This window comes from Paradesulfitobacterium aromaticivorans, from assembly GCF_054657415.1.
On the sequence record NZ_BAAHYT010000004.1, the window covers coordinates 1 to 230,188 of the forward strand.

246 protein-coding genes, 1 tRNA gene and 3 pseudogenes are annotated in these 230,188 nt (G+C 47.1%); 66 read left to right on the forward strand and 184 right to left on the reverse strand.

The features are described 5' to 3' along the window. Positions 1-140: 140 nt before the first annotated feature. From ACYQ2N_RS00590 to ACYQ2N_RS00605, 4 genes are all read left to right on the forward strand, one after another. Positions 141-1,853, forward strand: coding sequence for an IS1634 family transposase (locus ACYQ2N_RS00590; protein WP_459996793.1), 1,713 nt, complete (start codon positions 141-143; stop codon positions 1,851-1,853). A gap of 171 nt (positions 1,854-2,024) precedes the next feature. Then, positions 2,025-2,531, forward strand: a complete 507-nt coding sequence (locus ACYQ2N_RS00595; RefSeq protein ID WP_459996796.1) for a DUF6323 family protein — start codon at positions 2,025-2,027, stop codon at positions 2,529-2,531. Beyond that, entirely contained in the window at positions 2,524-3,888 is a 1,365-nt protein-coding gene (locus ACYQ2N_RS00600; RefSeq protein WP_459996798.1) for a DUF6179 domain-containing protein, read from the forward strand. The genes ACYQ2N_RS00595 and ACYQ2N_RS00600 overlap by 8 nt, the downstream gene beginning before the upstream one ends. Before the next feature lie 111 nt (positions 3,889-3,999). After that, a complete protein-coding gene (locus ACYQ2N_RS00605; protein ID WP_459996799.1) occupies positions 4,000-4,485 on the forward strand; it encodes a hypothetical protein in 486 nt (161 codons plus the stop codon). Positions 4,486-4,557: 72 nt separating this feature from the next. Here the strand turns inward: ACYQ2N_RS00605 and ACYQ2N_RS00610 are convergent, their stop codons facing one another. From ACYQ2N_RS00610 to ilvE, 12 genes are all read right to left on the reverse strand, one after another. After that, positions 4,558-5,811 (reverse strand): glutamate-5-semialdehyde dehydrogenase, encoded by a 1,254-nt coding sequence (locus tag ACYQ2N_RS00610; protein WP_459996801.1) that lies wholly within the window; start codon positions 5,809-5,811, stop codon positions 4,558-4,560. A gap of 58 nt (positions 5,812-5,869) precedes the next feature. After that, the gene (proB, locus tag ACYQ2N_RS00615; RefSeq protein ID WP_459996803.1) at positions 5,870-6,997 is read right to left on the reverse strand and encodes a glutamate 5-kinase; all 1,128 of its coding nucleotides are present in this window, start codon (positions 6,995-6,997) and stop codon (positions 5,870-5,872) included. Positions 6,998-7,043: 46 nt separating this feature from the next. Further along, positions 7,044-7,850, reverse strand: a complete 807-nt coding sequence (proC, locus tag ACYQ2N_RS00620) for a pyrroline-5-carboxylate reductase (protein WP_459996805.1) — start codon at positions 7,848-7,850, stop codon at positions 7,044-7,046. A 345-nt stretch (positions 7,851-8,195) separates the two neighbouring features. Continuing rightward, positions 8,196-9,260, reverse strand: coding sequence for a 3-isopropylmalate dehydrogenase (leuB, locus tag ACYQ2N_RS00625; protein WP_459996807.1), 1,065 nt, complete (start codon positions 9,258-9,260; stop codon positions 8,196-8,198). Beyond that, positions 9,253-9,741, reverse strand: a complete 489-nt coding sequence (locus ACYQ2N_RS00630; protein ID WP_459996809.1) for a 3-isopropylmalate dehydratase small subunit — start codon at positions 9,739-9,741, stop codon at positions 9,253-9,255. The genes leuB and ACYQ2N_RS00630 overlap by 8 nt, the downstream gene beginning before the upstream one ends. Before the next feature lies 1 nt (position 9,742). Then, positions 9,743-11,008 (reverse strand): 3-isopropylmalate dehydratase large subunit, encoded by a 1,266-nt coding sequence (gene leuC / locus ACYQ2N_RS00635; protein ID WP_459996811.1) that lies wholly within the window; start codon positions 11,006-11,008, stop codon positions 9,743-9,745. Between the two features lie 27 nt (positions 11,009-11,035). Next, positions 11,036-12,553, reverse strand: a complete 1,518-nt coding sequence (locus ACYQ2N_RS00640; RefSeq protein ID WP_459996814.1) for a 2-isopropylmalate synthase — start codon at positions 12,551-12,553, stop codon at positions 11,036-11,038. Positions 12,554-12,593: 40 nt separating this feature from the next. Then, the gene (gene ilvC, locus ACYQ2N_RS00645) at positions 12,594-13,598 is read right to left on the reverse strand and encodes a ketol-acid reductoisomerase (protein ID WP_459996815.1); all 1,005 of its coding nucleotides are present in this window, start codon (positions 13,596-13,598) and stop codon (positions 12,594-12,596) included. Between the two features lie 83 nt (positions 13,599-13,681). Further along, on the reverse strand, positions 13,682-14,161 hold the full coding sequence (ilvN, locus tag ACYQ2N_RS00650; protein ID WP_459996817.1) for an acetolactate synthase small subunit: 480 nt from the start codon (positions 14,159-14,161) through the stop codon (positions 13,682-13,684). A 5-nt stretch (positions 14,162-14,166) separates the two neighbouring features. After that, positions 14,167-15,846, reverse strand: coding sequence for a biosynthetic-type acetolactate synthase large subunit (gene ilvB, locus ACYQ2N_RS00655; protein WP_459997285.1), 1,680 nt, complete (start codon positions 15,844-15,846; stop codon positions 14,167-14,169). After that, entirely contained in the window at positions 15,828-17,495 is a 1,668-nt protein-coding gene (ilvD, locus tag ACYQ2N_RS00660; RefSeq protein WP_459996819.1) for a dihydroxy-acid dehydratase, read from the reverse strand. Before ilvD ends, ilvB begins: the two co-directional genes overlap by 19 nt. 106 nt (positions 17,496-17,601) lie before the next feature. Further along, positions 17,602-18,480: a branched-chain-amino-acid transaminase gene (gene ilvE, locus ACYQ2N_RS00665; protein WP_459996821.1), complete on the reverse strand. Its 879-nt coding sequence runs from the start codon at positions 18,478-18,480 to the stop codon at positions 17,602-17,604. 318 nt (positions 18,481-18,798) lie between these two features. Between ilvE and ACYQ2N_RS00670 the strand changes: the two genes are divergently transcribed. Next, complete coding sequence (locus tag ACYQ2N_RS00670; protein WP_459996824.1) at positions 18,799-20,079, forward strand: homoserine dehydrogenase; 1,281 nt, start codon at positions 18,799-18,801, stop codon at positions 20,077-20,079. Positions 20,080-20,201: 122 nt separating this feature from the next. Then, positions 20,202-21,176, forward strand: coding sequence for a homoserine kinase (gene thrB, locus ACYQ2N_RS00675; protein ID WP_459996826.1), 975 nt, complete (start codon positions 20,202-20,204; stop codon positions 21,174-21,176). A gap of 169 nt (positions 21,177-21,345) precedes the next feature. On the opposite strand, the gene ACYQ2N_RS00680 is transcribed toward thrB, so the two are convergent. Then, on the reverse strand, positions 21,346-22,011 hold the full coding sequence (locus ACYQ2N_RS00680) for an ATP-binding cassette domain-containing protein (protein WP_459996828.1): 666 nt from the start codon (positions 22,009-22,011) through the stop codon (positions 21,346-21,348). Positions 22,012-22,139: 128 nt separating this feature from the next. On the opposite strand from ACYQ2N_RS00680, the gene mntA reads away from it, so the two are divergent. Both mntA and hepT read left to right on the forward strand, forming a co-directional pair. Next, positions 22,140-22,604, forward strand: a complete 465-nt coding sequence (mntA, locus tag ACYQ2N_RS00685) for a type VII toxin-antitoxin system MntA family adenylyltransferase antitoxin (protein WP_459996830.1) — start codon at positions 22,140-22,142, stop codon at positions 22,602-22,604. Then, positions 22,597-23,028 (forward strand): type VII toxin-antitoxin system HepT family RNase toxin, encoded by a 432-nt coding sequence (gene hepT, locus ACYQ2N_RS00690; protein ID WP_459996832.1) that lies wholly within the window; start codon positions 22,597-22,599, stop codon positions 23,026-23,028. Before mntA ends, hepT begins: the two co-directional genes overlap by 8 nt. A 64-nt stretch (positions 23,029-23,092) precedes the next feature. Here the strand turns inward: hepT and ACYQ2N_RS00695 are convergent, their stop codons facing one another. The 59 genes and pseudogenes from ACYQ2N_RS00695 to ACYQ2N_RS00985 all read right to left on the reverse strand — a co-directional run bounded on the left by ACYQ2N_RS00695 (position 23,093) and on the right by ACYQ2N_RS00985 (position 74,879). Further along, a complete protein-coding gene (locus ACYQ2N_RS00695; protein WP_459996834.1) occupies positions 23,093-23,302 on the reverse strand; it encodes a hypothetical protein in 210 nt (69 codons plus the stop codon). An 8-nt stretch (positions 23,303-23,310) separates the two neighbouring features. Continuing rightward, positions 23,311-24,321, reverse strand: coding sequence for a UDP-glucose 4-epimerase GalE (gene galE / locus ACYQ2N_RS00700; RefSeq protein ID WP_459996835.1), 1,011 nt, complete (start codon positions 24,319-24,321; stop codon positions 23,311-23,313). 486 nt (positions 24,322-24,807) lie between these two features. Next, complete coding sequence (gene cydC, locus ACYQ2N_RS00705) at positions 24,808-26,523, reverse strand: thiol reductant ABC exporter subunit CydC (RefSeq protein ID WP_459996837.1); 1,716 nt, start codon at positions 26,521-26,523, stop codon at positions 24,808-24,810. A gap of 1 nt (position 26,524) precedes the next feature. After that, positions 26,525-28,243 (reverse strand): thiol reductant ABC exporter subunit CydD, encoded by a 1,719-nt coding sequence (cydD, locus tag ACYQ2N_RS00710; RefSeq protein WP_459996839.1) that lies wholly within the window; start codon positions 28,241-28,243, stop codon positions 26,525-26,527. A gap of 82 nt (positions 28,244-28,325) precedes the next feature. Further along, entirely contained in the window at positions 28,326-29,330 is a 1,005-nt protein-coding gene (gene cydB, locus ACYQ2N_RS00715; RefSeq protein WP_459996841.1) for a cytochrome d ubiquinol oxidase subunit II, read from the reverse strand. Further along, a complete protein-coding gene (locus tag ACYQ2N_RS00720) occupies positions 29,321-30,700 on the reverse strand; it encodes a cytochrome ubiquinol oxidase subunit I (protein WP_459996843.1) in 1,380 nt (459 codons plus the stop codon). The genes cydB and ACYQ2N_RS00720 overlap by 10 nt, the downstream gene beginning before the upstream one ends. A gap of 225 nt (positions 30,701-30,925) precedes the next feature. Then, complete coding sequence (locus ACYQ2N_RS00725; RefSeq protein WP_459996845.1) at positions 30,926-31,327, reverse strand: RrF2 family transcriptional regulator; 402 nt, start codon at positions 31,325-31,327, stop codon at positions 30,926-30,928. Positions 31,328-31,632: 305 nt separating this feature from the next. Further along, on the reverse strand, positions 31,633-31,965 hold the full coding sequence (locus tag ACYQ2N_RS00730) for a type II toxin-antitoxin system PemK/MazF family toxin (protein ID WP_459996847.1): 333 nt from the start codon (positions 31,963-31,965) through the stop codon (positions 31,633-31,635). Further along, positions 31,949-32,206, reverse strand: a complete 258-nt coding sequence (locus tag ACYQ2N_RS00735) for an AbrB/MazE/SpoVT family DNA-binding domain-containing protein (protein WP_459996849.1) — start codon at positions 32,204-32,206, stop codon at positions 31,949-31,951. Before ACYQ2N_RS00735 ends, ACYQ2N_RS00730 begins: the two co-directional genes overlap by 17 nt. Positions 32,207-33,230: 1,024 nt before the next feature. Then, positions 33,231-33,989, reverse strand: coding sequence for an IS91 family transposase (locus tag ACYQ2N_RS00740; RefSeq protein ID WP_459996851.1), 759 nt, complete (start codon positions 33,987-33,989; stop codon positions 33,231-33,233). A 15-nt stretch (positions 33,990-34,004) separates the two neighbouring features. Continuing rightward, positions 34,005-34,304 (reverse strand): transposase zinc-binding domain-containing protein, encoded by a 300-nt coding sequence (locus tag ACYQ2N_RS00745; RefSeq protein ID WP_459996853.1) that lies wholly within the window; start codon positions 34,302-34,304, stop codon positions 34,005-34,007. Between the two features lie 275 nt (positions 34,305-34,579). Then, positions 34,580-35,800, reverse strand: a complete 1,221-nt coding sequence (locus ACYQ2N_RS00750) for an IS110 family RNA-guided transposase (protein ID WP_459996855.1) — start codon at positions 35,798-35,800, stop codon at positions 34,580-34,582. A gap of 303 nt (positions 35,801-36,103) precedes the next feature. After that, positions 36,104-36,373 (reverse strand): hypothetical protein, encoded by a 270-nt coding sequence (locus ACYQ2N_RS00755; protein WP_459996857.1) that lies wholly within the window; start codon positions 36,371-36,373, stop codon positions 36,104-36,106. Between the two features lie 79 nt (positions 36,374-36,452). Then, positions 36,453-36,617, reverse strand: coding sequence for a hypothetical protein (locus ACYQ2N_RS00760; RefSeq protein ID WP_459996859.1), 165 nt, complete (start codon positions 36,615-36,617; stop codon positions 36,453-36,455). After that, positions 36,610-36,810, reverse strand: coding sequence for a DUF362 domain-containing protein (locus ACYQ2N_RS00765; protein ID WP_459996861.1), 201 nt, complete (start codon positions 36,808-36,810; stop codon positions 36,610-36,612). Before ACYQ2N_RS00765 ends, ACYQ2N_RS00760 begins: the two co-directional genes overlap by 8 nt. Positions 36,811-36,969: 159 nt before the next feature. Further along, positions 36,970-37,161, reverse strand: a complete 192-nt coding sequence (locus tag ACYQ2N_RS00770; RefSeq protein WP_459996862.1) for an FmdB family zinc ribbon protein — start codon at positions 37,159-37,161, stop codon at positions 36,970-36,972. 13 nt (positions 37,162-37,174) lie between these two features. Next, a complete protein-coding gene (locus ACYQ2N_RS00775) occupies positions 37,175-38,533 on the reverse strand; it encodes a radical SAM protein (RefSeq protein ID WP_459996864.1) in 1,359 nt (452 codons plus the stop codon). A gap of 305 nt (positions 38,534-38,838) precedes the next feature. Then, a complete protein-coding gene (locus ACYQ2N_RS00780; protein ID WP_459996866.1) occupies positions 38,839-39,513 on the reverse strand; it encodes a methyltransferase domain-containing protein in 675 nt (224 codons plus the stop codon). Positions 39,514-39,639: 126 nt separating this feature from the next. Then, complete coding sequence (locus ACYQ2N_RS00785; RefSeq protein ID WP_459996869.1) at positions 39,640-40,518, reverse strand: NAD(P)/FAD-dependent oxidoreductase; 879 nt, start codon at positions 40,516-40,518, stop codon at positions 39,640-39,642. A 17-nt stretch (positions 40,519-40,535) separates the two neighbouring features. Next, positions 40,536-40,673, reverse strand: a complete 138-nt coding sequence (locus tag ACYQ2N_RS00790; RefSeq protein ID WP_459996871.1) for a hypothetical protein — start codon at positions 40,671-40,673, stop codon at positions 40,536-40,538. A 71-nt stretch (positions 40,674-40,744) separates the two neighbouring features. Next, positions 40,745-41,722 (reverse strand): thioredoxin-disulfide reductase, encoded by a 978-nt coding sequence (gene trxB, locus ACYQ2N_RS00795; protein WP_459997286.1) that lies wholly within the window; start codon positions 41,720-41,722, stop codon positions 40,745-40,747. A gap of 3 nt (positions 41,723-41,725) precedes the next feature. Beyond that, positions 41,726-42,031 (reverse strand): annotated as a pseudogene (locus tag ACYQ2N_RS00800) (thioredoxin family protein); the annotation flags it as partial. Between the two features lie 194 nt (positions 42,032-42,225). Beyond that, a complete protein-coding gene (locus tag ACYQ2N_RS00805; protein ID WP_459996873.1) occupies positions 42,226-43,092 on the reverse strand; it encodes a CoB--CoM heterodisulfide reductase iron-sulfur subunit B family protein in 867 nt (288 codons plus the stop codon). Next, positions 43,089-43,673: a 4Fe-4S dicluster domain-containing protein gene (locus ACYQ2N_RS00810; protein ID WP_459996875.1), complete on the reverse strand. Its 585-nt coding sequence runs from the start codon at positions 43,671-43,673 to the stop codon at positions 43,089-43,091. The genes ACYQ2N_RS00805 and ACYQ2N_RS00810 overlap by 4 nt, the downstream gene beginning before the upstream one ends. Continuing rightward, positions 43,645-44,058, reverse strand: a complete 414-nt coding sequence (locus ACYQ2N_RS00815) for a 4Fe-4S dicluster domain-containing protein (RefSeq protein ID WP_459996877.1) — start codon at positions 44,056-44,058, stop codon at positions 43,645-43,647. Before ACYQ2N_RS00815 ends, ACYQ2N_RS00810 begins: the two co-directional genes overlap by 29 nt. 24 nt (positions 44,059-44,082) lie before the next feature. Continuing rightward, positions 44,083-45,096 (reverse strand): CoB--CoM heterodisulfide reductase iron-sulfur subunit A family protein, encoded by a 1,014-nt coding sequence (locus ACYQ2N_RS00820; protein WP_459996879.1) that lies wholly within the window; start codon positions 45,094-45,096, stop codon positions 44,083-44,085. A 14-nt stretch (positions 45,097-45,110) separates the two neighbouring features. Next, a complete protein-coding gene (locus ACYQ2N_RS00825) occupies positions 45,111-46,040 on the reverse strand; it encodes a CoB--CoM heterodisulfide reductase iron-sulfur subunit B family protein (RefSeq protein WP_459996881.1) in 930 nt (309 codons plus the stop codon). Then, positions 46,027-46,737 carry a 4Fe-4S dicluster domain-containing protein gene (locus tag ACYQ2N_RS00830; RefSeq protein ID WP_459996883.1) on the reverse strand — a complete coding sequence of 237 codons (711 nt, stop codon included), beginning with the start codon at positions 46,735-46,737 and terminating at the stop codon, positions 46,027-46,029. The genes ACYQ2N_RS00825 and ACYQ2N_RS00830 overlap by 14 nt, the downstream gene beginning before the upstream one ends. Before the next feature lie 12 nt (positions 46,738-46,749). Further along, entirely contained in the window at positions 46,750-46,992 is a 243-nt protein-coding gene (locus tag ACYQ2N_RS00835) for a hypothetical protein (protein ID WP_459996886.1), read from the reverse strand. A 183-nt stretch (positions 46,993-47,175) separates the two neighbouring features. Beyond that, positions 47,176-47,445, reverse strand: coding sequence for a hypothetical protein (locus ACYQ2N_RS00840; protein WP_459996887.1), 270 nt, complete (start codon positions 47,443-47,445; stop codon positions 47,176-47,178). A 261-nt stretch (positions 47,446-47,706) separates the two neighbouring features. Further along, positions 47,707-47,985, reverse strand: coding sequence for a metal-sensitive transcriptional regulator (locus ACYQ2N_RS00845; protein WP_459996889.1), 279 nt, complete (start codon positions 47,983-47,985; stop codon positions 47,707-47,709). 9 nt (positions 47,986-47,994) lie between these two features. Further along, the gene (locus ACYQ2N_RS00850; protein WP_459996891.1) at positions 47,995-48,576 is read right to left on the reverse strand and encodes a lytic transglycosylase domain-containing protein; all 582 of its coding nucleotides are present in this window, start codon (positions 48,574-48,576) and stop codon (positions 47,995-47,997) included. Then, positions 48,573-49,163 (reverse strand): dephospho-CoA kinase, encoded by a 591-nt coding sequence (gene coaE / locus ACYQ2N_RS00855; RefSeq protein ID WP_459996893.1) that lies wholly within the window; start codon positions 49,161-49,163, stop codon positions 48,573-48,575. Before coaE ends, ACYQ2N_RS00850 begins: the two co-directional genes overlap by 4 nt. A gap of 33 nt (positions 49,164-49,196) precedes the next feature. After that, the gene (ytaF, locus tag ACYQ2N_RS00860) at positions 49,197-49,844 is read right to left on the reverse strand and encodes a sporulation membrane protein YtaF (RefSeq protein WP_459996895.1); all 648 of its coding nucleotides are present in this window, start codon (positions 49,842-49,844) and stop codon (positions 49,197-49,199) included. Positions 49,845-49,906: 62 nt separating this feature from the next. Beyond that, entirely contained in the window at positions 49,907-51,745 is a 1,839-nt protein-coding gene (locus ACYQ2N_RS00865) for an ABC-F family ATP-binding cassette domain-containing protein (RefSeq protein ID WP_459996897.1), read from the reverse strand. Positions 51,746-51,756: 11 nt separating this feature from the next. Beyond that, a complete protein-coding gene (mutM, locus tag ACYQ2N_RS00870) occupies positions 51,757-52,578 on the reverse strand; it encodes a bifunctional DNA-formamidopyrimidine glycosylase/DNA-(apurinic or apyrimidinic site) lyase (RefSeq protein WP_459996900.1) in 822 nt (273 codons plus the stop codon). 4 nt (positions 52,579-52,582) lie between these two features. Further along, complete coding sequence (polA, locus tag ACYQ2N_RS00875) at positions 52,583-55,348, reverse strand: DNA polymerase I (protein WP_459996902.1); 2,766 nt, start codon at positions 55,346-55,348, stop codon at positions 52,583-52,585. A gap of 270 nt (positions 55,349-55,618) precedes the next feature. Further along, positions 55,619-56,731 carry a BMP family lipoprotein gene (locus ACYQ2N_RS00880; RefSeq protein ID WP_459996904.1) on the reverse strand — a complete coding sequence of 371 codons (1,113 nt, stop codon included), beginning with the start codon at positions 56,729-56,731 and terminating at the stop codon, positions 55,619-55,621. Positions 56,732-56,881: 150 nt separating this feature from the next. Further along, the gene (locus tag ACYQ2N_RS00885) at positions 56,882-57,829 is read right to left on the reverse strand and encodes an ABC transporter permease (protein ID WP_459996906.1); all 948 of its coding nucleotides are present in this window, start codon (positions 57,827-57,829) and stop codon (positions 56,882-56,884) included. Between the two features lie 2 nt (positions 57,830-57,831). Next, on the reverse strand, positions 57,832-58,899 hold the full coding sequence (locus ACYQ2N_RS00890; RefSeq protein WP_459996908.1) for an ABC transporter permease: 1,068 nt from the start codon (positions 58,897-58,899) through the stop codon (positions 57,832-57,834). Further along, positions 58,896-60,419, reverse strand: a complete 1,524-nt coding sequence (locus ACYQ2N_RS00895; protein WP_459996910.1) for an ABC transporter ATP-binding protein — start codon at positions 60,417-60,419, stop codon at positions 58,896-58,898. Before ACYQ2N_RS00895 ends, ACYQ2N_RS00890 begins: the two co-directional genes overlap by 4 nt. A gap of 393 nt (positions 60,420-60,812) precedes the next feature. After that, entirely contained in the window at positions 60,813-61,028 is a 216-nt protein-coding gene (locus ACYQ2N_RS00900; protein ID WP_459996912.1) for a type II toxin-antitoxin system HicA family toxin, read from the reverse strand. Next, positions 60,999-61,085: transfer RNA gene (locus ACYQ2N_RS00905), tRNA-Leu, on the reverse strand. The genes ACYQ2N_RS00900 and ACYQ2N_RS00905 overlap by 30 nt, the downstream gene beginning before the upstream one ends. Before the next feature lie 85 nt (positions 61,086-61,170). Next, positions 61,171-61,731: a hypothetical protein gene (locus tag ACYQ2N_RS00910; RefSeq protein WP_459996915.1), complete on the reverse strand. Its 561-nt coding sequence runs from the start codon at positions 61,729-61,731 to the stop codon at positions 61,171-61,173. Between the two features lie 147 nt (positions 61,732-61,878). After that, positions 61,879-62,841 (reverse strand): acetyl-CoA carboxylase carboxyltransferase subunit alpha, encoded by a 963-nt coding sequence (locus ACYQ2N_RS00915; RefSeq protein ID WP_459996917.1) that lies wholly within the window; start codon positions 62,839-62,841, stop codon positions 61,879-61,881. Next, the gene (gene accD / locus ACYQ2N_RS00920; protein ID WP_459996919.1) at positions 62,825-63,733 is read right to left on the reverse strand and encodes an acetyl-CoA carboxylase, carboxyltransferase subunit beta; all 909 of its coding nucleotides are present in this window, start codon (positions 63,731-63,733) and stop codon (positions 62,825-62,827) included. Before accD ends, ACYQ2N_RS00915 begins: the two co-directional genes overlap by 17 nt. A 1-nt stretch (position 63,734) precedes the next feature. Continuing rightward, positions 63,735-63,935: a glutamate decarboxylase gene (locus ACYQ2N_RS00925; RefSeq protein ID WP_459996921.1), complete on the reverse strand. Its 201-nt coding sequence runs from the start codon at positions 63,933-63,935 to the stop codon at positions 63,735-63,737. A gap of 38 nt (positions 63,936-63,973) precedes the next feature. Beyond that, complete coding sequence (gene mtrB / locus ACYQ2N_RS00930) at positions 63,974-64,204, reverse strand: trp RNA-binding attenuation protein MtrB (RefSeq protein WP_459996923.1); 231 nt, start codon at positions 64,202-64,204, stop codon at positions 63,974-63,976. 105 nt (positions 64,205-64,309) lie between these two features. Continuing rightward, positions 64,310-64,801, reverse strand: a complete 492-nt coding sequence (gene coaD, locus ACYQ2N_RS00935; protein ID WP_459996925.1) for a pantetheine-phosphate adenylyltransferase — start codon at positions 64,799-64,801, stop codon at positions 64,310-64,312. Positions 64,802-64,912: 111 nt separating this feature from the next. Next, positions 64,913-68,416, reverse strand: a complete 3,504-nt coding sequence (locus tag ACYQ2N_RS00940; RefSeq protein ID WP_459996927.1) for a DNA polymerase III subunit alpha — start codon at positions 68,414-68,416, stop codon at positions 64,913-64,915. Positions 68,417-68,551: 135 nt separating this feature from the next. Continuing rightward, positions 68,552-69,865: a DRTGG domain-containing protein gene (locus ACYQ2N_RS00945; RefSeq protein WP_459996930.1), complete on the reverse strand. Its 1,314-nt coding sequence runs from the start codon at positions 69,863-69,865 to the stop codon at positions 68,552-68,554. A 107-nt stretch (positions 69,866-69,972) separates the two neighbouring features. Further along, positions 69,973-70,155, reverse strand: coding sequence for an alpha/beta-type small acid-soluble spore protein (locus tag ACYQ2N_RS00950; protein WP_459996932.1), 183 nt, complete (start codon positions 70,153-70,155; stop codon positions 69,973-69,975). Next, entirely contained in the window at positions 70,148-70,294 is a 147-nt protein-coding gene (locus tag ACYQ2N_RS00955; protein WP_459996934.1) for a cleavage protein, read from the reverse strand. The genes ACYQ2N_RS00950 and ACYQ2N_RS00955 overlap by 8 nt, the downstream gene beginning before the upstream one ends. Before the next feature lie 118 nt (positions 70,295-70,412). Beyond that, positions 70,413-71,105: a metal-dependent hydrolase gene (locus tag ACYQ2N_RS00960; protein ID WP_459996936.1), complete on the reverse strand. Its 693-nt coding sequence runs from the start codon at positions 71,103-71,105 to the stop codon at positions 70,413-70,415. Positions 71,106-71,130: 25 nt separating this feature from the next. Further along, complete coding sequence (locus ACYQ2N_RS00965; protein WP_459996938.1) at positions 71,131-72,081, reverse strand: glycosyl hydrolase family 18 protein; 951 nt, start codon at positions 72,079-72,081, stop codon at positions 71,131-71,133. A 190-nt stretch (positions 72,082-72,271) separates the two neighbouring features. Continuing rightward, complete coding sequence (locus ACYQ2N_RS00970) at positions 72,272-73,300, reverse strand: glycosyltransferase family 4 protein (protein WP_459996940.1); 1,029 nt, start codon at positions 73,298-73,300, stop codon at positions 72,272-72,274. 7 nt (positions 73,301-73,307) lie between these two features. Then, the gene (locus ACYQ2N_RS00975; protein ID WP_459996942.1) at positions 73,308-74,147 is read right to left on the reverse strand and encodes an MTAP family purine nucleoside phosphorylase; all 840 of its coding nucleotides are present in this window, start codon (positions 74,145-74,147) and stop codon (positions 73,308-73,310) included. A 68-nt stretch (positions 74,148-74,215) separates the two neighbouring features. Next, on the reverse strand, positions 74,216-74,677 hold the full coding sequence (locus ACYQ2N_RS00980) for a tRNA (cytidine(34)-2'-O)-methyltransferase (protein WP_459996944.1): 462 nt from the start codon (positions 74,675-74,677) through the stop codon (positions 74,216-74,218). Beyond that, positions 74,670-74,879 (reverse strand): FmdB family zinc ribbon protein, encoded by a 210-nt coding sequence (locus ACYQ2N_RS00985; protein ID WP_459996946.1) that lies wholly within the window; start codon positions 74,877-74,879, stop codon positions 74,670-74,672. Before ACYQ2N_RS00985 ends, ACYQ2N_RS00980 begins: the two co-directional genes overlap by 8 nt. Positions 74,880-75,149: 270 nt before the next feature. Here ACYQ2N_RS00985 and ACYQ2N_RS00990 point away from each other — a divergent pair, with 270 nt between their 5' ends. From ACYQ2N_RS00990 to ACYQ2N_RS01000, 3 genes are all read left to right on the forward strand, one after another. Beyond that, the gene (locus ACYQ2N_RS00990) at positions 75,150-77,069 is read left to right on the forward strand and encodes an aconitate hydratase (protein WP_459996948.1); all 1,920 of its coding nucleotides are present in this window, start codon (positions 75,150-75,152) and stop codon (positions 77,067-77,069) included. 228 nt (positions 77,070-77,297) lie between these two features. Then, positions 77,298-77,795: an Lrp/AsnC family transcriptional regulator gene (locus ACYQ2N_RS00995; protein WP_459996950.1), complete on the forward strand. Its 498-nt coding sequence runs from the start codon at positions 77,298-77,300 to the stop codon at positions 77,793-77,795. Further along, the gene (locus ACYQ2N_RS01000; protein WP_459996952.1) at positions 77,792-78,958 is read left to right on the forward strand and encodes an aminotransferase class I/II-fold pyridoxal phosphate-dependent enzyme; all 1,167 of its coding nucleotides are present in this window, start codon (positions 77,792-77,794) and stop codon (positions 78,956-78,958) included. The genes ACYQ2N_RS00995 and ACYQ2N_RS01000 overlap by 4 nt, the downstream gene beginning before the upstream one ends. A 64-nt stretch (positions 78,959-79,022) precedes the next feature. On the opposite strand, the gene queG is transcribed toward ACYQ2N_RS01000, so the two are convergent. From queG to ACYQ2N_RS01030, 6 genes are all read right to left on the reverse strand, one after another. Further along, on the reverse strand, positions 79,023-80,111 hold the full coding sequence (queG, locus tag ACYQ2N_RS01005) for a tRNA epoxyqueuosine(34) reductase QueG (protein ID WP_459996953.1): 1,089 nt from the start codon (positions 80,109-80,111) through the stop codon (positions 79,023-79,025). Positions 80,112-80,396: 285 nt separating this feature from the next. Beyond that, positions 80,397-80,888 carry a rubredoxin-like domain-containing protein gene (locus ACYQ2N_RS01010; protein WP_459996955.1) on the reverse strand — a complete coding sequence of 164 codons (492 nt, stop codon included), beginning with the start codon at positions 80,886-80,888 and terminating at the stop codon, positions 80,397-80,399. Positions 80,889-81,072: 184 nt separating this feature from the next. Next, the gene (locus ACYQ2N_RS01015; protein WP_459996957.1) at positions 81,073-82,674 is read right to left on the reverse strand and encodes a tRNA nucleotidyltransferase/poly(A) polymerase-related protein; all 1,602 of its coding nucleotides are present in this window, start codon (positions 82,672-82,674) and stop codon (positions 81,073-81,075) included. 29 nt (positions 82,675-82,703) lie between these two features. Next, positions 82,704-83,588 (reverse strand): diacylglycerol/lipid kinase family protein, encoded by an 885-nt coding sequence (locus ACYQ2N_RS01020; protein WP_459996959.1) that lies wholly within the window; start codon positions 83,586-83,588, stop codon positions 82,704-82,706. A gap of 19 nt (positions 83,589-83,607) precedes the next feature. Further along, positions 83,608-84,723, reverse strand: a complete 1,116-nt coding sequence (locus ACYQ2N_RS01025) for an aminopeptidase (RefSeq protein WP_459996961.1) — start codon at positions 84,721-84,723, stop codon at positions 83,608-83,610. Positions 84,724-84,802: 79 nt separating this feature from the next. Then, complete coding sequence (locus tag ACYQ2N_RS01030) at positions 84,803-85,693, reverse strand: MBL fold metallo-hydrolase (RefSeq protein ID WP_459996963.1); 891 nt, start codon at positions 85,691-85,693, stop codon at positions 84,803-84,805. 86 nt (positions 85,694-85,779) lie between these two features. Here ACYQ2N_RS01030 and ACYQ2N_RS01035 point away from each other — a divergent pair, with 86 nt between their 5' ends. Next, the gene (locus ACYQ2N_RS01035; RefSeq protein WP_459996965.1) at positions 85,780-86,808 is read left to right on the forward strand and encodes an RluA family pseudouridine synthase; all 1,029 of its coding nucleotides are present in this window, start codon (positions 85,780-85,782) and stop codon (positions 86,806-86,808) included. A gap of 92 nt (positions 86,809-86,900) precedes the next feature. Here the strand turns inward: ACYQ2N_RS01035 and ACYQ2N_RS01040 are convergent, their stop codons facing one another. The 3 genes from ACYQ2N_RS01040 to ACYQ2N_RS01050 all read right to left on the reverse strand — a co-directional run bounded on the left by ACYQ2N_RS01040 (position 86,901) and on the right by ACYQ2N_RS01050 (position 89,577). Then, positions 86,901-87,248, reverse strand: coding sequence for a hypothetical protein (locus ACYQ2N_RS01040; RefSeq protein WP_459996967.1), 348 nt, complete (start codon positions 87,246-87,248; stop codon positions 86,901-86,903). A gap of 74 nt (positions 87,249-87,322) precedes the next feature. Then, positions 87,323-88,300 carry an NAD-dependent epimerase/dehydratase family protein gene (locus tag ACYQ2N_RS01045; protein WP_459996969.1) on the reverse strand — a complete coding sequence of 326 codons (978 nt, stop codon included), beginning with the start codon at positions 88,298-88,300 and terminating at the stop codon, positions 87,323-87,325. Then, a complete protein-coding gene (locus ACYQ2N_RS01050) occupies positions 88,297-89,577 on the reverse strand; it encodes a UDP-glucose dehydrogenase family protein (protein ID WP_459997287.1) in 1,281 nt (426 codons plus the stop codon). The genes ACYQ2N_RS01045 and ACYQ2N_RS01050 overlap by 4 nt, the downstream gene beginning before the upstream one ends. Positions 89,578-89,735: 158 nt before the next feature. Here ACYQ2N_RS01050 and ACYQ2N_RS01055 point away from each other — a divergent pair, with 158 nt between their 5' ends. Beyond that, positions 89,736-92,456 (forward strand): CotS family spore coat protein, encoded by a 2,721-nt coding sequence (locus tag ACYQ2N_RS01055; RefSeq protein ID WP_459996971.1) that lies wholly within the window; start codon positions 89,736-89,738, stop codon positions 92,454-92,456. A gap of 138 nt (positions 92,457-92,594) precedes the next feature. On the opposite strand, the gene ACYQ2N_RS01060 is transcribed toward ACYQ2N_RS01055, so the two are convergent. The 8 genes from ACYQ2N_RS01060 to ACYQ2N_RS01095 all read right to left on the reverse strand — a co-directional run bounded on the left by ACYQ2N_RS01060 (position 92,595) and on the right by ACYQ2N_RS01095 (position 97,251). Beyond that, a complete protein-coding gene (locus ACYQ2N_RS01060) occupies positions 92,595-93,080 on the reverse strand; it encodes an HD domain-containing protein (protein ID WP_459996973.1) in 486 nt (161 codons plus the stop codon). A 67-nt stretch (positions 93,081-93,147) separates the two neighbouring features. Further along, on the reverse strand, positions 93,148-93,342 hold the full coding sequence (locus ACYQ2N_RS01065; protein ID WP_459996975.1) for a transposase: 195 nt from the start codon (positions 93,340-93,342) through the stop codon (positions 93,148-93,150). A gap of 727 nt (positions 93,343-94,069) precedes the next feature. Continuing rightward, entirely contained in the window at positions 94,070-94,276 is a 207-nt protein-coding gene (locus ACYQ2N_RS01070; protein WP_459996977.1) for a DUF1657 domain-containing protein, read from the reverse strand. Between the two features lie 27 nt (positions 94,277-94,303). Beyond that, entirely contained in the window at positions 94,304-94,657 is a 354-nt protein-coding gene (gene spoVAE / locus ACYQ2N_RS01075; protein WP_459996979.1) for a stage V sporulation protein AE, read from the reverse strand. A gap of 15 nt (positions 94,658-94,672) precedes the next feature. Continuing rightward, positions 94,673-95,674, reverse strand: coding sequence for a stage V sporulation protein AD (gene spoVAD, locus ACYQ2N_RS01080; protein ID WP_459996981.1), 1,002 nt, complete (start codon positions 95,672-95,674; stop codon positions 94,673-94,675). After that, complete coding sequence (spoVAC, locus tag ACYQ2N_RS01085; RefSeq protein WP_459996983.1) at positions 95,675-96,154, reverse strand: stage V sporulation protein AC; 480 nt, start codon at positions 96,152-96,154, stop codon at positions 95,675-95,677. A gap of 14 nt (positions 96,155-96,168) precedes the next feature. Next, complete coding sequence (locus tag ACYQ2N_RS01090; RefSeq protein ID WP_459996985.1) at positions 96,169-97,029, reverse strand: DUF421 domain-containing protein; 861 nt, start codon at positions 97,027-97,029, stop codon at positions 96,169-96,171. Between the two features lie 15 nt (positions 97,030-97,044). Beyond that, positions 97,045-97,251, reverse strand: a complete 207-nt coding sequence (locus ACYQ2N_RS01095) for a DUF1657 domain-containing protein (RefSeq protein ID WP_459996987.1) — start codon at positions 97,249-97,251, stop codon at positions 97,045-97,047. Between the two features lie 186 nt (positions 97,252-97,437). Here ACYQ2N_RS01095 and ACYQ2N_RS01100 point away from each other — a divergent pair, with 186 nt between their 5' ends. The 3 genes from ACYQ2N_RS01100 to ACYQ2N_RS01110 all read left to right on the forward strand — a co-directional run bounded on the left by ACYQ2N_RS01100 (position 97,438) and on the right by ACYQ2N_RS01110 (position 99,701). After that, the gene (locus tag ACYQ2N_RS01100; RefSeq protein ID WP_459996989.1) at positions 97,438-98,151 is read left to right on the forward strand and encodes a DUF421 domain-containing protein; all 714 of its coding nucleotides are present in this window, start codon (positions 97,438-97,440) and stop codon (positions 98,149-98,151) included. Between the two features lie 18 nt (positions 98,152-98,169). Further along, entirely contained in the window at positions 98,170-98,529 is a 360-nt protein-coding gene (locus tag ACYQ2N_RS01105) for a DUF4363 family protein (protein WP_459996991.1), read from the forward strand. A 338-nt stretch (positions 98,530-98,867) separates the two neighbouring features. Continuing rightward, a complete protein-coding gene (locus tag ACYQ2N_RS01110; RefSeq protein ID WP_459996993.1) occupies positions 98,868-99,701 on the forward strand; it encodes a class I SAM-dependent methyltransferase in 834 nt (277 codons plus the stop codon). Between the two features lie 250 nt (positions 99,702-99,951). Here the strand turns inward: ACYQ2N_RS01110 and ACYQ2N_RS01115 are convergent, their stop codons facing one another. The 8 genes from ACYQ2N_RS01115 to ACYQ2N_RS01150 all read right to left on the reverse strand — a co-directional run bounded on the left by ACYQ2N_RS01115 (position 99,952) and on the right by ACYQ2N_RS01150 (position 111,054). Further along, positions 99,952-100,275 carry a type II toxin-antitoxin system RelE/ParE family toxin gene (locus ACYQ2N_RS01115; RefSeq protein ID WP_459996995.1) on the reverse strand — a complete coding sequence of 108 codons (324 nt, stop codon included), beginning with the start codon at positions 100,273-100,275 and terminating at the stop codon, positions 99,952-99,954. A gap of 2 nt (positions 100,276-100,277) precedes the next feature. Further along, the gene (locus ACYQ2N_RS01120; RefSeq protein ID WP_459996997.1) at positions 100,278-100,526 is read right to left on the reverse strand and encodes a type II toxin-antitoxin system prevent-host-death family antitoxin; all 249 of its coding nucleotides are present in this window, start codon (positions 100,524-100,526) and stop codon (positions 100,278-100,280) included. A 368-nt stretch (positions 100,527-100,894) separates the two neighbouring features. Beyond that, entirely contained in the window at positions 100,895-101,728 is an 834-nt protein-coding gene (locus tag ACYQ2N_RS01125; RefSeq protein WP_459996999.1) for a hydrogenase iron-sulfur subunit, read from the reverse strand. A 189-nt stretch (positions 101,729-101,917) separates the two neighbouring features. Continuing rightward, the gene (locus ACYQ2N_RS01130; RefSeq protein WP_459997001.1) at positions 101,918-105,010 is read right to left on the reverse strand and encodes an FAD-dependent oxidoreductase; all 3,093 of its coding nucleotides are present in this window, start codon (positions 105,008-105,010) and stop codon (positions 101,918-101,920) included. A gap of 57 nt (positions 105,011-105,067) precedes the next feature. Then, on the reverse strand, positions 105,068-106,222 hold the full coding sequence (locus ACYQ2N_RS01135; protein WP_459997004.1) for a (Fe-S)-binding protein: 1,155 nt from the start codon (positions 106,220-106,222) through the stop codon (positions 105,068-105,070). Between the two features lie 114 nt (positions 106,223-106,336). After that, positions 106,337-106,855 carry a 4Fe-4S dicluster domain-containing protein gene (locus ACYQ2N_RS01140; protein WP_459997006.1) on the reverse strand — a complete coding sequence of 173 codons (519 nt, stop codon included), beginning with the start codon at positions 106,853-106,855 and terminating at the stop codon, positions 106,337-106,339. Positions 106,856-106,862: 7 nt separating this feature from the next. Next, positions 106,863-108,827 (reverse strand): aldehyde ferredoxin oxidoreductase family protein, encoded by a 1,965-nt coding sequence (locus ACYQ2N_RS01145; RefSeq protein ID WP_459997008.1) that lies wholly within the window; start codon positions 108,825-108,827, stop codon positions 106,863-106,865. A gap of 763 nt (positions 108,828-109,590) precedes the next feature. Beyond that, the gene (locus ACYQ2N_RS01150) at positions 109,591-111,054 is read right to left on the reverse strand and encodes an aminotransferase class V-fold PLP-dependent enzyme (RefSeq protein WP_459997010.1); all 1,464 of its coding nucleotides are present in this window, start codon (positions 111,052-111,054) and stop codon (positions 109,591-109,593) included. Between the two features lie 625 nt (positions 111,055-111,679). Here ACYQ2N_RS01150 and ACYQ2N_RS01155 point away from each other — a divergent pair. Next, complete coding sequence (locus tag ACYQ2N_RS01155; protein WP_459997011.1) at positions 111,680-112,021, forward strand: hypothetical protein; 342 nt, start codon at positions 111,680-111,682, stop codon at positions 112,019-112,021. A gap of 194 nt (positions 112,022-112,215) precedes the next feature. Next, positions 112,216-112,719, forward strand: a pseudogene (locus tag ACYQ2N_RS01160) (IS21 family transposase); the annotation flags it as partial. On the opposite strand, the gene ACYQ2N_RS01165 reads toward ACYQ2N_RS01160, so the two are convergent. The 25 genes and pseudogenes from ACYQ2N_RS01165 to ACYQ2N_RS01285 form a co-directional block, all read right to left on the reverse strand. Continuing rightward, positions 112,692-113,738, reverse strand: coding sequence for a virulence RhuM family protein (locus tag ACYQ2N_RS01165; protein WP_459997013.1), 1,047 nt, complete (start codon positions 113,736-113,738; stop codon positions 112,692-112,694). The pseudogene ACYQ2N_RS01160 and the gene ACYQ2N_RS01165 overlap by 28 nt on opposite strands. A gap of 277 nt (positions 113,739-114,015) precedes the next feature. Continuing rightward, positions 114,016-114,453 carry an SEC-C metal-binding domain-containing protein gene (locus ACYQ2N_RS01170; RefSeq protein ID WP_459997015.1) on the reverse strand — a complete coding sequence of 146 codons (438 nt, stop codon included), beginning with the start codon at positions 114,451-114,453 and terminating at the stop codon, positions 114,016-114,018. Between the two features lie 263 nt (positions 114,454-114,716). Beyond that, entirely contained in the window at positions 114,717-114,947 is a 231-nt protein-coding gene (locus ACYQ2N_RS01175) for a hypothetical protein (protein ID WP_459997017.1), read from the reverse strand. A gap of 274 nt (positions 114,948-115,221) precedes the next feature. Next, complete coding sequence (locus tag ACYQ2N_RS01180) at positions 115,222-116,241, reverse strand: HoxN/HupN/NixA family nickel/cobalt transporter (protein WP_459997019.1); 1,020 nt, start codon at positions 116,239-116,241, stop codon at positions 115,222-115,224. A gap of 40 nt (positions 116,242-116,281) precedes the next feature. Beyond that, positions 116,282-116,491 (reverse strand): CooT family nickel-binding protein, encoded by a 210-nt coding sequence (locus tag ACYQ2N_RS01185; protein ID WP_459997021.1) that lies wholly within the window; start codon positions 116,489-116,491, stop codon positions 116,282-116,284. Between the two features lie 381 nt (positions 116,492-116,872). Further along, positions 116,873-117,268: pseudogene (locus ACYQ2N_RS01190) on the reverse strand ((2Fe-2S)-binding protein); the annotation flags it as partial. Between the two features lie 235 nt (positions 117,269-117,503). Next, positions 117,504-117,674: a hypothetical protein gene (locus ACYQ2N_RS01195; RefSeq protein WP_459997023.1), complete on the reverse strand. Its 171-nt coding sequence runs from the start codon at positions 117,672-117,674 to the stop codon at positions 117,504-117,506. Positions 117,675-118,064: 390 nt separating this feature from the next. Beyond that, a complete protein-coding gene (merR, locus tag ACYQ2N_RS01200; RefSeq protein ID WP_459997025.1) occupies positions 118,065-118,463 on the reverse strand; it encodes a mercury resistance transcriptional regulator MerR in 399 nt (132 codons plus the stop codon). Between the two features lie 348 nt (positions 118,464-118,811). Continuing rightward, complete coding sequence (locus ACYQ2N_RS01205; RefSeq protein WP_459997026.1) at positions 118,812-120,272, reverse strand: hypothetical protein; 1,461 nt, start codon at positions 120,270-120,272, stop codon at positions 118,812-118,814. 84 nt (positions 120,273-120,356) lie between these two features. After that, complete coding sequence (locus tag ACYQ2N_RS01210) at positions 120,357-121,367, reverse strand: virulence RhuM family protein (RefSeq protein WP_459997028.1); 1,011 nt, start codon at positions 121,365-121,367, stop codon at positions 120,357-120,359. A 284-nt stretch (positions 121,368-121,651) separates the two neighbouring features. Continuing rightward, the gene (locus ACYQ2N_RS01215) at positions 121,652-122,911 is read right to left on the reverse strand and encodes a recombinase family protein (RefSeq protein WP_459997031.1); all 1,260 of its coding nucleotides are present in this window, start codon (positions 122,909-122,911) and stop codon (positions 121,652-121,654) included. A 383-nt stretch (positions 122,912-123,294) separates the two neighbouring features. Continuing rightward, entirely contained in the window at positions 123,295-123,594 is a 300-nt protein-coding gene (locus ACYQ2N_RS01220) for a hypothetical protein (RefSeq protein WP_459997032.1), read from the reverse strand. 94 nt (positions 123,595-123,688) lie between these two features. After that, a complete protein-coding gene (locus ACYQ2N_RS01225) occupies positions 123,689-124,171 on the reverse strand; it encodes a Csac_0668 family 2Fe-2S cluster-binding (seleno)protein (RefSeq protein ID WP_038601647.1) in 483 nt (160 codons plus the stop codon). A gap of 16 nt (positions 124,172-124,187) precedes the next feature. Continuing rightward, positions 124,188-124,832 carry a plasmid pRiA4b ORF-3 family protein gene (locus ACYQ2N_RS01230; RefSeq protein ID WP_459997035.1) on the reverse strand — a complete coding sequence of 215 codons (645 nt, stop codon included), beginning with the start codon at positions 124,830-124,832 and terminating at the stop codon, positions 124,188-124,190. A 44-nt stretch (positions 124,833-124,876) separates the two neighbouring features. Further along, complete coding sequence (locus ACYQ2N_RS01235; RefSeq protein ID WP_459997037.1) at positions 124,877-126,118, reverse strand: MFS transporter; 1,242 nt, start codon at positions 126,116-126,118, stop codon at positions 124,877-124,879. A gap of 85 nt (positions 126,119-126,203) precedes the next feature. Further along, entirely contained in the window at positions 126,204-126,668 is a 465-nt protein-coding gene (locus ACYQ2N_RS01240; RefSeq protein WP_459997039.1) for a hypothetical protein, read from the reverse strand. Positions 126,669-126,678: 10 nt separating this feature from the next. Beyond that, positions 126,679-127,113 carry a hypothetical protein gene (locus ACYQ2N_RS01245; RefSeq protein ID WP_459997041.1) on the reverse strand — a complete coding sequence of 145 codons (435 nt, stop codon included), beginning with the start codon at positions 127,111-127,113 and terminating at the stop codon, positions 126,679-126,681. Positions 127,114-127,143: 30 nt separating this feature from the next. Further along, positions 127,144-127,617 carry a hypothetical protein gene (locus tag ACYQ2N_RS01250; RefSeq protein ID WP_459997044.1) on the reverse strand — a complete coding sequence of 158 codons (474 nt, stop codon included), beginning with the start codon at positions 127,615-127,617 and terminating at the stop codon, positions 127,144-127,146. A 31-nt stretch (positions 127,618-127,648) separates the two neighbouring features. After that, positions 127,649-128,647: a hypothetical protein gene (locus ACYQ2N_RS01255; RefSeq protein WP_459997046.1), complete on the reverse strand. Its 999-nt coding sequence runs from the start codon at positions 128,645-128,647 to the stop codon at positions 127,649-127,651. Next, a complete protein-coding gene (locus tag ACYQ2N_RS01260) occupies positions 128,644-129,402 on the reverse strand; it encodes a DUF1660 family phage protein (RefSeq protein WP_459997048.1) in 759 nt (252 codons plus the stop codon). Before ACYQ2N_RS01260 ends, ACYQ2N_RS01255 begins: the two co-directional genes overlap by 4 nt. Positions 129,403-129,431: 29 nt before the next feature. Further along, positions 129,432-129,671: a single-stranded DNA-binding protein gene (locus tag ACYQ2N_RS01265; protein ID WP_025434893.1), complete on the reverse strand. Its 240-nt coding sequence runs from the start codon at positions 129,669-129,671 to the stop codon at positions 129,432-129,434. A gap of 147 nt (positions 129,672-129,818) precedes the next feature. After that, positions 129,819-131,387 carry a recombinase family protein gene (locus ACYQ2N_RS01270; protein ID WP_459997051.1) on the reverse strand — a complete coding sequence of 523 codons (1,569 nt, stop codon included), beginning with the start codon at positions 131,385-131,387 and terminating at the stop codon, positions 129,819-129,821. Next, the gene (locus ACYQ2N_RS01275; protein ID WP_459997053.1) at positions 131,338-131,805 is read right to left on the reverse strand and encodes a serine integrase family protein; all 468 of its coding nucleotides are present in this window, start codon (positions 131,803-131,805) and stop codon (positions 131,338-131,340) included. Before ACYQ2N_RS01275 ends, ACYQ2N_RS01270 begins: the two co-directional genes overlap by 50 nt. Then, positions 131,806-131,958, reverse strand: a complete 153-nt coding sequence (locus tag ACYQ2N_RS01280) for a hypothetical protein (RefSeq protein WP_459997055.1) — start codon at positions 131,956-131,958, stop codon at positions 131,806-131,808. It lies immediately after the preceding gene. Positions 131,959-132,543: 585 nt separating this feature from the next. After that, positions 132,544-133,419 (reverse strand): helix-turn-helix domain-containing protein, encoded by an 876-nt coding sequence (locus ACYQ2N_RS01285; protein WP_459997288.1) that lies wholly within the window; start codon positions 133,417-133,419, stop codon positions 132,544-132,546. Positions 133,420-133,562: 143 nt separating this feature from the next. Here ACYQ2N_RS01285 and ACYQ2N_RS01290 point away from each other — a divergent pair, with 143 nt between their 5' ends. The 6 genes from ACYQ2N_RS01290 to ACYQ2N_RS01315 all read left to right on the forward strand — a co-directional run bounded on the left by ACYQ2N_RS01290 (position 133,563) and on the right by ACYQ2N_RS01315 (position 138,354). Further along, positions 133,563-133,760 (forward strand): Rha family transcriptional regulator, encoded by a 198-nt coding sequence (locus ACYQ2N_RS01290; RefSeq protein WP_459997057.1) that lies wholly within the window; start codon positions 133,563-133,565, stop codon positions 133,758-133,760. Between the two features lie 40 nt (positions 133,761-133,800). After that, positions 133,801-134,238, forward strand: coding sequence for a 3D domain-containing protein (locus ACYQ2N_RS01295; RefSeq protein ID WP_459997059.1), 438 nt, complete (start codon positions 133,801-133,803; stop codon positions 134,236-134,238). Further along, positions 134,238-134,414 (forward strand): hypothetical protein, encoded by a 177-nt coding sequence (locus tag ACYQ2N_RS01300; protein WP_459997060.1) that lies wholly within the window; start codon positions 134,238-134,240, stop codon positions 134,412-134,414. Before ACYQ2N_RS01295 ends, ACYQ2N_RS01300 begins: the two co-directional genes overlap by 1 nt. A gap of 422 nt (positions 134,415-134,836) precedes the next feature. Then, a complete protein-coding gene (locus ACYQ2N_RS01305) occupies positions 134,837-136,939 on the forward strand; it encodes a transposase (protein ID WP_459997062.1) in 2,103 nt (700 codons plus the stop codon). Between the two features lie 19 nt (positions 136,940-136,958). Next, positions 136,959-138,011, forward strand: a complete 1,053-nt coding sequence (locus ACYQ2N_RS01310; protein ID WP_459997064.1) for an AAA family ATPase — start codon at positions 136,959-136,961, stop codon at positions 138,009-138,011. Positions 138,012-138,096: 85 nt separating this feature from the next. Beyond that, a complete protein-coding gene (locus tag ACYQ2N_RS01315; RefSeq protein ID WP_459997066.1) occupies positions 138,097-138,354 on the forward strand; it encodes a hypothetical protein in 258 nt (85 codons plus the stop codon). A 12-nt stretch (positions 138,355-138,366) separates the two neighbouring features. On the opposite strand, the gene ACYQ2N_RS01320 is transcribed toward ACYQ2N_RS01315, so the two are convergent. Next, positions 138,367-138,609: a hypothetical protein gene (locus ACYQ2N_RS01320; protein WP_459997068.1), complete on the reverse strand. Its 243-nt coding sequence runs from the start codon at positions 138,607-138,609 to the stop codon at positions 138,367-138,369. A 164-nt stretch (positions 138,610-138,773) separates the two neighbouring features. Between ACYQ2N_RS01320 and ACYQ2N_RS01325 the strand changes: the two genes are divergently transcribed. The 6 genes from ACYQ2N_RS01325 to ACYQ2N_RS01350 all read left to right on the forward strand — a co-directional run bounded on the left by ACYQ2N_RS01325 (position 138,774) and on the right by ACYQ2N_RS01350 (position 141,819). Then, positions 138,774-139,628, forward strand: coding sequence for an N-acetylmuramoyl-L-alanine amidase (locus ACYQ2N_RS01325; RefSeq protein WP_459997070.1), 855 nt, complete (start codon positions 138,774-138,776; stop codon positions 139,626-139,628). Positions 139,629-139,703: 75 nt separating this feature from the next. After that, entirely contained in the window at positions 139,704-140,018 is a 315-nt protein-coding gene (locus tag ACYQ2N_RS01330) for an addiction module toxin RelE (protein WP_459997072.1), read from the forward strand. 272 nt (positions 140,019-140,290) lie between these two features. After that, on the forward strand, positions 140,291-140,758 hold the full coding sequence (locus ACYQ2N_RS01335) for a hypothetical protein (protein WP_459997074.1): 468 nt from the start codon (positions 140,291-140,293) through the stop codon (positions 140,756-140,758). 2 nt (positions 140,759-140,760) lie between these two features. Further along, complete coding sequence (locus ACYQ2N_RS01340; RefSeq protein WP_459997076.1) at positions 140,761-140,955, forward strand: hypothetical protein; 195 nt, start codon at positions 140,761-140,763, stop codon at positions 140,953-140,955. Between the two features lie 21 nt (positions 140,956-140,976). Continuing rightward, positions 140,977-141,465, forward strand: a complete 489-nt coding sequence (locus tag ACYQ2N_RS01345; RefSeq protein WP_459997078.1) for a host-nuclease inhibitor Gam family protein — start codon at positions 140,977-140,979, stop codon at positions 141,463-141,465. A gap of 138 nt (positions 141,466-141,603) precedes the next feature. Next, complete coding sequence (locus ACYQ2N_RS01350; protein WP_459997080.1) at positions 141,604-141,819, forward strand: hypothetical protein; 216 nt, start codon at positions 141,604-141,606, stop codon at positions 141,817-141,819. A 35-nt stretch (positions 141,820-141,854) separates the two neighbouring features. Here ACYQ2N_RS01350 and ACYQ2N_RS01355 read toward each other — a convergent pair whose 3' ends face one another. After that, on the reverse strand, positions 141,855-142,022 hold the full coding sequence (locus ACYQ2N_RS01355; protein WP_459997082.1) for a hypothetical protein: 168 nt from the start codon (positions 142,020-142,022) through the stop codon (positions 141,855-141,857). A gap of 80 nt (positions 142,023-142,102) precedes the next feature. On the opposite strand from ACYQ2N_RS01355, the gene ACYQ2N_RS01360 reads away from it, so the two are divergent. From ACYQ2N_RS01360 to ACYQ2N_RS01455, 20 genes are all read left to right on the forward strand, one after another. Further along, positions 142,103-142,531: a regulatory protein GemA gene (locus ACYQ2N_RS01360; RefSeq protein WP_459997084.1), complete on the forward strand. Its 429-nt coding sequence runs from the start codon at positions 142,103-142,105 to the stop codon at positions 142,529-142,531. Positions 142,532-142,548: 17 nt separating this feature from the next. Next, positions 142,549-142,854 (forward strand): Mor transcription activator family protein, encoded by a 306-nt coding sequence (locus tag ACYQ2N_RS01365; protein ID WP_459997086.1) that lies wholly within the window; start codon positions 142,549-142,551, stop codon positions 142,852-142,854. 108 nt (positions 142,855-142,962) lie between these two features. Beyond that, positions 142,963-143,583: a hypothetical protein gene (locus ACYQ2N_RS01370; RefSeq protein WP_459997088.1), complete on the forward strand. Its 621-nt coding sequence runs from the start codon at positions 142,963-142,965 to the stop codon at positions 143,581-143,583. After that, positions 143,580-143,897: a hypothetical protein gene (locus ACYQ2N_RS01375; RefSeq protein WP_459997090.1), complete on the forward strand. Its 318-nt coding sequence runs from the start codon at positions 143,580-143,582 to the stop codon at positions 143,895-143,897. Before ACYQ2N_RS01370 ends, ACYQ2N_RS01375 begins: the two co-directional genes overlap by 4 nt. Before the next feature lie 2 nt (positions 143,898-143,899). Then, positions 143,900-144,202: a hypothetical protein gene (locus ACYQ2N_RS01380; RefSeq protein WP_459997092.1), complete on the forward strand. Its 303-nt coding sequence runs from the start codon at positions 143,900-143,902 to the stop codon at positions 144,200-144,202. After that, the gene (locus ACYQ2N_RS01385) at positions 144,202-144,741 is read left to right on the forward strand and encodes a phage protein Gp27 family protein (RefSeq protein ID WP_459997094.1); all 540 of its coding nucleotides are present in this window, start codon (positions 144,202-144,204) and stop codon (positions 144,739-144,741) included. Before ACYQ2N_RS01380 ends, ACYQ2N_RS01385 begins: the two co-directional genes overlap by 1 nt. A gap of 9 nt (positions 144,742-144,750) precedes the next feature. Continuing rightward, the gene (locus ACYQ2N_RS01390; protein ID WP_459997096.1) at positions 144,751-146,391 is read left to right on the forward strand and encodes a phage terminase large subunit family protein; all 1,641 of its coding nucleotides are present in this window, start codon (positions 144,751-144,753) and stop codon (positions 146,389-146,391) included. Continuing rightward, the gene (locus ACYQ2N_RS01395) at positions 146,388-148,589 is read left to right on the forward strand and encodes a phage portal protein family protein (protein WP_459997098.1); all 2,202 of its coding nucleotides are present in this window, start codon (positions 146,388-146,390) and stop codon (positions 148,587-148,589) included. Before ACYQ2N_RS01390 ends, ACYQ2N_RS01395 begins: the two co-directional genes overlap by 4 nt. Positions 148,590-149,304: 715 nt before the next feature. Then, the gene (locus ACYQ2N_RS01400) at positions 149,305-150,264 is read left to right on the forward strand and encodes a hypothetical protein (protein ID WP_459997101.1); all 960 of its coding nucleotides are present in this window, start codon (positions 149,305-149,307) and stop codon (positions 150,262-150,264) included. A gap of 12 nt (positions 150,265-150,276) precedes the next feature. After that, entirely contained in the window at positions 150,277-150,750 is a 474-nt protein-coding gene (locus ACYQ2N_RS01405) for a capsid cement protein (protein ID WP_459997103.1), read from the forward strand. 21 nt (positions 150,751-150,771) lie between these two features. Further along, on the forward strand, positions 150,772-151,689 hold the full coding sequence (locus ACYQ2N_RS01410; protein ID WP_459997105.1) for a major capsid protein: 918 nt from the start codon (positions 150,772-150,774) through the stop codon (positions 151,687-151,689). Between the two features lie 15 nt (positions 151,690-151,704). Further along, on the forward strand, positions 151,705-151,902 hold the full coding sequence (locus tag ACYQ2N_RS01415) for a hypothetical protein (protein WP_459997107.1): 198 nt from the start codon (positions 151,705-151,707) through the stop codon (positions 151,900-151,902). A 277-nt stretch (positions 151,903-152,179) separates the two neighbouring features. Then, on the forward strand, positions 152,180-152,608 hold the full coding sequence (locus tag ACYQ2N_RS01420) for a gp436 family protein (protein ID WP_459997109.1): 429 nt from the start codon (positions 152,180-152,182) through the stop codon (positions 152,606-152,608). Further along, positions 152,608-153,141 (forward strand): phage virion morphogenesis protein, encoded by a 534-nt coding sequence (locus ACYQ2N_RS01425; protein WP_459997111.1) that lies wholly within the window; start codon positions 152,608-152,610, stop codon positions 153,139-153,141. Before ACYQ2N_RS01420 ends, ACYQ2N_RS01425 begins: the two co-directional genes overlap by 1 nt. Then, entirely contained in the window at positions 153,138-153,614 is a 477-nt protein-coding gene (locus ACYQ2N_RS01430) for a hypothetical protein (RefSeq protein ID WP_459997113.1), read from the forward strand. Before ACYQ2N_RS01425 ends, ACYQ2N_RS01430 begins: the two co-directional genes overlap by 4 nt. A 12-nt stretch (positions 153,615-153,626) precedes the next feature. Continuing rightward, on the forward strand, positions 153,627-153,836 hold the full coding sequence (locus tag ACYQ2N_RS01435; RefSeq protein WP_459997115.1) for a hypothetical protein: 210 nt from the start codon (positions 153,627-153,629) through the stop codon (positions 153,834-153,836). Further along, complete coding sequence (locus tag ACYQ2N_RS01440) at positions 153,833-155,200, forward strand: DUF2586 family protein (protein ID WP_459997117.1); 1,368 nt, start codon at positions 153,833-153,835, stop codon at positions 155,198-155,200. The genes ACYQ2N_RS01435 and ACYQ2N_RS01440 overlap by 4 nt, the downstream gene beginning before the upstream one ends. A gap of 7 nt (positions 155,201-155,207) precedes the next feature. Beyond that, positions 155,208-155,636 carry a hypothetical protein gene (locus tag ACYQ2N_RS01445; RefSeq protein ID WP_459997119.1) on the forward strand — a complete coding sequence of 143 codons (429 nt, stop codon included), beginning with the start codon at positions 155,208-155,210 and terminating at the stop codon, positions 155,634-155,636. A gap of 13 nt (positions 155,637-155,649) precedes the next feature. Further along, a complete protein-coding gene (locus ACYQ2N_RS01450; RefSeq protein ID WP_459997121.1) occupies positions 155,650-155,979 on the forward strand; it encodes a DUF6848 family protein in 330 nt (109 codons plus the stop codon). Between the two features lie 17 nt (positions 155,980-155,996). Then, positions 155,997-156,185 (forward strand): hypothetical protein, encoded by a 189-nt coding sequence (locus ACYQ2N_RS01455; protein ID WP_459997123.1) that lies wholly within the window; start codon positions 155,997-155,999, stop codon positions 156,183-156,185. A gap of 8 nt (positions 156,186-156,193) precedes the next feature. Here ACYQ2N_RS01455 and ACYQ2N_RS01460 read toward each other — a convergent pair whose 3' ends face one another. After that, positions 156,194-156,442, reverse strand: a complete 249-nt coding sequence (locus tag ACYQ2N_RS01460; RefSeq protein ID WP_459997125.1) for a hypothetical protein — start codon at positions 156,440-156,442, stop codon at positions 156,194-156,196. A gap of 50 nt (positions 156,443-156,492) precedes the next feature. On the opposite strand from ACYQ2N_RS01460, the gene ACYQ2N_RS01465 reads away from it, so the two are divergent. The 13 genes from ACYQ2N_RS01465 to ACYQ2N_RS01525 all read left to right on the forward strand — a co-directional run bounded on the left by ACYQ2N_RS01465 (position 156,493) and on the right by ACYQ2N_RS01525 (position 168,190). Beyond that, on the forward strand, positions 156,493-158,760 hold the full coding sequence (locus tag ACYQ2N_RS01465; RefSeq protein WP_459997127.1) for a phage tail tape measure protein: 2,268 nt from the start codon (positions 156,493-156,495) through the stop codon (positions 158,758-158,760). Positions 158,761-158,778: 18 nt separating this feature from the next. Next, the gene (locus ACYQ2N_RS01470; protein WP_459997129.1) at positions 158,779-159,519 is read left to right on the forward strand and encodes a LysM peptidoglycan-binding domain-containing protein; all 741 of its coding nucleotides are present in this window, start codon (positions 158,779-158,781) and stop codon (positions 159,517-159,519) included. Next, positions 159,516-160,244 (forward strand): hypothetical protein, encoded by a 729-nt coding sequence (locus ACYQ2N_RS01475; RefSeq protein WP_459997131.1) that lies wholly within the window; start codon positions 159,516-159,518, stop codon positions 160,242-160,244. Before ACYQ2N_RS01470 ends, ACYQ2N_RS01475 begins: the two co-directional genes overlap by 4 nt. A gap of 12 nt (positions 160,245-160,256) precedes the next feature. Continuing rightward, a complete protein-coding gene (locus tag ACYQ2N_RS01480) occupies positions 160,257-160,547 on the forward strand; it encodes a hypothetical protein (protein ID WP_459997133.1) in 291 nt (96 codons plus the stop codon). Between the two features lie 12 nt (positions 160,548-160,559). Further along, the gene (locus tag ACYQ2N_RS01485) at positions 160,560-160,973 is read left to right on the forward strand and encodes a hypothetical protein (RefSeq protein WP_459997135.1); all 414 of its coding nucleotides are present in this window, start codon (positions 160,560-160,562) and stop codon (positions 160,971-160,973) included. Next, positions 160,963-162,102: a baseplate J/gp47 family protein gene (locus ACYQ2N_RS01490; protein ID WP_459997138.1), complete on the forward strand. Its 1,140-nt coding sequence runs from the start codon at positions 160,963-160,965 to the stop codon at positions 162,100-162,102. Before ACYQ2N_RS01485 ends, ACYQ2N_RS01490 begins: the two co-directional genes overlap by 11 nt. A gap of 2 nt (positions 162,103-162,104) precedes the next feature. Beyond that, positions 162,105-163,199 (forward strand): hypothetical protein, encoded by a 1,095-nt coding sequence (locus ACYQ2N_RS01495; RefSeq protein ID WP_459997141.1) that lies wholly within the window; start codon positions 162,105-162,107, stop codon positions 163,197-163,199. Between the two features lie 5 nt (positions 163,200-163,204). Beyond that, positions 163,205-163,573: a phage tail-collar fiber domain-containing protein gene (locus ACYQ2N_RS01500; RefSeq protein ID WP_459997289.1), complete on the forward strand. Its 369-nt coding sequence runs from the start codon at positions 163,205-163,207 to the stop codon at positions 163,571-163,573. A 13-nt stretch (positions 163,574-163,586) separates the two neighbouring features. After that, positions 163,587-164,918: a hypothetical protein gene (locus tag ACYQ2N_RS01505; RefSeq protein WP_459997143.1), complete on the forward strand. Its 1,332-nt coding sequence runs from the start codon at positions 163,587-163,589 to the stop codon at positions 164,916-164,918. A 12-nt stretch (positions 164,919-164,930) separates the two neighbouring features. Then, positions 164,931-165,296 (forward strand): hypothetical protein, encoded by a 366-nt coding sequence (locus ACYQ2N_RS01510; RefSeq protein ID WP_459997145.1) that lies wholly within the window; start codon positions 164,931-164,933, stop codon positions 165,294-165,296. 2 nt (positions 165,297-165,298) lie between these two features. Further along, positions 165,299-166,387 carry a hypothetical protein gene (locus tag ACYQ2N_RS01515; protein WP_459997147.1) on the forward strand — a complete coding sequence of 363 codons (1,089 nt, stop codon included), beginning with the start codon at positions 165,299-165,301 and terminating at the stop codon, positions 166,385-166,387. 67 nt (positions 166,388-166,454) lie between these two features. Further along, the gene (gene avd / locus ACYQ2N_RS01520) at positions 166,455-166,802 is read left to right on the forward strand and encodes a diversity-generating retroelement protein Avd (protein WP_459997149.1); all 348 of its coding nucleotides are present in this window, start codon (positions 166,455-166,457) and stop codon (positions 166,800-166,802) included. A gap of 164 nt (positions 166,803-166,966) precedes the next feature. Continuing rightward, complete coding sequence (locus ACYQ2N_RS01525; RefSeq protein WP_459997151.1) at positions 166,967-168,190, forward strand: reverse transcriptase domain-containing protein; 1,224 nt, start codon at positions 166,967-166,969, stop codon at positions 168,188-168,190. 57 nt (positions 168,191-168,247) lie between these two features. On the opposite strand, the gene ACYQ2N_RS01530 is transcribed toward ACYQ2N_RS01525, so the two are convergent. The 39 genes from ACYQ2N_RS01530 to ACYQ2N_RS01720 form a co-directional block, all read right to left on the reverse strand. Beyond that, positions 168,248-169,672, reverse strand: a complete 1,425-nt coding sequence (locus tag ACYQ2N_RS01530) for a recombinase family protein (protein ID WP_459997153.1) — start codon at positions 169,670-169,672, stop codon at positions 168,248-168,250. Between the two features lie 50 nt (positions 169,673-169,722). Further along, positions 169,723-169,986, reverse strand: a complete 264-nt coding sequence (locus ACYQ2N_RS01535; protein ID WP_459997155.1) for an SHOCT domain-containing protein — start codon at positions 169,984-169,986, stop codon at positions 169,723-169,725. A 139-nt stretch (positions 169,987-170,125) separates the two neighbouring features. After that, positions 170,126-170,824, reverse strand: a complete 699-nt coding sequence (locus ACYQ2N_RS01540; protein WP_459997157.1) for an N-acetylmuramoyl-L-alanine amidase — start codon at positions 170,822-170,824, stop codon at positions 170,126-170,128. Then, positions 170,821-171,225 carry a phage holin family protein gene (locus ACYQ2N_RS01545; RefSeq protein WP_459997160.1) on the reverse strand — a complete coding sequence of 135 codons (405 nt, stop codon included), beginning with the start codon at positions 171,223-171,225 and terminating at the stop codon, positions 170,821-170,823. Before ACYQ2N_RS01545 ends, ACYQ2N_RS01540 begins: the two co-directional genes overlap by 4 nt. A 66-nt stretch (positions 171,226-171,291) precedes the next feature. Next, positions 171,292-174,051, reverse strand: a complete 2,760-nt coding sequence (locus tag ACYQ2N_RS01550) for an IPT/TIG domain-containing protein (protein WP_459997161.1) — start codon at positions 174,049-174,051, stop codon at positions 171,292-171,294. 13 nt (positions 174,052-174,064) lie between these two features. After that, entirely contained in the window at positions 174,065-174,934 is an 870-nt protein-coding gene (locus ACYQ2N_RS01555; protein WP_459997163.1) for a hypothetical protein, read from the reverse strand. Between the two features lie 12 nt (positions 174,935-174,946). Beyond that, positions 174,947-175,756 (reverse strand): phage tail family protein, encoded by an 810-nt coding sequence (locus ACYQ2N_RS01560; RefSeq protein WP_459997165.1) that lies wholly within the window; start codon positions 175,754-175,756, stop codon positions 174,947-174,949. A gap of 18 nt (positions 175,757-175,774) precedes the next feature. Next, positions 175,775-178,072, reverse strand: coding sequence for a phage tail tape measure protein (locus ACYQ2N_RS01565; RefSeq protein WP_459997167.1), 2,298 nt, complete (start codon positions 178,070-178,072; stop codon positions 175,775-175,777). A gap of 14 nt (positions 178,073-178,086) precedes the next feature. Next, complete coding sequence (locus ACYQ2N_RS01570; protein ID WP_459997169.1) at positions 178,087-178,212, reverse strand: hypothetical protein; 126 nt, start codon at positions 178,210-178,212, stop codon at positions 178,087-178,089. A gap of 56 nt (positions 178,213-178,268) precedes the next feature. Then, complete coding sequence (locus ACYQ2N_RS01575; RefSeq protein ID WP_459997171.1) at positions 178,269-178,604, reverse strand: hypothetical protein; 336 nt, start codon at positions 178,602-178,604, stop codon at positions 178,269-178,271. A gap of 16 nt (positions 178,605-178,620) precedes the next feature. Further along, on the reverse strand, positions 178,621-179,193 hold the full coding sequence (locus tag ACYQ2N_RS01580) for a major tail protein (RefSeq protein ID WP_459997173.1): 573 nt from the start codon (positions 179,191-179,193) through the stop codon (positions 178,621-178,623). Between the two features lie 3 nt (positions 179,194-179,196). Then, positions 179,197-179,529: a hypothetical protein gene (locus tag ACYQ2N_RS01585; protein WP_459997176.1), complete on the reverse strand. Its 333-nt coding sequence runs from the start codon at positions 179,527-179,529 to the stop codon at positions 179,197-179,199. Beyond that, positions 179,522-179,920: an HK97-gp10 family putative phage morphogenesis protein gene (locus tag ACYQ2N_RS01590; protein WP_459997179.1), complete on the reverse strand. Its 399-nt coding sequence runs from the start codon at positions 179,918-179,920 to the stop codon at positions 179,522-179,524. Before ACYQ2N_RS01590 ends, ACYQ2N_RS01585 begins: the two co-directional genes overlap by 8 nt. Further along, positions 179,907-180,239: a phage head closure protein gene (locus ACYQ2N_RS01595; RefSeq protein WP_459997181.1), complete on the reverse strand. Its 333-nt coding sequence runs from the start codon at positions 180,237-180,239 to the stop codon at positions 179,907-179,909. Before ACYQ2N_RS01595 ends, ACYQ2N_RS01590 begins: the two co-directional genes overlap by 14 nt. 31 nt (positions 180,240-180,270) lie before the next feature. Further along, entirely contained in the window at positions 180,271-180,582 is a 312-nt protein-coding gene (locus tag ACYQ2N_RS01600) for a head-tail connector protein (protein WP_459997183.1), read from the reverse strand. 18 nt (positions 180,583-180,600) lie between these two features. Then, positions 180,601-180,966 (reverse strand): hypothetical protein, encoded by a 366-nt coding sequence (locus ACYQ2N_RS01605; protein WP_459997185.1) that lies wholly within the window; start codon positions 180,964-180,966, stop codon positions 180,601-180,603. 13 nt (positions 180,967-180,979) lie between these two features. Further along, the gene (locus ACYQ2N_RS01610) at positions 180,980-182,179 is read right to left on the reverse strand and encodes a phage major capsid protein (protein WP_459997186.1); all 1,200 of its coding nucleotides are present in this window, start codon (positions 182,177-182,179) and stop codon (positions 180,980-180,982) included. A 1-nt stretch (position 182,180) separates the two neighbouring features. Then, positions 182,181-182,915, reverse strand: a complete 735-nt coding sequence (locus ACYQ2N_RS01615) for a head maturation protease, ClpP-related (RefSeq protein ID WP_459997188.1) — start codon at positions 182,913-182,915, stop codon at positions 182,181-182,183. Continuing rightward, positions 182,912-184,174, reverse strand: coding sequence for a phage portal protein (locus tag ACYQ2N_RS01620; RefSeq protein WP_459997190.1), 1,263 nt, complete (start codon positions 184,172-184,174; stop codon positions 182,912-182,914). The genes ACYQ2N_RS01615 and ACYQ2N_RS01620 overlap by 4 nt, the downstream gene beginning before the upstream one ends. Before the next feature lie 18 nt (positions 184,175-184,192). Further along, the gene (locus ACYQ2N_RS01625) at positions 184,193-185,794 is read right to left on the reverse strand and encodes a terminase large subunit (protein WP_459997290.1); all 1,602 of its coding nucleotides are present in this window, start codon (positions 185,792-185,794) and stop codon (positions 184,193-184,195) included. 195 nt (positions 185,795-185,989) lie between these two features. Continuing rightward, a complete protein-coding gene (locus tag ACYQ2N_RS01630) occupies positions 185,990-186,217 on the reverse strand; it encodes a DUF4314 domain-containing protein (protein ID WP_459997193.1) in 228 nt (75 codons plus the stop codon). Next, the gene (locus ACYQ2N_RS01635; RefSeq protein WP_459997195.1) at positions 186,214-186,867 is read right to left on the reverse strand and encodes a sugar phosphate isomerase family; all 654 of its coding nucleotides are present in this window, start codon (positions 186,865-186,867) and stop codon (positions 186,214-186,216) included. Before ACYQ2N_RS01635 ends, ACYQ2N_RS01630 begins: the two co-directional genes overlap by 4 nt. A 64-nt stretch (positions 186,868-186,931) precedes the next feature. Further along, complete coding sequence (locus tag ACYQ2N_RS01640; protein ID WP_459997291.1) at positions 186,932-188,161, reverse strand: site-specific DNA-methyltransferase; 1,230 nt, start codon at positions 188,159-188,161, stop codon at positions 186,932-186,934. Between the two features lie 13 nt (positions 188,162-188,174). Then, positions 188,175-189,473, reverse strand: a complete 1,299-nt coding sequence (locus tag ACYQ2N_RS01645; protein ID WP_459997197.1) for a site-specific DNA-methyltransferase — start codon at positions 189,471-189,473, stop codon at positions 188,175-188,177. Further along, positions 189,463-190,626 (reverse strand): methionine adenosyltransferase, encoded by a 1,164-nt coding sequence (gene metK, locus ACYQ2N_RS01650; RefSeq protein WP_459997199.1) that lies wholly within the window; start codon positions 190,624-190,626, stop codon positions 189,463-189,465. The genes ACYQ2N_RS01645 and metK overlap by 11 nt, the downstream gene beginning before the upstream one ends. Positions 190,627-190,646: 20 nt before the next feature. After that, positions 190,647-191,192, reverse strand: coding sequence for a P27 family phage terminase small subunit (locus tag ACYQ2N_RS01655; protein ID WP_459997201.1), 546 nt, complete (start codon positions 191,190-191,192; stop codon positions 190,647-190,649). 108 nt (positions 191,193-191,300) lie between these two features. After that, positions 191,301-191,657, reverse strand: a complete 357-nt coding sequence (locus ACYQ2N_RS01660; RefSeq protein ID WP_459997203.1) for an HNH endonuclease — start codon at positions 191,655-191,657, stop codon at positions 191,301-191,303. A 121-nt stretch (positions 191,658-191,778) separates the two neighbouring features. Next, complete coding sequence (locus ACYQ2N_RS01665; RefSeq protein ID WP_459997204.1) at positions 191,779-192,195, reverse strand: DUF1492 domain-containing protein; 417 nt, start codon at positions 192,193-192,195, stop codon at positions 191,779-191,781. Next, positions 192,195-192,449, reverse strand: a complete 255-nt coding sequence (locus tag ACYQ2N_RS01670; protein WP_459997206.1) for a hypothetical protein — start codon at positions 192,447-192,449, stop codon at positions 192,195-192,197. The genes ACYQ2N_RS01665 and ACYQ2N_RS01670 overlap by 1 nt, the downstream gene beginning before the upstream one ends. Positions 192,450-192,557: 108 nt before the next feature. Then, positions 192,558-192,860, reverse strand: coding sequence for a VRR-NUC domain-containing protein (locus tag ACYQ2N_RS01675; protein ID WP_459997208.1), 303 nt, complete (start codon positions 192,858-192,860; stop codon positions 192,558-192,560). A gap of 152 nt (positions 192,861-193,012) precedes the next feature. Further along, positions 193,013-195,559, reverse strand: a complete 2,547-nt coding sequence (locus ACYQ2N_RS01680) for a phage NrS-1 polymerase family protein (RefSeq protein WP_459997210.1) — start codon at positions 195,557-195,559, stop codon at positions 193,013-193,015. Beyond that, positions 195,534-195,980, reverse strand: a complete 447-nt coding sequence (locus tag ACYQ2N_RS01685) for a DUF7768 domain-containing protein (RefSeq protein WP_459997212.1) — start codon at positions 195,978-195,980, stop codon at positions 195,534-195,536. Before ACYQ2N_RS01685 ends, ACYQ2N_RS01680 begins: the two co-directional genes overlap by 26 nt. A gap of 2 nt (positions 195,981-195,982) precedes the next feature. Further along, complete coding sequence (locus tag ACYQ2N_RS01690) at positions 195,983-197,908, reverse strand: bifunctional 3'-5' exonuclease/DNA polymerase (protein ID WP_459997214.1); 1,926 nt, start codon at positions 197,906-197,908, stop codon at positions 195,983-195,985. Positions 197,909-197,972: 64 nt separating this feature from the next. Then, positions 197,973-198,722 (reverse strand): hypothetical protein, encoded by a 750-nt coding sequence (locus tag ACYQ2N_RS01695; protein WP_459997216.1) that lies wholly within the window; start codon positions 198,720-198,722, stop codon positions 197,973-197,975. A gap of 20 nt (positions 198,723-198,742) precedes the next feature. Next, complete coding sequence (locus tag ACYQ2N_RS01700; RefSeq protein ID WP_025434858.1) at positions 198,743-199,165, reverse strand: gp33 family protein; 423 nt, start codon at positions 199,163-199,165, stop codon at positions 198,743-198,745. A gap of 16 nt (positions 199,166-199,181) precedes the next feature. Beyond that, positions 199,182-200,447 carry a DEAD/DEAH box helicase gene (locus ACYQ2N_RS01705; protein ID WP_459997218.1) on the reverse strand — a complete coding sequence of 422 codons (1,266 nt, stop codon included), beginning with the start codon at positions 200,445-200,447 and terminating at the stop codon, positions 199,182-199,184. Between the two features lie 90 nt (positions 200,448-200,537). Then, positions 200,538-200,957 (reverse strand): HNH endonuclease signature motif containing protein, encoded by a 420-nt coding sequence (locus ACYQ2N_RS01710; RefSeq protein WP_459997220.1) that lies wholly within the window; start codon positions 200,955-200,957, stop codon positions 200,538-200,540. Positions 200,958-201,070: 113 nt separating this feature from the next. Beyond that, the gene (locus ACYQ2N_RS01715; protein ID WP_459997222.1) at positions 201,071-201,277 is read right to left on the reverse strand and encodes a hypothetical protein; all 207 of its coding nucleotides are present in this window, start codon (positions 201,275-201,277) and stop codon (positions 201,071-201,073) included. Between the two features lie 78 nt (positions 201,278-201,355). Then, positions 201,356-201,745, reverse strand: a complete 390-nt coding sequence (locus tag ACYQ2N_RS01720) for an RNA polymerase sigma factor (RefSeq protein WP_459997223.1) — start codon at positions 201,743-201,745, stop codon at positions 201,356-201,358. Between the two features lie 647 nt (positions 201,746-202,392). On the opposite strand from ACYQ2N_RS01720, the gene ACYQ2N_RS01725 reads away from it, so the two are divergent. Then, positions 202,393-202,902 carry a helix-turn-helix domain-containing protein gene (locus ACYQ2N_RS01725; protein WP_459997225.1) on the forward strand — a complete coding sequence of 170 codons (510 nt, stop codon included), beginning with the start codon at positions 202,393-202,395 and terminating at the stop codon, positions 202,900-202,902. After that, positions 202,883-203,863: an ImmA/IrrE family metallo-endopeptidase gene (locus ACYQ2N_RS01730; protein ID WP_459997227.1), complete on the forward strand. Its 981-nt coding sequence runs from the start codon at positions 202,883-202,885 to the stop codon at positions 203,861-203,863. The genes ACYQ2N_RS01725 and ACYQ2N_RS01730 overlap by 20 nt, the downstream gene beginning before the upstream one ends. Positions 203,864-203,916: 53 nt before the next feature. On the opposite strand, the gene ACYQ2N_RS01735 is transcribed toward ACYQ2N_RS01730, so the two are convergent. The 19 genes from ACYQ2N_RS01735 to ACYQ2N_RS01825 all read right to left on the reverse strand — a co-directional run bounded on the left by ACYQ2N_RS01735 (position 203,917) and on the right by ACYQ2N_RS01825 (position 228,369). After that, complete coding sequence (locus tag ACYQ2N_RS01735) at positions 203,917-206,826, reverse strand: type I restriction endonuclease subunit R (RefSeq protein WP_459997292.1); 2,910 nt, start codon at positions 206,824-206,826, stop codon at positions 203,917-203,919. A 2-nt stretch (positions 206,827-206,828) separates the two neighbouring features. After that, complete coding sequence (locus tag ACYQ2N_RS01740) at positions 206,829-207,974, reverse strand: restriction endonuclease subunit S (protein WP_459997229.1); 1,146 nt, start codon at positions 207,972-207,974, stop codon at positions 206,829-206,831. After that, positions 207,971-209,467: a type I restriction-modification system subunit M gene (locus ACYQ2N_RS01745; RefSeq protein WP_459997231.1), complete on the reverse strand. Its 1,497-nt coding sequence runs from the start codon at positions 209,465-209,467 to the stop codon at positions 207,971-207,973. Before ACYQ2N_RS01745 ends, ACYQ2N_RS01740 begins: the two co-directional genes overlap by 4 nt. Continuing rightward, positions 209,464-210,945 (reverse strand): type I restriction-modification system subunit M, encoded by a 1,482-nt coding sequence (locus tag ACYQ2N_RS01750; protein WP_459997233.1) that lies wholly within the window; start codon positions 210,943-210,945, stop codon positions 209,464-209,466. Before ACYQ2N_RS01750 ends, ACYQ2N_RS01745 begins: the two co-directional genes overlap by 4 nt. 135 nt (positions 210,946-211,080) lie before the next feature. Next, entirely contained in the window at positions 211,081-211,572 is a 492-nt protein-coding gene (locus tag ACYQ2N_RS01755) for a hypothetical protein (RefSeq protein WP_459997234.1), read from the reverse strand. Beyond that, complete coding sequence (locus ACYQ2N_RS01760; protein ID WP_459997236.1) at positions 211,569-212,990, reverse strand: HsdM family class I SAM-dependent methyltransferase; 1,422 nt, start codon at positions 212,988-212,990, stop codon at positions 211,569-211,571. Before ACYQ2N_RS01760 ends, ACYQ2N_RS01755 begins: the two co-directional genes overlap by 4 nt. Further along, the gene (locus tag ACYQ2N_RS01765) at positions 212,980-213,585 is read right to left on the reverse strand and encodes a restriction endonuclease subunit S domain-containing protein (RefSeq protein WP_459997238.1); all 606 of its coding nucleotides are present in this window, start codon (positions 213,583-213,585) and stop codon (positions 212,980-212,982) included. Before ACYQ2N_RS01765 ends, ACYQ2N_RS01760 begins: the two co-directional genes overlap by 11 nt. 380 nt (positions 213,586-213,965) lie before the next feature. Continuing rightward, positions 213,966-215,324, reverse strand: coding sequence for a 23S rRNA (uracil(1939)-C(5))-methyltransferase RlmD (rlmD, locus tag ACYQ2N_RS01770; RefSeq protein ID WP_459997240.1), 1,359 nt, complete (start codon positions 215,322-215,324; stop codon positions 213,966-213,968). 92 nt (positions 215,325-215,416) lie between these two features. Beyond that, positions 215,417-216,181 carry a CPBP family intramembrane glutamic endopeptidase gene (locus tag ACYQ2N_RS01775; RefSeq protein ID WP_459997242.1) on the reverse strand — a complete coding sequence of 255 codons (765 nt, stop codon included), beginning with the start codon at positions 216,179-216,181 and terminating at the stop codon, positions 215,417-215,419. Positions 216,182-216,197: 16 nt separating this feature from the next. Then, positions 216,198-217,532 carry an acetyl-CoA hydrolase/transferase family protein gene (locus ACYQ2N_RS01780; RefSeq protein ID WP_459997244.1) on the reverse strand — a complete coding sequence of 445 codons (1,335 nt, stop codon included), beginning with the start codon at positions 217,530-217,532 and terminating at the stop codon, positions 216,198-216,200. Between the two features lie 28 nt (positions 217,533-217,560). Beyond that, on the reverse strand, positions 217,561-218,562 hold the full coding sequence (locus tag ACYQ2N_RS01785; protein ID WP_459997246.1) for an isocitrate/isopropylmalate dehydrogenase family protein: 1,002 nt from the start codon (positions 218,560-218,562) through the stop codon (positions 217,561-217,563). A 198-nt stretch (positions 218,563-218,760) separates the two neighbouring features. Next, entirely contained in the window at positions 218,761-219,894 is a 1,134-nt protein-coding gene (gene nifV, locus ACYQ2N_RS01790; protein WP_459997248.1) for a homocitrate synthase, read from the reverse strand. Positions 219,895-220,065: 171 nt separating this feature from the next. Then, positions 220,066-221,514, reverse strand: a complete 1,449-nt coding sequence (gene gatB, locus ACYQ2N_RS01795) for an Asp-tRNA(Asn)/Glu-tRNA(Gln) amidotransferase subunit GatB (RefSeq protein ID WP_459997250.1) — start codon at positions 221,512-221,514, stop codon at positions 220,066-220,068. Continuing rightward, positions 221,515-222,987 (reverse strand): Asp-tRNA(Asn)/Glu-tRNA(Gln) amidotransferase subunit GatA, encoded by a 1,473-nt coding sequence (gatA, locus tag ACYQ2N_RS01800; RefSeq protein ID WP_459997252.1) that lies wholly within the window; start codon positions 222,985-222,987, stop codon positions 221,515-221,517. A 126-nt stretch (positions 222,988-223,113) separates the two neighbouring features. Next, complete coding sequence (gatC, locus tag ACYQ2N_RS01805; RefSeq protein ID WP_459997254.1) at positions 223,114-223,398, reverse strand: Asp-tRNA(Asn)/Glu-tRNA(Gln) amidotransferase subunit GatC; 285 nt, start codon at positions 223,396-223,398, stop codon at positions 223,114-223,116. 412 nt (positions 223,399-223,810) lie between these two features. After that, entirely contained in the window at positions 223,811-224,719 is a 909-nt protein-coding gene (locus ACYQ2N_RS01810; RefSeq protein ID WP_459997256.1) for a bifunctional enoyl-CoA hydratase/phosphate acetyltransferase, read from the reverse strand. An 82-nt stretch (positions 224,720-224,801) separates the two neighbouring features. Further along, the gene (gene nadA / locus ACYQ2N_RS01815) at positions 224,802-225,923 is read right to left on the reverse strand and encodes a quinolinate synthase NadA (RefSeq protein WP_459997293.1); all 1,122 of its coding nucleotides are present in this window, start codon (positions 225,921-225,923) and stop codon (positions 224,802-224,804) included. 23 nt (positions 225,924-225,946) lie between these two features. After that, positions 225,947-226,777, reverse strand: coding sequence for a carboxylating nicotinate-nucleotide diphosphorylase (gene nadC / locus ACYQ2N_RS01820; protein ID WP_459997258.1), 831 nt, complete (start codon positions 226,775-226,777; stop codon positions 225,947-225,949). Further along, entirely contained in the window at positions 226,774-228,369 is a 1,596-nt protein-coding gene (locus tag ACYQ2N_RS01825; RefSeq protein WP_459997260.1) for an L-aspartate oxidase, read from the reverse strand. The genes nadC and ACYQ2N_RS01825 overlap by 4 nt, the downstream gene beginning before the upstream one ends. 167 nt (positions 228,370-228,536) lie before the next feature. Between ACYQ2N_RS01825 and ACYQ2N_RS01830 the strand changes: the two genes are divergently transcribed. Beyond that, positions 228,537-229,076, forward strand: a complete 540-nt coding sequence (locus ACYQ2N_RS01830) for a transcription repressor NadR (protein ID WP_459997262.1) — start codon at positions 228,537-228,539, stop codon at positions 229,074-229,076. A 62-nt stretch (positions 229,077-229,138) separates the two neighbouring features. On the opposite strand, the gene ACYQ2N_RS01835 is transcribed toward ACYQ2N_RS01830, so the two are convergent. Further along, positions 229,139-229,906 carry a 4Fe-4S binding protein gene (locus tag ACYQ2N_RS01835; protein ID WP_459997264.1) on the reverse strand — a complete coding sequence of 256 codons (768 nt, stop codon included), beginning with the start codon at positions 229,904-229,906 and terminating at the stop codon, positions 229,139-229,141. Positions 229,907-230,188 lie beyond the last annotated feature (282 nt).

The following is a 230,188-nucleotide window of genomic DNA, read 5'->3' on the forward strand; positions in this document are numbered from 1 at the left end:
CACTTGCGCTTATATAGAAATTTCTACAAGCCTTGAAAACAGGGCTTTTTTTATTGGAAAAATGTCAAATTTTCTCCAATCCTTAGTGCGTAATTTAGCGTAATGTGTTATAATGTAAGGGATTGGAGGAGATTGTTACTATGCGACTTAGTATATCCAAGTCTAAAAATGCTACTTCGCTTTATGTCATACAATCTATTTACGAGAACGGTAGGCGTTCCACAAAAGTTGTTGAAAAGTTAGGGACGCTTGCTGAATTACAGCAAAAACTAAATGGGCGAGATCCTATTGAATGGGCTAAATCATACATAGAAGACCTTAACAAAAAAGAGAAAGAGCAATCGCGAGAAGTCATCGTTAAATACTCTCCATCTAAAGTAATCTCCAAGGATCAACAACACTTCTTCAACGGTGGTTATCTTTTTCTCCAGCAGATCTATCACGAACTCAATCTTCATAAGGTTTCCGCTGAGATATCAAAAAAGTATAAGTTCTTTTTTGATCTGAATGCTATACTGTCACGGCTCCTTTACGGACGGATCCTTTTTCCTTCTTCCAAACTCGCTACCTACAAGCATTCCTCAAAGTTCATTGAACAAACTGACTTTGAATTGCAGCATGTGTACAGAGCACTTGAAGTCATTTCCAAAGAAATGGACTTCATTCAGTCTTCTCTTTATAGCAACAGCCTCAAAATTTCAAAGAGAAACACGGGTATTCTCTATTATGACTGTACCAATTATTTCTTTGAAATCGAGCAAGAAGAAGGCCTTAAACAGTATGGCGCTTCAAAAGAACACCGACCGAACCCTATCATCCAAATGGGTCTGTTCATGGATGGAGACGGTATTCCTCTTGCTTTTAATCTCAACAGCGGCAACACGAATGAACAGATTACGCTTAAACCCTTAGAGCAAAAAATACTTTCCGATTTTAAACTTTCCAAATTTGTTGTCTGTACAGATGCCGGACTGGCTTCTGAAAAGAACAGAAGGTTCAACAACGAAGGCGAACGCGCATTTATCACGACCCAATCGATTAAAAAACTAAAAAAGCATTTAAAAGAATGGTCTCTTGATTCAAAAGACTGGCATCTTGCAGATCATGATAAAACTTATGATATCGCCCAGCTTGACGAGGAAACCTATAAAGACAAATGCTTCTTCAAAGAACGCTGGATTAAAGAAAATGGCCTAGAACAAAAACTTATTGTCACTTACTCCATCAAGTATAAAAACTATCAACGTCAAATTCGTAATTCACAAATCGAACGTGCTCAGAAATTACTTGATTCGAATCCGACTAAAATTTCAAAAAGCAATCAGAACGACTATAAACGTTTTATCAAGAAAACCAGCTGTACGTCTGATGGCGAAATAGCCGACAATGAACTCTATGCCTTAAATAACGAAACCATCGTTGCCGAAGAAGCCTATGACGGATTTTATGCCGTTTGCACGAACCTCGAAGGTAGTGCTCAGGAAATCATCCGAATTAACCAGCGGCGCTGGGAGATTGAAGAATGTTTCCGGATCATGAAAAGCGAGTTTAAAGCCCGACCAGTGTACTTAAGTCGCGAAGATAGAATTAAAGCACATTTTACTACCTGCTTTATGGCCCTCATCATTTATCGATTATTGGAAAAGAAACTAGGAAATAAGTTTACATGCAGTGAAATCGTCAACGGATTGAGAGAAATGAATTTCTATGAGATCAAGGGCGAGGGATATATACCGACCTACACAAGAACTGATTTTACAGATGCTCTGCATGAATCTTTCTGCTTTCGAACAGATTTCGAGATTATAAAAAAGACACAGATGAAAAAAATTCTAAGCACGACTAAGAAATAAAAAAATTACTCACTTTTTTAAAATACAAAAAAAGCTTGAACACCTTGCAAATACAGGGCTTTCAAGCTTTTTATAGTTTTTAACTGTCAAAGATGAGATCTAACTATACTATATCACGCATAATTCCCTTTGTCAATACCTTTAGAGAAATAATTTTAGGGTGGTGAAAAGATGGCGACTAATTTTATGTTGATTCCAACTTCTATCATAAACAAACTGGCAATTAGTGAACTTATAAAATGCAATGAAGTAACAGCCCGCTATGGGTTAATTCTTTCCGAAGCTGAGGCCCAGGAACTAATTGAAACACGGGCAGTGGCACTAAGCAGCAACGGGCGTATTGAGTTTGCAGGGGGTATTATCAATAAACTGATTATGAAATTCTCTGACTCGCCCTTCATTTCTCAATTCAACTATGTCACCACGTTAAATGATTTAATCGAGACTTTTTACTATTTCAAGAATGAAACACTTGATGAAATTAGTGATGATGAATTAATTTCATTTATGAAGAAGTATTTTGATCAAAACTGTCAAGGTTCCATTGAACTGCTGCAAAACCGGGACTTAGAAGCCTTGGCCCGAAATATCCGCTATGGAATTACTGATTATGAAGATATAGATGACGTCTATGAAGAGATTAAACAATTCTTTATCGAGGAGAGTTTTGATGAATAATCTAAGTAAACCACACTTAATTCAAAAGGAAAATCTTAATGAGGCATTTTACTTTCCATCGCTTTTACAGGAATGCCATCGTCTTAACTTATTCACTGTTTCTGAATTTGAGAGTATTCAGCTGCAAAGCATCAAGCTGTTGGCTAAACAAACCGAGCGCTTTACAGGTGGAGAAAGTAGCTCTGTGAAAGTTGAAACCGCTGAAAATATCATGCACTCGATCCTTTATTGTATCGGATTCTATTTGAAGAGCTTCCCAGATATCGACATGAGCATCGAGGCGCTTAAACAAAAACCGTTATTGGAACTGTACCGAAGCGGCAAACAAATGATGCGAGAGCGAATGGGCAATGCCAACAAACTGCTTTACGCAATACAACATGATGGCTTTGTCACAGACAATCAGGCTTATAACGATACTATTCAAAATGGAATACCAGATTTTTTCTCTGCCTATGATATAGATTTTGCTGCCCACGATACCCCCGGCTCCATTGATTATCCCTTAAGCAACGAGCAAATGAACTTAGTCGGCATCGAGTACATCTACAGTTATCTGCAAAAACTCTTCTTAGAAAATCAGTTTTGCAATCTTTTTCCCATGTATGATATTGAGTGTTTATTACGCAGCTATGACGAGCATTATCAAGACCTGCTTATTAACATCTTCGGGCTGGTATTAACCAACGCCATCGGCTCAGTCTTGGCAAAAAAAAATGCTTTCGAGCTTAAGATTGAACCATTAGACAGGCAGTACTTGCAGCAAAAATTATTAAATCTACCCAAGGCCAAACTGGATACTATGTTGCAGGATGCAGCAACAAAACTCTGCCAACAGCTTAATATTTTAAATAGGGTATTACAAGACCATATTGCGGCCACGGTCCTGGACTTATCGGAAAGAGTCACTAATGCTTTAGAAATCAACCAATTGGAATCAATATTTATTAGTTTCAAGGAAAATGACCCACTGCCTGTTTTCCAATTTGAGGATGGCGAGAAACTGAGTGATGAATCATTTCGCAGTATTGTGGATGAGATTAGAGAATGTAGATTTGTATCAGATAAAATCGCAATCATCCAAAGGGAGATTCATAGCTTTGCCGATTTAGTTGACCTTCTCGAAGGGTACTGTATCTTTGACGATGAATTTGCCGAGATTTTTCAATCACTGGGGGATATGGAACTTGCCCTTCTCTTAAAAAAGTTACCCAAATATACTATAGACTCAAGCCTGCACATCACGGAAAATGAAAAGGAGTGGCAAAACCGGCTGAGATGTTTTTTGGGAGAAATTGATTTTACCCGAAGAGAAAGGATCAGAGAGATGGCTGACAATATGATTACAAATAATTAGTCCAAAACAGCTAATACTAATGTAGGTTAGCCGTATATTGGTTTATAGCACAGTCCACTTTTGTTTCCAGAAAAGATTAAAATCAAAACGAAAAAAGGAGTGTGATTATGCGTGCAGGTAAAAAATTTGGCGTTAACAGCGGTTATCTCATTGTCTCTGGCGTTAGGTGCAACAAGTATAGCTTTCGCAGATTCAAATCCTTCTTCTTATAATAAGAACACAATCGATCCGGTTAAAACTCAACAGCTTCACCACAAACATTCCAAAGAACATGGTCACAAAGGAAACTGGAATGACCTGCAATCGATTCTCGGGGTTGATTCTGCTACCCTCAAAGAAGAACTAAAAAGCGGCAAATCTTTAGCAGAAATAGCCCAAGCAAAAGGAATTGCGTCAGCGGATCTTGCAGCAAAAATGCAAACTTCAATGGAAGCGAGAATTGACCAAGCCGTTAAGGACGGAAAACTAACTCCTGAGAAGGCCGACAAAATAAAAGCCAATCTCAAAACCCGGATTGAGAAGACTATTAACCACAAACATGTTCCCAAAGAACAAAAATGCGAAAACGCTGAGCAACAAAGTAAAACCGCTGAATAAAACCGTCAATAAATTTTACCCCAAAATTACGGCTAATTGCTTGAAAAACTCCCGCCAAGCGGGAGTTTTTGTCTACTTGACAATTTGGCCATCCCCATACACCATATATTTGACCGTGGTCAATTCGCGCAGTCCCATAGGTCCGCGAGCATGCAGCTTCTGGGTGCTGATTCCTATTTCCGCGCCAAAACCAAACCTTCCTCCGTCTGTAAAACGGGTAGACGCATTTGCATACACAGCAGCGGCATCGATTTCGCGCAAAAAGCGCTGGGCTCTTGAATAGTTTTCTGTAATTATCGTTTCCGAGTGTTTAGTACTGTACCGGTAAATGTGGTCCAAGGCTTCATCAAGATCTTTTACAACCTTCACACTTATAATCAGGTCGAGATATTCCATAGCCCAATCTTCTTCAGTCGCCTCAGCAGCATAAGGCAGAATCTCTCTGGTCTTAGCACAGCCACGGATCTCCACCTTGTGCTTAAGTAATTCCTCACCCATTATTGGAAGGAATTCTTGTGCAACCTGTTCATCGACCAACAGCGTCTCAAGTGCATTACAAACTCCAGGTTTTTGCGTCTTGCTGTTGACCACAATGGGCACTGCTTTCTCAAAATCTGCATCACGATCCACAAAAGCATGACAAATTCCAGTGCCGGTCTCAATAACCGGCACAGTTGCTTCCCGCACCACAGTCTGAATCAGACCAGATCCTCCCCGTGGAATAATAACGTCAACATACCCATTCATGCGTATCAGTTGATTGACCCACTCGCGGTCCGTCGCCATAACTAGCTGAATTGAGCCTTCCGGCATTCCACTTTTCTCTGCCGCCTCCGCAATTACGCGCGCTAAAACTTTGTTACTCTCGATTGCTTCCGACCCGCCGCGCAAAACCACCGCATTGCCGGATTTCAGGCAGAGAGCAGCCGCATCGACAGTAACATTAGGCCTAGCCTCATAGATCATAGCCACCACCCCTAACGGAACGCGCGTCTGCTGAATTCTTAAACCGTTAGGCCTGGTCCAGAACTCCCCTTCCCCAACCGGGTCAGGCAAAGAAACGACTTCCCGCAAAGCTTGGCTCATGTCTTTGATACCCTCAGTAGTAAGGCGCAGGCGGTTGACCAGGCTTGTCTTCAAACCTTTCTGTTCCGCTGCACTTACATCGCTGGCATTAGCCTGTAAGATTTCCTCCTCATGTACGAGCAAAGCTTCGGCCATCGCTAGTAAAGCTTGGTTCTTACTCTCCGTGCCTGCAAACGCAAGCTTTCTCGCTGCTTGCTTGGCTCGCTCCCCAATTTTTATGAGTTCAGGAAAAAAATCCATTACATACCCCTCCCTACATATCTTAATTCATTGCGTCGAAGAATCGCGCGTCGCAATCTCACCTTGCCCCCGGCTCCCCCATTAACGTCATATTGTCCCGGTGCACAACCTCTTCTCCTTCAAGGCCAGAAATGAGCTTCAACATCTGCTCAGAGTGCAGCCCTTTCACGCGTTCCACTTCCGCACTGCTTAATTCAGACAACCCGCGGGCGATCTCCTGCCCTTCACTGTTAACAATCCGCACAAGCTCTTTACGATCCCAGCTTCCTTGGATCCCCGTAATCCCTTTAGCCAGCAGGCTCTTACCCTCTTCCGTTAAAACCCGGGCAGCCCCGTCATCCACGATGATACTTCCTTCAGACAGCCCCCCGTAGGCGATCCAGCGTTTGCGCCCGACCAAGCGGTGCTTGGAGGGCACAAAATATGTTCCCACCGGCCTTTGCCCGTGTAAAACACCACTGAGTTCCGGCATGCGCACGGAATTCAAAAGCAACATCCCAATTCCGAAACGGGTGGCGATCTCCGCAGCCTTGATCTTTGTGATCATGCCCCCACTTCCCAGTTGGGAACCGACTCCTCCGGCCATCCCCATTACTTCGGATACTTCCTGTACTTCTTCGACCAAGCGGGCAGATGAATCTTTTTTCGGATTAGCTGTATAAAGCCCATCAACGTCCGTCAGAATCACCAGCAAATCCGCATGGATTAATCCCGCCACCAAAGCCGACAAACGGTCATTATCCCCAAAACAGAGCTCTTCAACCGCTACCGTGTCATTTTCATTGATAATCGGCACCACGTGAAAACGCAGCAGCCTTTCCAACGTATTCTGAGCATTGCGGTAACGTGAAGCATCGGCTAAATCCGTGCGCGTCAAAAGCACCTGCGCACAGACCATCCCGTGCTTTTCAAAATGCTGGGCATACTTTTCAATTAAAACTCCCTGGCCTACCGCAGCAGCGGCCTGCTTGCCTGCCACATCACTTGGCCTGGAAGTAAGCCCTAACTGCCCCATCCCGGCAGCTACCGCCCCGGAACTGACTAAGACACATTCCACCCCATGACTGTTGAACTCAACGATCAAATCGACGATCTCAGCCAGGGCCGCATCATGCAAACCACCTTGGGGATGGTTAAGTCCGCTGCTTCCAATCTTTAGTACAAGCCGTTTGATGTCAGCTTTCAACAGGTGTACTCTCCTTTCATATCCAGTCCCTGCTTGATCTCAGCCTTCACCACGCATACTCTCCTTCCATCTCCTCTCCGCGCTTGGCAGCAGCTTCTGCTGCCTTCAAGACGATTTCTCCTAAGTCAGCTTGCTCGAACACCTGCAACGCAGCAAAGGTGGTCCCATTCGGAGAAGTTACCTCTTCCCGCAGGCGTCCAGGTGCCTTCCCACTTGTGGCTACCATTTGCCCGGCCCCGATCAAAGTTTGGCGCACAAGGATTTCTGCTTCCTCCTCAGATAGTCCCAGCTCAATTCCAGCCTTAAGCAAAAGCTCAGTAAAAAGGTAAAAATAAGCCGGCCCGCTTCCGCTGACAGCAGTGAGAGCATTCATTTTATGTTCTTCAAGCCAAAGCACCTTGCCAACCGTGCTGAAAATCCCTTCTGCAATATGCCCCTGTTCCTCACTTACTAGGCTCCCCCTGACTATCCCTGTAACAGATTGCAGGACTGCGCTCGCAGTGTTAGGCATCGTGCGCACAACCGCTGCACCAGGCAAATGTTTCTCAATCGTCTTCAGAGGGATACCAGCGGCAACACTAATAAACAATTTCCCCTCAAACGGGAGTTTCTTCATTTCTACAAGTGCTTCCACAATATCCTTTGGCTTAACTGCAATAATTATAACATCTGAAGCTTGTACAACCTCAGCCAGCTCAGCCGGGATCACCCGATACTTTTGTTGCAGCTCTAAAAGGCGCTCTTGCTTAGAACGGTTAGTCACTCTTATCTCAGGGCTTTGCCCGCTGGTTAATCCTTTAATAATTGCCTCGGCCACATTACCGGCTCCGACAAACCCAATTTTTCCCTGCATTCCGTTTCCCCCTTAAGCCATCTTCACATCTACCGTTATTATCTCATCATCGCGGCAAAGTGTCTAACTCAAAAAAGACTTCTCCCATCCTATATAAGGACGAAAGAAGTCTTTCGCGGTACCACCTTAATTGTCACAATAAGTGACCGACTCACAATACCATAGCCCAATCAAAGATTAAGCCACAGCTCCCGTTAACGGCGGGACTCCGTCCGATTCATCATCAGCATCTCGCGGCTGGGTTGCGGTCTCATTGCCTGGAAAACTCGCACCATCTGTTTCCCTCTCTTGAAGCAGGAAGTACCGCCGGACCGGTCATCAACAGTTTATACTTTTTGTTTTTAATTACTTCCCTAAAGCCTCCAGCACCTTGTCTCCCATCTCAACCGTGCCGAGGACTTTATCTCCGGGCTGAGCTAGGTCACCGGTGCGGAAGCCGTCATTCAATACCTTTTCCACAGCCTTTTCAATCGCCTGAGCCTCTGGTTCCAAGCCAAAAGTATACCTGAGCATCATCGCCCCGGACAAAATCGTTGCCAGAGGATTAGCCAGGTTCTTGCCCGCGATATCCGGAGCCGAACCGTGCGCAGGCTCGTACAAGCCTTTTTGCCCATTCAGGCTGGCTGAAGCCAACATCCCAATCGAGCCGCCGAGCATGGAAGCTAGGTCAGTGAGAATATCCCCGAACATATTCTCCGTCACGATCACATCGAATTGCTTGGGATAACGCACTAACTGCATCGCGGCATTGTCCACATACATATGCGTCAGCTCAATATCCGGGTAATCCTTGGCGACCTCCAGGGTCACTTCGCGCCAGAAACGGGAGGTTTCAATGACATTGGCCTTATCAACCGAGCACAGCTTCTTACTGCGCTTACGCGCCGTTTCAAAGCCAAAGCGCACAATGCGCTGAATCTCTTCCTCGTTATAAATCATCACATCATAGGCAGCGCGCGGATTTTCCTTGCGGCCTTTTTCCCCGAAATAAAGCCCTCCGGTCAGTTCCCGGATCACGACCATATCTACATTTTCAATGACTTCCTGTTTGAGCGTGGAAGCGTGAATCAGAGAAGGAAGCATGCGCACCGGACGAATGTTGGCATACAGACCCAAATGTTTCCTCAAAGGCAAAAGTGCCGCCATTTCCGGACGCTCTGCCGCCGGGAGAGTATCCCATTTCGGTCCCCCGACCGCACCGAGCAAAATAGCATCTGCCGCTTTACAGGCTGCCAGGGTCTCCGCAGGCAAAGCCTTGCCCACAGCGTCAATCGCCGCGCCCCCGGCCAAATGCTCTTCAAACTCGAGCTTGAGCGGAGAATCCGCTAAGACGGCTTTCACGGCCCGCATGGCCTGAGGCACGATTTCCTGACCAATGCCGTCACCGGGTAAAACCACAACTTTAGGCATTTTTCTTCCTCCCCCGCACATAGGGTATCAAGCCGCCCGTATTAATCAGCTCCTGCATAAACGGTGGGAAAGGACGCGCTTGAAAACTTGTCTTTTGCGTCAGGTTTTCGATCTTGCCGCTTTCGAGATCAACTGTGACTTCATCTCCGGCGGCAATCCCCGGTACAGCCTCCGGGCATTCCAAAATCGGAAGCCCGATATTCAAAGCATTACGGTAAAAGATCCTGGCATAGGACTCAGCAATTACAACTTTAACCTTAGCTGCCTTAATGGCAATCGGAGCATGCTCACGGGAAGAGCCGCAGCCAAAGTTCTTGCCGGCCACTAAAATATCTCCGGCCTGTACGTTCTCAGCAAAAGAAATATCCCCGTCTTCCATGCAGTGCTTGGCTAAATGCTCGGGATCGGAATCATTAAGATAGCGGGCCGGAATAATGACATCCGTATCGATGTCATGACCGAATTTCCAGGCTTTACCCATCTTAGACCACCTCCTCTGGATGCGAAATTTCCCCGCGAATCGCAGAAGCAGCAGCCACTGCCGGGTTAGCCAGATAAACTTCGCTTCCCGGATGGCCCATTCTCCCCACGAAATTGCGGTTAGTGGTGGACAGGGCGCGCTCCCCTTTGGCTAAAATCCCCATGTGTCCGCCCAGGCACGGCCCGCAGGTCGGGGTGCTTACAGCCACTCCGGCTTCAATCAAAGTATCGATAATCCCCTCGCGCATGGCCTGGCGGAAAATCTCCTGCGTACCCGGGAACACGAGCGTGCGCACATGCGGATGCACTTTTTTGCCGCGCAGGATTTGCGCAGCGATGCGCAGATCTTCCATGCGTCCGTTGGTGCAGGACCCAATCACGACCTGATCGATTTTAATGCCGCTCGCTTCCCGGACAGCTTTCGCGTTCTCCGGCAAATGCGGAAAAGCGACTTGAGGCGGAATATCAGCGACATCAAACTCAAACACCTGAGCATACTTGGCATCCGGATCACTGGTGTAAACCGTATACGGACGCGCAGAGCGTCCTTCCAGGTAAGCAAAAGTTTTCTCATCCGGAGCAATAATGCCGTTTTTGGCACCGGCTTCAATCGCCATATTGCACATCGTAAAGCGGCTGTCCATGGAGAGAGCGGAAATCCCTTCCCCAGTGAACTCCATCGACTGATAGCGGGCACCGTCCACCCCGATCTTGCCGATAACATACAAAATTAAGTCCTTGCCGCTTACCCACGGCTGGAACTTCGTTCCGTGGAACACAAATTTAATCGACTCCGGCACACGGAACCAAGCTTCTCCGGTCGCCAAGGCTGCCGCCAAATCGGTGCTCCCGACTCCCGTGGCAAAAGCTCCTAAAGCGCCGTACGTACAAGTATGGGAGTCAGCCCCGATAATCAAATCCCCGGGCAAAGTAAGCCCTTGCTCCGGTAAGAGGCAGTGTTCAATCCCGACTTTACCCACATCATAGAAGTGCTCAATCTCGTGCCGGCGCGCAAACTCTCGTACTTGCTTACTTTGCTCAGCCGAGGCAATGTCTTTATTCGGGGTAAAATGGTCCAGCACCAGGGCCACTTTGCTCCGGTCAAACACATCGTCTACTTCGAACTTGACAAATTCCTTAACAGCAACCGGGGCCGTAACGTCATTAGCCAAAACCAGATCAAGTTTGGCGGTGATGAGTTGCCCTGGCACCACTTCCTCAAACCCTGCATGTTTCGCCATAATTTTTTCTGTAATGGTCATCGACATCCCTATCATCTCCCTTCTCCCAAATCTCTACTTAGAGAGTTCAATCCATCCTCTTTCAACTGCGCGATTAACAGCCTGGAGATAAGCTTTGACACTGCCTTCAATGATATCAGTGCTTACTCCCCTGCCCCCGACAAGATGTTCCCCGAACTGGACGGCGACCGTAACTTCCCCTTGGGCGTCCTCTCCGCCGTCAATCGCCTGCAGGGAGTAGTGCATAAGCTTTCCTTTCGTGCCCAGCACCTTATCGATCGCTTTGAAAGCTGCATCCACCGGGCCGTCCCCGCAAGCGGCATCTTTATACTCCTGCTCCCGGTACACAAGCCCAACCGTTGCTGTTGGCGCCATGTGCGTACCGCTTGCCACCTGAAAATGGTCAAGGGCAATCTGATCTTCCGTGCCGGATGTTTCAACCAAAGAGAACAAATCAGCCGTCGTCACTTCCCGCTTCCGTTCAGCCAAGACCTTGAAGCGGGTAAACATCTCCTCAAACCGCTTTTCATCAAGTTCAAGTCCGAGTTCGCTTAAGCGCTGACGCACAGCGTGGCGGCCGGAGTGCTTGCCTAAAACAATCGAATCCACGTCAAGTCCGATGGAAGCAGGAGACATGATCTCGTAAGTCAGACGCTCCTTGAGCACTCCATCCTGATGGATCCCGGATTCATGGGCAAACGCGTTTTTCCCCACAATCGCCTTATTATGCTGCACCATCATCCCGGTTAAACGAGCAACAAGAAGACTGGTGCGCGCAATCTCAGTCGTGACAATCCCGGTTTCTATCCCATACTGGTCGCGCCTCGTCCTAAGGGCCATCACCAGTTCTTCCAGGGCAGCATTCCCAGCCCGCTCTCCGATTCCGTTAATCGTACACTCAAGCTGGTGCACTCCCACTTTAAGGGCAGCGAGAGAGTTAGATACTGCCAGACCCAAGTCATTGTGGCAGTGGACGCTGACTTTTACTTTCTCGATGCCGGAAGTTTTGTCCATCACTTCTTTGACAAAAGCGGCAAACTCTTCCGGAGTCGCATATCCTACGGTATCCGGAATATTTAAAACCGTAGCCCCAGCCTCAATAACCTTGGAAAAAATCAAAGCCAGGAAATCCACTTCACTACGCGAAGCGTCTTCCGCACTAAACTCAACATCACTTACTTTGGACTTGGCCAAGCGCACCGCCTGCACAGCCTGCTCCAGCACTTCCTCCGGCGACTTTTGCAGCTTGGCGCGCATGTGAATGGGAGAGGTCGCAATAAAGGTGTGGATGCGCGGATACTCAGCTACCTTAATGGCTTCCCAAGCCCGCTCAATATCGAGCTCTTGCGTGCGGGCGAGGGCGGCGATCCCGACCGTGCGAACCTCTGTGGCAATCCGGCTCACACCTTGAAAATCTCCGGGTGAAGCGATCGGAAATCCGGCTTCTAGTACGTCTACCCCCAATTTGGCTAATTGAAAGGCGATCTGCAATTTTTCCTCTACATTAAGCGCCACTCCTGGAGACTGTTCCCCGTCTCTTAAGGTGGTATCGAAGATCTCAATCCGGCGCATCCTTTAGCCCCCTAGTGTCTTCCTTCGGCTTCGCAGTCCTCTAATCTGCTTTCGGTTTTGGCAGCCAGCTCATCATGCCCCTAAGTTCCTTGCCGACTCTTTCGATCAGTTGGTTCTCTTCACGACGGGCAATGGCATTAAAGGCCGGACGATTGGCTTGGTTTTCCAAGAGCCAGGCTTTGGCAAAATCTCCGTTTTGGATCTCAGCCAACACTTTCTTCATCTCTTTGCGAGTGTCTTCATTGATGATGCGTTTGCCGACAACTTGATCCCCATACTGGGCCGTATCGGAAACAGAATACCGCATGCGGGTGAGTCCGCCTTCGTACATCAAATCAACGATCAGTTTCAGTTCATGCAGACACTCGAAATAAGCGATCTCAGGCTGGTATCCGGCTTCCACCAGCGTTTCAAAACCGGCTTTAACGAGTTCGCTCGCCCCGCCGCACAGAACGGCTTGTTCGCCGAAGAGGTCTGTCTCAGTCTCTTCCCCGAAAGTAGTCTCCAGGACGCCGGCACGGGCTGCGCCGATTCCTTTAGCATGAGCAAGGGCCATGTCTCTGGCTTTGCCGGTAGCGTCCTGATGGACAGCGATCAAAGCCGGAACTCCTGCGCCCTCGGTATAAGTACGGCGTACCAGATGTCCAGGTCCTTTGGGAGCTACCATGTAAACATCCACATCTTTAGGAGGAACAATCTGGCCGAAATGAATATTAAATCCATGTGAAAAGACAAGCGCATTGCCCGCAACAAGGTTAGGCTTAATTTCTGCTTCATAAACAGAAGCTTGTTTCTCATCCGGAAGGAGAATCTGAATGACATCAGCTTTGGCAGCGGCATCAGCTACGGTCATCACTTCAAAACCAGCTTCTTGAGCCAGCTCCCAGCGTCTGCTGCCAGGACGGAGTCCGATCACTACATTAAGACCGGAATCTTTTAAGTTTTGGGCTTGAGCGTGCCCTTGGCTACCGTAACCCATGACCGCGATTGTTTTGCCCCTAAAAAGATCGAGATTTGCATCGGAATCATAATACATTTTTGCCATTGAAAACTTCATCTCCCTAATTTGTAATGCTATAAGTATAACATGCTCGGGCCAAAGGCCCAAGCATTAATACACACAATAATCTAGTTGTCCGACCGGGTAATCGCAATCTTACCGGTGCGTACAAGTTCCATGAGACCGTAGGGTCTTACGGTGCGCACGAAGGCGTCAATTTTTTCCCCATCCCCGGTAAGCTCTACCGTAATGTTGGTGCGGCCCATGTCCACGACCCGGCCCCGGAACACATCCACGGTCTGGAGCACTTCAAGGCGCGTCTCATTATTCACTTTCACCCGAATCAAGGCCAGTTCGCGATCAACGATCGCTTCCCCGGTTAAGTCCGTAATTTTATGCACAACGACCAGCTTGTGCAGCTGTTTGCTCACTTGCTCAATGACCTGGGCATCCCCGTCCACTACAATGGTCATGCGGGAGATGCCCGGGTCTTCCGTCTGACACACAGACAAGCTTTCAATATTGTAAGCCCGGCGCGCAAATAACCCGGCCACTCTGGTCAAAACGCCGGGATGGTTTTCGACGAGCACTGCTAATGTATGCAACATCTTTCTTACCTCCCCAGCATTTCCGTAATCTCTTTACCCGGCGGCACCATCGGCAGCACATCTTCATCCGGCGAAATCACAAATTCCACGAGCACGGGGCCGGGATAATCCCTGGCTTCGGTTAAAGCCCCTTCCACCTGCTGCACGTCCGTGACCCGGATACCCTTGAGCCCGTAGGCCTCAGCCACCTTGATAAAGTCAGGGTTCGCGTGCAGCTGGATTTGGCTAAAACGCTCATCATAGAACATCTTTTGCCATTGGCGTACCATTCCTAAAACCCCGTTATTCATAAGGGCAATTTTTACCGGAAGCTTATGCTGAACGATCGTTGCCAATTCCTGAATCGTCATTTGCAACGATCCATCCCCGGTAACTAAGAATACAAGTTTGTCCGGCTGAGCGATTTGCGCTCCTACAGAAGCGGGAAGACCGAAGCCCATCGTGCCCAAGCCGCCGCTGGTGATAAAGTGACGCGGACGAGCAACGGGATAGAACTGAGCCGCCCACATCTGATGCTGCCCCACATCTGTACATATAATCGCATCTTCTCCGGCAACTTGGCCAATCGTTTGCATAACCATCTGCGGAGTCAGGCGGTCAGAATCACAGCGCAAAGGATAATCGCGCTGCCAGTCCCTAAGCTGATTCCACCATTCCGACTTATCCTGTCTCTGAACCAAACCCATCAATTCTTGCACAACGAGCTTAGCATCACCCACAATCGGGACATGGGTGCGCACAACCTTGCCGATTTCCGCCGGATCAACATCAATGTGCACGATTTTGGCTTTAGTGGCGAAACGATGTCCTAAGCCGCTTGTCACCCTATCATCAAAGCGCACGCCCACAGCAATAAGCAAATCGCAGTCATCCACCGCATAGTTAGCAGTTACGGTCCCGTGCATTCCGACCATGCCCAAGAGATTAGGATGACCTGCCGGTAGACTGCCGATACCCATCAAAGTAGTAACCACCGGCAGGGAAGTAGCTTCGACCAGCTCTTGCAAAACCGCTTGCGCTCCGGAGGTAATAACCCCCCCGCCTGCATACACTACAGGCTTGCTGCTGTGCGCAATAGCCTTAGCCGCTTCTTCGATCTGTCCGGAGTTTCCTTTGCTGAATACTTTGTAGCTTTTAAGCCTGGGTACAGCCGGAGCCGGTACGACATCCCTGGCTGCCAGCACGTCCTTCGGCAGGTCGATCAAAACCGGTCCCGGTCGACCGCTCCCGGCAATGTGAAAAGCTTCTTTAACAATGCGCGGAAGTTCACGCGGGTCTCTGACCAAATATGAATGTTTAGTAATCGGTAAGGTAATGCCGGTAATATCCGCTTCCTGGAAAGAGTCTGAACCGAGCAAACCGGTAGAAACCTGCCCCGTCAATACCACGACCGGGATCGAATCCATATAAGCATTGGCAATTCCAGTCACGAGATTGGTAGCGCCCGGCCCGGATGTACCTAGGCACACCCCCACTTTGCCGGCGACCCGGGCATAGGAATCAGCCGCATGAGCCGCCCCTTGCTCATGGCGCACCCCTATATGTCGGATTTTGCTGTCGAGGAGAGCGTCATATAAGGCGAGGAGCACACCCCCGGGATAGCCAAAAATAAGATCTACCCCTTCATCCTCCAGGGCTTTCAGCAAGACTTCCGCACCGGTCACACTTACTCCTCCTTCCCGGATCTGAAAGCCGCACCTTTCGATGCAGACTGCACAAACTGGGCATAGCGCCCTAAATAACCATCCCGACTCGAGAGTTCTTTAAGACCCTGACGCCGCTTCCCTTTTTCATCTTCCGGGAGCAGCCAGTCAATCCGTCCTGCTTTTAAGTCAATTCTAACCTTGTCTCCGGTTGCGACATAGGCGATCTCGCCGCCCAAAGCCGCTTCCGGAGAAACGTGCCCGATGGAAAGCCCGCGGCTGGCACCGGAGAAACGTCCGTCTGTAAGCAGGGCGACTGAGGAATCCAGTCCCATTCCGGCCAGCATCGATGTGGGTCCGAGCATCTCCCGCATTCCAGGTCCGCCTTTCGGCCCTTCATAGCGGATAATCACCACGTCTCCGGCGACGATCTCTCCGCTTTGAATCGCTTTCGTCACGGCGACTTCCCCGTCAAAGACTTTGGCAACCCCTTCAAAGACCAAGTTTTGGTCAGAAAGTGCCCCTTGTTTAATAACTGCTCCTTCCAGAGCCAGATCACCAAACAGGATTTTGAGCCCGCCTTGCTTGGAATAAGGAGCAGCTATCGGTTTAATCACGGAAGGATCAAAGACTTTAGCCTCACTTAACCTGTCGCCCTGGGTTACACCGGATGCGGTAAGCACTGAACCATCAAAAAGTCCGGCATCCAGTAATTGTTTTAAGACTGCACTGACTCCGCCTGCTTCATGGAGGTCAACCAGGTGATGCGTCCCCGCCGGACTTAATTTGCACACCTGGGGAGTGTGCTCACTGATCTCGTTAACCCGGCTGAGTTCCCAGTCGATACCGCCTTCCTGCGCGATCGCCGGGAGATGTAAAATCGTATTAGTTGAGCAGCCCAGAGCCATATCTAAGGCAACCCCGTTCGCGATCGCCTTAGAGGTGATAATGTCACGCGGCCTGATGTTTGCGCGCACAAGCTCCATCACCTGGTAACCGGTTTCTTTGGCCAGGATCAAGCGTTCGGAATAGACAGCAGGAACAGTGCCATTGCCAGGCAAGGCCAGGCCTAAAGCTTCCGTCAGACAGTTCATGGAGTTGGCGGTAAACATCCCGGCACAGGAGCCCGCTGTCGGACAGGCTTTTAACTCCAGATTCTTAAGCCAGCTTTCATCTTCGAGGTTGGCATGTACCTTGCCCACTCCCTCAAACACTGTGCTCAGGCTTACAGCCTTCCCTTCAAATTTCCCGGGGAGCATTGGTCCGCCGCTGACGACAATCGCCGGCAAGTTTAGGCGCATCGCGGCCATCAGCATCCCAGGAACGATTTTGTCACAGCTGGGGATAAGCACCAACGCATCAAGCTGGTGCCCTCTGGCCATCACTTCAATCGAATCTGCAATCAGTTCGCGACTGGCCAGGGAAAAGTGCATCCCTTCATGTCCCATTGCCAAACCGTCACACACAGCCACTGTGGAAAACTCAAACGGAGTGCCACCATTTTCCCGGATACCTGCTTTGACAGCATCCGCAATCTGGCGCAAATGCATATGCCCTGGCACCAGTTCGGTAAACGAATTAACCACCCCGATAAAGGGCTTGTTGATTTCCCGGTCTGTAAGTCCCAACGCTTTAAGCAGAGAACGGTGCGGTGCCCGGTCTATTCCACGTTTTACAGTATCGCTGTTCACTGGCTCTCCCTCTCCTCCTGAAATAATATCTGCGTAAACTCTTATATAATTCGCTTTTTTAAACTAGCAGAACAAACATTCAGAACTAATATTTAAGAAAAATACCTTAAGCAAAAATCTTGGGACCGTCAACTTTAGTAACTTCTCTGAACTCCACCAGAAGCTTCTTAAAGACTTCTCCCGGAGCCCCTTTACCAATAATGCGGCCATCCGCCTTAACGACCGGAATCAGCTCGGCAGCTGTACCGGTGAGGAAAATCTCATCCGAAGTGTAAAGGTCATGGCGGGTAAAGAGTTCTTCACGCACTTCCATGCCCTGCCGGCGCGCAATATCCAAGACTGTGTTGCGCGTAATTCCTTCGAGAATACCGGCGTAAATCGGGGGAGTGTACAACACCCCGTTGCGATACATGAAGATGTTGTCACCAGTCCCTTCAGCCACAAAACCTTCCTGGTTCAGCATAATGGCTTCCATGACTCCGGCCTGTACCGCTTCGATCTTAGCCATGATATTGTTAAGGTAGTTCAAGGATTTAATACGGGGATTTAATGAATCTTGGTTATTACGGCGGATTGCCACAGTCTTTACTTCCAGACCCTGCTCATACATGCTGGGCGCGAACAGTTTAATCTGGTCAGAGATGCAGAACGTGGCGGCCTTCGGACAATTGTTGGGGTCAAGACCCAGATCCCCTTTGCCCCGGGATACTACTAGTCTGATATAGGCATCGCGCAGGTTATTGCGCCTTAAAGTTTCAAGCACGATTTCCTGCATCTCTTCCATAGGCATTCCGATGTCTAAACGAATGGACTGCGCAGATTCATAAAGGCGCTTTAAGTGCTGGGGAAGCTTGAACACTCGCCCATGATACGCGCGAATCCCTTCGAAAATTCCGTCACCGTAAAGGAAGCCATGGTCAAAAATCGATACTTTCGCCTCCTCTTCCGGTACATATGCTCCATTACAATAGATAGTAAGTCCCATTTCAAAAACCCCTTTCCCTAGCATTTGCTTCATTAATGTTTACAAAAAACAGAACTAAACAGAAAAACCCAGGCGTAGCTCCGATTGAACGTGGAACCTTCCGCATGGGTTTTTTGTACCCACGTTTCAGCTGTGTTATAATACATAAGTAATTTTAAATTTAGTGTATATGATACAGAATATAGTGTCAACCTTTTACAAAGAAAAAGTTAAAAATTTCGCAAACCCTCGATTTCTCACTTGTCAAAGAACAATAATCCCGCTATAATGTCCACTATGGAAATACATTTGTACGCGCACAAAGGAGTGGAAAAGCATATGATTAACATCGGAATTTTAGGACTTGGAACAGTTGGAACAGGTGTCATTCAAATTTTACAACAAAACGCCGAAGATATACAGACCCGCACTGAAAGTAAAATTCGGGTAAAAAAAGTACTCGTCCGGGACTTAAAAGCCCCGCGTCAGATCAGCGGTGACTTTGAACTGACAGATAACGCCGAAGATATCCTTAATGATCCGGAAATTGACATCATCGTGGAAGTGATGGGCAGCATTGAGCCTGCACGCACTTATATTCTAAAAGCCTTAGCCAATCAAAAAAATGTTATTACTGCCAATAAAGACCTGCTGGCCGAACATGGCCAGGAATTGCTCACGGCAGCCAAAGAAGCAGGAAAAGACCTCTACTTCGAAGCCAGCGTAGCCGGGGGTATCCCCATCATCGCCGCGCTCAAACAATCTCTGGCAGCCAACCGCCTTACCGCTCTCGTCGGAATCATCAACGGCACCACGAATTACATCCTCACCGCCATGTCAGAACAGGGACGGGATTATGCGGAAGTCCTGGCCGAAGCACAAAAACTGGGATACGCTGAAGCCGACCCTGCATCTGATGTCGATGGCTTGGACGCCGCGCGCAAGCTGGCAATTCTCGCCTCTATTGCCTTTAACTCGCGGGTAACTTTGGATGATGTCTATGTTGAAGGAATTTCGAAGATAACCCGCGAAGATATAGAGTACGCCGGTGAACTCGACTGCTCGATCAAGCTCCTGGCCATTGCTAAACACCAGGATGAAGGGATAGAAATGCGCGTTCACCCGGCCATTATCCCTAAGAGCCATCCCTTGGCATCTGTAAACGGGGTCTATAACGCGATCTATGTCGTAGGAGACGCGGTCGGAGAAACCATGTTCTACGGACGCGGTGCCGGCTCTCTTCCCACCGGAAGCGCTGTCGTTTCGGATATCATGCAGGTCATCCGCAACATTCAGTCCAACTCTACTTCCGCGATTAACTGCACCTGCTATCAAGACCTTCCACTTAAGAAAACATACAACTTCACCACTGCTTTTTATATCCGACTGCTCGTCAAAGACGAGCCCCGGGTTCTCGCTACCCTCGCCCTCCTCTTTGCCGAAGCGGAGATCAGCTTTGCCTCCATCATCCAGAAACCGCGCGGCCACCAGGAAGCAGAAATCGTCTTAGTCACCCACCCCTGCCGCGAAGGCAAGCTCCAGGAAGCCTTAGATTCTGTACGCGCTTACAGCAAAGTCTTAAACGTGCAGAATGTAATCCGGTTCGAGAACGGGCGCTAGCCAGTAGCCAGTAGTCAGTAGTCAGTAGTCAGTAGTCAGTAGTCAGTCGACTTACGTTCCTGTCTCCTGTCTCCTGTCTCCTGTCTCCTGCAGTTTATATTATCTATGGAGGCTTATAGATCATGAAATTTGAGGTACGCGTCCCGGCAACATCTGCGAATTTAGGCCCTGGCTTTGACTGCCTGGGCCTTGCTCTCTCCTTATTTAATACGATCACGGTTGAAACAGAGGCAGCGGCCCAAGCCCCTAAAACCAACATAAAGGTCAGTCCCGATCAGGCAAGCCCGGCTAACAAAACTGCGTACTCCCTACAAATCAAGTGTACCGGCCCCTATGCCCAAGGAATCACCGCCGATGAAAACAATCTCGTGTGGCAAACCATGGTCTACCTCTGGCAAAGTATAAACTTCCCTATTCCCTCAGTTGCACTCACCCTGGATATCAATATTCCTGCCGCACGCGGGCTCGGCAGCAGTTCGACTGCAATTGTGGGCGGACTCTTAGCTGCCAACGCAGTAGCCGGAAACCCCTTAACCCAAAACGAACTCCTGCAAATGGCGAATGCTTTGGAAGGGCACCCGGACAATGTGGCTCCCGCGCTTTTAGGCGGGGTCACCCTTTCCGTCCTTACGGGAAACGGCATCCAGACCAGAGTCCTCGCCCGCGCACCCAAACTTACCGCCATAGCGATCGTGCCCGAAATCCTGGTGAAAACAGAAAAAGCCCGAGCCGTGCTTAAATCCGAGGTTCCGCGACAAGACGCAGTCTTCAACATAGCCCATGTCGGCTTGATCGTCGAAGCCTTCCTCACAGAAAACTACATACTTCTGCGTGAAGGAATGCGGGACAAGCTTCACCAAGACCAACGGGCTGCCCTGATTCCAGGAATGCACGATGCAATTGCAGCCGCTCTTAAAGCTGGGGCATATGGAGCGGCTTTAAGCGGGTCTGGACCGACACTAATAGCGCTAACCTCGGCTGAAGAAGCACAATCCATAACCAAGCAAATGTTAGACGCACTCAAGAAAGAATCTTATATGGCTAAAGCATATACCCTAGAAATTGATCCTGAGGGAGCAGCAATAAAATTAATCTAATAATTTAATTGTAAGAAACATTAGGGAAACCGGAGCTTTAAGCTTGGTTTCCCTATTTTTTATTAGATGCCATTTGAATTTGACGTGAGTTCTAAAACTTGGTAAGTAGTTTTCCTACCAAGTTTTAGAACTGCTCTTCCGCATAAATTGGGGGACATTCCGACACTTATTATTTTCTTTCCAAATTAATAAGCCTCATTCGATCAATAATTATAGACAATATCAATACTCCCAGTACATCACCCCGACCACCATCCAGGCTAATTCCTCCAATGATTGCCGCAGTAATCGCCTCAAGATGAGACCCACTCCCAAAGTTCGGTTGTAGGAAAAATAAGCCAACCAGTGCACCCATCAGCAGTCCGGCTATAATTCCTAAAGGTATATTCCCGGTCCCTAACCCCACTAGACCCACGGTCATACTAACTAGAGCCATGGTGGAACCAATTGACATTCCCGATAATAGAGTGGCCAATCCTTCCGCCTTTCTTTCCGACGGCAAAAAACCTATACCGTATTTAAGCGCTACTGCGGGAGATGATATTTTTATTTCTTTACCATCTAAAATAATTCGATCTGAGTTTGCCCGCAATGCACCTCCTAAAGCAGCAACAAGTTCCGATCGTCCACAGCCAACAAGCCCCGCAATTCCAAGAATTTCTCCTTTTCTTAAACGGAGGTCGATATTCCGAAATGCAGGTTCCTGGGTAAACCCATCAACTCGAAGTACTTCTTCGTTTGAAACGATAGTTGCTGACCTTTCCATTTCTAAGACATCACGCCCCACCATAAGTCGAATAATTTCGTCGACTGAAAGTGCAGCCTTATTTTTCAAGCGCCGATAAAGCCGCCATATGGGCCTCCGTCTTTTCAGACACTCTAACCGTATTGCCATGCCCTTTAGACCATGTTATTATTAAATAGGTAATAACTGGCATGAGCCTTTTGAGGAGGGTTGAATCAATGATATTTGATAATAAACGTTTGGATTTTGAGTTAGTTCGGGAAAAGCTCAATACTTTGCCACTCTCATTAACCCACTTAAATCAAAAGATCAGTACCGTCATCTTATTTGGCTCATTAGCCACAGGCAAGGAAACTCCGTTAAGTGATGTTGACCTGGCTGTTTTATATGGAAGAAATCTTAGCGATGATCAACTTAATAGCGTTCACAGCCAAGTCTATGAAATAGTCTCAGACCTACTCGAATCTGATGACTTAGATTTAATTAATCTCAATACCGCTCCATTATCTATGCAATATGGGGCTCTCAAAAGTGCAAAGATTCTATTACTTAATAACAGAGAAGAATACATTGACTTTTGGGACCAAACGGTTAAGTACTATCTGGATTTCAAACCTCTGCTGGATGAATGCAACAAAACTCTACTGGAAACTCTGACCAGAAGGAGGATCGTTCATGGATGAAAAACTAGCTTTTCAAATCCGTCAGATTTCAAAATATCTCGGACGATTAAAAGAAGTAGCTAAAACTTCCCAGGAGGAATATTTGGCGAATTCCCTTTTGCAAAGTGCTACTGAGCGTTATCTACAACTATGTATAGAATCCTGTATTAATATCGGAAATCGTCTTATTTCTATGCTCCAAGTCGATCTCCAATTAGATGCTCCCAGAACATATGCCGATGTTTTTCGAGAATTAGAAAAACACAAAATCACTCAAGACTTAGAGCCGGCAATGCTTGACATGACCAAGTTTCGCAATCGGTTAGTGCATGTGTATTGGGATATTTCACCGGAGGTCGTTTACAGAATTCTTCAGACCAGTATTAAAGACATCGACCGCTTTCTTGGACAAGTGGCCCTATATATTTCAGATAATAACCTTTAACCTGCGGTATTGGCAATATAAGGCACGCCGGGGTTCATGCCAAACTGAAATACGTCAAGCAAAGTTATTTCCCGCGCATCTTTTGCTCAATAGACTGAGCCGCCTGATCGAAACTGATTACTCCTGTACCAATAGTCAGGGAGGCACCAATAATAGCTGCACCGGCTCGATCGACTCTAAATACCGGACTTTTTCCAAGAGCAAAAACGAGTAATGAAGATCCTTTAGCCTCGGGTATTTTCCGACCCGAGCACCCAATTAGTTCTGTCAACATCTTAATACCTAATCTAAGACCACAGCATTATCCCCATATCCATACGGATGACGCTCATGCCACTTCCAAGCTGAAGCCAGGATCGTTTCCAAATCACTCAGCCTCGGCTGCCAGCCAAGCACCTCTCTGATCTTCGCTACTTTCGCCACCAACACGGCCGGATCACCCGGCCTTCTTGCATCTTCGTGCACCGGAATCTCCCGTCCTGTCACCAGACGCGCCTTCTCAATCACTTCCCGCACGGAATACCCGCTCCCTGTGCCCACATTGAAAATCCCACTGTCTATCCCTTTATCCAGCGCCGATAAGGCCGCCACATGGGCCTCCGCCAAATCAAGCACATGAACATAATCCCGGATGCACGTGCCATCCGGTGTATCATAATCCGTACCAAAGACCGAGATCCTCTCCCTCTGTCCCAAAGCTGTCTTCAGCACCAGCGGGATCAAATGGGTCTCGGTCACATGATCCTCCCCAATCGAACCATCCAAAGCCGCCCCGGCTGCATTGAAATAGCGCAAAGCAATCCACTTAAGCCCATGCGCCTGCTCCATCCAGTGTAAGCTCTCCTCAATCATGCGCTTTGATGCCCCATACGGATTCACCGGACGGGTTTCCGCACCTTCCGGAATCGGCACCTCCTTCGGATTTCCATAGGCCGCCGCCGTCGAAGAAAAGACAAACCGCTTTACCCCCAGCCGCACAAGCAGGGTCAGGAAGCGATTCGTCTTACCCATGTTTTCCTCAAAATACCTCTCAGGCCTCAGCATCGACTCCCCAACTAGGCTTAAGGCCGCAAAATGCACCACCGCCGAAAAGGGATGCCTTGCCATGATCTCCTCAAGCAAAGCCGCTTCTGTGATATCCCCCTGATAAAAAGGAACCTCCGCAGGCACAGCCTCCCGGTGCCCGGTAACCAGACTATCGAGGACAACCACCTCAAAGCCCCGCTCCCTGAGCACCCTTACCGTATGGCTCCCAATATATCCGGCTCCGCCGGTGACTAAAATCCTCGACATAGCTCCTCCTTCCCTTAAGTTCCGCTTCCCTAGCTTTAATCTCTCCTGCCTGGATCGCTTCCCTCAACCGGAGTTCTGCTTCCCTAACGGCCGCCATCTCAGAAGAAGTTGAGGAAGTCAGAAGTACCAACTATGGAAAAATATAAGGTTGTAGTTGATACAAACATCTTTGTGAGTGCGTTTCTCGGAAGCAATCCGCCCCAAATTTAGCAAGTACATTCACCCTTATGAACTTGACGAGTTCCTTAGTCTTTCTCCACTTTCGCCACCAAGAAGGCCGGATCACCCGGCCTTCTTGCATCTTCGTGCACCGGAATCTCCCTTCCCGTCACCTCACGTGCCTTCTCAATCACTTCCCGCAAGGAATACCCGCTCCCTGTACCGACATTGAAAATCTCATACGCTCAGTTAACAGGTACCGTTTGATAGCTCCAATCGCAAAGCCTGCCTTCCTGTAAATATTATACTATAAGGCACGCTAGGAAACTATCTTTCTCTTTTCCGCCCCAACTCCCAAGGTGTGCCCTCTTCAACCAAAGAACCTCCTTGTAAAACCAAGATCCGATCCATCTCCGCCAGCCCAACCACATGGTGAGCGATCATAATAATGGTCTTCCCGGCGAAAAGCTGAAAAACCTCCTGCAATACCGCCTTTTCCTGCTCCGGATCAAGCCCGGAAGTGGCTTCGTCCAAAACAAGAATCGGAGCATCCTTTAACAGCGCCCTGGCAATAGCCAAGCGCTGCCGCTGCCCTCCCGAAAGCTTAAAGCCGTCTTCCCCCACATAAGTATCGTACCCCTCAGGCAGGCCGGCAATAAATTCGTGGAGCTTGGCCTTTGTGGCCGCTCGTTCCAATTCTTCGTCATCAGCCGTTAATTTGGCTAAAAGAAGATTTTCCCGGATACTGGCGTGGAAGAGATGCGTGTCTTGACTTACGACCGTGAACAACTTCCGCACCTCATCCGGCTCAAATTCCCGCACATCCTGACCGTTTAAGGTAATCCTCCCCCGTTCATAATCCCAAAAGCGGAGAAGCAGATGAATCATGGTGCTTTTTCCCGCCCCACTGGGGCCGATGAGGGCAATCTTGCTCCCCGGCGGCAACGTACAGCTCACATCCGTTAACACCCAGGGTTGCTCAGTGGCATAGCGAAAATAAAGCCCTTCCAAAGAGATTTTGGGAGCAGACCCTGAAACATTTACCTTTTGCTTCGCGGCAGCATCGGGTTCGGACCCTTGGCGGCCGCTTTCTTCCATTCCCATGATCTCGGCCAAACGTTCCGCTGCTGCTTTGCTCTCCCGCAAATGCTGGCCCCACCCCGGGAGGGGCAAGACCGCTTCAAAGGCACTCAAGGTTCCTAAGGCAAGCATGGCTACATAAACGCCATTAAGCTTCCCGCTGATGACGAGCGGTATGGCCACGACCAGAACACACCACAAGCTTAAATTCATGAGCAAACCGTTGAGCGCCGAACCAAGACTAAAATAGCGGGCTTGTCTGGCTTCCAGGTTCAGAATTTCCCGGTTTAACCGGCCTAACAAATCCTGTTGTGCCTCCTTTTCCCTGTAAACGAGCACATCGCCCAGGCCGTGGAAAAGTTCCATCAAGCTGCTCTGGTAAGAGCTTTTCAAGCCGACCAGCTTGCGCGCTGTATTTTGCAGCAGGAGATCCACCAGTAGGGGTAAACCCAACCCGGCCAGAAGGAAAAAGAAGATGAACACTCCAGCCAAACTTGGGGCAAAGAAACTCAGGAACAGGGCGTACGCTAAGAGAACGGCCAAAGCGACCACGGGCGGCGAGAGCACGCGCAAAAAGAAATTCTGTTCTCTCTCCACATCGGCAATGATCCGGCTAAACAAATCCCCGCTGTGGTAGCGCCAGAGGCGGGCCGGGGCCAACGGTTCAAGAGCCTGGAAAAAGGCGACCCGTAACCGGGCTAAACTGCGGAAAGTGACATCGTGGGAGAAATAGCGTTCTCCATAACGCCAAATCCCACGACTAATCCCAAAAAAACGCACCCCTACAATGGCTGCCATTAAATCAAGAATAGGCGGATGCAGAGCGGCCCGCGCAATAAGATAAGCGGAGGCAGCCATTAGCCCGATATTACTGGCCACGGTACAGAAGGAAAGCAGGAGCGCCCCTGTCAGCCTGGGTAGATTCGGCAGCAGAAGTACCAGCAACCGTTTCAAAGCCCCCATCTCAATCCCTCCCCTCGCCTCGACCCTCTTCCACGATTTTTCCCTGTTCAAGGACAAGGATACGATCCGCCCCTTGGACGTTGGACAAGCGATGGGCTATAACCAACACCGTACGCCCCCGGCACAACTCCTCCAAGGCCTGCTCAATCCGGGCCTCAGCAACAACATCTAAGCCTGCCGTTGGTTCATCCAGGATAAGCAGCGGTGCATTTTTGAGAAAGGCCCGAGCCAAGGCGATTCTTTGGGCCTGACCGCCGCTGAGCCTGAAGCCCCCTTCTCCCACCTGGGTTTCATACCCCAGAGGCAAACGGGCAATGAACTCCTCAGCCCCAGCCAAGCGGGCTGCCTGCCTAATCTCCTCCTCGCTGCTCTCTCTCCGACCCAAAGCAATATTATCCCTCACACTGGCGCTGAATAGGCTGGGAAACTGGGACACCACCGCCACATTCCGGTACCATTCGTCCCGGGATAGATCCCTGAGCAGCCTACCGTTTACCAGGATTTCCCCGGCCAAGGGCTCCGCAAATTTCAGTAGAAGATTAACAATACTCGTCTTCCCTGCCCCACTCGGACCCATTAAGGCAATCTTCTGCCCGGAGCCCAGAGAAAAACTCACCCCAGCTAAAGCCAAAGGGCTTGGGCCGGGTTGACTCCCCAAAGTCTCCCCGGCGTAAGCGAAAGTGACCTCGCGGAATTCCACCTGAACCTCGTCGACCTTAAAAGGAGCTTCATCTCTTCCCTCTCCATTAACTCTACCCCCCTGAGAGGATGGTTCATCCTCCAAGATGGCAAAGACTTTTTCCGCCGCACTCACCCCGGACATGGCGGAATGAAACGAACTGCCCAGTTGGCGCAAGGGGAGGTACACTTCCGGGATAATTTGCAGCAGGAAAAAGGCATCAACAAAAGAAAGGCGGTTTTCCACCAAGCGCAAGCCCAGGGAAACCGCCACCAACGCCGTGCTGATCGTTGCCATGAATTCCAGAACTAAAGCGGAAAGAAAAGCGATCCGCAAGACGGCGAGCGTCTCAACCCGAAACGCATCACTGATCCGAGCGATGACCCGGCTTTGATCACGACTGCGGCCAAAAAGCTTCAAGGTCGAAAGTCCCTTTAGCATATCCAAAAAATGCCCGCTCATGCGGCTAAGGCTTTGCCATTGCTGTTTGGCCTTTTGATCAGCCATTTTACCGATAAGGATCATAAATAAAGGAATCAAAGGAACAGTCAGGAGCACGATTATCCCGGTAATAAAATCAACCGGAAAGATGAAAAGAAGCAAAGTTAATGGAACAAGGGCTGCCAAAGCCAATTGGGGAAGATAACGCGCAAAATATTCTTCAAGCGCATCAACGCCGGCGGTAAGGAGATTAATCAATTCTCCTTCCTTTTCCCCGCGCATGTAAAGAGGCCCCAGGAAAAACAAGCGGTCGAGCAGACGGCGGCGCAGGGAATCTTTAACCCGAACAGCCGCCCGTACCGCCCACACGGAACTCAACCATTGCCAAAGAGCCCGCAAGATCATGAACAAGAGGGTCAGTTTAAGCCAAGGCCAAAGCTGTGCTAAATCGTTTCCGGCCAGAAAAACCCCGTTGACAACCATTGCCAGATACTTTGCTTGGAAAACCGTACCCAGGCTTACCAGCCAGGCAAAACCCAGAGCCAAGGCCAAATACCCCGCAACTCCCTTGGCCTCCCCCAACATTCTCTTGTCCAGCATCTCTCTATCCCCCAAAAGTAATCTGCTTATGCTAATTCTCTCTGTTCACGCTCAATCCTGTTCCCTTGCCTAAAAATCAGCTTTAATAGTGGAGGTCTTTTTCCGTCACCCGTTTCCGGAATACCCAATAAGTCCACCCCTGATAAAGGAGGATAACCGGTACCAGTGTCAACGCCACCACGGTCATAATCTTTAACGTATACGGACTGGAAGCAGCGTTATAAATGGTCAAACTCCAGGCCGGGTTCAAATTGGAAATCATGACTTGGGGGAACATTCCGGCAAAAACGGCGCCAGTTAAGGTCAAGATCGTTCCCGCATTAAACCCGAAAGCCAGACCTGCCCGTCCCCGCTGCAAGAAGAGATAGGCCAAGAGGAGGGTCAGGAAAGCGAGAACCAAGAAGACGACAGCGACCGGTTTCGTAAACAAAGAGGTTTGGAAGAAGGTTAAGATCGCTAAGAGAGCCACACCCAGAATGGTAAGAAGCCCAACCTTTGCCGCTACCCCTTGCGCTCTCCGGGCTAACTCCCCTTCCGTCTTCAAGGACAGGTAGAGCGCACCGTGCCAGATGAAGAGGACAAGAAACGCTAGCCCGCCGACCAGAGTGTAGGGAGACAATAGGTCAAAGAAGTTCCCTGCGTACTGCATCTGGCCGTTAATGGGCACCCCGTGCAGGAGATTGGCTACCGCCACGCCCCAGAGCAAAGCCGACAGGAAACTTCCCAGAAAGAGAAGCCAATCCCAAAGGTTGCGCCAGGCCGGGCTGCGGTCACTGCTGCGGAACTCAAACGCCACCCCCCGCACAATTAAAGCAAATAAAATGAGGAAAAGCGCCAGATAAAAACCACTGAAAAGGGTTGCATACCAGTTGGGAAAAGCAGCGAACATCGCCCCCCCGGCGGTAATCAGCCACACTTCGTTCCCATCCCACACCGGGCCAATGGTATTGATCAGTACCCGCCGCTCCGTGTCATTTTTCCCTAAGAAGGGAAGTAAAATCCCGACCCCATAATCAAAACCTTCCAAGAAGAAGAAGCCGGCAAACAGGATCGCAATCAGGATGAACCACAAACTATTTAAGTCCATAAGGAAGCCCCCTTTCCTGAAGTTTCCGTCACTTGCTTCGGAGCGGAATCCTCCGGTCCTGCTTTGATGAATTTAACCAGCAAGTAGACATCGGCAACCGCTAAAAGGCCGTAAATCACGGTAAATCCGATTAACGTGGTCAGAACCGCTCCACCGGAGACGACCGGAGAAACCGCCGAAGCCGTCTTTTGCAAGCCGTACACAATCCAAGGTTGACGCCCGACTTCAGCCAAATACCAACCGGCGGTATTGGCAATATAAGGCACGGCAAGCGTCCACAGGAGCACCTTCAGATATCTCCGACGATTTTCCAAATCGCCCTTGCGCCAATAGTACCAGCCCAAGAGCAGCATAAGGAAAAGCCAACCGCCGGCTAAGATCATGAAACGGAAACTCCAGAAAAGAGAAGTTACCGGGGGAATATAATTGCCGGGGCCGTATTTCGCCGCGTCCGCCGCTTGCAATTCCTTGATCCCCTGAACTTCCTGACTGCCGGAAATGAGGCTTAAAACGCCAGGTACTTTCAGAGTGAACGTATTCGTATGATTCTGTTCGTCAATACCGGCAACCAAGTTGAAATCCGCAGGGTTCTGCGTCTCCCAATGGGCCTCAGCTGCCGCCATTTTCATCGGTTGGGTCTGAACCAGATACTGTCCTTGTAAATGTCCGATACCCATAAGCAAAACCGTCGCAATCACGCCAAACGTGAGAGCCAGCTTAACCGAACGCCGAAACAGTTCCAGGTGATTTTTTCGCAAAAGATGATAAGCACTCACACCCAGAACAAAGAAAGACGCCGTCACATAACCGCTTAAGACGGTGTGGGGAAATTGGTAAAAGACATGGGGATTCGTCACCAAAGCGCCAAAGTCCGTCATTTCCGCCCGGCCGTTGCGGAGAACGTACCCGACAGGCTCCTGCATGAAGGAATTGGCAATTAAGATCCACAGGGCGGAAATATTGCTGGCGAGCGCCACCAACCAAATAAAGAGAGCATGTAATTTAGGAGAAAACCGTTCCCACCCAAAAATCCACAGTCCCAAAAACGTCGACTCGATAAAGAAGGCCAGCAGCGCTTCAATCGCCAAAGGAGCCCCAAAAATATCCCCCATAAAGCGGGAATATTCCGACCAGTTCATGCCGAATTGAAATTCCTGAACCAGCCCGGTAACCACACCCATGGCAAAATTGATGAGGAAGAGCTTACCCCAAAACTTGGTCATTTTTTTATACGCTTCATTCCCGGAACGAACATACATGGTTTCCATGATTGCCAGCAGAATGGACAAACCTAAGGTTAACGGGACAAAAAGGAAATGATAGCCTGAGGTCACGGCAAATTGTAGCCGAGCGAGCAATAAACCATCCATAAATCCCCCTCCATTCACACTCATTTCATTAAACATAAGACCACCGAACTAAAACAAGCGACCCTCCTTTCATAGATGGCACCTCCCGTGCCGTATCTGGTGCGAATCTTACTGCAGTTAAGCCTGAAACCCTGGAATTATGTAGCCTTACACTCCTTAGTTTATGACTTAGGAATATAAGTTTACCCATCGAGTATAGTTTTTAGCAAAAATTTTTTTCCTCCCCTAGACAAGATCAGCCACCACGTAGCTCTGGAAATCGCGCCGCAGTCTACTCTGAATTTTTGCCATGGCAGCATGAATTTCACAGGTCGCCGAGCCCTTTTTGCTGCACAAATCCGGATCGAGCAAACAGCGGTTAAGTTCAATGGGGCCCTCGACCGCTTCCAACACTTCAAGCAGAGTTATTTCCCGCGCATCTTTTGCTAAGACGTACCCCCCTCCAACACCTCGAACGGATGTAACGATTCCCGCTTTAATCAAAGAAGGCATAATTTTTAGTAAATAACGCATGGGAATCACTTCACTTTTAGCAATATCCTGGGCCATCACAAGGTAACTGTCCCTTTGCTTTGCTAAAAAGAGCACCGTCCGAAACGCATAATCTGTCGCTTGATTGATTCTCACTTGCCACCTCAATTGTTTACCCAATGAGTAATGTTTGATTACGATTATAATTATAATTATTACAATTAGTTTTGTCAAATCAACCACCCGCCCGATCTTGTGGTCTAAACAATGCTGTAGCACCAAATGACTGGCTTTGCTCAGGTAGTTTATATGCCATATTATACCATGAGCTTTCTATGAAAAGAAAAACCTCCGAAGACGAACTTCGGAGACCTATTCAGACACAACTCTCCTACCTGTGGGATGCAAAAGACAACATGATACTTGAAGAACGGGAAACCCTTCAGCCGAGCACGATTAGTTCAATCGACTAACATTTCTTTAATAATGCTTTTCACTTCTACAATTTCTTCAGTATTTAAATTTCCGATTTTCTCGCAAAATCTGGTTTTATCAATAGCCCGAATCTGGTCTAATACAATCCAACCATTCACATCGTCCACTGTCACTTTAATACGAGTAGGATATCCTTCTCTTCCTCGACTTGTCACCGGAGCGATAATAATTGTCCGAATATGCTCATTCATTTCCAAAGGGGAAATAACCACACAAGGCCTGGTTTTATTAATCTCTGCTCCTTTAGTGGGATTCAGATCTACCCAATACAAAGAATATTGCTCAATGCTTTGGTTCATCCCAAGCCTCCAACGTTTCATTATCGATTTCTTCAGAGATCAATAAAAAATCATCATTATTTTTATGCATAAGTTCAAAAGCTTCAGCCCAGCCTTGGCGAGGAGCTATTACTGGTTTTATGATGATACAATTATCTTTAATTTCCAATTCTACTTTCGAATCTATCCCACATTGTTTTAAGACTGCAAGAGGAAGCCGAATTCCTTTGGAATTACCGATTTTAACAATATCCATCTGCATTGTAATTTCTCCTCGCTAAGTTATTACTTTGTAATTACATTATAACGGTACTATTATGTTTAGTAAACGGGTGAATCACCTTTAATCTCTTTAGTCAAATCAGATAAAACTCTCTATCTTCATCATCACGAAATATATTGTGTTGGTGATTTCCCCGACTCATAATGTGATAAGTATCTCCCGGAACCCAAACCTTTTGTTTTCTAGGCATACTCCACACCTCAACCAAATCTTCACACAATTAATTCTATCATGGTTTATAGCAAATGTGCAGAGTTTGCTTCAATATTTTAGGTTCAAAACGACTGAGGCCAAATGTCGAAATATCCAACAAAAGAGAGGTTCCAGGAACCTGCGCGTAACGGTGACCAACGGGAAACGTACGCCGAGTACTACAAGCGTCGCAAATGCAACCGCGTACATTTGACATTCGTAGCTCATAAGCCTCACCCCCAAATCAAGGGGATCAGCCACCCATCCGCCTGAATCAGTTGTACAACCTGATTATCACAACATTCACTTAATTAGGACAGGCTTCAGAAGAGATTTTCTTCGAAGCCGCAGTCTTTGTCGAAATATGAGGGGGACAGTCCCCGTAGCGAGGCGAACGCCGAGCCCGAGCACGGTGTGTTTTCGGTAAGAAAAACCGAGGCTAGCGCCTCGGTCCTTTTATTTTATATCCATTATTTTGTACTCGTACCCATGAATTCCTTTATAATACTCCGGATACATTGCCCCACCACATTTTTCACAGCTAAACTGCGGCGGCACCGTCGGATCTCCCTCATCCATTTCATCAAATGATCTTACTACGTCTAGAGGTATCCCTTCAGTTTGGTTACACTCCAAACAGATAAAGTTGACTAGATTCTGGGTTCCGTCTACGTTCCTGCCTTTTTGGAGCTTTTTCTTCTTTTTGTGGAGTTTGCGCTGCTTTGATACCGGTGAAATTGTAAATCATCCTTTCCAGAATAAGCTCGGGCTATTTGGCAACTCGCGTGTTTTATGGCTAGTTGTCCATCTTTTAGGCATACTTCTCCCTTGTATTCAAATAATTCCCGCAATGTGGGCATACTAGCGGATCCTTTCCCGTCTGTTCTTTGATCCGTTGATCCCATTTCCTTCGACTTATGGTTCTCTTTACTTTGACGATCCATTTCCTCATTTCCTTCTGCCAGACTGAAATTACCTTTTTGCAAATTGCCTTGATTCGCCGGGAATATACTCCATAGTAACGAATAGTTTTAAATTGCTCATCCGGTATATGCACGATCAACCGGGCCATAAATTCTTCTACTGTTAGCTTTTCCCGCTTTTCTTGGCCATCCTTTTTGTCATGGTACCTATACGTTACGTATTGACCGTCATATTCCTCAATCCGATGTAAGGCAATGGCGGGTCGACGAATATACCGGCCAATATAGGCTAGTTGCTCTTTTACATTCCCTTTCTGCTTTGGAGCATAGACGTAAAATCCTTCCCCATTTGCACTGTAAGCCTTCTGCAACAAAGGCTGTACTTTCTTCTTTTCAACCTCATTCAATGAACGGCGGATTAGCTTCAATACAACAGTCTGCCATTGTTTACGAAGCATCTCAAAAGGTATATAGTCATATACCTTCCATTCACCGCTTTTTTTCATTCCGCCCATTGTTACAAGCATATGGACATGGGGATTAAAATTCATCCGGGCTCCAAAGGTATGTAGTCCAGCTATTACCCCCGGAACAGCTTTGAATTTTTTCTTAAAATACTCCTGTATAACCCGAACGGCTTCGTCCATTAAATCTTTTAAGAGTTAACGGTGTTTCTGGAAAATTACTCTTAGCCCTTCATCAATCGTGAAGATGACATGGCGATGATTCACTTGAAGCATATCATCTGCAATAAGTCGACTCCACTCCTCTGTCTCCCCACTGGAACATGTGGTGCAGAACCTCCCTTTACAACGATATGGAACGATTTTTATGTCATGGCACGCTTCACATACTAATAGCTTAAATCCGTTTTTCGGATCTCCACACCTGTGAAATTTCTCAACCTCTTTGATCACTATAGGTCTGATACGGCTACCGTATTTTGTACAAAAGCATCCCAATGCCTATGTTTATCGAAAAATATCTCTTTCAGCACATTAGCTTCCATAATCTAAGCTTACCAAATTCACAACTAAAGGGGTACCCCCAAAACACTCGGGCACCCCAAAAACTTATACTTTCTACCCTGAAAATTAAATAGCAACTCCATATAGATTTTGACAATAGGAAATCAAACCCATGGGTTACCCGTCTTTTAAAGAATTACCCTAACCTCTTTTATCTTGAAAGTATTCTCCATGGGCAATTTAAACGATTTTAGGTATATTTGCTTACTTTATGCCGTTTGTTCTTGGACAGTAACAACAAGCCCTAAGGATTCTAATCTTTTAATCGAGTTTTTAATTACAATTTCTTTTTTGCGTTCGTCAAAATAATTGAATCCTAAATCTACATATTCTTGTTTTCGCGTTAACAAGATATGAACAAGGGATAAGATAGTGTGTCCGACAGCTACAGCTGCCTTATTCTTTCCTCGTCGGGCAGCAATTCGATGGTATTGTGCAGATAGATATGTGTTCTTCTGACGAGACGCCGCTTTTGCTGCTTCAGTTAAGGCACTTCGTAGTTTCTTGTTACCTTTTCGTGTTTTTGATGACTTTTTCTTTCCCGCGCTTTCATCATGACCTGGAGTCATCCCGGCCCACGAACATAGGTGTCCAGGTGTGGGAAATCGTGACATGTCCGTACCGATCTCTGCTAAGATTTGTTCAGCAGTTTGCTTACCGACACCTGGTATCGAATCTAATAACTCCAGGTCTTTCGCAAAAGGAGCCATACGTTTTTCAATTTCTTCATCTAGTCCGTTGATCACCCCATTTATATAATCAATATGGGCTAACTGTATCTCTATCATTTGTAGTTGATGGTCACCTATTCGTCCTTCTAGCGCGAGTTTTAATTCTTCTTTTTTACGTTTTAATCTCTTTAGCGCAAAATCCGCTAAAATCGAAGTATCCTTCTCACCCTTAATTATCGCTTCTAGCATATTTCGTGCTGACACGCCCAGAACATCCGAAGCTACAGAGGATAGCTTAATATTACCTCCCTCTAATACCTTTTGGAGACGATTCACTTCCCGTGTTCGTTCTTCAATGATGCTTCGCCGGTAGCGGACGAACTCCCGCAATTCCCTTTGTTCCCGGTCTGGAATAAAGCTTCCTTGGACCAGACCATAACGTAATAAACGGGCAATCCATTCGGCATCTTTGACATCCGTTTTTCGCCCAGGCACGGCTTTTATATGCTGTGCATTGACAACCATCGGTTGAAGGTCCTCCGGTTCTAAGAGGTTATAGATTGGTTTCCAGTAGTCACCCGTGCTCTCCATCGCGACATGGGAGCAACGCTTACTTTTGATCCAGTCCACTAGTTCCATCAGGTTCCGGGTCATTGTCTCAAAAGTCCGAATCTCCTTTCCTTCGGGAGTGATGATGCATGCTGTAATGCTCTTCTTATGAACATCCAGCCCACAACAACGCTCGTGTAATACTTCCATAACCCTGCTTCTCCTTAGACTGGTTAGTTTTAAGGCTGGTGCAAAAACCAAAAAGGGTTATTCTACCCTGCGTGCTTCCCGAAGGAGCAACAATCTGCGATGCACCGGGTCGTTGTGGTCCGTCTGATATACGGGCTCGCGGCACCAAGAAAGTACGACCTACCTTCGCCAGCCATAATAGTAGTATGGACATAATTTTCATTCATCAGTGGTGCCGCCATGCGGCATGGGGGTCTGATATACTATACAAAAAAAACAACCTTGCGGTTGTCGAATTATGTTACACTGCAATCCTTATGTGGTTCACTTGAATAACCGATTCAACACAATCAGGAGCCTTCCTACCTCATCCGAGTTATGGTCAGCCGAAGAGAGCAGGCATTCCCTGCTGTAGCGCTCAAAAACCAGCTTTTCCAGTTCATCCAAGCAGGTCCGGACCACAGCTGCTTCCTGGATTACGGTCAGACTTTCCATATCAGCCGCCACTTGCCCACGCAGGCTTGCCACCCTGCTATGAATTTCCTCAATCTTGGCAAGCAGGTGTACCTTTTGCTGATCTGCCGAAATGTTCACTGGGATCCCCTCCATTCAGAGGCCAATACATTAGGTGCCGGACTTGACGCCAACAGCCGCAGCTTCAGATTTAGCCTGCCTACTCTCTCAGCAATGCTTTAAGTCGGTCCCGCTCTTCTTCCAGGTCATCACGCTTGAAAATCATATCTGGCTTTACAGAATGGGCCGGCCAGCGCGCTTTCAGGTCGGCCAGGTCCGCTTCTACTTGCTGCAATTGTTTTTCTAAAGATTCACGATCATCCATTAGCCTTGGCCTCCTTATCTGTACGAAACGTAATGGCTCCATGCATACAGGCTTCCATGCACTCTTCACATTCTACACAAAGTTCCGGATCCACTACAGGCAAATGGGCTACCATCTTGATCGCCTGATTGGGACAGGCATTGACACAACGCTTGCAGCTCCGGCACAGTTTTTCTAAGATAAAAGCAGACATCTTATCACTCCGTTCCAGTAGTCAGGAGTCAGAATACCCCGAGAATATGCTTCCAGATTTACTAACCTCTTGTAAAAGAAGGAAAAACTGATTGTCTCCTGTCTCCTGTATAGTTACACTAAATTTTAGGAAACACCCGGTTTCCGTTTAGCACCCTGCTCAGCCAAAGCTGACATTGCCGGAGGAGGAGCCTCCTCCGCTTTTGCTCCCACCGATGTTGACTGCGGTAAAGCGGGTGCCAACCTTGTCACTTTCACACTGCGGGCAACGTTGTTTCTCCCGTTGGCTGATACTGCAAAATACGGAAAATTTATGGCCACATTCCTGGCAAACCAAGTCATAGCTCGGCATTAAAGCATTCCTCCTAATAACCCATCTTGAGTAAATTATCTCCGTAATACTTAAGCCCCAAGGTGAGGATCTCTTTAATCGGACGGCAATCGGGTGCCTGCACCTGTCCTGTCTTACTCTTGGCAACCGCGCCACAGCCGCCGCCGCAGATCAGACTGACATCACAGTCATGGCATTCCGGAATCGTGAGTACACTCCGCTCCTGCCATTCGCGCACATCCCGCTGACGCAGGTGGTATTCGGGATAGAAAGTTCCCAGTTTATATTCATCCTGTCCGGTGGTTGCCGTACAGCCGTAGATATCTCCGTAAAGGTCAAAGACCCATTCTGTTTTGCAGGCGGGGCAGGTGTCATAGCTGGGCAGGTAGAGTTCCCCGGTCTGCACTAAATGATTGATTCCCTTAAATTCCGCCTGATGCAGTTTTTTAAGAATCGGGTGTTTCTCCGCCAACTCCACAAACATGGCCCAATGCTCAGCCTGGTCCAACAGGTGTTGGGGGGCGGCATAGCACTCAAATAACTCGTAATTGCGCCCAATTTGTGTCTTAAAGCGCTGGACCGGCAAGTCAAGCCAGCCGCGCTGATCCAGGTCCTCAGCCAGGGTAATTAAGTCTTCGTAATTGCTTTTATCCACGACCATGCGCAGGTTAATCGGGATCTGCCTTTTAACCGCTTCTTCCACTCCGAGCATGATGCGGTCATACGTGCCCTTGCCGTTGGCCGTGCAGCGGCGGAGATCGTGTACAGCCTGCGGCCCATCCAGCGTGATCTGAATTTCTTTAACGACTGCCTGCTGCATGATATCGAGGTATTCGAGCAAGTCATACCCATTCGTTACAGCGGAAATGGCGTACCCGCCCGTGGCTGCTTTTTTCACGATATAATCTATGATGTCCTTTTGACGTTCCGAGCCGATCAGAGCTTCCCCGCCAAAAAGGGTGATAAACGGTTTTTGCTGGGGGAATTGCTTTTTCAAGTGCTCGAAAAAGACGTCTGCCACTTCTTTGGTCATGAGCTGGGTTTTTTGCTTAATCCCATTCTGATAGCAATAGGCGCAAGCTAGATTACACCCATACGTGGGAACCAATAAGACCTGGGGCGCACTTTCCTGAAGAGCCTGTTGGAACTCGGGCCAGCGCTTGTGCAGGCGCTCCTCCTCCTCATTTTGCGACGGATAGATATAGCCCCGCTGGAGAAGATAGTCCAAAAATTCTTTATCTGAGACAGCGTTGCCCTGTTGCAAGGCTGTCAACTTTTCAAACTCCGGCTCTTGCACCAGATCGAACGAGCCGGCGAGGGAATTCATGATGGCGTAAGGATACTGGGGATTTTCTTTCATTGGAAGAATTAGATTGTAACGGCTAAAATACATGACGGCATCTCCTAAATCAGTAGTCAGGAGTCAGGAACGTAAGTCTCCAGTGGAGACTTACGCCGTTCGGCCAACCTAAAGAGAAATCTTCCGGCCGAACGGAGCAGGAGTCAGAATACTTCCAGAAGATCAGGGAACTTACTTCAGATGGAGGGTTCACTCCATCTGAAGTATTAAGCGAAACTGATCCAGGATCAGTCGTGGCATCCTGCGACAATTTGCGAAGATTTGGAGCAGCACTGCGCGACGTTAAGTGCGAGGCTGGTGCAGCAGGTAGAAGCTGTTTGTGTGAGTGGACGCATCGGTTAATTCACCCCCTTTCCCTGCAGGGGCTTGCGGCCCTGGAAAGTACGGCTTATCATTTCGTACCCGTTTTTCAGGTAGCGCCGTTCCTTAAAAATATCGATCTCCGCAAAGCCGGCCGCTGCGAGAGTGTCTTCATACTCCCTTACTGTGATGGCTCCGCCGAAGCAGGCTGCAACCGCCTCCGGATCTTCCTTTATCTCCTGTGGCAGCGGGGTGTCTGTCATGATGTCGGAGACGACAAAGCGCCCGCCGGGTTTAAGTACGCGGAATATTTCACGATAGACGGCAAGTTTGTCACCGGCGTGGTTAATGGCACAGTTGCTTAAGACGGCGTCGAGCGCTGAATCCGCAAGCGGGATTTCCTCCATTGAACCCCGGAGGAAGCTCACGTTCCCGACCTTCTCGGAGCGTGCCCGTTCGGTGGCAAGCTCGACCATCCGGGGAGTAAGGTCCAGACCCCAGGCAAACCCTTGCCTGCCAACTGCTTCGGCGGCCTGGAGGGTTTCCGTACCGCGCCCACAGCCTAAGTCTAACACCTTTTCCCCTGGTTCCAGCCTCAGGTAAGCGATGTTCCCACCGCAGCTTAGGTTGGAGTTTTCATCCTCATTGCTGTAGCGCGTAATGATGCGGCCGGTTGTTCGCTCTGTCCCGGCTGTGCTGACTGCACCGCTCAACTGATTTCCCTCCCACACTGGTCTCCACTCTCTGGTTCTCAAGCATTCAATCATCTAACCCCAACCCCCATAGGGTATATTGCATCTATGGACTATTTTACGTTATAGAAATTCGTTCGTCAATATCTAATGAAAAGCATCTAAAAACTTAATGGCTTGAAGGGCGGCAGTGCCCCCTTCTCCTGCAGCTTTCGCCAGTTGGTAAGGCTGCCCGGTACAGTCCCCGGCCGCAAAAAGCCCCGGGATATTCGTCTCAAGGTTATGGGTGACCGCTATCGTTCCCTCAGCCAGTGCCAGTCCTGAGACAAGCTGTTCGGCCGGGACATTTTCCCTGAGAATAAAGACGCCGTCCGCGTGCAGAGCTTCCCCGTTAAGCATTATCCCTTGGACACCGGTGCTCCCGAGAATTTCGCTTACTTTTCCGTGTCTGACTTCAACCCGCGGATCAAGTCTCACGATATGAGCATAGTAAGGAATGTAAAAAACATGCGAGCAAATATCTGCCATAAAGTTCGCTTCTGCTTCCCCTTCAGAGCTGTACGAGATGATGATCACACTTTTACCTTTATACAGCGGTCCGTCACAGGTCGCGCAGTAACCGAGCCCTTTCCCAAGCAAGTCTGCTTCGCGCGCGAAGAGTTTCTGAGCAAACACTCCCGTGGCCAATATCACAGCCTCCGCTTCCAGGGTCTTGTCATTTCCGACCAAGGTGAACGGAGGGCCGGGGTAAATGTTGGTTACTTTAAATGGCACGATCTCGATGCCCATCTGGCGCAGATGTTCGAAAAAACGGAGGCGCAGTTCTTCTCCTTTGATCTCGGGAAAGCCTAAGAAGTTATCCACTTGCGGGGCTTTAGCGAGTTTGGGACTGCACTCTTCCATACCGAGCAGGACAAATTCTCGCTTACGGATTTTGGCGTTGAGGGCGGCAGACATCCCTGCCGGCCCACAACCCACAATCGCCAGTTCATACTGCTTTTTTAGAGCGAGTAGGTTTTCTTTCATATTCCTGCCACCTCAACTCAGATCTTAGCCAGTACGGCGTCGATCTTTTGGCAGTCTGGGCAGCCTGTACTCGGACCACCGTCGTGACAGGTACTCTTACAATTATTCAGGGATTTACGGATGACCTCCAACTCGTCTGTCGTTAAATCAATCATGGCCATGGGAAAACCTCCTTTGAAGTGATTATATTCTTCACCGTAAGTTTTCCCCGTTTTTCTAGTTCTCATTAATGCGTCTTGTGGCCGGCTAAATAGCGTTCGGCGTTAACGGCTGCGACTGCGCCGTCTCCGACCGCGGTCGCCACCTGGCGCACGGTTTTACTGCGGACGTCTCCGGCCACGAATACTCCCGGAATGTCAGTGCGCATTTCATCATCGGCTAAGACATAACCCCAGTCATTGATCTTTAATTGATCCTTAAAGAGGTCTGTGCGCGGCTGCATTCCGATATAGACAAAGGCTCCGTTGGCATTGACGACGCTGAGTTCATTGGTTTTCACGTTTTCAATCTCGATGCCGGCCAAGTGTCCGTTGCCTACAATGCGGCGCGGTTCGGAATCCCAGATCACGCTGATCTTAGGATTCGCTTCCGCTTCTTCCTGGGCCGTCTTTGATGCCTGAAAGTGATCGAACTGATGCACGATGGTGACGTGTTTAGCATACTTGGTTAGGAAGTTCGCTTCCTCGACCGCGGAGTTGCCGCCGCCCACAACAATCACATTGTCCGCATCCTGGTACATCGCACCGTCACAGGTCGCGCAATAGTGCACTCCTTTGCCGCGGAACTCAGCCTCTCCTTCCGCCGGCAGACGACGGGATTCAGCTCCGGTCGCAATGATCATTACCGGTGCGCTATATTCGGCATCCACTGTGCTGATCCGCTTCATATCTCCCTGTAGGTCAACGCTTACAACTTCTTTAAGGTCCTGAATGTCCGCCCCGAAACTCTTTGCCTGGGCGATCATGTTTTGCATTAAATCTTTCCCGCCCACTGTCCCATTGGTACCGGGGAAATTAGCGATGTGGAAGGTGGTAGCGGCCTGCCCCCCTGCCAGTCCTTGCTCAACAATGATGGTTTTAAGCTTGGAACGGGAGGTGTAAATGCCGGCGGTGAGTCCGGCCGGACCCCCGCCTAAGATCAAGACGTCCGCTTGGTAATGTTCTTTTTCAACTTGCTCGCTTTCAATTCCCAGGAGATTTTCCATTGCGATCCGCATTTGTGATAAGCTGATATACCCGGTAAGACGGTCCCCTACTTCTTTGCCGTTTTCAAAAAAGAGCACGGTCGGGCTGCCCTTTACACCTAACCGCTCAGCCAGCGGGCGGTTGGCTTGGCGCATCATTTTGACGAATTTAACCTGGGGGAATTTCTCGGCCATGCGCTCATAGATCGGAGCCAGTTGGTCACAGGGAGGGCAGTCTTCCGAAAAGAAGTCTAAGACGATGTACCCTTTTTGGCTTTCAAGTTCTTTGTCAAGTTCACCGCTTGTAAGATATAAAATGCGCTCACTCATATTTTTTCGCTCTCCTTTGCTCGCTATCTGATATTTTACCCCCTATACCCCCTTGGGGTATTGCACGATTTTAATATATGCGATTCAGTTGAATTTGTCAACTGCTTTACGTGGAGATTTTATTTATTCTTCCCCAGAGGGATAAATAAAAACCGGCCACATTTTTGTGGTCGGCGAGGGTAGTATCTATTCAGTTAGCATATCTTCGCCTGAACCGGGGCTGTGCTTACGACGTGTTTGCCTACACCCAGTTGGGAAGTGGGAATACCGAGGGCCATGCCCATGATTTCCGTGAGATACATGACCGGAACTTTGGTTTCCCGACCGGTGGCTTTGGCTACTGCTCCTTGGCGTAGGTCCAGATTAGACATGCACATCGGGCAGGCGGTGGCGATCGTGTCCGCACCGGCGTCTTTAGCCTGGTGGACAATGCGTCCGCTCAGCTCGACTACAACATCGAGACGGGTAAGCACATGAGCTGCCCCGCAGCAATCTGTTTTGGCACCCCAGGGAACTACGATCGCGCCCAGAGCCTCCAAGAGTTGATCCATACTGGTCGGATTCGTCGGATGGTCGAATTGCGCGATTTTCGCAGGGCGGGTCAGCATGCAGCCGTAATAGGGAGCTACTTTCAAGCCTTTGAGCGGCCTTTTAACTTTCTTGGCGATGGCGTCAATGCCAAGGCGGTCAACCAAGAGTTCGAGGATATTCATCACATGCACGGAGTTGTTAAGCTTCATCTCGATCGCTTTTTCAACTTTTTTCTTGGTCTCAGGCTTGTCTTTGCATTCAATTTCCGCCGTGCGCAAGTGGTTAAAGCAGGCAGCACAGGGTGCCATGACTTCCTTCATTCCTGCTTTTTCCGCCTGGGCCAGGTTACGGGCAGGCAAAGCCAAAGCCAGGAGATGGTCGGTCTGGTGCGCCGGGGTCGAGCCGCAGCAGTTCCAGTCCGGAATCTCTTCTAGCTGGACTCCGAGCGTGTTTAAGACAGCCTGAGTGGACGCTTCATAGTTTTTGGCGGTGGAGTGGAGGGAGCATCCGGGAAAATATCCTGTTTTCATTTGGCGTGCCCTCCTTTAACCTTCTCGACATTCTCAAAAATCTTGGCCACATGAGCCTGCCCTTGAATCTTATGCGGGAAGACGTCCCCCACGCCCATAATTCCTTTCAAAAACATGGGTGGCCCGATCGGGATCAGAGTTGCTACATCTTTAACGAGTTGGCCTTGGCTGAGCATGTTCTTAACCATGAGGCCGACTTCATGCATGCGCCCATTGTTGCGCACTTCTCCTAAGAAAATGCTGTTCATCTTCGGAATTTTCTTTTCGTTGGTCTTATAGTTTTCTTCTTTGGCCATTTCCCGTAGCACGTTCATCACTTCGTACAGTTCGAACCCGGCCGGACATTGCGCTCCGCAAGTCCCACACTGAATGCACATCTGAATCGACTTACTGGAAAGAAGTTGGTCTTTCATGCTATAGACGATCATCTCTAAGATAGAGTTCGGGGCATAGTCCATGATCCCGGAAAATGGACAACCACCGGAACATTTGCTGCACTGGTAGCATTCCTGAACTTTCTGGCCGCTGCGGGCTTCGACTTCTTCAAGAAAGCTATGCTTTTCCCCTAAAAATACTTTCACTCGCTTCACCCTCTCCTCGGTGTTTGGCACAGTGTTCAAACTTATGATAAACCAATGATGGCTGCAGGTATTTCGGTTCAATTCCGCGTGCCAAAGCCTCATCCCGCAAGACTGCATTTATTTCGTTTAATGGAAGCCCCACCGGGCACACCGCCTGACAGCCGGTGCAATTTTTGCCACAAAGCCAGATGGTGCGGCTGTCCAGAACTTTATCGTCCTGACAGTCCAAGAGGGACTCAACCACTTGGCGTGGTGTAAGGTCAAATTCTTCCGTGTGGGCACACCCGCCGCCGCATTTCGAGCACTGAAGGCAGGCTGTCAGCGACTTATGGATTGCCTGCTCAACTGTCGTGCGAACTCCGTCTTCCACAATCCGTAAACGCATTTTGAAGTCACTTCCTTTATGCCTTTATTTGATTAAAGTCAAGGCTTCACTGGCTGCCAGACCACCCATTGCGACAGAGGCTGCGATTTCCATGGGCTGGGTACAGCTTCCGGCGAGAAAGATTCCGGGTTTAGAGGAGTTCACAGGGCGCACATTGGCCTCTGCCTCTTGGAAAAAGCCGTATTCATCCGTGGCGATTCCCAGAACCCCTGCCAGTTCGCGCGAACCCTCCGGCGGCTCCATGGCTGAAGCGAGAACCACTAAGTCAGCTTCCACTTCCACCGGGTTGCCGATAAGAGAGTCTTCCGCACGCACCAGGAGCTTTTCTTCACTTTCAATAACTTTGGCCACCCGGCCCCGGATATAGCGTACATTGTACTCTTCCATCGCCGAGCGGATGAACTCTTCATACCCTTTGCCGAGCGCGCGGATGTCAATATAGAAGACATAATTCAAGGATTGGGGATTGGCTTTTTTCATCATGATCGCATGTTTGGCGGAGTAAGAACAGCAAATCTTGGAACAGTAACGATACCCTTTCGCCTTGTCGCGCGAGCCCACACAGTGTACGAATACCACCCGTGCTTTGCCCTGGGGCAGACGGTTTTCCGCAGCCATCTTTTCAAACTCAAGGCTGGTCACCACTTTGGGAGAACGGCCATAGCTGTACTCTGTATAAGCGGTCGGCTCCATGTAATGGAAACCGGCGGCTACAATAATGACGGCTACGTTTTCCGTGCGGGTGCCGGCAGCCGTCTTTAACTCAACTGTGAAATCACCGGCGCTTCCCTGGCAGGACTGAAGCGTGGTATTGGTTAGAATCTCCACCCCGGCTGCAGATTTTACCCTGTCTACTTCCTTAGTCACAAGGGCTTTGGCATCGCCCAGGACGGGAAAAGTGTAAGCCAATTTGGCAAAGTTCCCGCCAAGCTCAGCCTCTTTTTCAATTAAAATGACTTCCCCGCCGTTTTGAGCGATTTTCTGGGCGGCAGTGATCCCTGCGATTCCGCCGCCGATAACTAACGTCTTTTTGCTCACGTTTCTTCCTCCCTCTAGCGACCGATGCGGTCTAAGACATCTTCAAGGCGTTGGCGCCCGCTGATATGCGCGGCAAAGGCCAGTTTCGGGACAGCTAAGCCTAAAGCCAGGCCCACCAATTGGGCAATGTGGATGATAGGCGTTTCATATGAAGCTCCCTGCCTGTAGTTAAGCTGCTGCTGAACCCGGTCAAGCTGGCTGTGACAATACGGACATTGCACGATCAGGAGATCCGGATCTGCTTCTTTCACTGAATCCAGTTTGTGCTGAGTGTGCTCCAGGGAAAGATCCTTGCCGGTAATAATCTGCGTAAAACCGGTGCCGCAGCACTCACGGTTAGCGGTGTAGGGCACCACGGTTCCGCCCATGATTTCAATCAGTTCTTCCATATAGGTAGGCATTTGCGCGTCATCAATCGCAGTGTACTTGCCGCCGCCCAGATAATGGCAGCCATAGTGGGTCGCTACTTTTATCCCTGTAAGCGGACGCTTGACATTTTTGGCAATATCGTCTTTTAAGCGGTAGAACATTTCCGCAATGTGGTAAACATTACTGGTCCCCTTGTACTCGCGGCCCATCATGTTCATCATCATGTTGACACTGGCTTTAACTTCCTCGTTATGGTTCATGAAATGCCCAAACTCATTGAGAAAGGTCCAGCAGCCGTTGCATACAACACAGGTATCCAAGTTCTTTTCCTCAGCCAGAGAGAGATTTCTGGCCACAGCCGGCATGGAAGCAGTCGGAGCCGCCACATTGGCAAAGGTCACGAAACCGCCGCAACAGGTTTGTTCATCCGAGTCAACCGGTTCCACTCCCAGAATCTGAAGAGTCTCCATGCCGCAGGCTTCAATCCCTGGGTATTTATTGCTGGCCACGCAGCTTTTGAAGAAAAAGATTTGTTCGGGTTTCGGAATCTGAGCGATTTTATCAAGCCTCGGCATGTTTTTTCCCTCCTGGTTCACCATAGTTGTAGAAACGCAGCTTGGTCTTAATCTTGCCGACTTTTGAGGGTAGAGGCTTAGTTTTGCAGCGTTTCGCTTGCGCATCATCACAGGTTTTGCAATCTAAGAGTTCAACCCCACCTATTTTCTTAATAAAGGAGGTCATCCCGCTTAAGTCGGAAATCATATTAATCTCAGCAATGCCCCGGTCACTCACTTTGCGTTCCGGAGGAAGTCCGGCCGCCATGCGGATTTTGCTAATATCTCCGATTTTATCCAGCACTTCAGGATTACGCTCGGAAGTCGACACTGTAATCCCTTTCTTGAGATAATCCTTTTCCGCGTACCCCTCGAGCTGCTTGACATCTTCCCAGCCATATCCTTCGTTCATAGCGGCTAAGCGAAACATGAAGACAAAGAACGGAAAGTTGATGTCCATCGGGCATACGGAAAAACAGCCGCTGCAGAAAAAGCATTGCCATAATTCCACACTGGAGAAAACCCTTTTTAGGTTGCCGTTTACCAGATCACGGATGATTTTACGGGGATTGTAGCTGGGCGTAATGGCTGCAGCCGGACACTGGCCCGTACACTTGCCGCACTGCAGGCATTTCTCGGCTTCATTGACAAACCCCATGGCAATTGGCTTAAACTTTTCGTAAAAATCGTCATCCCAGTCTTTGACTTGTTCGAGCACACCTCGTCCCCCCTATTCCTCTTTCTTGCCCGTGAAGGCCTGTTTCATCATGGGCATCATTTGAGGCATAAAACTGAAAAGATCCTCCCGCGTGTCCTTGCCGGCCATCGCAAATTTAACCATCCCCGGCATCATCTTCATCATGCGTCCCAACGGCATCTCCAGGCTGAAAAGCTCCTTAAAATAGTTGTTAGTACGCGCGGCCACATTGCGGCTGGTTTCTTGGCCATAAGCCTCCAAGTAATTATCCGCCATTTTGTTCACCTCCCATGGGAAAGTTATCCCAAGTATAAATTTAAGTAATTAGTTCACAAAGTTAAGCAAAAAATTTGCTTTTACGCTAAGAAATAAAGATATATTTTTGATTCTTGAGATCGTACTTGACTGTACATTCACGCAGCTCCCCTAAAAAATGCCTGCCTGTAGAGTTCATAAGCCTTAAGATTCTCCGTGTTGATACGGCTGACTAAGGCACTGGCCGCGGCAGCCCAAGTTTAAGATCTGTTCAGGTTCCATCGGATTGTACAGAGGTCGGTAAAAGCCGCATTGGGAACAATAATCCATGTTGATGGCGTAATTCAATCCCCCGCACTTTGGGCAAGTTATGGTTTTCACATTAGGAGGCAACGGATTAACTTTTTCGAGCACCATGAAAAACTTCGGGCGAAATTCCGCCACAAGTTGACCGCAGTGAGAACACTCCAGCATTTGTACCCCTCCCCCCTGGACGGGATTGATTTTCGCTTTAAGCATACAACTAAACTATAGCAAGGTCAATAAGTTTTTGCCTATAGATAGCATCTATACCTCTGTTCATTTTCGTATAATCTAACTATTTTCGACAACTTAACCCCAGAAATTCAACGCATTAGGTTAGAAAAAACGGAGATAAGCCTCTGATAGATTAAACTCTTAAAATAGTTAAAACCGCCAACTAACAAAGCGGCGGTTTTTATAATTAAGGGTTAATTACTGATTCAGTTTCATCAAGGTTTCAATCGCTTTATTTAACACCTCTTTTCTGTCTTCACCTTTTTCAAGGGCATCGATCATGCAGGTATTGGCATAGCGCTGCGCTACAACCACAGACACCTTATGAATAGCAGAGCGAATCGCGACAAGTTGCAACAGGATCTCCTCGCAGGACTTATCCTCCTCCATCATACGCTCAACCGCGGCCACATGCCCCCGTACGGTCTTAAGCCGGGTTAAAATCTGTTTTGTTTCCGTTGGGTCAACATGTTTCATAACTATTCCTCACTTCCCTGAGTAAAGCTTAATGTATCTGGCGTAACTTTTCAAGACCCGTCCAACATACTCGCGTGTCTCTTGGAAAGGTATGTCTTCCTGACGAATGTTCTCAGGATCAAGCTGCTTTAACTCAATCCACTCTTTCACATGCCCACTGCCGCCGTTATAGGCTGCCAATGACAACGTCAAATCGTTATTGAACTCTTTCTGCAAATTGGCTAGATACCACGTTCCGTACTGGATATTCTTTTCGGGGACAACCATACCCTCATCACTGTAGTTCTTGTCTCCAAGGCTTTGCGCAATCCAGCGCGAAGTGGCGGGCATCAATTGCATTAAACCCTTTGCCCCTTTATGCGATTCGGACTTGGGCAGGAACCTGCTTTCCTCCCGTATTACCGCTGCAACCAACAGTGGGTCGACCCCATATTGCGCAGAAAATTTTTCAACTGTGGCGCGGTATGGATAAGGGTAAAGCATTTTTTGAATCGCATCGATCTGTCCCGTGGCCCAGGCAAGAAGAACGGCTGCCAGGGTAAGAACGAATATTCTTTTTATAGTAAGCAAAAAAATGCTTCTTCTTTTCATACCAGCCTTGCCCTCAGAATTTTCAGCTGGTTTTCCGTGTTTTCCCAGGTTTTCGAGTTGTCTATGACTTTCTGGGCCTTAGTGGCTTTGTCGTCGAGCAGCATCTGCGCTTGGATGCGAGCGAGAACTTCCTCCCGGCTCAGTTTGTCTCTGTGTAATACGCGCTCTACCTGGACCGCAAGCGGAACCCACACGACCCAGACCTCATCAACGAACTTGTCCATTCCTGCCTCAAATAAAAGGGGAATATCCCAGACGCATAATCTTACCCCTTGTTCCTGCAAGATTTCCCTTTCTCTCTCCATTTTGACTAAGACTTGGGGATGCAGTATTTTTTCAAGCCGCCTGCGCTGAGCCTCATCTCCAAAAACAATTCTACCCAATGCCCTGCGGTCCACTGCGCCGTCGGCACCGAAAATATCGCGACCGAATTCTTGGACAAGCAGAGAAATCGTTTCCTGATCTCCTGCCAAAAGTTCGTGCACCATCTTATCCGCATCAAGCACCGGAACCCCGTGTTCTTGAAGCCAGCGGGCAACGCTGGATTTCCCGCTGCCTATTCCTCCCGTAAGGCCAACTGTGTACAATTTTTCCCCTCCCCGTTTAATTCATGCGGATCATCAAAACAGTTTCCCGATTCCCACAAGAATCAGCACTGCTCCCGGTAGAAGTTCTGCCTTGCTAATAAAGGTTTCCGGAATTTTGCCGGCGAGCTGCTGGCCCAGCCTCAGCATCCCCATTTGAGTTAAAGCCACAATGGCAATGAGAGAAAAAGTCATTCCGGCCAAGGCCGCCCCAATTCCGGAAGCAAAGGCGTCCACCGCCAGAGCGGTACCGAGGAGAATGCTTTCGCGCAGGCTGATCCCGCCGGAACCGTCCATATCTGCCAAATCCGGAGTGCGCAAGACCTGAATCACTAACCCTAAAAACTCGAGCTGAAAAATCGGTTCTGAGTCCTCATGCTCGTAAACATGCGCTACTGCCGGTACGGTCTCCGGCTGCTGCCGGTCTTGACGGATCACCTTAACTAACTGAAAGACTCCTAATCCAAGCAGGATTCCTGCTCCGAGATAGCGAGCCGGAAATAAATCAAGCCACCGAACGACCCAGTTTCCGAATAACATTGAAATACCCATGGCTGCGACCGTGCATAAGGCAATTACCCCCATAGAAGCGAGCGGAATCCGAATGCGGCGCAGGCCATAAGCCAACCCCACCCCAAAACCATCCAAGCTTAAAGCGATTGCCATTAGAACCGCTGTTCCCATTATGTATCCCTCCACCCTGCGATTTCAGGATAATATATGGGTGGAAGGAAGAAATGGTGAAATCAGTTACACACTTCAAGCCAGGCTGTCATGGCCTGATCCAGGCGTTCTTTGGTATCTTCATACTCCTCATGGAGTGTTAGTACTTGCTCGTAATCAGCTGCGGCCTGCTCCAGCTCCTGTTCCAGCTCGCGCAGTCGGTTTTCTAGGAGTTCTATCTCCTCTTCCAGTTGCTGCATAGACTTTTGCCTGCGTTTAGCGGCTTTTTGCTCAAGGCGCTCTTCCTGAGATTTACTCAACTGTGGTATATCCTCAGTATTCTGAGTTTGAGCCTGGCGGCTTTCACGAAAGTTCGCATAGTCTCCATCATATAGGGTGAGCCCCTCCGGTTCAAGATAGGCTATTTTGGTCGCAATCTTATTTAAAAAATAACGGTCATGTGACACTACTAAAACTGTGCCCTCGTATTCCAGCAAAGTCTCTTCCAGGACTTCTCTTACTTGAGCATCCAGATGGTTAGTGGGCTCATCGAGCAGAAGCAAATTCCCTTGAGCGAGGAAAAGTTTGCACAGAGCAAGCCGGCTTTTTTCTCCACCACTCAGGACTCCCACCCGTTTGAACACTTCTTCTCCGCGAAAACCATAGCGCGCTAACAGGGATCTAATCTCGGGATCTTTCAAGGAAGATGTAGTGCGAAGCTCGTCAATTATGGTCAGGGCTAGGTTTAAGCTCTCATGTTCTTGGGCGTAGTAGGAAATTTTCACGTTCGCCCCCAAGCGCATTGTTCCTTCATGTGCTTGCTGTTCGGCGATTACTTTAAGCAAAGTAGTCTTGCCAACTCCGTTTTTCCCTAGCAGAGCGACCCGCTCCCCGCGCCTTAGATGAAGGTTGACATGGCGAAAAACTGTACGTCCGCTAAAAGTAACCTCAATTCCTTCGGCGTCGATCACTCTGTCCCCGCTGCGCTCAGAGAGCGCAAGAGCGATTTTTATATCGTTCCCGGGGGCGAATCCTGCTACCGGTTTTAGTCTCTGTAGCATAATCTCCCGTCCACGGGCTTGCCGCGCATTGACCCCCGCCTTGTTTCTCCTGATATACTCTTCGAGGCGGGCAATCTTTTTCCCTAGACGCTCGGCTTCTCTGGCTTGGGTTTTGTCCGCTACAGCCCGTTGTAATTCATAATCTGAAAAATTCCCGTTATAGATTAGCAGGCTGCCATTTTCCAGGCAGAGGATCTTGGAAACCAGACGATCAAGAAAGTAGCGGTCATGGGAAACCACCAAAACTGCACCAGGATAACCCTTCAAGAAACTTTCCAGCCATTCAAGGGCTTCAAGATCCAAATGGTTCGTTGGCTCGTCAAGAATAAGCAAAGAGGGCGCACGCAGGAGGAGCCTGGCCAGGGCCAGGCGGGTCTTTTGGCCCCCGCTCAAGAGACTGACAGAAGTTTCTGTTTCCCCTTCAAGCCCAAGGCCAGCCACAATCTTGCGTACCCGAGCTTCCAACGAATACCCGCCGTCCCGCTCATACTGCTCAGTAAGCAATGCATATTGTTCCAATACTTTATTTTCCGCAGTGGCGGCTATTTTCTGTTCGAGCAAGTGCAGTTCCTTGCGCTTGTGCAAAAGGTCGGAGCGCTCGTGTAGCATGCTCTCGAACACTGTGCCTTCATCTGAGAGTTCCGGAGCCTGTGCGAGGTACCCTACTTGCCCGGACAGAACGATCTGTCCGGATTCAAGGGGCAATTCCCCGAGACAAGCTTTAAGTAAGGTGGTTTTGCCGGCCCCATTGGGCCCGATTAAACCTACTTTCTCATCTTTCTCGATAGCAAAGGTAATATTCTGAAACAGGGATTCCCCTGCAATATCTACGCTGCAATTATAACAAGATAATATGCTCATCGTTCATCCTTCTATTGCTGGCACATCTCGCAACAAACGGTGGTGCGCCCGGCGACCTGCTTTTTCTTAAGGAGCTGGCCGCAGTTAACACACGGTTCTCCCCCACGACCATATGCTTGTAAGAGCTTCTGAAAAGAGCCCTGCTCGCCGTTCGCATCCCGGTAATCGCGAAAAGAGGTGCCGTTTGCTTCAATTCCTGCCTCCAACACTTCCCTCATCGCTTGATGGAGAGCGATGAGTTCTTCCTCAGTCAGGGCAGACGCAGACCGTTCAGGACTTATACGTGCACGGAACAGCGCTTCGTCAACATAAATGTTGCCTAACCCTGCCACGACGGTCTGATCGAGCAGAGCAGCCTTGAGGTTCTTTTTCTTACGGGCCAGACGTTCTCCTAGGCGTACAGGCGTCACTTCCTCACTCAGAGGTTCCGGCCCCAGAATGCTTAAAGATGAAGTGCTGAAGCATTCCGCGGTCAGCATAGCCTGGATGCGCCCGAATTTACGCGTATCATTAAAGTGAAGCTCCCCGTGAGTGAGCTTAATAACCACATGCGTGTGACGTGCCACTTCCTGCACTTGCGGATAATAGAGCAGCCGACCGGTCATGCGCATATGTGCTACTAAAGTGTAGCCGTTATTGAGGTTGATAAGCAAATATTTTCCGCGCCGGTCCAGGCTTTGAATCCGGCTCCCGGCAACAATTTCAGCAAAGGAACTATTTTCCGAGCCGCGCACAGCCTGAGGCCAGAAAAGGGTTACTTCTTTTATTTCTAATCCGGTAATGTGTCCTGCTAAAGTACGGCGTATCGTCTCAACTTCCGGCAGTTCAGGCATGGTCTTAGCTCCTTTTCATCTCGTACCAATTCGGACCTGTTTTGCATTCTACCGTAAGCGGGACAGATAAAGGATAAGCTTGCTCCATCTTCTCTTTAACCAAGGCAGCAACTTGCTCTAATTCCTCGGGCGCCACTTGCAGTAATAATTCGTCATGCACCTGGAGCAACATTTTTGAACGCAAACCCTTAAGGCCTGCGGCCACACCCAGCATTGCCAGCTTCATGATGTCGGCGGCAGTGCCCTGCACCGGGCTGTTCATGGCAATACGTTCCCCAAACTGTCGCTGAACCCGGTTTGGGTGGTGAATTTCCGGAATCAGGCGCAAACGGTTGAGAAGCGTGCGGACTTGTCCTTGTTCTTTGGCCCGCTTGACCACTTCCTCTAAATAGAGTTTAACGCCGTGATAGCGGGCAAAATACTGGTCAATATAATATTTCGCTTCTTTGCGTGGAATCCCTAGATCACGTGCTAAGCCAAAATCTGTGAGACCATAGACTAAGCCAAAATTGACGGCTTTCGCTTTGCGTCTAAGGTCAGAGGTCACCTCTGCCAGAGGAACTCCGAAAACCTCCGCGGCCGTGCGCGTATGCACATCCTGACCAAGAGCAAAGGACTCGCAGAGCAATGGGTCGTTGGAGTAATGCGCTAAGATGCGCAGTTCAATCTGGGAATAATCGGCTGACAGCATGAGCCAGTCCTCTTCAGTAGGCTTAAATACTTTGCGCAATTGACGTCCGTATTCCAGCCTAATTGGAATGTTCTGTAGGTTTGGCTCCGTGCTCGAAAGGCGGCCGGTCGCGGTCACTGTCTGTTGGAAAGTGGTATGAATCCTTCCCTCTTGCACTTGAGCGAGCAAGCCGTTGACATAGGTGGACATGAGCTTGCTGAGCTGGCGGTAATCCAGGATTTTCTCAATAATCGGGTGGGCCGGGCGCAGTTCTTCCAGGGTCTCCGCAGCGGTAGAGAAGCCGGTTTTCGTTTTTTTCACCGGAGGAAGACCCAGTTTTTCAAAGAGAATGTGCCCAAGCTGCTGGGTGGAGTTAATGTTAAACTGCCCGGATGCAAGTTCGTAAATCTCCTGTTCCAGCACAGTAAGCGCATTTTTTAGTTCTTCTCCATACTCCCGTAATGTTTTAGTATCAACCGCGATCCCGTGCCGTTCCATCTCTACCAGCACAGCACTGAGCGGCTGTTCAAGCTCACTCAAAAGAGTGGTTAGCCCGAGCTTTTCTAAATCAGACAAGTATTTAGGTCCGACGACAGCCAGTGCCTGCGCTTCTTCGTAGAGATCCGCAAAAGGCTCTTGCCCCGGGAAATAGGCGCGTACTAATTCCACAGGCTCAAATTTGGTACGGGCCGGATTGATGAGGTAGGCCGCAAGACTGAGATCGAGCTTTAGTCCTTTAAGAATCGCGCTTTCGGCCCAAGCGGCCCTTTCGGCAGCTATGGCAGCTCTTAACGATTTGCTGTCCGCTACCGTCTTTGGAACCTTGGGATTGGCTAAAAGCTCAAACCACGCACTGACTAGCTCCGGGGAAGCCTGTTCCCGGGTGAAAGCAAACACTGTTGAATCTAACTCTGCTGAACTTGACTCTGTTACCCCTGACTCTGCTGCTCCTGCTGCTCCGGGTTCTGCAGTTCCGACTGCTATTGCCCACTCCTGCCATTTGTAAGTAAGGGTATTTCCTCCCTCAAGGCGCACCGCCAAGGTCAAGGGAGTTTCTTCCCGCTGCCAGCGTTCAAACAGCCCCCTCCAGTCTTGCTCGGTCAAATTTTTCTTAGGCCAAGGGGTAACAACTGCCTGCCCGCGAGCAGGTTCTGGAGGTTGTACCTGTGCTTGCTCCTGTGCTTGCACCTCGTCCCCCGGCGAGTTCCCATCGAAGTCAAAGAGGGTGCCGGACCCATGTTTCTCTTGCCAAAGGCGGGCAATGTTACGCAAGCTGTACTTATTTAAGACAGCCAGTGCCTCCTGCTCATCCGGCCGCCGGTAAACGAAGTCTTCCAAGGCAAACTCCAAGGGCACCTCCGTCATCATCGTGGCCAGACGCTTGCTTAATAGTGCCTGTTCGGCATATTGTTCCAAAGCCCCCTGCACTTTTTTGCCTGATACTTTATCTTTATTTGCCAGAACATCTTCCACACTGCCATATTCCCAGAGAAGCTTAAGAGCAGTCTTCTCCCCTACCCCCGGAACTCCAGGAATGTTATCGGAACTGTCTCCCATCAGACCTTTAAGGTCGATGATCTGGGCGGGACGAAGCTGGTAACGTTCCCAAAGGTGATGTTCATCATAACACTCGACCTCACTAATCCCTTTTTTCGTGAGGAAAACATTAATCTTGGGGGAAACCAGCTGCAGGGCGTCTCTGTCTCCCGTGTAAATCAGGACCTCCCAGCCCCGGGCCTCAGCCTTTCTGGCAACTGAAGCAATTAGGTCATCTGCTTCATACCCGGCCAATTCTAACATCGGAACCGCAAAAGCGGCTAAAACATCCTTAAGATAGTCAAACTGCGGACGCAGACCGTCCGGAGTCTCTTTGCGCTGAGCTTTATATTCGGCATATTGTTCAATACGCACTGTTGCCTTACTTTTATCAAAAGTTACAAGCCAATAGTCTGGGTTTTGCTCTTGCAAGAGTCTGAGCAGCATCGTCATAAACCCGTGCAAGACATTAGTAGGCCGTCCGTCTGCAGCTGTAAGCATCGGCAAGGCGTAAAAGGCACGATTAGCCAAGCTGTTTCCATCCAAAATGATAATCCGTGGCACAGGAGGATACTCCTTTCCCTTAACCGGAATTTCCTTAACACCTCGTTAAGTATGCATGTACGGATGTCCGAATTTAAACGTACATACTCAATTATTAACTATATCATAGACAAGGCTTAATACAAAGGAAAAAGAACCCCGTGGCTATAACAGTTGGATTAACATTCGAATATTTGGGGCTGATGACACAATCTCGCTTTTTGCCATAACAAAAGGAGACGGAAAACCGTCTCCTTTTGTGCAAATGATATCGGATCGCATTTGATTCGCTTACTTAATCAAATTTCCCTTTTCGCCTGAAACTTTGATCTCACCCGCTTGAATCTTCTTGAATACATCAGCGACTTTGGTGGTGACATCGGTGCTTAAATTGGGGTTCTTGTCAGGAATACCGATGCCGTTGTTTTTGGAGTCAAAGGTCATGGCTTTCCCGCCTTGGAACTTGCCGTCTTTTTCTGCTTTCACCATATCATAAGCAGCAGTATCAATTTTCTTCATGGCGGAAGTCAAAATGATCGATTTCGTTCCATCATAAATACCTTCGCTGTACTGATCGACATCAACACCAATGACCCACGCTTGTTTGCCGGCTTTCGCCCGGGCTTTCGCCTCATTGATGGCTCCTAGACCAACGCTGCCGGCGGCGGCGAATATTGCTTTGACACCACCGTCATACATATGGGCAGCTAATTGTTGTCCGGCCGCGATCTCCGTAAAGGTTCCCTGGTACACAACATTTTCGGGTTTAATATTGATTTTAGTACTGAAATTGTCATTGGCGTATTTAATCCCTTGTTGGAAGCCCCAGTTGTACCGTTGTACCGGTGGGATTTCCATGCCTCCAATAAACCCGACATCCCCTTCTTTAAGTTGAAGGGCGGTCGCCACACCGGCTAGGAACCCGGATTCATGTTCAGCAAAGAAAATCGCAACCGTGTTCGGTTTAATACTTTCCTTCCCATCTTTGTCTGCAGGACTTGCATCAATGATTACAAACTTGCTGTCTTGATATTTGTCTTGCGCTTGAAAAATGGCCGTGGAGAATTTGAACCCAGGAGTCACAATAAATTTATAACCTGCATCATGCAGATTTCCAATTTCTTTAAGATAATCTGCTTCCGTTGTTCCCGTTGGCTTTAAGTATTTGGTCTCCAGGCTTAAATCTTTTCCAGCCTTCTGAACTCCTTCCCACGTGCCCTGATTGAACGATTTATCGTCAATTGTTCCGGAGTCAGTAACCATTCCGACCTTAAATGCAGCGGCAGCAGCCCCTCCACTACCCGCGCTGCTTGGACTTCCAGCGTTCGGCGTGCCTCCGCAACCCGCTAGCAGCGTCACTGTCATCAGTGTTGTAAGTAGAATAGCCGTAACTTTCTTAAACATCAACAGACCCCCTTAATTGTTATTTTAGAAAAATTAATGTGACAACAGAGAGAATGTCCCTTGGACGATAAGGTTTGATACGCAGTTAAACTTTACCAGCAAATCTATGTTATCATTTGAACACGCACAAGTCAATTAGAAGAAATCACGTTAGCGTTTTCCATGCTCAAACGGTTCACCGGCAGCCCTTGGTGCTTGGGAGGACTTTGAAAAAATAATCAAGGCTATTAGTGTGACAACATAGGGAAACACCTTCAGAATGACACTGGGTATGGATGCAAGGGCAGGCATAACCTGAGACACATTGGCTATGGTGCTGGCAAAGCCAAAGAAAAAGGTTGCTCCCAAGATCCCCAAGGGCTTCCATTGTCCAAAAATCAGGGATGCCAAAGCAAGAAACCCGAGTCCCGATACACTTCCCGTAAACTCCCCGGAATAGGTTATCAGGATGATGACCCCTCCTAATCCGGCAAAGGCTCCTGATATCATCACGGCAATGTAGCGCACCCAGAAAACATTAACGCCTGCCGAATCAGCGGCATGCGGATGTTCCCCGCATGCTCGAAGCCTGAGCCCAAAAGCCGTTTGATAAAGCCCATACCAACTTAGAGCCAATATAATGAGCACTAGCCAGGTTGAGGGATAGGTCTGGGTAAAGAAAAGCTTGCCCACAATCGGTACAGAGGACAAAACAGGTATATCCATGCGCGGCAGACCGCTAGCAATGCGGATATTCCCGCTCCCCGTGATGTTCCTGGCTAAAAATACGGTCAGCGCACCGGCAAGCATATTGATCGCCGTGCCACTAATTACCTGATTGGCACTTAAATTAATGCTGGCAAAGGCATGTAAAAGAGAGAATACTGCCCCCGTAAGCATTGCAACCATGATCCCGATCCAGACCGCGCCATTCGGAAATGCGGGCTGTAACTTAGCTATGGCGAGTGCTCCGCCAAAAGAGCCCACGACCATCAGACCTTCGAGTCCGATGTTTACCACCCCACTACGTTCTGAAAAAAGTCCTCCCAGTGCGGTAATCAGTAACGGAATCGTAAAGGCAATCGCATACGGAAAGATTTGTACCAAGATCGTCCACATTGTTATTGCCCTCTCTTTCTGAATCTTAACAGGTTGACGAGCCTCTCAATTAAAACACTGGTTGCCGCAAAGTAAATGATGGTTGCGATAATGGTATCCGCAATTTCAGGGGGGATTTGGATCATGGCATTCATAAATCCCTTCCCGGAATAGAGAAGTCCGAAAAACAAGGCTGCCAACATGGAACCCAGAGGAGAATTCGCTCCCAGCAAGGCCACCGCAATCCCATCGAATCCCTGTGTTGGCAGAACCCCTATTTGGATGTTGCTGGCATTTCCAATGTACAGAGTTGCCCCTCCCAACCCGGCCAGGGCCCCGGCAATCATCATGGAAAGAATGATATTCCGGTTCACATTGATTCCGGCATACTCTGCGGCAAACCGATTATAGCCAACAGCCTTCAATTCATAGCCCATCACTGTCCTATTCAAAATAAAAGCAATAATGATAACCGCCGCCATCGCCAAAAACAATCCCAAATTAATAAACGAACCGTTAAAAAGCTGAGACAGCCAATTCACTTTCAGAGATGCCGCATCCGGAATTGTCCGGGACTCCGTTTCCAGGAATTGGCCTTTGAAATAAGCGGGCACAGCATAATAGACAACCCAATAACTAATCCAATTCATCATAATCGTGGAAACCACTTCGTGGACATTAAACCGAGCTTTTAAAATCCCCGGAATCAGCGCCCAAATCGCTCCACCCAATACTGAGGCCATAATCGCAAGCGGCAGGAGGATTACGGACGGTAACGAAAGGGTCAAACCAACAGCCGTCGCGCAAAACCCACCCATCAACATCTGCCCTGAAGCACCAATATTGAAAAGACCCGTCTTGAAGGCAAAAGCCACTGATAAACCGGATAAGATCAGAGGAGTGGAAGTGGCCAATGTATCCCCCAGGCGTTCTATGCTCATCAATCCACCTTTGAACAGATAGGCATACCCGGCAAACGGATCACTGCCCGTCACTGCGATTAAAATCGCACCTGCCAATAGTCCTGAAACAATCGCCAAAACAGCAACGACTGCACTTTTTAAGGAGCCTTTCCTGAATTGAAGCTTCAATTATTTTCACCCTTTCTGACTCCGGCCATCATCAGTCCTACCTCATTTTCATTGGTCTCAGCAGCGTTAACCATCCCAATTAATTCTCCATTGCTGACAATGGCAATCCGGTCGGAAACATTGAGAATTTCGTCCAGCTCCAAAGAAACCAGCAAAACGGCTCTACCGCTATCCCGTTGTTCCACTAATCGTTTATGCATATATTCGATTGAACCCACATCAAGGCCTCGTGTCGGTTGAACTGCGATTAAAAGATCCGGATTCAATTCAATCTCACGGCCGACAATCGCTTTCTGCTGATTCCCTCCTGACAGCGAGCGGGCAAACGATTCCGCCCCTTCCCCGGCTCGTACATCAAAATGATCCATGATCTTATCCGTATAATCCCGAATGACCTCCCGATCCAGCAATCCCTTTTTCGAAAACGGGACACGATCATAAACTTCTAATACCATATTTTCTTCGATGGTATAATCCAAAACCAACCCTCTCATTTGACGATCCTCCGGAATATGGGCTATCCCTGCCTCAATGCGCTTGCGAATCGACAAATAGGTAATATCCTGTTTTTTTAACAGTACCTTTCCGGACTCAATCCGTCGCAGCCCCGTGATGGCCTCTACCAGCTCCGTTTGACCATTCCCGTCTACCCCGGCAACGCCCACGATCTCGCCAGCGCGCACATTGAGTGAGAAATCCTTTAATCCTAAAACCTTGCGATTATTCAGGACTGAGAGGTTCTCCACCTGAAGAATAATATCACCGGGGTTGCTTTCTGACTTGTCCACTTTGAAGGATACCTGACGACCGACCATCATTTCGGCCATTTGAGCCTCACTGGTTGCCGCAACCTCAACCGTGCCTACAAGCTTTCCTCTCCGTATCACGGTACAACGATCGGCTACCGCTTTAATTTCCTTTAATTTATGCGTGATGAGGATGATCGACTTACCTTCTGCTACCAGGTTTTTCATAATCTTCATCAACTCAAGGATCTCTTGGGGAGTTAGTACCGCAGTGGGTTCATCAAAAATCAAGACCTCGGCGTCACGATACAGCATTTTAATAATTTCAACACGCTGTTGCATTCCCACCGAAACATTTTCAATTTTTTCATACGGATCCACATTCAGTCCGTATCGTTCAGACAATGACTGAATGCGCTCGGCTGAAGATTTCAGATCAATCCTCAAACCTTTTTTAGGCTCTATTCCCAGAATAATATTCTCCGTGATCGTAAAATTATGGACCAGCTTAAAATGCTGATGAACCATGCCGATGCCAAGGTCATTGGCAATATTTGGATTAGCAATGTGAACCTCATGTCCTTTGATGCGAATCGATCCGCTCTCCGCCTGATACAGCCCAAAAAGGATCCCCATGAGCGTGGATTTTCCGGCACCGTTTTCACCCAGCAAGGCATGAATTTCCCCTTGTTTTAATTCTAAGGTGATATCGTCGTTGGCGACTACGCCTGGAAACTCTTTACGAATGTTAAGCATCTCCACGACATACTCCATCAGCTTTCCCCCTCACTTTTCCTAACCGTTCAAGGAAATCCGCACTTTCCTGACCTAAAACTGATTTATTCTTACCCTGTATATTCTCCAATCGTGGCTATTTTCCTTCGTGGCAAAAGAAGATGTGTTTATGAGGGTATGTGTTCATTATTTTTCTACAGGAATGCTTGGCTTGCGCCCCGTTAATTCCAGTGGAATGAACGCACTTGTTTAGTTGCACTTATCCCCCCAGCGCAAGCTGAGGTTAACAGAATTGAAGAAGGAATGATTAATGCCCCCGGCACCGCCGAGGGCATTAATCGTACATTTTTTGTTATCGTTTTTCCATCCCAAGGTATTTAAGTTAAATCCCCCCTAACATTATATTTGTTTTATTACTAGGCAGGCACAGGTTTATTTCAACCCTGCCTGCCTCCAAATGCTATTAAGTGTGCCTGGCGGAATATCGCCGCCGTGGTTCGGTAATGTTACTTTACCCTGTTTTGTCGGGTGTGTAAGTTGGATATGTGAAAATAAAAAGGCGGGCACGTTTTGGGCACGTTCCCGTCGGTCTTTATGGGCATAAAACCCTTCAATTCCTGGTGCCGAAGGCCGGGGTCGAACCGGCACGGCCGTTAAGCCATCGGTTTTTGAGACCGACGCGTCTGCCAATTCCGCCACTTCGGCAAAAACTCGTGACTAATATATAATAACATCGCAAAAAGATTAAGTCAAGCTAGATTTTATATGAGATTTTAGTTGAAAGCATTATTCATTTAGAATTAAGTTTATCTTTAATAAGCTTAATTTCGACTTCGTGTATTCCCATCATCCCCTGCATATGCCTCGACTTATTATGGAGGTCTTCTACTTCTCCTTCAAGTTCATCAACAGCCGCACTATGATTCCTAATAACTAATTCAAGCACATTAATCTTATCATTTAGACCAGTTTCTAAGTCATCAAACTTTTTATCTACTTGCTGGCGAAAACTAATTATTCCTTCTTGAATAAACATTACATTTTTGTCAGTGCGCTCAAGTAGTAGACTATTCCTACTAATCTTAGACTCTAAGCCATCGACCTTCTCTTCGAGCCCGTCAAATCTTTTCTCTAGGCCATCGACCTTCTCTTCGAGCCCGTCAAATCTTTTCTCTAGGCCATCGACCTTCTCTTCGAGCCCGTCAAATCTTTTCTCTAGGCCATCGACCTTCTCTTCGAGCCCGTCAAAGCGCTTTTCTAGGCCGCCAACTTTGGCGTTGATGTCGGCCAGTTCGCCAAAAACCCTGTTAAACTGTTCTAAGATCAGTCCCTGAAATTCATCGTAAGCCACCGGATCCCCACCTTCCATAGCTTTATCCGATGGCTAACCGCCACTAAGACTCCCACTTCTTAAGTGGGAGATAAGTGGCGCTAAGCCCCTGGATAAGTTCAACTAAACTTCAGGTGGGATTAAAATCCCATCTGAAGTAAGTTTCCTTTATGGCTGTCCGCTTTCAAACACTCCGATCGTTCTGATCTTGTCATAGCGCCGGTTCTTGAGTTCTTCCGGCGTTTGAACCTTCAAGGCGTCCAAATGCTTAGCAATCCTGACTGCCAACGCTTCCGCTGTCTGTTCAATATTTCTATGCGCTCCCCCTAAAGGTTCGGGCACGATTTCATCCACTATTCCTAGATCAAACAGATCCTGTGAGGTAAACCTCAAGGCTGTGGCAGCCTCGCGTGCCTTGCCTGGATCTTTCCAAAGAATAGAAGCGCAACTCTCCGGGGCTATGACAGTGTAGAAAGCGTTCTCCAGCATTAAGATTACGTTGCCAACGCCAAAGGCAAGGGCTCCGCCGCTTCCCCCTTCCCCGATCACCGTGCTGATAACCGGGATATGATACCCCGCCAAAGCCATCAAACAGCGGGCAATTGCCTCAGCCTGGCCTCTTTCTTCCGCTGCCAAGTCACAGGCGGCCCCCGGAGTGTCAATGAAAGCAAGAATCGGGCGGGCGAATTTTTCTGCCTGGTCCATCAGGCGGAGGGCCTTCCTGTATCCTTCAGGATGGGGCATGCCAAAGTTGCGCTGAATATTCTCTTTGGTATCTTTTCCTTTAACGTGGGCCACCACGGTCACAGGAATTCCCCTAAAGACAGCAATTCCGCCCACTACCGAACGATCATCGGCAAAACAGCGGTCTCCGTGCAGTTCCAGGAAATCCTCAAACAAAAGAGGAACATAGTCATAAAAATTAGGACGCTCCGAATGCCTGGCTATCATCACCTTTTGCCAAGGCTCAAGCTCAGTATAAATTGTTTTTTTTAGATGTTCCAGTTTCCGTTCCAAAGTCGAAATCTCGTCTGAAAGATCAATCTCTTTTTCACGAGAGAATTTTTGCAGTTCGGCAATTTTATTTTCAAGTTCGATCAACGGCTTTTCAAATTCAAACAGTTGCGCCATACTTTGCCCCTTCCCGATGATAGCGCAGCAAACGTGCCAGAGTCGGACGCATCTGGCCCCGCTCAACAATGAGATCAATTAAACCGTGCTTTTCATTAAACTCCGCAGTCTGAGCGCCCGGAGGAAGTTCCTGACGCATGGTTTGCTTGATAATCCGGGGGCCGGTAAACCCGATCAGCGCTCCTGGCTCCGCAATGATTATGTCCCCAAGAGAAGCATAACTCGCCGTCACCCCGCCAAATGTCGGGTCAGTCAGCACAGAAATGTATAAGAGGCCTGCTTCAGCTAGTTTAGCGAGCGCAGCACTCGTCTTAGCCATTTGATAGAGCGAAAGAATCCCTTCCTGCATCCGCGCCCCACCGGAGGTGGAGAAGATGATAACAGGCAAGCGCAGTTCAAGCGCGCGCTCAACTGCACGGGTAATTTTTTCTCCGACCACTGAGCCCATGCTGCCCATCATAAAACCGCCTTCATTTAATACTAAAACAGCTTGGTTTCCTTCAATGGCAGCATGTCCGGTTAAGACTCCTTCGTTCATAGCGGTGTTTTCAGAGGCTTCGGCAAGTTTATCGCGGTAGCCCGGAAAGCCCAAAGGATCCGCCGACTGCAGTTCCCTATCCCACTCCTCGAAACTGTTGGTGTCAAGCAAATGTTCCAAACGCTCACGGGCCGAAATCCTAAAGTGGTGGTTACACTTCAGGCAAACACGATTATTTTCCTTCAGATCTTTGTTAAAGAGTACTTCCCCGCATTTAGGACACTTTACCCACAACCCGTCAGGCAATTCCCGTCGACTGACAGGCTGCTGCGGAAGCTCTTGCTTTGGGGAAGCTTGAGTAGTTACCGACGGAATCGTAACATACTTCGGTTTCCGAAACATATCCTTAAACATATTAGCTCCCCATTACAGTGGTAATTATCTCATGAGCTTCTTCCGCTTCAGACTCCGCTACCAAAATCTCAACAGAGGCATGATCCCCCAGATGGGAGGATCCAATGGTGCGTAGTTGCACCAGTAACCCTTCATCGGTAAGAACTTTTTTGTACTTTTCGGCAATAGCTTTATTCGGAGCAATATAAATGACAGTCCACATTAAATTGATCCCCCTTGCGCAAATGGTAAGCGCCACAATTAAGAGCCGGTAGTAATCTCCCCGTGTTTAGTGTAAAGTACCGCTTGGCCGCGGATTTTGATCGCAGAAGTATGTTCTGTGAATTGAGCTATCATTACTTCCCCTTTATCAAGCTTCTCTGAATGATGAAACCTGGTGTCTTTGCCGCGGGTAAGGCCGATAATGGTAACCCCATTTTCCAGAGCTTTTACGACTATATAATCATTCCCTAGGTCTTTAGATTCGGGCATAGTAAGCACCTCAAGTCCATTTTTTCGGTATCATAATATCATAGGGCAGGACAATGTGCAAGAAAGCCCCGGGGCGCAAGATGCGACAATTGGAGGGGCTTTTCCCTATTCCATCCGCGCTGTCGCATATTTCTCGATCAGGGCCTTTTCCACATGTGGCGGCACCAGGTCGGAGACGCTTCCGTGTAAGCTGGCGGCCCATTTAATAGCACTTGAACTAATAAAAGAAAACTCACTTTTGGCAACTAGAAAAACTGTTTCAATATCGGGAGCCAGCTTCTTATTCATCAAAGCTAACTGGAATTCGTACTCAAAGTCAGACATAACCCTGAGACCGCGGATTATGGCCTTGGCTGCGCAACGGCGGGCGAATTCTACGGTCAATCCTTCAAAAACGCGTACGCTCACGGTAGGCATCTCTTGGGTTGCCTCTGTCAGCAGCTGCATCCTTTCTCCGAGGGAAAAGAGAGGGGATTTATTACTGTCCGCTGCTACGGCTATGATTACTTCGTCAAACACATCGACTGCCCGCTGCAGGATGTCCAAATGTCCGTATGTGACCGGGTCAAAGGTTCCGGGATAAATTCCAACACGCACTTTCTTATCTCCCTTTCGAGACGATATTTTTTAATACGTTCTCCGTGAATTGACAGAATCCTCTTTTAACCAAAGATTTCCTGTTATCCCGGCTTTCTAAACGACATGCTGTTATCCCACCTTCCAAGCGACATTTTCCGGACCTAAAATTTTCCCCAACGCTTCCTGTAAAGAGATGCCTTCGTTCACCCAAAACTCCTCTTTGCTTTTGACTATCTTCTTATTAGTCGTGAAATAAAAATACACAGGGTTGGGGCCGGGAAAACGCTGAAGCATGGACAACACAGTCTGGATAAGCTCACTGTTCTCATCAGGAATCCTCAAAAACAGCTTAGGGAGCTCTTTAATTCCCTCTTGCTTCTGCACAGCTCGCTCTTGCCTCTGCTGCGCTATCATTTTCGGATCCTGCTTTACCGCCTTAAATTCATCTACATATTCATCAATGAGCACGATCTTTTCCGCAAAGACCTTCTTCTCCTCATCCCGCACCACAAAACGTCCGCTGACAAATACTGCCTTATCATTGCTTAACCCTTGAACCTGGGGATAGATGCGCGGAAAGACTAGGACGTCAAGTCCCCCGGTCAAGTCTTCGAGTGTAAAGCTAGCCATCATCTCCCCTTTTTTGGTCACAGTTTGCCGGAGGGCGGTAATTATCCCACCCAACACAAGCGGTCTGTCTTCCTCCCATTCCAGGCAGGTAGAGATGTCAAATTTAGTGATTTCTCGAATCTTAGGCATTTTCTCTGCCAGAGGATGACCGCTTAAGTAAATTCCTAAATATTCCTTTTCCATGGCGAGAAGCTCACTCTGAGTAAACTCTTCCACCTCTGGCAGCTCAATGAGCCCAGCATCATCTGCTGCGCCTATGTCAAAGAGAGATATCTGACCTGAATTACGTTCTTTTTGCCGCCTGTTTGCCAGATCTAACACTTCATCCAGAACCGTGAGACCCTGACGCCTCGAACAGAAAGAAGAAAGCGCACCAGCCCGAATTAAACTTTCCAAGACTCTTTTATTAAGAACCTTGGTATCCACCCTCAGGCACAAGTCGGAAAAAGACTTAAAAGAACCTGACTTGCGGGCTTCAAGGATTTTCTCGATGACATTTAGCCCGAGATTGCGGATGGCCCCTAAACCAAAGCGAATTTTTCCGTTTTCCAGACAGAAATTGGCTACACTGTACTGCACATCCGGAGCCAGAACCTCAATCCCGCTTTGCCGCGCTTCCTGCACATAAAACGAAACTTTATCAGAGGAGTCCATGACCGTACTCAAAAGGGCCGCCATAAACTCAACCGGATAATTGGCTTTGAGGTACGCAGTCTGATAGGAAATAACGGCATAAGCTGTCGCATGTCCCTTATTAAACCCATACTCCGCAAATTTAGCCATCAGGTCAAAGATCTCTGACGCTTCAGCTTGAGTAAGCCCCATGTTCAAGGCTCCGGGTATGATCACCTGGCCCTGGGCATCCTTCAGCCCGTAAATAAAATTCTGCCTTTCCTCTTCCATTATTTCCTTTTTCTTTTTGCCCATGGCCCGTCTGAGCAAATCGGCGCGCCCCAGAGAATACCCGGCCAAATCCCGGGCAATCTGCATCACCTGTTCCTGATACACAATGATGCCATAAGTCGTTTTCAGAATCGGCTCCAGTTTAGGATGAAGGTAGGTTATTTTCCCTCCATGCTTGCGCCGGATAAACTCCGGAATCTGTTCCATGGGTCCGGGACGATAAAGTGCTAACACCGCGATAATATCCTCGAAGCAGGAAGGTTTCAAGTCTTTGAGAATAGTCCGCATCCCGCCGCTTTCGAGCTGAAAGACCCCGCTGCTGTTGCCGGCGGAGAGCAAGGCATAAGTTGCCGCATCATCCAAAGGAAGGGTCTCCAAATTTACCTTTAAGCCCCTGGTCTCTTCGATCAAGCGCACACTCTCCCGCAGGATCGTAAGGTTTCTAAGTCCCAGGAAGTCCATTTTCAAAAGTCCGATTTCCTCGACCGTCTTCATCGGGAACTGGGTCATCAGAAAACCATCAGATGTCTTTTGCAGGGGCAGGTAGTTCGTCAGCGGCTCTTTGGCAATAACCACACCTGCAGCGTGGGTAGACGCGTGCCGGGGCATTCCTTCTACAGCCAGGGCCAGCTCATACAATCGTTTTATTTCTTCATCTTCTTCCACCATGCGCGCGAGCTCCGGAGACAGGGACAATGCCTTTTCCAAAGTCATCCCCAGGTCGTTGGGCACAGCCTTAGCCACTTTGTCCACGCGGCTGAGCGGGATGCCTAAAACCCGGCCCACATCCCGGATTGCACCCTTGGCACCCATCGTTCCGAACGTAATGATCTGGCAGACCTTGTCAGAGCCATACTTGTCCGTAACGTAATGGATGACGCGTTCGCGCCCTTCCGGGTCAAAATCAATATCGATATCAGGCATACTGATTCTTTCCGGATTAAGGAAGCGCTCGAACAAAAGGTCATGCCGGAGAGGTTCCACTGACGTTATTCCTAACAGATAAGCTACCATGCTCGCCGCCGCCGAGCCACGACCCGGCCCGACAGCTACCCCGTGTTCCCGCGCATACCGGCAAAAATCTGCGACGATAAGGAAATATCCCGAAAAACCGGTCTGGGCAATGACATTCAGCTCATATTTCAGGCGTTCTTGCTCCTTAGCCCCAGCCTGAGGGTATAATACGGGAAAAGCCTCCAAACACTGCTGTTCAAGGTATTCGTCCAAGCCAAGCCCTGCGGGAGCCTGAAACACCGGTAAATAATTCTCCCCGAATTGAAAATCAAGCATACAGCGCTCAGCAATACGCCCAGAATTTTCTAAAACCTCCGGATGCTCTCCGAACATCAGCTGCATTTCCTGTTCAGACTTCAAAAACATATCCTGGCTGGAGAAGCTCATGCGCGAAGCATCGGCCATGGTTTTCCCGGTCTGAATGCATAAAAGGACGTCCTGGACAAAAGCATCCTCCCTATTGACATAATGAACATCGTTCGTAGCCACAAGCGGGATTCCTGTTTCCTCATGCACACGCCAAAGCCCTGCATTAACTTTCCTCTGGTCAGCCAATCCGTGCTCCTGAAGTTCCAAATAGAAGGAGCCCTTGTCAAAAATATCCTCATACTCGCGCGCCGCCTTACAGGCATCTGCAAAACGGTCCTGCACCAAATTTTCTGCAACTTCCCCGGCCAGACAGCCGCTTAGCGCAATGAGCCCGGCCGCATGTTGGCGCAGTATCTCCTTGTCTACCCGCGGTTTGTAATAGAAGCCATCTATGTAAGCCGCAGACACAAGGCTTACTAGGTTACGGTATCCGGTCTCGTTTTCCGCGAGAAGCACCAGATGGTAATTCGCATCATCACGCCCCGGCGTTCGCTCTGTACGCTTAAAGGGAGCTACATAAACCTCGCACCCGATAATTGGCTTGATCCCGGCTTTCTTACATGCTTTATAAAAGTCAATCACACCGTACATTGAGCCATGGTCGGTAATCGCCAGGGCAGTCATACCCTGCGCTGCCGCTCTTTTAACCACCTTGTCAATACGGGCTGCCCCATCCAGGAGGCTGTACTCGGTATGGACATGCAAATGGACAAACATGATTGAAAGCACTCCTCTAAACAACAAACAAATACACGCAAGGCCTTGATCATGTCAAGGCCCGAAATTTAGCTCAGCTCTAATTTTAACATATTAGTTTGTATTCAGGTATTCAGAATTCAGAATTCAGAATACTCACCCTAGTTTTTTCTCGCCCATGCGCGCGGTCATCAGACCCTTGGCCACAATCTCATCACCAGAGGTCACTTCGATTTCAAGGTTACAGTGTTTTTTCGCTATTAAGAGAAGCTTGGCTGTCGCCTTGATCACTGTGCCAACGGAGATAGGCTGCATCTGGTAAACCGTGAAGTTCTCCGTGATCGCGTCAAGGCGGTATTGTTTGCGCAGGGCAATATAACCAGCCATATTCATAACCGTAACCAAAACCCCGATCCCGGCTGAACCAAACTCATTGACCATAAACCGGGAAATTTCCCCTTCAATGGTTAGATGCACAGGGTCTTCAACATAGCGAAACCCGCTCAGGATCAGATTATCTACCGTCTCCCCGAATTGAGGCTGTTTCTGCACCTGTTGGTAGGCTTCGATAACATCCTGCAAACTGATAATTCCGATCAGCTTGTCCCCGTCAACTACCGCCGCAATATCCCAGCCTTCCCAGACCATGATGCGGGAGATGTGAGTTACCGGGTCATCACGCCCCACCACAAACGGATTAGGGTTCATAACCTCGACGATGGATGTTTTGAGCTCCGCTCCGGCGACATCAACGGCAGTCACCACACCTACTACGTTCATTTCTTCATTAACTACCGGAAAACGACTGTGTCCTGTGCGCTGCGAAAGCTCGCGCCAATCTTCAACAGCCGCATCTGTGTGTAAGAAACTTACATCTTTAACCATGATATCCTCAACTAAAATAAGCTCTTTCTCGATCAGGCGGTCATAAAGAGCCCGGTTAATCATGGTCGTGACCACAAACGTGTCATAAGAGGACTGAATGATCGGCAACCCCTTGGCTTGGGCCAGCTTCACAACCTCTTTATCCGGGTCTAACCCTCCCGTGATCAAAAGAGGTGCTCCATATTGGAGTGCTAACAACTGAGCATCGCGCCTGTTCCCGACAATGCAAAGCGCACCTTTTTCCACATAACGCACCATGGCTTCAAGTTCCATGGCTGCAATGATAAACTTGCTTGGGGATTTGTCTAAAAACTCCCCCCCGCAGATTACTACTCCTTCTACTATTTGCGCAACTTCGCGTAAAGTTAGATCCTCAATTTGCCGCTCCTTGACCCCTTCAATGCGAATCGTTCCCACTTTAGGGATGGAACGCACCAGCCCTTTGGCTTCTGCTTCTTTAATCGCGCGGTAGGCAGTCCCCTCGCTCACATCCAGCTCTTTAGCAATAAAACGCACGGACACTTTGCTGCCAATATTCAGGTTTTCGATAAAAGTTAAAATTTGTTGATGCTTCGTCTTACTCAAAAAAGACGCTCCCCACTTACCTATGTATTATCTGCAGCCAGGTTTGACTTTCTGTATAATATTATAGCATAAATAACATGGCTTCGTACTATAACAGATTCAAAAACCTAGTGGGAACCGCGTTTAAGCCGCTGGGTCATGAGACCCCCAATCCGCCCGGCATCCTGGGCGTTCAGGGAATCCCAACCTTTACTTTTTACTTGCTCTAAAAGCCCCAACTCCGCTGCAATCTCCATTTTTAACGGATCGAGCGGATTCGTTTTCTTTAAGCGCGGTTTCGGCTTATTCATGCGACATCATCCCCTCCATATGATAATGAGCTCCTTCGTAATGGGGGCAAGTCTGCTGCCGTTCGCCCAGCCTGTGCTCCAGACGGCAGCGCCCGTCCACGGCGTACAAACAATTGGCTGTGCATAATTTACGAGTCATTTGGCATTCATCTCCTCATTAGAGAGTTTTGCCTTATTGAGTAAAAAATATCCCGCCCCCAGGGCGGGATTGAGAAGCTGTCACCAATATCGAAGTGTCGGGTGTTTTTCAAAACAGCTTATATTTCGAGATACTCACCCGGAACAAGGGCTACTCCCTTGCTTTCCGGGGCTTTGCGCTGAAGCATGGTCAAAAATTCCCCTACATCCTGCTCTATTACAGGAAAAGTATTATAGTGCATGGGTATGATATATTTGGCCCGCACCAGTTGGGCCGCATACACAGCATCATCAGGGCCCATCACGTAATTATCCCCGATTGGGAGCAGCGCCACTTCGAGCGGATGCCTGCGCCCTATCAGTTCCATATCGCTGAATAGGCCGGTATCTCCTGCATGGTAAAGCCAGCGCCCTTCAAGCTGGAGCAAAAATCCACAGGCCAAGCCGCCATAGATCATGCCTTTTTCAGTCTCAATACCGGAACCATGCCAAGCCGGTGTCAGCTTAACCGTTCCAAACGGAAAACGGTACTTCCCCCCGATGTGCATTGCATGGGTTTTTGCTCCCTGGCCTTGGCAATAAGCTGCAAGCTCGAATGTAGAAATGATCATGGCCCCGGTGTTTAAGGAAATTTTCAAGGCATCTCCCAAGTGATCCCCATGCCCATGGGTGATAAGTATAGCAGCTAAATCCGTAAAATCTTCAGGCTTCACATCAGCCTGAGGATTTCCGTTTAAAAAAGGATCTATTAATATATTCCCATCTTGTGTTTTAATCTCAAAACAAGCATGTCCGTGAAAAACAATGTGCATACTCTACCTCCTTATTAATGGTTGTTTAGACATAATTCTGCAGCAGTTCCCAAAACTCCGGATAGCTTAAATTCATTTCCCAGAGCGCGACCCCGCCAATCCCTTTGCGCTGCGCCAAATCAAGTTTTTCCTTTAGGCTGCGCAGATCTTCAAAATAGACTGTATGCCTTTGGCCCCTAGTCTCGTACTTAAAATAAGTACTGTGCTGCTCAGAATCCCACTGCAGCGGAGCCCCATAGCGGCGGGCCAGCTCACGCGCGCGTTTGTATCCTATTACCTCGGCCTTACCGGGCCGCTCCCAGTCATACCCGTATAAAGGCAAGCCAAGATAGAGCTTCTGTGCCGGAATATGGGCCAGTGCATAATTCAGAACTTGCTTAACCCAGGGCAAGGACGCCACTGAGCCGGGCTGACTGCCTGGCCAATGTTCCTCATAAGTCATAAGTATGACCATGTCAACACTTTGCCCCAGGGCACGGTAGTCGAAAACACCTTTCCAGATATCTGTCCTTTGTTCGGACGTTTTAGCCGGAACATCGATGCTCACTAAATAGTTTACTCCTTTGAAACGGGCCGTCCAAGTATTAATAAAGCGGCTGAATAGGGCGCGATCTCCCGGAGCACCTTTTTCCAGATCTAAATTAACCCCATCACACTTGTAATCAACCAAGAGATTATAAATGTTGCGCCAGACCTTGTCGGCAAACATCGGCTCTCTTACTAAACGGCTGATTAACGAAGTTGAAAACTCTCCCCTAGGCGTAAGATTGCTAACTACTAAAAAAACTTTGATCCCGAGGGCATGGGCTTCGGCAATCAGCCTGCGGCTCGGTGCCCCCGTCAACTCCCCATTAGCCTCAATTGCTATCTGAAACAGCGCTATATCATCCAGCAGGCTGCCATATTGCTGAAGATAGCGGTAGCCCCTTGCCTTTTCCGTAAGCCCGTTATAAAAGCCAAATACCCGCAAAGCCATAGTGTCACCCCCTTCGCCCCATATTATGCACGGGGGTACTTGAGAGTGAACGTATTAGGTGTTAAGTAGTCAGAATTCAGAATTCAGTAGTCAGTAGGACTTCTTGCATTCCTTTAGAGTTTTTCAAAACCCTAAATTATTACTCAAATATTATTTTGACTTCTAACTCCTGACTCCTGCGTACTTACACTTATTTTCCGTGCCTGCGGCTAAGTACTCCAAACAAGGCAGTGCGCCGCATAAGTATCGTTACGAGGAAAATAAAATTTGCCATCAGTAAAGTTATAGACCATATCCAGGATCCGATCGCCCCCAACACTGCAACTAAGCCAAAAGAAGCGCTCATGGCGTAGAGCAGGAGCACTGCCTGCCTTTGGGACAAGCCGGCATCTAAGAGGCGGTGGTGCAAGTGCCCGCGGTCAGCGACAGCAATCGACCGGCCATTAAGCTTGCGTCTAATAATGGCAAAAGCCAGATCGGTAAGCGGCATCCCTAAAACCAAAAGCGGAAAAACCAACCCGAGAATGGTAGCAGTTTTGAGCAAACCCATAATCGAAATGCCACCGATCACATATCCCAGAAACATGCTCCCGGAGTCCCCCATAAACACGCGCGCCGGGTAAAAATTATAAAATAAGAAGCCAAGCGTCGCTCCGGCTAAAGCCAAAGTTAAATTCCCAGCCCCTCCCATCCCAATGCGATCCGCAGACCAAAAAAGCAGCAAGGCCGCCCCGAAACAAATCCCGGCAGCCAAGCCGTCCAAACCATCAGAAATATTGACAGTATTAACTAGGCCCACAATCCAAAAAACTGTGAGTAACAGCCCGAACCCCCCAAAACTGATATTCCCAAGCACCGGCAGGGAGACCTGATCCATTTTAAATCCATAAAAAATAAGGATGGAGGCGGCAGCTATTTGCCACAGGAGCTTGGTCCACGGCCCAATCCCCCGAATGTCATCCCACACTCCGACCACCAGAATGACCGTGCTTCCGTAGAACAAGCCCCAGGTAGACTGATCCCATCTCTGCGTAAGCAGTGCAGCCAGCCAAAAAGCCGCATAAATAGCCAGCCCCCCCAAACGTGGAATCGGCCTTTTATGCACTCTTCTACCACCCGGGTAGTCAATGGCTTTCCAGCGTTTGGCCAGGATCATTGAAATAGGGGTAGCTGCAGTTGCAATGACCAATGCAATAATAAAAGTTAAGACATAATTCATGGCAAATTTAAGCCTCCGTCTGCTCACTCAGCCGGTCACGCAGCATGGTAGGCGTGCGCAGATCGCGGCAGGAGCAGGAAAAATCATCCGGAACTTTGGCTAGAGCACTGAGTAAAATTGTCCCAGCCATCTCAGCCTGGTTATAGAAAATATCTGCTAATTCAGTATGTTCCCAGTCCTTAATTATACCTTCCGCATAATTTACCACCAACTGTACACTTGCATAATGGGCACCGATTTCCCGGGCCAGGTACACTTCCGGGCACAGGGACTGCCCGATCACGTCCCCGCCCAGCTGTTTGAACATCTGAACTTCTGCCGGACTTTCAAAATGCCGCCCGTCTGTGCACACATACACGCCGCGGGTAAAAAGATAGCGCGGCGGCTTGTTTTCCTGCACACTTTCAGCCAAAACCCGCCTTAATTCCGGGCACACCGGCTCCCTCATCGTAAGCAGGTAAGGAAGTCCCATGGAAACATCTTTGCGCAAGGAAAAATCGAGATAGTCATGAGGAATTATTATGTCACGCGGTTCGAGCAAATGGTTGACAGAGCCGACGCCCCCCTCGGATAGAACGACCTTTACCCCAGCCTCATAAAAAACCCAAAACACTTGCTGCGAAGCCTGCGCGCGCGTCACTCCCTGCCGCCAGCCATGCATGCGGCAAGTGAGAACTCCTTTACCGGCATATGAGAAATGCACGAACTCCGGCGATTTCCCAAAAGGAGTTTCAAAGGTGAGGCCTTCCTCCAGGATTTCCACTCCCGGAACCTTAAGATCGCGCGGGAAAGACAAAGCGTTGGTGCTTGATCCGGCAACCATGCCTACTTCAACTTGCGGAATCAAAAAAGTACCTCCCTTAGTTTGCAACTTGTACATTTGATAAGTATAACTAAAGACCCCAGACGTAGCTCTTATACCAACCCGGGATAGTTCCACTGGCGCAAAGCCTCATACACTACCACCGCGACAGCGTTGGACAAATTTAAGGACCTGGCTTCAGCACGCATCGGTAGGCGGATCGTTGTTTCAGGGTACTTCGCTAAAATTTCCGGTGCTAATCCTTTGGTTTCCTTGCCAAAGAGAAAATATCCTCCTTGCTCAAACTGAATGTCAGAGTGAGTCCGCCCTCCTTTGGTCGTAGCCAGATAGCGGGGGCCGACCGGGTTTTTCTCCTCGAACTCAGCAAAATTTTCATAGATAATGATATCAAGCAAATGCCAGTAATCCAACCCCGCCCGTTTCAGATACTTATCATTAATTTCAAAACCCAAAGGTTTTACTAAATGCAACGTGGCACCGGTAGCTGCACATAAACGCGCTACATTTCCGGTATTAGGGGGGATTTCCGGTTCAACCATGACAATGTTAAGCATGGCAGCTCGCACAGCTCCCGTTGCAGTTAGAACTACAGTTCTTACCTCCGGCTACGCCGGGGCAGGCAAACCCGGAGATTAGTCTATTAAGCCCCGTGTGCCCGCAATTGGCACAACTTAAATTGGCCCCGGTTTCCCCCAGACGGCAGAGCTTGCTTACAGGCTGCCCACAGTCAGAACACTTAAATTCGTAAATAGGCATATTGATTCCCCATTTCAACACTATTATAACCCGAAAATCCCTAGAAGCCAAAAAATAAAGAAACGGGACGCCTTCTACGCCCCGTTTACTCATACATCTTCTTAACAGCCTTCTTGACACTGTCAAGGGGACAATGTCAGTTTTTGTAATCATAAATAATTTTGTATACTTGCTTTGTACCTCTGGATGTTGGCAGCGGTTTTTGATAGAGTTAAAAAGTGTTTTATCTATTCTAATTGTTTGTTTGTTTTTTAAGAAGGAGTGTATTAAATGGGGCAAAGTTTAACGCATAAAATCTTGGAAGCACACCTTGTCAACGGTCGCCTGGGTTCTGGGGAGGAGATAGGAATCCGCATTGATCAGACACTGACCCAGGACGCCACCGGAACCATGGCCTATTTACAATTCGAAGCCATGGGTATTCCGCGTGTTAAAACAGATCTTTCCGTTAGTTACGTTGATCATAACACGTTGCAGACCGGTTTCGAAAACGCAGACGACCACGTTTTTTTGCAAAGCGCTGCTGCCCGCTTTGGAGTTAACTTCTCCCGGCCGGGCAACGGGATCTGCCACCAAGTGCACTTAGAGCGATTCGGCAAACCCGGCAAAACTCTGCTAGGTTCTGACAGCCATACTCCTACGGGCGGAGGCATCGGGATGCTCGCGATTGGTGCCGGCGGCCTCGACGTGGCGGTGGCTATGGGCGGAGGGGCTTTCTATCTCCCGAACCCGAAAGTTGTACAGGTTAGGCTTGAAGGGGAGCTTCCGGATTGGGTTTCAGCTAAAGATATTATCTTAGAGCTTCTACGCCGCCTTAGTGTCAAGGGCGGAGTGGGGAAAATTATCGAATACGCCGGACCGGGCGTTTCCTCGCTCACGGTGCCGGAACGCGCTACCATTACCAACATGGGAGCAGAGCTTGGTGCGACCGCTTCAGTATTTCCCAGTGATGAGCAGACTCTGGCCTTCTTAAGAGCCCAGGGAAGAGCAGAAGACTGGGTTAAACTCTCAGCTGACGAAGATGCCGTTTACGATGAGGAAGTTATGATTGACCTGGCCACGCTCGTCCCTCTGGTTGCGCAGCCTCACAGCCCGGACCGGGTGATTGCGGTCAGTGAACTCGCAGATATTGCGGTTAATCAGGTGGCCATTGGAAGCTGCACTAACTCCTCTTACAGTGACTTAATGCGCGTGGCTGCGATCATAAAAGGTAAGCGGGTTCATCCGAGCGTAAGCTTGGTCATCGCTCCCGGTTCACGCCAGGTGCTCACGATGTTGGCCTCAAACGGAGCTTTGACAGACCTGCTTGATGCCGGAGCCCGTCTCTTGGAGTCAGCTTGTGGCCCCTGTATCGGGATGGGCCAGTCTCCCTCCTCCGGGGCTGTGTCTGTGCGTACGTTCAACCGCAATTTTGAAGGCCGCAGCGGTACGGCTGATGCCAAAGTCTACCTCGCGAGCCCGGAAATAGCCGCCGCCAGCGCGCTTACCGGACACTTAACAGATCCGCGTACCCTAGGGGCGGCACCTGTGATCGAACTGCCCGAGTATTTTCGCATTGACGACTCTATGATTTTGCCACCCGCTGCCAAGGACACGGACATTAGAAGAGGGCCAAACATCAAGCCCCTGCCCCTTGCTCCCGCACTTGCGGATACGCTCGAACTGCCGGTTCTCTTGAAGCTGGAAAACAATATTACCACTGATGATATTATGCCTGCCGGTTCCAAAATCCTTCCTCTCCGCTCTAACATCCCGGCCATCTCAGAATATGTCTTCCATAAAATCGACCCGGAATTTACGGCTAAGGCACGCGCCGCCGGACAGGGAATGGTGATAGCAGGACAAAACTACGGCCAAGGCTCCAGCCGTGAACACGCCGCCCTCGCTCCGATGTATTTGGGAGTGCGGGTGGTCCTGGCTCAAGGCTTTGCCCGCATTCACCGCGCTAACCTGATTAATTTCGGCATCCTGCCCTTAACTTTTGTCAATGAAGATGATCTTAGCCGTTTGGAGGAAGGAGTAAAAGTAAAGCTAACCGGCCTTCGGGCAGTGGTTTTGAACTCTGAGCCTTTCGCGCTCTTCATCGAAGGTCAAGCCGAGCCCATAATGGTTCAGCACAACCTCACTAAGCGCCAGGCCGAAATTTTACTGGCGGGTGGACTCTTAAACGCCACTAAGAACTCGCTTTAATGTCTAACAAAAGGATTAAACAAAAGTGGTGGGCTGACGCCCACCTGTTTTTCTTATAGATCAATCATTGAGCATTACTGTATTATGAATATATCTGTTAAATAACAGCATCCCATAATACAGATCTATTATAGTGCATCTGAAATTAAGGGAATCAAAATTTTCTATTGTTATACTACAGTTTTCCGTGTATGATATTGATGTATCTTTTAGGAAGGAGAAAAAGAGATGTTATCAGAACAAGACCGCAAACTGCTGTCGTTAATTTCCCAGGACTGCCGTCTAACCCCTGCTGAACTCTCCGTCCACACCGGACTCAGTGTAGAGTACATCAGCGAGCGCATCCGGAAGTGGGAAGAAGACAAAGTCATCGTCCAGTATCATCCTTTAATCGATTGGGAAAAAGCGGGGGATGAGAAAGTCTCAGCCCTTATTGAAGTGAAAGTATTGCCGCAAAGGGGCTACGGCTTTGATAAAATAGCGAAACGTTTGCAAAAATACCCCCAAATTAAAACCGTGTTCCTCATGTCCGGAGCGTATGATCTGGCTCTCCTCATCGAAGGGCAGACGATGCAGGAAGTAGCCATGTTCGTAGCTGAAAAACTGGCGACCCTTGAACATATTCAAAGCACGGCGACTCATTTTGTTCTCCGCCGTTATAAACAGGACGGGTTGGAACTGATGAATCAGGAAGAGACGGCACAACGTCTCGTGGTCTCCCCGTGAACAAGTACTTAAACACGACTGTGCGCGACATGCCCCCCTCCGGAATCCGCAAGTTCTTTGACCTGGTGTCCACGATGAAAGACGTGATCTCGCTTGGGGTAGGAGAGCCTGACTTTGTCACCCCCTGGACTGTCAGGGAAAGTGGAATCTTTTCTCTGGAACAAGGCCAGACCATGTACACAAGCAATGCGGGCCTTTTAGAGCTGCGCCAAGAGCTTTCCCGCTACTTAAACAAAAAAAACGGTGTCGAGTATAATTCTAACGGGGAAATCCTGGTCACAGTTGGAGCCAGTGAAGCGGTCGACTTAGTGATGCGCGCCCTCTTAAACCCCGGAGATGAAGTGCTGATCCCTGATCCCTCTTATGTCTCCTATGCTCCGTGCGCCGCACTCGCCGGGGGGGAAATCAGGTATGTCCCGACACGGGAACAAGAGGATTTCCGCTTGCGGGTGGAGGACCTGGAGAAACATTATACTCCTAAGTCCAAACTGTTGGTCCTGGCTTACCCCAACAATCCCACAGGGGCGATCATGACTAAAGAAGACCTGCTCCCGATTGCTGAATTCGTTAAGCAAAAAGACCTGATCGTCTTAGCTGATGAGATCTATTCTGATCTCACATACGCCGGGACTCACACCGCTTTTGCCAGCCTTCCGGGTATGCGCGAGCGCACCCTGCATGTCAGCGGCTTTTCCAAGGCTTATGCTATGACCGGTTGGAGGCTCGGGTATGTGGCCGGAAACCCTGACTTAATCCAGGGGATGACAAAAATCCATCAGTATACAATCTTATGCGCTTCGATTACCGCCCAGTATGCGGCGATCGAAGCCCTGACCGCTGCCGAAACTGCCAAAAAGGACATGGTGGCAACCTATGACCAGCGCCGCCGCTTCATCGTCCAGGGCTTCCGTGACCTGGGTTTGTCCTGCTTTGAACCCTTGGGGGCTTTCTACGCCTTCCCGAACATCTCAGCTACCGGGCTTTCCTCAGAGGAATTTTGCGAAAAACTTCTCGAAGAGGAAAAAGTGGCAGTTGTTCCCGGGTCTGTGTTTGGTCCCTCCGGGGAAGGACACATCCGCTGTTCATACGCCTATTCCACCGAGCAACTAACAGCGGCCTTAGAGCGAATAGGCCGGTTTGTTAAACGGAGAGTGTACAAATAGTTAGCGCTTAGCCTGTAATCCGGTCAAGGAACATAACACCTTTCTTAGGTGTTGTTCTGGCCGTTTATGGGCTTTTTTTGTCCCCGTTGCCCTCATCCAAATACGGCAGAATTAGCGAAGGAATCTGACCTTTTTCAGTCTGCCTCGCCAGCCATTCCTGTAGCCGGGGGTCTTGCGCCTGCTTTAACGCCAGATATGCGTTGCGTTGAAATATCCCCTTCCCGCGCCAACCGGCAGCACTTGGACGAAAACGCCGGTTAAACTCCCCTCTGGTGAGATTCAAGGTTTCAAGCAAATCGACTCCCCGGTGCAGGGAACCGCGTCCGCTAGGACTCGACGCACGGGCGCTTTCCTCTCGCTCTAATTCTTGCTCTAATTCCCGCTCTTGTTCTATACACTCCCGGTTATGAGGACAGACTTCCTGACACGTATCACAGCCAAAAATCCGCTCACCCAGCTTCGTACGAGTATCTACATCTAAAACTTGCTTGCTTTGAGTAAGGTAAGAGAGACACTTATTGGCTGCGAAAGTTTCCTTCCCAATAATTTGAGCGGGGCAAGCTTTAAGGCAGAGTTCACACTCACTGCACTTATCCGGAACAGGGTTATCAGGCGGCAGTTCCTGATCAAGCAAGAGGAGCGCCAAAGCAACAAATGAGCCGGCTCCCGGTACTATCAACTGCTGATTGCGCCCGATCCAGCCGACTCCGGCTCTAGCGGCAAAGGCGCGCTCCACCAGCGGTCCTGTGTCCACTTGAACCCTCGGGGGCAAAGAAGGCCACCCAGCCTCCATCATCCTTGCGTTCAAAAGCTCCAGTTTCCCCTGCACAAGCCGGTGATAATCTTCCCCAACAGCCGAGCGCACTAAGACTCCCTCTCCTATTTTAGCAGACGAACTTAAAGGGAGCGGGTAAGCCAAAGCCACCACGGTTTCACACTGAGGCCACACCGCTTTAGGGTCTGCGCGCAAACTAAGATCTTGTGCTTCAAACGATGTGGCCAACCCTTGTGCAGTTCGTTGTTCCAGGAATTCCCGCAGGCCCTCCACCGGCTCTGCCGATGTAAAACCTACAGCCACAAATCCCAAATCCATGGCCCATTGTTTAATATTATCTTTCCAAAAGTGTTGTTCTCTCAAACTACTTTGATTCACTAACTCCCATCCTTGCTTTATATAACCTCTTAACCTATTGTACCTCAGACGGGCTAATTCACAAAAACTTAACAAGAAGCTAACACATTAATAACAATTGCAAACGCCATTAATGATATACTTTAGGCAAGCGATAACACTTTTACTCCCTCCTCACTATTTATATATAACCCCCTCGCAACCGCACACATTGTGCGGTTTTTTCTTTCCTCGCACAAAAAACGGCCGGCAGAAAGTCAAATAACTTTTCTGCCAGCCGTTCTCCAGCCTCTTTACTAAATGAACTTACTGAAACAGCCTGTCCAAAAGCCCTTTGAAAGCTGCAGCATGGCGGCCTTCATCCTTAGAAGCCCTCTCGAAGAACTCGGCCGCGTCCAGGTTGCCGTCTTTGCGGGCGTGTTCAGCCGCTTCTGCTTTTCCTTTCTGGGCACCCAGCTCAGCTTCTACCCGCCATGCGAGGTTTTCTTTCGTAGATTTAACTTTTCCTTGGATAGCCGCAATTTCCGCCGCATGCCATGCTTCCTCAATCCCTATTTTAATAAAGGCCTGGGCGACTTCCGGATAGCCCTCTTCTTCAGCTTTCTTGGCGAAAGCAAAGTACAGTCCTGCCTCTTCAGTCTCGCCGTCCCAGTTCCCGCTTAAGTTTTTATCAGTCACGCTCTTGTCCCCGGTTAAAAGCTCAAATTTATCTTTGCTCGCGCCACACATGGGGCAGCGTTCCGGAGCCTCCTCGCCCTCATAAATATAACCGCATACTTTACATTGCCATTTTTTCATATCTTTTGTACCCCTTTCTTTTTATCTTATTTTTATTGTAGAGCGGGACCCTGCTTGTCAATGTGATTATTCAAACTGTCAGCTTGCACTTTTTGCAAAGTGTTTCCCGCCTGTTAGTAATTATTATAAAATGATATTAATTATACGTCAATAGCTTGCACAAAATAAAATTACAATCGCGCACTTAATCTCTCCGAATTCCTCTGCGCCGCCAAACCGAAGGGGTATGTACGAAATCTCTATACTCCTTTGCTAAAAGCTCCTTGTTGCTTAAATCAAATCTTTCTTCGATAATCGCCCTCTGCCTGAGGTGATCCTTGAAACGACCATAATCCTCACCGTTAATCCCAACCTCCCGTGCAACCTCTTCTAAAGTTCCCCATTCAAGTTCTTGCCAGCGTTTGGCGATAGCCGCGCTCGCAGCTCTTATACTCCCTTGAATGAAGGAAAACTTTTCTTCATCCCCTTCAGCCCGTTCCTTGCCGCCAAAAAAGTCTGCCTGCCATAGCTCTAAAAGGTTATCGACCCTGGCTACTGCAAAACCGCGGCCGTTCCACCCGTGCTCCCAGGCAAAACGCTGCGCCTTCTCGGCAATAGAAGTCCTTCCCCTTTCTCCTCTTAACTCACTCATGAAAGTAAGCGTGCCAGTCATATGATTCTCGATTAAATAGAGCAGTTCTTTCTCCCCATGCTCCTGTTCCAAAAACATAGACCAGCGAAAACGCGGGAGAATCCGTTTTACGAGACGCGCACTTTCCCGTTCATGCCCTAAGAAATGCCGCTTCCCATCCGGCACCCAGGCAAAGCCTCCTTTTTTACCGCTCCCTGGCTTAATTTGTTTAACCTGAATTGCTTCAGGGTAATGATCGAGCCTGGCTCCGCGTACAGCCACTGAACGCCCCCGCCAGCTCTCAAGATTCCTTCCGCTAAGCTTATATTCCCCCAGATAAAATTCACCCCCACGCATCTCCAATTTACCCCAGACATCGCACTCATGGCTCGCGGTTTCCCATTTGCCGGTGTCGTGAAATAGGCCTGCCAACCTAAGCAATAGTCGAGGCGGGGTATTTCTTAAGACATGGAGGGTATGTTCCCAGGCATCTTTTGCATGGTAGCGGTTTTGTACCAAACCTTGAAGCCTGGCTAACTCCGGTATGTACAGCTTAAAATATCCAAGTTCATTGAGCAGGCGCACAGCGCGCTCTACCTCTTCCAGCAACAGAATCTTGCCCAGTTCCTCAGTCACGCGCTCGCTGGCCGTTTCAGACAAGCGGGAGATTAACTCAAGGGCGGCCTCCCAAGTCCCTTCCTCGACCTTAAAGCCATAGCCAACAGCCAGGCGCACCATGCGCAAAATCCTCAGAGGGTCTTCCGCAAGCCGCTGCTTGGCATCCCCGCACCCTCTAAGAACTTTATCTTCTAAATCCTTGGCACCGCCCAACGGGTCTATAAGTTCGCGGCTGGCGGGATCAAGGTATAAAGCATTAACCGTGAAATCCCTGCGTAAGGCATCATTTTCGATACTCCCGCGCATTTCCGTAAAATCGAGACGTTCCTGCTCATGAAAAAGAGTAACCGTTTGCTGATGCGCTCCCAAAATATGCGGGTGATATCCCCACTCCCGCAACGCTGTAGCCAGATCCGGCAGAGGTTTAGAGACCACCGCATCCAGGTCGTGAGAAGGTGTCCCCATCTTAAGGTCGCGCACTGCTCCTCCGACCACATACACTGGTGCCAGGGATCTTATCTTAGTTAGTACTTCTTGTTGAAAAGGAGTGCTTAGCATCAAAAACCTCCGTAAAAATGATATGAAGATTAATGGAAAACAGAAATTTTCGGACCAATCCTAATATGCCACGGACTTTCCGGACCCCACTCTCCATCGAGGTCTGAGGTCAGAGGGCGGTCTACCTGTACCATAATCTCCTCCGTTTGAAACTGTTCAATCTTCCCGCTCGCCCCCTTTTCCCCACGCAGCAGGCTGAATAAAATGCGCAAAGCTTCAGGCCATCCGCTCTGGCGCACTAACAGGATATCAAGCTTGCCATCAGAGAGGGATGCCCGCGGCATCAATTGTCTTAACCCTCCTACGGAAAGTCCGTTAACCGCCAACAGTAGCATAATTTCTTCCTGATGCCGCTTACCTTCTAATGTATACTCGAGCTTGAACGGGCGGAAAGATGGAAGGCTTTCCAGCCCTTTTAAGTAATAAGCGAGCTGGCCCAAGACGTTTTTGACGCGCACGTCAACCTTCTGAGAAACGTCAGTTAACAGCCCGGCGGCGACAACATTTACGAAGTAGCGATTATTTATCATCCCTAAGTCCATGGAAAACACGCGACCTTGGTTAATGACCGAACAGGCCTCAGGTATTGTTCGCGGCAGGCGCAAGGCAAAAGCCAAGTCATTGGCAGTACCTACTGGCAGAATCCCTAAAACAGGCCGCTTGCTCTCTTTAATCTTCATCAACCCATTGACGGCATGATGAACGCTACCGTCCCCCCCGGCCACCACCAGTGTTTGTACATCAGAAGACTTGGCCGCCGTGGTTTCGATATCTTCCGGGGAACCAGCACGATGCACACTTACCTCATAGCCACCTTCCTGAAAGGTTTGAATAATGGCATCAAGCGAACCAATTGCTTTGCGCCGGCCTGCATGGGGATTATAAATAAAACGCAGATGCTTGCTATTTCTCATCTGTACATACTTCTTTCCTTCATTTAAGGTTATCCGGATTCAGCCCCTCTAATTCAGGCAGCACAAAGCGCCCATCTTTACGTACCAATACGCCGTCAAAATATATTTCCCCGCCGCCATATTCCGGACGCTGAATGCACACCAAATCCCAGTGAATAGCGGATTTATTGCCATTATCGCACTCGTCATAACAGGATCCGGGCGTAAAATGAAAACTTCCTGCTATCTTCTCATCAAAAAGAGTGTCTTTCATCGGCGTGAGAATATAGGGATTAACCCCGAGGGCAAATTCCCCAATGTAGCGCGCTCCCTCGTCAGTGTTAAATACATTCTCAATCCGCTCTATGTCATTAGCGTTAGCCTTTACGATCTTGCCGTTTTCAAACTCAAGGCTGACCGAGTCATAGGTAAACCCTTGATGGACTGCCGGCGTGTTATAAGTAATTTTCCCGTTAACCGAATTCCTGAGCGGTGCGGTAAATATCTCCCCATCCGGGATGTTAACATGCCCGTCACATTTTATCGCCGGCATTCCTTTAATGGAAAAGGTCAGATCCGTGCCCGGTCCCAAGATGTGAATCTTGTCCGTGTGCTCCATTAAGTCTTTTAAGGGGTCCATCGCTTCGGACATCTTGCTGTAATCGAGGTTGCATACGTCAAAATAGAAGTCCTCAAATCCCTCAATGCTCATGTTCGCTAGCTGAGACATGGAAAAGTTCGGATAGCGCAGAACACACCAGCGCGTGTGTGGAACCCTTTGCTCAGAATGCACCGGTTTAGAATAATGGGACGCGTAGATTTTCATCTTATCTGCCGGAACATCTGCCCATTCGTTGATATTATCTCCCGAGCGTACACCGATGTACGCCTGCATCTCGCTCATCTTGGCCCTGTCCCAGCGGGCCATCGCGTCAGCCTGTTCCACCGTCATCCCTTTTAATATTTCCCGCATTAGAGTATGATTAGATATGGTCAAAAAAGGAATCCCCCCCGCTTCATAAACGCGCTTAACCAGAGCCTGGGCCAAGGGGATCTCCAGACCCACCAACTCAATTAGGATTTTTTCCCCCGGTTGGAGATTTACAGCATAGCCGACTAAGTTATCTGCCAGTTTCTCAATCCGTGGATCTTTCATATAAATGCCCTCCTTTATCTGCACTGTATGCCAGGTATATTTTATTACAATTAAAGCGCTTAGCAAATTATATCATTAATTACTCCCGGTAGAAGTAACACTTGCCCCCGATTACGCTCTTGCTGAGTTCCTGTCGGTTCGCTAGATAAGAAAGAAAGGCCCCTGCCGTGGCATAAGTCATGTAGTACCCGGCCACATCCACTTCCATCGCACTTTCCTTTAAGATTTCTTCCGTAATATCCTCGCGCGTTAGCGGCTGGTCACACCAGCTTAAGACAAGCTCCAGGTACTGCTCAATCCGGGCTTTGTTGTGCGCGCACAACTCCTTAATCCCAGCATAAACCTGGGAACCATGGGAGAGAACAACATGCTCTACCTCAAGCCCGGCGAGGAAATCCAAGGTTTTCAACTGCCCTCCTACATCCAGCAGGAACGGGAAACCGTACTTTTTCATAATCTCCTCGCTAAAAAGGCTGTCCCCGGCAAAGAGCACAGAATCCCCGGTAATGACCCCAATCTGGTTAAAAGTGTGGCCCGGGAGAGATACGATTCGAAACCGTTTATCTCCTATTTCCATTTCTCCCTCGTGTATGGCGGCATCCGTTTCTACCGATGGCCCTTTCAGGAATCTTCCTTCCAGCTCGCGCACCGGAGCAGCCCCATAGAGAGCTTCACTTTCCAGGCGCGGGTATTTCATGAATAAACCCTCATGTTCCTCGGCATAACGTACAAGACCTGGGTATTGTTCCTTCAGAAATTTTAAGGCTCCGAAATGATCCGGATGAGCATGCGTAATTAGCGCATACTTAGGCTTAAGATTATCCCCCTCCAAAGCCTGAGCCAAAGCCCGGCCTACAGTCGCATCGATCCCCGCGTCCACCAGCAAGGCAGTCCCGTTTTTATACCGAATCACCCCTATGTTAGTCGCACCTTGGTAATAATATGTATGTCCCTGAATTTTTGTTAGCATTTATTAATGACTTCCTCCGATCATTTGACATCATTTTAATTTCGATTATATCATCTAACGGTAAACTCTGATCAAGGAGACTACCTATGGCACAGAAAGAGCCTTGGCTCTACATCTTACAGCCGGAAGACGAAGGAAAGAAATATTTCGAGATTCTTCATCACAAGTTTCACTTCTCCCGCAGGCTATTACAAAATCTAAAGCAAGGGGAAAAGGCCTGGGTGGACGGGCGTTTTACCTTTCTTTCCGCCCGCGGCCATGCCGGAGAGACCCTTACTATAGAATTATTTTCTCCGGAAGAAGCCACTATTCCTGCAACCAGTATCCCTTCTAGTATAAGTGTTTCTATGGCAAGCAATCATGGTAGTTTATCCCAGCGACATATCGCTGGCATGGACGCAGTTCAAGTAGCTGCTTCCCTTGGCTTAGAAATACTTTACGAAGATGACTATATCCTGGCTGTCAACAAGAGAGCGGGTCAGGTCGTGCACCCCAATCCGCGATATCCTGCCAAAACCCTCGGCAATGACGTGATCGCATACTGGGAAAGCCAAAGACAGCCCAGACCCTTCCGACCCGTGCACCGCATCGACCGCAACACTACCGGCGTGGTCGTAATAGCCAAAAATACTTTTGCCCATCAGCAATTAGCCCACCAATTAGAAAGCAGGCTAATCTACAAGCGTTATTTAGGTTTTGTATCCGGTGGTGTAAAGCACGATACTGGCCTGATCGACCAGCCAATTGGTTTAGAACCCGGAAGCTTTATCAAACGGAAGGTACGCGCGGACGGCTTACCCGCTCTTACGGAATTCAGGGTGCTCAAGCGTTACCGCCAAGCTACTCTGCTCGAATTCATCCTACATACCGGCCGTACGCATCAGATTCGCGCCCACTGCCAGTCCATAGGGCATCCCTTGCTTGGAGATGACCTTTACGGAGGGGACACTAGCTTAATCGAACGGCAAGCCTTGCACGCATTTATTTATTCCTTCCTCCATCCCGCCAGTGGGCGAAGGATCAGCATCCGGGCTTCCATACCACCTGATGTCAAATTATTGATACGGAAACTAAAGAAAGCTTCTACACTGGGATTTGACAACAGAATTACTTGAGCAAACAAATAACGAGAGGATGCCTCGAACTTTTGAAACATCCTCTCGTTATTTTTAGTTTTTGCAATTTTTGATTATAAGAGTCCATAACCTTACGGACGATTAATTACATTAACCTTCCGACCCGCTTCCTGACTAGTCTGGGAACTAGTAACTTTATTCTCGACTGGGTTCACTACTTCTTCATCTTGGTCTTGGTCTTCGTCTTCTTCTTCGTCGTCTTCTTCTTCGTCGTCTTCTTCGTCTTCTTCGTCTTCTTCTTCGTCTTCTTCTTCGTCCTCTTCTCCGTTCTCTTCTCCGTTCTCTTCTTCGTCCTCTTCTTCGTTATCAAAATCGAACTTCATTACGTCCCCATTTTGATACTTCACTTTGATTTTTTTAATTTCATTTCCATTGTCCAATGCCTCATAAACTTGTTTTAATAATTCATCTTTGTCCATATTTTTTCACCTTTCTCTACTGAATTTGCCAAACTATCTCTCCACCAAAATAGGCCCTCATCAGGTGGAACAATTTAGTGTATTATATGATCACTTTGAGCTGTCGGTGCTGAACTGTATGATTGAATGTCATTGATCTGTTGTTCTAACCCGAATTTCAAAGAGCTTGCCGGATAATAATTTACCAGTGTTTGAGCCTTTGATATATCTGCCCAAGTATCCCTCGGTTCTCCCTTAAGCCGTGGCATAAATTCCAGAGTCGCCTTAACGCTTAGAAAATATTCTATCATCGATATGACTTCTAGGATCGACGCCCTCTCCTTACCCCCAATATTAATCGTTTCCCCGATCACTCCATCTGCATGAAGTACCGCAGCAGTTCCTTCTACACAATCCCCGATGAAGGTAAAATCGCGTGTTTGCTTCCCATCTCCATATATTTTGATTGGCTCACGCTGAAGAATCCCTTTAATGAATCGATGAAATGCCATATCTGATCTTTGTCTTGGTCCATACACAGTGAAATATCTTAGAATAACAATGGGTATCCCGTAGCTTATTTGATATACCTTACACAAATATTCACCCGTGAGCTTACTCACTCCATATGGGGAAAGGGGGGCGGGAATCGAATCTTCTGCGACTTTTCCTACTTTTTCACCGTAAACCGAAGATGTCGAAACATAGATAAACTTTTTGAGTGGGCATGCCCGCACCGCTTCCAATAATATCTGGGTGGCTACGATATTGTGATCGACATAGGATTGAAAATCCGTTCCCCAGCTTGTGCGTACCCCGGGCATACCCGCTAAATGATAGACAACTTGAACGCCGTCCAGAAGCTTCTCTAAGTCTGCTTGACGGAGGTCAACCTGATGAAATTGAAAACGGGGATGTGGGAGCAACAGTCTAAGATTCCTCTGTTTCGTTAGGTTTTGGGAGGGATTGATAAAGCCATCGATTCCGATGACATCGGTGCCGTCCTTTTGGAGCAATCGTTCACAAAGGTGTGAGCCAATAAAACCGGCGGCCCCAGTCACTAATATTTTCATCGTTTCGCAACCCCCAGGTACATGAATCCTTCACTTCTAACGATTTTCTCATCAATACAGTTTCTGGCATCAAGAATGATCGATCCTTTCATTCTTGATTTTACTTCTGACCAATTGCATTTGCGAAATTGTCCCCATTCTGTTGCAATAATCAAGGCGTCCGAATTCCTAACTGATTCATATTGATCATCAAAAGAAGAAACATTCGCTAATTCAAGTTTCACCATAGGATCATACGTGTGAACAAGACAACCCTTGTGGACAAGTTGTTTAACAAGAGTAATGGCTGGAGAGGAACGCAGATCATCTGTGCCAGGTTTAAAGGTTACGCCCCAAACCGTGATTTGTTTATCCGCCAAGTCCGGGAGTGCCGTACTCAGTTTGTTCAAGTAGAGCTCAATTTGAGTATCATTGATCTCCATTACGGCATCGAGTAGCTTTGTCTCCACTTTTTGCCTCAACGCTGAATCTTTTAGAGCATTTAGATCTTTCGGTAGACATGATCCGCCAAAACCTAGTCCAGCATTTAAGAAATGCGGCCCAATTCGCGGATCCGCCCCTAATCCTTTGGCAATATCTGAATAATTCACATCATAAACATCACATATACGGGCTATTTCATTCGCGAATGAAATTTTCGTGGCCAGAAAGGCATTACTGGCGTATTTGATCAGTTCCGCGCCTGTTAAACTGGTAAAAATATAGGGAAATCTTCCCCTTTGATATAGCGTCTTGAGAACTTTGATGGGACGATCTGACTTTGTGCCAAAAACAATTTTATTAGGGTGCAATATATCCCATAATGCAGTTCCTTCCCGTAAAAATTCCGGATTAGAAACAATATCGAACAAATCTTCTTCTATGCCCATTTCAACAAGCGCTTGGTAAATCCATTCATTGGTACCTGGTGGAACAGTACTTTTGGTAATAATGATTTTGTACTCATTAATGTTTGACGCGATGATTTTAACAACATGGCTGATAAAACTAAGATTGCTGCTTCCATCTTCCTTGGAAGGTGTGCCTACGGCAATCAGAATAATTGGATAATCTCTAATACTTTCTTCCACCTGATATGAAAAATGGAGACTATCGTTTTTGCAGGTTTTGTCAATTAATTCTTTTAATCCTGGTTCATATATGGGGACTATACCTTTTTGAAGGCTATTAATTTTTGTTTGATCGATATCTACACATTGAACTTCATGGCCAAAATCCGCTAAAGCAGTTGCAGTTGTGAGCCCCACATAACCGGCACCTACGACGCATATTCTCATCAATCGGTCAACCCACTCCCTATGCAATGGTCGATTTATATATTGTATTCGTACATGATAGGATGGGTTAAAAATTTGAGTGCGTTCGCAGCACTAACATTCATCGCTAAAGCAGAATAGTTTATATTGCGTAGTTTGAAAATGGTGGAGGCGGCGAAATGGAAGAATATCTGATTCACCCGTGGGATACCGAAGATTTGCCTTCAGTTATTAATTTAGATTTGTACGTTCCTCCTGAAATTGATGAATTGGCACAAGAAGTGGTTACCTACTACGACATGGTGGTCCGTGATAAAACGTTAATTACAGCAAAGTCGGACAAAGGTGGGGCGATCTGGAAAATTGAAACTGATCATGGACCCCGAAGTTTGAAGCTATTACACCGTAGGCCGATCAGAAGTCTCTTCAGCATTGGGGCACAAGATTACCTCGTAAAACAAGGAGGAAGGGTTCCAGAATTAAAAAAGACCAAGGAAGGCCTTCTCTACGTCGAAAAGGGCGGGAAGTTATGGATTGTCACGGATTGGATTGAAACCCTCACTCCGGCAAGTAAGGATCTAGAGGGTGCTTATGCTCTATGTTACGGTTTGGGGGAATTTCATAGGCATTCTCAGGGTTATATTCCACCAACAGGATCCCAAAGGGCTTCTAGATTGTATCATTGGCCTGCTTACTATCGAAAAATAATTTATAAATTCAATTGGTTTTGCACTATCGCCAAGGCTTACGATGATATTCCGAGTAGTCAATCACTTCTTTCTACCATCGGGATATTTGAGCGACAGGCTCTTGATGCATTGTCCCTGCTTGAGCAATCAGCTTATGCTCAGATGGTGTCGCTGGGGGAAGAGCACTGGGGACTTGTTCACCAAGACTACGGATGGTCTAACGGACAACTTGGTCCTGGCGGTCTTTGGGTGATCGATTTGGATGGAGTGTCCTACGATTTGCCGATCCGCGATCTGCGCAAGCTAATCTCGGGCACGATGGATGACATGGGTAAATGGGACGTTACTTGGATTCGAGGCATGATTGATGCCTATCATCAAGCAAATCCGCTCGATCAAGAAACTTACGAGCTTTTACTGATTGATCTGGCATTTCCCAATGAATTCTATAAATGCATAAATGAAATACTTTTCGATCCCATTCGTTTTCTTAATAATGATTTAGAAGGAATTATTCAGCATCTCATCCTTTTGGAAAAGACAAAGGTTCTGGCTCTAACTCAACTTAAACAAGACACGCTAAAATTTCAAAAAAGCAACTATGGTTCAAGAACAGTAACTGAACCAGAAACTTTTGAGATGATGCAAACACAAGCAAATATGGAAAATACAACATTACCACATTTGCTCATCAAAGAAAATTCTCCCTTTAATCCAGATAAGATCCAAGAAGATCTTCATCTCAGTATTAGGTATGTTAAAAAAAATAACCACATCACAATTGAAAGGGCTTTTTCTCTAAAAAAGAACCTTAAAAAGGATGTCGGCCCTGCAGGGAATAAGAGCCTACAAAAACAGCAGAGTCTTATGGAGAATAATCGCTTGCAAATGAACGAGAACCAAAAATTACATGTACTGATGATTTGCACGGAAAAGTTGCCGGTCCCTCCTGTGCGCGGAGGAGCTATTCAAACCTATATCGAGGGAATCTCAGGAATGTTAAGTAAACAACATGACTTAACGATCTTAGGAACTACAGACCCTTCATTACCACAAGAGGAGTATAAAAATAATATTCGGTATGTAAGATTAGATGGCGAGCAAGTCTTAGAAATCTATGCTAAAGAGGTTATTTCTTTCCTTAAAAATAAGTCCTTTGATCTTATTCATGTATTTAACCGGCCTCGTCTTATTCCTTTAATTCGCGCAGCCGCTCCCCATTCACGAATCATTCTAAGTATGCATAACGATATGTTTAATCCTGATAAAATCCACCGAAATGATGCGCTGACCGCAATCAACGAAGCAGAACGGATCATTACAGTAAGTAATTATGTAGGAAATACAATTTGCACTCTCTATCCTCAAGCAGCATCGAAGGTTCACACGATATATTCAGGAGTAAACCTAAATACCTTTATCCCTTGGGGAAAATCTAATACAGCCGCTCAGATTCGTCAGAAACTGCGGAAAGAATATAATCTTGAATCCAAGACCGTTATTTTATTTGTTGGGCGCTTGACTCCCAAAAAGGGCATCGATCTATTAGTTCAAGCCATTAATGAGGTGCATTCCTTTTATTCGAATATTGCCTTGGTGATTGTGGGCGGAACCTGGTACAGTGAGGACAAAGTAACCGATTATGTGGCCTATGTTCGTTCCCTGGCAGAGAGAGCCCTTTTCCCCGTGGTCACTACTGGTTATGTATCAGCCGATCTCATTCATCAGTGGTTTTGGGCTGGAGATATCTTTGTGTGCCCTTCTCAGTGGCAAGAACCCCTTGCCCGTGTCCATTACGAAGCGATGGCTGCCGGTTTGCCCTTTCTTACGACTGCACGAGGCGGTAATCCAGAAGTTGTGATCGAGCAAAATGGGCTAATCGTCGAACGACCCGAGGACACAAACGAATTTGCCAAGAAACTTGAAATTCTCCTTACCGATCCCAAACTTTGTCAGACAATGGGGCGCAACGGCAGGCGCTTGGCGGAACAGCGATTTAGTTGGGAGCGGGTAGCACAGGAAGTCTTGGACGTATGGAACCCGAGATTCTACGTTGTTGAAGATAATGTAATGAAGCGTCCCAATAAAGTTAAAAATCCCCGTCTGAGAGAAAAGGATTTAGATAATAAATCAAATAAAGATTTAGAAGAAACAGCAAAAATAATCGGTTCATCTGTGGTGAAGATCACCCGGGACATGATCCGTCATTAGATGAACCACCTACCCTTTGTACGTTGAAAACAGAACACCAGTTAAAATGCTTTTATCTTAACTGGTGTTATTCTCGATATTTATAATTGGAAAAAAGCACCTGCCGTCATTCAGCAGATGCCCTTAAATATAATTCAATCACACTAAATACATCGTAGCGAGAAGCTCCGTGCCCTTCTTAGTCTTAAAATATTTCGTTCTGATACTCTCTATAGCATTCTTGTCAATATTAGTTTCAAAAATGTTTACAAGAAAATCTGCTTCGATAAGTATCTGGAAATCCAAACCATCTATCTTCTGATAACTGTGATGATTACCAATTAAATAACAAACCCTGTCAATTATTTCAGACTCAACAGCATTATTTTCAAGTATCTGTTTTGCAATTGGAGGCCCTTCAATTTCTTGAAACTTGCCTGCTGTTGAATTATACTTTCGCTCAGCCTCCTTGATTCCAATATCATGCAACACTGCTGCAAGACCTATTATTTGAGCTTCCTTTTCAGACATATGTTCCATACCTGAAATTGCAAATGCAAATCCATAAACTTTTAAAGCATGGTTGATTCTCCGGACATCATTACCAAAGTACACCATCATTTTTTCAATGACCCAAAACATCATAAGCCCTCCCTTAATAAATCTCTCATAGCCTTTTAAGTTTCCATCTTGTCAAAGTAGCGATTTGTCGCTAAGAGCTGTGCACGTCTTTGAGATAACTCTCTATCTTGGCATTTAAGACTTTCCGCCGATATTTCACCGACCAAACGATGTGATAATTAACGTTGTAGATACAAGTTCGTCTATGAATTAGATGTTCTTTGCTCATACATATAGTATAAATCTTCGTCTCAAGCCACTGAACCTCCACCGAACCGGATAGCATGATGGATGGTGGGGCATCAATATTAATCTGACAAAATACATAATAAGTGTTATCATCTATATATGAGGTGAATTCTGAAATGAAAAATTATACGTGGTATGATTTCGGTAGATTATCGACAAGTGCTAAGAAACAGTTTCTAATTGACATCAAGCCTAGGGCACAAAAAGAGGGTAGCTTTAATTTGCTTTTGTATAACAGGTATGCAGAACAATTTGGCTTGGAAAAGATTAGACTTTCTTAATTAAACACAATAAAATTAATACGCAAGAATATTTGGAAGACCGTTGTAAAGCGGTCTCTTTTTTTACTGAAAGATAGAGAAAGCCACTAAATGCTCAATCATGCCAAAAAAAGTCCAGCTGGAAAGCTGGATTTATTAGTAATTAAATTTCAAGCAATACAGTAGAAAGGCTCTTCAGCATAATTTCTTAACATCAACATAATTATTTGGGCTTGTTCGCTGGCACTATTGAAGCTATTGGAGCAACAACTTTCTTTTCAGCCTTCTTCTTCTTTTTTTCCTTGTTTCTAGGACTTTTGTCTCCCATATATAATACCTCCAATCACTCATTAGCTTTAGTATACTCTCTTTCCGATATTTCCGCCATCAGCCGCATAGCTGAAAAACCTCGTGGATCACTTAATAAGCATTCCGGTCCATTTCTGTAACCGCCTGGGCGTACTAACACAAAGGGCTGAAAATCGTTTTTCAGCCCTTTTGTCCTTATTGCTGCTTGTATTGAGGTTCCTGCTCCTCTGTATACTGCTGCCTTCCCTGCAATGTTACAAGAGCATCGTCGAAAGTCTGTGCAATCTGCTGGAATGTTTGCTTTGCTGTCTGGTCTTGAGTTTCCAACGCAAAAGTTTTCATAGTGGCAGCCGCACTTTGCACGGTGGCTATCGCCTTTGACATTTGTGTTCCTACGGTCATATTATCACCTCCCTTCTAAAAGCTCACTTAGCCTTTTGGTCTAAATACCAGAGTAGATAAGAAGCCAAAAATGATCGCTGCTGAAATACCCGCACTGGTAATCTCAAATATTCCTGTTAATACCCCGATAATCCCGGTCTTTTCCGCTTCCTGCAAAGCACCCTTCACCAATTGGTTGCCAAAGCTGCTTATGGGTACGGAAGCCCCGGCTCCAGCAAACTTAACGAGTTTATCGTACAGCCCAAGTCCTCCAAGGATTGATCCGGCAACCACAAGCGTACTCATGGTATGGGCAGGTGTTAGCTTTAACCCATCCATAAGAAGCTGCCCTATAACGCATATCAATCCACCGATAATAAAAGCCCAAATGAATTTTTCCAAATAAAAGCCTCCCTATTACATTTCTATTGATACTGCATGTGCGATACAGGGTATGGTTTCTTTTTGTTGGTATGACATAGGTGAAAGCAATGCCCCTGTCGCCACAACCAAAATCTTTTTTAATTCTCCCTTACGCATGCGGTTTAAAAAGTGTCCGTAGGTTGTTGTCGCGGCACAGGCACAACCGCTTCCACCTGCCAATACAGGCTGTGTATCCTTATATATCATCATTCCGCAGTCAGTAAGCTTTTCTTCAGGTATATCAATCCCATGCTTTTTAAGTAAATCCCCGGCAATACTGTGTCCTACCCTGCCCAAGTCTCCAGTAGCAATAAAGTCATAATTTGCTGCTGAAACATTCATATCCCTAAAATGGGCTTCTAATGTATCGACGGCTGCCGGAGCCATTGCGGCTCCCATGTTAAAAGGGTCGGAAATTCCCATATCAACGACACGCCCTATTGTGGCACAAGTTACCTTTGGCCCTTCGCCTTGTTGTGCCACTACTACCGCTCCCGCTCCTGTGACTGTCCATTGAGCGGTCGGAGGTTTTTGTGCTCCGTATTCGGTAGGATAGCGGTACTGTTTTTCTGATGCAGCGTTATGGCTTGAGGTTCCGGCAAGGGCAAGCTTGGCAAACCGACTGTCAACCAATAAGGATGCCATCGCCAACCCCTCCATCGAACTGGAACACGCACCATAAATTCCAAGATAAGGGATGCCCAGCGTTCTTGCCGTGAAACTGCTGGATATGATTTGGTTTATCAAATCACCACTCATAAAAAACTGTATATCTTCTTTTTTGACACCCGCCTTTTTTATGGCTGTTTCACAAGCCTGCTCCAACAGTTTCTTTTCAGCCTTTTCGTAGCTGTCCTGTCCCAGCCATAAATCATCATGGAGAAGGTCAAAGTCGGATGCTAAATTCCCCTGTGCCTCAAAGGGGCCGCCGATAGCAGCTGACCCGATAATAACCGGCTTATTTTCAAAAATCCATGACTGATGACCTTGTAACATTTATACACCACCTAACATTTTAACAATCACGCTCACAATTGCTACCACGAAGGCAGAGAAAACACCGTACACTATAACAGGCCCCGCTAACTTGAACATATTACCGCCGACGCCCAACACGTAGCCCTCGCTTTTATGCTCCAGCGCCGCCGAAGCAATGGTATTGGCAAACCCTGTCACAGGAACAGCGGTCCCAGCCCCAGCCCATTGGGCGATATGATCGTAAAACCCAAGGCTTGTAAAAAGAATGGAAGTGAATACCAAGACTGCTACAGTCGGATTTCCCGCTGTCTTTTCGTCAAAGTTGAAGTAAGTCATAAAAAACCACATGAGCCCCTGCCCGATGGTACAGATAATGCCACCTACTAAAAATGCCCTCATACAGTTCCTTAAGATCGGGCGTTTCGGTTCTCTGGCATGTGCAAAATCCTGGTATTGCTGCTGTATAGGGGTCAATTTTTTTCTCTTTTTGCTTGACATATAAAAGTCACCTTCTATCGTAATAAATACGGATTTAGTTTATCCATTAACTGTTTTAGCTTTTGGGCATTTTTCTTATACATCGCTTTTGCGTTATTATCATTAGTTTCTAAAGCAAAGGTTGTAAGGCTTGCCTGGGCTTTTTCAATATTTGCATAGTTCATTTCTTTTACTTTAGGCTGTGGAAGCTCTATGGCATCATCGAAAAGATCCACATACAGGTCACCCGACGAATCCACCTGTCCTAAAAAAACATTGTCCAAGGATACACCCATGTTTTCTAATTGAATGCGAAGCCACTCCTTGTTTAATCCTAAAGAAGCCAAGGGCTCATTTAACACATTCCCGTCTAAAATAATGGTTTGCGGTTCAGCCTGGGGTGCGGTCTTAACGCCTAAATCATGGGCAGTAACAGGCTTTTTGTCGGATTTTAAGAAAACATTTATTTCCCCTGTGGTTTCCATTACGGCAAACTCCACATCCGCCAGGTTAAAGGCGTTTTTACTGCGAAGCTCTCTTAAGAGTTCCTCCCCCGTAAGCCTTGTTTGCATAAGGCTCTCCTCCATAATTTTCCCATGCTTGATTAGCACTGTTTCCTTTCCGTTAATGAGGTCGTGAAGTCGCTTGCTCTTTAAAGATAAGTAATCGAGTACGATTGGAAACAGCACCCACACGCCCAGGGCTATCAAGCCGAACGCCACTTCTTTGATAACGTTTACAGAAATCAAGGCAGAAATAATGGCAATGGCGTGATAGCACACGAATTTATACGGCGGTACACGGGTGATGTTTCTTTTCCCCAAAATCCTTGCAACCACCACTACAAGAATAAATAATGCGATTGAGCGATAAAGTATTTGTAACCACATTGGCATATAGATTTCCCCCAATTAATTCCCTTTATATTGCGGTTCTTGAAATTCTAATACCTGCACCCTTTTTTCAAGGTCATTTATAACTGCTTCGGTAGTTTCCAGAGCTTCTTTATAGACCGACACGGTTTCCTCGTCCTGAGTTTGTGTTGAATATATCCGTAAAGTGCCTTGGACACCTTTTAAACTTGCTAAAGTTTGTTTTACCTGTGAAGCTACTGTCATGAAAATTACCTCCTTTTCCTGTATTATTTTTACTATTATTCTTAATTTAATTCGTTAAAAGGAATTTTAATACTTGGTGAACTTATTCGATTCATTGGTTTGTATAAACTTTGCCTTTGTTGAAAGACTATTATGTGTGTTTTAGATAAAATGTTCGATCATATAATAAAGTTTGGAGGTTATGACGTGCCAATTACTTATGTTGTAATCATACGATCGGTTATTTCTTTTTTCGCATTGATATTCTTTATACGGTTAATAGGCAAGCAGCAGGTCGCACAGCTCACTTTCTTTGATTATGTAGTGGGTATTACCATCGGTTCTATAGCTGCGACACTTTCGGTGCAAGTGAACGAAAATACGCTGGCTACTCTTGCAGGAATGATTACATGGACGGTATTAGCCATTTTATTGGCAGTTTTAAGCATGCATAATGTATGGATACGTAAAGTAGTATCCGGGGAAGCCACCGTTGTAATCGAAAATGGGAAAATACTTGAAAATAACCTCAAACGGATTCGTATTCCGATCGATGAACTTATCTCTGAACTTAGAACACAGGGTGTGTTTAGTATTGCAGATGTTGAGTTCGCAATGTTTGAGCCTGGCGGTAAAATCAGTATTCAAAAGAAGTCTCAAAAGCAGCCGATAACCCCTAGCGACTTAAATGTTCCTACCCAGTATGACGGGCTGCCCACAAACCTGGTTATGGACGGTGTTCTGCTAACTGATGCCCTACGCTCCCTAAATCTTACAAAAGCATGGCTTCAGCATCAATTAAAGAAGCAAAATGTACAGAATATAGAGGAAGTTTCGCTGGCACAGTTAGATACGAAGGGAAATCTCTATGTGGATTTAAAAGGTGATAAACCATACTACGTCATTCCTACAACAGAATAAACTATGGGAGGGTTACCTTTGATAAAAAAATTTTTCATTGCACTTTTACTGACTACAATTTTATTGAATACATGTTCCTGTGGTCTCTTAAGAAAACCTCTTGATAATCAAAGTGGTTTTTCAAAGCACCTGAAACAGACAGAAAATTATATACGAAACGAAGATTGGGGAAATGCAAAGAGCAGCCTTGAATATTCTGAAAAGACGTGGAAACAAATAAAACCTATACTCCAAGTGGATATAGACCATGATTATGTAAACGATATCGAAGACGATTTTGTAAAGTTAGAAGGATATATTGATACCAAGGAGAAACCAGACTCTCTTGCATCGATTCTTTTAATTCAGGATTCATGGAAAAATATCGACTCTCTTTAGCAGTAAGATTAAAACTGCAACTATGAAATTATCTCATGCTCTTGGTAACCGAATTAATCATGGCGCTTAATGATACGTCCGTCAGTCTGTCAGTCCGTCCTTGCTAACAAATGGCTAAACTTTTTCGAGATGGCTGAACAAAAACGTCGCAGCCTGTGGAACGAAGATCCCATAAGCTTCGGGTCAAAGCCGGAGGCGCCCCATGACTGATAGGCAAAATCTTAATGCCAAGATGAGTAACTTATCACGTTTGGAATTCTGTCAACAGGTCACAATGTGTTTCAGCAAGTACATCTATGGAATATAATACCATAGGGCCATGGAAGGAGGAGTAATACATGGTATCGGGAGAAATCAAGAGAGTGGAAGAAATGAACTATTTTGAGCTGTTGGCTTGGCTAGGCATAGGCAGTTCCCATCCGGGAGGCTTTCCTGCTACCAAACAGAACTTGGACGCTATGCAAGTAAAGCCCGGGGAATATGTGCTTGACGCCGGGTGTGGCAGCGGTCTTACCGCCTGTCACTTGGCCAAAACGATTGGTTGCAAAATCATGGGTGTTGATATTAATCCCCAAATAGTTGAAAAAGCATGTCTAAGGGCGGAGAAAGAAGGAGTTTCTCATTTAGTCGAGTTTAGGGTAGCAGATGTTAATAATCTACCCTTTGCCAATAACTGCTTTGATTTGGTAATGGCCGAATCTATAACGGTATTTTTAGATAAAGTCAAAGTGTACCGGGAGTTCTATCGAGTACTAAAGCCTGAGGGTAGAGTTGCTGACCTAGAAATGGCCCTGCTCAGAGAATTGCCCGCTAATCTCAGGAGGCAGATGGAGGAATGCTTCGGTTCAGACACCAATCCATTGCCCTTTGAAGATTGGCGCAATGCTTTAACCCAAGCGGGATTTCAGGATGTTGACATCAAAAATCCGCAACCATTGAAGAATAGAGGCAATGTGATCATGAACGAACTCAAAAAGGATTGGCTGCTGGTAAAAGACCTCGCGGACAAAGTCACTACCCAGCCCGGCTTACTGACCAGACTTCAAAAAAATGCAGGTTTCATGAAGAAAAACCAGGGCTACTTTGGATTCGGTCTTGTCTATGGGCGTAAACCCACTCTTAAGAAATTAGGCTTCAAAGATTGGGTACGGCAGGTATTATTCTGGAAGTAAGCATGAAGTGCTCGACTATAATTCCTTCTTTAAGCTTATAAACTATTTCAGTTTGTGAACGGGAACGCCGCTATTTTAAAAATGCCTTGGCCGTGCTGAGATAGGGCAGCTTCAGCACATCCGTAAGAATAAAATACAGCCCTGCTGCGAACAGGACTGCAAATGAAAATAAAAGGGGTGTAAATACTTTCACCTCCGTTAAATACAGAAAGCCGCTACATTTTTTGTGACGGCTTCAAATAGTTTTGCTTTAGTTTTCAGGCAGATCATCTGTTAAAAGAATAGACAGGTAATCCCTCATGCCATTCAAAACACGATAAACTGAAACGAATTCCCCCTCAATCTTGTAAAAGATGAGATAGATTCCACAGACAAGAAAGCGATAATCCGTTTTCATGTTGATTCTTGAACTGAGTGAAACTCCCATTTGAGGAAAGTCAGCCAGCTTTTCTACCTTGGAATAAATATCGTTCCCCATTCTTTCGGCTGTCGCCGGATTGTCCTCGGCAATATAAGCTTTTATCTCCTGAACATCGGTTATTGCCACGGGGTTGATTCGGATTTTGAATTTCACACTCAGACCTCCAATGCTTTCTTGAGATCGTCAAGTGATTTCCATTCCTCTCCTGTTTTAATCGCATCCTCTGCCTCGGAGAGCTTTGACAGCAGCTTGATTACAGCCTGCTGCTTTTCGTACTCCTGCATATCCAAAAGGACATAGCGGCCTCTGCCGTTTTTAGTCAAAAATACAGGCTCGCCAATCTGACAGGAACGGAGAACCTCGTTATAGTTTCTTAAATCTGAAACCGGTTTAATATTTGGCATTTTCACACCTCCACAGCTTGTTGTTATTATTATATGCTAATACTTCGTAAAATACAACATCAAATTTTACAGCAAGCCGCATTGCAAAAACTACCTCATCACTTCGCAGAGGGAGGGGGCTTGTTCGGCGCCTTCTTTATTGCACTCCCAAGTGGCGTAACAAAGAAGGGTCTTCGCCGTGAACAAGAGCTCCACATGTGCGAAATGAGCTGTTTCAGACTGAGCATAGCACGATGTTAAACCAAGAGCAGCATAAAATGTCGGGATTTATTCCGACATTTTATGCTGCCTCCAAAATAGTCATCTCTTCCCTTGCTTCAACTAACTTCTTTTCAGTCAATCGGCAAAGGGATTTCTCTCATTTTTTCTTAACTCTTTCTGACTATAGTTCTTTCTCCTTCAGGAATAGGAGGCGGAACAGGCTCGCCGGAAATCTTCGTCACCGCACCAAATCGAGGGGGGCAAGCTTCAAAGCAAGTTCCGCATTTTATGCATTTCTCCTGGTCAATGACATGGATCTGGTTCTTGACACTTATAATCGCCTCTTCAGGGCATCTCCTAGCGCAAATCATACAGGCCTGGCACTTACCCGGATCAATATAGTACGAGATTACGTCCCGCAATAACGCGTCTATCTCGTCACTGGTGAAAAGTCCTTCATATTCTTCTTTATTCTTATTCTTAAGGGGTGTCGCCAGTTTCTCCTTTTTCACCATCTTAATGTAGGGAACTAGCTTTGTAACTTCTTCGAGTTTGGACTTTAATTCATTTTCGTCTATTCCTTCGCTTTTGCCAAGAGGTCCTAACTTCTTCACCGTGTTGGTAAAGTCAGTCATAACTTCGGCAAAAAGGATTCCATCACCGGACGACATAAATTGGACCTTTAACCTTTCGGGGTTCAGCCCGATGTGCTCCATTATTTTCTTACATAGAAGCACCATGTTTAGTGCATGGTAATTTCCATGAGTTTCATAATTACAGTCATTTAAATTGCAACCACCAATAAACACTCCATCCATTCCATTTGAGAAGGCCCTGAGTACAAATGACAGGTCAACTCTACCGGAACACATGACGCGAATAAGCCTGATTTCATTGGTATATTGTAGTCTGGAAACTCCAGCCATGTCAGCAGCGCCGTATGCTCACCAATGGCATACAAAACCTAATATTCTTGGCTTAAATTCAAGTCCTGTACTCATTCGTTCTCACCTCCTTACTTAATAAAGGTACTCAGAATTCAGGAACGTAAGTCTCCGGTGGAGACTTACGCCGTTCGGCCACACCTAAGAGAGTTTTTTCGGCCGAACGGAGCAGAATTCAGAATAATTCAAGCTGGTTAAAATTTATGCTCCTACTCCTGTCTCCTGTCTCCTGTCTTCTCCTGAATACTAGCCTTGAACCGCCGCATCAATTTGGCTCAAGAGCTCTTCATCGGTATAGTGCTTTAGTGAAATAGCCCCTGTTGGACACTTCGCGTTACAGAGACCACATCCTTTACAGAGAACAGGATTAACCACTGCCTTTTTGCCCTGTCGTGTCTCACGAAACTCTATGGCACCATACGTACAAGCCGAGATACATGCCCCACACCCCATACACTTACGCTCATTCACCTCGCACACAGAGCCGGAGGCTACGACTGTATCATGTGAGAGAAGAGTTAAGGCCCGCCCGGCAGCTCCATAAGCCTGGCTAACCGTTTCTGATATAAACTTGGGATAGTGGGCCATTCCACAAAGATAAACGCCATCTGCAACAAAGTCAACAGGTCTTAATTTGACATGGGCCTCTTTGAAGAAACCATCAGGATTTGAATTTACCTTGAATAGCCGGGTTGCTTCCTGACTTCCCTCTGACGGAATAACAGCGGCAGCTAAAGCGAGTGCATCAGCATCTATTTCAAGCTTTTTACCTAATATAGGATCGGTCACGGTAACCCTTAAGACACTCTGACCACCCTCCCGGGCAGCTTCTACCTGAGGCTTATCATGCGGCTCATAGCGGATGAACCTTACATCCTTACTTGCCGCTTCCCGGTAATAATCCTCTTTGAACCCATACGTTCTTATATCCCTAAAGAGAATGTAGATGTCCATCTGGGGGTTTATCTCTTTTAGTTTCAAGGCGTTCTTTATAGACTCGCTGCAACATATCCGGCTACAGTAATTTCTGTCTTCATTTCTGCAGCCTACGCATTGGATCATCACCAGACTCTGGGAGTTAAGCAGCCTTTCATCCTCTTTGGCGATTTGCTCATCCAACTCCAGGTGGGTCATTACCCTATCATCTTCACCATAAAGGTATTCGGTGGGTTGGTATACTTCAGCACCTGTGGCGAGAATGGCTGCGCCATGTTTTATCTCTGTGACCCTTCCTTCAGACTTCACCTTGGTTACAAAATTCCCCACATAACCGCCAGCCTCCGTGACGGTAGCATCAGTATATACATGGATTAAAGGGTGCTTGTAAACCTTGCTTATGACATCACGCAAATATGCCTGAACATCCAGTCCTTCCAGGGTGTGGTGAATTCTTCGTGCCATTCCCCCCAGGTCTGTATCCTTTTCCACCAGGTAAACCTCATGTCCCTGGTTGGCCACGCTCAGAGCACTGGTCATACCGGCCAGGCCTCCTCCGACCACCAACGCCGTCTTGTTGACAGGCAAATCAAATTCCTGCAAGGGCTCTAAATGACGCGCCCGGGCAACCGACATCCGGATTATATCCTCTGCCTTCTGTGTGGCTTCTTCCTTTTCTTTCGCGTGGACCCAGGAGTTATGCTCCCTAATATTAGCCATTTCTAAGTAATATTGATTAATTCCCGCCTCCCGCAGGGTGTCCCGGAATAACGGTTCAAGAGTCCTGGGGGAGCAGGCAGCGACAACCACTCGATTGAGCCCTTTTTCCTTTGCCATGTCTGTTATTTCATTGGCTGAATTACTAGCACATGAAAAGAGCTGTTCCTGAGCGTAGACAACATTGGGTAAGGTTAAGGCATATTCAACTGTGGAAGGAACATTGACTACCCTTCCGATATTAGCCCCACAATGACACACAAAGACTCCTATCCTTGGCTCCTCTTTAGAGACATCCCTTTCCGGCGGATATATCCTTTCTTTGGCCAGCTTCCCTCGCCTGTAGTCAAGGAGTTCGCCAATTTGGGAGCCCGCTCCGCTGGCGCTAAAAACCGACTCCGGAATATCTGTCGGACCCCGGAAGGCTCCGCTTACAAAGATCCCAGGCCTGGTGGGCTCCATAGGATTGGAAGGGTTTGTTTTACAGAATCCGTGTGAATTGAGCTCAATGCCGAACTTATCTGCCAGATTCTCATAATCAGCAGGAGGATTCAACCCAACGGATAATACCACCATATCGAATTCTTCTTCTTTTACTCCATCATCTGGTGTAGAATATCTGATCGTGACATTCTTGCTTTCCGGGATCTCTTTTCCTATTGATACGTAGCTTCTTATAAATCGAACCCCGGGAAGATTCTCTGTTCTTTGGTAGAAGCGCTCGAAATCCTTGTTATAGGAACGAATATCGTTATGGAATATCGTACACTCTGCCTCTTGGTCATGTTCTTTTGTCAGAATTACCTGTTTCTGGGCATACGTGCAGCATACGCCTGAACAATAGCTGTTGCCGCCGGGAATAACCTCTCTGGAGCCGACACATTGAATCCAGGCTATTTTATGGGGATGCTTCTTGTCCGTAGCGCGCAGTATCTCCCCTTGGTATGGCCCGGTGGCGCATAACAGCCGTTCATAGTCCATACTGGTTACCACGTTTTCAAACTTGCCGTAGCCATAGTCGTTCCGGAGCTTAGGATCAAATGGCTCAAGCCCAGGAGACAGAACGATCGCCCCTACATTTACTTCTATCTTCTCCGGCTTTTGATTGAAATCTATGGCGTTATTCTTACATACTCCTTCGCAAATTTTGCATTTCTTCTCTTTAAGGTAAAGACAGCTTTCATCGATATACGTGACAAGAGGAATTGCTTGAGCGAAATATATATGGATGGCTTTATTCTGCGATATTTCCTGATTAAATTGATCAGGGTATTTGACCGGGCAGTATTCTACACAGGTAGTACAACCCGTGCATATGCTCTCGTCAATATATTTGGGCTTTTTAATCAGGGTTACCTTAAAGTCTCCCGTTTCTCCTTCTACACTGTCCACTTCAGTATAAGTCAGGACCTCTATATTGGGATGCCGGCCGACCTCGACCAGTTTGGGGTTGAGTATTCACATGGAACAGTCATTGGTGGGAAAGGTCTTGTCAAGCTGGGCCATATGGCCCCCAATGCTCGGCGCTTTGTCAACCAGGTAAACCTTAAAACCGGCAGTGGCAAGGTCAAGAGATGCTTGAATACCGCTGATTCCTCCGCCAACAACCATTACGTCTCCAAAATTATTGTCTCCACAACTTTTAGAAAGTTGTTGAATTTTTTCTTTTAGCATTAGTTCTTCCATTTTCTATCACCTCTTCCGTTTTTATGTGCCCGTACTGTCCGGGTTCGGCCGGGTCAGCTAAATCACTTCCTGGAGGATCTCCGTAATGTCTTTAACCTGTATGACGTCATCATAGTTCAGGACTAACCTGCTATCCTCAAAATTAGTGATGCAATAGGGGCAGGCAGTAACCAGCTCCTCAGCCCCAACCTCAAGGGCTTGTTCTAATCTGAGGTTGGAGAATCGGTCAGACTTTGGAGTTTCTATCCAAATCCTGCCTCCGCCCATTCCGCAACAGAGACTCTCTTCCCGCGACTCAGCCATCTCGTTCAGTTCCAAACCAGGTATCTTCTTTAAGACTTCTCGCGGTTCGTCAAATATGCCATTATGTCGACCGAGGTAACATGGGTCATGATACGTAATTTTCTTCCCATACTCCTTGCTGATCTGAAGCCTTCCCTCATTAATAAGCTCGAATAAATACTGGGAGATATGAACCACCTCAAAGTTCACCTTGAATTCTTCAGGATACTCGTTCTTGAATGTCTGGTAGCAATGAGGGGAGGAAACAAGGATTTTCTTTACCCCGTTTTCGATCCAAGTTTTGATGTTTTCCCTGGCCAGCTGTTTGAATAATTCCTCATTGCCTGTCTTGCGGATGCTTTCACCACAGCAATTCTCCTTGGTACCCAGTATCCCGAAATCTACCCCTGCCTTATTGAGGATCTTGACTGTGGCGGCAGCTACCTTCTTTAATCTTGGGTCATAGCTGAGGTAGCAGCCGGGGAAATATAAAACTTCCATGCCTTCGGTGAATGTTTTGACAGAGAGACCCTCTGCCCAATCTGCCCTTTTTGTTCGTGCTTCACCGAAGGGGTTACCATCTGCAGCAAGGTTTGAGCTTACGGTGCGGACAGGCTTGACAGCGCCGGGAAAAACACCATATCCTGTGGCGAAGCGGCGCAGGGCGATCATGTTATCGATTTGCTTAACGTCCCTGGGGCATTTCTGAACGCACTTGCCGCAGGTCGTACAACGCCAGATCTCTTCATGTTCTATCTCAGTCAAACCGAAGGTTGCCTCTCGGATCAGCTTGCGCATACTGAAAGTCCTAACCCTATTCCAGGGACAAACCGTATCGCATCTTCCGCATTGATAGCAGAATTTGACGGCGTCGGCACCGTTTTCCTTTATTTCTTCTATTGCCTCTTTGAAGGGTGCTACAGTCTCCACGATCTTATAATCCCTTCTTTCACATCCAATTTCTAGTAATGAAGTAGTCAGTAGTCAGGAGACAGTAGTCAGAATTTTATATCCCGAAGTATTCTGAATTCTGACTCCTAGTGATTAGCCCTTCTGGGAGATGCGGGCCACGGTATCCACCAGCTTTTCCAGTCCATATTTGTCAAGCAATGATCTGAGTCCGATCTCTATGTCGTCCAGTTTCACGTCTTCTTCGACTTCCTCTTCCCTTTCTTCGTAAGTCAGGGCATCCGCTAAGCACCACTGAACACACATCGGCTCTTTCAGTGTCGGATCGTCTTCACACATATCGCATTTGAGAGGGAGACCGGAATCGGGTTCTTTGAAAGCGTCCCTGGATGGGCAGGAAGCCCGGCAGAAGCCACACTCGTCGTATTCCTTGCCGTCAATCACATATTTGTCTCTGCCCATACATTCGGCTGCCGTGTACTCACCGGCGTATACGGGAAGAAATACGTCTCTAATTGGATCACGAATCAGCCGGATACGAGCCCTCGCCGGATTATTACTGCTATATTTTGGCGCAGCGTGAAACGATGCGCAGATAACTTCACAAGCCTTGCAGCCATTGCACTTATCAAGGTCGATCTTGATGGCCTTCACTTTCTTCTTAACTTTGCTCATCATAAATCCCTCTCTGTTCCAAGTCTTCGCTCACGTAATCCATATTCAAATCATGTAAAGTCTCTCGAGTCGGAATACCCTGATTATTCCATCCCTTGAATTTGTAATACTCATCTAAGAGCTTCGTTTCAAGCTCAGGAAATCTATGCTTCCAATGGTCCTCCGGCGGACGATCATCCACTCTTCTTAAGCCTCTTCTGTTATTAATCGCTCTAATTAAAGTCCGGTTTCTCTTGGCGGCTTTCGTCAGTTCCGCTTCATCGAAATCGATTCCGGTCGCCGCTGAGATTAATTCAGGATAATTGTGCATATGATAAGCGGGCTTCAGGGGAAATGAGGACAAACCGGCGCACATCCCGAGGGAGTCATCAATGTAGTGCATCCTCTCCATCCAGTCAACAAGTTCACACGCCATTTCAACCGTTGGGTAATATGGATTTGAGTTGTCTCCGCGTGGTTCCCAGTCCAGAAAATATTGTTTAAACTTTTCGTCAGGAACATGGATCCAATCTTTAATAAACTCTTCTCGATCCGCTCTGTTAGGAAAAGGTCCTTGGGGGAACTGGCCTTCAATTTGGGTAATGTTTATTTTCTCACCGGTAGAATACATTAGGAAATAAATAGGGTTCAGCATCCCGAGCTTGAGCGGCAGCTGCTCATGTTTTTTAATGTTGTTATGGGCATACTGTTCTGCGCCCTTACCAATCTGTTGGGCCGCCCAATATGTGCCGTTGGCTAAAATATCTCCTATCCCTTCGCGCCGGACAATTTTGTCAAGGAACCAGAAAAATCTCTCCTCAGTATCGGACGGCATTCCTGGTAGATCTTGGTCCGTCAAAATCCCGGCTTCATAAAGCTCTAAAGCAAAGGCAATCGTTTGCGGGGTTGTAAATCCGTCCACTCCATAGGCCTGAGCATTAGAATTGATTCTAAAACCAAAATCCAGGTCTGACATGGCTGCCATGGTATACGTAAGTTTCGAGTAACATTTCATCATGTATTTAGGAACGCCCGGGTAAGCAACGGATGCCCCGCAACTTAGCGGACAGTTATAGCAGCTTAATAACCGCTCCCGCACATTTTCAGCACTCTCCGTCCAACTCTTTTCGACTTCTTCGGTCCAAAAATCTTTTCTCCGAACGCGGGCATTCCCCCACATGAAACTGGTGGTGTGCCACTTTTCATCATGGATTTTCATTTCTTGCGGCGACCCAAGCCCTTGAAAAATGGGCTCTACCATTCCAAGTGGATTTTTCTCCCGAAATTTTACATATTTCAGCACATCGTTGCAATGCTCCATAAATTCAGCCGGTCGGGCAATATTGACGTCCTTTGTGCCACGAACAGCAATCGCCTTTAACCTTTTGTCACCCATAACGCCGCCTAGTCCTAAGCGGCTGGCACTGGATCGGCCCTGCTCGATGGAAGCAAAATAAACCCTATTTTCGCCGGCCAGGCCAATAGCAGCTACTTGAGCGTTCGGTTCATTCAATTCCCGCCGGATAAGTTCTGCCGTTTCAAGCGTGCCTTTCCCCTGGAGATGACTGGCATCACGTATTTCTACTTTGTCATTGTTTATCCACAAATAAACCAGATTGGGGGACTGGCCGCGAATGATCACTTTGTCATACCCGGCATGCTTCAATTCCGGTGCCCAAAATCCCCCCATCATTGAATAGGCCATTAACTTAGTCTGAGGAGAAAAGCTGGAAACAATGGTACGATTCGCACCGGGTGCAGGTGTGCCAGTTAAAAGACCAGCGCTAAATATCAGTAGATTATCAGGAGAATAGGGTTCAACTTCAGGGGGAACCCTATCCCATAATATTTTGGCGTTAGAACCTAGCCCCCCAAGATAAAGTTCGGTTAACCTTGGGTCAGTTTCTACCCTCTCAATGTTTCCACGTGATAAATCAATTTCTAAATTATACCCTGTCTCTGCGTATCTCATTTTTCAACACCTCTAGGTATGTTTTTACTGAATAATCTAATCATTCCTAAAACTAAATAACAAATGATTTCCTTGAAATCGAAGGACTCTGCCGGTTTCCCTGTGAACCTTGGCATAAGTGTATATCCCTCCTATTTTTTTCCTTGATGTTTTACTAGATGCAAGTAATATGCCATGTTTCAAAAACAAAATCTCAGCTTAACCTAACTGGTGTATAATTGCCTCCCAACAGTCGAAAACACAATGTCAATGGTTATTCAAGCCTGAATATTCAAATAGTCTTTATTATTCAAAGATAAACATCACTGCAATATTGCAGTGATGTTTATCTTTTTTTCGCGAAAACCTTACCAAATCCTCACTTCGTAGTAAGTCGATTTTGCATCGGTCCGATGTAAAATCGACTTACTACTATCTTTTAGTTGCTTAAATGCTGTTAAATAGGGCTTTTTAAGCAGCAACTCCCCGTTGATGAGATGCGCCAGGGATGTGAACCTTTCTTTGGGCCGTTGTTTAGCTATGGTCTTGCCATTGACGACCCATACGGTGTTGTCTTCTGCCCTGGTAACGGCATCGACCTTCCCGTTTGTACGGATTTCGGGGCTCAATCACTTCAGCTTTCGCTTCCAGCCTGTTCGTTTGCTGTCTACGCTTAGCGCCCCTCAAGACTCGCTACGGATGGGTCGGCTAAACCCTTAACCGGCGGGATTCCCACCCGATATAAGATGCACCCCTTGCTTGGCGCACATCCGTATTTCAATGATTAACAATTAAACCATTCTTTAACGATATTCTCCTGTTCGGGGGAATGTATGTTTTTAAACTCATTGGAGCTCGTATCGTAAATATAGTCATCCTGCCACTTTTTAATATTTTTAATGGTCTCCCTTACCGCATCGGCAATATTATACACCTCTTCATCTGTCATAATAGGATGTATTGATAATCTCACCCAGCCGGGTTTATGCGACAAGTCTCCTGAATCTATAAGACTGGTAATTTTCCGGGATGTTCTTTGGTCAATGTTTAACAAGTAATGTCCATAAGTCCCGGCACAGGAACACCCTCCTCTTGACTGGATGCCAAATCGGTCATTGAGTATTTTTACCAATAGATTATAATGGATATCTTCGACATAGAAAGATAAAATACCCAGGCGATCCCTGATATTTTCTGCAAGAATATGCAGTCCATCCACACTTTCGAGTCCGTCGAACAGTATCTTCATTAATTCTTTTTCCCTCTTCAGCATCTTCTCTACATTCATTTTATCCTTAAGCTCTAGACACAATGCAGCCTTGATGGCTTGTAAGAATCCGTGAGTTCCCCCATCTTCCCGGATTTCTATGTCGGAAGAATACTTATGTTCTCCCCAAGGATTTGTCCAATCTACAGTACCGCCACCCGGATTATCAGGTACATTATTTGAATATAACCTTGAGTCAAATACCAGCACTCCTGATGTTCCAGGACCACCTAGAAACTTGTGCGGCGAAAAAAATACAGCATCTAATTTTTCTTCAGGGTCAGCGGGATGCATATCGATATGGCTATAGGGAGCGGACGCCGCAAAATCCACAAAACAAATCCCCCCGTGCTGATGCATCAGCTTAGCCATTTTATGATAAGGTGTCTGAATTCCTGTTACATTGGAGCAGGCTGTAAAAGAGCCTATTTTGAATTTTCGGGTACTATACTCTTTTAATAATTCATCCAGATTATTCAGGTCAATCAGCCCGTTTCTGTCGGGATTTATTATCTTAACATCTGCTATAGTTTCGAGCCACGACGTCTGATTAGAGTGGTGTTCCATATGGGTGATGAATACTACAGGTTTTAAGTCTTCCGGGATATTGACAAATGGGCGCAGCTTTTCACTTATTCTGAGTCCCAGTATTCGCTGTAGTTTATTTACAACACCGGTCATACCGGAACCCGCTGTGATGATGACATCATTTTTATCGGCATTGACATGCTCTTTGATCCTCTGATGGGCATAATGGTAAGCCTGTGTCATCAACATTCCTGTTTCACTTGACTCGGAATGGGTATTCCCAACAAAAGGTCCGAAATTATTAATAATTTTATGTTCAACCGGTCTATACAGCCGTCCGCTGGCAGTCCAATCCGCATATACCATCCTGACATTACCGAAATGTGTTTTAAACACTTGATTATAGCCTATTGTATTAGTTCTAAATTCTTCAAAATAGTTTTGAAATTCCATTTTACCCTCCACCTAATGTCTAACTATTAGTATAATAGTATTATTGCAACAATCATGCCAAGGCTTAACTAGATGGAGTACACTAAATATTTTTACATTCTGCATCTTTCCTTCTTTTCCTCCTGAGATAGCGCAAGTAATTCAAGAATACAAAAGCCTTCGCGCTGTAATTAACGCCTTGGCATTTCATATTCATTATATATTTTTTAGGCTAACAGTTCACCTTCTGCGGCCTACAGAACTAAGTCATGCTAAAATCTCAGTGGATCGCACCCAAAAAACATTAGCTTAACTCTCTTCACAATATCCTGTATTGGAGAAAGTTAAGCTAATGTAGAACCTTTATTTAGACAGTATAGTGCCAGACTTTACTCTAGCGCCAACACTAATACAGCTAATCATCCGCACTTCGAGTATCCGCAGTGGGTGCAAACAACGCAGCCGCTCTGATGATTGATCGGCATCCCGCACTCCGGGCAGGCATTGTCCACGGCTACCCCGGCCCGGGCTTTTTTCACAACAGCCTTTCTCCACTGCGGTTGGACCCGGAACCAAAATAAAAAAGGTAAAAGTCATATCCATGCTGAAATTATAAGGATAAAGTAAACAGCATGGAGAGAAAAGAATGTCATTAATTGAACGCTATAGTGAACAAATAGTAGGAGTGCTTTCATGTTATGATCGGATAATCATCCAGGGAACATTACCCGGATGGTGTTTTGACCAAGGAATGACCTCATTTTTAAATGCTCACCATATTATCAAATCCGGTCTAAGCTACAGTAACATTAATATTTCTTGCAACGCTTTCAAACTCTTTTTTAACAAGGTGCTCAATTACAACTGGTCGGACGACGTTATCGTCCGGCCCAAAAGGCCAAAAAAGCTGCCTTCTGTTCTGTCTAAAGACGAAATTCTATCCATTATGGATCAGGTCAATAATCTTAAGCACAAAGTTATCTTTTAAGTTTTTTATTTCTTCTAAAATGCTTTCACGTGTTTATTGCATAATGGAATTGGACAAAGTTGCAAATAAAATTCCCCACTTTTGCAACGGGGAAATCCCCAAAATTGCAAAGGTCATTGCAGGCACCTAAATCAAGCCTTACCCTTGTAGTTGAGAGAAAGATGACTGCAAGGGAGGACAGGAGGATGCTCACAATGACCCAAGTAGATCTTATCAAAAAAGCGTTCTTTGAGGAAGGGCTAAATGTCAGTGAACTCGCTGAACAATTTGGCCATGACCGAAAAACGATCCGCAAGTACTTGGACAAGGAGGATTGGAACCAGCCGGTACCCACCGTGCCAGAAAGTGTAGAAAAGTTCCCAAAGCTTCAACCGTACATGAACGACATCGACGAGTGGCTGGAGGAAGACAAGCGAGCCCGCCGTAAACAGCGACATACTGCTAAGCGAGTTTTTGATCGGTTGGGGAAAAAGTACGAAGACAGATTCGATTGTTCCTACCGGACGGTAGCTGCTTATGTAGCTATCAAGAAAAAGGAGTTGTTCGGGAAGAATACGTGCCGGTTACCGCTTCAGCACTATCCAAGTGAAGCCCAAGCGGACTTCGGAGAGGCTGATTTTTACGAGAACGGTGTCAAATACAGTGGGTACTATCTGAACTTATCCTTTCCCTACAGCCGATCGTTCTCAAGGCAACTAGTCAATCTATCAAAATCAGACTGAAAAAGCCTGTCCTGAATGATGCGGTATTTTTCAAATTCACTCTCCGCAAATTCCTTAGCAATGGCAGCGGTCACTTTTCCTGCGTTCTCTAATATATCCTTTTCATTGAATTGCAGGAATGCGTTTAGCTTCTTAGCCCAGTCCTCCATCGTCAGCGGAATATTTCTCTCTGCCTGGCTTTCTGCGTAATCAAGATACATCGTGACAAACCTGTCTAAAGATTTGATTTCATTTTCTGTAAGGTAGTTCTTTGCAACAGAAACATCACTTTTTACGATTTTACCGTGTGGTGCATTTTTCCAGGTTGTCAGACCCATATGATCCTTGGTGCTGTCTGCTCTATTATAAATAACCTCTGCTGCAGTACTGCCATGGATTGCAAAATGCAGTTTGTTTTGAACGGTCTTAAAGAAATCCTTTGTTAATTTTGAATGCGGATTATAATCTACCGCGGTGGCATAAATATCCGTGATTTTTTGATAGAACCTTCTTTCACTTGCCCGAATTTCTCTGATTTCTTCAAGCAAATGTTCAAAGTATTCCTCGTTTAAGAAAGTCCCATTTTTTAATCTTTCTTTGTCCAAAACATATCCCCGGATGGCAAAAGTACGTAATACTCCAGTTGCCCATTGCCTAAACTGAGTTGCTCTGAGTGAATTCACCCGGTAGCCGACCGATATGATGGCATCTAGGTTATAAAATAAAACATCTCTTCTTACTTCTCTGTTTCCCTCTTTTTGAACTATCCGGTTTTTCCGGATAGTTGCTTCTTCTACTAGTTCGCCCTCAGCATAAATATTTTTTAAATGATCATTTACTGTTCTAAGATCCACACCAAAAAGTTCAGCAATTAATTTTTGCGTGAGCCAAACCGTTTCGTCTTCAACTCTAACTTCTATTGTATTTTCGTTTGCTTGCGAAGTGAATATTAAAAATTCTACTGTACTGTTTCTGATTTGTAGTTTATTCTGGTCTTTTTTATGATTATCTTTCACAGCAATACCTCCACAATAAGTTATCTCTTCCCCATTTAACCGATTCATCATTATTTATAACTGTCGATTATTCCAGGCATTCAAGAATTATTCTAAATTATTCTAAAATTATAAGTTTCAATTATAAGTCACTTTAATGCTTCCTATATTTCGAATAAAACTATTGTGAATTATTGTAACAATATAATAATAAAACCAAACATATGTTCAGGTCAACATATATTTGGTCAATTGATATGTGATATTGGTATTAAAAGGAACTATGGCTTAACCCCCATTACTTTCCGCAACACTTTTTATATTTTTTACCGCTGCCACAAGGACATGAATCATTGCGGCCTATTTTAGCACCTGTCATTATGTCAAAAAGTTTTGAATCTGTTTGGCCCATCCTAAATGACTCCGCCGGTAGCGGTTTTAAGTACCTCTTTTCTTCTTGAAAAAGCTCATCGGGAGTATGCCCCTTAAGGATCCACATCCGCGTATGATTATAGAGTTCCATTAGCTTTGCCGTTAATTCCTGTACCATCTCAAAGGAGGGAAACTCCAGCTGGCTTTCCAAATATTTTATCATCCCTGTCGGTTTGGTATCCAGATTGATCATATTGATCAATTGCAGCATCATTTCATCGATTTCTTCATCAGTTAAATCATAGTATTCCAACAGAAAACGAGTAAAGTGGTTCATCTTAGGGATTTTGTCAATAAAATCCATTTCACCGGCCTTGAGTAATTGTTCTTTGGTAAATGAATAATAGTCAACGCTTGGCCTCATAAAATCTTTTGATTATGATGAACCCCCGGAAAAGCAATACCATATCCCATCAGTGATTCCACTTTAGATACAGAAATATTATTTGCCATTACAGGACCTGCATTCTTTAACATTCTTTTGACCATATCATATCTTTTCAGGTCTAAGACATAGAGAATATCCTTAAATTTTACAGGTATCAATCAAATTGACAAGCTTACCAGTTAAATCACCTTTTTTAAAGAGCTCAAGTTTTTAAGACCGAGGTTCTGACGGATTTTATCAAGCTCATTTTTGGAAAGATTGTTAAGTGCATCGGAGAGTTTAACTGGAATATTGATTTTCTTCCACAGTTGTTGTTCCCTCTTGTCTTGTAACTGCCGGCTATACTCTTTCGCCCTAGCTAAGGCTTCTAGTAAAGCCTTCTGAGTTTTCTGATCTATTTTATTATCCATGATACATCACACTTTCTCTTCCTGGAAAAATTATTTGGTTATTCCTGGGCATATACTCTTACTCACTTCTTCGACAAAAGCACACAATTTTCGACATGCCCGGACGCGGCACATTGTCGTAAAGTGTCTCGATAGAAAACACATTGAGACTGTAAAAATGTCGGTTTAGAAAATGCTTGACAATTACGCGGTTATATGTATGGGGAAAATGCTTTTCTCTGTGCGCCAAGTTTGTTCAGCAACTAGCGCTCTTGGTTTGAAATCAGCGCGGGATTTAGGCATTCTCCAACCCCAATACCTTCCACAAAAGGAATGAAACTCCCCACGCTAATACGAAGAGCCCAACCAGAATATAGCCGATTCCACCGAAATCAAGATTCTGAATCCATCCCCAAATTCCACCGTGTAATCCAAGTTTCGGGGTCACTATCTGAGCTATTTCTATTAATCCTATGAATAAGGCTGCAATCACAGAGATACCGGTGACAGATAAATTATAATAAACCTTTCTTAGTGGTGTAGAGAAGGCCCAGTTATAAGCAGTGGTCATAAAAACCCCGTCGGCTGTGTCCATCAGGCTCATACCGGCGGCAAACAAAACCGATAAGGATAAAATTGCAGTAAAAGGCATGGCCTGACTTGCAGCATTTGCAGAGATAGCCAATAAAGCTACTTCAGATGCGGTATCAAACCCTAACCCAAAAAGAAACCCGAGTGGGTAAACATGCCAACTCTTACTAATAAACCGGTAGAGTGGACCAAAGAACCGTGAAATAAAGCCCCGGTTTAAAAGGAGTTGTTCAAGGTTTCCTTCATCGAACTGCCCTTTATGCATTTTTATGAATAACCGGTAAATGTCGAACCAAATGTACAGGTTAAATAGCCCTATGAGGAGAAGGAACCCTCCCGAAACTGCTGTACCGATTAAACCGCCAACTACCTGTAGTTGTGGGATATTGTTTTTGGCCCAAGCCATTGAAAAAGCCGTAATCATAGCCATTATAAAGACTACCGAGGAATGCCCTAGGGAAAAGAAAAATCCTACCCCTGTTGATTCCTGTTTCTGCTGTATCATTTTTCGTACTGTATTATCAATAGCTGCAATATGGTCAGCATCAAAAGCATGCCGTAAGCCCAGTGTGTAAGCCAGAAAGGCAATGCCTAAGAATTGTGGATATTCTCTCACCACCGGAAATAAAAGAGCCAGTCCCAATATGTGTATTCCTAGTACTACCACGCTGTAACGAACCCATTTTGGACGGTAAGTGACAGTTGTTGCACGTACATTCTCCATAAATATTACTCCCCCTCAAACTTTCGAACCATTTATATACTTATTTAGCAGTGACAGTCTGCGATTTCTCCAAAACAATTCGGTGGTTGAGTAGATTCATATCCTTAATTCTAGCCTTAATAAATTTTTGCTTACCAAAGATGTCGACTAGCCGAAGCCCTTCTTCAAAAGGTTCAATAATGTCGACTTGTTCAAGAAACAGTTCTTCTTGGTCGCCCCCACTTCTGATATATGCATTAGCTTCACACATATTTTTTCACCTCCTTATGCAAAAAGACCATAAAGTATCGTTCCGGGTTTCTACCCAGTTCGACCTCCATGGTCTTGCGTTTTACAAAATTTATTTTAACAGTAAATCCAGATTAACTATCTCTCAAAAAATTATTCGACATTGACTTAAAAATACCTTCTCCAAAACACAAACTATTTTCATAACTTAAAAATGCACTGACTTAAATTGCTTTGGTAGAAAGCCGGTCGAAGTTACCCAACCCCGACCGGCTTTTCACTGATGATACTTATAAACCCCAAAAACAATTACAGGGGTTAACGTCTAAATATGTCCTCAAATGTTTGTTTTTCTCATAACCAGACCTTTGGCAATCACCGATTGCACAACAGATGAACATCAGCCACCGGCTGGGTTTTTCGTGAGACATTCACATCCGGTATTGGCCCCTGTATGTCTCTTTATATCGTCCAATGTAGAGCAACATTGTGCTACTGCTACATGATGCAAAATTTCCTCCTCGGTAACATTGGCACAGTAGCAAATGGGAATCGGGGGTAGGACATTCTTAAACCAGATCTTGTTGATCAATTGGTCTTGAAGGATTGTTTTATTCCCGTCCTGAGTATAATAGGCAACCTTACAATCGGGAGTTCTACAGAGGAAAAACTGTTCTTCTTCAATTTCAACACCAGGTTGTACCTGATGTTCAACTGTTACTTTACGTACTTTCTGCCCTATCCCGTTACAAACAGGACAGGCCGGCATTACTTTTGAGTTTGCAGACAGTTCAAGCAACATGGGGCAATCACTCCTTTACACAACCCCCGGTAAAATGACCATTCACTACATGAATAATCATTTATATTTCTGAAACACCGTAATTCACCTTAGCCAAAACCTCTTTAATCCTATCCATGTTGACCTTGTTAGGGTCATAAATTATCTCTGTTGCACCGGACCTTTGTACTGTAATCTGTTTGACACCGTCTAAACTAGACAGTGCTGTCTTTGCAGTTAAAGGACAAGTGTCTCAGGTAAAGCCGGTTATGGTGAACTTTTTAGTCACGAGATTACCGGTGTTTACCGTCGCCTGAAGGGGCTTGTCATTACTGAATCCCGCAGGAGAATCTTTTGTCACGCTACAGCCAACCAGGAAGATTGTAAAAGCTGCTACTACAGCAAGAAACAACGCCTTTCGCAATGTCTATCACCTACCTTACCCGTTTTTAAGAGTGTAAACGAGGATGCCAATAGTCACCAGGGTAGAGAGCCAGACAAGCACCTTGTTAAGTTTACTAGGTTGGGGTTTCTTATTCAGGAAGTAGTGAGACAAGCCAAGCATTAACACTGCTAGAAAAATGAATAACTGTCGATACCTGGCTAGTGATGCAGCAAGGACGCTACTCAGGCCACCAAGACCTAGTGGCACTAATACAACTGAGCCAAGTCAACAAATTGCTGCAAAGAAAGATGATACCACTGAGCCTAGACTGGCAAACTTGTCTTTCACCTAATTTTCCTCCTCTGACCCACATATACAATTGGAATCAATGTTCCTAGTTGTTTTCAAGGCAGAACACATGCTAAACTCTTAATCCTGTAAGCTTTCGATTATTGGACAATCATCAATTGCCCATTCATCACAGCATTTGCTCGATAAATCTTGGAGAATGCTTTTCATGTTTTGAAGGTCATGTATTTTTAGCTCTATTTCTTTTATCTTTTGGGATGCAAATTCGCGAACTTCCCGACAACCATAACTTCCGCTCTCAGTCATAGAAAGAAGTTTGTTAATTTCCGAAAGAGTAAAACCTAAATCCTGAGAGCGTTTTATGAACCTAATTCGATGAACCACCTCCAGAGGAAAAACTCGATAACCGGATTGGGTCCGTGGTGGTTCCGGAATTAAACCTAATCTTTCGTAATACCTGATCGTTTCAATATTTACTCCAGCGTTTTTAGCTAATTCACCTATAGTCTGTCCTTTCATTTGTTACCTCCCATGCCTATTATAAAGTCTATAGTTAGGTACGGTGTCAAGATTTATTTTACCTCTTTTTAAGTGTGGAAAAATAAAAAAACAAAGCGTTTTAATTAAACGTTCGGCAGACGATCGTCAGCAATAATTTTTTTTGGCTGAGCACAATGTCAATAAAAAGCTTTGTAACAACACATTAAGAAAATTGCCGGTGGAAGTTACCTCAACCCCGACCGACATATCACTTTATAGGATTTCCCTCACCTCAACCCCCTGTTTTGAACACAAATGCCACCTTTGCCATTTATTGTCCTTCGTCCTTCCAATCATCCTCAAAAATGTAGAAACTTACATTTATGATTATAACGATTTCCCAATCGCCCTAAATCTTACTACAGTAAAACCTGCAACTACAATTCCAATAGCAGCTGTAACCAACAACGATAAGATAGGATTGATATCAGCGGGCAATCTAAAGGCCAAACCAGAAAAAGACTGCATAATATAAGTTGCTAGAAGTAGGCGGCCTAGTGCTCTAAGAGTATTAGGGAGCATGGCCGCCTCAAAACTTCGAAAAATTGGATGCGGATTGTCCAATGTCAAGGCCTTATAAATGTTCTCTGCTTCTATTTTGGAGAAATATAATTCAATTAAATCTATGAATATTAAGCTTCCATCTACTTTGGATAATTTGAAATCTTCTTCCCGGATGGATATCAAAATAGGGACTGAAACCCCTCTCGCCTGCAGTTCTTGAAGCAGTAGGGTCCAATTGGCTTCTCCTGGATTAACATCAATATATAAAATAATATCCCGGGCATGTTTGACAATGCCTTGCAAGGCATTTACTAGATTTTCAGCCTGACGGGAGGATTGCACATGCCTAACACAAAACACAAGCTGCTCAGGATAATTATCCAAAAGAAATCTGTGACATAAGGCGGTTTTCCCTTGGTCTGATACTCCCTTGATGATCACGGCTTTATGCTTGCTCAGCGCCAAACCGATTTTTTCCAGCCATTCGTTACGAACAAAGTCCAAATTATTTCGGATATGAGCAGGATGAGTAGAAACACCCTGAGAAAATTCTTGATGGAGTATCTCCATTGACTTATCCGAAGTCATGTCGCATAGCCGGATAAGCGATTTCTGATATTCTTTGTAATAGCCATCCATAGCTGCAATATCCGTACCGATTATATATATTTTTTCCTGCCACAGGGCTAACGTGGTATGGCCTTTGGTTTTAGACAGTTCAGAAACATATTGAATCAAAAGAGTCCGGGCCAGTTCCGGAGCAGCCATTGTAGGGACATAAGATTGTAACTGCTTCAATATTTCTTCTTCCAGCAATCGGGCATTAACTTTTTGAAAACCGATTTTGGTCAAAACCCATAAAGCATCATCTTTTGATAGTCCATGATCTTCAATTAGTTTATCTTTGATTTTGTTTTCGGCAGAAATATTTCCGCTTAAAAATTCCTGCAACTCCTGCCCCAATTCCCCAAAATACACAATGCGCAGTGTTTGAAGCATGGGTTCGGAATTACGCAAACTGCATGCCCTCTTGAAGAAGCCCTCTCCGCTTCTGGACTCCTTGGTTGAGGCTAGATCAGAGATAGTAAGCGGATCAGATAAATTTTTCACTTGCACAGCTTCAATAACTTGTCCACCACGCTTAATCAACAAATCTTCCAAACGTTCCGGATAGTACTCGTCATTTACAGTTTCACCAATTATTCTTGAAGCAATATATAAGGTCTGAGATGAATAGCCCTTCCAGGCAGATTGTGCTCCGATATCCGATTTTGTAAAGGGCATATAATCTCACCTCCCATCTGGTTAATATTTTTGGATATTATTGTTTTACAAACTCAATTTAGAGATTGAAGACAATCAGTTATTTTAAATCTTATTCCCCTTTAAATACTTCTCTATAGCTTTATCAAATTCAGAAATATATCTTTCATCTTGCCTTACACGAAATTTCTCATATTCTTTTTCTGCCTTGTCCAGGGCCTCCTCATGGCTTATCTTTCCCGAATCCTTTAAAACCTCACGCCGGTTGAATTTTAAAAATTCGTCTGTGATATGTAGCCAGTCTTTCATCGTCATAATATTTTCATTTAGCGCCTGAAACTCCGCATAATCAATATACATTGTCACAATTCTATTCAGTCTGTCCAACTCATTTTGGTTAAGATAATTCTTTGCTACCTTCACATCGCTCTTCAAAATTTTGCCGTGAGGTGAAGCCTTCCATGTAGTCAGTCCCATGGTTGGGTGTTCACCGTCTGCCTGTCCATGGATAATTTCAGCGGCAGTTTTCCCCGTTATGGCAAAGTGCATTTTATTTTGCACAAAGGCATAAAATGTTTTTGTTTCTTCGGAATTGGAGTTGTAATCGCTACTGCACTGTTCAAAAACGTCGGCAATCTTCTGATAAGCTCTGCGTTCAGAAGATCTTATTTCCCTGATGCGTTCCAAAAGTTCACCAAAATAATCCTTACCGAAGGGTCTACCGTTTTTAAGCATATCATCATTTAATACAAATCCTTTAACGATATATTCTTTCAGAGTCTGCGTAGCCCAAATTCTGAATTGCGTAGCCTTTTTGGAGTTAACACGATAGCCTACAGCGATAATAGCATCAAGATTATAATAATTGGTGTTATAGGTTTTTCCGTCTTCGGCAGTATGTGCAAATTTTGCACATACTGCTTCTTCGTTTAACTCATTTTCAGCAAATATATTCTTTAAGTGTTTGGTTATTACTGATCTGTCTACGTCAAAAAGCTCGCCTATAGCTTTTTGGGTCAGCCAAAAACTTTCCTCTGCATAATAGACATTAACTTTTATCTTTCCTTCATCAGTCTGGTAAAGAATGATCTTACTTTGTTTTGATATGTTGTCCACGTGGCGTATCCCTCCTTTTCACACCAAACCAAAACTTTCCATAAGCAATTATACCAAACGTATGTTCTGGTTGCAATATAAACAGTGAGGTGCCTTCATTTGAAAATACGCCCACTCATTTTTTAGAATTAGTTTTATCTTCCAAAAAAGTATTCAATGCCCTAATGTCTTTATCGTTTGTAAATATTATAATTTATACTAACATAAAGAGAGTTAAAACAGCAGAATGTATAAGCAAGAAACAAGCCTCTCTGCTTGTTCTTCTTCGGTGGGTTTTACCCCGGTCAATCTTTATGGAATAACATTTTAGCCTGTGATCCATTTTTATAGCAAATTAAGATATACATATCAAAAATCTGAATTCTATCAACTTTATTCCTGATTACTCCTTCATCATAAACGCCATCCTCGCAGACCGTTTCATGAATATTGCTCTTAACCCATTCTTCATCCAAAGTGGGGGAGTGAGGGCATGCCTCTTTACCTTTTTCTATTCTTGTCGCACATCTCCAGACAACCTTGCCTCTTTCCGTTCTTCTCCGATAAGATGCACCACAATCGCCGCATACGAGCAAATTTCCCAAAAGGTATTTCCCGTTATATTTACTGGTGCTGGATTCTACTGTGCCATCATCTTTATGAAGTAATCTTGCACGCTTGGCCATTTCTTCCTGCACCAAATCGAACACTTCTTCAGAAACAATGGCCGGATGGCTGTCCGTTACATAATACCGGCGTCGTTGTCCGATATTCTTGCTTTTCTTACCTGTCATAAAATCTTCGGTATAGATCTTTTGAAGCAAAGTATCGCCTTTGTATTTTTCATTCTTGAGCATTTTCTGGATCGTTGTTGTGTCCCAATGCTCCTTGCCCGTCACGGTCTTAATTCCCTGGGATTCCAGATAAGATTTTATCTGCCCGAATGTTAATCCCTGTAAATATAAATCAAATATCTTTCTGACCACTTCTGCCTGCTCCGGAACAATAACAATCTCGCCGTCTACGCAGGTATATCCCATGAAATTCTTATACTTCGTGAAAATATCGCCCTTTTCGAATTTGCGTTGAAACCCCCACTGAATATTCTCACTGGTATTCCTGCTCTCGTCCTGCGCAAGCATTCCTCTCAATGTAATCTCTAATTCTGCTTTCATATCAACTGAATCCAGGTTCTCATTTTCAAAATGCATATTGATCCCTCGCTCTCTTAAAAATCTTACTATTTTCAATACCTCAAGAGTATCTCTTGACACTCTGCTGATTGATTTCGTGATAATGTAATCGATTTTACCTTTCGCCGCTTTCTTGAGCATTTTGTCCAGCCCAGTTCTGCCGCTTCGCCGCAGACCACTTTTCCCGACGTCAAAGAACACACCAGCAAAAATCCAATTGGGATGGCTTTGTATCAACTTCGTATAAGTTTTTATCTGAAGCTCGAGGCTGTGCAGCTGCGCCGATCCAAATGTGCTGACCCGACAATAGGCGGTAACCTTAAGCTTTTTATTATCTTTAGGTTTAGCCGGTATAATTCTGACATTTTTCATCTACGTTCCTTCATTATCTATGTAAAATGGGCAAGCCCATTTATATTTTACAAAAGAAAAGACGTGAAAGCATCCTTTCACGTCAAAACATATTTTCATCTGCAGTCCTGCAAACCCGCTATTCTTCAGCGCTTCGTATTCTGCAACAGGACTATGGATTCCACATGCGACGAGCCGTTTTTATTAATGTCTTGGTAATTTTTTATTCACATCCGATTTTCCATGATTTTTCTGTGTTTTTGTATTATACACTTTTTGACCTAATTCTTTGGGGATACGTCAATCGGATTTTCGTTGATATTAAAGCGTTTTCGCAAAATGATATACTGTTAAATGTTGGTATTTGGGAGACAAGTCAATGCATATTAACCCCAAACATCGGCTCAAACAATCTTTCGTTCACAGAAACTGCTAAAAGGGCAATCTCCGCATTTAGGTTTACTGGGATTACAAGAGTACTTTCCAACCTCCCAGCGCAAGCCATCGGCGATTCCCGGAAACTCCGGATTAAGCTCTCTTGCTTTGCAAATTGTATAGATGCGTGCAATCTCCTGATCTGCCACAAAAGGTGTCAGGCCAAGTCTTTGAAACACCCGCATCGTGTGCACATCCGGCGCGATATCTATGGCGCTATAATCCGAAAACTCGATTCCATAGTATCGATATAAAATGTTGGGTGCCATGTTTACCACCTTAAAGCCACAGCCATTGAAGTCCATGAATCTAAGTATGACATCGCAGGTTTATCTTTATAATTGCCGATATATTCCTTGAAAATTATCTTACAGTCAAAGCTTTGTTAATAGCTTCCATAATGATTTTGTGGCAGCAAACACCCATCGGATTATTCTCTTTGCAGTTAGAATTCTTCATTGCGCCGGTTATAGCATTTACTTCTTGTACAGTTCTCGCTCCATGCTTAACCACAGCTTCAATTACCTGTTCTTCTGTGACTTTACTACAATAGCAAGCATACTTAGGATTTGCATTTTTCTTAAACCAGATAGGAACTTTGACTTGATCCTTTAAGAATTTTACTCCATTGCCTGTGTTGTAATAGACAACATCACAGTCTTCATTCATGCAAATCCTGTATTGATCTCCCTCAACTGCATTTCGGTTTTCATCTGTCACCAAATGCTCAACGGTAACTTTGCTTACAGCTTCACCTTTGTTATTACAAACAGGGCAATTTCCCTTGGTTTGTTCTATATTTTGTGAGTTGCATCCGCAACTGCATGTATTGATATTTTTAATCATAATCGGACTCCTTCCACTATTTAACTTTCTTGATTCTCAAACAAGTCTTAAGCAGGTTATTCCTGAAGCTAATATCAAACTCCCGATAATGCTGGCTTTCTCCCCACTGGCGCATGGCTTCATGTTCCGGATGTTTAGGATCATTCCAGGCTTCAAGGAATTCTTCATAACCGCCAAGTCCGCCAACATCTTCCGGCGGGCAAGCACCTTCGCCCTCAAGAATCTGCGGATAGCCAAATTCATAATCATCTATTACTTTTTCAAGCACGATTCTGTGACGCCAATAATCTCCAAAGTCATAGATATATTCAAAGCTTTTGTATTTTTCCAAGTATTTGTCGATTTTGACTGTCTGCGGCTGTCTTACTGTTGTTTCAATTATCCCGGCAATAGTGCCATGTGGGTCTTCTTTTTTAGACGGTTTCTTATTTTTGTATTTGGCAGAGTAAAATTTGAATTCTTCGTAGGCTTCTTCATCGTTTGTAATTCGAAGCTTGTCTTGCGGGAATTCAAATTCATAAAGATGGTAATCCCACCAGTCCATAGAAAACTGAATCGTATCATGAAGACGTTTAAATGTAACATCCGCCGGGATTAGCACCCTTCTCCAAATCAAAGGTTTAGAGTCAATCAATTCGATTTTTATCTGATAGGCTTTCATATACTTTTCATTCTTCCTTTCAATTCGTTCAATTAAATTTTTTATCAATTTCTTACTTGATGGCTATTCTTGACCATATTATTCATTTTGAAATATAGAAGAATTGCGATTAATTCTACAGCACAAGTAAAAGCAATAATGCTTCCTATCATACTTTTATCGTACAGCAATCCCATCAATGCAGCACCGCCAAGCAAAGCCAAGCCATAGCAGGTATTAAACACGCCATACCCTGTGCCTCGCTTATTGAACGGTGTTATGTCTGCGATTGCAGAACGCATAACCGTTTCATGAACTCCTATGACTACGCCAAAAACAATCATTCCAATAACAATTAACACTGTCGAATTGCTCAATGTTAAAAACGGCAGCAGCAATGTGATGAATGGAATCGCCATCAAGACCAGAAGACCTCCAGTCTTCATGCCTGTCTTAATTTTCAACCGGTCATAAGCTTTGCCGACAAACAGTGCTGTGACAGCATCCACAATCATGGCTGCCGAATACAGCAAGGTTATATTCCCGTCTGACATTAAATGATTTGCTTTTAAATGGTAGCCTATTGTACTGAAATTGACAAAACCCAACGTGCAGAAAAAGGTAAATGCTGTATAGATCCAAAATATCGGTTTAAGATGCTCTGATTGAAACTCTTTTTTTACAACAGCAGGTATAAGATTTTCGCGTTTAATCCTGTTGTAGGCATATATTAAAAACAACATCAGCACGACAAATGGAACAAAAAGTGTTTTGTACCCTAACTGGTACTCTGCAATTCCGTTCTTCCCAGTAAAATAAAACACCATTGTGAAAATAAGCGGGCCGATAAATGCACCAATCTGATCCAAAGCTTCTTGAAGACCAAAGGCAAATCCAACTCCGACTTGATTTTCTGCAACACCTGAAAGAATTGAATCTTTAGCAGGACTTCGAAGCGCTTTTCCGATTCGCTCCATCAAAATCAGCACAATAAGAATATTCCAGTTCCTGGTATATCCCATCAGCGGCACAACCAACAACATGCCATAGCCCAGGAACATAAAAATCCAGTGTCTACCGCTCTTGTCAGATAAAACTCCTGCGATGAGCCTAAGAAAATATCCAAGGAACTCGCCAATTCCAAAGACAAGACCGACTTGAGCAGCACTGATACTTAGTAAATTTAAATACTGGCTGTTGGCGCTTCTTGCAGTCTCATAGACTACATCACCCATCATACTTATAATGCCAAATATGATGATTACCCTAACAGCCGTTGAAAAACGATTTTTAGTTTGATTAAACATAAGTTACTACCTTTTTTTGATTATTATTTTTTATTTAACTCTTAACCCTTATTGCCAAAATCAACCACTACACTTTTGCATTTCCTCAATCCCACATAATTCGATTTACAGTATTCACATACAAGCTGTGTTTCCCGCATTTAGGGCAGGGGAAGCTTTCAAGGTTTGTAGTTTTTTCTTCTGAATCAAAGCTTTTCGTGAAATCGCAGTTAACCCTTTGAAGAACCGTTCTGCATTTTGTGCATTTATAATCCACCTCGAAGTTGCCACCATTATAATCTAGGTGAATGAAAAAGCGACCATAGAACTCACCACATTTAGGACAACGATAGGTATCGTGGCCATATCCGTCGGCAATAACAGCATTCTCTTCCTCGAGCAACTTTCTAATATGCGCCACTGTCTTTTTGGATCGAATAAGTGATGAAAGGATCGCAAAATCAGAATCGAAGTCCATAAGATTGTGGGGGCTATACCTCATGCCAATACCAATTTGGATATTTTTTGAGTAATCACATTCCTTACAACAAATCCCGAAACTACTTCCCATACTGCACCCCCTAAAATAGCATTGACTCTATTTGATAAGGAATGAGCTTCCGAATTTTATCAGCCAATTCCTCCCCAAATGGCTCTGGTGCCATAAACCCATTAAATTTACGATTCACACCATTTGTATAGATTTTCATCTGCCAGCTTCCACCGTCACAAGCGCGTTCATCGAATTCGCAGGGTTTTAACGCAAGTAAATCATATTCTTCAAATAAGCCTGCTAAGATACTATCTTTCAATCTATACTCATAGATTACTTTTACGGGCACAAAATGATTATCATCCATACCAAAAATATCGCTGTACTTGGTATTCCGTTCAAAAGTCGTGCGTATGATGCCTTTCGCAGAAACAAAGGTTGTACACACGCCAAACTCTTCAGTGCTCATCAATGCCCCTGATATATATTTAATTTCAAATGCATTCGCTGTTACTGGTTGCATGATGAATGGCTCCTTCCTTAATCAGCAGCTTTACTTGATACTGTTCATTATCTCTTTCATACGGTCAATAAAATCATCCTTTTCAGTATCTGTTACCTCGTTGTTTTCTTGTAAGCTGGTTACATAGGATTTAATAATATCCTCAGATTTTACAAAGCTGAATTTTCCACGCAAGTCGCTGAGTATCAACTGAGCGTCTATAAACGCGCCCATACTATTAATAACTTGATTCATTAATTTTTCCGCTTGTTCAATGTTCCCGCTTTTCATTGCTTCTTTTGCAGAAATACTCAGACTACGGATATCTTCTCCCCATATTGCATACCTTGATGGATTTGACTTGCATTTTTCATCACACGAGTCAAAAATCGCTCTTTCTAGTCTGTCCATCAACATTTCTTCACTGTCGTGCTCTTTCACTCTCTCGATTTCTACGGGAGCATTTCTGTCGTGAGCTTTATAAAAGTTTATTACAGCCCTCATCAAAGATTCTATTAGAGCCAATATCTATCATCCCTTTCATCCTAATGATCACTTAATACTTTTTAGGGAATTTTTCTTTTCCAAGCTGCCATAGGTACTTATCTATGTCTTTCAGGTTATAGGTAGCAAGATCATAGAACTTGCCGAATTCCAGCAAAATGTTTTTGAACTTAATGTAATCCTTCAAATCATCATTGCTAAATCTATAAAATCCATCAACATCCCTGAAATAGCGAAGAAGCCTATCTACATAACTGTCGTAGATAGGAAAGTCCAAAGGCTTATGATGGCTACAGTATTTTGTTGCGAAAGAATAGAAATTCTTCGCCGTCCCATTATCCATATTGACTTTGGCAATATCATTTACTAAAGTTACATCCCCCGCCATCAGCCTGTCATCTATGTCTAAATTGATGATGTGCCTTGCCACTTTAAAAGGGGAGAATATATTTGTGCTGTAAAAATCATTCAAGGCAGAAACTTTTATAAGAACTTCATCGATATCTTTATTGCGGGGATATGTCCGGTAAAAAAGTTTATCTAAGGCGCTTTCCTGTAATGCATAGTTTTCCAATTGATCCCATGACATTAAATATTTAGCCACTTCCTCACAACTTGGTCGCGGAACGTCCGGTCTTGGAGCTTTCTTCTTGTGCGTAGTTGTAGAACCCTTATGAATAGTTATATATTCAATCTCGCCAGGTTGGTTTGCTTGAGCAAATTCTATGTAGCTGCCCACACTTCCATAGGTACTGTGGAGAAAATCCTTAAATATTTTGAATGTACGCATATATCCATAAGAATCTCTTTTAGGGTTCTTATGGGATTGCTCATTAGTGAACTTGATTTCTAATAGTTCACGTGCTTTTCTCAGTGAATATTCATCAATAAATACATCCCAGAAATCCATGCCAATGTCGTGGCGATAAGGATAGAAGGCATCACTATAAATCACGCTTTTATCTTTCAGGTGCTCATAATTGTCATTGAGGTATTTCTTGAATTGTTCCCTTAGTGCTTCTATATGTGAATTGCTGATCTTATCCGTCAATTTGCCTCACCCTCAGCAAGCCACAATGTATAACTGCTGCCTTTCTTTTCTTTTATAACCTTTCCAGCTTTCACAAGCTCATCTACAGCCTTACGTATCGAAGCTTGCGGCACCTCAGGGATTAGTGGGTAAAGCTTACGCTGTGAAATACCATTATCGTTACTAATAATATCTAATAAAATCTTATCAAGCTGGCTCTCTTTTTCGAACCGAACCTTGTAAGCATCGTAGTTTTCTGTCAGTTCGTTAAGGTAATCCTTTGTGCTTTGAATGTAGCTAAAGCAATGATTTTTAGAATTATGGCAGTGCTCCCACATATCATCAAAATAGATTTGACCGCCTTTACTCTTTTTATAGCAGTAATTCCTAAACGCTTCGAAAGCAGCAATAGCCTTATGGCACTGCTCTATATTATCATCAACACTATTCAGCGTTCCGACTTTTGCCGTCTCACTATATATGTCATCTTCGTATTTTTGGATGGCAGAAGCCCACTTTTGAGAGAAATTAAAAGACAAATCTTCTTCTCTTTCCGTTCTATGAAATTTTGGATTTATAGAACGTTTTTCACTTTCAATAACATTTTGAAGATCATGCTTAACCTGCTCTTCAAATGTCCTTCCGGTAGGCAATATGTCCTCAGTCTCTATTTCTTTTATTTCAATATCTTTCGATTGTACAGTCTGTTCTTTGCCACAGCGAGTACAAGTACGATTTCTCCACTTATGACCAAATAAGCTACATATTAAAGTCAACGACCACCCCTCCTTACAATTGCTAAAACCTATTTACCCATCTTTTTATATCTTTGTTGATTGGAGGAAGTCTTTTCAATGGCCTTCAGACTACCATCCACCTTGTTTATATGATTTAAAAACAACGTTCCAAGCAGGAGCCGGTCTTTTCTGGGTATTCTGTTCCACACATAGCCCTTGAACAGATCCTTAACAAGAAATACTTCTCCATCGGTTAGGTTTTCCGTTTCTTTAATAGCTTCTTCTAATAGCTCGTTGACATCGAACATGTTATTCGCTCCTTATTGACAATAATATCAACAACGTTGTTAATATAATTTTAGTCATTCGAATACCCAAAGTCAACACATAGACAAAGAAAGACCGCCGCTTAAGTAATCGTTTCTTAAGTGGCAGCCTTAACGATATACCCTATATTAAAGACTCACTTCAATTTCCAAGCCTGACTTGAATTCCACAACCAGCCTATCGTCATAAGCAGTGATCTTCTCAATCAGTCTTTTATTCAGCTTCTCATCAAACTCAATAGGTTCGCTGCACTGCTCTTCGAGGAAAGCAGCCAGTTCCGCGCTACGCTGCCGTTTCGCCTGACGAGCGGCGTTCCTGTTCAGCGCGTCTTGTTTCAAATCTCGCAGTTGATAAATCTCATTAACAACATCATCATATGCCGTTTTTGTGCTGGCAAGCTGCAGCAGCTGATTTTGGAGTTCTTCAAGTCTCTTGTCGATGCCGTCTGTATTCTGATCAAATTCCTCGCTGAGTACGGTTTCAATATTTTTCTGAAGCGTGGCAATATAGCCGTCTTTGCCCTCAATGATGATATTGATTGCTTCAACGGTTTTCTCTTTCAGCACCTCCTCAGGTAAGGTAGAGGCGTCACAGAATAAACCAGTGTTCTCCAATCGGCTAACACATCTCCATACGATGGATTTCTTGCCTCTGTTATTCCAGTGCACTCTGCGAAAAACCTCGCCACAGTAACCGCAAAACACCATTTGAGCAAAGGGATGATTGTTACTATAGCTTCTCTTGGTTCCATTTTTGCTCTGATGAACACACCGCCTTCGTATCAGTTCCTCCTGAACCTGCATGAAAATTTCACGCGGGATTATAGGCTCGTGGTTGTTTTCCACGTAATACTGCGGCACGATTCCGGTATTGAGCACGCGCTTCTTGGTCAAGAAATCGACCGTATAAGTCTTTTGCAGCAAGGCATCCCCGATATACTTTTCGTTTCTTAGAATTTTATTAACTGTGCTGGTATGCCAGCTCGGATTTCCTGCTCCTGTAAGAATACCGTCGGCCTCTAAGCCCCGCGAGATCTGCAACATGCTACTGCCTTCCAGATACTCGCGGTAGATGCGCTTTATTATCTCCGCCTCTTCGGGCACAATAACAAGCTGCCCCTTTTCATCCTTGGTGTAGCCAAGAAAGCGGCTGTGATTGACATGGAGCTGCCCCTGCTGATACCGATACTGGATGCCGAGCTTGACGTTCTGACTGAGCGATTGACTTTCCTGCTGTGCCAAGCTTGCCATGATGGTCAAAAGCACCTCGCCCTTTGAATCCATGGTGTTGATATTCTCTTTCTCGAAGTAAACGGGAATGTTCTTTTCTTTGAGCTGTCTTATGTATTTCAGACAGTCTAAGGTGTTTCGTGCAAACCGGCTGATCGACTTGGTAATAACCATATCAATATTACCGGCCATACACTCCTCAATCATGCGGTTGAATTCTTCACGCTTTTTCGTGTTGGTTCCGCTGATTCCGTCGTCAGCAAAAATCCCTGCAAGCTCCCATTCGGCATTGCTTTTAATGAAACCTGTATAGTGTTCAATTTGCACCTCATAACTGGAAGCTTGTTCTTCAGTATCTGTTGATACGCGGCAATAAGCGGCAACTCTCAATTTCCGCTTTTGTTCTGGATTTTTGGAGTTACCAACTCGTTTTCTTGCCGGAATAACTGTTACACTCTTGCTTTCCATCTGATAGTACCTCACTTTCAATTAGACTGTAAGCATATTCAGCTTGTCTGAAGGGATCGTCATACAAAGCCTTCGGCATAGGCATAGCAAACCTTTGTTTTAGGAACGTTGGTTTTTCGTCCGTTCTTTCCTTTATACGTCCAAGCTTTTCTGTTCTGTTGCGTTTCTCAATTTGTACCTTTTCGTACCACTCTTTTTCGATGATCACCGGATAATACGGGTCAAACACATATCTTTTGTCCGTCAGCATTTTAGAAATAGAGCCATGATAGCGATTGATACCGGCTTTTTTTGCTGAATCAGTTAAGGAAAGGCCAGATAGATAAGCCTTAAAAAGCTCTCGCACCTTTTTGGCATCATCTTCCTGAATAACCGCTTTACCGTTTACAATTACATAGCCGTAGGGAATATGTCCCACTCATCTCACCAGCCTTTCTTTAAGCGTCAAGCCGCACTTCAGCTTGAAGGCTATTTCTGTCTGTGAAATAACGTCAATCTCCTCCACAAACGTTTTGAATAGCTCCTCATTAAAACTGTCAAGTTCATTTTCCGGCTTTGATACATATCTCATCTGTGGTTTCTCAAATTAAATGACAAAACGAGAAAAACCGGGAAAACATAGGAATGGGCGGGAAACACTTACACACCAAGGGATTCGAGTTATTTAGAAGAATTCTTTTTGTCAAAACAAATGAGACGAATTTGAAGGAAAACACATCCGCGGAGAATTTTTGAAGACGATCGGGCGGTCGAAGAAAAACCGGCTCGCGCGGGCGTTATAATTAGTAACGGAGAATGAGAAAGCCTGTTACATCAGGCGTTAGAGAGATTAACAAGGCGTTAACGGCATAAGAAAAAGTTGCCAATAACGCCTCTTTTTGTGCCGTTTTTCGGGGCTGAGGTTGTAAACCAAGAGGTTGTAAACTTGTAAACTTGTAAACCAGGCCGCAAACCTTTATGGCGCAAGGGGTTCAGGGTTTTCTAAAATTGTTAGACAATTTGCATTGGAGGGAGGTTGTAAACCAAGAAATTGGATGTTTATATACGGTTTATGAATAAATATGCATAATATGCAAAGAAAGAACCGGTGAATTCCAACCGGCTCGGATCGCGCTAAAGTGGGAATAAATTCCCATTAAGGCCTAAAATAAAAGGTCTATTCTTCGTAGAAGTGGCGGAGCTTTTCCTCTGCCTCTTCTTTTTTAATCACCTGAACGACCTTTCCTATTATTGCAAAAGTGTCTTTTGGACTAACGTTTATAGGCCGGTAGATAGAGTTTGCTGGTAGTAGTTGTATCTCCTTGCCCTTCGGAGAAAAGTACTTAATAGTAGTTTCTTCATTGATTCGAAAGAGGGCGATCTCGCCGCGATCCACGATCGGCTGGTGCTTAATTACAACGATATCTCCATCGTCGATCCCCGCCTCCTCCATACTGTCTCCTTTAGCGCGAACTGCGAAAGCTTTCTGTCCGGAAATCTTTTTGCCAACAGGCACGTAACCCTCTAAGACCTCATTAATCAAAATAGGCTTGCCTGCTGCCGAAGTGCCAAGTAAAGGTATGTAATTTTCATCGGTGTAAGTAGCCTGCTCATCGGCAACCATTAATAATTCTTGTGGTAGTGCTTCGTAAGTCGCCGCCTCCTCTTTGACACGCCTGTACATTAGAAAATCAATAAAATCCTCAAGTAACTTTTTGTCATTCTCGCTCAGGTTTTCCTTTGACCGGGCGAGGTATTCATCAGAAACCAGATTATCGTTTTTCCGATTAGCATCATCACCGAATAGTACCCAATCAGCACTTACATTAAACTGTTTTACGATTGCTATTAAAGCTGTAATACTAGGTAGCGATCTCCCCCTTTCCCAGTCGCCCACATTACCCTGTGATGATCCAATTAAAGCTGCAAACTTAGCCTGGGAAAGGGTGTTTTGTTCTCTGAGAGATTTAATTCTCTCTACAATTTTAGGTATATCGAACTCCTTACTAATAATTAAACACCTCCCTTCAAGACTTATCTTATTTACGTTTATTAATCTGAGTTACGCTTGAAATTAATCTGAGTTACGATTATAATAAGAGTGTGGGAAATTTTTCCCCACCCACATTGTAACGTGAGTTGTCCAAGCTTGCCAGAGGGAAAAGCTGTCGAATAACAATGTAAGGAGGTGTATCAGTGAAGTCAGAACGACTGACACCTTTTGGGGTGGAAGTCAAGAAGTGCCTGTTGGATCTAGGCTTAACCCAAAAGGAATTTTGTGAACAAAATGAGATCCCGGAAAACCGATTCAGCGAGATACTTTACGGGAAACGTGTTGCCAGCGAGTACAGAATCCGGATTGAGGAAGCCTTGGGATTCAAGCAGTCGGCTTAATTCGGAAGGAGTTGATCAGTTGAAGAAACTGGTGGCACTGATGGTGCTCATATCTGGGCTGATCTCGCACCTGCCGACAGCTCGCGAAGTTGTAATGGCTCAACCTGAACCGGTGCTGACCACTCAAGCTATCGAGCAGAAACGTCCAACACAGATTAGTAGGGGCGCGGCAGAACCACCTAAAAGAGAGATGATCATTCAAGCGACGGCTTACACCCATACCGGCCAAAAGACCTATACGGAAATATGGCCACACCGGGGAACGATTGCAGTCGATCCCAAGGTGATTCCACTGGGGTCAACGATCTGGGTCGAAGGCTATGGCTGGGGCAAGGCCGAAGATACCGGCGGCGCGATTAAGGGCCAGATCATTGACTTGTTTATGGAGACGGAGCAAGAAGCGGTCCTATGGGGACGGCAGAATGTGAGAATTGTCGTTATCCCGCTGATATCAAAAAATCACAAGGAGGAGTTTTAATGACAAATACACAGAGGGTCATTACCTTGAATGATCTGGCGCGGATCACTAACAAAGAACTCAAAAAGGTTGGGGAAACAATCCACGCTGATACATCTTTAGAACCTTCGAAGCAGTCTCAATGGAATAAGGTGTTTGAGTCATGGTATGTACGAGCAAAGGAAGCTCTTGGTTAGGAAGTTTGAAAAGACTATCTTTGCCAAGGTTCAAACCGGATGCGATAACTAGATAACGCTCAAAAAAGAAAAATTGAACTTGTACCGGCTGCTTGGACAGCGATGTCCGAACCTGATGTAAAGCGGTCTTATCACTAAGAGAGCTTATAAAACCTTCGACTTGATCCATGCAGGCCAAGCGCTCTGTATCAACTTTATCCGGGAATATTATTAGAGCATAGTTATCCATAGCACGGTGCATAGACCTCGAAGTAACTTGGATAATGGATCTCGTTAAGATTTCGTAAGCTTCTTGACCGGACAAGATTGTCTCACACATAAAATCATCCCTTCCTTAAACTAGGTTCAATTTCTTGAATAATTCGACGGTAAGACCTAAAAATCCTTGAAAATACAGGTGGTGAAACGAAGCTGTGCAACTTATGGCGGAAAGAAATGAAGTCTGGCTGACCACTAGCCAGGTCGCAAAATTAGAGGGCATATCCAGACAGGCTGCTTACAAAAAAGCGGCTTGTGGGGAATGGACGACAAAAAAAGAAAAGATGAATAGCGGGTGCGGTGGCGGTGGCCAGGGATTCATGATTGCCCTGTCTTCCTTGTCCACCTTAGCAAGACGGCGTTGGTACGAAGGTAAACAGAACATCGAAGTCTCGGAAGAGACAGCAGTGGAAAGCAAAATGCCGAGTGCGTTTCTGGTTACTGATGAAAAGTCGAAACGGGAACCGGTCAACTTGGCAGAGATCAAGGCACTGGTTGGAACTGAGAAGTTTGAACAGTTGTTGAGTGAAGCCGAGGAAAAGGCAAAGCCGGTCATGGAATACCTCGAACTTGGCGATGTGCCCGGTAAGACGGAGAAGGCTGAGACGATTGCCTTGAGGCACGGCATATCCTTGGAAACCTTATACCGGCGGCTGGGACAATATCAGGAATGCGGCATGACCGGTTTAATGAGACGTTTACCAAGACTTGGGGTGGGTACAGTGAGAAGAGTTGTTCCGGAAGAGGTTGAACGGTTAGCCCGCGCGGAGTTCCTTCAGCCGAACAAACCGAAAGTATCCCATATTTTCCGGAGGGTTGAAGCCTTCTGCAAGAAGAGCGGGATAGAGATTCCTAGTCGGGCTACAGTTTATCGTGTGATTGACGTACTCAAGGAGACAGAGCCGGACCTTGTGTGCCTGGCGCGTGAAGGGGAAGAGGAGTACAGCAAACGCTTTATGGAAAAGGCCGGGAGAAAAGAGCCGGAGTTTGTCAATCAGGTCTGGGAGGGCGACCATCACCGTATAGACTTCTTCATTAACTACAAGGGTCGGGCAGTGCGACCATGGCTAACGACCTGGATGGATGTAACGACAAGAACCATAGTTGGCTATACGCTGAGCATCCAGGCTAACGGCAGAACGATTGCCCTTGCATTGCGACATGGGATTCTCCCAAAGAGACTCACGAGCTGGAGCGGCGGCATCAGCAAAGCGATGGCCACAGCGATTTCCAGTCTGGCTTGGGATGAAGTGACGATTCAAGAAAACACGGGCAAAGCGATTCCGATCTACGGCCTTCCAAAGCAGCTTTATATCGATAATGGAGAAGATTACAAAGCTCAAGTCCGGAAGGGGCTTAAGTCGAAGGACTGGGAATACTCCAAAGAAGTTCGGAGTACAAGTGAACTTCTTAATATAGAAACGAAATTCTGCACCAAGTACAGCCCTTGGGCTAAAGGCCATCAGGAACGGTGGTATGGGACGCTCACCGATCAGTTCTCGCGCTACATACCGGGTTATTGCGGCAGTGACAATAAGCACCGCCCCGAAGGACTTGACGAGCAAACAATGGCCGAGCGCGAGGAGCTTGTAGACCTTGAAGAAGCGATGTTGCTGCTAGAGATCTTTATCAATATTTACCACAACACAGTGCATGGCAGCCTGGGCATGCCCCCGCTTCAGAAGTATGAGATGACACCCAAGATTAGAGAAGGCCTCCCGGATGAAAGAACGCTGGATATCTGCCTGATGGATGTGGAGAAAGCTAAAGTCATGACCATGGGAATTCAACGCTTTGGGGCTAAGCATCGCCGCCGCTGGTATAGTCACCCGGATCTGGAGAAGTACAGCGGTCAAACCGTGGTTATCCGGTTCGATCCGAACCGGATCGGGGAGCTGCTTGTTTTCAATCCGAAAACCGGTAAGTACCTTTTCACGGCAGTTAATAAAGAGCTTATGGACTGGGATGCCACCAAAGATGACATCCAGAAATTCCTTAAGAAGCGCGCCAGCCGCAGGAAAGAAGTTAAGGAACGGCTGCGCGGGTACCATGACTCTACTCTCGAATCATTTATTGCGGAACGCCATGAAAGCGGCCCGGTGATGATCACGGGCAACTCGGCCGAATCCAATGGGATTCGATTAATCACGGGCATGGAGGATGTGTCCAAGAAGGCTAATTCTTCGGCATCTGCCGCAAGGCCGAAGGGACAAAAAGCCAAAACCGGCCGGTTTGATGAGTTTATGCGTGAGGCTGGAAACCGTTAAGAAGTAAGGAGGAAAAATGATGTCAAAGAATTTAAGCGAGATCTCAGAGGTTCAGGATTATGTAACTCCCGCCCCGGATTGGTCAAACGAAAGAACCCTCCTACACCGGTTAATCCGGGAGGAGGGAACTCTTGTGGGTGAGGTTGCCAAGGCCATCGGCAAATCCCACAGTGTTGTTAGCCTATACATTAACGGCAAGTATAAGGCTAGCGCAGGGCTTGAAACTCTCGTAAGAAATTATCTCATAAAAATGGGCAAGTGGCAAGATGGTAACGCGACATTGGAAGTTGCGGCAGCTGTTGAAACGCCCGCCGGAACCTATCCGTTTCCTCCGATGCCGCACGTCGAGGCCAAGAAAGGCCTGGGGCAAATCGGAATGATCAAAACGGAAGACATGGCACGGGTATGGGGAATCTGTCGCAAGAGCTATGAAAACTGTGAGTTCGGCATGATCATCGGTAAGCCCGGTACCGGCAAGAGTTATGCGCTTGAAAATCTGCGTAATATGGGCAGTATGCCTATGGAGATCATTACCTGTGATGAGACGAGCACTATCAAGAGTATTTTGGTGGACACGGCGGAAGCTCTGAATCTTGAGATCAAAGGTACTTCGGCAGTTCTTATGAGACGAATTGTTAAAGAGTTGAAAAGGAGATCCATCCTCCTGGTCTATGATGAGGCCGATCTCCTGAGAGGACCAAAGGTATTCGAAACGCTTAGGGCCATATACGACAAGACGCAAAATATCGGGGTTGTGCTCTGTGGCAATCAAAATCTTGCTGAAAGGATTCTTTCCTTCGCGGAAGACAGACCGGAAATGGCCCGGATTCGTGATCGAATCGGTTACTTCCAAAGGCTCTCCGGCCTAACAAAAGAGGAAGCAATTCGCTTCTTAGATGGCATTAATTGCACACCACGAGCAGCTGAACTTCTAGTCAATATCGCATTGAAACGGGGAATCCGGCAGCTTGTTAAAGGACTGGGTAGGTTGCTGGAAGTGACGCAAGGAGAGACGATCACCGAGGAATTGGTCGAGGAACTTGGGCAAATCGTGCTGAGCTTCAATGCATAAGAACTCGGGGCCACATGGCCCCTTCTCCCTTGCCCGGCTTGGCAGCCGGTGTCTGATGAGGAGCCACGAAAGGGGGGATGAGGGCATGACAAAATTGGAGGTATTGCAAAAATATTACGACTGGGCCTGTCACAATTTTCTCTGCTATTCAAAAAACTACTTATTGACCGAACCCAAAAAAGGCTTTGAAACCGAGTGGAAACAAGCCAATGAAGAATGCGAGTTACTCAAGCAAATGATTGATGATTACAACGGGTTTGTTCCCAGGACGGTCTTCAAAGATTATCTTGAAGCATTCAATCAAAAGGTCGAAGAGCATTTGGAACAGTTCCAACGAGATTAGCTGATGGGAAAATCACTCTTTATCATGATACCTCTGAAGCATCAGTGACGTTGCCCTAACCGACTCTGACAATATAGTCCTAACTGTGAAAAGGACGTAGTCTTCAACGATGCCAATTATTTGATCTTTAGGAATTAAATCCGGATAAGGTTTATTGAGTATATCTTGGCTGAACAATTGGATTTTACGAAACAGAACTGGTTCAACTTCCGCTAACGTTTCTCTGTAAATCTTATCAAAATCCAGTTTATCCAAAGTTCTCACCTCCTCCCTGGCGAAAATGGGCTTGAGTGGTATCTAACCTATTCGACATGGACTTGGTGACAACCTTCAAGGGAACCTAGTTTCAGAGGTTCCCTCCCCTTGCCCGGCCTGGCAGCCGGAGCCTGATGAGGAGCCATACGAAAGGGGGAAAACCAATGCCAAGAGTTTGTATCGACCCTGGACATAATGGGACAGGGGCAGATACCGGGGCCCAAGGACATGGGCTCCTTGAGCAAGACCTTACACTGGATATTGCTCAGCGGCTCAAGCCTTTGCTTGAAAAGAATGGGTTTGAGGTTGTTATGACCAGGGATGGCTCAGTGGTTAACGGGCCGCATAACACCTTAACCCAGTCACTCCAAAGCCGGTGCAATATCGCCAACAACGCAGGAGTCGAGCTTTTTGTGTCCATCCATGTTAATGCCGGGGGTGGAACTGGTTCAGAAGTGTATGCCCTTCCAGGGGGTAAGGCTTATGTCGCTGCGCAGCTGATGCTAAAAAACCTCATTTCCGCATGCCAATGGACGAACCGAGGGGTTAAATTCACAAGGTACTATGTTCTCCTTCATACGAACATGCCAGCTGTTTTGACTGAAAATGGGTTTATCGACGATGCTTCAGATGCCAGGCTTCTGGCAGATGCGGGCTTTAGGCAGCGGATTGCCGTTGCCCATGCCAAGGGGATTTGTGAGTATTTCGGAGTGAATTACCGGGAAAACAATTCGTCTAATTTGGAGGTTGAGAGAATGTTTGAATCCTTAATTGTCTATATCGGCTATCCGGAAGGTAGTATTGTGCCTCGCCTGCAGACGCATTTGAAGGCACCGGCTATCATGCTGCAGGATCTCACATTGGAGACGGTCAAAGCGGTCCGCAAAGTGTATGGAGTAGGCTACAGCGCGAAGGACTATGTTGTCGAGGGCTACACCATTCCCCTCTTTAAGCTCCTGACCGGCAGTGATGCCGACAAGACCGCTCAGGCCGTTATTGACTTCGTTAATGGTAAGTAACTCATGGCCGCAAAGAAGGGTTATAAAAAGCTCAGCAACGCTCAAAAGAAGTTTAATAAAGAGTCTCGGGAAAAAATGAGAGCAAGAGGTCTCTTACCTCCCGTTAAGCCAAAACTTAATCGAGGCAAATTTGCCAAAGAAGTCCTTGCGGAGTTTGAGAACTTCAGTGGTTATTCGGATATCATGCACCTTTACCATGCTCTTGGTTTTATGAGACCCAGTTTCGAGATTAAAGAAAAAATCTCTCTTGAACAAATGGGAGTCTTAAAGTTACTGAAGATCTCCATGGAGATTAAGAAGTTCATCGAAGAAAAGAGAAACAACGGTGAATCGGAGTACAAGGTCATGGATCTATATGAAAAAGCGGTCAAACCGACGCTGGATCTCTGAAAAGAGTGGTTACCTTGGAAAAGCCAATCGTACTTAGCATGGGCAGGTTGGAAGATTGGCCTATAACGCATTTGAGAAATGCTTGTAAGAAGAACAAAGTCAAAGGATACACCAAAATGAGCAAGGATGAACTTATCCAGGAAGTCAAAAGGATTCTAAACAAGAGCTAAATAAGGGAATGTTAAGCGGGGACAATTCAGTCCCCGCCCCCCCTTGCACGGGTTGGCACCCGATGCCTGAATGAGGAGCCATACGAAAGGGGGTAAAAAGGGATGAATAGGACATCAGTCCATCGAAGCCCGGTACCGAAAGACTTGCGGGCAACCGGCCCTTCGAGCGAAGTAACCACCTATTGGCAGGAAGCTGCTTTCGAGTGGTACGGCGAAGAGGTTCGCGGGCGCGGGACTAAGAACGAAATGTTTGTTCAAATCAGTAAGACCCGCCTAAGAATCTCGCACACCGCCGCCGCCAGCGCGGGGATCGAGCCGGGCGACAGCGTGAAGATAGGCATTAATAAAGCCTATCTGGCAATTAAAAAAGAGCCGGAAGGCTTTGTGGCCAAGGACGAGAAAAACAAATCGACCAAGGCGGTCTATGTGTCAGCGACAGCTATTGTACGAGAACTCATAAAACAGGGCACTCCTATTCCTTGCCGGGTATCTTGCGTCTGGGATGCAAAAAGCGGAATGCTGGTCGCGAAAAAATTAGATGAGAACCAGAACGCTATTCGGGAGGGATGAGGATGCTCAAGTTTTCAGACGCGCTGCTGGCTGCTCTCAATGGGTACAAAGAGGACGCGATGAGCAGGGCTGAGGCCATATTTCTTGTTACAGAGTCGCTGCGCCACAGCTGCAATGAATGCGGCATGAAATACGAGCAAGATCAAACGGCCAAGAGCCAAGAGTTAGCACTTGACAGCACTGCTTGGGATTCATAATTACGCTAAGGAGGGATAAATTTGGCAAGAGTCAGGATTGAAAACATGTCCCCTCTTCAAACCTGGGACGATGTGAACCTAAACCTCAAGGAAATGGGAGAGCTGGAGATGGCGATCGAGGGGATCGAGGCCAAGATGAACGAACAGATCCAGGATATCAAGCTGGACGCTGAACTGAAGGCCAAGCCCCTGAAGGACAAGATTGAGAAGCTTTCTGTTGAGATCAAAGGTTTTGTCGAGGAAAACCGGGCAGAGATTAAGGGCAAGACCATGAATCTTAATTTCGGGTCCGTGGGTTTTAGGCAAAGCACAAAAATTCTCATCAAGAATGCAAAAGCAGTGATTAGCGCTTTAAGGGCCAAGAACATGAACGACTGTATTATTGTAAAGGAGTCGGTCGACAAGGACGTTCTCCGGGGCTATCCGGATGAAGTGATTGCTTCTGTCGGAGCGGGGAAAAAGGTCGAAGATGCGTTTTGGTATGAGGTCAACCGGGAGAAGTTACTATGAGAAAGAGCAAAGCCGGAGAAGCGTTCTCCTACCTCTTTGCCGGAGTAGCGCTTGGGTATCTCATTGGGATTTTCATTGCTGCCGAAGCCTGGGGTTGGCTACCGTAAAATGATCCTGCTTGGAAGGGTGGTGGGATCGGTGGTTGTACTTACGAATCATTTTATCGAGCGATACGGCGAACGAGTTGGGCGCGCTTCCCCCCAGGCACAGAGGAAATGGTTGCACCAAAGCCTCAACAAGCACACGACCAGGCGGCAGGATGACGGCAGATATAGCTTGAAGCTTGTGGGCAGCCATCATGTGGCAGTGCTCAGCCGGGAACACAGCACCTGGGTGGCCTTGACGATCAAGTAAAGTTAATATTGAGACAGCGGGCAAAAAAACGAGAGCTACTTCATTAAGCCCAGGCCTGGACATTCCCTGTCGCCTAAGCGCCAGGAACCGTCCAAGCGTCTGGTTCCGTCTAGTTTAACCTGGACAGTTTCCTGTCCGCAAACGGAACACACTTGCTGGGAAGAAGATTGGGGCTTCTTGCCAGAGCCTTTTACCTTGGGCATATTATCACCTCCCTTCCGAGGAGGTACCAACAAACTGCCCGCTGTCTCATTTCTCATCATAACAGAAAAGAGGGGGTCTTGTGGCTAAGATTACCAAGCCGCAGATCGCTAAGATCTGGGCCATGGCAAGAGAATTGGATATGGATAAGGATCTGGTTCATGAGTTTGCCTACAATGTAACCAAGGAACACAGCCTTTCGGGACTGTCGGTGCAGCAGGCGATCAAGGTCATTGACGCCATGGAGGCCTTGACACATAAAGAAAAGGCAAAAAGCATAGAGCCCAAAGCGACACGAGCAAGTAAAAAGCAGATCTGGAAGATGAAGCAACTGGCCAAAGAATTGGGCTGGAGTGACAATGAAAAGCGCCTTCAGGGGTTTGTGAAGAAATATGCCGGGGTCGATAAGCTTGAATGGCTGACACCGGCCCAATCCTGGCGGGTCATCGAGGGTCTTAAGAAGCTTCTCGAAAAAACAACGGTTGACAATGCTCAGTCAAGTAGGGTATAAAGGTGGTGAACTTATGTATGTCCCATGATGACTGGATCTCAGATCTAAAACCGGAGGATCTCCCTGAACCATACCGCGAAATCAGCATCATGGTCGGACTAAGAAATGCTCTGAAGATTGCAGACAAGTTTCAGGGAACGGCTGTCTATCTGCCAAAGCTGGATGCTGCCATCCGCAAAGTACGGGATGAACGGATCAAGAAGGAATTCACCGGGTCAAATCATAAGGAACTCGCGCGTAAATACGGTCTCACAGAGATTTGGGTGAGACAGATCCTGGCTGAAAAAGGACCGGATCAGCTGAGCCTGTTCGATGCTCTATAAACTGAATTTCTAAAGTACTTTCTTTGAGACTTATATGAAGTAAAAGGTAAAATCCCAGTAGTAACTGGGATTTTTTATTTTTCCCCAAAAAATAAGGAGGTCGAAAGGATGAAAGACGCACTGTTGCAAGGAGGAGTCGAAGTACTGATTGCATTCCTCGCCCTGGTGTGCGCGTACCTGGCGGCGTATTTGCGCAGAGGTGCAGCCAGACTGCAAGCCCAAACACAGGGGATCATGAATGAGACGGAAGCCGAAATCGTGCGCACGGCCATCAGACGGATTGACGATCTCGCGGAACGGACCGTGACCAAGATGGAACAAACGGTGGCCGGAGAACTGAGGCAAGCGGTTAAGGACGGAAAGGTCGACCGGGAGGAACTCCTGGCGATTGGCAAACAGGCTGTGGACGAAGTTGTAAGCATGACGGGCCCTGAACTCATGGTAATACTGGAGAAGACCTTTGGCGATGCCCAGACCTTTATTGAGAACACCATTGAGACAAAAGTGCGAGAGGTCAAAGACTCGTTGACCTGGAACAACGTCCCGAGCACTGCGGCTTTGCGCGTTCCTGATGCTGCCCCTATGGCCCAAACACAAGCAAATGCGTCAGGCGCCCTTGCTGTGACTCCATCGGTATCGGCACCAGCTCCTGTGCCGGGTCAAGTGGCTGCACTGCAGGGGGTCGTCGGCCCGAGTTCCACTGAGACTTCTGCAGGAGGAACCGTATGAGTGGCGTCCCCCAGGAACTGTACCAACCAATCGCACTGATCCTTGTCTCCATCCTATCCATAGCCTTTACCATTATTGGATATTTCCTAAAAGATATCCGTTCAACAATGAACACGGAACTTGTGTCCAACAAGCGCGAGATTCAAGAGGTTAAGGATGACCTGGCGGACTTCAAAGCGGTACTCCCCCATAATTACGTGATGCGAGAAGATTTTATCCGCGCTGTGAGTGGGCTTGATCACAAAGTAGACAGCATCGGGCGGGAAATCACTGAGATCAATAAAAACATTGGCAAGCTTCTGGGAGGTGGTTAAGGTTGGCCATGCAACGAAACGAAGCCCGTGAAATCCGGGGCCGAATTCTTAAAATCCTGGAGATCAATTATCCGGAGGCGGTCAGCGAGCGGATTGTCAGCCTCACCTTGAACGATATCAATTACGCTGTCTCCCCCGGCGTCCTGGCTGGATACCTTGAATACTTGGAAGAAAAGGGATATGTCGAGAATCATGAACTGGAAAGTAAGGATCTTGGCATGATCATGCGGGTATCCAGGTTAACGGCCAGAGGAAAAGACCTCCTGGAAGGAAATATTGAGCCGGATGTTGGAGTGAGCATCTGATGGCCAGACGCAAACACTCCAAGGTTGTTACCGAGCTCCCTAAGGAGTTGGTCGAGGCCGTAAACAAACGACTTGTCGAGGGCACTACCTACCAGGAGATCACAGATTGGCTCAATGAAACGGGTCAACAAATTTCCCGCTCTTCAGTAGGCCGCTATGGCAAAGACTTTCTGTCCAAGCTGGAGCGCCTAAAGGTTGTTAAGGATCAGGCAAAGGCCATTGTGGAAGCCGATCCGGATGCACCGGCCACGGAAATGCATGAAGCTGCCAATCAGCTCGCGGTACAACTCATCATGGAAACTCTGATGAACGTCCCGGATCTCAAAGGAGCCAAGATCACAGAATTAATGCAGGTTCTGGCGCGTTTGGAGCGCAGCGCGGTGGCCAGAGAAAAACTAAAATATGAGTTCAATAAGGGCGTAGATGCAGCCCTTGGGAAGCTTAAAGAACAGCTAAAAGCAGAACTGGCTGGCCATCCGGAGGTATTGGAGCAGATATATCACGTGGTGGATCAGGTGGCGGAACAAACAAAAGCGTAGGTGGGTTTAGTGCTAATCAAGGATCTTGTGGGTGAAAGGCAAGCCGGGCTTCAATTTGCAGAATGGATGAGAAAAAATGTGAGGCTTGACGATGGACGGCCTTGGGATATGGATCGACGCAAAGCACTCGCGGAAATTGTGGGCAATATGGATCACCGGCTTATAACCATTCTCAAAGGAGCGCAGACGGGCTTTTCTACTTTGTTTTTGGGGTTTTCTATATATCTCTTGGATCAAGTACGCCGCAATGTGATTTACTTCCTCCCTACGCAGCTCATGTCTAACCGCTTTTCCACGACCCGGATGGATGCCCTGGCAAACCGCAGTGAGTACTTGCGTTCCCGCTTGAAGGGAACCGACCAGACGGGCCTTAAGGAAATAGACACGCACTTCTTATACTTCATCGGCTTGCAGAGCGTTTTGGGGGCCATTAGCATTCCTTCAGACTGCAACCTGTATGACGAAGTGGATCTGATTGATCAGGAAAACCTGGAGTGGTCTCTTGACCGGGTAGCAGCTTCTGATCTCGCTCTGCTGAGATACTTCTCTGTTGGGATGTTCCCTGGCATCGGAATTGACGAACGATTTCAAGACGGGGACCGGCGTCTGTGGCACGTTGTGTGCCCGGCCTGCCATCGGGAGCAAGTGGTTGAGGACGATTTTCCTGACAATATGATTTTCCAGGATGGCTTAGTGCTGCTGGTTTGCATTCAATGCGGTCGCCCGCTTGATGTCAACAATGGGCACTGGGTCGCCGAACATCCGGAAAGAAGCCTGGATCATATCAGTTATCGGGTTCCACAACTTATCATGCCTGGACTAAACCTCCAGATGATCTATGACCGGTACCAGCGGGCCAAAGACAAGCCCAGCAAACTGGCGAAGTTCAACTGCTCTGTCTTAGCCAAGCCGGACGGCGGGAACATGCAGCCGATCACGGACGAGGTTTTGAAACGGGTGAAGGCGTCCAGCGACTATTATATGCACGACAGTTGGCATGAGACAATTACCGGCATCGGCATTGATATGGGAGATAAAGCACACGTTTCCGTGGCGGCTCCCTTCGCCGGTGAAGGTGTACGCTACCTCTATTTCAAAGAGGTGGATGTCGAGGATCTTCCGGGTCTGGTGGCTCATCTGGAAATCGCATTCAATGCCGGGGCTTTAGTGATTGATGCGATGCCTTACAAGACTGCAAGCAAACAGGTTGTGCGCAGCTTGAAGCGGGCCAACGGATACATCCAATACTTTCGGGGCGCGGATGTCAAGGAAGGCTCGGAAGGTGAAGGAGACCGGGCGGTGCCGGTTGTGACAGTGGATCGGAATGAGTCTTTGGATGAGACAACAGACCTTTTTGCCTGCACTCCTCCCTTAGCCCTCCTACCAAAACCGCGCTCAGTAGCGGAAGAACAGCTGCTGAAAATGGTTGAACAGCATCTTAAAAAACTGGTCAAAGAAAAGGACAAGGAAGACGATGATGACGCGGCTGCCCACTATAAGAAGAAAGTTCCGAACCACTTTGGCATGGCGGCTAACTCTGCCCGAATTGCCCTTTGGCTGGCTACAGGCAAGGGTGCCCGTTATGGACCGCTAGATTATACCGTTGTACGGAGACGGACATTCAACTCGATGCGGGGGTATGACCAATGATTCTAGGCCCGGATGGCAGACCATTAAGAAAGCCCGTGTCCAGCGAGATTGTTTCCATGCAGACGGACTGGATACGTTTCTTTAAGACCTTGCCCAACCCCGATCCGATTCTCCAGAGGACCGGCAAGGGTCCGGAAATCTATGCCGACATGAAGATTGATCCGCATGTTTCGGCGTGCGTGTTTGCCCGCAAGTCAGGCGTGCTTAGCAAAGAATGGGATGTCGCGCCTGCTACACAGGAACCGCGGGATCTTGAGATTGCGGAGTTCGTCAAGGAAAATCTTAAGAACCTCAACTTCGACCAGGATCTGAGACAGATGCTTGAGGCACCTTATATGGGATTCAGGGCAATGGAAATCATGTGGGAGGAGCGCGCTGGCCGTTGGTGGGTTCAGGCGCTCAAGGCCCGGCCAGTACGGCGCTTTGCGTTCGGGATTGACGGGGATCTCAGGGTATTATCTCATTCAAGCCTGAATGATGAGCCTGCGCCTCCGGCTAAGTTTGTCCTAGTGCAGCATGAGGAAGACGATGAAAACCCATATGGCGAACGGATTTTCTCACGCTGCTACTGGCCTTGGGTTTTTAAGAAACACGGGTTCAAGTTCTGGGCCATCTTTACGGAGAAATACGGAATGCCCACAGCTGTGGGCAAGTATCAGCCGGGGGCCACTCCGGAGGATAAAAACAAGCTGTTAGAAGCACTGGACTCCCTGGTGCAGGATGCGGCGGTCGCCATCCCGGCTAACGCCGAGCTGGAGTTGAAAGAAACCAGCGGAGATAAGGCGGAAGTCCATCGCCTATTCCTGACCTTCTGCAATGCCGAGATCTCAAAAGCTATCCTTGGCCAGACGCTCACCACAGAAATGGGCGACACCGGAAGCTATTCGGCAGCGCAGGTGCACCAGGAAGTAAAGGAAGACATTGTAGAGGCAGATGCCAAAATGGTGATGGCAGCTCTCAACGATCAGCTTATTCGCCCGCTGGTGGAGTTTAACTTTGGGCCGCAGGACAATTATCCGACTTTCCGGATCTTCTATAAGGAAGATGATATCCAGAAGGATCTGGCTGAGCGCGACACCAAGCTGGTGGAAAGCGGCGTGCCGATCGGGGTCAATTACTTCTACAACCGCTACAATATTCCACAGCCGGAAGAGAGTGAAGAAGTTGTACGTCCCCTCTCGCGGGTCCAGACTGCCACCCCTCAGTTTAAGAGTCAGGAGAAAAGACGTCAACTGGATTTCGCCCAGGAGGAGGATAAGAAGATCTTTGAACGCGGGGATGTCCTCCAAGGCTATTATGAGCGCAGCTTGGAGCGCGGCAAGGCCTACTATGGCCGCCTGATGCGGGAGATCAATCAGCAAATTGAGGGCTGGCATTCCCTTGATGAGGCAAAGAATCTCAAGGTGAGTAATGATGGGATCGAGGCGCTGGCAGACTATTTGGTCCAGGTGGCACTTACAGGTTATATGCTGGGTGAAAATGATGCCTGGCAGGATTACGAGGAAGCCCAGCGAGATTTCGCAGACCCCTCCCCTGCTCCTCTGGACTATACGATCAGGCCGGTACCTTTGGATCTGGAAGAAGCGGTGACGTACTTCAGCCGCTTAATGCCGGTGGATATTAACCAGTACCGGCAGCTTGAATCCGAGCTGCAAACCAAGTACTTCACAATATCGCAGGCCGAAGGTCAGACAACGGTGGAGCGCATCAAAGGATATGTGCAGGAGTCCCTGGAGAAAGGCACGACCTTAGAGGAGTTCAAGAAAGATACCAATGACCTGTTCTCACGGATGGGTCTGGAACCGGCAGATCCTTGGCACCTGGAAACCGTCTTTCGGACGAACGTTCAGACGGCTTATGGTGCCGGTAATTATGAAAAGTTCCAAGACACTGAACTAACGGACATGTTCCCCTATTTTCGGTACTCAGCGGTGCTTGATACCCACACTCGCCCGGCTCACCGCCGGATGAACGGGTTTGTGGCGGCGAAAGATGACCCAATCTGGAATGAATGGTGGCCGCCAAATGGGTTTAACTGCCGCTGCGGGGTAGTAGCGATTAACAAGTACAAGGCTGAACGGGAAGGGATTAAGCCTATGTCAACCGCAGGCTTGCCGGTACCGGATTCCGGCTTTGCTAAGAATCCGGGGAAAGCCTTGAGAAGCTTGCCAGTGAGTGCATCTGTCAATGGCAGTTGAAACATACAGGAAGTGGAACACGGTGGTGCAGGATATTTGAAGATACGAAGTTTGAGCGCAGTGGAAAAAAATGCGAGGCATGTAAAGCGGCAACAAGAAAGGAATAGTATTTTCAGGCGGTGGCGAAAGAGTAGACGCTGCAGCGCGAGAGGTGACAAATAGGGTTAAAATCCCCGCGCGAGAGAAAAACGCTTTTAAAGCGGATTGGCATAGCAATTGTAGCCTGACCCTAAGCGGTGCCGATGGCGAATTAGGGCTCTATGCAAATGCAAGGTGCAAGCACTTGTCCGCCTGTTCCCTCCGGGGGAGACCTATTATGCGTCATAACTTTTAGGAGGATATCATGAAAACTTTTCTTGTGTTCATTGGAGGAACTATTCTTGGAATAGCCGCCTTAGTCACGTTTGTAGTTCGGCTTGCCAAGAAGCTATGGCACCCGGTCTAAGACCTAGAAGTTTGATTTACCAGTAATGTGCTTCAACAGGATATAGCGATGAGAATGTGAGGTGGTAAAAATGGTTGGAAATATAAACAAGGGCCGGTCCCTTGGTATGAGTACGTTTGTCACTAACCAAGCCCTAGAGAAATACTTTGCGTGGCTGGAAAGCGAAATCACCTGTCGATTTAGAGGGATATGCTCTAGCATTGGACGTTGCCCATTAAAAGGAGCTGACCTTCAATTGCAACGATATGAATAATTGAAAGGAGTGATCGCGTGGATAAGTGGTTTGAGATCTTCAAGGCGGGCACCTACGAGCCTCAAGGAGATTTCAGCGAGCAGGACCTGGACCACATCGCACAGAACTATGACCCGGCCAAGTATGAGGCTCCCTTGGTTGTTGGACACCCCAAGACTGAAGACCCTGCCTTTGGCTGGGTGGAAACGGTCAAACGATCTGGAGACAAACTGTTAGCCAAATTCAAGCAAGTCGAACCAACCTTTGCCGAGATGGTGAATCAAGGCCGGTTCAAAAGGGTTTCGGTCAGACTCAGAAAAACTGACACCGGCTGGGCGCTGCGGCATGTGGGATTTCTGGGGGCGGCTGCCCCGGCGGTTGAAGGGCTGAAGCCGATTCAGTTCAGCGAGGAAGACGGGTTTGACCTGCAGTGCGATTTTGCGGCTGCAGGATACCAACCAAAAAAAACCAAGGAGGATCAAGTTATGCCAATGACCGAGGAAGAAAAGCGGGCACTCATGGAGCAGCTGAAGGCGGATGCCCGCAAGGAAATGCAGGCTGAATTCAGCACTGAGAAATCCAAACTGGAGACCGAACTGGCTGAGACCAAGCGGAAGCTGGCCTTGGGGCAGTTCAATGCTTTCATCGAAACTAATAAGGCCAAGCTCCCGCCGGCTGTTCGTGACGGGATGGCTGAGTTTATGGCCGGGCTTGGTGAGGAGGTCACGGTCGAATTCGCGGCCAAGGAAGGTGATAAGACGAACACCGTCAAGACCTCTCCTCTTGAATTCTTCAAAACCTTTGTCGCGAAGATGCCGGATCAAGTGGAGTTCAAGGAAGTGGCCGGAAAGGGCCAAGAGGATACCCGGACAGTTAAGGACAAAGACTTCGGAGCAAGGGTTGACGAGGAGCGCCTGGCGCTGCACAAGAAAGCGCTGGACTTTGCGGAGAAACATAAGGTTCCTTATGAGGAAGCCTTAATTCAAGTGAGCGAGTAAAGGAGGATAAGTATGGCTCAGTTCTATCCCGTTCAAACCATTACCCTAATTCCGGCGGGTGTTATTAATCCGAATCGGTTTGTGAATCTGGCCGGAGCGCAGGCCGGAACCGGCCAGGCAGCACGCGGGGTCACGCATGATGGAGCACCCCTAGGAGAAAAAGCGGTACCGGTGATCACACTGGGTACAGCGATTGTGGAGGCGGGAGCTGCCTTTGCCGCCCAAGCGCTGCTCACCAGTGATGACCAGGGCCGGGCGATCGAAGCGGCAGATGCCTCCGGGAATACCCTTAATGCCATTGCGGTTGAAGCCGCAACGGCTGCCGGTGATCTGGTCGAGGTGGTTATTGTGTCCCCGATCGCCGAGGCAACCATGGTGAGGGCCGCAGCCCAAGCAAACAGTGTGGCTATCGATGTGGCCGGAATCGTGGCGGACTTCAATGGTCTTTTGGCCAAACTCCGGACAGCCGGAGTCATTGCCCAGTAATAACTTTGTGGAGGTGTAACCATGCCTTATCAAAACGTCCGGGTGGTTGACCCGGTACTGACAACCATTGCCCAGGGATACAAGCCGGAGGGGCTTGTGGGCGACATCATTCTACCGGTTATCGAGTCCCCGAAAATGGGCGGACTCATTCGCCGCTTCGGGCCGGATGACTTCAAATTGTACAACACCCGGAGGGCTAACCAGACCAAAAGTGCCAGAATCCAACCCTCCGAAGGAGACACGATCAAGCTGGCGCTTACCGAGGAATCACTGGAGATTGCCATTGATATCAATGAGCGTGATGAAGCGCCAAGCCAGACCGCCTTAGAGGCGCGCCGGACCAGGATTATAACCAACAACCTCGCGATCCGCAAGGAAAAGGATCAGGCAGACGCCGTTCTCAACGCCGCAAATTACAGCGCCGGTCATGTCATGGATCTTGTTGGAACCTCGATGTGGAGCGATTATATCAATTCCAACCCGGTCGAGGATATCGAGGACGGCAAAGAAACCGTGCGGGGCAAGATTGGCCGCCGCCCCAATACGCTGGTGCTGGGTGCCGGTACTTGGAAGGTGGTCAAAGAGCATCCTAAACTTATTGAGAAAATTAAGTATGCCGTAAAGGGCGTACTCACCCTGGACCTGGTAAAAGAGATCTTCGGCGTTTCGAACATCGTGGTGGGTGAATCGCTCTACGCTGACAACAAGAACGTACTGCATGACATCTGGCCGAATGTGGCGACTCTCGCCTACATTCCTCCGGAAGCAGAGCGCGGTGAGGAAGTCCCGAGTTTCGGGTACACCTTCCGGAGGACTGGGCATCCACGTTCAGGGATGTACAAAGAGGGAAACAAGCTGGATATCATCGAGGTCTGGGACGCCTACGATGCCATGGTGCTCGGACCCAGCGCCGGGTTCCTGATTCGCAATACGAACTGATAAAGGAGTGAGAATATGGCCGAGTATGTTGTTTTGGGCTACTTAAAGCATAATGGTTCCAAGCTCAGTGCCGGGGACAGGCTGGAGATCGAAAACAAGGCGGAGGCGGCTCCCCTTCTTACCTTGGGCTCTATCAAACCCTATGAGGGAAAGAAGGATAAGAGCGGAAAAGGAAACAATCAAGATCCTCCGCAAGATCCGCCTCAGGGTTAACAGCCTTGTAACATGGTTGTAACGCGCTTGGGAAGCGGGGTTCAGGGGTTAGTCCCTTACTTTGGTAACGAGGGGTAACACAAATGTTATCCCTCGTTACCCGGATGAAAAACAGAAATGCCTCTTAGAGGCGCGTAAAGACCATTTTAAGAGGGGCAGACTCAGTTCCACCTCTCCATCGTGAAAACTTTAGTAACATAAAATAACACGAAGTAACGGGGTAATAACACGGTTTGAAGTGTAGGGGTAACGGTGACGGGTAATTGGAGGGAAAAACATGTATTGCAGCCTGGAGGATCTCCTGGGTCAGGTTAACAGGGAAAAGCTGATCGAACTGTCTAACGACGATGAACCGGTTTTAGATAACGCTGGGAATCCGACCTTTAACACGGACAATATTAATCTGGCTATTTCAAATGCTTCTTCAGAAGTTGACGGGTATGCCTCGGTGCGCTATCAGGTTCCCTTCGCCACGGTCCCGCCGGTCATTAAGAAGCTGGCTGCAGACATTGCCGTGTACAACCTCTTTTCCCGGCACTGGACAGGAGACGAAGAAGAGAATATTATCCGGCGCTATAAGAACGCGATTGCCCTCTTGCAGCGGATCGCCGAGGGCAAGGTGCTCCTGGGTGTCGGAGAGAATAATATCTTCTATTCTGCTCCGTCCAAAGCCTTCGGGAGCCGATTCCGCCAGGAGTATGACTGATGCCCGGCGTTCGGCTGGATGGCGATTGGAGAAGACTCATCCGGACGATGGAGAGCCTGGAGCTTTCCGACCTGGAACTGAAGGCTGTAAATGCTAAGATCGGGATCATCCTCCAGCAAGCCGCGATCGAACGCTTTGAGGAGGAGAAGACCCCGGAGGGTAGACCCTGGAAGCCTCTCGCTTACGCCACCCTGGTGGCCAGAGCCAGAAGGCGGACGCGCCGTAAAGATGGAAGCAGCAAGATGCGAACCAAGAAGGGTAAGCTCACCAAACGGGCGCAGCGCATTATTACGAGTGCCGCGATCCTCAAGGACACCGGGAGGCTTATGCGCTCGCTGGCCTACCGGGCACGACCGGAAGGCGTGGCGGTCGGGAGCAACCTGGTGCAGGCAGGAATCCAGCAGCTTGGCGGCAAGGCCGGGCCTGGGCATAAGGTGGAAATTCCGGCCCGCCCTTATCTTGGGGTTGGACCGGGTGAATCCCAGGATATTCAGGCGCTGCTCACAGAGTTCGTAGAGGAGAGGATTAGATGATCCAGCTGGCCAAGGATTTGCTCACGGAAATTCTCAAGAATCAGTGCGGGGTATCCCATATCTTCCGGGATGATGATGCCTTTGACCGCATCAAGGCGAACCCCAGCGCGATCCTCTTGGGCAACAAAGAAGAGCTAAGCGAAAAACGGCGCAAGGTGAGCAAGTGGACAGACCAAAGCACCGGCAAAGAGTATATGCGCAGCCAGATCTATGAACGAGTTCTTCCGATTGAGATGAACATCCTCCACCGGACGGAAGACCAGGTAGACGGGATTATCCGCTTACTTCTGGCAAATCTCCCGAAGGGAATGGATGACGGACTGGGTAATTGGGTGCCGATCGAACCGTCCACGATCGACTGGCCGCCCGACCAAAAAGAACGGGCGCTGGGTGTTGTGATCATCCGCTTCAGGGGTGGTGTTTATGTAGATAAGGAATTACCCAAGAGAGCTAGCTTAACATCTAAGGTCTAAGGAGGTGCAAGGATGGCAAAGGAAGCAGCGGCTGAAAAACCGCTTGTAACCATCGAGGAATTGGCCAAGGGCTTATGCAGTCCCTCGGAGCTTGCCGGGATGAAACAACATTACGGCTGGGCTGAAGGCTTGGCCATGACGAGAGACGACTTTATTGCTGCGAGGGATGCGTGGCTGAAAGGCCCGATCGCTGGCTCGACGAAGGGAGGGAATAAGCAGTGACCCTATGGTCGGAAAACAATGTGAATTACCAGGACGGCGGTACCGGGTTCATTCCCCTGGCCGGATCGGCGCATATCAAGATCGGCTATTGCACGGGGCTTGCGGCGGGGAGCTATAAAACTATCACCAAAGAACGCGACCTGGATGAACTGGGCAGCGGACCGTTGGTTGATGCCTGCCTGGATACGCTGCAGACTAAAGGCGGAATAATCATCGCCCTGGCAGTGGCGGCCAGTGTGGCTGGAACATCCACGGATGTTGTCCATGCCGGAACGGGCCTGGCGACTTTTACTAAGACCGGAAATCCCAATGGAGAATACCAAGTTGTTATGGAAGTGCTGCTTGGTGGAGCGCTCAATACGGCGCAATACCGCCTGTCCCTTGACGGTGGCGATAGCTGGGGAGTCGCCAAGACCATTCCGCTTGACGGTGTGGTGGCCACGGATACCGGGATTACGCTTACCTTTACCAATGCTGTTGATCCGGCTCAAAGCTTTGTCGCCGGTGACAGGTACAGCTTTGAGACTACCCCACCCCAGATGAGCAACCAGGACTTTCTTGACGCGATGGGAGTCGTCAAAAGCAACCCCTTCAGCTATGAGTTTATCCATGTAGTCGGACCCAGCAGCTCCGCGCTATGGGCTGTCTGTGGGACGGAAGCGGATACACTCGCCGCCGATATGCTGCCAATATACTTTATGTGCGAGACACGCAACATCGGTGATGCGGAGACGATTGACACCTATGTCCAGGCCTTGATTACAGAAAAAGGCACGTTCGCCCATACCCGTGTCGGAGTGGTGGCCGGACGGCTTGAAGTCGCAGACCTCAAGGGCAGGCTCAGGGACGCGAACATGGGCGCGATCGTGACTGGGATTATTTCGAAGTCGGAGCCGCAGGAGTCGGCGGGAAAAGTGCAGAGCTTCCGCATGACCCAGGCGATGAGCATTAAGCCGGACGGATTCAATATGGCGCATGCTAAGATGCTGCATGATGCGGGCTTTACTGTCCCCCGGATCTACAACCAGTATCCTGGGATTTATGTGGAGGAAGCTAACCTCATGGCTCCGCCCGGATCGGACTTTCAGGCGGTTAAGAGTCGGCGCGTTGTGGACCGTGCAGCGGTGGCCGCTTATCAGGCGGGAATGTTCTACCTCAAAAGCGAGATGTTTGCTGATGAGCTGGACAATCTCAAGGCCAACATGGAACGCCCGCTGGAAGATATGGTTAAGCGGCGCAACATTGCGGGCTTTAATCTCCAGCTTGTTTCTTCCGCCTCGGAGCAGATTGACTGGGATCTGGCCGTTACCGAGGTTGAGACGATGCGAGTTCTCACAACCACCATCCATTTGCAAAGGGGGTAGGTAAAAGATGATTAACGGACGGGTATATGATTGGGAGTCCATTACTATCGCCCTCCCCTACGGTGTGGTGATCGGGATTGAAAGCATTGAGTACAAGGATTCTAAGGAAAAAGAGTTCGTGTATGGTAAAGGCGCGATGCCTGTTGGGCGCGGCGAGGGCAACTATAAGGCGGAGGGGAAACTGACAGTCTTACGTGAGGAATACCAAAATCTGCTGGACTATTGCAAGCAGATTGGCAAGTCGTTTTATAAGATTCCCCCGTTCCCTGTTACTGTGAGTTACGCCAATGATGGGGAGCCGGTCAAGACTGATGTGGTCAAGGGCTGCTCCTTTAACGAAAGGTCTCAGAGCATGAAGCAGGGGGACAAATCCGTTAGCAAAGAGCTTTCGTTCATTGCTGAAAAAGTAGTTGAAGACGGCGTTGAGCCGGTTTAAGGAGGGTTAAGCGATGCCAGACATCACTGAGATGAAAGCCAAGTATCCGGAAAAGCAGCTGTACCGGGTGCCGGTGACGATCGAGACGGAAGACGGTCAAGAGATTCAAAAGGAGTTCTATTTTGAACGACCCAAGACGATGGATATTGATCGGCTGCTGAAAGAGATCGGCACCCGGCCTTCGGTGGCGATTAAGAATTATCTGCTGGGGCTGGCGGTGGACGAGTGCCGCGAGGAGCTGCAGGCGGTCTTTCGCGAGTACCCGATGCTGCACACCCAGATTGCGGATAAGCTGAACGGCCTGGCCGGAGGGAATGCGTTTGTTGACCTAAAAAAACTATAGCCGCGGTCCAGGAGGGTGTGCAGGAACTGGACGACAGCTACTTCGGTTCGGGCCTTCTCTTGATTGAACATTACCTGGGGCAATCGGGCGACTTCACCCTGGAGGAGTTCAGCGGGTTAATGCCCAAGGCCTTGTGGCTGGAAAAGCGGCAGGTTGAGTTGATGGCACAGGCTATTGCTAAGGCTTTGGGCGGGGGAAATAAATAAACCCCCGCTCATGGGAGCAGGGGGCGGCGGAAGGTAACGACTCTAAAGTAGAAGCGGAGTATTTGCGACATCTTAGGGAGATCGTCGAATTCTTTATCAGTTCCGTTCTGACTTAGACGGTACCGATTAGCGCCAACATACAGAGCTATTGGAATTCCCAGTACAAATTTTAGTAGCATCCAAAGTAAACCTAAGCCTGCTCCAATAACGAACAAATTGACAATCGCAGCCAATATGTTCAGTGCAAGTGAGATCATGATCATCAACCTCCTGCACCCCATTATATACCAGATATGGAGGGTTGAAAATGGGTTTAGAAACTCTTTTTCGCCTAAGCGTTATCATGAGATTGTCCGACCTGATGAGCGGCCCGATGAGAGGAGCGCAGGTGCGTGTTAACGAAACCGAACGCAGCCTAAGAGCCTTGCAAGACCGCTCTCGGTCAATGGTCAATGTCGGCGGCCAGATGGCAGCCGCCGGAGTGGGAATGGTGGCAGCCATGGCGATGCCCGCCAAGGCGACATTTGAGACGCAGGCTGCCATCGGAGAGATGTCCAGTCTGGGGGTTAAAGACCTTAATACTCTAAGCCGAGCGGCCACGGATTTCTCAAACAAATGGTCGGGTACTACGAAAGCACAGTTTATCTCGGGGGCTTATGACATTAAGTCCGGTGTTTCCTCCCTCTCGGATACAGGCGTGGCTGAATTCACCAAGCTATCGGCCCTGACAGCCAAGGCGACCAAAGCGACTGTGCAGGATATGACCAGTCTCTTTGCCACCGGCTACGGGATATACAAGGATATGTACTCCAAGATGTCGGACGAAGCCTTTGGGCGTATGTTCAGCGGAGGTATCGCTTCAGCGGTTCAACTCTTTAAGACCACAGGCCCAGGGATGGCGGAATCCATATCTAACCTTGGGGCAGCGGCAACCTCGGCCAAGCGCCCGCTGGAAGAGCAGCTGGCCGTCTTGGGTATGCTGCAGGCCACTATGCCGGGGGCGGAAGCCGGAACAAAATACCGAACCTTTGTACAACAGGCAGCCAGCGCCGGGAAGCAACTCGGACTTTCCTTCGTGGATCAAAACAACCAGCTTCTGAGCATGGGAGAGATCATTGGAAAGCTGAGAAGCAAATATGGCGAAACATTGGATGCGATGGAGAAGCAACAGATCACTAAGGCGTTCGGAAGTGAAGAAGCTGTTAGTTTAATTGATCTAATGTACCCAAAACTAAACCAGCTCAAATCCAATGTGACCACCCTACAAAGCGCCATGCGCGGAGGGACAAAGGTCACCGAGGAGATGGCCCGGGCTATGAATATAGACCCGGGCGCAAGATGGAAGATCCTCACGCAGCAGATGCAAAACCTCAAGGAAACAATCGGGGGATCTCTGCTGCCAATGTTTATACCGGCTGTAGATAAAGCTGGGGATCTGGTCCTAAAATTAACCGCTTGGGCAGCCGCTAACCCCAAAGTAACAAGTGGTTTAGCAACGATGATAGCGACTCTCGGAATCCTACTTGCAGTTGCCGGTGGGGGTGGAGTTATCATAGGAGGGCTTGGCTATTCCATTGGAACTTTTGGAAGAGCAATAAAAGGGACTTGGGGTGCATTATCTAGGCTGCCGGATATGTTCCCCACCCTCCGCATCCGCAGCATGTACGCAGCTGACGGCATAAAATCCATGGGCTTGCGCATCGCAACCATGGCCCGCCAGGCGACGATCGCCACGGCAACCGGCTTAAGGAACTTTACGCTCGGTCTTATCCAACTCGCAAGGCAAGGTCTGGCCGCAGCGGCACGAGCCCTGCCCGGCCTCATCACTTCTGTATGGGGCTTTACGGCAGCCCTGCTTGCGAATCCCATTACTTGGATAGTCATTGGGATTATAGCTCTTATCGCCGTCTTGGTGCTTCTCTGGCGCAATTGGGACACGGTGACGGCAGCTTTTAGTGCCGGTTGGCAATGGATCATGGGTGCCTTTATCCAAGGCAAGCAGTTTGTGACCGAATCCTTAAACAGTATTGGCAGCTTCATCACCGGCAAATATGGCGAATTCAGGCAATCCGGCGCGGCGCTCTTAGAGGCATTCACGGACGGCATCAAAAGCGTACTCATGAAGCCCTATGAGACGGTTCAACAGGGGTTATCCGAACTGAGAAAGCTTCTCCCCTTCTCGGATGCGAAGCAGGGACCGCTTTCCAGGTTGACGCGCTCAGGCCGGGCCTTGATCGAAACCTTTGCTTACGGGATGGAAACCCGGCGTTCCCTCCTCTCCGACACCATGAACAGCCTCCTGGGGGGGATGAACCTGTCACCGGAGTTATCTCCGGCATTGGCCTTCGGTAGTGAAGGCTCGTACAGCGCCCCCTCTGTCGGGCTGATGGAACGAAGCTCTGTCAATATGCGTGAGATTTTCCGTGAGCAAACTGAGATCCGCGGGCGCGAAACCGGCCGCACCGGGCGTGGCGGCAGCCCGCTGGTAGCACTCAACTATTACGGCAGCGACCGGGAAGAAGCAGACAGCCTAATGAAAGATCTGGAACGCTTCCTGGCTACTCGGCGAAAATAAAACCAAGGGGGTGACGAAGTGGCGGAAATCCGGATTGAGGATGAACAGATCCTGATTGGCGATACCGTGCTGCCAGGCATCTTTGAAAGTATCGAGGTCGAGGATGATACTCAGGTTGACCAGGTTGAGATTCAGGGACAAAAGAAGAAGGCCAACCAGCGTGTGGCCTACAACCCGACTATGCTCCGGCTGAACCTCAAGCTCCTTGACGATGATAGCAGCACGGCCTTAAACAAGTTGAAAATCATCCGCAACCTTTACCGCCCTTCGCCCTCGACCGATACCCCGCAGATTTACCGGATGACAGCTCCGGAGGCCCAGGCGCACGGGGTAGATCAGGTGACATTCGCCTCAATGCGCAGCCGGAGCACTAATCTCGATGACATTCTTTACCTGGCCCTGGAGTTTGAGGAGTATGTGGCTATTAAGGTTACGATCGAAGAACGTCCGGCCAGCTCAGCATCCACGGGCTATACGGTGCAGCCAGGAGACACCCTGGGCGCTTTGGCTATGAAGTACGGTACCACCGTGGAGGCGATTGCGGTGGCCAACAACATCGCGGACGTGAACCTCATTTATTCCGGACAGACCTTGAAGATACCGACCCCTGGAACGAAGAGCACCTCTAGCGCTTCGGGGGGAACAAGCAGCCAGGCTGCCAACTCCACTTCTTGGACAGATGCGGACATTGCCCTGGCAACCGATGACGATACGCCGCCCGATTTGGATTGGCGGCTCCTAAAAGGTGATGCGGTATGAGAACACAAATCCGAATCGGTAATGTGCTAGTGGAAGACGGCTTGACGGATTTCGATTGCTGGCGTTCCCGGCTCGATCCCGTAGATATCTTGGAGTTCAGCTTCCGCCCAGGGGCAGCGCTCTCTATCAGTAACGATGCTAAAACAGAGTTGTGGCTTACCGATCCTGACGGCACACTGTTTAAGGTTTTTACAGGTCAAATCGACCGGACATCCACCCCGCTGCGGGCTCGGGATGACGCAGTAATTCTTTTGGATACGCCGGTTTATCAGACATTTCTGGATGCCACTCCTCAAGAAGTTGTAGCCTTTGGGCTGCGCCAGGCGGGTATCGTTTCGGCACAGCTTACAAACTGGGACTTCCCGCGTAAAGACTTTATTGTAGCGGCGCCGGATGTTTTTAATCTGATTAAGCAAGTAAACAAGTACTGGTCTATCGCCTTCCTTCCTTACTTTGACGCTAATGAAACTTTTCACTGGCATGAACGGTCTGAGCAGTTCACAGCCCCGCTTTTCGCTTATGGGAAAAACATCATCAGTCTGGAGTTTGATGGGCAAAGAGGCAGCGTGCTCACCATCGGGATACCATCCATCACTCATTCCACCATCATTGCCCTGGAGCATCCGGATGTCCCGCATGATGAGGTTTTAGTGGACGCTGTGCATCACTTCATGACCGAAACCGGAGGCCTCAGGACAGAGTTGTTTTTTAGCCTGGTTGTTTAAGGAGGAACACGAATGGAGCGCCTGGAGGTTTTTTCTCAATCCATACTGCAGGTGATGCAGGATGAATTCCCGGACGTGGTTGGACCATTCCGCTACCCAATGAAGGCCAAGGTGCTGGCGGTAAAGAATGGGAAGGCTGATCTGCAGCTCCTGGATGACAAAGGACTGGTGCTGGATGAATGCCCTGCCCTGCCGGGGGTCACGGTGCCCAACAGACTGGGAGGTCTGATACCGGGGATGCTGGTGCGCGTGGGGTTTTATTATCACGATCCGGCCCAGGCCTTCATAGAAGACCTGGTTTAGGAGTTGATTTAAGTGGATCTGGAAGACATTGCGCTTGATGAATACGGCAATTTCGTGCTGGCTAAAGATGGAGACGCGGCCACGGTGACCGGAGCCGATATGGTGCTCCAGGATCTGGCGGATGAACTGCAGACCTTTAAGGGAATGATGGAGTGGCATCCGGAATACGGCGGGCGCTTGCAACGGTATTTCAAAACGGAAAGCACAGCATCCGAACGGAATGCCCTAGCCCGCGAAGTAGCCGCTATTATGGTGGCACACCCTAATGTTATTCCGGAATCCGTTGGAGTTGTGCCAGTAGTACGGCCTGGTGGCGGGGTTGAGATGAGCGTAAGTCTGGCCATTACCCTGGATGGACAAATTATTGAAAATGCCTCGCTAATGGTTATTGTGGGGCCGGAGGGAGTGAGAGTCATTGCAACCTGAAGACTTGTTGGAACTTAAGTCCTTTGAACAAGTTCGGGATGAAGCGGTAGCGGATCTGCAAACACGCAAGTTCAGAATCACGAACTTCCGCCCTGGGCGCATCTTTTACACGCTCCTTGAACTCGCGGCCAAAGCAGCTTCCGGAATCTATACTTTACTCCCTTTGGTACTCAGGCAGCTGTTTCTGTCGACTGCCACGGGTGCATGGCTTGATCTGGTCGCGGCGGATCGGGCTGGAGTCTATCGGAAGCAAGCACAAAAAGCCAAGTGGAATCTTAGGGTAGGTCGCCAGGATACGTCCCAGCGGGCAACGGTACCGCTTGGCTCCATTGCCACTACCCAGGAGGACGCAAGCGGCAAAGTCCTCCGGTATTTTGCCACTTCGAAGGTTGTGCTTGATGTGGGCGTGGCAGAGGCGCTGGTGCCCTTTGAGGCAGAGTTTGGCGGGGCTGGATACAATGTCGGACCTGGGCAGATTAACCGGCTTGGTCTTTTCCTAGTAGGGATAGATTCTATTACGAATGATGCGGACGGCCTGGCCCTGGAAGGCACTGATACGGAAAGTGATGACAGCCTGAGGCTTAGAGCTTTGAATAAGACTGTGGGTATTGCCTATGGTGGCAGTAAAGAAATGTATCGGGCGATGGCTGAGGAGATTGTCGGAGTGGCGAGGGCGAGGGTTGACACGTCTCAGCCTCGGGGGGAAGGTACTATAGACGTTGTACTGCTTGGTACAGAAGGCGTTCCCTCTCAAACGGTTATCGACCAGGTGGTGGCCAAGTATGACAAGGACGGCTCAGCCATTGCCGACATTGCGGTTTACCCGTGTGAACTTCTTAACGTACCGGTCACGGTGATTCTTTATAAAGACCCGAAGCAAGGTAGCTCTGATGCGATGAAACTACAGGCGGAGAGTCTGATTACAGAGATGTTCAAAGTGGAGGTTTCACAGGAAACCCCGCATTTCGATCCAGACTATGGAGTCGACCGCTCACTGATCTCCTCCCTTCGCTGGTTTATCCGGAACACGGTGAGCATTGACATCATTGAACCGGCGATAGATGCGAAGGTTGGCTTCAAACAATTAGCTGTCCCCGGCGTGATTACTGTGACGGTTCAGGAGGGATAGTAATGGGTTTTGGGGATAAGCTCTGGCAAATCGCACCTCCTTTTTTGAAACGCACCATAAGGCCTGAAGACAGTGATACCTGGGTATGGCTGCAGGCGATCGGGACAATTTTTGACAAAGCAAAAACGCAAGTTTTCGCTGTCCGGCGGCAAGGCTTGGTACCAACGGCGACCGGCCTTGCACTTGATTGGCACGGAGACGATCGGAGGATGCCAAGGCAGCCTGGGGAAAGTGATGCCGCTTACCAGAAGCGCCTCCTCAATTTCCGTGAGTATTATTTGAGGACGGGAACCAAGCAAGGCATTCTGGATGCCCTCTGGGCCTTAGGGTACACGGAAGCGGAGGTCTATCCCTTATACAAGGAGAAATACAAGTTTCGCTTTCTTGATGGCAATTGGACACTTGATGGAAACACGACCCTTGAACCCTTGGACCCGGAGGCAAAGCTTGAGTACCTGGGCAAGTGGTCACAGCTTTTGATCAAGCTTAATATTGGTGATCAGCCGTTTCTACAGGCCCAAAGGGATGTGCTCATAAAGCATCTGAATGAGTTAAAACCTCCGGAAAGTGCGATCTACGCCATCCCCTTCGCGGTTAAAGCTGAGACGCAAAGTGCTTACTTGGTGCTCCAGACCTCTGTGGTCACGGTTCACGGCAGCCTCTCACTTGATCAGGTTGTACTGGATGGTCGTAAGCTTCTGGATAACTCTTGGGCACTGCGGAATCGGCTTTCAAGCTCGGCAAAGATGACGTTTACAACTTCGTTGAGTTCTCTGGAACAACCGGAAAAGCTTCATCTGCTGAGTGAAGGAGCATGGATGCTCGATGGTGGGGGCTCGCGGCATTGCCTGGATGGCCGCTGGCAGTTACAACCTCGCGGAATGCTGGACGGAACATGGAACCTCGGTGAGGGCAGACCGCTTGCATCTGCAGTTAAGTTGGGTGAGAGGCTGAATTGTCTGGATGGCAGCCTGAGCTTATCTGAGGGTCGCAAGCTGGATGGTTCGTGGACACTTGCACTATCTGCGCCTTCGCGTTACCAAAGTATAATTTCCGAATGGAAGAATGGGCGGCTTGAAAGGAGGTGGCTGACTTGAACGAAGTGACTACAACTACTGCTCGGATTGACATGGCTAAGGCCAGGATGGGTGAAATTCTTATGCCAAAGATAACCCAGATGGCCGTAGGTACCGGCGGCCATGATCCTCTTGATATAACAAAACCGATTCCACCCACGCCGGATCAGATAGCCCTGGAACAGGAGATCTTGAGAAAACCTGTTACAGCAACACGTATGGACAATTCAATCCATTATGTCATGGAACTTGGCAAAGATGAGGCAAACGGCTATGTCATTACTGAGCAAGCACTCATTGACGAAAAAGGCGCTGTAGTAGCCGTTAAGACGTTTGCCGGCAAAGCTAAGGACCAAGATACAACCCTTGCCCTTGACTGGTACGAATATTTTTAGGAGGTGACTGGCTGTGGCTGATCTAATTGGCCAAGACGTATTCAAAAATGTCGTGAGACAGCTGGAAGTTAACGACCCGGCTTACCCGACCACTTGGAACCCCATCCACCAGGATTTGATTAACAACGATGTGCATCTTGATGGCCGGATCACAGACGCCGAAACGGAAATTACCGGGGGGCGTGGTACCAAACTCACCCTGGGCGAAAACGTCGCTGACATCAATACCCGCCTTACAACATTCGAGACATCTTATGGCAACATTGACGGGGCAAACGTTCGCTTGGACGGGGTGTCTAAAGCGAGTCAATACTTGCATGAATACCTGCCGTTCCGTGGGTATATTGAGGCGGCTTATTCGGACTACACCATCGCTGACACGATTAACAAAGCGGTCATCAGTGGGATTGCTAATGACGACAGCCTTGACATCGCGGACACGACTGGTATCTATGTTGGCCGGACGTACATTTTAAGCGATGGAGTTAATACGGAGCAAGTGACGGTCATGCAGATTGTTTCTGCTCAGCGTATTCGACTCACGGCGGTTCTCCTAAACACTTACGGCAACACTGCTACATTGAGGCGATCGAGCGCAACGGTGGATTATACAGCCCATTCGATCGCCGGTGATGGTATCTATTACACAGAGCAACTCACCCTCTCTGGAGCTGGCCGCCTGATTGTTCTGCAGGCACTCGGCAGTACTGCGCCGACTGCAGACATGTCCACAGCTAATCCGGAGGCATTCATAAACCTTGGCGCAGGAACATCGACAGACAAAGCAACGTATAAGGAAACAGTGTTTCAGTTTGAAGTGATGGGAAATACCAATACAGTCTTCAAATTGACCATACCGGCAGGTGCCGCAATTGACACTGTGGTGGTCGTCGAAGATGGTACGGGCGCTATTTCTCCTGAGGGCGTGCAAATTAATGCCCTGTACGGTGATCCTTTGGCAAAGCCGACCCAGAGTGATATTAATGGGGTACCCGTTGTGGTCTTTGCAATTGATAAAGACCAATATGCCTCCCATGCTCTCCTTTGGAAATCTAGCCTGGATATCAGTGTAGAATTGGGATACTTTACCTCGGTGGATAACGCCGGTGACATAAAAGTTCGGATAAGTTACGCCGTGAACGGCGGTGCATTGACGAACCTGGATGAAGTCATCACCCCTGGGGTTGGTACGGGCTTTAGAAAGACTACTCTGACGGTCAAGATCCCCGGTGCCGCTTTACCTGCCGGAGAAAACTTACTAGCTATCAAAGTTGGCCGCCTGGGCACAGATGTGGCGGACACACATACCGGCACCATGCAGCTGGCCACATTGAGATTGATTTAGGGAGGGCAGGATATGTTTAGTACCATGACCTTTGCTTATGAGAATTTGAGTTATTCCATCGCTCCCGCTGTGGCCGGAATGATTTTAACCATACCGGCGGCAACGGCTTTGGTAAATGGCCAAACGGTAAACCTTACTGAAACAGCGTTTGATCTTTCAGGCATAGTCGGAGGAGCTGGCCAGTTTACGGTTTATATCACGCCGAACGGGTACCGCTTAGAGGTTCTACGCCCGGACGCCACCATTGAGAATCCGAGAACAGTATTCCCAGATACGAACTCCGCATACTGGGTGTGTTACTTCGAGTTGGATGGCACTGAAACGGACTTGGCCAATGTCTATATCCTGGTACTCCAGGCTGAGGGGGTGATGGTATGATTTTGCTCAATGACGGCGGGGCAATCGCAACCAAGAATAATGACGGCGTTTTTGTTCTTGGTTCGGAGGCACAACGCATTCACCCCGACGATCTAGGGAATCCCCAAGAAATACATGACTTCACTCTTGGAGCTAATGCCCTTGTGTGGCAGCCCACATTTTTGGCGTATATGCTGATCAACCCGGCTAACTGCGGTTATGCAGGACGGCCAGCGGGGCTTTTTGTAACAGACCAACCAGCTACCGGAGTTAATGAAACAGATTGGGCGATAGTGCAGTTTGGAGGCTTTTATGCTTTCAAATACCAAGCTAGTCGCAATGACGCTACTTCCTCTGCAGTAGGCACGGGCACAGTGCCCACGTCCAGAAAGACGATTGTTCCTTGGGCTACTATTACCCTAGACGATGCAGCAAAGGCATGTTATACGGCAGGAGATGGCGGCGGCCAATACCATTTGATGACGAATCGGGAATGGATGGCCATGGCAGTTTATTCAATGCTTTTAGGGCCAACTGTCTTTGGTGTAGGACGTTATGGTCCGTTTGGTAATAACAATAGCGGTGCAGACATTGATGATGCCGCAATCACATTTACAGCAGATTCAACTCAGGCTGGCAGAGCTCTCACTGGTACAGGCGTAAAGGCAGGCTGGGCGGCAGACGTGAACCTCACAAGCCACAATGGAAAGACCAGTGGTGTATACGACCTTAACGGGAACGTCTTTGAATTCGTTAATGGCCTTACTGCACGAGTCGGGGCTACTGGTGGCCAGACGGATACAACTATCTATGTAGACGGTGGAAATGTTGGACTGAATCCACCTGGAACAAATGGTCAGCGCTTTATATCCCTTTTAACTAAGCCTATCTGGCGAGACCAAGGTGTACCTGCTGCTACGGATGCCAATGGGCTTGCTGAGTTTGGTGTCGATTACTGGGGTTTTGGCTCAGCAGCCAGCACTGAATATATAGCCTGTCGCGGCGGCTACTATGGTTACGGCTCCGACGCCGGGGTCTTCGCGCTCTACGTCTTCAGCGCTCGCTCGAGCACGAGTGCCTACATCGGCTTCCGCGCCGCTTTGACCCTGTAATCTGAAACTTGAACAGCTGGCATACTGACAGGCTCCGTGATAGCGGAGCCTCGCTCTGAGGTATAAAATGGCTCAAGAACTATTACTCAAAGAGAAATGTAAAGATATGATGCGTTATGGGTACCAGGCACTCAAGGATATACCGAAGGATTATAGATATACCCTGGGGGCTGACTTAAGAACATCCATGACGAATCTACTGCAGCTCATTATTAGAGCGAGTAAACGGTATTACAAGAAAACAACCCTTGAGGATATGGATATAGAATTAGATACTATTCGAATTCTGATCCGAGTAGCCTTTGAGAATCACGCCGTTACCATTAAGGAATACGAGAACTGGTCAATCTTACTGGACGAGCTTGGACGCATGATCGGCGGCTGGCTACGTTCAGTTAAACAGGGTCAAGGCTGAAACGTGCAATAGCCTATCGCGGCGGCAACTATAGTAACGGCTCCAACGCCGGGGTCTTCGCGCTCAACGTCAACAACACTCGCACGAACACGAGTGCCAACATCGGCTTCCGCGCCGCTCTGCCTGAATATAGCCAGAAGACAGTTGCCCAAGGGTGCTGCCCAGTGCTCCCAGGCAAAGGAGTCTTGATCCTTGTCGCGCCGGAAACGGACGGCAAAAATAAAAGAAAGCCGACCCGGTTAGTACAAATGAACGCCGGAGTCGGCACTAGGTGGGGGATGAAGATGAGGACTCACAAGAACCTTTATCCGGCGATTTACGATTTCGAAAACCTATATTATGCTTATCTCAAAGCAAGGAGTGGCCACAGATTCGACAAGGATGTTCTCATCTTCTCCGACAGCCTAGAAAGCAATCTGATTCAACTCCAGAACGAAATCATCTGGAAAACACATCGCACTGGGCCTTACCGCTGCTTTTACGTTCACGAGCCAAAGACCAGACTTGTCGCGGCGCTTCCGTTCAGGGATAGAGTGTTACAGCATGCTTTGTGTGCAGTTATAGAACCATTGTTTGAAAAACAGTTCATTTATGATAATTATGCCTGCCGTGTAGGAAAAGGAACGCATGCTGGGGTTGATAGGCTAACAAAATTTCTCATAGAAGCGCATTGGAAATGGGAAAACCCCTACTGCCTCAAGGTGGACGTCAAACAGTTTTTCCCGTCCATTTGGCATGATAAGCTGATCAACATCATAAAAAAGACTGTTGGCTGCGAGGATACCCTGTGGCTCATTGTGGAAATAGTCAACAGTTGGCCAGGCACAGAAGATACTGATCCGCGCGGGCTCCCTATCGGTAATTTAACCAGTCAGTTATTTGCTAACGTCTATATGAATGAGCTGGATCACTATGTTAAGGAAAGCCTAAGGGTGAGATACTATGTTCGGTACATGGATGACTTTGTTATTTTAAGCGACAAGAAGGATGAGCTGTGGTATCTTAAACGAGAGATAGAAGACTTTCTTAATCACCGGCTGGGGCTCAGTATGAATGGAAAAACAGGCATCTTCCCAACCACCCAGGGGGTAGACTTCTTGGGGTATAGGGTGTGGCCAACCCATAAACTTCTCCGAAAGAGGAGCATGAAGCGTATTAGAAGGGCATTGAAAAAGTTCCAGAAGGAGTATCGGCAGGGCACTGTAGGTTTGGATAAGATTCATGCGACTATTAGTAGCTGGTTAGGGCACGCAAGCCACGCTGATTCCTATCATTTTACGCAGAAGTTGTTCCAGGAGACTGTCTTTATTCACACTCGAACATCAGATGCCAAGAACACAAAAATGCCGGTCGAAGCTATGGCTCAAACCGGCGAAGCTAATGAGTAATTATGCAAAGTACTTTTTGCATTTTGTGTGAGAATTTTTTGCAAAAAATTTGCGAAGCTACATCATCAGTTTTGCAACCTCGGACATTTTTGTCATAACGTCTTGTTCAAAGTGTATAAGATTTTCTCTTTCATCTTTTAACTTCACAGCATCGTTTATCAGCTCTTTTTGCCATGAACTAAACACAGATGAATCCAGATACTGTTTTCCAGCTAAGTTTGAGAGCGCACATCTGCGCTCCGCATTTTCTTCAAGCTTTGCTTCCAGTTCTTTAAGCCTGCGGCGATTATCTGCGGGTGACGCAGCTTTTAGACTGTCAATAATTGGTTTGAGAACCCATTTTCGCCCGAATATCAGCTTGTTTATCATGGTTATAAAAGCCTGATGGATTGAATCTTCACGAATAAACTTCATCGAACACGCGGAAATATCATTGAGGTGCTTGCTACAACACCAGGCGATATACTTGTTTGGAACTCCATGATGAACTCGCCGTTTAAACGTGCTACCACATTCTGAGCACTTTATTCTGCTGGAAAACAAATATCTGTTTTGATACTTCGCAGTGCCGATCTCGATGCCTTTTTCCTTTGCGCGCTGCAGTAAGGCTTCATTGACCGCCTCAAAATCCTCGCGGCTTATAATGGCTTCATGATGGCTTTGGATGTAGTACTGATCGTTTTCGCCGTTGTTGTAACGCTTGTTAAAATACTTGTCCGTATAGGTTTTCTGGAAAATTGCATCGCCTGTATACTTTTCATTTCCGAGGATCCCTCGGATGCTGGTTGACGTCCAAAGATCTCCGCGTTGTGGGGGTATGCCCTCGGCATTTAAACCATTGGCGATTTTCTTTGTACCGCTACCAGACAAGGCTTCAGAAAAAATCCTTCTGACAACCTCGGCCTGCTCCGCATTCACATGCAACTGTCCATCCGCGTAATCGTATCCATAGGGTGGAGACGATAATTTATAAGTGCCATTTTGGAACTTCCGCTTAATCGACCATTTGTTATTCTGTGAAATGGAAACAGACTCGTTTTCAGCAAGGCTGCTTAGGATTGTCAGCATTAACTCACTGTCCATTGACTGCGTATTGATGTTTTCCTTTTCAAAGTAAATGGAAACACCGATTTCATTCAATCTTCGCACAATCTCAAGACAGTCTGTTGTGTTACGAGCAAAGCGACTAATCGATTTCGTCACTATGAAATCAATCCGCTTGTTTTCACAGTCAGCAAGCAACCGTAACAACTCAGTGCGCTTTTCTTTTTTTGTGCCGGAAATGCCCTCGTCATAGTAGATACCAGAAAACTCCCAGTTCGAATTGGCCTTGATATACGCTTCGTAATGGGTTCTCTGAGCTTCCAGACTGACAAGCTGTTCATCGCTGTCGGTAGAAACGCGGCAGTATGCTGCTACCCTAAGTTTCGGCTGCATGTTTATAAGCGCATTATTGCCTACAATTTTTGTCACCTTTCTCACCATTTTCACCTCCTTGGGGTGAGACATATTACCTCTGAACATCCGATATATCAAGGATTACTGGGCATAAGCTGTGCTAAAACCGGCGAGAAAGCTTCGCGATTTAAAGCGTCAATTTTGTTAAATTCGAATTCAGAAATAAAGCCTTCTTGAAGCAAATTTTTTAGAAGCTTTGTTGATCGCCAATAATCAATCTCGTTTAGAAGTTGCTCGTCGGTTAACTTCACATGTGGAGAAAACGGAATCACCTCTTCCGTACCGGTGACCAGCCTCATTGGATTCAAGCTGCTTTCTTCTTTATGCTGTTCGTTCAATTGATTCACTCCCTTTCTGAAGGCGTTTATTGGAGCCTTCATAGGTAGCTCATGAGAACAGCAAATTCGCAGGGTCAAAATAAAAAAATCCCACGAAAACAAACAAAAGCTGTTCTCGTGGGATAAGGCAAGCAGATATTTAATTGTATTTGATATAACCATCAAACCCAGCAGCTTTTAGTTCTTTCAGCATATTCTCAGCATTAGTCTTTAAGGAAAAGGTGCCGACCTGAACTCGATAATATTTTTGCGGTTCTGTTTCTGTAGGTTTCGTGACAACGGTCAAGCCCGCCTTAACAGCCGCACGAAAGTTATCCATGCTTTTGCCATGCTTAGAAAACCAAATCTTGGGGTCACCATGATTGGAAGCAATACCTTTTTGATGGCCTTCGTAGTGTCCGATGATATCCTTTTCAGTCAAACCATGGAGTTTGCAAAGATATACGCAGAGCTCCACAGCCTCGTTATAAACCTTATTAAAATAGAAAGCATCGGTCAAACCGTCCTCACAGATTTCAAATCCGATGTGTGTGTCATTAGCCAAGCCTCCAGCGTGCCAGCCCCGATGATTCCAAGGAAGAGTCTGGTAAGTTGCGATCTTGCCATCTGCCAACTTTCCAATGAAAGCGTGAACGCAAACCTGCTGACCGTCTGGTTTATCCTGGTTCCAGTGGTTGTTATACTGGTTCTTTCCCAGTAATCCATCATCCGGCCCGACATAGCGTTTCAGATATGGGTTATTCGCCCCGGTTGAATGCACCATGATGCCTTTCGGTGTGATGGTTTTGCCTGCTTTGTAGCAGGCGTTGTTGGTCAGAATGAGTTTATGCAGATTCATTTGGCGTCCTCCTTATCCAGCTGCTCTAAGACTGTTTTTAGTTTTTCGGGAATAGGGAGCCCAATTTTAGCCGTATTCTCTATAATGCTGATTCCTTCGTTCGATAAATAGAAGAAGATTACTGCGGTCCTTATGGCACTACCTGTCTGTATTAGCTGCGAATCGATAATGTGGCCTACCGCCACCAGTGAAAAAATTAGCACCTTCTTGAAGATGCCCCTAAAGCCCACCTCACTTGAAAGGCATTTTTCTAGGATGGCCACCATGATCCCAGTCAGATAATCGATAACGACAAACGCCACCAAAGCATAAAGAAATCCGTCCCAGCCGCCCAGGAAATACCCGATATAGCCGCCTACCGCGGCAATGACAATCTGAATCGTGTTAACAATGTCTTTCATGTGCCAATTCCTCCTTGCTTAAAATGAAAAAAGAGCCCGTAGGCTCAAATGAATTAATTTATTTGATTAAACCTCTATTAGCATTCCAAAGGCATATGGCGATGTTCCAATCAAGACCTCCCAGGTTGCTCCATTTGCTGGAATTCCTGCAAGGCGTAGATATCCGTTGACTCCTGATAAAAAAGTATCTTTGGTGTACGTACTTGAACACGCTCCAAGCGTTGTCCCACTTTGTAAAACTGCTACTAATGCGTAGAAATGTCCTGCCTTTAATGTTACTGGATCAGACAATTTATAAACATAATTCTTTTTGCCAGTCATCGTAATGTTTGAGGATTCCGCCATGGCATTTCCGATTTGAACATTAGCTGAAGACAATTCATAAATTGCAAGTTTGATATCTCTTCCTGTATCATCAAGCACAGCCGAAATCCCTTTAACAATGATATCTGCCTCAGGTGCTAAATATGCACCTTTAGTCATTTGAGTAGTGGTTGTTTTGGTTGGATTTCCTGTCCAAAAATGAAACCACTGATTGCTTGCTACGGTAGCACTTGCTGCAATTGTAAAGGTCTTATTTACATCATCCTGAGCAATAGAAATATTACTTCCAGCCGAGAGGGTAATCACACCGGTCATTTCATTTGACCCAGCCTTTTTAATACCTGCTACCCTCGCTATTCCTGTATGCAAATCAGCTGCATGCCTTTCTTCATTGTAATATTGCGGATGATCATCGGAATTCAGCCCAAGCAGCATGGAGTGGGTATGATTGTGACTAATCCCGGAAGGGCTTTCAGTAGCCGGTGTTGACAAGGAGCTGTTTTGGGTGAACATAGACATCCTCTCGACCAGCTGGTTCATTCTGATCTCATGCTCAAGCATGATGTTGTTGAGCTCAAGGACATAACTTAAAGCTCCTGCATCATCTTCCTCGCAGGTGATCCCTTTAACTCTTACTTTACCATCAAAACCTTCTGTGTCGCTTCCTTCTGGCGGAATATACCAACCAATCCAGTCTCCCATCATGAAGGTTTCAAATGGCTTCAGCTTGTTTCCTTCTGAATCAATAAACTTAATTACTGTACCCTGAATGCCCCAGCTGACCTGTGCTGATCCCCTAAGGAACAGTTGCCCATAGTCTTGGAGCTTTGCCCAGTCGCTTGGGATGTTCCTTGCCTGGAGATAACCTTCACGCCTGCCCCAGTCCATCTGGCTAGTGGGGTGTGCTGTTTCAATCAGACTTCCGCTTTCTCCCTCAACAAGGAGTGCATTCGTCATATTTGAGCTGTCGCTTTGGTTCTGGTGCTTGATTATTGCTTGCCCAGGCCTGTATTTTACTGTATCGTACTTGTCTGTCCCTTTAACCTTGTACAGCTTTAGATGCAAGGTTGGAGTCATCTCAATATCAAACAATCCCATCCCCTCGCTGAGCTTTGTTGCTACCTGCGAAAGCGGTGTACCTGAATGAAAGGAGATTGTTGTGGAATCCTCAAAGGGATTGCCGAGAGTATCCGCATCAGCAGTCCAATCAATAGAAACTCCCACCAAACACCCTCTTTGCTGGGCTTCCAAGAGAAGCTGTCTTAAAATAGCACCGCCATGAGCATCCTTAAATGTTCTATCTAGAGTTGCTGGGTGAGGCATACCTTCCGGATACACTACTGCCCTGTCAAGAAGAGACAGAACACCCCTTCCGCTAACCTCGATCATCTGTTGTTCGCCTTCATCCACATAGGAAGGCCTTCTTGCTTCAATTATCCACTTGAATATATCAATTCCGTCCAGCCTGCAAAGGATAAAGTTCTGGTCTGTCACATAATCCCTGCTGCCACCCTTCTCATCATACCTACTGATAGAAAACTTACCGCTGCCGGGATTATTGAGCAACACTTGAAACGATTTATTCTTCACCCCATCAAGTTGACAAAGGATACTGTTCGGATTGTTTTTATCGCAGACAAAAAGCTCAATGCCAATATCATCGGCAGGCTCTGCATCATAAACCTCCATTCCTATAACATTGCTGTATCTCAATCCCGGCGGATCTGGCACTGTAAGAGCAACCTTGACTGCTCCACTTTCGGCCTCCTGCGGGATTTGAAATACAATTTTATCCCAGCTCCAGGATATGACGTTACAGAGCTGATTCCCCAGGTATACAAATCCCCCATAGCCCCTTGCTGCCCTATCTGCGTTTAGCGTATCAGCTTCAGCCTTGGCGCCAAAACCGTTACCATAGATTGTTACTACTGAGCCTTCAGATGCCCTTGTGGTAGACAGCCTTTCGATAAATGGAAATGGCGGATCACTGGTAATATTCTCGTACTCATATAGCGCTCTTTGATCCGTCCATATATTTGCCTTTGCCACGTTCTCATAAAAGGCCTGCGTTCTCTTCTTTGACCAGAGATTAAGCTTTGCCACATTCTCATAAAAAGCAATAATTCTCTTATTTGTCCAGACATCAAGCTTGGCGATGTTCTCGTAAAATGAGAACGTCCTTTTCAGCACCTGGCTTACTGTCAGTGTTTGGGTCTGTGAAACTGTGGTCCCGCTCGCATTGGTTGCGGTTACACGCCAATACCATGTACCGTTTGATAGTATCGCTGCCATGCGGCATGTGGTGTTGTGCTTCACGTTCACATATTCACTCGTTATCTTATCTGAGCTATCAAATGTGCTGACCGTATCAATCTCGAACTTGACTGACGACGCAACCAACTGGTTTGTATTATCGCTATAGGTTGCATCAAAAGCACTCATTGTTACAGACAAGCTTGCCTGATTGGCAGGGCTGACAAGATTTATGCTTGGAAGGCCCATCTAATCACCTCCATTATGTCCAGCTGCCAACCGTAACAATTGCCCGCGCTGCCTTTGGTCCAAGTGTCAAAAGCGGAGGTCCAAGCAAGTTTCGGACAAATATTGTGCTTGACAATGAACCCGGTCCTATTGACGAAATATCAAGTACACTTTGCCATGGCCCATCCTGACTAAATGAAATTGTAAAATCCGCATGATTGAGCTGTATATTCACGTTGTTAGCGATCTTGCTACTACTGGTATTTTTAATCTTGAAGCTTTGTATTTCTGTAGTTCCTTCGGGCTGATCACCAAAGTCTATAAGCGAAGTCAACTCGACACCGGACGCATTTGTTAAAGCAACATCGTCCGGCTGTTCGCCGGCTGCTTTTCTCCCGTAAAGATGAATACCACATAAATAAAGGCTAGAAAATTGCGGTGAAGTCTCACGAAATCCGATTCTAATAGCTTTGACCGGACCTGAAAAGGAAAGGGTGAATATTTTGTTTCTCCAATGGTCCATGTCTGTGTTAGCCGCCGGTATTGTATAAACGCCTGTTTCCCAGGTACCATCCACTCCATTTGTTGTATCCGCTGATCCCTGTATCGTATGGTTGACAAAGGAGCCTCCTGTTGTTGAACCCCAGAGAAATGCGACTTTATTGACCTCCCTAAGTTCGGGAAAGAAAAACCAGAACGCTGCGCCCAGCCTATAATCGCCAACCTTCCAGGATTGGGACCGGTTCTCTTTGTTTAAATTGCCCTTGGCAGTGCTGTCAAGCCAAGATGCCAAGCCGTTTCCAATAATTTGATCAATGGAGCCAATATCGGACATGCTCCTAAAACCTACTTCTGTCCCATCTATATCATAGGGCATTCTGTGTTCCGCAACTTCTGCGTACATATCGTTCACCTCCTAAAAAAATGCTGGGTAATATTCCAGCTTGATGCTGCCACCCGGCACTCCATTTGTTAATCTCAATTGGTTGTACCCCGATTCAAGCATGAACCAGTATGCATCGCCGCCATGCCTGATGGCAGAGAGCATGTTGGTGTTGCCCTTCGTACATTTGAAATCACCTGTGTTTATGATTACGCTTTCTCCTGCTCCTATGCTCCCCTGGTACTGAAGCCACACATTGCTATCCAGGCACTCAAGCTTTGGTGATTCCATTGGTCCAGTCAAAGTGATGATTGCATCTGTAGCCGGGGCATTCCCCGGATTATTGTGACTCCATTCCTGGTTTGTCGAAGTTATGTTCTGTGTTTCAAAAGCCGTTTGGGAAGCATAAAAGAAGGGATCTGAAAGCATGAACTCCACTGCGAACTTGGCGTATCCAGCCTGAGTCTTTCCAAAGCTAACAGGCCTATAAACTTCGGCTATTGCCGCTCTTTCAGTACCGTCCGGAAGGACTCTTTTCAGCACATATTGACCGCGTTTGCCGAACACGCTACTTAGGTAGTCGATGTTGTCATACAAGGCTTCATTATCGCTTTTGCCGCTCGGCAGTTTTCCTGTCAAAGGATCAAGCCCTCTCACCCACATTGGCAGCATAACGATTCTTTCATCGTATCTCTTTTTTATCCATCGCTTCCCGTTTTGGAATGGAACCTGCAAATTACTGCCTCTCAGTCCTGGTGTGCCTATTCCTTCTGGAACTTCTATCACGGACCACGCCTTGGTGTTTAGACTAACACCATTAAACTGCCATGTTTGCCCTTTCAAATCTTGCTTCACCTCCCTTTACCCCAAGCCATAGGACTGTCTGAGAAGCACCCTGCGAGTGCTGTCAGAGGCTGCTTCCGGTTTCGGATTATTTATTGTAATGTCGTAGTTGTTTGTCACATTACCGCTCTGAATTCCTGTTTCTACTATCTTCGCCTGAGTTCCTACCCCAACCTTCTGAAGTGCCTTAGCCATAATCTCGTCAAGCTTTTCTACCGGAACAACCGCCTCAGTACCTGCTTCTCCAACACCAATAATGCTTGGGCTTGAGAAGATTCCGCCTGTGGAGTACCAGTTGACTGAAAGCTTCGGCACCTGTGGCGGATTTAAGCTGAATTTGCCTGTAAACTCAAAGTGGGGCAGCTTGATCTGTGGTATCTTGATTTCAGGGATCTTAAGATTCCTGAAGAATCCTACGATAGCGTCAATCGCAGCCTTAACTGTGTTTCTGGCTGCATTGATCGGAGTTTCAATTGCGGTCTTGATCCCCTGCCATATGCTTGAGGTCACTGATTTCACAGTATTCCATGCCCCTGTGATGGTGTTCTTCACAATTCCGGTTTCTAGCGAGATAATTCCTTTTATGAGGTTCAGCACTCCGCTTATAACGCTCTGGATTCCGTTCCACAGATTCTGAGTCAGATTCTTTATGCCTTCCCAAACACCCTGCCAGTCGCCCTTGATAAGGCTGGTCGCAATCTGGATGATGTTTTTTATCACATTCAATGCGGTTGTTACTACCGATGCAATAACATTGAAGGCCGCCGAAATGACAGCGATGATATCTGCTCCATATTTCTGCCAGATGGCTCCTGCGACTTGTACGAAAGCTTGAATCAAGGCCTTTATCGCCTCGAACACGCCGGCCATAATCGCCTTGATCTGGTTCCATACCGTAATAACACTGTTTCTAAAGTTTTCATTATTCTTAAAAAGCAGTACGAAAATGGCAATAAATGCTGCCACCGCAGCAATTGCAATGCCAACAGGCCCGGTTATCGCCGCAATTGCAGCGCCTACTGCACCTGATGCTCCTCCTGCCGCTGCCATTGCACCGGATATGGCTCCAAAGGCAGATGACAGGGTACCAACTACCGACACAACTTTTCCGATAACCATGACAACCGGTCCTACAGCAGCCGCTATAAGAGCGATTTTTACAATCAGCTCTTGCTGCTCTTTCGAGAGTCCCTGGAATCGATCCATTAAAGGTTTAATGACAGCAATAAGCTTCTCGAGTATCGGTATCAAGATCTGCCCGAATTGAATCCCGATCTGCTGGGCCTGCTCCTTCATGATCCTCAGCTTGTTGGTAGGGGAGTCCATGGTCCTAGCCAGGTCTCCTTGCGCATTTTTTGTTGCCTCCATGATGGCGCCGTAACGAGCCTGTACTTTTTGAGCCTCTGTCAGTTCCTGACCCTGCTTAGCGATCCCGTGGGTATAGGCATAGGTTTTGATAGTCGTATCGTTGACCAGAATACCCAGCGCTTTGAGTGGTTCGGCTTCACCGGAGATACCGGACTTCAGTTTCTCGAAGGCTTCTTCCGGCTTGAGGTTATAGAACGAAGCCATGTCATAAGATAGTTGCGTTAAACCTTCGGACATTTTCAGGGATTCATCAGAAGTAAGTCCCATGGAGGTGAGCATGGCGTTATAGGTGGCCATATTGTTTCTGACATTATAGGCATTAAGTCCAAGAGCCTTGGAGGTTTCTTCAGACCATTTTCTTGCATCATCAGCCACACCGCCCATTGCAACTTCGAAAAGATTCTCAGATTCCACTGCATCCATAGCCATCTTGGTAGCCGCAGTCCCTATTCCGACTAAGGGAAGTGTCACTGCTGTAGACAGTGTCTTTCCGGCAGAGGATATCTTGTCACCCACTGCCTTCATTTTCTGTCCGGCTTTATCCATGCTTTCGGAGAGCTTATACCAGGCTGAACTCTTAAGTTTCAGTTCCTCCGTTGTTGCTTTAAGCTCCTGCTGCATTTTGCTAAGCTCTGCATTTGCATAGTTCAGCTTGATCTTCAGGTTCTCGGTGGCCTTGGCATCAGCACCCTTTTTCTCGACACTCTCCTGGTAGCTTCTTGCCAGCGCTGCTACCTTTTCCTTCTGTAGCTCCATCTGGCGGTTCAAGCTGTCAGCCTTCAGCTTCAGTCCCTCAGTCGACTTTCCAAAGTCTCCAAGCTTTGAACTTGCCGCCGCGAATTCACTCTGCACTACCTTCAGGCTTCTTTGGATCTTGCTGACACCTTCCTGAAAACCGCTGTCATCAAGTCCAACTCTGGCCACTACTGTGTTATTGCCGTTTGCCATTCATCTCACCTCCCCTAAAACAGAATGTTGTCAATTGTTTCAAAGTCAGACTGGTCCTCGATCCCATTGACCGTCTTGTAGACCTTAAACAATGCCTGCAGCTTTTTCGGGGTACTGCGCCAGAACTGCTCCTCACTCATTTGTAGAAGGTTCGTTCCTAAATAGAAAAGCCACTCCCAGTCCCATGTTCCAGAACTTAAGTGGCTTTCGTTTCCCCCAGGTTTTCCTCCGCCTCCGGCATTGCCTTGCTTAGCGCTTCGTTGATGGCTGTGCCGAGCCGTTCTAAATCGTTTAGTCCCAGCTGCTCGCCCACAGTCTTTAGGGTTATTTCCTCGTCCTCAACCTTCACTGCGGCGTATACCAGAGCCCTGACCGCTTTCAGCTTCATCTTCTGCAAATCATCAAATGCAGTGTTCAGATCTCCATAGATTTCTTCAAGCTCACAGAAGGTGTTCATGTTGAGCTTCAATTCGAATTCCTTTTCTCCAAGCTTGAATTTTATTCCCTTATTTTTCAGTTCAGCTGCCTTCATGTATCATCATCTCCTTTTACGGTGTGGGTACAGGCTCTGCCGGTACTGCGGTAAACCAGCCGGCGATGATGGTTGGATCGATTCCAGTTTCATCTTCGTCGGCGATAAATCTGAAGTTGCCGTCATAATCCCTGGAAAAGAATGTCCCTTTGAGTTTTGCGCTTTTCGGCGATGGCTTTTCTGCTTCGGTATCATACTCATCTGTTGCCAGTTCGAACTTGCCTTTGAGCAGCCACACATAGCGATACTTTCCATTATGCTTCTTGGACTTGAAGCCAAGTGCCAGTGTCGGCGCAATATCTTCCTTGCTTTCAATGAGAACGCCCTTGACCACCTTCGCTCCCTGCAAAGTAGCCCTGCTTGTAAGCGACAGCTGGTTGACCTCAATCTCCACATCAACGCTGTCGAAAGCTGCGATTACATCCTCCACAGTATCGTCTGAATAAATGTTTTCTGAGTTCACTTTTGGCGAGAGCTTTGCACTGACCGCCCTCTCAAGTTTTGTAGGCGTTGCATAGGTTGCACCAGTTTCGTCATCGTCTGTCAATAAAGCAATGTGGATGTCCCTTAATCCGATTTGTCTTGCCATATGTTAAACCTCCTTTGATTCTAAAAAGTAAAATTTGAGCCCCTTATGATAGAGGCCAGTATCCGGTTCATAAAAATCCGCTTCATCCAGTCTTTTGAAGCCCGCTGAAATAAGCAGCGTTTTTACATTGCCGCCCAATGTGGTGTAGTCTGTTTTTGACCAGATATCCACTTGAAGATAATGCCCGGTGAAGGCTTCCTCATCTTCCTCAAATTCCTCACCGGCCTGAAGGTATTCATGAAAGGTAATGTAGGTTGATTCTTGGCCGGAGTACTTTTGAAATCCTACTGGAACGCCAAGGGGCTTCAATGTATCGATGACCAGTTTATTAATCAAACTCACCAAGCCCCCTTTCCAGTTCCTCTTTGATTACCTCATTGATTTTCTTCTTGTTTTCCAATACTGAGTTTTCAGCCCAATGCTGAGCTGGAATCTTCGAGGTTCCCCATTCAGTAAATTTTGAATAGTAGAACTCTGAATTATCTCCCTTGTTTGGTCCAATCTTAATAAAGTCAACGCCGTTCTCGCTTTCAATCTCAGACACCTTGATGTTGTCTGCCATGTGTCTTTTCGTAAGCTCAGATCTCGGCGCTTTCTCTTCCATACTGCTTTTAACCATGGCTCCGGCTTTATCTAATGCCTTCTTTTTAATCTCTGTTCCACGACTTCCCAGCTTGTTCACTTTATCTATGAGTTCCTGCATACCTTCCAACTCAATCTTGGCCATTTGCAGTCACCTCCATCGCTTGAATCTCGATATAGCGATTCTTATACTTGATGTTGTCAATGGCTGTTATGTTGTAATTTCTACCTTGAAAAAGGATCTGCATGGTCTGATCTATCCCATCCATAAATCGGATAGTGAATTTCACCGTATTTTCTGCCTGGACAGCTTTCGCAGCAAAGTATTCTTTGCCATGAAGATTTTTGACTGCTGCACATACTGTTTTGAAATTTTTAAGGAGTTCAACTTCAAAGCCATTTTCATTGATCGTCGGTGTGATTCTCTGGATAGTGATACGATGTCTCATTTCACCAATACTCACGCCACCACCCCTCTTTGCACAACGCTCATACTTACACCTTCCAATCCCGGTCAAGTTGAAGCAGCAAGTTAACCGTATGCCATACCTGCTGCCCAGCCTGTACATTATCGGAGAAGAAACCACCGGTTGAACCGTCTCTGCTTTCATAAAAATGACTCACCAGCATAATGACAGCCTGCTCCGTTGTTGGTGGCATGGCGATTCCTGTATAGGTACCTTCAGGAAGATGCTGGTAACTCTCGGCGTAGGCTACGGCAGCGGTAATGTACATCTGCAGAAGTTCATCATCCTCGCTGTGATTTAATATAAGATTTGCTTTCACTTTATCCAGTAATAATTCCATTAGAGCCTACTCCTTTTACTATCCCTGAATGTCAGCGGCCATAAGCCCTGCAGATTTAAGCTTGGAAAGTAGTGCATTAAAATCTGTTACCAGACCTGCAATGTCAGAGGCTGTGCTATTTGCTTGATTTTCTAAGACTGGTATCTCCTCTATGCTCGGATAAGTAGGTACATAAAGCTTGCCGTCCTCTCCGATTTTGGCGGGAACCGTATCCATTTCGGTTTTTGCAGCCGCTTTCACTCCGCCAATAGCTGCTTCTGTGGCAAGTGAGATTGTTGAAGAAGGAAGCCCCGTTACCGAGGCTCCCTCCTTGATTTCCAGCGTACCGCCGATGACGGTTTTCTCGCCACCTTGCTCGGTATAGTTTTTTGCATTATAGCTCATAAAAGCACCTCCTTTAAGCCTTCTGCTGAAGCACCTTGATAGCTTCAGTCAGAATAAGCTTGCCATCCACACGCTGCGTTGCCATAAAGCCTACTTGACCGGTAGTAGCAAAGAGCTCGTTAAGTCGCTTAAAGGAACGTCCCTGACGGTCGGCAATCCAATAGTAACCAAAGTCACCGAAGGCTATAGTTTTTGCGCCAGCTTCAATGCTGGGAACATAGGCTGAGGTGTACACCGGACGATTCAGTATGGTATCCGGAGCGCCCGCTGTCAGTGATGGCTGCCATAGGTACTGACCTTGACCATCCTTCAGTTTGCGGATGGCTTTGACTGTAGCATCGTTCATGACGAACACTGCCTTTTTCCGATACGGAGCTTTCAGGCTATAGAACAGGTCGATAACCTCGTCAACGGTGATAGCTGTTGCACTTGCTGCAGTTACACCAAGCTGAGCACCACCTGTAGCAGCAAAAATCCCGGTAGGTTTACCAGAGCCATCACCAACAAAGAAGGCTTCCTCTTCCTTATGACCGATACGACGAGCAAATTCAGTACTGATATAGCTCTGCAGGTCAAATACGGAGTCATTGAGCAATTCATCACTAACCTTGATAAAGGTACCAAGCTTGTATGCTCCAATGGAGGTCTGTCCAAATACCTCATCGCTTTCGGGATAAAGCTCCTCTTCATCCAGCCAAGAAGCAGAGCCATGAGTGGTAACAACGGGAATTTTACGATCGCCACTGGAGGTTTGAATGATCTTTGCGAGGGTACGGAAAATGTTCTCTTCCTCAAGGGCTTGTACTAATGTCCGCTCAAATTCGTCGGGTACAAGATAACCACCCTCGCTATCAGTACCTACCTGCAACGCATTCATTACTTCATATCGAGGATTCTTGGAACGCATCACATTCCAGAAGGCACGTTTGTATTCATCTGTCGCTCTGCCAGTCTTAAGCTCTGCTGAAGGATTTACTGGCTTGCTTGTAATCGGATCAGCAGTAGGTCTGTTGAGCTCCGCATCCAGTGCTGCTTGACGCTCCAAACGATCAATCTCTTTTCCCAAAGTCAATACATCGTTTTCCATTTTTTCGTAGATTGCAACATTTTCCGCTGAAAGCATACCGTCATTACCGCGTTTGGTATCAAGAAACGCTTTGGCTGCGTCCCAAGCCTTAGCGCGCTTTTCGCGCAGTTCCTGAATCTTATTCATGTTATTTCCCTCCTTGTAATTTCAATAAATTAAGCCGTTTTTCCAACGATTCTATGGATTCCATTTTTTCGTTTTTCTTGTTTTCGAGTGGCTTTACTGGCAGCTTTCGATTCACCTTGCTTAATAGCAAATTTGTAACCGCTCGGCGGCTAAAGGCAAAGCTGATCTCATCTTCTTGTTCAAGGGTACGTTTTTTTTCATCCTCGATGAGCGCATCGGCAAAACCAAGTTCAATCGCCTTATGCGCATTCATCCAAGTCTCGCCGTCCATTAGGTGTGACAGCTTAGCGCGTGAGAGGCCTGTCTTGATTTCGTAAGCATTGATAATGGATTCTTTCACTTCGTCCAGCATTGCAACAGCCTTCAGCATCTCTTCTGTATCCCCAATGGCAACGGTCAATGGATTGTGAATCATCATCAAAGCTGTGGGAGCCATCAATACAGTTGTTCCTGCCATTGCAATTACAGAAGCGGCCGATGCGGCGATGCCGTCGATCTTGACGGTGACCTTGCCTTTGTAGTCCATGAGCATGGTATAAATCTGACTGGCCGCCACACAGTCACCTCCAGGTGAATTGAGCCAGATGGTTATATCGCCACTGCCATTCATGAGTTCCTGTTTGAAGGCTGCGGGTGTGATGTCATCGTCAAACCAGCTCTCTTCAGCGATAACACCATCGAGATACAGCGTGCGACTTTCATCCGCATTTCGTACCCAATTCCAGAATTTCTTCATTTGGTTTCCTCCGTTTCTTTGTTGGTTGTCCCTGCAAATATGCCTGCGTCAGATAGCTTCGTCATAGCACCATTGATAAGGTACAGATCGCCGCCTTGCTCAGCTGGAATTCGATCAAGGTTCTCAAGCTCGCGGATGTCATTAGCCGACATCCAACCATTTTGTCTTGCAGTGGCATAGCCACTCATTCGGGAGGCGTAGTCACCGCGTAAAAGCCCATCCACATTAAATTTGATAAACACCTGTGGCTTTTCACTATCAGACAAAAGCGTCCGGCACATAGCTTGCTCCCAGCGTACCACCCATGGATCGAGCGTGTACTTTACGAACTCCAGTGACTGTTGTTCGATGTTTGAGAAGCTGCTCTTTTCGAGATCGGCAAGCATATGTGGTGGAACTCTGAATATGCGGGCAATCTCGTTGATCTGAAACTTCCGAGTTTCCAGAAACTGCGCTTGTTCGGGTGAGATACCTATGGGCTGATATTTCATGCCTTCCTCAAGTACAGCTACCTTGTGCGCATTTCCACTTCCTTGGTAGGCAGCGTTCCACGAATCCTTAATCTTCTGCGGGTCCTTGATGGTACCCGGGTGCTCCAGCACGCCGCCGGGTGCGGCTCCGTTGGCGAAGAACTTAGCCCCGTATTCTTCGGTGGCAATAGCAAGCCCCACAGCATTTTTTGCCATCGCAATAGGTGAGTAGCCGACCAACCCGTCAAAACCCAGTCCAGGGATGTGCAGGACGTCGGGCGGAGCAAGGTAGACCTGACTGTCCTTTCCAAGGGAAGGATTATCCTCTGAGCTTCGCTGATACAAATAAAAAAGCCGACCTGCTGAATCGCGATCGACCGTCATTTTGTTTGGCATCAGTGGATAAAGTGCAACGACCTCGCCTCGAGCGTTCCGGATAATCTGTGCGTATGCATTTCCCCATAACAAAAGATGACTCATAAGCGTTTCTCGAAACGCGAAAGAAGTCATCTCAGGGTTTGGTTCATCATGGAGCAGCTTATACAACGGGTGAGTGAGGTGTTTCTCTTTGCCGCCTGAATCGTTGTAGCGGTACACATGGAGCGGTAGCCCAGCCAGCGTCTCGGATAGTATTCTTACACAGGAATAAACCGCTGTCATCTGCATAGCTGTATGCTCATTGACAGGTTTTCCCGCAGTAGTGCTTCCGAAAAAGAAGCTGTAGCGGCTACCGCCAAGAACGTCCTTAGGCTTGTCGCGTGCCTTAAATATTCCTTGTAGTATTCCCATAGACATCACTCTCCTTAATTAAAATACAAGCAAGCCGCGCTGGTCATAAATCGAAGCGCTCGTACCATTACCACAACGTATTGCTCGATCCAGAGCCATGATGGTCGCAACCGCACCATCGATACGCTCCGTCGATTTTTCCTTATCGGGCTTAATATTGCCTGCAGGGTCTGTTCGAATAAAAATGTTGTCCATCATCCACCGAAGTACTGGATGCCCGCCATGTGCGATTTTCTGCTCCAGTGTCAGCTTCATTAGTTCCTTCGTTGGAGGCGACATATCCTTGAAGCCTTGCCCAAAGGGAACGACAGTGAAGCCCATACCTTCAAGGTTCTGCACCATCTGAACAGCACCCCAGCGATCAAAGGCGATTTCACGTATGTTATACTCTAAACCTAGACGCTCAATGTATGCCTCAATAAAGCCATAGTGAACGACATTGCCTTCGGTGGTTTGAAGAAAACCTTGTTTCTCCCACAAATCATAATTCACGTGATCACGCCGGACACGCAGTTCGAGGTTTTCCTCTGGTATCCAAAAGTATGGCAGGATAATGTATTTGTCATCCTCATCAATCGGGGGAAACACCAGCACAAAAGCGGTGATATCCGTTGAAGAGGAAAGATCGAGGCCGCCGTAACAAACACGTCCCTTGAGGCTACTTTGATCAACAGCAAAGGCGCATTTGTCCCATTTATCCATAGGCATCCAGCGCACAGCCTGCTTTACCCATTGATTAAGGCGAAGCTGCCTGAAGCTGTTTTCTTCTGCTGGGTTTTGCTTTGCACTTTCACAAGCCGCTTTCACTTTATCTATACCGATTGTAATTCCAAGAGAGGGATTTGCTTTTTTCCATACTTTTGGATCCGTCCAGTCATCTGTCTCTTCGATACCGTAAATAACTGGATAAAAGGTCGGATCCGTCTTACGTCCAGAAAGAATATCCTGTGCCTTTTGATGCACCTCGTAGCAGATAGAATTCGTATTGTCGCCAGCTGTGGTAATCAGAAAATACAGTGGCTGCATCCGAGCATCTCCGCTGCCCTTGGTCATAACATCAAATAGCTTTCTGTTGGGCTGCGTGTGCAGCTCATCAAAAATGACGCCATGTGTATTGAAACCATGCTTATTCGCTACGTCGGCTGAAAGCACCTGATAAGTGCTCTCAGTTGGTGTAAATATTAGCGTCTTTGTAGATTCAAGTATTTTTACGCGTTTACTTAACGCCGGTGATTTACGCACCATTGCCACAGCTACCTCAAATACTATCTTCGCTTGGTTTTTATCAGAAGCGCAGCTGTATACCTTGGCACGCTGCTCGCCATCACCGCAGGTCAACAGTAAGGCGACTGCTGCAGCAAGCTCGGACTTTCCATTCTTCTTTGGTATTTCAATAAAGGCTGTGTTGAACTGTCGATACCCGTTCGGTTTGAGAACACCAAACACATCACGGATAATCCGTTCTTGCCAATCTATAAGTTCAAAAGGCTGGCCATCCCATATACCGCTGGTATGACGCAGTGCTTGAATAAATGCGACTGCATAGTCGGCGGCGGCTTTACTGTAAACTGAATCCTTCGCCATAAAACGAGTTGGAGTGTATTTCTTTAGTTTTCTTATTGTCACCGCCTCCTTCCATAAAAATAGACATGAAAAAAGGAACCCTCAGTGGAGCTCCTTTGTATGTGCCGGTTTGCCCGGATAATTATTCGTCTTTGCCGGTCAGAATAAACCTTGCGTAGCAAGGCAATTCGGCTACATAAAGTGCATAAATACACAGCTTCTACGTCTTGGAATTGTGTAATTTATAGTGCTCTATTCTTCAATTTTTCGGATCTCATCAATGCCAAAAACTACGCCTAAGGAACTGCCACAATCCCAATTCACAAATACAGTTCCGGTATCGTCAATAAAAGAAACGGTACCACTATCGCCGGGCTGCAGCTTGCTATATGTGTCGTCCATGCGCACAAGCATGACGCGGGTGCCCGGCTTATAGTAATCACGAAGCTGCTTCAGCATTCCAGGATGGATTTGCTTCATTCGGACACCTCCTTATCCTTTGCGCCGGACTTAAATGCCGAACTGCCACTTAATTTCTTTAGCAGCACTTTGCGCGTTTCCTTATACTCTTCGCCGATAAAGCCCAAACGAAGCAGAAAGCATCGAAAAGCATATTTTTCATTTTCCACTGTCTTTGTTGTTGTGTTGACTCGTTGGAGTGTTTTGGCCATCAATACCAAATGCCCAACAAAACGTGCATAGGCGCTGAGTTCTTCTGGAGCAGGTAAGCGCTCAAACCATGGAAAGCCGATCTTGTCTTCTGTAACCGTAATCTCAAGAGCATCAGCCCCCAGCGCCTTTTTGATCAGCTCTGCTTTGCCTTCGACAATTTGCTTGAGATTCTCGATTGCCAAATCGCTGATGCCTTCTCGAGGCAGCTCGATGACAAAGCTATCCGGAACAACACATTCAAAACCGCGCTCCAGCAAACCGTCCAGGATTCTATCCATGTCTTCTTGGCTGGTATCTTCTTTAAAAAGAACGGTCCCTTGTTTATCGACGCTGATGTCTCCAAGCTCATAAGAAAAGGAGGGCGCGCCAAGATATTTAGGTTTTACATCCAACAGCTCGCCAATAGCCTGAATCAGAGCCTTTCGTTTCTCACCAGTAACGTTATAATTGATTTCCATATTCGTACCACCTTTCATTTTTGGTAGGTACATATATTGCTCGAAAGCTGTGATATAGCAAGACTTATTTGACTGTATTCTGAACTTTTTCATAGCTCATTTTTTCGCCGCCGCGCAAGAGGGTAATTTCTGCATCCGAGCCCTTAAACTCCAGATACCGCTTTACAATCACATCGACGTATTTTTCGTCAAGCTCGATCGTATGACAGATTCGTCCCGTCTGCTCGCAGGCAATAAGAGTGCTTCCGCTACCGCTAAAGGGGTCGAGCACAATGCTATTGGATAAGCTGCTGTTAACGATCGGATAAGCAACCAAAGCTACCGGTTTCATAGTCGGGTGAAATTTACTCTTTGACGGCCGGTCGAAATTCCAGGTGGTGCGCTGCTTTCGATCTGCATACCACTGATGTCCTGCTGTCGGTTTCCAGCCCATAAGCACCGGTTCGTGGTTATACTGATAAACGCAGCGGCCAAGCACCGGCACATTCTTTATCCAGATACAGGTCTGATGGCAGAAAAAACCCGCCTCGGTAAAGGCGGTTCGAAAGTTGACGGTTTCCCGGTCTGCGTGGAATACATAAATACTCCCGCCGTCTACAAGCTTCTCATACATACAGCGAAAAGCTGACAGTAAAAATGCGTGGAACTTGGCGCTGTCCATGTTGTCGTTCTGGATGGTACCGGCGGTACCTTCATAAGCCACGTTATATGGCGGATCAGTCACTACAAGGTTGGCATGTTGGTCGTCCATCAGGGCTGTATATGTGTCGGGCTTTGTGCTATCTCCACAGATGAGCTTGTGTCTTCCCAGCAGCCAGATATCTCCTTGGCGGGAAATCGGCTTTTCCGGTAAAGGCTCATCAAAACTGTCTTCTTTGACTCCTGCAACTACGCTATCCCGAAACAGTGAATCCATCTCTGCGGCATCAAAACCGGTTAGCGATACATCAAAGCCATTGGCGCTGATATCCTTTAAAAGCTCGGTTAAAAGGGGAATATCCCAATCGCCGGAAACCTTGTTCAGTGCAACATTAAGCGCTTTTTCATTGGCCAAGTCCATATCCACAACAACACAGTCGATTTCCGTATGCCCTAAATCAAGCAGCACCTTATACCGCTGGTGACCGCCGATAATATTGCCCGTCCTTTGATTCCAAAGAATCGGTTCCACATACCCGAAGGTTTGAATAGAGCGTTTCAGTTTCTCATATTCAGGATCCCCAGGCTTTAAATCCTTTCTCGGATTATACTTTGCTGCTTTAAGCCGCCCGGCTGGGATGCGCTTTATAACCATTGTGTTTTCCATGCTATACCTCCAGTTTTAAGGCAGTTTCACCTGTGAAGGTTTCCCACCGTTTGACAATCAGATCACAGTACACCGGAGATATCTCCATTGCATAACAGCGGCGTTCGGTTTGCTCGCAGGCAATGAGGGTTGTACCACAGCCGCCGAAGGGTTCCAAAACAATCGCGCCTCTGTCCGAATGCATCTTAATGCACCGCCAAGGCAGCTCCACCGGAAACATGGCAGGATGTTCTTTGTTGGCGCGTACCGTAGCAATCTCCCAGATACCGGCATAGCCCCACTTTTTTCTTTCCTCTTTGGTAAGGCGCTTCACGAATTTATAACTGTGTCCGGCAAAGGCAGATACCCAAGCATATTCCTGATCGTTGTATTCCTCTGTCTCTTGTCCGGCAAAGGCTGTCACATATTCGTACTGCTGCACCGGCTTATTAGTCACCAGATGATAGGGAGCATTGCCGAAGTTCATGCCTTGCTTTTTCCAAATGCGAATCCAAATTGGACGAAAACCATTGTCATTGAACATTCCTATGCTGTACATTTCCGTTGGCTCAATGAACTGGGTTCCTGTCGCAAATAAATCACCAATGTTCCAACAGATAATGTCCGCGTGCTTACAGATGTTCTTGATTGCAGGTCGCATGGTGTCAAACCAAGGCTCGATGCCCGCTTTCTCATATTCCTTGCCCACACCATAGGGAGGTGAGGTCACAGCACATGCTGCATGAGCCCCGTCCATCAGACTGGAAAAGTCCTGCTCGCTGGTGCTATCGCCACAAAGCAGGCGATGATTTCCCAATAGCAAAATGTCTCCGGGCTTCGTTCGTGTTTCCCCTGCGGCTTCGATGGCGTCTTTTTCTTTATCGACATCGAAGTCATCTTGTATCGCTTCTTTTGAGTAAAACTTGTTTAAGAGCGCATCTACCTCGTCGGCATCAAAGCCGGTGATTGATACATCAAAGCTGGTTGCATCAAACTCTGCCATAATCGCGGCCAGCTTCGTCTCATCCCAGTCACCCTGAATTTTATTCAAAGCCAGGTTCAGCGCTTTTTCACGCGCTTCATCCAGCTCGACGATCACACAGTCGACTTCCGTTTGGCCGAGATCGGATAGCACTTTAAGCCGCTGATGACCGCCGACCACGTTGCCAGTCTGCTTATTCCAAATGACAGGCTCCACATAGCCAAACTCAGTAATGGAGCGCTTTAGTTTTTCGTATTCTTTATCTCCAGGCTTTAGATCCTTTCTGGGGTTATATGTGGCCGGATTCAGCTTTGCTACTGGTATTTTTTCAATCAACAAGCGCTGTCACCGCCTCTCTATAATCCTTGTATTGATTGACATCCTCCCACGAGCCCTGCCATTTTCCAAAATGACCATAGGTCGCGGTATCCGCATAAATGGTGTTTCGAAGGTTTAGCTTTTCAATCATTGCTGCCGGTCTTAAATTAAATACCTTGAGCGCGGCTTCGCGTAAAACGGCATCGGGTACGGTGCCCGTTCCCAGTGTGTCTACTTCAAAGGCAACTGGATCCGCCTTGCCAATGGCATAAGAAATGCTGACCACACAACGCTTCGCATAATCACTCCAAACGATGTGCTTGGCGATATAGCGAGCCATGTATGCGCCGCTGCGATCAACCTTAGTTGGATCCTTTCCGGAGAAGGCTCCGCCACCATGAGGTGCAAGGCCACCATAGGTGTCAACCATGAGCTTTCTTCCGGTAAGTCCTGTGTCTGCTGAAGGCCCGCCCTCCACAAAACGGCCAGAAGGGTTCACAAGGATTTCCGTATCATTATCAAAGGGGAACTTCTCAAAGGCGTTCCATAGCACCCAACGAATAATATCCTCTCGCAAATCCTCGGTCGATTTGTCTGCAATATGCTGAGCAGAAACAATAATTGTCTTCACGCGCTTTGCTTCGCCGTTTTCATACTCAATTGTCACCTGAGCTTTTCCGTCAGGCAGCAAGCCTTTGATCAGACCCTCTTTGCGCACCAAATCTAAGCGGCGTGTAATCCTGTGGGCCAAAACGACCGGTAATGGCAGCAGTTCCTGCGTTTCGTTTGTGGCGTAACCGTACACAGTGCCTTGATCCCCGGCACCGATGGATCCATACCAACTGGTATCGCCGTTTCGAGCTTCCAGCGCCTTATCCACACCAGTTGCAATGTCCGCGCTTTGTTTATGAACAAAGACGAGAATTAAAAATTTGTTTGGATTGTAGCCCACGTCCCGCAGAACCCTTTTCACCACGAAGCGAATATCCACCTTACCGCTGCAGGTGATCTCGCCCGCCACGATAATCTTGCCCTTGGTAGCCATTACCTCACAAGCCACTCGAGAGGAGCGATCCTTGCGAAGACAGGCATCGAGAATACTGTCCGCGATCAAATCGCATAGCTTATCCGGATGTCCCATGCAGACACTTTCTGCTGTTAAATATTGTTTCATTTTCATCTCTCCAATCCTTGTTATTTACCGCCGCGCCGAGCTGCCAGAAGTCTTTCCATCACATCATCGTGAGGATTAGTGCCCTGATAATCAGTGGTGCAGTTTTCTTTTACCGTCTGGTAAATCTGAAACCATAGATTGTTTGCTTGCTTCATAAAGTTTTGACTCATTGCCACATAAGGTGACGGTATTGCATTACCGGTGGTCGGGTGCTTCGCCAGAAAACCAAACTCCGTAATGCACTCCTCGCACTGGATCCAACGAGACACACTCATGGCATACTGCTCCAGCAGCTGCGTCGGAATATACCCGGCACAGCCGCGTTCATTAAGCCATGTCCAGGTCTTTTTAAAGATATCTACCGCCATAAGCTGCTTACCGTTTTTCTGGGGTGCAGATAAATATTCGCGCGGCTCGGGCATTGTCTCGCCTTTAAGCTCAGCCGTATCAGTAAACTCGATTACCGTTAATTTGCGATGGCCGGGATTGCCTTCCTTGAGCTTGTCCGTCAAGGCTTTTTTCTTTTGGCCGGAGCCAGGACGCGCACCACCATGTCCGTTTGCCATAGGCTTCACCTACCTTTCCTAAAATTACGGGGCATATACCCCTCTTGAAACCGCGATTTCACGCGCGAAGCCCCGCGCCGCTGTCCGCTTGAAAAGTTTTTAGAGATTTTATCGCCCCCACCGGTCACCGTCTCGGACAGTAATGGATGAGTGACAGGACTTACACAGCGACATCAGATTGTCCGTTGCATTGGAGCCGCCGCGCGAAAGAGGTAGGATGTGATGCACCTCTTCAGCAGGCACTAGCTTACCTCGCTTCTGGCACTCCTCACACAAGGGATGTGCTTTGATGTAGCGGTCTCGTATGCGTTTCCATTTACGACCGTAGCGTTTGTTGCTCTCTGGATCGCGTTCGTATTTGTTATAGCGAGCGTTGGCCTCCCGCTGATGCTGCTCACAATAAAGACCATCGGTCAGATTTGGACAGCCGGGTTGTTGGCAGGCACGCTTCGGTTTCCTTGGCACTTTGTCACCTCATTTCAGGAAATACAAAAGCCTCCGCAGGATTGCTCCCACGAAGGCTTCTCTTCATGCTATTTTTCTATTGTAATGATAACACGCAGGCTATAGTGACAAACAGTGACATTTACTGACTCGTTTCAGGAACCTTAATCAAAGAGACGGCTAAGTCATGCATACGATAGACATGACGCACGTTATATCCCATGTCCACCGCGATTTGCTCCCAAGATTTAAAACACAGGTAGCGCAGCTCCAAAAGCGTCTGACATTCCGTATTGTCCACCGCTTTGATGATGTCTATGATTTCTCGTTTCAAATCAATAAGCCGATCAATGTCTCGGTCGATCTCAGCTTGCAGGTCGATGATTTTAGCAACCGCATCCGCCATCGTCGACGTAGCGCGATTGGGATTCCTAGGCATACCTGTCAGCGTGTGGGTTGCTTTGGTGGCCAGCTCATTAAGAGAAGCTACTTGCTCCAGTTTACTGTTGATCCGCTGATCCAGCCGAAACGCCTGTCCAAGATAATTTTTTGCGTTCATCATGCCACCTCCGCATTTAGCTTTCGAATCAGTATTTCCGGATCGATACTGGTCAGCACTTCAAACCAGTCCGAACGGAAAAACCTCTCTACTTCCTGTTTTTCTGAAAGTGCCATGTTGTTATATGGATGCTTTGCCAGCCTTCTTAAAGCATCTCGATAATCCTTGACCGCTTGCAGGATAATGGCGTTTGCCAGTTTTGTATATTCATCCTCTGTGTGGTAGTCATCAATTGTTGTTTGATTCTGATGCATACGCTTTACCTCCGTAAAATTTAAGTTTCACAGTGAGGCATTGCAGCAGTGTGCTCGTGTATGCATAGCTCTTATATCTTAAACGCAGCTTCTGCAGTATATTCTAATTCATTGTTCATTGCGGAGGGCAAGCCCCGATTGCTTCAGTACTGCCCGCACCTCATCAACTGTGCGCACGACCACAGCCGTACCACCAGCAGCTAGGATTTTCTTGATTGTTGCTCTCTGCAGCTTTGTTACCTTCCCGGCCTCTGTCTTTACCTCGAATGCATAGAACCGGCCATTAATGCAGGCAACGATGTCTGGAATCCCTGATGTACCATAGAGCCCGCCATGCTCTTTCCAACAAAAACAGTTTGGCACAGTTTTTAAAAAGCGAAGTATTAAATTTGTGATATCCTTTTCCGACATCCGTTTTCTCCTTCCTGTAACTTGTAACCTTGTAACTACCAAATTTATAGGTCTACATATTTTTACGTGTATACGCACGCGCGCACGCGATAAAAAAATCTCGTTTCCTGCGTAGCTCTAATTTTTTAGGTTATGAGGTTACAAGTTACAAATTATAAAGGTTCAATTTCTGTGATCTCAAAGCCGCTGACATCGCATCGGGCCTTAAGCAGCGTGTAATCCAGCGTCCATACCTTGCGATTTTCTGTACCCAGTCGTTTTTGAACATTGCTTTCCAAAAAGAAGTCGCAGTGCTGCAGTTGTTTCTTAAACTGTGCGTAGGTCAAGGTTTCTCCCACAATGGCATAATCCTTACGATATTTGGTGTAACGGTCATACACATGATTAAGCCAAAGGGCCAGCACCTTACCGTCCTCGCAGATTGAGTACTCACTTTTTGGATCCAGCCCCATGCGGGACATGATCTCCAGCGTCTGCTCAACGACACTTTTATTGCTGGTATTGCCATCCAGCAGATATTCTTTGGCCGCATACTCCAGATACTTTCGACAGGTTTCCCGGTTATACGGAAACACCTCCTGCCAAGATAAACCGATAGAAATACACAACTTTTCAATGAGACATAGTCCTACGTAGCAGCAAGCCAGATTATTGATCACTCTGGTAGGTAGCTCCTTTGCAAAGCTGCCGAGGCCTTCCTCATACCATTTTTGCACCTCGGAAAAGCTTGCTTGTAATGCCATCTCCAGAAGACTTCGTCCGAAGCTTCCAAGAAGCTCAGGCTTAGCGCACAGTCTTGCGAAGTTTGCGCGATATTCCGCTGGCTTTAGATCCTTCTTGGAAAACAGCAGCTCTATGCTTCGCTCCCTGACCGCTGCTTCATCTGCCGATTCCTCACCGGCGACAACCAGCGGTGCCAAAAGCTCATAGCTGACAGTGGTTTGATCCGCACGACCACGTATGCCTTCATGGCCGTCATAGCTGTTACGAAAATGGTTATACAGTGCATCCAGCTTGTATTTATCGAGCTTTGAAGGCTTGAATTCATCCAGTGCCTGGGGTATCAGGTTTGAAGAAGCCGAGTCCTTCATCAGGGTAAAGGCGGTCGTCTGGCCTGCTGCAATGACCTTTGTCCTTGAAAATACAGGCAGAATCACGCGCTCTAATGTATTGCTTTTACCGCTGCCAGCTTCGCCGATCAGCATCAGGTGCGGAAACTTGACATTGTTATGCCTTAAATGCTCTTTGATAAAACACCCTGCCATCCACGCAAGCACTGACACTGTTTTGGCAGGCTCGTTATATGATATGAGCCACTCGCCGAGCTTTTGAAGCTGCTCCTTTTTCAGCAGGTCGGATTTGAGGATTTCTGTATCAATACTTTTGTATTTTTCAAGCTGTACCAAGTCTGGAACCTGAACCTCTCCCGCCTCCACTGCACCCTCCGTAGCAACAAAGACCAGACGTTTTTCGTGCCTATAGATTCCCACCGCCTTAACTCCTGTTTTCGTAGGCCAATCCAGCTCGGAAATATAGCCTTTGAGCAGCTCCAGATCGCCATCCGAGCCAAAGTAGCCAAGGGCTATGGTTCGACGATTGAGTATGCTTTTAAACTTCTGCTGATTGGCAAAGTCAGTGGTCATAAAGGTCAAACGAAAGGTTTCACCGCGTATGGTAAGAAGATCCGCAGTGAGCTGTGTTTCCTCCTCTGCCACGATCATCTCGACCGGCTGAAATAGAAAGTTTGTAATGGGATAGATGTTTTCACCCTTGGAGCGGAAATACCGGCCATCATATTCGAAAATAACCGCCTCGCCGCCGGGGCTGTAGGTGGTTCCCGTCGCTTCGATTGCCTTGTTCAGCGTTTCCTCGCCATACGTAGCACCGCTGGCATGATGCTTTTCATCCCATTTGTCCCGGTACAAAGCGGACCGCCGAAAAAGCCTGTCCATTTGCTCTTTGTCTTTTCCGGACCAGAAGGCAAGCTTACAGCAAAGGGATAAATCCGCCTCTGACTGGCTTGCAAAGCTGTCCTGCCATTTTCCTTCCCATAGTAGGGAGAAGGCTTCGCCGTCACCGGATTCCAGAGCCCTTTCCAGCAGCTCCTCGTCGGTAAGGGCGATCGTTTTTGACTTGCTTTTTGCTTTGCTCTTTTTCTTATGTTTCTTTTTCGGCCGGATATAGGTTTCATGAATCCAGCTTAGCGTGCCATTGTCAGCTGCGATTTCATCGGGCGCATTAGGGAGCTTCTGTCCTGTCATGGTGAAGTAGCGCAGACTGCCATACATCTCCACGCCGGTGGTGGTATTTTTATTGCCACCTTCGGGCATGGTGCCTTTGAATAACAGATGTACACCCTCGCCCGATGGCGAGTATTCTGCATAGGTCGGCTGCTTGGCAAGTATGGCTGTTGCGATCTCATTAAATGTCCCAGTATCCGTGTCACAGCAGTGGTCGATGTCTACTCCAATGAACTCATCGTCCTCTGTAAAAACGAATCCCAGTCCCGTATAGCCATAGCGCTCCAGTGCGTCGGCGGCTGTTGCATAGTCTGTCCAGGTATCCGGCTTGTTGGAAGATGCCGTCTTGCCGGTGGTAGGATTGAAGGGCACCTTTTTATCCTTACCACCTGTTTTATCCGGAACCAAGCGCCAACAGATCCACTGCTTTCGCTCAGTAAGCTCCTTTGGATAACTCATCGGCTGACACCTCCTTGCAATCCGTATCAAAGTAACGAAGCACCAGCTTTCGGCGCTTTGCTTTTTCGATTTTTACTGTCATGCCCGCAGTGATCACATCACCAAACACCCACACCTGCGTACACTTGCTCATCAGAACCATGCCGAAGAATAAACCGAGGTCACGTTCTTTACGATTGGTATCATCAAGAAACTGAGGAAACAGAAGATGCGGTGCAAGGGGTATGTAGTTTTCCTGTACCGCAAATCGGCTGTAGCGGCGAGCGTTCGTGGTATTTCTCTCAATGTCCCCTGCATAGGGAGAGCAGATAAACACCAGCGGTCGAAATGGCTGCTTCTTTGCTTCGTGCTCGATATTGGTTAACGCTTCATAGGCTGTGGGATCGTAATATCCCTCAGCATTGAATTTGTTAATGCTCATCGCTACACCTCCAGTTCCTTTAAGTTGCCAAAGCTATCGCCGACCGCTGCTTCTGCGACAATCGGTACATCAAACTCAGGGAAGGGCTTTGCTTCCATACAAGACTTGATAAATCTCACTGCCTCATCCACCTTATCGTTTGGCATCTCAAATACCAACTCGTCGTGGATCTGTAAGAGCGGCTTCAGCCATGGTCTTTCGGGAAGTCCGGCGATAACGCGACCACAGACCAGCTTCAAAATATCTGCCGCTGTGCCTTGAATCGGGGTATTGAGTGCACAACGCTGTGCAAAGGAGCGCTTACCCCAATCCTCAGAAAGCATGCTGATGAGATACCTTCGTCTGCCGAGCCATGTTTCGGTGTAGCAGGTATTGGCAGCGCTTGTTTTCGTCTCGTTTTGCCATTTTGCTAAGCCGGGATATCCGGCCTTGAGGTTATTGATGATGGTCTCACACTCTTCTTTTGTTGTATGAAGTCCGGCCTTGAACTGAAGCGTGCGCTGCAGCCCATTGGCAAACAAGCCATAAAATACTCCGAAGTTGCAGTTTTTAGCGATGGTACGGCGCTCCTTATATCCTTTCGCATTTTTATCTACTGCCTCAGCAAACGGAATGTTATAAATGACCGAGGTGGTCTGCGCATGGATATCCCCGCCGGTGCGGTAGGTTTCCAGCATCTTTTCATCCCTGCAGTAAAATGCACCCACACGAAGCTCGATCTGGGAGAAGTCCAGAGAAAGAATTACCTTACCCTCCGGTGCAACGATGAAGCTGCGTACGCCTACCGGGTCATTGTCCTTTCTGGGGCAATTTTGAAGGTTTGGATTTCTTGCTGCAAAGCGTCCGGTTTCGGTTCCCAGCGGCATTAAGTCCGGATGTATTCTACCGGTGGCAGTATTAATGTGCTGCAAATAGCCGTCGATGTAGGTGCTTTTGAGCTTGCCCCATTTGCGGTACTCTTGAATTAAATCAAACAAACGTACCAGCTCCGGTTTGTTCTCTTGGCACCAGTCGCGAAGCATAATCAGCGCTTGATCATCGGCAGCCTCCTGATATTTCTCCGTTGTTTTTAATACCGGTAATCTGAGGTCTTTATATAGATGCTGTTTAAAGGCGGAGGTGCTCGCATTGGCTCCAATATGAATGCCGCCAGTTATAGCATCAATTTCGGTTTTCAGCCTTGACAGCTGTTCCTCCGCTTCAGCCTGCTTTTTGAGCATGGTAGCCTTGTCCATTGGAATCCCGTTATATTTCATGATGCCGCAGTAAACTGCCGTAGGTGCTTCAAGCTTTTCTGCTATATATCGATGCGAAGGGAGAAAGCGATCAAACCAGCCATTAAAGCGATGATACAGTCGCAGCGTATAATCCGAGTCGGCACAAGCGTAGCGAATTGTCTCCTGCTCCTGCGGATCCAATTCGTCAAAGTGGCGGCCGCTGGTTACCGTTTGAAAGTCCGGCATCTCCGCACCGAAAAGGGAGGTTGACAGTAATTTCAGACCGCTGTCGGAAAGACCACGAAATTCCCACTTCGATTTCAGTGTCAATTGTGCAGCGGCAATAGTATCGTAGCATGGCGCCTGGAGTACGATGCCTTGGGCATATAAAAACATGGCTTCAAATGCAAGGTTATGAGCGACCTTCGTTACTTGGGTGTTTTCAAATAACGCTTTTTTAAAATATTGAAGAATGACATCAGGATTTTCCACATTTTTACCCACCTTATGAGTCAAGGGCACATATACGGCACTACCCTCCGCTACTGAAAAGCTCATGCCGGTGATCTGGGCTTTATGTGCATCCAAAGCCGCGCGCTCATCTTGTCGATACTTTTCTGTTGGTGAGGTTTCAAAGTCAAAGGCTATGAGCTTAGCACCTTCCAAATAGGCAGCAATCTCGTCCAGCCTTGTTATACATTTATATTCCATATTGGCTCCTATCTGCTGCAGGAGGCCGAGCGGAAAAGTGCCCGCCCGACCTTCAGCTTTTGTGTTAGACGAGAGGCTCTATAACCTCTCCGGTTTCGGGATCGACATTTTGTGGCAGACGATCGCCAGAAGGCTCCGCATCATAACCAACGCGGGTACTAAAGGCTTTGACCTGCTCGGATAGCTCATTTACCAAGGCATACTCCTCAGGTGTCAGGTTGCGATCTACGGTGAACTGTGCCTGTGAAAAGGCAATGCCACTTGAATTTGTGGCTTTTTTCAGGGTAAAGCACGTAACCACCGCATTGGACTTCTTACCTTTGGAAAGCAGGCGCATCAGGTAACGGGTAAAGTCCTTCAAGGAACCGGTTGGGAGTGACAACAACATCGGGAAGATTTCGCCCTCACGCAGCAGATAAATGCGGCGACGATTCTTGCAGGCTTTTCCACTGCCTTCACCGGAGCCAAACTGGTTATATGGACAGGTGTTGCAGTTGCCGCCCGGGTCTCCCTCACCGGTGATGCCGTCAAAGGAACCACAATCGGGAGGATTAGAGCCGCCGGTGTATTTGTTTTTGTAGTAGGCATAGAGCGGGTGATGATAAAGGATCACTGCTGAAAATTCCTTGACCGCTTCGGGGTTGTTCGGATCTTCACTGGGGATTTCAAAGACCGTACTGCCTGCGGCAGGAATTTTGATGCGCTCAAAGCTTCCGGTAAGGCCTGCCAGCTCATCGGAAAGTGCAATGGATAAATCAAAGTCCTTCAACTTCAAAAAAGTGCTGTTATTTGTGGTAAGCTCATTGTTTTTCATAGTCTTTTTTCCTCGCTTTCTTATTTACGGGTCGCCTTGCGGACGCCCACAGTGGTTTTTTCAAATACATTTACCAGCCCGTTTAGCCAGTCCGGAAGGGTATCGTTGTTTTCCGCGATCTGCTCTTTTACGAAAGCAGATAGTGAATTGGCATTAACGGTCTCATAGATCAGCCCGCCAAAACCTTCAGCGCGCAAGGCTGCAAAAAGCTCATCTTTGCGGTCCGCTGCAGCAGATGCGCGGGTTGTGTTGGTTAGGCAAAACATAACGCCGGAGCGGGTAAAGTTTTGTGTTTCTGATTCCAGCATGGCTGTTGCCAAGCTAAAGTCCACTTCGTCAAGCTCGGTATTAATTGACTTTAGCTGCTGCTCAAGCTCCTTTTTCGTGTCTCGCAGTTCTTTCAGGCGATCCGCAAGTTCAAACATTTTCTCTGAATCGTACATAGGTATCTCCTCTCTCTTATTGGAATGGATTCAGTCCCGTTCTGTAATCGTCCACCAGCATTTTTGCAAGATTAGCCTTGTTCTTCAGTGCTTTTAAGACCTTCTCATCTACTGTTCCGGTGGCTGTTAAATAAATGTAGGTGCAGGGCATTCGCTGGCCTGCTCGGTGAATCCGGGCTTTTGTCTGCTCAAAGTTGCTCATGGAATAATCCAGCGAATAAAACACCATGGTGCTGGCCGCCGTAAGTGTGATGCCAAGACCCGCCGTTGCGATCTGCCCAACGAATACAGGAACATTGGGATCATTTTGAAATTGTGATACCTGTTCGTCGCGGTTCTTCACGCCGCCCATGATGAGCGAGTGACGCACACCCTTTTTATCCAGCAGCCTGCAAATGGCGTTTAACTCCGGCACAAAGCGCGCAATAATAACCAGCTTCTGGTTTTCTTCCAAAGCTGAATCGATAATATCCTCCAGCACCTCCAGCTTGGCCGTACTGACTTGTTCAGTCGATGCGCTCTCATCACTGCCTAAAAAACCGCCGGTTAGTTGGGATAGCCGTAACAGCTTCGTCAGAACGTTGGTAATCGTAACCTCGCCCTTTGAAAGCTCCGCATAGCTGTCCTTGACAAGATTTCGATAAAGACGCATCGCCTGCGGCTCCAGCTCGATCTTGCGAACGATATCAGTTGTATCCGGCAAATCGAGACACTCTGCTTTTGTGGCACGATATGCAATGGAATGCATCCGCTCGGTCAGTTCCCGCTCCATCGACTTTTTAAGTACCGGTGTATGGTTACCGTAACCAACCATGTCAAAATACCGATTCCGGAAGGCATAGAAGCTTTGACCGAATATTGCAGGATTTAAAAACTTGTATTGGCTGAACACATCGATGGCTTTGTTGGTCACCGGCGTACCGGTTAATAACAGCCGGTACCGCGTTCCGGCCCCAAGTCGGTGCATGGCTTTACTTGCTGCTATGTTATGGGTTTTGATCTTGTGCCCTTCATCGGCAATGATCAGCTCCGGATGCCACGCAGCAAGCTCCTTTTCCAGCCGCCACGCTGATTCATAGTTGATAACCGCGACCTGAAGCGCATCGCCATTCAGGTGTCTTAAGGTATCAATTTTCTTTGCACCGGAGCCGGTCAGCACCGCAAGGTTATAGTCAAAGGCCGCAAACTTGGAGAATTCCTCCTGCCAGACACCTAAGATGGATAGAGGTGCGACAATCAGAACGCGGCGTATGCGATTTTCGTCATACAGCGCTCCCGCCACAGCAATGGCAGTAAGGCTTTTTCCTGTGCCTTAGTTAACCCATTTCCATCAGGAGTGCAGCTCCACAGCCTTTGGAAATGTTCATATGCATCACCTCGCTTTCTTCTTTGAAAAATGAATCCTTGCATGTTCTGCTTGTGAGGGTAAAATTTCAAGGTTTGCTGGATCATTGTTCAGCTTGTTCCCGTCGAGGTGATGGACAACCTCGCCTTCTTTAAGCGGCCTGCCAAGTATCGCTTCAGCAATCCTGCGGTGTTCATGCTTTCCCAGTAATTTTCTATAAGCTTTGCCTTCACCAGTACCCCGCATAGCATGACTGCGTTTGATACGTGCTTCCATTACGCCGCCGGGTTGGTTCATGGGATTGGTGCTGCTGTTGTATTCCGACATGCGCTTCGAATTCCACTGACGAAAATGCTCTACACAGCAGAAATTGTTTTCACGGACTTGGGTTTCCGGCTTTAGGAAAGGCTTGCCGCAAATCCGGCAGGTCACCTCGACCTTTGGCATCGGAAGCACCTCCCTCCGCAAAGAGGCCAAAACACTTACAAACGAAATTGAAGGCCTCTATTTGATGGCGGTAGGCTTTCGCCTTAATAGTCATTGGGATTTTCGGAGTGGGGTCACGCTCGTTCATCTTCGTTACCCTCCTCCGGCAGCTCTGAAATCGATACACGCTCAACGCTATCGCCGGGAACGATGACCATCACCCTGTGCTTTTCGCCGAACAGTCGCTTCAGAAGCCGCTCCCGTAGGGTAACCGTCTGATTTTTAACAACGCTACCTTCAAACGGTGCCCTACGGATGCTGATTTTTAGCTCATGCTTCATCGCTCTTACCTCTTTTCTGGAGAGCGGTGTTGTTGTGCTCTCCATAGGTAGCTCACGACAGAAGCGAATCCGCAGGGTCTATTTCAGATTTTCTTTCAGTTTTTTATAAATGCGGTTTAGTCGATCGCGTATTGCGCTTTCGCCGACGCCTTCTTCACGGGCGATGCTTACGATGGTGCGCTTCTCAAAAAACACTTTTTTGATGAGCTCCTGCTGCTGCGGCAAAAGCTGATCTATGGCTTTGTAAAGCGCTTGGTATTCTTCGTTTTGGATACATTCGGCTTCTACATCCACGTCTGCTGGGAATAGATTCCCGTCGAGATTAAATGCGTCCAGTGAAGCATGGCGGCGGGTTTCTTTTTGATTGACGTTGCGCTCCAATCGGTCAAGCTCGATGAGTATGTCATAATCGTCCTCTTGAACTTCGATAGTGATGGTTTCATTGTTGAAGTGATAATCATATTTCATTGTTCGATATCTCCTTTTCGTTTTTTCCGGAGCGCCGGAAACAGGAGATATCGCGAAATTACTAGACAAATGGAAAAAGGCCGCAAGTATCCGCTGTTTCCAGCGTTACTCCGGCCTTAGTGGTGGCTTTTCATCGCCCCTAGTGACTCAGTCAGTAACTTCTTATTCAGTTGTAGTGAGAGGGCTGCTAAGCTCCTCTCTTTCTTCGTATTGCCGCTGCCTTTTCAACTTTCAATGTTGAAAAATCTACATGATAGATGCGACCGCATCTTGGACACTGGCACGAGATCTTAATGTCAGCTGGCTTATCCGCAAGAGTTTCACCCTTCTCACACCAAGGACACTGCACGACGATGGGAAAATGAATTGTATTACTCATAGGCTTTTAACCTCCTTTCTGTCATAAAGACCTTGATTTTTATTACTGATTGTGGTAATATATTTCTGCGAAAGCGGTATGCAACGCACGGTTATCGCTAACACAATCAGTATAATACTGAGTTTTAATTACCACTATTGGTGGTAATTTCATTGTAGCACAGACATATTTTAAAAACAAGTCTTCTTAACGAATATTCTTTACTTAAAGTGGGAACTATGTTATTATTACTACAAGGAGTTGTATCTCCGAGAAAGGAGGTCATCGCATGGGAAAGAAACTCGGCCAATATATTAAAAACTTGCGGAAAGAAAACAAAATACCCGCAAGAGTATTAGCAGAGAAAACCGGCATGTCTAAGTCTTTCATTGATTATGTTGAAAACGGGTTGCGTGAACCGTCGGCAGAGTCCTTAGCAAAAATTGCCGCTGTTCTTGACATACCATTAGATACACTTTTGAAAATTCAAATTGATGAACAACTTGGTAAAGCCGCTATTGCTTTTTCAGTTACCGCTGATGCGAAAGAAGACATGGACGTGGAGCTACGTGCAGCTGGCCGCGATCGTGATAATCAAAGCAATGTAAGTGAAGAAGCATTAAAAAAGGTAAAGTTAGCTCTTCGTGGAGATGCAGAACGGGAGACAATTATTGATTTGATTCAAAATTCAGATCTGCGTGCCATCTTTCGTGCAACAGAAAATCTGCCGGACGAAGAACTGACCAAAATTCGAAAAGTATTGGAGTCGTTGTATCCAGATGCCTTCAAAAAGGAGTAAGAAACTGGGTGATGGCGGCGTTGATTACGCCTTCGCCACAGAAGCTGCGCATGAATTTATTAAAAAATACGGAGTTGACTGGCTTCCTGTTGATATCTTCGAGCTAGTTGACAATTATGCTGAAGCAAACAACGTTGAAATCAGAATAGTGACAATCGAAGAATTGTCTGAAGAAACAAAAATAGACCGTCAATCTCTCATAGATGACGTAATCTACGGAGAAGACGGCCTAGCAATTTATGACCCGGATACCGGGAAATATTCAATTGTAATAAATGAACAAGTTGAACCTTATGGACGCATACGCTGGACAGTAGCGCACGAGCTTGGTCATATAGTTTTAGGTCACCTATCCAGTTCGAAAGTATCGATAACTAAATGGTCGCTGTCCGACGAGGAATACAATAAGATAGAGCAAGAAGCACATATTTTTGCCGGTGAACTTTTAGCTCCAAAATTCATCGTTTACCGCATTGGTTGCCATGCTTCTGCCGAATTGCAAGATATCTGTGGTTTATCAGCTAAGGCAGCAGATAGCCGAGAACGAGCAATCCGCGAGCTTATTGACGATAAGCGAAAACTGCATGATTCAATGTTAAGCATTATTCCTCCGTTTACAAAATTCCTTGAATTCAGGACAATATGTGCAGACGAATCAACGTTACGAATCCACAGTAGAATTCAAAGGAATCCCGAGCCTGAATTACCTGCGTTCCTTCCTACACCTGATATCAATAAGGATGGTCGTTACGCCTATTGTCCAAACTGCGGAAACGCCCACATAGCCGAAGAAGCACTTTTCTGCAAGTTATGTGGAACACATCTCTTTGCCGAACCTATCAGTCACCCGACAACTCCTTGTGGATACATCGGTGACAAAGATGCACGCTATTGCGAGCAATGCGGAGGGCCTGTATATAAAACCCGTTTCGGTTTACTGTTTGATCGGGATGAAATATAAAAGAACGCCAGTAAGAAGTATCGCTTCCTATCGACGTTCTTTTTCTGTTTAGATTAGTAGTATTCGCGGATATAGTTATAGGCTTTATCAAACAGCTCGTTGTCTTTGTGTAATCCCTGTTTACGCAGTGCCGTTCTTAAGGCTTTTTTGACTTCGCGTGTTCCAGCGTTAGTCCATTGCCATTTGTCAAACCGAACTATGTTAACAACATTATCGATTTCGGTAACCAACATCTCGATTGCTATCGGCGTCTTTTCTGACTTTGCTGATTCAAACAACTCTGTCAATGCAGCCTTTGCTTGCTTGCGATTATCTTCCGGTTCAATATCGCGTTCTGCAACGACTGTATCTTTAGCAATTTCAAGCAAGCCCTTCAAAAACTCGAGACTGTTGAAGAAGCCTTCTTCATACTTTTGCTTCAGCTCTTCTAAACGCTCCCCAAGTTGCTTAAATTTTGGATTGTTCTTGTACTTACGAAGTCGAGTGCATATCTTGATCTCGAGCTCTTTGATTTTAGTCTCGTCAGGATTATCAAGGAGATCCTTGATCACTTCTTCATCTAATATCAGAGTTTCCAGATCATCTCGGATTGCATCAATGTGCACATTTTCATTAACAATCTCTATGGTTTTAGCGCCAAGTGCATGCCAAATAAGTCTACCCACTCCGCCTGATGGCTGAATAGATTCATAAATCTGTGACAACCATTTATAATCGTCCTTATGTCTTGAAAGAAGCGGATCCGGTGACAATGTTTCCCACAGCTGTGCCAGGTAGTTATAGTCAACAGCAAATTTATCGCGGATTTCATTGTTCGGAAGGCAATCTTGGGCTGCTATCAGTGCCTCAAAACCAGTAAGCGATCGGTCAACATTTTTGAAATACTCCATACACTTTTCAAGAGCGATTGGAAACTCATCTCGAAGCTCATCGAGGATGATCGCTACCTTTTCAACCTGCTTTTCGTCGAACTCTAGAGCTTTAGCAACTTCATCAAATACACCGATATAATCGATAATGAGTCCGAAGTGCTTGTTTGGATATGGACGGTTGATGCGGCAGATTGCCTGTAACAGCGTATGTCCTTTCATCGGCTTGTCCAAATACATTGCTTGCATGATTGGAGCATCAAAACCGGTGAGTAGCTTTGCGGTGACGATAAGTATTTTTAGCGGATCATCCGGATCACGGAAACGATCAAGCAGTTTACTTTCATCCTCTTTCTTTCGATCCCATTGCTGATATTCGGCCGGATCTCCCTTGCTCGTCGTCATTACGACATCGGTCGCATCAGCAGGGAAGAGAGTATCCATAGCCCTCTTATACTCCGCACAGCAATGACGGTCATAACATACGATCATAGCCTTGAAGCCATTCGGTTCAACATTCTCTGTGTAATGCTTGGCAATATCCTCAGCGATTTTATAAATACGCTCGGACGAACTAACGATCGTTGGCATTTTTCCAGCTCTTTTCGAGAGCTCTTCCATGCTTTCTTCGTCGAGAGAGTCAGCCATTTTAGCGAACTCTTCATCGATAATGGCCCGGTCAATTCTCATTTCAACCAGACGAGGTTGAAAATGGAGCGGCACCGTTGTCTTGTCACGAAGAGAATCCTCGATGGAGTACTTGTCGAGATACCCGCCCTCATCATCGGGAGCACCGAACGTTGTGAAGGTGTTTCTATCACGCCTATTAATAGGTGTGCCTGTGAGTCCAAACAAGAATGCATTAGGAAGTGCTGTCCTCATTTTGATTGCAAGATCGCCTTCTTGTGTTCGGTGAGCTTCATCGACAAGCATGATAATATTATCACGACGGTCAACAATACCATCGAAATCAGCGAACTTTTGAATGGTGGTTACTAATATTTTGCGAGTGCCCGCTTCCAAAAGCTGCTGTAAATGAGCCTTATCCTTTATTTGCTCCATATTGGGGATATCTGTCGCTTTGAAAGTTCCGGTAATCTGCGTATCAAGATCCTTTCTATCAACGACAACGATTACCGTTGGATTTTGCAAAGCCTCATCCTGGCGTAATTTTAAAGCAACAAAGGCCATCAACAAAGACTTACCTGATCCTTGGAAGTGCCAGATTAAGCCCTGCTTTGCCGTAGAGCGTTTCACACGGTCAACCATTTTATTTGCTGCATAGAATTGCTGTGCCCGACAAATGATTTTTGTCTTCTGACCGCGACCATCTGTAGCGAACAGGGTAAAGAAATGCATAATGTCCAATACAGCTTCTGTATTTAACATCTGCAAAATCGGCGCGTCTAAATTACGTAACCCTACTTCGAGAACTTCTTGACCAGACTCACGCCACGGTGCCCATTTATCGGGTGGAGTACCCACAGCACCATAGCGATAAGCCTTTCCCTCAGTAGAAAAACAAATAACATTCGGCACAAACAAATCCGGTATAGTTTGCTGGTAATCCTCAGTGATATCGTAAGCTCCGTCAAACCAGGTTACGGCATTACGGAAGGCTGTTTTTATCTCACCTACTACAACCGGAATCCCGTTAATGAGCATAACGATATCCGGACGTTTTTCAATGGTGCCGTTCGTAACAGTATATTGGTTTGTAACAATATAGCTGTTCTTTGTTTTGTCAGGATCATCGAAGTCAATGATTTTGATTGAAACATGATCTCCATCTTCTCCAAACTGGAAGGACGGTTCTTCGCGAATCAGTTTCATCAGAGTTTCGTTTGCGGATATTAATCCGTCATTGCGCTGACTTAGCACAGCAGCCCTAATTTTAAATATAACCTCGTCAGCGTTTTGCGGTTCACGGGCAATGTCGGGATTAAGACGGATAAGCGCTTCTTTTAGCAGCTTTTCGTCTATCACTTCATCTGTCTTCCGGCTCAATCCCGAAGCCGGAACATACGTCCATCCAGCTTTTTTGATTTGCTCAATGACATATGGTTCAATGGTGTTTGGCTCGCTATGGTTCATTGTCACTGTGTATCACCTCCTGAAATTAGCTTTGTAATAGTTTCTTTTTTTAATGCCTTTATTTTCTCGATAGCAGCTTGCTCTGCAAGTAACGCATCCTTTATTATTGCAATCTTCTTTGCAAATGCTCTTTGCTCATCAATACTTGGTACCTGAATCGTTAAATCACCTAGTGCGCTTCTGGTTATTCGCTGACGTGTTGAACCGCGTGAGAATCTTTTACATAAAGCAAGCCATTCATCGGTATTTAGTAAATATGCAATGAAGTCCGCATCATATTTTGACTTATCAATCTTTAATATTGTACAGTCAACAGCAGTTATCATTTTTGTGCCAAGATCAGGAATAACACATGCTCTACCAACAGGGTCGGCCAATCTACATATGAGTATGTCTCCTGGCTCAACTTCAGTGCAACGTAGCAAATCAAAAGTTGCTTCTGAAATCCATTTTTGGTCGTTTTTATCAATAAATTCATTGATTCCTATGTTGCCTGTTTGAATCAACCTAATACCTTTTTTAGATAGATATTCAGCCTCTATCCAATCTCCGTCTATAAAACTCTTATCGGTATCAGGGCGAGCAAGATCTTTAATCGTTACGGTTGTACAATCAGTGAAAGCAATCCGACTGCTTGAATAAATAGCACGCAGTGCCAGCACGGTATTGCAATGCGCTTCTACGCTCTCGTCGAATGCCTGCATTAGCTCGGCAATTTTACGTTGAGTATCCTTATCAGGCAAGGAGAGTTCATATTCAGCCAGATGCTTCCATTTAACTCTTGGAGACAAAGATCCTGCTGATTCGCTTACAGCATATTCGAAAAATGAATCACTCTGGATAATATATGGTAATAACTCAGGAACAATTGCACCTTCGATTGCTTCTATAACAGTGATATCACCGGAGCAAATCCCATCAAAATCTGCTACTGCGGCTTTCTTTTGATATGCTCGACGGCGACCAAACAAAATCTGGCCTGCATTAAACTTTTTGTTGAAGGTTACACCATCGGCAATATTACCCCAGCGCTGAATTTTTAATTCTTGAGGATCGAGATGTTCTAAACCTACATAACGTTCCAGACCTTCTTCTAGAGGATTATTAATGGTTATTTTAACTTCCCGCGCAACGTCACCAAGTTTCACAGATTCACCTCCTGACTATTCAATTTCGCAAGCAAATCATCGAGTTTCTGATATAACCCCTCTGAATGACGACACCATTCAAGATATTTTTCTTGTAATAGAGAAGCGTCATTCACAGTCGATGTGTCCCCGTTACTACGTACATAAAGCGGTATTGAAAGATTCCAATCCCGAATCTCATCAATTTTCACTACCTTTGAAAAACCGTCAATATCCTCAAATGCTTTGTATGCTCTATCTATTCGTTCAATATGCTCCGGCTCTAAGAAGCTCTGCGCCTGCTCACGTTTCACTTCATTAACCGCATTAATAAATAGTATTCGATTTTTAGTTTTGTCTGGTTTTTTCATTCTGCAAATAACAATACAGGCTTCCATTGGTGAGTTGTAAAACAAATTCGGTCCCAAGCCTATAACACATTCAATCCTATCAGCCTTGATGATGTTTGCACGAATATCTCTTTCTGAATCTCGAAACAAAACCCCATGGGGGAAGAGGATCGCACAGCGACCGGTAGTTTTATCTAAACTCTTAAGTATGTGGGCAAAAAACGCATAATCAGCACACCCTTGTGGCGGTACTCCATATTCGTTTCTGTTGTAAGGATCGTTTTCAAACAACGCCCTATCCCATTGCTTAATTGAATACGGCGGATTGGCTAAGACAACATCAAATGTTTTAAGCTTATCTTTATCTTTAAAATATGGTTTAGACAAAGTGTCACCTTGGGCTATCTCGAAATCCTCAATGCCATGGAGGTACATATTCATCCTCGCTACAGAAGATGTTATTATATTTATCTCTTGTCCATAAAGCCGCAAATTTCGGTATTCCATTCCAAGCTTTTTCAGGCGGGCTGCTGTTACCATCAACATTCCGCCAGTTCCGCAAGTTGGGTCGTACACAGATTCGCCAGACTTTATATCCAGCAAAGAGGTCATAAGTTCAATAACTGTACGGTTAGTATAGAATTCCGCTGCAGTATGGCCACTGTCGTCAGCAAAATACTTAATTAAGAACTCATAAGCATTGCCCAATTCATCTTGTCCAGCGTGGGTGTTGTCAAGCTTCATTAAAGAAAACTGCTCAATAAGTTCCTTTAATGTCTCGTCAGAAAGGCGTTTCTTGTTTGTCCACTTGGCATCACCGAAAATACCAGTCAGGGTTTCCTTATTATCGAATTCGATCCCGCGAAGTGCTTTATTAATCCTTGCTCCGACATTTGTGGTGATTTTACGCACCTCATTCCAATGGTTCTCAGGACGAACTATAAAGCGGTGCTCATATATTTCAGTTGCATACTCCTCATCCCCGTCGGATTCCTTCATTGCTTCATTGTATTCCTCATCGTAAACATCGCAGATACGCTTAAAGAAGAGCAACGGGAAAATATACTGTTTATAATCTCCTGCATCGATATCTCCACGCAGCAGGTTAGCGGCTGCTTTAAGATGGGATTCTAATTCAGCTTGTGTCAGTCTTTCTTCGCTCATTGTTCTATCACCCCGATCTCTACCAATTTCTTTTTAAGCACCTCATCAGCAGCTTTGCTCTTTTTAATAGCATTCTGTAAATTTGAAATAGCTTGCTCTAAGGTAAGTGTTACCTTCGTGTCTTCTTTTTTGATATAAAGCGATATACTTAGATTGCAATCGTTTTGCTTGATTTCATCAAGAGAAACAACGCGTGCAATATGAGGAACATCGCGATATTGGCTATATAGATCGAAGATTCGAGTAACATGCTCGTCCTCTAAAATGTTCTGTGCCCGTTGTGGTTTATATATCGTTGATGCATCAATAAACAATACCTTCCGATGGCGATCCGGCTGCTTCCTATGCTTAAGAATAAGAATACATGCTGCAAGGTTAGTACCATAAAAAAGGTTATCTGCTAAACCTATAATTGCTTCGATCTTGTCATTTTCTATCAGCTTTTCACGAATGGTTTGCTCGCTACCTTTTCTAAACAATACACCATGCGGAACAACAACAGCCAAACGTCCCGTTGCAGGCGCCATTGATTTCAACATGTGTTGTACCCATGCAAAATCTCCATATGAAGCGGGAGGGGTACCGTATTCATTGCGCTTCCATTTATCATGCTCCCAAACTTCCAAGCCCCATTTTTTTAAAGAGAATGGAGGATTGGCAATAACACAGTCAAACGTAGCAAGTTGGTTTCTATTTCTAAATATCGGATTCCGAAGTGTATCACCCCGCTCTATATCGAAATCTTCTAATCCGTGAATAATCAGGTTCATTCTTGCAATAGCCGACGTGGTGAGATTTCTCTCTTGCCCGTATAGCTCGAGTGTCCTTATGTCCTGGCCTTTGTCTTTTACGTGAGCAAGTGCCTGTAACAGCATACCACCAGTACCGCAGGCAGGGTCATATACCGACTCACCTTCTGATGGGTCAAGAATTAAAGTCATCAGCTTCACAATGCTTCGAGGTGTGTAAAACTCCCCCGCCTTTTTATTAGTCTTATCTGCAAAGCGCTTAATCAAGTATTCATAAGCGCGACCCGCCATATCCGGCTCAACATTCTTAATAGATAAGTTGTGCAGAGAAAAATGCTCAATTAGATTCTTTAACCGTTCATCCGAAAGTTTGTCTTTGTTTTTCCATTCCACATCACCGAAAATTCCACTAAGAGTTTTTCTATTGGCCAGCTCAATACGACGAAAAATACTGGATATAGCGGCACCTATATTATTGGTTTTAGCTTGCAAGTCGCTCCATCTACAGCCCTTTGGGATAATAAAGCGGTGATTTTCCTCAAATTCCGCATACTCGATATCTCCGTTAGATTCTTCCAATGCTTGGGCATACTCCTCATCATAAACATCAGAAATACGTTTAAAGAATAGTAATGGAAATATATATGCCTTATAATCACTTGGATCTACAGGTCCTCTAATAATATTTGCTGCATTTAACAGCCAACTTTCAAGCTGTGGTAAGCTCATCATCATAAAACTCCTCTCCGTGTTGTCCAACACTGTATTTATTCTATCACGCTTGGTGGTAATTTTCAACTATTAGTAGTAATTATTTAGTGTGCGCCAAAACACCCTATCTGCCAGATATAACGGTGTTAGAATTTAATCTGTTTTCCTAGCTTTATTTAGAATATCTTCTTTGACTTGTTCCCAGGTTGGAATGTCAAGAAAGTAATACCATTTCCCGGCATATCCAATAGCTCCACTATATGGTGTGTTATTAGGCGGTGGTAACACCCCGCTTTTTTGACGCGTTTCATTGATGGAAACACTCTTTGCATAGCGCTCTTTAATCATGTCAAGCAACCCGGAAATATTATCTATATTGTTGACTTTAACAAATTCCTGTACCGCTATTGCAGCTCGATCAATATCAACGAATTTACTGCAGCACATCAGGTCCATTTTATCATCAGATACTATTTTGTCGGCATTCAATGCTATATCAACAAACTTTTGGCACAGTTCGTAAAACCCGCTCCGTTCTTTTTTGTTAGATATAATGTCGACTACTTCCGGCAAATCTGTTTCGTGTGGGTTATCAAGGAGTTCTTCATAAAACACTTCTCTTTCATTGTCTTGTGTGTATTTCATCCCAACTCAATCCTTTCTATAGCTTCAGTAAGCTTTTTATCGATTTCCTGCAACTTCGCAAGCAAAATAGTATTATTTTTGCGCAGCGCATCAATATCTTCTTTAATAACCACTTGTTCAATGCTTTTCTGCAAATATGCACCTACACTAAGATTATAGTTGTTTTTTGCCAATTTCTTTTGTGTGATAATTGTCGACATACCTTCCACGACTTCACGCATTTTAACCAACCGCTGAATTTCTCTAACACCATAATCAGTAAGTCGGACACTTGCCCGACCAATGCTTTCAATGAAATCCTTAGCTGATTCTCTGCTCGCATCAAGCATGTAAATATCTTCTTCTTGTCTTTCTTTTTTGAAGACAATAAGTGCTGTCTTTATATTTGTTTCGGCTATAATACCGGCGGGCAATTCAATTATCGCGTCTATATAGTTATCTTTAATCATCTTGGCTCTAATCTTTTCTTCTGTACCACCTCGGAACAATGCGCCCATTGGCACTTGTATGACTCCAATGCCCCCTTTCCGTAATGAAGCTATCAGATGGCGAGAAAAAGTCAGATCGCCTGTTAGCTTAAATTCAAGACCATATTCGTAAGCATCAGCCTGTTGGCCGCTCTCAAAAGTTGCATCTTTTGCGGAACGTTTAAGCCCAAACGGCGGAGAAGATATAACGCAATCAAAAGTCTTCTCATTATGCAGGACGGTAGTCATCGGATTTGTTATCGTATCCCCGCAAATCACCGTAGAATTCAAGCAACCTGCTATCGTTAACATCATTATTGTAACTGCGGCACAAGTTCTATCGATGTCTTGTGCAAAAACATGAACATCTTTCCCTTTTGCGCACTCAGCAGTTAAAATTCCATAACCAACGGCAAAGTCATAAATTGATCCAGTGACTGGGCTTCCGATTGCCGCCATGAGTTTAGCAAGGTTTTGCTCTGTAACACACTCTCCGGAAAACCTGATTTCTTTTTTTACCGTAACTGAGAAATAGTTTGCTAAGGCTTCGTAAACCACGTGCTCATCATTCAAATCAGACATATCTACCGAATTAAGCACTTCCCAAATTTGTGTGTCCTGCCGGTCAAAACTATCTAGATCTATGCTACTTGCATAACTTTCAAGTATGCCGTATCCATGTCCCAGCTGCTTTTCAATGTTAGCTATATGCGCTACTAAATCATTTCTTCTTAGCCGTTCGCCAAATAAAACACTCAGAAAATCAAAGTTAAACTTGTCATCAAACTCAAGGCTTAGTTTTTGCTTGTTATCTGAAACGTATTTTAAGAAAGTAAAGAAAACAAGAGCGGCAGAGGGATTGTCATTAGCGGCATTTCTTAAGTTCCACTTGCTTAGGTCACGATAAACATAATTAAGTGCTTGTGTAATATCGTTGGTTTTAGAAACCACAGGAAATCGCCTCCTTCACAGCAGTCATGACTACAACCTCTATTGTTTTCTGCTCATTTATTAATAGTTCTCTTAAAACTGATTGCTTCTTGCAGCTTAATGAATATGCCTCGCCCAATTCACACTGTTTTTTCATCGGAATATCTGGTACTTCAAATTCTTTCACATCACTAATTTTTATCATTGGCATTGTAGAACCTGCTACTTTTGCTTTGAGTAACTCACGCGCATACGATGTATTAAGATATGAGACTAAGAATTCAGGATCAACTTTTGCGTCTTTTCCTATGCGAATAATGCAGCAAAAAGAGGGAACAATCAATCCTTCATCATCTTCTTCTATATAAGCTGCATCATATGGTGTAGAGAGTTTAAGAACCACATCACCTTTCTTTGTTATTCGATCGCCATCAACAGATTTTTTCAGTTTAACAATTCCTAGATCAGAGTGATTTACTCTACCATCTGAAATCGCTTTAGGTATGAGCACCTGTCTTTCTTCTATCACGTCGTCTCCAGCTTCATCTTTTGCTTCTACTCTCGAAATTATCTGCCCGGAATAAACATTGATATCTGAGGCATCACCGATTTTCATTTTTTCCTCCTTGTGTACTCTTGATTTATATCGTACATTTCTTTGAAATATTTTTTATGTACATCTACTATTGACAGCATACACCCTTGGATAATGTTTGTCAATATTATTTCAGATAAAATGTGAAATATTTTTTATGTTCATTTCAATGGTTTTTGACTGTACCATCTATCCTGCTCACTCAAACGCTAAAATGACCCTTTTTCAATAAAATCAGTGCCACAACCTATGCCCTATAAAACTGCACACGCACAGCTTTATTCCGATATGTCCCCGCTAATATAAAAACACCAGGCTTCCAAGCTAACCTTCACCCTGTCGCTGACCGACGAAAAGGATGATATGCTCGGAAGCCCTTGTTTTTCAGGCTTTTCAGCCTCCTATTTATTCACTTTTGACATCAAACATACCGTCTCCACATGCTGCGTCCACGGAAACATATCCACTGGCTGTACCCGCTCAACCGAGAATCCCCCATCCACGAGCCGACCTAGATCGCGGGCCAATGTTCCCGGGTCACAGGAGACATAAATAATGCGTTCGGGTTTCAGTTCAATCAGCTTAGCCGTGACGTGTGCATGGAGCCCGGCCCGCGGCGGATCAACCACGACCAAATCCGGACGTTTATTTAGTAGGCCTTCGCTGACTTGCCCAAGCCTTTCCTCCACTCTTCCCTCAAGAAACTCTAGATTATGTAGGTCGTTAGCTTTGGCGTTTTGACGGGCATCTTCGATGGCATACCGATTTTCTTCAATTCCGATGACCTTTTTAGCCTGACGCGCCAGTTCGAGTGTCATAGTACCGATGCCGCAGTACAAGTCCCACACCGTTTCATTCCCGCTGAGACCTGCCCATTTCAAGACCAGAGAGTAGAGAGCTTGTGTTTGCTCATGGTTAATTTGAAGAAAAGCCAAAGGGGAAACTTTGAAGTCTAGGTCAAGGATTTCCTCTGTAAAATCTTCTTTAAAAAGTTCTTGGTCGCCAGTTTTTTTGGTAAAGCCTTCTGGGCCAAGCCACTGTTCCAGCACTCCTCGCTGGTTCACTCCCCAGACAGAATGAATCACTTGTGCATGCCACACGCCTGCGGATTTCCGAAACCGCTTAGCTAATGGTCCAGTGGACGCGGAATTTTCAAAAAGCAACAAGCCTTCTCCGCGCGAATTCTGGCGTAGAGTCAAGGTGTGGACATCAGGGTAATCCTGCCCCAGAAGCTCTCCTACTCTACTTACCCACCGGTTCATGTCTTCGCTAATGAGTAGGCAGTCTGGAAAAACTACCGTGTGCTTGCTTTTCTCTTGGTAGTAACCGAATTTGCCGGATCTATCCCTGTGCAGCCTTACTTTGTTGCGATAGCGCCAGGGGTATTCCATCCCTAACGCCGGGCCGGTTTTAAGCTCGACTTTGCCAATGCGTTTAAGGGCGTCTTCGACCCAACGCCCTTTCCACTGAAGTGTTTGCTCATAGCCCAAGTGCTGAAGTTGGCACCCACCACATACCCCAAAAACGCGGCACGGGGCATCCGTGCGTTCGGGCACAGTCTTTACCAAAGCCACTAGTTCGGCGCGCTGCCAGTTTTTCTTACGTTCTACAACCTTAACTTCCGCTGATTCACCGGGAAGGAGCCCGGGCACAAAGGTCGCCAGGCCTTCGTCATAACACACTCCCTCCCCTGATGAAGAGAGGCGAATACATTCTAATAACCGGATTGAAGCTTTATCTTGCAAGATTAAGTCTTCCACCTTTACTTGTTATACCATAAACCTTTAGAAAAAAATGTACTGAATAAATTTCAGCACACCTTAATCAACCAACCTACATTACTAAAACCCCACTACCGCTGCACCCACAGCGCCAAGGCCATCAAGACATTCCAAGTCCCATGGGCTAAAACAGCCGGCCACAGACTACCTGAGCGCTCGTAAACCCAGGTTAGGATAACTCCCCCGATAAACAGCGGCAGAAAACGCACGAGGTCAAAATGGAGCGTTGCAAAGAACACGCCCGTCAGAAGCATCCCCTTGCCGCGGCCATAAGCCTCGCGCAAAGGGGGGTAGATAAGACCGCGAAAAATTATCTCCTCCTTGAGAGGAGCAATTATCCCGCCTAATAGCAAGAGTATGTAAAACTGCCAGCCGTACTTAACCCCTTTAACCGCTTCCGTAAAGCTTTGGGGAGCCGGAGTACCCAGAAACTTTATTAAGAGGTTTCCTAAGAGTCCGATCGAAACAAAGAGAAAAAAACCTACCACTACTCCTAAAATCCAATAACCCCAACGTGGCTTCACAAAACCCAGGAGCGTTAAAGGCTTACGCAAGAGCAGCATTAGCGCAAAGATTGCGCCAAAGTAGATAATTCCTTCCCCAAACCCAACCGCGAGAAAATGAAGAAACCCCGCCACCGTGTCTAAATTCTCGGACACTCGCAGCCAGCCCAGAGGGAGTTCAACCAGATTTACAAGCAGGATTAAGAACAAGCCCTGCCACAAGTTCCAACCCGGGTGCCGCGGTGGCAGCTTGTCTGCTTGTCCCTTTCTTTGCTTTTTGTCTTTTTCGCTAAAGGCAGCTTCCTTAGTATTGGATTTTACTCTGTTATTCATAACTGCTCCAAAAATACTACCTTTTACTGCTTCTGCGCCAAATACCCAGTTTTTGTGCTTCTTCGATCAGTTCATTGCGAAAATCAGGGTGAGCGATCGAGATCAATTCTTCAGCCCGTTGCCAGGTTGCCAACCCTTTAAGATTAACTTTACCGTATTCCGTGACCACGTACTGCACCGTGGTGCGCGTATCTGTCACTACCGAGCCATAGGTCATAAGTGGCTTAATCCGGGAATGAACCCTACCCTCTTTGTCTTCATACGTGGAAGGGAGACAGAGAAAACCCTTCCCTCCTTTAGAATAATAGGCAGCTTCAATAAAATCAAGCTGTCCACCTGAACCGCTGATGGTCATGGGCCCAATCGTCTCGGAACACACCTGCCCGAACAGGTCCACTTCCAAAGCACCGTTAATCGCTACGACTTTGTCATTTTTCGAGGCATTGCACGGGTGATTGGTATAGTCCACCGGATACGCCGCGAGCTGGGAATTGTCATGCATAAACTCATAGAGCTTCATCGTCCCGGCCGCAAACGACCAAGTGATCCGGCCTGGGTCGAGCTTCTTGCGTCTGCCGGTTACGCGCCCCGCCTCATACATCTCGACAAAGGCATCTGCGAGCATTTCACTGTGCACTCCTAAGTCTTTCAGATCAGATTGCGCAAGCATGCGGCCAAGTGCGCTCGGCATACCACCTATTCCTAACTGGATGCAGGCTCCGTCCTCAATTTCAGGCAGGATAAATTCTGCGATCTTGCGGTCAACTTCAGAAGGGGTAGCTGCCGGAAGCTGCGGCAGCCCTCTAGGCCCGGCTTCAACAATGAAGTCTACTTTAGAGATATGAACTGTATGGTCATACCCGCCGTGCACGCGCGGCATGTCTTCATTGACTTCAACGATAACTATGCCTGCTTTTTCTATGGCAGCGGCATAGTGGGAGACTGTGACTCCAAAGTTAAAATACCCGTGTTCGTCCATGGGAGCAACCTGAATCATAACCACATCAGTACGCAGGTTTTCGCGTAGATAACGAGGCACTTCCGAATACTTAATCGGAATGTAGTTCGTGAGCCCTTTTTGGGCATATTTGCGCTCAATTCCACTAAAATGCCAGCTGTTCCAGGAAAAATGCTCTGCGCTCGGGTCCACTTCCACTACAGCCAACGGTGCAAATAAAACAGCACCGCGTAATTTAACATCCCACAACTCTTCTTTGCGCCGGGCTAAGGCCTCATCTAAAAGCCTTGGCATGCTGGCAGCCCAACCAAATTCAATCCAATCCCCACTCTTAACAGCTTTGACAGCCTCATCAGCTGATACTCGCTTCCGGCGGTATTCTTGCGCTAACACCGCAAACCCCTCCCTCTATACAAAAAACTTACTCCAGCGCCTTAACAATTGCTGCAGCCATTTCTTTGGTACCGGCTGAGCCACCAAGGTCAGGCGTAAGATTTCTTCTATCGACAAGCACTGTATCCACAGCCTTCTCTACTCGGAAAGCCTCTGCATTAAAACCAAGATACTTAAGCATTTGCACCCCGGATAGAATCATCGCCACCGGATTCGCCAGATTTTTCCCGGCGATCTGAGGGGCACTGCCATGTACTGCCTCAAACACGGCCCCATCTTCCCCGATATTGGCTCCCGGCGCTACCCCTAGCCCTCCGACAAGTCCGGCCCCCAGATCTGAGACAATATCTCCGTAAAGGTTAGGCAGCACGAGGACGTCAAATTGTTCAGGCTGCTGCACCAAGGCCATGCAGAGAGCGTCGATGATGCGGTCTTCACATTCAATATCAGGGTAATCGCGCGCCACCTGGCGCACGCTGTCTAAGAACAACCCGTCACTCAGCTTCATAATGTTGGCCTTATGTACGATGGTTACCTTCTTGCGTCCCTCCCGGCGGGCCAGCTCAAAAGCGTACCTTCCGATCCGTTCCGAAGCCTCGCGCGTAATAATCTTAATGCTTTCGGCCGCATCCCGGCCAACCCGGTGCTCGACCCCGGCATAGAGGTCTTCCGTGTTTTCCCTTACGATCACCATGTTAACTCCGCTGTAACGGGAAGGGACATTTTCCAGGTTGCGCAAAGGACGCACATTGGCATACAACTGCAAACTCTGGCGCAAAGCCACATTAACACTGCGAAAACCTTTCCCGATCGGGGTGGTAATCGGCCCTTTAAGCGCAACTTTATTGCGCCTTACTGTATCTAACACATGGTCAGGCAGCGGCGTGCCATACTTTTCGATACACTGTTCTCCAGCCTCCACAACTTCCCACTCAATGTCCGCACCACTGGCTGTAATTACTTCTCTGGTAGCGGCGCTAACTTCCGGCCCAATACCATCTCCCGGAATTAATGTAACTCTGACTGCCACATAAACTCTCCTTTCTACTACTCCGAAATAGACTGAATAGGCTTGTTACCGTATCCTACGACATGGGGACTATCCAGAAGCGCCCAAAAAAGAGGCGGCCCCAGCCGCCTCTTCTATCCGCATTTATTGCGTCCTTAAACCTTGCTTTCTACGGCGTTCTTCCACCCGTTGTTTTTACTACTATGGAGACGCTCCCGCTTAGTTGCGCTGGGCCAGCATATCCTCATAAATATACATTAACTCTTTATCGAACAAGGAACGCTTCAAATCCACAGCTGTCGACCTAACTCTGGCAAGCAGGTTATCAGCCTCAGCATCCCCGATCTCGATACCGTATTCTCTCCAGAATTTAGCCTTAATTGCAGCAGTACCTGAGTGCTTACCAATCACGATTTGACGCTCAAGACCCACATCCTCAGGCTTAAACACTTCATAAGTGAGCGGATTTTTTAAGGCTCCGTCAGCATGGATTCCTGACTCATGCGCAAACATATTGCTGCCCACAATGGCTTTGCCGGGAGGCAAAATCCGTCCGGATGCCCGAGCGACATATTCTGAAACCTCGCGGAAGCGAGTGGTGGCAAAATTCAAATCAACGTCCAAAAGATGTTTGAGGGCCATTACGATTTCTTCTAAAGCAGCATTGCCGGCACGCTCACCCAAGCCGTTTACAGTGACTCCCACGAAGCTTGCCCCCGCTTTTACTCCTGCTAAAGCATTGGCTGTTGCCATCCCGAAGTCGTTATGAGTGTGCATCTCAACCTCGATTCCGGTAGCCTCAATAAGCTTCACAATCCGCTCATAGGTTATGAAAGGCTCAAGAATCCCGACGGTATCACAGTAACGCAGACGGTCTGCCCCCGCGTTCTTCGCCTCACGTGCAAACTCAATCAGGAATTCCATCTCTGAGCGCGAAGCATCCTCGGCATTAACGGAAATATATACTCCTTGCTTTTTCGCAAACTCTACCGCCTTAACCATCCGTTCCATAACCGCGCCACGGGTGGTCATAAGCTTGTGCTCGATGTGAATATCAGAGGTGGAAATGGAAATCGCCACTGCATCCACCCCACACGCTAGTGAAGACTCTATATCAGAAATTACAGCCCGGTTCCAGCCCATAATGCTTGCTTTCAAACCCAGCTTCACAATATCCTTGATAGCCTGCTGTTCATCTCCACCCATAACAGGAACCCCGGCCTCAATTTGGTCAACTCCCAGTTCATCCAGTAAGCGGGCGATCCGCAGCTTCTCTTGATTGGAGAAAACTACCCCTGCCGTTTGTTCCCCGTCTCTAAGGGTTGTATCTACTATCGTTAACTTTTTAGTCAACTTGTTCACCTCTTCCTTTCTCACAGAAAATAACATGATATTTCATATTAACATATAACAGAGGGCATTGGAACAGAAATACTTGAGCAAATACTGTATACTTTTTTGCCTTAACTGTACGACATAAGCTCTTGCCCTAACTATAACTCTATCCCAAACTATATTTTTCCCTTACCCGAGCCTCTCTTTTAAGAGCTTGTTTACCAGCCCGGGGTTAGCTTGCCCCTTACTGGCTTTCATTACTTGTCCCACTAAAAACCCAATAGCCCTCTCCTTGCCTGCGCGATAATCCTCCACTGAAGCGGGGTTAGCAGCGATCACTTCATCAATTATCTTGATCAGTGCGCTCTCATCGCTAATCTGAGCTAACCCTTTCTCTTTCACGATCACGCTCGCATCCTTGCCAGTTGCGAACATCTCTTCAATTATGCTCTTGGCAATCTTGCCGCTGATCGTCCCTTTCTCAATCAGGTTTACCATTTCTGCCACTTGTTCAGGTGATATTGGAGAATCGAACACACTTACTTCATTGGCCTTAAGCAGGCGGGTGAAATCCCCCATCACCCAGTTAGTCAGGCTCTTGGCATCCTCGCATTTGCGAAGAGCCTTATCAAAGAAATCAGCCAAGCCTTTGGAACTGGTAATAACCTCTGCGTCATATGCCGACAGCCCCAAGGCTTGCAGACGCTCGCGCCTAGCGGCGGGAAGCTCGGGCAGCGTCTTCCGGATTCCTTCTACCCACTCCCTGTCGATTACCATAGGCACCAAATCAGGTTCCGGGAAATATCGGTAGTCATGAGCCTCTTCCTTGGACCGGAGAGACAAGGTAATCCCTCTCCCTTCATCCCAGGTACGAGTTTCCTGAACCACCTTCTCTCCCGCATCCAAAACCTCGGCTTGGCGGGCAATTTCGTATTCCATGCAGCGCCTTACCGAACTGAAAGAGTTAAGATTTTTCGTCTCCGTGCGGATGCCAAGCTCTGTACTCCCGCGCGGCCGTAAAGAGACATTGATGTCAAAACGCACTGACCCTTGCTCCAGGCGGCAGTCTGAGACTTCGGTATATTCGAGGATTTGCACCAGCTGCTCTAAATACGCTAAGACCTCAGAAATAGAGCGCATATCAGGCTCTGACACTATTTCCAAAAGGGGCACCCCGGTACGGTTGTAATCCACATAAGATTCGTCAGAGGTTGTGATCGTCTCGCCACTGTGCACGAGTTTGCCCGCGTCTTCTTCCATATGTGCACGGGTAATCCCGATCTTCTTCTGCCCCTCAGCCGTTTCGATGATAAGCCAGCCGTTTTTGCAGATCGGCAGGTCATACTGGGAAGTCTGGTAGTTTTTCGGCAAATCAGGGTAGTAATAATTTTTGCGATCGAACTTGGAAAACTCCGCAATCTCACAGTTTAAGGCCAGGCCGGCCTTAATAGCCAAGTTAACTACTTCACGATTTAAAACCGGCAAGACCCCCGGCAGGCCCAGACAGACCGGACAGACATGGGTGTTTTGCTCTCCCCCAAACTCAGTGGTGCAGCCGCAAAAAATCTTGGTCTTAGTGGCTAGTTCAACGTGGGTTTCCACCCCGCACACCATCTCATAGCGGTCAAACACGCTCATTTAGGCCACCTCCCCTGAGAAAGCAGGCTTTGCCTTATGGAAATCCGTGTTTTGTTCAAAAGTATAGGCAACCCGGTACAAAGTACCTTCATCAAAAGGCTTGCCCATGAGTTGCAGCCCGACCGGCATGCCGCCTGCAAACCCAGCAGGGAGGGTAAGTCCCGGCAACCCAGCTAAATTCAGCGGGACAGTGCAGACATCAGATAAATACATCGCTAGCGGGTCAATGGATTTTTCTCCGAATTTGAAGGCTACTGTAGGCGCAGTCGGGGCCACTAAAACGTCGAATTTCTCCAAGACCCTGTCAAAGTCTTGTTTAATAAGAGTTCTGGCCTTTTGCGCTTTCAAATAATACGCATCATAATAACCTGCGCTTAAAGCATAGGTTCCGAGCATAATCCGTCTTTTAACTTCAGAGCCAAACCCTTCAGCCCTGGTCTTTTTGAACATACTGATAATATCCTCAGAATCCTCTGTGCGGTAGCCGTAGCGCACACCATCATAGCGGGCCAGGTTGGAGCTGGCTTCCGCCGGGGCGATAAGGTAATACGCGGGCATGGCGTATTCCGTATGCGGCATCGAGCACTCTTCAACCTCAGCGCCAAGAGATCCAAGTGTTGCCAGTGCTTGACGCAGGACTTTATCTACTTCAGTGTCAATACCCTGTCCGAAATACTCGCGCGGAATTCCGATTTTTAATCCCTTAATATCATTTAGCAAAAACTTCGTGTAATCCGGCTTGTCATAGGGAACGGACGTAGAGTCTTTCGGATCGTGTCCTGCGATAGCGTTCATGACCAAAGCGTTATCGCGCACATCTTTGGTAAAAGGTCCGATCTGGTCAAGGGAAGACGCAAAGGCAATCAGCCCATAGCGTGAGACTGCTCCGTAAGTAGGCTTCATTCCCACTACACCGCAAAAGGCTGCCGGCTGCCGAATAGAGCCGCCTGTATCCGAACCCAGGGTGAACACTGCTTGATCAGCTACCACTGCTGCTGCCGAACCGCCGGAGGATCCCCCGGTTACCCGTTCTAAGTCCCACGGGTTGCGGGTTACATGAAAGGCTGAGTTTTCCGTCGATGAGCCCATAGCAAACTCATCCATGTTTAACTTACCGAGCATAACCGCCCCCGCCTGGCGCAGACGCTCGGCCACAGTCGCATCATAAGGAGGGACAAAGTTCTCAAGTATCTTCGAAGAACAAGTGGTGCGCACACCCTCTGTACACATATTGTCTTTCAAGGCCATCGGAATTCCTTCCAATGGTTTAAGCTTGTCCCCCCAGCTCAGCTTGGCATCGACTTCTGCCGCCTGCATTAAGGCTGACTCCTCGGTCAAAGTCATAAAAGCCTTTACTTTATCTTCAATCGCGTTTATCCGCTCAATAAAAGCTTTGGTAAGCTCGACCGCGCTGATTTCCCGACTTTCCAAGAGCGTATGCAATTCAGCCGCTGATTTGGCTGTCAGTTCCATCCTCAGTCTCCTTCCTGGTATCACTTATTATTTTATAGCTACAATCACTTCTTATTCGTAGCGACGGTATAACCGACCGGATAAGGAGCAGCTACCGATCTCAGCTTCTCTCTTAGCTAAGAGTGTTTACACGATCCTGGGTACGCGGTAAAAACCTTCCTCCGCGTCCGGAGAGTTCTGCAAGGCCTTTGCCCTCTCAATTGAACTTTTTACTTCATCAGCCCTAAGCACATTATGTAGGGGTACAGCATGGGCAGTCGGCTCCACGTTTTCCGTATCTAGCCTGTCCAGCATAGCCGCATAGTCTAATATCGAGTCCAATTGCTCCGTATATTGCTCTATTTCCTGCTCAGTCAGCTCTAAACGTGCGAGCAGGGCCACATGTTCGACATCTTTACGGGAAATCTTCACAAGCTCACCCTCCAATCGAATTGGACGTCTTACCTTACTTAACAGATTAATTTCACGAATAGGTCTTCGTGAAATAACCTAACACATACTCTACTATAGCAAATTCGGAGGAATGGGGCAAGAAACAAGGACAAACAAGGACAACAAGCGCGAATAAAAAAAGACCCCAAAACAATTCCCTCCTGCTAAAGCTGGAAGGAATTTAAGGCCGTAGTCACTAACAATTTAGAATATTTCAATATCTAAAAAGGGGGAGAATTCCTTGCAAAAAATTGAACTCACCGTAAAAAGTGTCACTGGATCAATGAATTAAACGAGCTTCAATGCCCTGATCCCATCAATACGGTCGTGTTTGGGCTTAAACGCACCGAATAACCCTGTAACCGCTGCTCGCTTAAGTCCTAGCGGTTAATCATTCAGCAATGCTGCGGTGGTACATCAGACTGGCGAGAGCCGCTGAAACCAGCCTGGCCCGTGGCGGATCAGACCTTGACGTGAGTACAATCGGCACTTGCGCTCCGAGCACAATCCCCGCCAAAGTCGCGTTAGCCAAGTACTCTAGGTCTTTCGCCAAAATGTTGCCTGACACGAGATCAGGAGTCAGCAGAATATCCACATCACCCGCCACTTGGGAACGGATGCCCTTGATCTGGGCAGCCTTGGCCGAGATAGCATTGTCAAAAGCCAGCGGCCCGTCAACCAAAGCACCGCTGATCTGTCCCCGGTCAGCCATCTTGGCTAAGCAAGCCGCATCAATAGTGGAAGGTATAGCCGGATTAATGACTTCAATCGCTGTCAGTACAGCGACTTTGGGCACTTCAACGCCCAATAATTTGACAAAGTCAATAGCATTTTGCAAAATTATAGTTTTTTCCGCAAGCCCAGGACTTATAGTAACCGCAGCGTCCGTAATATACAGTAGTTTGTGGTAACTTGAGAGCTCGGCGACAAAGACATGGGATACCCAGCCTTCTCCTCGAAGATCTTTGAGAATCGGATGCAAAAACTCATGCGTGTGCAAATGCCCTTTCATGAGGCCGCAGACTTGCCCTTCCTTGACCAGCCGTACCCCTTCTTTGGCCGCAGTTGAGTCTCCTTTAACGTGAACTATCGGAAAATTTTCCGCGCCCGGGAACTCAGGCACAAGATTCCGGATCACCTGTTCATTGCCAAGAAGAACAGGGTTGATTAACCCGGCTTCGGCCGCCTGCAACGCTCCTTCCAGGACAAATTCCTCGGTCGCATCCACGATCGCAATCGGCAACGGGGGGTATGCGTGTGCGGCTTCAAGCAAAGCTTCGAAAGACCTAAACTCGATCATAGCGGCCCCCTCCTCTATCACCGGATGAGCTCAGTTAATCTCTTGGAAATTTTGTTTACTACATTATAAGGCCTGGGCTGTATTAAGTCGAATGTTTCATGCGCTCAAGAGCGAGTTTCGCTTCAGCTGCTATTTCCGAAGGTACACGGATCTGATTCACTACCTTTCCTTGGACTAAGTTCTCTAACGTCCAGAGCAGGTGTGGCTGATGAATCCTATTCATGCTCATACACATGCACACCGTTTCGTTCAGACACACTATTTTCTTATCCGGATTCTCCTGGGCCAAGCGATGAACTAAGTTTATTTCCGTGCCGACCGCCCAACTGCTGCCTGCGGGTGCGCGCGTTACGGTTTCGATAATATATTCTGTCGACCCGTGCAAATCGGAGTGGGCCACTACTGTGTGCTCGCATTCCGGATGCACAATTACCTTAATATCAGGGTATTGGGAACGGACTTTATTAATCTGTTCAAGGGTAAAGCGTTGGTGCACAGAACAGAATCCATTCCACAGGATTAAGCGCGGGGCAATCACTGGCAATTCCTGAGCTCGCATATCACGGTCTTCAAGCTGATCACCGCGGTCCTGCTCCCTTCGCTCCCACAGAAATATCTCCTCTGCTTCGATCCCACACTCCAGTCCTGTGTTACGGCCTAAATGTTCATCAGGTAAAAAGAGGATGATTTTGTCTTCACCCATCACCTTCTCAAAAACCGCGCGTGCGTTGGAGGAGGTGCAGGTCATCCCCCCCTTGCGCCCGCAAAATGCCTTGATCTCTGCCGTAGAATTAACATAGGTTATGGGGATGATCTCTTGATCAGGGTACTTACCCTTAATGACATCCCAACATTCCTCGACCTCATCGATGTCTGCCATATCAGCCATCGAGCAGCCTGCAGCCAAATCGGGCAGCAGCACTTTCTGCTCCGCCGTGGTTAGAATATCAGCCGTTTCGGCCATAAAATGCACACCTAAGAAAATAATATACTCGGCTTCCCGTTCACGCGCGGCCAGTTGCGACAGCTTAAGGGAATCCCCACGGTAATCAGCAAACCGGATCACTTCATCCTTCTGATAATGATGACCGAGAATAACCAACCGTTTCCTGAGCGCAGCTTTAGCCTGTTGTATGCGATGCTCCAGCTCTTCTGTTCCCAAGTCTAGATATTCTGGCGGTAATACTTGTCGCATCTTCTTTATCCCCTTCTACTCACGTTTGCGGTTTACTCAATATTCATACTTATATCCAAGACCGGAGCTGAATGGGTCAGCCAGCCAAGAGAGATTAAATCCACTCCAGTCTCAGCGACAACCCGTAATGAGTCAAATGTGATTCCTCCCGAGGCTTCAGTTAATGCTCTGCCGTCAATAAGTTTTACAGCCTGCGCCATCTGCTTTGGAGGCATATTATCCAGCATGATAACTTCCGCCCTTGTTGTGAGCGCTTCTTCAACTTGCTCCAAACTCTCGACTTCCACTTCAATTTTAACCATGTGTCCAATATTCTCTCTGACCTTTGCCACTGCCGGAACTATCCCTCCGGCTGCCTCGATATGGTTATCCTTAATCAGAACCGCATCAAACAACCCCAGACGGTGATTATGTCCACCGCCTACTCTAATCGCATACTTTTCCAGAACTCTAAGCCCTGGAGTGGTTTTGCGCGTATCCACAATGCGGCAGGCATGTCCGCGCACAAGTTCGACAGCTCTGCCGGTAGCCGTAGCAATCCCGGATAGATGCTGTACAAAATTCAAGGCTGTGCGCTCGCCGGCCAGTAAAGTGCGTGTAGACCCTTGAACCGTGGCTACAATTTGCCCTCGGCTTACCTTCTCCCCGTCTTTAACCTTGGCTGCAAACTTTACCCCGGGATTTAACAAGTAAAAAACCTTTTCAGCCACCTCAAGTCCCGCGATGATCCCTTCCTGTTTCGCCATAAGTTCCGCCCGGGACTGATGTGCCTCATCAACGATAGACTCAGTTGTAATATCCTGAAAACCAATATCTTCATTTAAGGCAGTGCGAACGATCTCTTCCCACAGTAAACGATTCACGCCGAATACCTCCCCATGCTTAAATGTTTCTTTTGCCAGGCTGGACTAGAATCAGGGTAGTCTGAACGGTAATGACTCCCTCTGCTCTCCAGCCGGTCGAGTGCCGCCTTGGTCATCAGTTTGGCTAACTCTAAAATATCTCTTAATTCAAGTTCATGCTCCTGTACATCCCTTCCCATAGACTCTAGGGTGCGTAAAGCATAACACAGCCCGTGCTCACAGCGGACAATCCCGACATGTTCCCACATTAAGGTCTGGATTTGCTTAAGCCTGGGGTCATCATGCTCCAGAGGGCTAACACCGACTTTAAGACTAGACGGTTGGGACATGCTGCTTGCTCCTACTGCCCGTTGGAATTTATTATCGGCAGCTGCTACTTGTTGAGATATATCGCTTTCCGCCAGCACTTGCGGACTCCTCAGTGTTTTTCTGATAGCTGCTGCGACCCGTTTACCGAATACTAGAGTTTCTAGGAGCGAATTACTGGCAAGCCTATTGGCCCCATGCACTCCGGTGCTGGCAGCCTCCCCGCAGGCAAACAAACCCTCGACATTCGTGCGGCCACAATCATCTGTTTTCACGCCACCCATCATAAAATGTGCCGCCGGGGTAACCGGGATTAAATCTCTTAGGGGGTCAATCCCTTGCTCACTCAGCTTAGCCTGAATATTAGGAAACCTGTGTGTAAAATTATCCCCAATTGGAGTTGCGTCCAAAAACACTTGGTGCTCTTTTACCTGTTCTTCAGCAATGGCCCTTGTAACGATATCCCTGGGTGCCAGCTCCGCCATCGGGTGATACCGCTGCATAAATCTCTGTTTATCTTCAGTCACCAAGACGGCCCCTTCTCCTCGAACTGCCTCGGAAATGAGAAAAAGTGGACTTTCTCCACTAGCAAAAGCAGTGGGATGAAACTGGGTAAACTCCAAATCTGTGAGCACAGCCCCCGCCCGCCAGGCAAGAATCAACCCATCTCCGGTGCTAAAAAGGGAACTGGTCGTACGCCCGAAAATCTGCCCGCACCCTCCGGTAGCGAGCACGACTGCGCGCGCTTTAATGACAATCGGACCGCGTGTTCCCCTGGCAACAACTCCACAACATTTCCCGTCCTCAACCAGTAGTTCCTCAGCGCGGTAACTCGGCATCATCGTCACCTGCTCACTAAGTTGCACCCTATGGTAGAGAGCCCGCCAAATCTCCGCTCCGGTGCTGTCCCCGTGGTGGAGAACACGAGCCAGCCTGTGCGCCCCTTCCCTAGCCAAATCCAATTCTCCTGATGGGCTTAAGTCGAAGCGTGTGCCAAGCGCGATCAGGTCTTCAACGATTTCCGGCGCTTCTTGCGTAAGCAGACTGACTGCCTGCGGCTCACACATTCCCGCTCCTGCAAAGAGAGTATCTTCCGCGTGAAAACGCGGGGAATCACCTTGGCCGACCGCAGCTGCAATTCCCCCTTGGGCTAGAGTAGAGTTGCAGCGATCAAGCTGATCTTTAGCTAAAACAACAACTTCACCCTCCGGCGAAGCCCACAAGGCTGTTGCCAGACCGGCCAATCCGCTGCCAATGACCACAAAATCGGTCTCGAGTATGCGCATGGTTAATTCTCCTTGTAAAATAGAACTTATCTATGTTGTACCAAATGTATTTACAGGTGTCAAGACACCATTATTGACAATTATGCGCAAATGCGGATAAAATTTATATAAAGAGAGCAAAGGTCATGCAATTAATTTTTCGGTAAATTTATCAAGTAGGTGGTTAAATGCTGCGCAAGGATGCCCCGGGTGAAGAACGAAGAACGAAATTATTACAAATACTTAAAGACAGCACCTTGCCGGTCAAGGCCGCTGAATTGGCTAAGGAGACCGGGGTTAGCCGCCAAGTTATCGTGCAAGACATTGCCCTCCTTCGAGCGAAGGAAGAACCAATTATCGCCACTCCTCAAGGTTATATCTATTCTGCTCCTGACACCACCCCTGTTGCCGGAGTCAGGCGTGTTATCTATTCCCAGCACACCCCGGCAGAGATGGAAAAGGAACTAAATATCCTGGTTGACCATGGCGTTGCCGTGCTGGATGTAGGCATAGAGCATTCAGTCTACGGCAAAATCTTTCGCCCCCTAGGCCTTAAAACCCGCTATGATGTCAAAACCTTTGCAGCCGAGATGGCACAAAACCATGCTAATCTCTTAAGTGCCCTGACCGGCGGTCGGCACCTGCATACGGTAGAGGCACCCAACGAGCAAAGCATAGACCGGGCCTGTAGGAGCCTGGCTGAAGCAGGGTTTTTACTCAAGCCGTAAAAAACAGAAACCTCCGCGTTTATCACTTCGCGGAGGTTTTACCTCAGAACAAGTTATTCCATTCACCGCCCAGGAACCGAATACTCACACGCTACAGCGGTCTGACATTTGCCGCAGCCATAGCGCGGAGCATAACGGACTTTGATCTCATCCAGGTAGCGTGAGCAAGTCCAGATATCCTTCCCATTCTCGGTAATGGCACCAACCGGGCAGCGAGGGATGCACTCCCTGCACATGGTACAGTTGTCATAAATCCCTGTATAGGTCCGGGGGGTAGGTTCGATTTTCCAACTCACTACCACGCTGCCAAAACGTCCGGCGCTTCCCAGCTCGGTAATAAGGGACTTGCCCAAACCAAAAGTCCCCAGCCCGGAAATATACGCAGTATGTCTTTCCGACCAGTTGCTCCTCTTTTTCACCGTTTTATAGCGCGCATCGTGCAGCGGTGCAAGTGCCAACCCGCCTTTACTTTGCACTTCTGCCACAAGCGTGCGACGGACGGCGTCATTAAACGCTTCGCCCTCGATCCGGCCATAGAGCCATTCCCGGGCCGGTAGATCTCCGTTATAATTAGCCTGACGCACCTCAGGCGAATAAGGGAGAAAATAGGATATCACAGTTTCGGCCTCGGACAACCATTCAGTTGGGCTGAGATAGTGCGGGCCGACTACTTCCGGCTCTTTCAGCCGCGCAAACAAAGGGTCATGAGCGGAAGCAATCCCGACCAAGGGGCTGCTGTATATCCTAGACAGGCCTATTTCCTGTGCCCGGTTTAACGGACTCTCGTTAACTAAGTCAGTAATCAACGCTGCAAAGTCTTTCTTATCCATTCAGCGTGCTCCTCTTTGTCCTATGTAGGAAATGATCCTGGACGTTATCTAGGCAGATATTCGTTTAACACAATTATACTGCCTCGTCTCCATTATGTCGAAGACTATTTCAGAATTGTCTGAGATATTTGCCTGACCATAGAACAAAGTTAAGTACAAAAAAAGCCGCAGACACCGACCTTTAGCCAGTAGTTTGCGGCTTTGAGTTTATTGATTCAACTCGGCTTCCGGGAATAAGCCGATATTTTAGCCTCCACATGCCTGAGCCAGCGCACATCCGCT

Excerpts from the sequence above, each read along its gene's own strand:
- ACYQ2N_RS00775 (WP_459996864.1), bottom strand. The coding sequence starts at position 38,533 with ATGTATTTTAGCCGTTACAATCTAATTCTTCCAATGAAAGAAAATCCC.
- ACYQ2N_RS01550 (WP_459997161.1), bottom strand. The coding sequence starts at position 174,051 with ATGGGCCTTCCAAGCATAAATCTTGTCAGCCCTGCCAATCAGGCAAGC.
- ACYQ2N_RS01685 (WP_459997212.1), bottom strand. The coding sequence starts at position 195,980 with ATGAGCATTAACAAATTCAATGCTGAGGGATATTACGATCCCACAGCC.
- cydB (WP_459996841.1), bottom strand. The coding sequence starts at position 29,330 with ATGGACTTAAATAGTTTGTGGTTCATCCTGATTGCGATCCTGTTTGCC.
- ACYQ2N_RS01755 (WP_459997234.1), bottom strand. The coding sequence starts at position 211,572 with ATGAAATACACACAAGACAATGAAAGAGAAGTGTTTTATGAAGAACTC.
- proC (WP_459996805.1), bottom strand. The coding sequence starts at position 7,850 with ATGCAGGGAAAAATTGGGTTTGTCGGAGCCGGTAATGTGGCCGAGGCA.
- ACYQ2N_RS01775 (WP_459997242.1), bottom strand. The coding sequence starts at position 216,181 with ATGAATAACAGAGTAAAATCCAATACTAAGGAAGCTGCCTTTAGCGAA.
- ACYQ2N_RS01265 (WP_025434893.1), bottom strand. The coding sequence starts at position 129,671 with ATGTTCGATGTCAACGAGCTATTAGAAGAAGCTATTAAAGAAACGGAA.
- ACYQ2N_RS01270 (WP_459997051.1), bottom strand. The coding sequence starts at position 131,387 with ATGGAAAGCAAGAGTGTAACAGTTATTCCGGCAAGAAAACGAGTTGGT.
- hepT (WP_459996832.1), top strand. The coding sequence starts at position 22,597 with ATGGATGAAAAACTAGCTTTTCAAATCCGTCAGATTTCAAAATATCTC.
- ACYQ2N_RS00740 (WP_459996851.1), bottom strand. The coding sequence starts at position 33,989 with ATGGACGAAGCCGTTCGGGTTATACAGGAGTATTTTAAGAAAAAATTC.
- ACYQ2N_RS00850 (WP_459996891.1), bottom strand. The coding sequence starts at position 48,576 with ATGAAAAGAAGAAGCATTTTTTTGCTTACTATAAAAAGAATATTCGTT.
- ACYQ2N_RS01395 (WP_459997098.1), top strand. The coding sequence starts at position 146,388 with ATGATTCTAGGCCCGGATGGCAGACCATTAAGAAAGCCCGTGTCCAGC.
- ACYQ2N_RS00735 (WP_459996849.1), bottom strand. The coding sequence starts at position 32,206 with ATGCAGATGGATATTGTTAAAATCGGTAATTCCAAAGGAATTCGGCTT.
- ACYQ2N_RS00630 (WP_459996809.1), bottom strand. The coding sequence starts at position 9,741 with ATGGGTAAAGCCTGGAAATTCGGTCATGACATCGATACGGATGTCATT.
- ACYQ2N_RS00610 (WP_459996801.1), bottom strand. The coding sequence starts at position 5,811 with ATGGATTTTTTTCCTGAACTCATAAAAATTGGGGAGCGAGCCAAGCAA.
- ACYQ2N_RS01670 (WP_459997206.1), bottom strand. The coding sequence starts at position 192,449 with ATGCATCAGAATCAAACAACAATTGATGACTACCACACAGAGGATGAA.
- ACYQ2N_RS00695 (WP_459996834.1), bottom strand. The coding sequence starts at position 23,302 with ATGTTGACAGAACTAATTGGGTGCTCGGGTCGGAAAATACCCGAGGCT.
- ACYQ2N_RS00730 (WP_459996847.1), bottom strand. The coding sequence starts at position 31,965 with ATGAACCAAAGCATTGAGCAATATTCTTTGTATTGGGTAGATCTGAAT.
- ACYQ2N_RS01280 (WP_459997055.1), bottom strand. The coding sequence starts at position 131,958 with ATGAGATATGTATCAAAGCCGGAAAATGAACTTGACAGTTTTAATGAG.
- ACYQ2N_RS01040 (WP_459996967.1), bottom strand. The coding sequence starts at position 87,248 with ATGGACAAAGATGAATTATTAAAACAAGTTTATGAGGCATTGGACAAT.
- ACYQ2N_RS01545 (WP_459997160.1), bottom strand. The coding sequence starts at position 171,225 with ATGAAAGACATTGTTAACACGATTCAGATTGTCATTGCCGCGGTAGGC.
- ACYQ2N_RS00925 (WP_459996921.1), bottom strand. The coding sequence starts at position 63,935 with ATGTGGACTGTCATTTATATTGCTCCGAATAAAGCTATTGCCGAAAAG.
- ACYQ2N_RS00965 (WP_459996938.1), bottom strand. The coding sequence starts at position 72,081 with ATGGCTTTGCGGGTATTTGGCTTTTATAACGGGCTTACGGAAAAGGCA.
- ACYQ2N_RS00785 (WP_459996869.1), bottom strand. The coding sequence starts at position 40,518 with ATGAAAGAAAACCTACTCGCTCTAAAAAAGCAGTATGAACTGGCGATT.
- ACYQ2N_RS00590 (WP_459996793.1), top strand. The coding sequence starts at position 141 with ATGCGACTTAGTATATCCAAGTCTAAAAATGCTACTTCGCTTTATGTC.
- ACYQ2N_RS01340 (WP_459997076.1), top strand. The coding sequence starts at position 140,761 with ATGCTCAAGTTTTCAGACGCGCTGCTGGCTGCTCTCAATGGGTACAAA.
- ACYQ2N_RS00840 (WP_459996887.1), bottom strand. The coding sequence starts at position 47,445 with ATGCTGGAGTGTTCTCACTGCGGTCAACTTGTGGCGGAATTTCGCCCG.
- mntA (WP_459996830.1), top strand. The coding sequence starts at position 22,140 with ATGATATTTGATAATAAACGTTTGGATTTTGAGTTAGTTCGGGAAAAG.
- ACYQ2N_RS00600 (WP_459996798.1), top strand. The coding sequence starts at position 2,524 with ATGAATAATCTAAGTAAACCACACTTAATTCAAAAGGAAAATCTTAAT.
- ACYQ2N_RS01720 (WP_459997223.1), bottom strand. The coding sequence starts at position 201,745 with ATGAAATATGATTATCACTTCAACAATGAAACCATCACTATCGAAGTT.
- ACYQ2N_RS01465 (WP_459997127.1), top strand. The coding sequence starts at position 156,493 with ATGGGTTTAGAAACTCTTTTTCGCCTAAGCGTTATCATGAGATTGTCC.
- ACYQ2N_RS01220 (WP_459997032.1), bottom strand. The coding sequence starts at position 123,594 with ATGGCACCCAACATTTTATATCGATACTATGGAATCGAGTTTTCGGAT.
- ACYQ2N_RS01570 (WP_459997169.1), bottom strand. The coding sequence starts at position 178,212 with ATGAGTGAGGAGCAGTTCTGGCGCAGTACCCCGAAAAAGCTGCAGGCA.
- ACYQ2N_RS01480 (WP_459997133.1), top strand. The coding sequence starts at position 160,257 with ATGGAGCGCCTGGAGGTTTTTTCTCAATCCATACTGCAGGTGATGCAG.
- ACYQ2N_RS01365 (WP_459997086.1), top strand. The coding sequence starts at position 142,549 with ATGTCCCATGATGACTGGATCTCAGATCTAAAACCGGAGGATCTCCCT.
- ACYQ2N_RS01045 (WP_459996969.1), bottom strand. The coding sequence starts at position 88,300 with ATGAAAATATTAGTGACTGGGGCCGCCGGTTTTATTGGCTCACACCTT.
- ACYQ2N_RS01680 (WP_459997210.1), bottom strand. The coding sequence starts at position 195,559 with ATGAGTTATCCAAAGGAGCTTACTGAGCGAAAGCAGTGGATCTGTTGG.
- ACYQ2N_RS00960 (WP_459996936.1), bottom strand. The coding sequence starts at position 71,105 with ATGCACATTGTTTTTCACGGACATGCTTGTTTTGAGATTAAAACACAA.
- ACYQ2N_RS01675 (WP_459997208.1), bottom strand. The coding sequence starts at position 192,860 with ATGTCGGAAAAGGATATCACAAATTTAATACTTCGCTTTTTAAAAACT.
- ACYQ2N_RS01715 (WP_459997222.1), bottom strand. The coding sequence starts at position 201,277 with ATGAAGCATGAGCTAAAAATCAGCATCCGTAGGGCACCGTTTGAAGGT.
- ACYQ2N_RS01370 (WP_459997088.1), top strand. The coding sequence starts at position 142,963 with ATGAAAGACGCACTGTTGCAAGGAGGAGTCGAAGTACTGATTGCATTC.
- ACYQ2N_RS00595 (WP_459996796.1), top strand. The coding sequence starts at position 2,025 with ATGGCGACTAATTTTATGTTGATTCCAACTTCTATCATAAACAAACTG.
- ACYQ2N_RS01655 (WP_459997201.1), bottom strand. The coding sequence starts at position 191,192 with ATGGCAAACGGACATGGTGGTGCGCGTCCTGGCTCCGGCCAAAAGAAA.
- ACYQ2N_RS00815 (WP_459996877.1), bottom strand. The coding sequence starts at position 44,058 with ATGCGTTTACGGATTGTGGAAGACGGAGTTCGCACGACAGTTGAGCAG.
- ACYQ2N_RS01035 (WP_459996965.1), top strand. The coding sequence starts at position 85,780 with ATGGCACAGAAAGAGCCTTGGCTCTACATCTTACAGCCGGAAGACGAA.
- ACYQ2N_RS01225 (WP_038601647.1), bottom strand. The coding sequence starts at position 124,171 with ATGATTAAAAATATCAATACATGCAGTTGCGGATGCAACTCACAAAAT.
- ACYQ2N_RS01435 (WP_459997115.1), top strand. The coding sequence starts at position 153,627 with ATGGCAAAGGAAGCAGCGGCTGAAAAACCGCTTGTAACCATCGAGGAA.
- ACYQ2N_RS01230 (WP_459997035.1), bottom strand. The coding sequence starts at position 124,832 with ATGAAAGCCTATCAGATAAAAATCGAATTGATTGACTCTAAACCTTTG.
- ACYQ2N_RS01630 (WP_459997193.1), bottom strand. The coding sequence starts at position 186,217 with ATGAAGCAAATCCATCCTGGAATGCTGAAGCAGCTTCGTGATTACTAT.
- ACYQ2N_RS01335 (WP_459997074.1), top strand. The coding sequence starts at position 140,291 with ATGAATAGGACATCAGTCCATCGAAGCCCGGTACCGAAAGACTTGCGG.
- ACYQ2N_RS01460 (WP_459997125.1), bottom strand. The coding sequence starts at position 156,442 with ATGATCTCACTTGCACTGAACATATTGGCTGCGATTGTCAATTTGTTC.
- ACYQ2N_RS01575 (WP_459997171.1), bottom strand. The coding sequence starts at position 178,604 with ATGAAGGCAGCTGAACTGAAAAATAAGGGAATAAAATTCAAGCTTGGA.
- ACYQ2N_RS01330 (WP_459997072.1), top strand. The coding sequence starts at position 139,704 with ATGAGAGCAAGAGGTCTCTTACCTCCCGTTAAGCCAAAACTTAATCGA.
- mutM (WP_459996900.1), bottom strand. The coding sequence starts at position 52,578 with ATGCCTGAACTGCCGGAAGTTGAGACGATACGCCGTACTTTAGCAGGA.
- ACYQ2N_RS01750 (WP_459997233.1), bottom strand. The coding sequence starts at position 210,945 with ATGAGCTTACCACAGCTTGAAAGTTGGCTGTTAAATGCAGCAAATATT.
- ACYQ2N_RS00720 (WP_459996843.1), bottom strand. The coding sequence starts at position 30,700 with ATGGATGGTTTATTGCTCGCTCGGCTACAATTTGCCGTGACCTCAGGC.
- ACYQ2N_RS01745 (WP_459997231.1), bottom strand. The coding sequence starts at position 209,467 with ATGAGCGAAGAAAGACTGACACAAGCTGAATTAGAATCCCATCTTAAA.
- ACYQ2N_RS01020 (WP_459996959.1), bottom strand. The coding sequence starts at position 83,588 with ATGAGAAATAGCAAGCATCTGCGTTTTATTTATAATCCCCATGCAGGC.
- ACYQ2N_RS01055 (WP_459996971.1), top strand. The coding sequence starts at position 89,736 with ATGGAAGAATATCTGATTCACCCGTGGGATACCGAAGATTTGCCTTCA.
- ACYQ2N_RS01765 (WP_459997238.1), bottom strand. The coding sequence starts at position 213,585 with ATGAAAATCGGTGATGCCTCAGATATCAATGTTTATTCCGGGCAGATA.
- ACYQ2N_RS00670 (WP_459996824.1), top strand. The coding sequence starts at position 18,799 with ATGATTAACATCGGAATTTTAGGACTTGGAACAGTTGGAACAGGTGTC.
- ilvC (WP_459996815.1), bottom strand. The coding sequence starts at position 13,598 with ATGGCAAAAATGTATTATGATTCCGATGCAAATCTCGATCTTTTTAGG.
- ACYQ2N_RS01015 (WP_459996957.1), bottom strand. The coding sequence starts at position 82,674 with ATGCTAAGCACTCCTTTTCAACAAGAAGTACTAACTAAGATAAGATCC.
- ACYQ2N_RS01420 (WP_459997109.1), top strand. The coding sequence starts at position 152,180 with ATGTATTGCAGCCTGGAGGATCTCCTGGGTCAGGTTAACAGGGAAAAG.
- ACYQ2N_RS00765 (WP_459996861.1), bottom strand. The coding sequence starts at position 36,810 with ATGTCTGCTTTTATCTTAGAAAAACTGTGCCGGAGCTGCAAGCGTTGT.
- ACYQ2N_RS00845 (WP_459996889.1), bottom strand. The coding sequence starts at position 47,985 with ATGAAACATGTTGACCCAACGGAAACAAAACAGATTTTAACCCGGCTT.
- ACYQ2N_RS00955 (WP_459996934.1), bottom strand. The coding sequence starts at position 70,294 with ATGACTCGTAAATTATGCACAGCCAATTGTTTGTACGCCGTGGACGGG.
- ACYQ2N_RS00985 (WP_459996946.1), bottom strand. The coding sequence starts at position 74,879 with ATGCCTATTTACGAATTTAAGTGTTCTGACTGTGGGCAGCCTGTAAGC.
- ACYQ2N_RS01700 (WP_025434858.1), bottom strand. The coding sequence starts at position 199,165 with ATGTACGATTCAGAGAAAATGTTTGAACTTGCGGATCGCCTGAAAGAA.
- ACYQ2N_RS01325 (WP_459997070.1), top strand. The coding sequence starts at position 138,774 with ATGCCAAGAGTTTGTATCGACCCTGGACATAATGGGACAGGGGCAGAT.
- ACYQ2N_RS01315 (WP_459997066.1), top strand. The coding sequence starts at position 138,097 with ATGACAAAATTGGAGGTATTGCAAAAATATTACGACTGGGCCTGTCAC.
- ACYQ2N_RS01450 (WP_459997121.1), top strand. The coding sequence starts at position 155,650 with ATGCCAGACATCACTGAGATGAAAGCCAAGTATCCGGAAAAGCAGCTG.
- ACYQ2N_RS01185 (WP_459997021.1), bottom strand. The coding sequence starts at position 116,491 with ATGTGTGAAGCTAATGCATATATCAGAAGTGGGGGCGACCAAGAAGAA.
- mtrB (WP_459996923.1), bottom strand. The coding sequence starts at position 64,204 with ATGCCCGAATCTAAAGACCTAGGGAATGATTATATAGTCGTAAAAGCT.
- ACYQ2N_RS00990 (WP_459996948.1), top strand. The coding sequence starts at position 75,150 with ATGGGGCAAAGTTTAACGCATAAAATCTTGGAAGCACACCTTGTCAAC.
- cydC (WP_459996837.1), bottom strand. The coding sequence starts at position 26,523 with ATGGGGGCTTTGAAACGGTTGCTGGTACTTCTGCTGCCGAATCTACCC.
- ACYQ2N_RS01835 (WP_459997264.1), bottom strand. The coding sequence starts at position 229,906 with ATGGATAAGAAAGACTTTGCAGCGTTGATTACTGACTTAGTTAACGAG.
- ACYQ2N_RS01725 (WP_459997225.1), top strand. The coding sequence starts at position 202,393 with ATGGGAAAGAAACTCGGCCAATATATTAAAAACTTGCGGAAAGAAAAC.
- ACYQ2N_RS00885 (WP_459996906.1), bottom strand. The coding sequence starts at position 57,829 with ATGTGGACGATCTTGGTACAAATCTTTCCGTATGCGATTGCCTTTACG.
- galE (WP_459996835.1), bottom strand. The coding sequence starts at position 24,321 with ATGTCGAGGATTTTAGTCACCGGCGGAGCCGGATATATTGGGAGCCAT.
- ACYQ2N_RS01155 (WP_459997011.1), top strand. The coding sequence starts at position 111,680 with ATGTCATTAATTGAACGCTATAGTGAACAAATAGTAGGAGTGCTTTCA.
- ACYQ2N_RS01070 (WP_459996977.1), bottom strand. The coding sequence starts at position 94,276 with ATGACCGTAGGAACACAAATGTCAAAGGCGATAGCCACCGTGCAAAGT.
- ACYQ2N_RS01120 (WP_459996997.1), bottom strand. The coding sequence starts at position 100,526 with ATGCCAAATATTAAACCGGTTTCAGATTTAAGAAACTATAACGAGGTT.
- ACYQ2N_RS01615 (WP_459997188.1), bottom strand. The coding sequence starts at position 182,915 with ATGAAGAAATTCTGGAATTGGGTACGAAATGCGGATGAAAGTCGCACG.
- ACYQ2N_RS01600 (WP_459997183.1), bottom strand. The coding sequence starts at position 180,582 with ATGGAATTATTACTGGATAAAGTGAAAGCAAATCTTATATTAAATCAC.
- ACYQ2N_RS01590 (WP_459997179.1), bottom strand. The coding sequence starts at position 179,920 with ATGGCCAAGATTGAGTTGGAAGGTATGCAGGAACTCATAGATAAAGTG.
- ACYQ2N_RS01555 (WP_459997163.1), bottom strand. The coding sequence starts at position 174,934 with ATGTACGCAGAAGTTGCGGAACACAGAATGCCCTATGATATAGATGGG.
- ACYQ2N_RS01090 (WP_459996985.1), bottom strand. The coding sequence starts at position 97,029 with ATGCCAATGTGGTTACAAATACTTTATCGCTCAATCGCATTATTTATT.
- gatA (WP_459997252.1), bottom strand. The coding sequence starts at position 222,987 with ATGGAACTGACAGCCAAATCAGCGGCTGAATTGCATACGCTCTTGGAA.
- ACYQ2N_RS01175 (WP_459997017.1), bottom strand. The coding sequence starts at position 114,947 with ATGGATAATAAAATAGATCAGAAAACTCAGAAGGCTTTACTAGAAGCC.
- ACYQ2N_RS01830 (WP_459997262.1), top strand. The coding sequence starts at position 228,537 with ATGCTGCGCAAGGATGCCCCGGGTGAAGAACGAAGAACGAAATTATTA.
- ACYQ2N_RS01235 (WP_459997037.1), bottom strand. The coding sequence starts at position 126,118 with ATGTTTAATCAAACTAAAAATCGTTTTTCAACGGCTGTTAGGGTAATC.
- ilvN (WP_459996817.1), bottom strand. The coding sequence starts at position 14,161 with ATGTTGCATACATTAGCAGTGCTCGTCGAAAACCATCCCGGCGTTTTG.
- ACYQ2N_RS00640 (WP_459996814.1), bottom strand. The coding sequence starts at position 12,553 with ATGCGCCGGATTGAGATCTTCGATACCACCTTAAGAGACGGGGAACAG.
- ACYQ2N_RS01605 (WP_459997185.1), bottom strand. The coding sequence starts at position 180,966 with ATGAGCTATAATGCAAAAAACTATACCGAGCAAGGTGGCGAGAAAACC.
- ACYQ2N_RS01245 (WP_459997041.1), bottom strand. The coding sequence starts at position 127,113 with ATGCAACCAGTAACAGCGAATGCATTTGAAATTAAATATATATCAGGG.
- leuB (WP_459996807.1), bottom strand. The coding sequence starts at position 9,260 with ATGCCTAAAGTTGTGGTTTTACCCGGTGACGGCATTGGTCAGGAAATC.
- ACYQ2N_RS01690 (WP_459997214.1), bottom strand. The coding sequence starts at position 197,908 with ATGGAATATAAATGTATAACAAGGCTGGACGAGATTGCTGCCTATTTG.
- avd (WP_459997149.1), top strand. The coding sequence starts at position 166,455 with ATGGCTCAAGAACTATTACTCAAAGAGAAATGTAAAGATATGATGCGT.
- spoVAD (WP_459996981.1), bottom strand. The coding sequence starts at position 95,674 with ATGTTACAAGGTCATCAGTCATGGATTTTTGAAAATAAGCCGGTTATT.
- ACYQ2N_RS00980 (WP_459996944.1), bottom strand. The coding sequence starts at position 74,677 with ATGCTTAACATTGTCATGGTTGAACCGGAAATCCCCCCTAATACCGGA.
- cydD (WP_459996839.1), bottom strand. The coding sequence starts at position 28,243 with ATGCTGGACAAGAGAATGTTGGGGGAGGCCAAGGGAGTTGCGGGGTAT.
- ACYQ2N_RS01060 (WP_459996973.1), bottom strand. The coding sequence starts at position 93,080 with ATGATGTTTTGGGTCATTGAAAAAATGATGGTGTACTTTGGTAATGAT.
- ACYQ2N_RS01095 (WP_459996987.1), bottom strand. The coding sequence starts at position 97,251 with ATGACAGTAGCTTCACAGGTAAAACAAACTTTAGCAAGTTTAAAAGGT.
- ACYQ2N_RS00865 (WP_459996897.1), bottom strand. The coding sequence starts at position 51,745 with ATGAGCATATTATCTTGTTATAATTGCAGCGTAGATATTGCAGGGGAA.
- ACYQ2N_RS01050 (WP_459997287.1), bottom strand. The coding sequence starts at position 89,577 with ATGAGAATATGCGTCGTAGGTGCCGGTTATGTGGGGCTCACAACTGCA.
- thrB (WP_459996826.1), top strand. The coding sequence starts at position 20,202 with ATGAAATTTGAGGTACGCGTCCCGGCAACATCTGCGAATTTAGGCCCT.
- ACYQ2N_RS00750 (WP_459996855.1), bottom strand. The coding sequence starts at position 35,800 with ATGGAAGTATTACACGAGCGTTGTTGTGGGCTGGATGTTCATAAGAAG.
- ACYQ2N_RS01810 (WP_459997256.1), bottom strand. The coding sequence starts at position 224,719 with ATGATCGAGTTTAGGTCTTTCGAAGCTTTGCTTGAAGCCGCACACGCA.
- ACYQ2N_RS01010 (WP_459996955.1), bottom strand. The coding sequence starts at position 80,888 with ATGAAAAAATGGCAATGTAAAGTATGCGGTTATATTTATGAGGGCGAG.
- ACYQ2N_RS01735 (WP_459997292.1), bottom strand. The coding sequence starts at position 206,826 with ATGAACCATAGCGAGCCAAACACCATTGAACCATATGTCATTGAGCAA.
- ACYQ2N_RS01410 (WP_459997105.1), top strand. The coding sequence starts at position 150,772 with ATGCCTTATCAAAACGTCCGGGTGGTTGACCCGGTACTGACAACCATT.
- ACYQ2N_RS01495 (WP_459997141.1), top strand. The coding sequence starts at position 162,105 with ATGGGTTTTGGGGATAAGCTCTGGCAAATCGCACCTCCTTTTTTGAAA.
- ACYQ2N_RS01170 (WP_459997015.1), bottom strand. The coding sequence starts at position 114,453 with ATGGATTTTATTGACAAAATCCCTAAGATGAACCACTTTACTCGTTTT.
- ACYQ2N_RS00835 (WP_459996886.1), bottom strand. The coding sequence starts at position 46,992 with ATGGCGGATAATTACTTGGAGGCTTATGGCCAAGAAACCAGCCGCAAT.
- ACYQ2N_RS01355 (WP_459997082.1), bottom strand. The coding sequence starts at position 142,022 with ATGCCCAAGGTAAAAGGCTCTGGCAAGAAGCCCCAATCTTCTTCCCAG.
- ACYQ2N_RS01565 (WP_459997167.1), bottom strand. The coding sequence starts at position 178,072 with ATGGCAAACGGCAATAACACAGTAGTGGCCAGAGTTGGACTTGATGAC.
- ACYQ2N_RS00970 (WP_459996940.1), bottom strand. The coding sequence starts at position 73,300 with ATGAATTATGTCTTAACTTTTATTATTGCATTGGTCATTGCAACTGCA.
- ACYQ2N_RS01425 (WP_459997111.1), top strand. The coding sequence starts at position 152,608 with ATGCCCGGCGTTCGGCTGGATGGCGATTGGAGAAGACTCATCCGGACG.
- ACYQ2N_RS01310 (WP_459997064.1), top strand. The coding sequence starts at position 136,959 with ATGTCAAAGAATTTAAGCGAGATCTCAGAGGTTCAGGATTATGTAACT.
- ACYQ2N_RS01030 (WP_459996963.1), bottom strand. The coding sequence starts at position 85,693 with ATGCTAACAAAAATTCAGGGACATACATATTATTACCAAGGTGCGACT.
- ACYQ2N_RS01665 (WP_459997204.1), bottom strand. The coding sequence starts at position 192,195 with ATGAACGCAAAAAATTATCTTGGACAGGCGTTTCGGCTGGATCAGCGG.
- ACYQ2N_RS01385 (WP_459997094.1), top strand. The coding sequence starts at position 144,202 with ATGGCCAGACGCAAACACTCCAAGGTTGTTACCGAGCTCCCTAAGGAG.
- ACYQ2N_RS01620 (WP_459997190.1), bottom strand. The coding sequence starts at position 184,174 with ATGGGAATACTACAAGGAATATTTAAGGCACGCGACAAGCCTAAGGAC.
- ACYQ2N_RS01640 (WP_459997291.1), bottom strand. The coding sequence starts at position 188,161 with ATGGTTATAAAGCGCATCCCAGCCGGGCGGCTTAAAGCAGCAAAGTAT.
- ACYQ2N_RS01240 (WP_459997039.1), bottom strand. The coding sequence starts at position 126,668 with ATGGGAAGTAGTTTCGGGATTTGTTGTAAGGAATGTGATTACTCAAAA.
- ACYQ2N_RS01510 (WP_459997145.1), top strand. The coding sequence starts at position 164,931 with ATGTTTAGTACCATGACCTTTGCTTATGAGAATTTGAGTTATTCCATC.
- ilvE (WP_459996821.1), bottom strand. The coding sequence starts at position 18,480 with ATGGGACTTACTATCTATTGTAATGGAGCATATGTACCGGAAGAGGAG.
- ACYQ2N_RS01825 (WP_459997260.1), bottom strand. The coding sequence starts at position 228,369 with ATGCGCATACTCGAGACCGATTTTGTGGTCATTGGCAGCGGATTGGCC.
- ACYQ2N_RS01415 (WP_459997107.1), top strand. The coding sequence starts at position 151,705 with ATGGCCGAGTATGTTGTTTTGGGCTACTTAAAGCATAATGGTTCCAAG.
- merR (WP_459997025.1), bottom strand. The coding sequence starts at position 118,463 with ATGAAAGGACAGACTATAGGTGAATTAGCTAAAAACGCTGGAGTAAAT.
- ACYQ2N_RS01730 (WP_459997227.1), top strand. The coding sequence starts at position 202,883 with ATGCCTTCAAAAAGGAGTAAGAAACTGGGTGATGGCGGCGTTGATTAC.
- ACYQ2N_RS01180 (WP_459997019.1), bottom strand. The coding sequence starts at position 116,241 with ATGGAGAATGTACGTGCAACAACTGTCACTTACCGTCCAAAATGGGTT.
- accD (WP_459996919.1), bottom strand. The coding sequence starts at position 63,733 with ATGTTTAAGGATATGTTTCGGAAACCGAAGTATGTTACGATTCCGTCG.
- ACYQ2N_RS00940 (WP_459996927.1), bottom strand. The coding sequence starts at position 68,416 with ATGTTTGTCCATTTGCATGTCCATACCGAGTACAGCCTCCTGGATGGG.
- ACYQ2N_RS01445 (WP_459997119.1), top strand. The coding sequence starts at position 155,208 with ATGATTAACGGACGGGTATATGATTGGGAGTCCATTACTATCGCCCTC.
- ACYQ2N_RS01375 (WP_459997090.1), top strand. The coding sequence starts at position 143,580 with ATGAGTGGCGTCCCCCAGGAACTGTACCAACCAATCGCACTGATCCTT.
- ACYQ2N_RS00770 (WP_459996862.1), bottom strand. The coding sequence starts at position 37,161 with ATGCCGAGCTATGACTTGGTTTGCCAGGAATGTGGCCATAAATTTTCC.
- ACYQ2N_RS01300 (WP_459997060.1), top strand. The coding sequence starts at position 134,238 with ATGACAAATACACAGAGGGTCATTACCTTGAATGATCTGGCGCGGATC.
- ACYQ2N_RS00760 (WP_459996859.1), bottom strand. The coding sequence starts at position 36,617 with ATGGATGATCGTGAATCTTTAGAAAAACAATTGCAGCAAGTAGAAGCG.
- ACYQ2N_RS01150 (WP_459997010.1), bottom strand. The coding sequence starts at position 111,054 with ATGGAATTTCAAAACTATTTTGAAGAATTTAGAACTAATACAATAGGC.
- ACYQ2N_RS01305 (WP_459997062.1), top strand. The coding sequence starts at position 134,837 with ATGGCGGAAAGAAATGAAGTCTGGCTGACCACTAGCCAGGTCGCAAAA.
- ACYQ2N_RS00995 (WP_459996950.1), top strand. The coding sequence starts at position 77,298 with ATGTTATCAGAACAAGACCGCAAACTGCTGTCGTTAATTTCCCAGGAC.
- ACYQ2N_RS00895 (WP_459996910.1), bottom strand. The coding sequence starts at position 60,419 with ATGGAGTATGTCGTGGAGATGCTTAACATTCGTAAAGAGTTTCCAGGC.
- ACYQ2N_RS00880 (WP_459996904.1), bottom strand. The coding sequence starts at position 56,731 with ATGTTTAAGAAAGTTACGGCTATTCTACTTACAACACTGATGACAGTG.
- ACYQ2N_RS01610 (WP_459997186.1), bottom strand. The coding sequence starts at position 182,179 with ATGAATAAGATTCAGGAACTGCGCGAAAAGCGCGCTAAGGCTTGGGAC.
- ACYQ2N_RS01215 (WP_459997031.1), bottom strand. The coding sequence starts at position 122,911 with ATGAAAAATGTCAGAATTATACCGGCTAAACCTAAAGATAATAAAAAG.
- leuC (WP_459996811.1), bottom strand. The coding sequence starts at position 11,008 with ATGTCGATGACCATTACAGAAAAAATTATGGCGAAACATGCAGGGTTT.
- trxB (WP_459997286.1), bottom strand. The coding sequence starts at position 41,722 with ATGGAAAATCTCCTGGGAATTGAAAGCGAGCAAGTTGAAAAAGAACAT.
- ACYQ2N_RS00915 (WP_459996917.1), bottom strand. The coding sequence starts at position 62,841 with ATGGCGCAACTGTTTGAATTTGAAAAGCCGTTGATCGAACTTGAAAAT.
- ACYQ2N_RS00805 (WP_459996873.1), bottom strand. The coding sequence starts at position 43,092 with ATGAAAACAGGATATTTTCCCGGATGCTCCCTCCACTCCACCGCCAAA.
- ACYQ2N_RS01025 (WP_459996961.1), bottom strand. The coding sequence starts at position 84,723 with ATGAAAGATCCACGGATTGAGAAACTGGCAGATAACTTAGTCGGCTAT.
- ACYQ2N_RS01065 (WP_459996975.1), bottom strand. The coding sequence starts at position 93,342 with ATGCTATCCGGTTCGGTGGAGGTTCAGTGGCTTGAGACGAAGATTTAT.
- spoVAC (WP_459996983.1), bottom strand. The coding sequence starts at position 96,154 with ATGTCAAGCAAAAAGAGAAAAAAATTGACCCCTATACAGCAGCAATAC.
- ACYQ2N_RS01710 (WP_459997220.1), bottom strand. The coding sequence starts at position 200,957 with ATGCCAAAGGTCGAGGTGACCTGCCGGATTTGCGGCAAGCCTTTCCTA.
- ACYQ2N_RS01695 (WP_459997216.1), bottom strand. The coding sequence starts at position 198,722 with ATGAAAAACAATGAGCTTACCACAAATAACAGCACTTTTTTGAAGTTG.
- ACYQ2N_RS01110 (WP_459996993.1), top strand. The coding sequence starts at position 98,868 with ATGGTATCGGGAGAAATCAAGAGAGTGGAAGAAATGAACTATTTTGAG.
- ACYQ2N_RS01405 (WP_459997103.1), top strand. The coding sequence starts at position 150,277 with ATGGCTCAGTTCTATCCCGTTCAAACCATTACCCTAATTCCGGCGGGT.
- ACYQ2N_RS01205 (WP_459997026.1), bottom strand. The coding sequence starts at position 120,272 with ATGCCCTTTACAAAATCGGATATCGGAGCACAATCTGCCTGGAAGGGC.
- gatB (WP_459997250.1), bottom strand. The coding sequence starts at position 221,514 with ATGAGCGTGTTTGACCGCTATGAGATGGTGTGCGGGGTGGAAACCCAC.
- ACYQ2N_RS01430 (WP_459997113.1), top strand. The coding sequence starts at position 153,138 with ATGATCCAGCTGGCCAAGGATTTGCTCACGGAAATTCTCAAGAATCAG.
- ACYQ2N_RS01475 (WP_459997131.1), top strand. The coding sequence starts at position 159,516 with ATGAGAACACAAATCCGAATCGGTAATGTGCTAGTGGAAGACGGCTTG.
- ACYQ2N_RS00950 (WP_459996932.1), bottom strand. The coding sequence starts at position 70,155 with ATGAATAAGCCGAAACCGCGCTTAAAGAAAACGAATCCGCTCGATCCG.
- ytaF (WP_459996895.1), bottom strand. The coding sequence starts at position 49,844 with ATGGGAACAGCGGTTCTAATGGCAATCGCTTTAAGCTTGGATGGTTTT.
- ACYQ2N_RS00825 (WP_459996881.1), bottom strand. The coding sequence starts at position 46,040 with ATGCCGAGGCTTGATAAAATCGCTCAGATTCCGAAACCCGAACAAATC.
- ACYQ2N_RS01580 (WP_459997173.1), bottom strand. The coding sequence starts at position 179,193 with ATGGCAAGACAAATCGGATTAAGGGACATCCACATTGCTTTATTGACA.
- ACYQ2N_RS01295 (WP_459997059.1), top strand. The coding sequence starts at position 133,801 with ATGGTGCTCATATCTGGGCTGATCTCGCACCTGCCGACAGCTCGCGAA.
- ACYQ2N_RS01635 (WP_459997195.1), bottom strand. The coding sequence starts at position 186,867 with ATGGAAATCAATTATAACGTTACTGGTGAGAAACGAAAGGCTCTGATT.
- ACYQ2N_RS01540 (WP_459997157.1), bottom strand. The coding sequence starts at position 170,824 with ATGAATCTGCATAAACTCATTCTGACCAACAACGCCTGCTACAAAGCA.
- ACYQ2N_RS01145 (WP_459997008.1), bottom strand. The coding sequence starts at position 108,827 with ATGAGATACGCAGAGACAGGGTATAATTTAGAAATTGATTTATCACGT.
- ACYQ2N_RS00790 (WP_459996871.1), bottom strand. The coding sequence starts at position 40,673 with ATGATTGATTTAACGACAGACGAGTTGGAGGTCATCCGTAAATCCCTG.
- metK (WP_459997199.1), bottom strand. The coding sequence starts at position 190,626 with ATGAAACAATATTTAACAGCAGAAAGTGTCTGCATGGGACATCCGGAT.